We start from the raw sequence: 226,225 nt of genomic DNA on the forward strand, positions 1-226,225 counted from the left end.
CCCCCCCCCCCCCCCCCCCCCCCCCCCCCCCCCGCCCCCCCACCCCCCCCCCCCCGCCCGCCGGCCGCGGGGGCCCCCCCCCGGCGAGGTCGCACCGACCCCACCCCGCGTCACAAAATGCCGCCATGCGGCAATTTGCTCCGCGACCCTCCCCTCAAGGGGGAGGGTTTACCCCGTTGACGGCGTGAACCGCGCCACCAGCGTGTGGTTCTCTGCCGCATAGGTGAACCGGACGTGGGTGACGGGGTGCTCGGCGCTCCATGTCCGCCGCTCGATCACCAGGCACGGGGCACCGGTCTCGATGTCGAGCGCCGCCGCGATGTGCTTTTCGGCGGCAACGGCGCGAATGCGATGCTCGGCGGCACTCCACGGCACGCGCCCGATCAGCCACGGACCGGGCGCGGTGTCGAAAAACGCCTCTTCGGCGGCCTCCGGCACGGCAGCCAGGTTGATCAGCCGCTGCTCGTGGGCGAACGGCCTCTTGCCGGCGAAATGCCGGCATTCCAGCACCAGCACCGGCCCGGCGACGTCGAGTTCCAGCAGGGCGCGGTCGTCGGCGCTGCTGCGCCTTCTGTCTCGCGCCATGCGCTCATAGCGGTAGGGCAGGCCAAGTGCCTCGACCTCGATCCGGATGTCGTGGATTTCGAGAACGGCTGCCTGCGACTGCGGCCGGCGGACAAAACTGCCCGAACGACGCCGGCGCTCGATCAGCCCGGCCTTGGCCAGTTGCGACAGCGCCTTGTTCACTGTCATGCGCGAACAATTGTATTCGGCCGTCAGTTCATGCTCGAACGGAATGCGGTGGCCGGGCGCCCAGGCACCCGACAGGATCCGGTCGCTGATGTCCGACAGGATGCGCTGGTGCAGCGAAAGAACCTCGCCGCCGTCCGCGCTTCCAGAATCCGCGCTTATTGTCCCGATCATGCTCATGCCGAAAGCGCCGTTATCACCTTGCGGAAGCGCTCGGCGATGGCATCGCGCCTGGCGTGCATGCCGCCGCTGACCAGTTTCCTGCCATGCACCCAGACGCAATCGACCTTGGTGCCGTTGGCAAAAATCCAGGCATCAAGGATTGCATCGCCCGTCTTGCCGGCCAGCGATGGATGCTTGCCGTCGAGCGAGACGAAATCGGCCGAGGCACCTGCTGCGATCTGCGAGAGGCCGGCGCCCAGCGCGGCACTGCCGCCATCGAGCGCGGCATCGAACAAAGCACGGCCGGTCGAGCCGCCGGCCACCGCCAGCACGTTGCGGGCGCGGTGGGCGAGGCGCTGCGAATATTCGAGCTGCCGCAACTCGTCCGGCAGGCCGATCAGTACGTTTGAATCCGAGCCGATGCCGAAGCGGCCGCCATGCTGCATGAACAAGGACGCGGCAAAGGTGCCGTCGCCGAGATTGGCCTCGGTGATCGGGCAGAGACCGGCAACGGCGCCGCTTTTCGCCAAATCGGTCGTCTCGGTGTCAGTCATGTGGGTGGCGTGGATGAGACACCAGCGCCGGTCGACCTTGGCGTTGGCAAGCAGCCATTCGACCGGCCGCGCCCCGGACCAGGCAAGGCAGTCCTCGACCTCCTTCATCTGCTCGGCGATGTGGATGTGGATAGGCCCCTCCGGCGCCATCACCGTGATGTTTTCCAGTTCCTCCGGTGTCACCGCACGCAGGCTGTGCGGGGCGACGCCCACGACGCCTTGATTCAGCGCGCGAATGGATTCGCGGCATTTCTCAACAAGCCGCGAGAACTGGTTCACATCGTTGATGAACCGGCGCTGGCCTTCATTTGGCGCAGCGCCGCCGAAAGAGGAATGCGCGTAGAAGACGGGCAGCAAAGTCAGCCCGATGCCTGTCTCGGACGCTGCGGCAACGATGCGCTGCGCCATCTCGGCGATGTCAGTATAGGGCCGGCCGTCACGGTCGTGGTGGAGATAGTGAAACTCGCCGACGCGCGAGAACCCGGCCTCCAGCATCTCGACATAGAGCTGGGCCGCGACCGCCTCGACCTGGTCCGGCGTCATCGACAGCGCGAAACGGTACATCACCTCGCGCCAGCTCCAGAAACTGTCGGCAGAAGGGCCGCGCAATTCAGCAAGGCCGGCCATGCCGCGCTGGAAGGCATGGCTGTGCAGGTTCGGCATGCCGGACAAAAGGATGGCACGGCGCTCGTCGCCAGGCAGGAGCGAGGTATTCGCCTCGACCGTGGCGATCCTGCCGTCGGAGATGACGATCCGCACATTGCTGTGCCAGCCGTCGGGCAGAAGCGCCTGTTCCGCAAAGATTGCTGTCACGTTTTTCTCCAAATCCCGGTCTGCCGTGCGATGATAGCGCTTGCAGTGCCTTTTCATATGTATATACATAATCGTCACCTATTGAAACGGAAAAGATGATGGCTGCAGAGAGCAAAAGCCGGGCAGGGGAGGTTCGCCTCTGGCGCAATGCGCGCCTCGCGACCATGGCCGAAAGCAGCCCCGGGTCAGGCGTTGTCGAGCACGGTGCAATCGCCGTGCGCAACGGCCGGATCGTCTATGCTGGGCCGGAAGCCGACATGCCGGCAGCACTTAGCAAAGGCGCCGAGGCGATCGACTGCGAAGGCCGCTGGATCACGCCCGGCCTGATCGACTGCCACACTCATCTGGTCCACGCCGGTAACCGTGCCAATGAATTCGAGATGCGGCTGGCCGGCGCTAGCTATGAAGAGGTTGCCAAGGCCGGCGGCGGCATCGTTTCCTCGGTCAAGGCACTGCGCGCCGCCAGCGAGGACGAGCTGGTCGCCCAGTCGCTGCCGCGCCTCGATGCGCTGATCGCCGAAGGCGTCACCACCGTCGAGATCAAATCCGGCTACGGTCTCGACCTCGAAAACGAGCAGAAGTCACTGCGCGCCGCACGACGGCTGGGCGGTGAGCGGCCGGTGACGGTCAGGACCACTTTCCTCGGCGCTCATGCACTGCCGCCCGAAGCAAAAGGCGACAAGGACGCCTTTATCGATCTTGTCGCCAACGAGATTTTGCCGGCCGTCGCTGCCGAGGGCCTGGCCGATGCCGTCGACGGTTTTTGCGAAGGCATTGCCTTTTGGCCGGAGCAGATCGCCCGCGTGTTCGATGCCGCGAAGGCGGCGGGCCTGCCGGTCAAGCTCCATGCGGACCAGCTGTCCAATCTGCATGGCGCCGAACTTGCGGCGCGCTATGGTGCGCTATCGGCCGACCACCTCGAATACACCGACGAGGCGGGTGCGGCGGCGATGGCGAAGGCCGGAACCTTGGCGACCATCCTGCCCGGCGCCTACTACTTCATCCGCGAGACCAAAAAGCCGCCGATCGCCTTGTTTCGCCAGCATGGCGTCAGGATGGCCGTTGCCACCGACAACAATCCCGGCACGTCGCCGCTGACCTCGCTGCTGCTGACCATGAACATGGCCGCGACATTGTTTGGCCTGACCGTCGATGAATGCCTTGCCGGCGTTACCCGCGAGGCTGCCCGCGCGCTCGGGCTGCTTGGACAGACCGGCACGCTGGAGGCCGGAAAATCCGCCGATCTGGCGATCTGGAACGTCGAGCGCCCGGCCGAACTCGTCTACCGCATGGGCTTCAACCCGCTGCATGCCCGCATCTGGAGGGGACAATGACCGAACTCAAGCTAAGGCCGGGCAATGCCACGCTGGCCGATTGGCGCGCCATCTATCGCGGCGCCGCACTGAGGCTCGACCATGCCTGTCGGCCGAAGATCAAGGCCAGCGCCGAGGCCGTCGCCAGGATCGTTGCCAAGGGCGAGCCGGTCTATGGCATCAATACCGGCTTCGGCAAGCTGGCCAGCGTCCGCATCCCCGCCGCCGATCTGGAAACGTTGCAGCGAAATATCGTGCTGTCTCATGCCGCCGGCGTCGGCGAGCCGATGCCCGTCGCAATCTGCCGGCTGATGATGGCGCTGAAGCTGGCCAGCCTGGCACAGGGCGCCTCCGGCGTGCGGCCGCGGACGATCGAGCTGATCGAGGCGATGCTGGCCAACGACGTTATCCCCGTGGTGCCGGCGCAAGGCTCGGTCGGCGCTTCCGGCGACCTTGCGCCGCTGTCGCACATGACCGCCGTGATGATCGGCGTCGGCGAGTGCTTTACCCCGCATGGCCGCTTTCCTGCCAAGGTCGCCTTCGTTTCGCACGGCCTGGAGCCGGTGACACTGGGCGCCAAGGAAGGCCTGGCGCTGCTCAACGGTACCCAGTTTTCGACCGCCTATGCGCTTGCCGCTTTGTTCGAGGCGGAAGTGCTCTACCAGTCGGCACTGGTCGCCGGCGCGCTGTCGACCGATGCCGCCAAGGGCTCCGACGCTCCGTTCGATCCACGCATCCATCTGCTCAGGAAACATCGTGGCCAGATCGAGACGGCCGAGGCGTTGCGCAATTTGATGGCCGGCAGCGCCATCCGTGAATCGCACCGCGTCGGCGACGAGCGCGTGCAGGATCCGTATTGCCTGCGCTGCCAGCCGCAGGTGATGGGCGCAGCACTCGACGTGCTCCGCAAGGCCGCCGAGACGCTCGGCACCGAGGCCAACGGCGTCACCGACAATCCGCTGATCTTTGCCGAGGACGACTCCGCACTTTCGGGCGGCAATTTCCATGCCGAGCCGGTCGCCTTCGCCGCCGACATGATCGCACTCGCCGTCTGCGAGATCGGCTCGCTGTCGGAGCGGCGCATCGCCATGCTGGTCGACCCGGCGCTGTCGGGCATGCCGGCCTTTCTCACGCCCAAGCCGGGTCTGAATTCCGGTTTCATGATCCCTCAGGTCACGGCGGCAGCACTGGTTTCTGAAAACAAGCAAAAGGCCTATCCGGCCAGCGTCGATTCGATCCCGACCTCGGCCAACCAGGAAGACCACGTCTCGATGGCGGCGCATGGCGCGCGCCGCCTCATCGGCATGGTCGAGAATGCGACGGCCGTCATCGGCATCGAATTGCTGGCCGCCGCGCAAGGCTGCGATTTCCACGCACCGCTGGCCTCGAGCGCGGCACTGGAGGCGGTGCGCCGGCTGGTCAGGGCAGAGGTGCCCCATCTCGACAACGACCGGCACTTCCACCCCGACATGGAGAAGGCCATCGCCATGATACGCAGCGGCGCGGCGGTGAAGGCCGCGGGTGCGGTGAAACTGCCGGGCGTTGCGTCATGAGGCGGTGTACCGTGACAGGTCGCGTTCTGTCCTGCCGGACATCTCCCCCTCCAGGGGGGAGATTGGCTGTCGTCTCGGCTTTCGCCAATCTCCAGCGTTGCAGGACTGAGCGAGGCGCCGAAGCTGCCAATCTCCCCACTAGAGGGGGAGATGTCCGGCAGGACAGAGGGGGGCGCTGTCCCGCCGACCTCACCCCGGCAACACCGAAACTTTCAAATCCAGAAACAAAAAACCCGCCTCAAAGGCGGGTCGTCGGGCCGAATCAGCACTGTATCGAAATTAGTAGCATAGCTGCCGGCACAAAGCAAGAACAAAATGCATTCCGACCGGCAAAAAGCGAGGTCGGTGTTCCCGGACGATTGCAAGGTCGCGTTCCTTCGCGCCCCCCTCTGCCCTGCCGGGCATCTCCCCCACGAGGGGGGAGATCGGCAGCTGCGGCGCCTCGCTCTGTCCTGCAACGTTGGAGAATGGCGAAAGCCGGTCTGACGGCCAATCTCCCCCCTCGTGGGGGAGATGTCCGGCAGGACAGAGGGGGGCGCCGTAGAGCTCCAACGCGGGAGAATCTTCTATGACCTCGCCCTCCTGGCTCACCGTCACCCAAGGCACAGCACCCCTGCTGGTTTCGATCCCGCATACCGGCATCGATCTCGCCGGCCTCGATAGCCGGCTGGTCTCGCCCTGGCTCGGCCGCCGTGACGCCGACTGGTGGATCGACAAGCTTTATGACTTCGCCGAGAGCCTCGGCGCGACGGTTGTGCATACGGCGATTTCGCGCACCGTTATCGACGTCAACCGCGATCCGTCCGGCGTTTCGCTCTATCCCGGCCAGACGACGACTGGGCTCTGCCCGACAGAGACCTTTGACGGCGATCAGCTCTACCGCAAGGGTGAAGAGCCGGGACAGTCGGAGATCGACGAACGCCGCGAGAAGTTCTTCGTACCCTATCATGCCGCTCTGCAGGCCGAGATCGACAGGCTGCGCGCTTTGCATGAGAAGGTCGTCGTCTATGACTGCCATTCGATCCGCTCCGTGCTGCCGCGCCTTTTCGAAGGCAAATTGCCGGTCTTCAATCTCGGCACCAATGACGGCAAGAGCGCCGATCCGACGCTGCAAGCGACGGTTGGCCAGATCCTCGCCGAAACCGGCGAGAGCTTCGTCGTCAACGGGCGCTTCAAGGGCGGCTGGATCACGCGCCATTTCGGCCAGCCGCAAGCCGGCGTCCACGCGCTGCAGATGGAACTCTCCAACCGCGGCTACATGCGCGAGCCCGAAGGCAAGGGCGAACCGGATAACTGGCCGGTGCCTTACGAGGCCGAATTCGCGGCGCCGATCTGCGTCACGCTGAAGAAGATCCTGGAAACCGCGATCGCCTGGGCCGAACGCTGACGCGCGGTGCACCTCACTCGAAAGGGACAATCATGACCGATCCTCGCCACAACATCCGTGAAGTGCGCAGCCCGCGCGGCAGCGAGCTCAACGCCCGCACCTGGCTGACGGAAGCGCCGTTGCGCATGCTGATGAACAATCTCGACCCAGACGTCGCCGAAAACCCCAACGAGTTGGTGGTCTATGGCGGCATCGGCCGGGCGGCGCGCACCTGGAACGATTTCGACCGCATCGTTGCCTCGCTGAAGACGCTTGGCGGCGACGAGACGTTGTTGGTGCAATCGGGCAAGCCGGTCGGCGTGTTCCGCACTCATCCTGACGCCCCGCGCGTGCTGATCGCCAATTCCAACCTGGTGCCGCACTGGGCGACATGGGAGAAATTCAACGAGCTCGATAGAAAGGGCCTGATGATGTACGGCCAGATGACGGCCGGCTCGTGGATCTACATCGGCACGCAAGGCATCGTGCAGGGCACCTACGAGACCTTCGTCGAGGCCGGCCGCCAGCACTATGGCGGCAATCTCAGGGGCAAGTGGATCCTGACCGGCGGTCTCGGCGGCATGGGCGGTGCCCAGCCGCTCGCCGCGGTGATGGCCGGCGCCTGCTGCCTGGCCGTCGAATGCGATCCCGACCGCATCGATTTCCGGCTCCGCACCCGCTATGTCGATGAGCGCGCCGACACGCTCGACGAGGCTCTGGAAAAGATCGAGCGCTGGACCAAAGCCGGTGAGGCGAAATCGGTTGGCCTGGTCGGCAACGCCGCCGACATCCTGCCGGAACTGGTGCGGCGCGGCGTGCGCCCCGACATCGTCACCGACCAGACCTCGGCGCATGACCCGCTCAATGGCTATCTGCCCAAGGGCTGGTCGCTGGCCGAGTGGCGCGAGAAACGCACCTCCGACCCGAAGGCCGTTGAAAGAGCTGCCCGCGCGTCGATGCGCGAGCATGTCGAGGCGATGGTGGCGTTCTGGAATGCCGGCGTGCCGACGCTCGACTACGGCAACAACATCCGCCAGGTGGCGAAGGAGGAGGGGTTCGAGAATGCTTTTGCCTTCCCGGGTTTCGTGCCGGCCTATATCCGTCCGCTGTTTTGCCGCGGCATCGGCCCGTTCCGCTGGGCAGCGCTTTCCGGCGATCCCGAGGATATCTACAAGACCGACGCCAAGGTGCGCGAGCTGACCCCCGGCAACACCCATCTGCACAACTGGCTCGACATGGCGCGTGAGCGCATCGCCTTCCAGGGCCTGCCGGCGCGCATCTGCTGGGTCGGCCTTGGCGACCGCCATCGGCTCGGCCTCGCCTTCAACGAGATGGTCGCCAGGGGCGAACTGAAGGCGCCGGTGGTCATCGGCCGCGATCACCTCGATTCCGGCTCGGTCGCCTCGCCGAACCGCGAGACGGAGGCGATGAAGGACGGCTCCGATGCCGTCTCCGACTGGCCGTTGCTCAATGCCTTGCTCAACACGGCGTCCGGCGCCACCTGGGTGTCGCTGCACCATGGCGGCGGCGTCGGCATGGGCTTTTCGCAGCATGCCGGCATGGTCATCGTCGCCGACGGCACGCCCGAGGCGGCCAAGCGCCTGGAGCGGGTTCTGTGGAACGATCCGGCGACCGGCGTCATGCGCCACGCCGATGCCGGCTATGACATCGCGATCGAGTGCGCCCGGGAGAACCAGCTCAACCTGCCCGGCATTTTGGGCTGAGCCGCGCCTTGCGCATCCTTCGGGCAGCCGAATACCGCTCGATGCCGTGGAAGAACGGCGGCGGGGTGACGACGGAGATTGCCGTCTCGCCGCCAGGTGCCGGGCTCGACGATTTCGACTGGCGCGTCTCGATGGCGCTGGTCGAGGGCGGCGGCCCATTTTCCGGATTTGCCGGCGTCGACCGGACCTTGGCGTTGCTGGAAGGCGAGGGCATGATCCTCGACATCGCCGGCCGGCTACCGGTCGAAATCATCAAGGCTTCCGCACCGCTTGCCTTTCCGGCCGACGTGCCGACGCAAGCCACGCTGATCGCCGGTCCGATCACCGACCTCAACGTCATGACCCGCCGCGCCCGGGCGATCCACACGGTCGAGCGCCTGCTGATTTCGGCTCCGACGGAGATCCAGGCCGAAGCCGATGAAACACTCATCCTGTGCGTCGACGGCGAACTCAGCGTGGCCGGCGCGGCGCCCATGCAGCTTGGGCCGCTCGACGCGCTGTTGCTCGGGGCGCAAGCGCCGGAACTGCGCCTGGATCCGGTCCGGCCGGCCATGCTGTTCGTGATCCGCATCGACCGCATTGCCGGCAACGATTAACGTCTGTTTCCAAACATGATCGTGACGCCGGCCAAATATCGCGTAAGCTGGTCGCTGCATCACGAAAAAGCCTGAATCTTCCGCCGATCAGAAGCCGAAACGATGCTCATAGTGCCCGCCTGGAAGTTGTCGAAAGACGGCATCTTGTCGTGGTGCGGAAACAAACTTTCGGCCAAGTGTTGCGATGCAACCAATTGCATTTGGACCGGTTTTAGGGACATTGCCGTGGCGGTGACGCCGCACTGCGTCCCCAACACGGAACCTTAGATGAATATCCAGACCAATCTCGCACAGATCGAAAAGACGAGCGCCAGCTTCCCGGCTGTCACCGACGTGCCGATACGCTCCAATTTCCTGCCGGAAGATCGGCTGCGCGCTTTGGGCGCAGCCCTTGCCAATGGCGACGCCAAGGACTTGTTCGGTCTGACGCCTTTCGATTTTCAGGCGCGCATCCGCGAAAGCGCCAGGAAAATTCTCGATGTCTACCGTTCCACCAACGCTGCCCAGGCGAGGGGCGAAACGATCACGCCCGCGGCGCAGTGGCTGCTCGACAACAACTACCTGGTCGAGGAGACCATTTTTCAGGTCAAGCGCGACCTGCCGCGCCGCTTCTACCGCCAGTTGCCGACGCTGAAACTGTCGGATGGATCCAGCGTGCCGCGCGCACTGGCGGTCGCGTGGACCTATGTCGCCCATTCCGACAGTTCCGTCTCGTCGGCCATGTTCAAGGCGATCGTCGAAGGCTTCCAGTCCATCGAGCCGCTGAAGATTGGCGAATTATGGGCGCTGCCATCGCTGCTGCGCTTCGTCCTGATCGAGAACCTTCGCCGGATCGCGGTCCGCGTCAATCGCACGCGGGAACTGCGCCAGATCGCCAACGAGGTCGCCGACCGTGTGCTGGCGACGGACGACAGCGCCGACCGGCAGGCGATACTTTCCCACTACAGCGCCCATGCGCAGGACACCACCTTCGCCACCCAGTTGCTCTACCGGCTGCGTGACGGCTCGCAAAATGCCGGCAGGGCGCTGGAATGGTTGGAGGGCGAGCTGGAAAGGACCGGCTCCGACGCCGAGGAGATCATCCTCAGCGAGCACCACACGCTGTCAAGCGGCAACGTGACCACCGGCAACATCATCCGCGGCCTGCGCCTGATCAACGACATCGACTGGACGGTGTGGTTCGAGGGCGTCAGCCGCATCGACACCTTGCTGCGCGAACGCACCGATTTCGCCGCGCTCGATTTCTTTTCGCGCGACCAATACCGGACTGCGATCGAGGAGCTGGCGCGCCGTTCCGATCTCTCCGAATTTCGCGTTGCCGAAAGGGCGATCGAGCTCGCCGGCCATGCTGCCGATGCGCCGGGCTCCGAAAGCGGTCCGATCGCTCACACCGACGTCGGCTTCTTTCTGGTCGGCCCGCGCCGGCAGGAGCTCGAGCGGTCGATCGGCTACCGGCCGACCATCGGTAAGACGCTCAACCGGACCTTCCGCAAGACCGGATGGCTGGGCATCGTCGTGCCGGTGTTTGCGCTGACGGTCCTGCTTCTGGTCGTTTCCGGCAATGCGCTTGCCAATCTCGGCCTGTCGGTGCCGTCGATCGTCCTGATGCTGGCCCTATTCGCGGTGCCGGCCAGCGAAGGCGCGCTCGCATTCTTCAACACCGTCGTCTCGCTGTTTTTGAAGCCGACGCGTCTCATCGGCTATGATTTCAGGCACGGTGTGCCGCCCGAGGCGCGCACGCTGGTGGTGGTGCCGTCGCTGATCGGCTCGCGTGACGATGTCGAGGAGAACATCCGCAACATCGAGGTGCATCACCTCGCCAACACGGCGGGCGAAGTCTATTTCGCGCTGCTTTCCGACTGGCCGGACTCGAAGACCGAGATCGATACGGCGGATGTCGAAATCCTCGAATTCGCCCGCGCCGAAATCGCCAGGCTGAACGCCCGCTATCCCTCGGAAGGGGCGCCGCGCTTTTATCTGCTGCATCGGCGCCGGCTCTACAACGCATCGCAAGGCGTCTGGATGGGCTGGGAGCGCAAGCGCGGCAAGCTGCACGAATTGAACCTTCTGCTGCGCGGGGACAGCGACACCACCTTCCTGCCGTTGGAAGTGCCATTGCCGGAGAGCGTCGTCCACGTGATGACGCTGGACGCCGACACCCGCACCACCCGCGACGCCGTCGCTGCGCTGGCCGGCAAGCTTTGCCACCCGCTCAACCGTCCGCATTTCGATGTCGCACGGCGCGAGGTCACGGCAGGTTATTCCATCCTGCAGCCGCGTATCACCGCGTCGCTGACCGGTGGCGACGAGGCATCGTTCTTTCAGCGTGTCTTTTCCGCCAATCGCGGGCTCGATCCGTACGTCTTTGCCGTGTCGGACCTCTACCAGGACATCTTCGGCGACGGTTCCTTCACCGGCAAGGGTCTTTACCATGTCGACGCCTTCGAGGCGGCGTTGAAGGGCCGCATCGAGGAAAACACCATCCTCAGCCATGATCTGCTCGAAGGCGCCCTGGCGCGCTCGGCCTTGGTCACCGACGTCGAACTGGTCGAGGACTATCCGACCCGCTATTCGGTCGACGCGTCGCGCCACCATCGCTGGGCACGCGGCGACTGGCAGCTTCTGGGCTTCATTCTTGGCCCGCGCTCAAACGTGCCGGCGCTGTCGCGCTGGAAGATGGTGGACAATCTGCGCCGCTCGGTGACGCCGATCTTCTGGGTGATGGCCGCGATCGCCGGCTGGACGCTGCTGCCCTTCACGCAGGCCGCCCAATGGCAGGCGCTGCTGATCCTCACGCTGTTCATGGCGCCCACTTTCGACATCGTCGACGCCATCCTGCCGAAGAGCGGCGACCAGACGCCGCGCGGCCATTTCTCGGCACTGGCACGCGACGTTGCCTTCGGCACTGCCCTGGTGGCGCTGAAGATCGTGCTGATGGCGCATCTTGCCTGGATGATGGGCGACGCGATCATCCGCACGCTCTACCGCCTGTTCGTCAGCCGCCAGAACCTGCTCGAATGGCGCACCGCCTCGCAGGCACACAAGGGCGGCGACAACGATCTCGGCTCCTACTACAGCATCATGTACGGCGCGGTGATCATCGGCGTCGTCGGCCTCGCTGTCCCGGTGCTGGCCGATTCCACCGGCGCCTTCGTCGCCTTCTTCTTTGCCTTGTTCTGGATCGGCTCGCCCGCCATCGCCTGCTGGATCAGCCGTTCGGCCGAAACCGAGGACCGCCTGCGCATATCGGCCGCCGACATCCACGCGCTGCGCACCGTGGCGCGGCGTACATGGCACTATTTCGAGACCTTCGTGACGGCCGAGCATCACAATCTGCCGCCGGATAATTTCCAGGAAAGCCCGGCCCCCGTGGTGGCGCCCCGTACCTCGCCGACCAATATCGGCGTCTACCTGCTGTCGGTGATTTCGGCACGCGATTTCGGCTGGATCAGCCTCTCCGACGCCGTCAACCGCATCGACGCGACCATGTCGACCATCGAGAGCATGCCGCGCGATCGCGGCCATCTCTTCAACTGGTATGACACGACGACCCTGAAGCCGCTCTACCCGCTGTACATTTCGGCGGTCGACAGCGGCAATCTCGCCGGCCATCTGGTGGCCGTGGCCGCTGCCTGCGCCGAATGGGCGGAAGCGCCGTCGGTGCATGTGCAGGGCGACTTCGAAGGCATCCTCGATACTGTCACCATCCTCGATGAAAGCCTTGAGGAACTGCCCGACGACCGGCGTCAATTGCGGCCCTTGCGCCAGCGGCTCGCCGACCGTCTCGACGGCATGCGGCGGGCGGTCGAATTGATCAAGGCGCAGCCGGAGATGGCGTCGATCCGTACCATCAACCTGGCCGTCCTGGCCGGCGAGATACGCAAGCTCGCGACAGCCATCCACACCGAGGCCGCGTCGACCCAGAGCGACACCATCGCCGATTGGGCGGCCAGGCTCGAAGCCACCTGCGAGGCGCATGTGCACGACGCGCACAGCGATGAAAACGCAGTCGCGGCGTTGCGGGCCAAGCTTCTGACCTTGCGCGAGCGCACGCGCCGTTTCGCCTTCGAGATGGATTTCTCGTTCCTGATGCGGCCCGAACGCAAGCTCCTGTCGATCGGTTACCGGGTCGAGGAGCATCAGCTCGACGAAAGCTGCTACGACCTTTTGGCCTCCGAGGCGCGGCTGACCAGCCTGTTCGCCATCGCCAAGGGCGATTTGCCGACCGAGCACTGGTTTCGGCTCGGCCGGCCGATCGTCGAGATCGGCTTCCAGGGCGCACTGATGTCCTGGTCCGGCTCGATGTTCGAATATCTGATGCCGCCACTGGTGATGAAGGAGCCGCAAGGCAGCATTCTCAACCAGACCAGCAAGCTCATCATCAAGCGCCAGATCCAGTATGGCCGTTCGAAGAACGTTCCCTGGGGGATTTCGGAAGCGGCCTACAACGCCCGCGACCGTGAACTGACCTATCAGTACACCAATTTCGGCGTGCCCGGGCTCGGCCTGAAGCGCGGCCTTGGCCAAAACACGGTGATCGCGCCTTACGCGACCGTGCTCGCAGCGCAGTTCACGCCGCATGAATCCGTCCAGAACCTGGCCAGGCTGAGGCGGCTGGGCGCACTGGGCCGGCACGGTTTTTACGACGCGGTGGATTTCACGCCGCAACGCGTCCCCGAGGGCACCGACCATGCCGTCGTGCTCAACTACATGGCCCACCACTCCGGCATGTCGATTGCGGCAGTTGCCGATGCGATCTTCGAAGGGCGCCTGCGCGACCGCTTCCACAGCGATCCGGTGATCGAGTCGGCCGAATTGCTGCTGCAGGAAAGGGCGCCGCGCGACATCCCGACTGCGACCGTCAGGACCGAGGCCGACGAGCGCTCGAAGGACGAGACCGAGCTGGAAAGCCCGGATACCCGCATCGTGCTCGATCCGCTCAGGGCGCTCCGCTCGACCAGTGTCATGTCCAATGGCCGCTATTCGGTCATGGTGACCGCCACCGGCTCCGGGTACAGCCGCTGGGGCGAACTTGCCGTCACGCGCTGGCAGCCGGATCCGACCGAGGACCGCCTTGGTTCCTATATTTTCCTGCGCGACGCCAGCAACGGCGACTGGTGGTCGGCCACCGCCGAGCCGAAGCGCGCCGCCGGCGAGCGTGCGCAGACGCTGTTCTCCGACGACAAGGCAAGCTTCGTCAAATCGATTGGATCGCTGCGTTCGGAAGTCGAGTGCATCGTCATCTCGGAAGGCAATGGTGAGGGCCGACGGGTGACGCTCCACAATGATGGCCCCGCCGACCGGCATATCGAAGTAACCTCGTTTGCCGAACTGGTGCTGGGCTCCGAGCCCTCGGATAATGCCCATCCGGCTTTTTCGAAGATGTTCGTGGAAACCGAGATCGCGCCGAACAACGGCGCGATCTTCGCCACCAGGCGCAAGCGCGAAAAGGACGAACCCGACGTCACCATGGTGCATTTCGTCACCGACCCGTCTGGATCGGCGCGAGACGCCGAGGCGGAAACCGACAGGCGCGCCTTCATCGGCCGCGGCCGCACCATCACCGAAGCGGCTGCCTTTGATCCCGGCGCCGAGCTTGGCGGCCATTCCGGCTTCACCCTGGATCCGATCGCATCGCTTCGCCGGCAGGTGCGCGTGCCGGCCAACAAGAAGATTTCGCTGACGTTCTGGACCGTCGTCGGTACCCATCGCGCCGAATTGGATGCCGCCGTCGCACGGCTCGACCATCCCGAAAGCTTCGCCCGCCAGGCGATGCTCGCCTGGACGCGCTCGCAGGTGCAGACCCGGCACCTTGGCCTCAGCCTGTCCGACGCCGCCAATGTGCAGAAGCTGGCGCGCTATCTGATCTATCCCGATCCGTTCCTGCGCCTTCCGGGCGAATCCATCGTCTCCGGGCTCGGCAGGCAGTCCAGCCTGTGGCCGACCAGCATATCCGGCGATTTTCCGATTTTCCTGGTCAGGATCGCCGATGTCGCCGATCTGGAGATCGTCGCCCAGGCGCTTCGCTTCCAGGAATACATGCGCGCCCGCGGCATGATGATCGATTTTGTCGTCGTCAACGAGCAGGCGTCGTCCTACGTGCAGGACCTGCAGCGCGCGGTGGAGACGCTGTGCGAAAACAGCCGGTTGCGCGGCAAGGAACTCGGACCCCGCCAGCACATCTTCGCAGTGCGCCGCGATCTGATGGAGGAAACGACCTACAGGACCTTGCTCGCCGTCGCTCGGGTGGTGCTGCATACGCGCAACGGCACCATCTTCGACCAGATCGAGCGCGCCGAGGCCGCGGCATTGCAGGCGCGGGACGCCGCCCTCCAGCCGGCAGACCTTGCAGCGCTTCGCGAGCCGTCCTTGCCGGTGCCGACGTCGCAAGCATCGGCCGCCCAGGCACTGATCGAGGGCCGCGTCAACGGCAGCGGGCTCGACCAATGGAACGGTTTCGGCGGCTTCGACGGCGGCGGACGCCACTACGTCGTGCGTCTTGCCGGCCGGCGCACGACGCCGCAGCCGTGGATCAACGTCATCTCCAACCCATCGTTCGGGTTCCACATGTCGGCTGAAGGCGCTGCCTTCACCTGGAGCCGCAACAGCCGCGACTATCAGTTGACGCCATGGTCGAACGATCCGGTCACCAACCGGCCGGGCGAGGGCATCTATATCTACGATCATGCCAGTGGCAGGGCGTTCTCGCCAATGGCTGCCGTGGTGCGTGATCCGACAATGACCTACGAAACCTGGCACGGGCAGGGTTTTTCGACGTTCCGCTCAAAACGCGGGCCGCTGTCGATGGACCTGACCCATGTTGTCGATCCCGTCGATCCGGTGAAGATATCGCGGCTGCGCATCCAGAATTCGGGTTCGGTGCCGATGCGGCTGCGCGTCTACGCCTATGCGGAATGGGTTCTTGGCGGCCATCGCTCGCGCACCGCTGCAAGCATCGTTCCGTCGAGGGATGCCGCAACCGGCGCATTGCTGGCGCAAAATCCCTATGGGCTCGATTTCGGCGAGCGGATCGCCTTTCTGGCCGCCGACGGTGCTGTGCATTCGGTCACCGCCGATCGCGGCGAGTTCATCGGCAGGCAAGGCACGAGCGAGTTTCCGCATGCCGTGCTGAGCGGCGCCGGCCTGTCGGGCCGTGTCGAGGCCGGCGACGATCCCTGCGCGGCCATCGCACGCGACATCGACATCGCTGCCGGCGGCGACGTCACGCTGCTCTGGCTGCTCGGCGACGCGGCCTCGCCCGAGGCGGCCAGCGCGCTGGTGCAGACCCATCGCTCAAGGGATTTCGATCAGCGGCTGGCCGACAACGAGCGCACATGGCGCGGCTTTCTCGACACAATCCAGGTCGAGACGCCGGACAAGGCACTCGACGCTATGGTCAATCACTGGCTGCCCTATCAGAGCCTGGCCTGCCGCATCCGTGCCCGCTCTGCGTTCTATCAGGCGAGCGGTGCCTTCGGCTTCCGCGATCAGTTGCAGGACACCTTGGCCTTGCTGGCGCATGACCCCAAGCTGGCGCGCGATCAGATCCTCAACGCGGCGCGGCGGCAATTTCCCGAAGGCGACGTGCAGCATTGGTGGCTGCCGCGCACCGAGGCCGGCGTCCGCACCATGATCTCGGACGACGTGGTCTGGCTGGCCCACGCCACGGCCCGTTACCTGCTGGTGACCGGCGACACCGCGATCCTGAAGGAGCAACTGCCCTTCATCGAAGGGCAGGCGCTGGGCGAAGGCGAGCACGATGCTTTCTTCATCCCGGAAATCTCGAAGAAGACAGCCTCGCTCTATGACCATTGCGCGCGGGCGCTCGATCTTGCCGTCAAGCGCAGCAGCCCAGCCCGGCTGCCGCTGATCCTCGGCGGCGACTGGAACGACGGCATGAACCGCGTCGGCGAGCACGGCAAGGGCGAGAGCGTGTGGCTGGGCTGGTTCCTGCTGAAGACGCTGGGCGACTTTGCCGCTGTCGCCAAGGCGGAGCGCGATGCCAAGCGCGTGCAGGCCTGGACGAAGCACGCCGAGGTGCTGAAGCGGGCGCTGGAAAGCACCGCCTGGGATGGCGAGTGGTATCGGCGCGGCAGCTTCGACGACGGCACGCCGCTCGGCTCGCGCAAGTCGGACGAGTGCAAGATCGACTCGATCGCCCAGTCCTGGAGCGTGCTTTCGGGCGAGGGCGACCCGGCGCGGTCGACCACGGCAATGGCGCAGGCGATGAAAGCGCTCGTCGACGACGACCTCAAGATCGTCAAACTGTTCACCCCGCCCTTCTCGAAGACGGAAAAGGACCCGGGCTACATCAAGAGCTATCCGCCGGGGGTCCGTGAAAACGGCGGCCAATACACGCACGCGGCAACATGGTTCGTCATTGCGCTCGCCGAGATGGGTCGCACCGACGATGCCTACCGTTGCCTTTCAATGCTCAATCCGGTCAACCATGCGCTCGACGAAGCCGCGGCAGAGCGCTACCGGGTGGAACCTTATGTCGTCGCGGCCGACGTTTATTCCGGGCAAGACAAGGGCGGCCGCGGCGGCTGGACCTGGTATACCGGGTCGGCGGGCTGGCTTTATCGCGCCGCGGTCGAGAGCATTCTCGGCATAGAGCGCCGCGGACAGCGACTCCAGTTCACGCCGAGACTTCCTAGCCATTGGGACGGCTATTCGGCAACTCTGAAGATGCTGGGCGCCGAGATCAAAGTACGCGTCGTCCGCGACAAAAAGGCCCGGGCCATCTCACTTGAAGTGAATGGCACGAAGACCAAATCTTCGTCCTTCGAGCCAAAAGCCGGAGATAGTGCCGAGGTGGTCGTCAGAATACCGGCCTAGATTCAAGGGCTTGGAGCGTCGCTTAGCGTTCCCAGGGCACGCACGGGCGCTCCAAGTGCCTCTACCGGTTATATTTGCGTTTGACCTTGCTGAATGCCTGCACACGACTTTAGACGTCGTGCCCAGGGTCTTGCTGATTAAAATTGTGGCAGTGCTTTCCAGCTGCCATGATTTTGCCGCAACGCTGACATTTCACCTTTTATCTCAAACTGTTAGACGATCACGGCAAATTTCGAAGCGTCGTCATCTTTTGTTCGCGGAATGGGAACGGAAGAGCTAGACGAGCATTGTTTTGCGACGCGTCAACCGGTACGAGTCAAAAAATGATGCACTGCACCATAAATAATTGGCGGAGTAGCTGAAGTGTCACTTCTGCAAATCTACTGGCGAGCGCTCGGTTATCTCGCTGCCGACAGGAAACGCGTTGCGTTTATCTGCGGGGCGAATGTCACGCTTGCCATTATCGCCATCCTCGAGCCGATCATGTTCGGCCGGGTGATCGATGCCATTTCGGACCGCGGCTCGGTGTTCTCGACGCTCGCAATGTGGGCCGGCATCGGCGCTTTCAATATCGTCGCCTTCGTTCTGGTGGCGCGCGGCGCTGATCGCTTTGCCCACCAGCGGCGCAGCGAGGTTCTTTGCCAGTCGTTCGAGCGCGTCATCACCATGCCGCTTGCCTGGCATCATCAGCGCGGCACCTCCAATTCCCTGCACACGCTTCTGCGGGCAGTCGAGACCCTGTTCAGCCTCTGGCTCGAATTCATGCGGCAGCACCTGTCGACAGCGGTCGCGTTGGTTCTGCTGGTGCCCACGGCGCTCAGCATGGATATCCGCATGTCGATGGTGCTGCTGGCGCTTGGCGCGCTCTATGTCGGCATCGGACGGCTGGTGATGCGGCGCACCAAGGAAGGCCAAGCGGCCGTGGAGCGTCACTACCACAAGGTGTTTGCGCATGTGACCGACTCGGTCAGCAACGTCGCCGTCCTGCAGAGCTACAACCGCATCGGCCACGAGACCGAGGCGCTGAAGCGCTACGTCAAGAATCTGCTCGATGTGCAGAACCCCGTGCTCGACTGGTGGGCAATGGCCAACGCGCTGCATCGCCTGTCGTCGACGATTTCGATGATGGTGGTGCTTCTGATTGGCGCCTACCTGGTGACGCACGGCCAGTTGCGCATCGGCGACGTCATAGCCTTTACCGGCTTTGCCACGCTGCTGATTGCCCGGCTCGACCAGATGTCGGCTTTTGCCAACCAGATTTCCGAAGCGCGCGCCAAGCTCGAGGAATTCTATCATCTCGAAGACTCCGCTTCCGATGCCGCCGAGCCCGACGGGCTGCGCGACCTCGTCAACGTCACGGGTCATGTGCGTTTCGAGAATGTCTGCTTCGAGTTCGGTAATTCCGGGCAGGGCGTCGACGACGCGTCGTTCGAGGTCCAGGCCGGCCAGACCGTCGCCATCGTCGGCCCGACGGGCGCCGGCAAGACGACGCTCATCAACCTTCTGCAGCGCGTCTTCACCCCGTCCAGCGGCCGTATCCTGATCGACGGCATCGACACCCGCACGGTGACCCGCAAGTCGCTGCGCCATTCGATCGCCACCGTCTTCCAGGATGCCGGCCTGCTCAACCGCTCGATCGAGGACAACATCCGCGTCGGCCGCGCGGAGGCGACCTATGACGAGGTCCATGCCGCGGCCAATGCCGCCGCCGCGCAGGATTTCATCCTGTCAAAGTGCGAGGGCTACGACACGGTCGTCGGCGAACGCGGCGGACAGCTGTCCGGTGGCGAGCGCCAGCGCATCGCGATCGCCCGCGCCGTGCTGAAGGACGCGCCCATCCTGGTTCTCGACGAGGCGACCAGCGCGCTCGACGTCGAGACGGAAGACCGCGTCAAGGACGCCATCGACGAATTGCGGCGCGGCCGCACCACCTTCATCATCGCCCACCGCCTGACCACCGTTCGCGACGCCGATCTGGTCGTGTTCATGGACAAGGGCCGGGTGGTCGAGATGGGCGGGTTCACCGAACTGTCGCTGCGCAACGGTCGCTTCGCCAGCCTGCTGCGCGCCGGCGGCCTGCTCAACGACGAGGAGGTCCGCCGCCTCAGCCGTCCGGTGAACGAAGCCGCTTGAGCAGCGCGGCTTGCCTTCTCCCCTCGTGGGAGAAGGTGGCCTCGCGAAGCGAGGTCGGATGAGGGATGCTCCGGCTTGGCGCAAATCTTCATCCAAAATCCAGACGTCGGCGCACGGCGATCATTGGCGCCTCACTCCGTCCAGCATCCCTCATCCGGCTCGTCGCTACGCGCCGATCCACCTTCTCCCGCAGCAAGGGGAGAAGGGAAGACGTACCGCCGCTGCGGTTGCCGCAACTGCGCCGGCGGTCTATGTAAGGCGGCATGAGCGACACGACTTCACGCCTCTCCGGCTGGATGGACCTTGCCAACCCGACGCGGTTCGTCGGGCTGGCCGACAAGGTCGTGCCGTGGCTGGCGAGCGTTGCCGCCATCATCCTCGCTGTCGGCCTCTACATGAGCTTCGCGGCGCCCGAGGACTTCCAGCAAGGCATCACCGTTCGCATCATGTATATCCACGTGCCTTTCGCCTGGCTCGCCATGATGTGCTACACGCTGATGGCGGTCTCGGCACTGGGCACGCTGGTCTGGCGCCATCCGCTGGCCGACGTGGCGCTGAAATCGGCGGCACCCATCGGCGCCGTCTTCACCGCCCTTGCACTGATCACCGGTTCGATCTGGGGCAAGCCGATGTGGGGCACCTGGTGGGTATGGGACGCGCGGTTGACCTCGGTCTTCATCCTGTTCCTGATGTATCTCGGCATCATCGCGCTGACCCGCGCGCTCGACGATGCCGGGCGCGCCGCGTGGGCCGCCGCCATCATCACCCTGGTCGGCTTCATCAACATTCCGATCATCAAATTTTCGGTCGACTGGTGGAACACGCTGCATCAGCCGGCGTCGGTGTTCCGGCTCGGCGGCCCGACCATCGACCCAAGCCTGTTGTGGCCATTGCTGGTGATGGCACTCGGCTTCACCGTGCTTTTCTTCGCGCTGCACCTAGCGGCGATGCGCACGGAAATCCTCCGCCGCCGAGTCATTTCGATGCGCCGCGTCGCGGCAAGGCAGGCTAACTGACCGCCGTCGAGTTCCTTCGCGCCCCCCTCTGTCCTGCCGGACATCTCCCCCTCAAGGGGGGAGATTGAATGTCACGTATCGTTTCGCCAATCGCGAATGTTGAAAGAGAGGCGAAGCTACCGATCTCCCCCCTTGAGGGGGAGATGGCCGGCAGGCCAGAGGGGGGGTGCTGTCCCTCCAGCGTTTGAAGGATTTTGTACCTGAAGCGCACGCGCTCCAGCTGGACTCACCCCATCCGCCCGCGTGCTGCCACCGGCAGCGTTTCCAGCACCTTGTCGCCTTCGATCAGATGCACCTCGTCGAACAGGTTGGTGACGACGCAGCAATGGTCGGGCACGACGCGCACGCGCTCGCCGATGCGAAGCTCGGCGCCGCCTGACAGCGTGACGTTGCCGTGCTCTTCGCTGAGGCTGGTCACCCTTGCGCCTGAAATGCCCAGCAGCTCACCGAAATCGGCGAGCCCCAGTGTGTCGCTGGACAGGGCCTTGCTGCCGGCGTCGAGGATGGCGCGTGTCGGCGTTGGGTGGCTGACCACCGTCGACAGCACCGTCAGTGCGCAATCGTCGAGGCTGCCGACGCCTTTGGCGACCTGGTAGCGGTCGAGATAGATGTAGGTGCCGGGCCGGTATTCGGTAACGACGCTATGCTCGCCGGAACGCCACATATCGGGTGTGCCGCCGCTGGAGATGCGCTCGCAAGCAAGGCCGGCTGCGGCAAGTGCTTGCTGCGCTTCGGCCAGCCACGCCTCGGTCTCGGCGGCGCGGCCGGCCCCCGGGTAGGTCATCAAGCCGCCGAAGACGAGCCCCCGGACCTTGTTGATCTCGCTCGCCAGCGCGACTGCCTCGCCGGCCGACTGCACACCGCAGCGGCCCATGCCGGTGTCGCATTCGACCAGCACCGGCAGGCGGTGGCCGGGATCGGTAAAGGTGGCGGCAAGCCCCATCAGCGTGTCCATGCTGTCCGTTGTCACCGACAGGGTTACGCGGCCGTGCAGCGCCTTGAGGCGCTCCAGCTTGGCCCGCCCGAGGATATTGTAGGGCAGAAAGATGTCGGTCAGTCCGGCGTCGGCCATGACCTCGGCCTCGCCGATCTTCTGGCAGGTGATGCCGACGGCGCCGGCCGCGATCTGCTTCTTTGCCCAGTAGGGCAGTTTGTGGGTCTTGATGTGCGGCCGGAGCTTCAGCCCATGGCTGTCGGCATGGGCCTGCGCCCGCGCGATATTGGCTTCGGCGCGGCCGGCATCGATCAGGATCGCCGGCGTATCGAGGTCGTCTATGCTGCGCATGGTCTCACCATCGGAAAATTGGTTGACCTTATGGCCCTGATCGGACCGCATGTCATGGGGCCAGCGACAGCAGTTTGCATCGACACCGGATGGACGTTCGGCTATTGCGGTTTGAGCAATCCCAGGAAAAGTGTGAAACGGTTTTCCGTCCGGAATTGCGTCCAAAGAAAGATAGAGCGGTTCGGCGTTCCGTGAAACGATGAACCGTTCTAGCGCTCGCAAAGCGACGGGAAGGAACCACGATCATGAAACGCTCCGCCATCAACGATATCATCCGCGACGCCGACGCCTTCATCCGCTCGTTCGGCTACATCATGCCGCCCTTCGCCTACTGGTCGCCGGAAGAGATGAAGGCGCGCCGGCAGGATTCGTCGGCAATCTTCTCGTCGCGGCTTGGCTGGGACATCACCGACTACGGCCAGGAGAAATTCGACGAGCTCGGCCTGTTCCTGTTCACCGTTCGCAACGGCCGCTACGAGGACATGAAGAAGGGCATGGGCATGCTTTATGCCGAAAAGATCATGATCTCCCGCAAGGATCAGCTGTCGCCGATGCACCGCCACAACATCAAGGCGGAGGACATCATCAACCGTGGCGGCGGCAAACTGGTGCTGGAGCTGTTCATGCATGATCGCGATGGCGGCATCGATCCGAAGGCCGAAGTATCGGTGCCTGTTGACGGAACCATCCACAGGCTGCCCGCGGGTGGGCTGCTGAAACTCGACCCAGGCCAGAGCGTGACGCTGCTGCCGGGCGTCTGGCACGCCTTCTGGGCGGAGGGCAAGGACGTGCTGATCGGCGAGGTTTCGACCGTCAACGACGATCTCACCGACAATGTCTTTCGCGAACCAATCGGCCGCTTCGCGGACATCGACGAGGACACAGCACCGCTGCATCTGCTGGTGTCCGACTACGAGAAGTGGGTGGGATAGGGCAGGAGAGTCGGCAGGATTGTCGAAAAACGACCACGAATTCAATTCGTGCGATTAGCAATTCCACGTAGCCTGCGGACTTCGGCGATCAGGCGAGGGATGTCCTGGCGAGCGGCGGCAATGAAATCCTGGTCGGCAATCGTCGCGCCAGTCATTTCGATGTCTTCACCTCTATCCGGTCCTTGGCCGGTTTGGATGAAATTCGATCCTCCAGAAAAATCCCGGCCCTCGACCCACGATTTCCACGGGCCGGTCTGGGCCGCGGCAACTCGGGCTTCCATCTCTTGAAGTTCAAGCTCGGATAGAGATGTGTTCATGACAGCCTCGTGGAGCGTTGTTACCGCGCATGCTTGTCAGCCCTGCGGTTGCCCAGCAGCAGCTTGCGCTCGAGATGCGCCCGTAGCTCGCCGTAGTAAGCCGTCAGGAACGCGCGTGCGTCATGGGCTTGGGGTGCCGCGCCGATCTTGCGTCCGATCGTTTCGGCCACCGTCCGCAGGGCGAAATAGTCGTCGCGGCGCAGCACCTCTTCCAGCTTGTGGAGTTCGGCAATCCCGTAGGCATCGAGCTGGGCGTGGCTGAACCGGAAGGCGCCGGCCGCCGGATCCTGCCGTGCCGACAGGTCTTCAAGCAAGGCGCGCTTCGGCGCCTCGACCACCCAGGTCCCCGCCAACAGGTCGCCGATCCGCATGCGGTCTCGATTGAACAGCGGGAACAAGGCAAACAGCAGCGTCCACACCAGTCCGAACACCGTCGTCAGCGTGTCGGCGAGGTCGGTCCCGCTGCGTCCAACGATGATCGACAGCGGCAGGAACACCTCGATCTCGCGCATCAGGTTGCGGGCAATGACCTGGTCGATCGACAGGCCGTCTCCGCTGCGCGACGCGACCCGGATGCCGACGATCCGCTTGCCGGGCGTAGACGCGCGCCGGCCCGCTTCGAAGACGATGAAGTAGGCGTTGCGCAGAAAGAAGATCAGGATGATCCAGACGACGAAGAGCGGCTGAAATCCCTCGCTGCCAAGGCCTCCCACCCCGAATAGCGCGACGATCGTGATCACGATTGCAGCCACGGCGATGAACACGATGTCGAGCAGGAAGGCGGAGGTCCGCGTGCCGGCGTCAGCAAGCCTAATCCGGAGATCGACGCCTTCGGGCGTGATCAGCGGCCGTATAGCCGCGAAGGCGGCGCGTTTAACAATCGCCACGCCGCACCGCCCGGAACAGGTAGAAATAACCGATCCACAGCACCAGCATGCCACCGCCAATGCCGTAGCGCGTGACGTCGCTGGTGATGGTCTGCCTGCCAATGCCCTCGAGCAGCCCGGCAAACAGCAGCATGACTGAGACCCCGACCATGGCGTTCGCGGCGATGCGTCCGGCGCGAGCCGCTGCCGCCATGCGTGTCAATTCGCCGGGAAAGGCGATGCTGGTGCCGATGCGCATGCCCGCCGCGCCGGCCAAAGCGATCGCGAACAATTCGGTGGTGCCGTGGATGGCCAGCCAGCCGCCGAGCTCCATGCCAAGCCCCTTGGACCAATAGACTTGGAACAACGCCCCGATCATGCAGCCGTTGAACAGCATCAGCAGCACCGTCGGTACCGCGAAGGCGAAGCCAAGGGCGAAGGCCAGGATTGCGACCTGGACGTTGTGCGTGAACAGATAGGCGGCAAAGCCTGAGAGAAAGCCATTGTCGCCATCATAAAGCATGCCTCGCAGCAGTTCGGCCGAGGTGTCGGGGCCGCGGCCTCCTGCCAGGCCGGGCGGGATGATCGCGTCGAACCAGCTCTTGTCGGATGCCACCAGCCAGGCGCCTGCACCAATGCCGATCACCATCAGCGCGACCGACGCCAATGTCTCGCGCCACAGGTCGCGAATGGCTTCGGGCCAGTCATGCAGGAAGAAATCGGCGAGGCGCTGCCGCAGCCCGCGGCGCGCGCCGTAGAGATAGAAATAACCGCGCAGCGACAGCGCTTCGAGATAGCCGACCAGCGCATTATCGAGCGATGTCGCGCGCGCCACCGACAGGGAAGACAGCGCCGATCGATAGAGCAGCGGCAGCGACAGCAGCTCCTCTTCGGAAAGCGTCCGCGGCGCACGCTTCTCGACACGCGCCAGCAACGCCTCGAATGCCTTCCAGTCGGCCTCGCGCTCGCGGCGGAAGCTGGCCAGCGACTGGCGTACCGCGTCGCCGCGCACCGCATTGCCGCGTACCGGCGCCGTCACAGCAAATCCTCCTGCTTGAACTGCAGATAGCGCTCGACCAGCGCCGGACCGAGCCGGTTGTGGTCGGCTTCGATCACATGCGCCCCGAGCAGGCGCAGCCGGCCGATGACGACCTGCCTTTCGCGCAAGAGCCCTCCGGCAACGACCGCGCGGGCAACATCCTCGCCGGAGCGTGGCGGCAGGTCGGCCAGGCCCTCCAGTTCGGTGTCCTTCATCATCGTGAACAGCACGAGATGCCGCTCGGTGAGCCGGCCCACGGTGCGCAGCATCAATTCCGCACTGATCGGATCGACGAAATCGGTGAAGATGATGACCAGCGAGCGGCGGTCGAGCCGCGCCGCCAGCGTCGTCAATGCCAGTGTGAAATTGGTCTCCTCGCTGGAGTAGTCGATCTCGGCGGCCCGTTTCTGGATCATCGCAAAGCTGGCAGGGCCGCGCACCGCGCCGCTCGAAACGCGCGGCCTTGCATCGAAGCCGAACAGGCTGACCATGTCACCGCCCTTCAGCGCGATGAATGCCGACAGCAGGGCGGCCGTCACCGCCCGGTCCACCTTCGGCACACCGTCGACTGGTTCGCACATCAGGCGTCCGCTGTCGATGGCCAGCACGATGTTGTTGTTCTCCTCGATGCGGAACTCGCGCGCCAACAGCTTGCCGTGGCGGGCGCTGCGCTTCCAGTCGATCATCCGCCGGCCCATGCCCGGCTGGTAATCCTTCAGCGCGTCGAACTCGCGGCCTTGACCGGCGCGGCGCTGCGCATGGCCTTCGGCAAGCGCCGCATGTTGCAGCAGCGTGATCGCCTCGCCGCGAGCGCTGCTGACGTCGGGCAGCACCGCAACCTTGCTTTCCACCGGCAGCACGACCTGGTTCCAGACCAGCCCGAACGGCCCGCGCCAGCGCACCCAGAGACGGTCGAAGCTGGCGACGCCGCGCCGCAGCGCCTGGAAGCGGAGGTTGAGCGAGCCGCCTCCGGCGGTTGGCAGCAAGGCGCCGCCGCTGCCGTCCACCGGCGCCAGACGCGCATCGTGGCCGACGCGGGCCTCCGCGGCGCGCGGCCCCGAGTGACGGGCGGCGACGTGCACGCTGAACTCGCCGCCGACACCGACCTGGTGCGGCGCATCGATGCTGGCATTCAGCGATGCCCGTCCGCGTCCGGCTGCTGCATCCACCGCCAGGAAGGCAAGCAGCAGACAGCTCCACAGCAATCCCAGATACCAGAACGACGGCAATGCCAACGCGACCAGGAAGGCCGGCACCGCGCCGGCCGCAGCTGCCCATACCGCTCGGCCGCTGGGATAGATCAACGTGGTGCTTCCGTCTGGTCGACCAGGTCGGAGACGATCTGCTCGACCAGCCGGCCATCGATCTGTGCGGCAGGCGAAAGGATGACGCGATGACGCAGCGCCGGCACCGCCAGCGCCTTGACGTCGTCGGGGATCACATAGGCGCGTCCGTCCAGCGCCGCCCGGGCACGCGCCGCCCGCGCCAGCATGGCGCCGGCGCGCGGACTGGCCCCGACCTCCAGATCGGCATTTTCGCGCGTAGCCCGAACCAGCGCCGCTATGTAGCCGACGACATCGTCGACAAGGGTGACGGAGCCGACGACTTCAAGGGCCTCCTGCAGCGTTTCGCGATCCGTCTGCGCCTCGATGCCATATTGCGCGATGTCGTGCGAGGCGGAGCCGCCGCCGTGATGGACGATGATGGCTCGTTCTTCCTCGGGGCCGGGATAGCTGACGCGGTGCTTGAACAGGAAGCGGTCGAGCTGCGCCTCCGGCAGCGGATAGACGCCCTGGTGCTCGATCGGATTCTGGGTCGCGACGACCATGAAATTGCGGCCGAGCGAATGCGTGGTGCCGTCGAAGGTGACCGCATGTTCCTGCATCGCCTCGAGCAATGCGGCCTGCGTCTTGGGCGGCGTGCGGTTGATTTCGTCGGCAAGCAGGAGATCGCAGAAGATCGGGCCGCGCGTCAGCGTGAACTGCCCGGTCTGGAAGTTGTAGATGTTCGACCCGACGATATCGCCGGGCATCAGGTCCGGCGTGAACTGGATCCGCCCGTAGGCGATCCCAAGCGCCTGGGCGAAGCAGCGCGCCGTCATTGTCTTGGCCGTGCCCGGAGGACCTTCCAGCAGGATATGCCCGCCCGCAAACAAGGCGGTCAGCATCAGGTCGACCGTATCGTGCTGCCCGGTGATCGCCTTGGCCACTTCTTCCCTGATCCGTGTCGCCAGGGCCTTCACATCATCGACGTTCACCGAGCCTCCTTGCCGTCCAGTCATGCAGCCGTTCTGCTGCCTGTTGCATCTGCGTCAGATTCTTCGCCTCGCCGGCCGCTTGCGAGCGCGTCGTGAAGCCGCCGGCTTGCTCCTTATCGCGAGAGTCGAGCCAGTGGTCGAGCGCTTTGCCTTGCAACCCTTGCGGTGCGCCGAGCAGCGCGCCGGCGCGCACCCGCATCAAGGCCGCATAGCGGCCTCCCAGCTCGTCCAGCCGGCCGGCACGCCGCATGAGCGTCGCCGTCGTATACACCAGCGCCCGCTTGCCGAAGGCGATCGCGCGCGGGTCGATACCCGGCGGGCCGAACCGGCCAAGGCCATGCAGGAACGCCAGCGCCGCAGCGATCAGGATGGTCAGTGTCAGCGCCAGGAACGGCGGCTCGACCAGAAGCTTGGCCAGATCATACTTCCGCCCCGCGCCGTGCAGCGTCAGATCGAACATCACCGGGCCGTCGTCAGGCTGGAGCAAGGCAATCAGCCCGAGCGCGGCTGCTGCCTTTTCGGGATCCTTGAGGGCGGCGTTGTTGATCAGGTCGGGGTCAGTCAGGATGAAAAAGGGTTTGTCTTGGAATTCGATGAGGACGGCCTTGCCGCTGCCTGCCGCAATGATCGGGTGATCGTCGGCAACCCATTGCATGTCTTGCGGCGCGGCGACGAGATGGCCCCGGATCTCGAGTTGCTCGACGGTGCTCCTGCCGACACCGAGCTTGGCCTTGGCGATCCGGCCGAGCCAATCGTTGACTACGGTGTCGGGCAAACGCTCGATTTTCATCTTCCATCCCTCATGCTGCTGGAGGGGCAAGGTCTGCCATTTGGGCAGCACGAAGAGAGTCTCGCGGTCATCGCGAAGCGCAAGAATGTGGTCGAGCGCCTCCGGATCGCTGTCGGGCGAGATGGTGACGATCAGCAGTATATCTCTGGCAAGGTCGTCTTCGGTCCGCGCCATCAAGGGCGCTTCGCCGGTGAGCCGCAGCCATTCCGCCAGGCCGGCGTAGCCGACGCCGCTTTTCGACAGCGGCGTGGCGCCGCCATTGCCGGGTTGCCGGAAATCGGGAGCATAGGTGGACAGCAGGAAGAAACCGGCCGCCGCAAGGAGGCTGGCGAAAATCCCCCAAAACAGTGTCTTTCGATTGAACGGCTCCTGTGCCTCGACCGCCGGTGCACTCACGTCCAGGCATCCCGGAAGGCGAAACGTTCATAGGCGCCGCGCGCCTGCCGCCAGCCTTCCGCGCCGACCGGCCGGCGCGCGAACAGCGCCGCCTCGACAATGCGGGCGATCTCGGTAAACGCATGGCGCGCCCTTCCCGGCAGGGAAGGGGCATTGGCGATGTCGCGCGCGGTGAGCGACGGGCGCAGGAAGTCCGGCAGCCGGCCGGCAATATCGGCGACGCTGCGCCGAAGCAAAAGGTGAACCGCCTCGTCGTAGTCGCCGCGTGCGGCCAGCGCATCCGCTTGCGACAGCAGGATCTGCGCGGCGTCGGCGTCGGGGCGCCAGGCTTCTTCGTCTTCGACTTCGGGTCGAGCGCGCTGCCACGGCAGCCGCCAGGCGATGCCTTTCACCTCAAGGAAGACCAGAAGCAGGATGATTGCGATGCCCGATATCACCGCCCCCCAGAACAGATAGATCATGTAGGGACCGAGCCACGACAAAAAATCCTGCAGCGGTTTCAGCCACTCGGGCGGCTTCGGCGACACATAGGCCGGCAGGTCGAACTGGATCGACTCATCGGCGATCAGCTGCTTGTGCAGATTGGTCAGCCGTTCGGCTTCTGCTGTGCCTGGCTGTGCCACCGCCACCCGCTCCCCTGCAACCTGTGGTTCCCAGCCGACACTGACAATGCAGCGGAACAATTGCAAGTGGCTGGACGGCGACCGTCAATCTTGGCAGATTTACCAGCGGGGCCGCCAGCCACATGCGGCGGCGAGGCAGGGGGACGTATCGTGACATCAGTGACACTGGAACGGCCGAACAAATTTCGCATCGGCAGGGTTTTCAACGACAGCTTCGCTGTCATCAGCCGCAATCCAGTGCTTTGCCTCGGATTGGCAATGCTGTTCTCAGGCTTGCCTACGCTCCTTTACCAGCTTTGGATTTGGAAATGGGCGACCAACGTCGAGGCTGGCGTTCCGGAGTTCTCAGCCCAGCGAATCACTGCCACGATCATTGGCGTGTTGGTTTCCATGACACTGTCGGCAATCCTGCAGGCGGCGCTGGTGCGTGCTGCGATCGAGGATCTGAACGGCAAGCGACCATTGATTGGCGATTGCCTCAGGACGGCAATCTCCCTCCTGCTGCCGGTGATAGGCATCGCGGTGCTGGTGAGCCTCGGCGCCGCCGCCGGCGCGATGCTTCTGCTCGTTCCCGGCATCATATTGTGGCTTCGTTGGTCTGTCGCTGTGCCTGTTTTGGTTCAGGAAAGACTGGGGGTCTTCGGCAGCATGAAGCGCAGCCGGGAACTTACCAAAGGAAGCCGCTGGGCTCTGTTCGGATTCTGGATTGTCCTGTTCATAGCTGTGGTGCTGATCCAGGCCGTGCTCAGCCGTGCGATCATGGTCTTTGGCATAACCACCGGCATATTTCTTGGCGCCCTGGTGACAGCGATCGTATCCATTGTGACGTCGGTCGCCCCGGCAGTCAGCTATGTCGAGCTGCGCCAGGTCAAGGAAGGCACCAGCGTCGAAGACTTGGCGGAAATCTTCTCGTAGCGGCAAGGGATTTGCTGCCTTCATCGCGTCAGGATCGGTCTGGACTGGATAGGTAATATCGTGGCGTCAATAGCGCTGGACCAGCCCAACACATTTCGTATCGGCAGGGTTTTCGGCGCCAGCTTTGCGGTCATCGGCCGCAATCTCGCGCTCTGCCTCGGGCTTGCCCTGATTTTCTACACCTTGCCCAGATTCGTGTTTGCGCTCTGGTTCTGGAAATCCGTTACGAATATCGAGCATGGCGTTGCGGAATTCTCGGTTCAACGGCTCGTGCTCACGGTCGTTGGCGCGATCGGCTATGTGGTCCTTATGGCTTTCCTGGAGGCGGTGCTGACGCGCGCTGCGATAGAGGATTTGAGCGGCAAGCGGCCGTCGATGCGAGATTGTATGGGGACAGCCTTGGCGCTCCTGCTGCCGGCAATCGGCATTTCGCTGATTGTCAACATCGGCTTCACAGTCGGCCTCGTGCTGCTCATCGTTCCGGGATTGTTGTGGTTGGTTCTCTGGGTTGTAGCGATACCGGTTCTGATACAGGAACGTTTGGGAGTATTCGCGAGTTTGGGCCGCAGCCGCGACCTTTCCAAGGGGAGCCGCTGGCGTCTGCTCGGTCTCTGGTTTCCCCTATTCGTGGCTTCGGTCGCAATCAATTTTGCGTCGGACCGCGTCCTATCTTCCTTAGGCATTACGCTCGGGTTCTTCCTGGACGCCTTGCGGGGCGCAGCCGAGCAAGTCGTATTGTCGATCGCCGCAGCGGTCAGCTATGTCGAATTGCGGCAAGTCAAGGAAGGCACCAGCGTCGAAGACTTGGCGGAAATCTTCTCCTGAGGACGGGTGGAGGCTTTTCACCGACGGCTCGGCTCTCGCGTTGCGCTACTGAGCCGAGCTTGTTCACAAAGCCTGTGTCTGCACCGGCAATGCCGCCGCCAGCCGCTTCGCCCATTCCTCGATGCCGGAGCGGCTCGCGAGCAGGTCCTGCCTGATCTCGATGAGGACCGCGGGAATGCCGCGATCGTCGCCGTGGACGGGTATGGCATAGTCGCCGTCGCGGCTGATCACGTAGGGCTCGTTTGCCGCGGCGTTGAGCCCGCTGTCGGCGCGCAGGCCGGCAAGCACTGCCTGGCCGAAATCGACTGCCCGATCGTAAAGCACGCCGGCGTGCCAGGGCCGCGCAATGCCGAGGAAGACCGGCGTGAAGGAGTGGATCGTCGCGATCCGCGTCGGTCTGCCCTGCTTCGCCCGGTCGTCGAGATGGGCGGCCACGCGGTCATGAAACGGCGCGAACATGACTTCGGCACGCCGACTTCGTTCCTCCGGATCGAGGCCGACATTGCCGGGGATGTCCGTGTCCTCCGATAGCGCCGGAATGCTGCCGCCGGAACCAAGCGGCCGGTTGAGATCGATCAAAAGCCGCGAATAGGAGCTGAGGAAAGCCGGAGCATCGAGCAGCTTCGACAGAGCGCGGGTCACTTCGGCGGCGCCGATGTCCCAGGCGATATGGCGCTGCAAATGGCGGCTGTCGAGACCGAGCCGCGCATACTCTGCCGGGATGTGATTGGACGCGTGCTCGCATATCAGAACGATATCGGAACGCCCCGTTTCGTTGATCGCTTCGACCGTTGGAAGCCAACCTTCCGGTAGGATGGCGTTAGCAAGCGGCTCAGCCATCAATACAGCGTCCGGTAGAGATCGCAGACAGCCACTGGGTCGAGACCGGCGAGGCGCTCGGTCTCATGCCGCTTGAGGCCGACAAAAGTCTCGACGAACACCGGCGCGAACCATCCGGTGACGGTCTTGTCGGCGACGAGCGCGTCGAGTGCCGCCGGCAGCGTTTCCGGCAGCCGCACGAGGCCAAGCTTCTTGCGCTCGGCAACGCTCATCAGCGTCGGGTCGCCCGAGACGAGCGGCGGCGCCGGCAGCTTGGCCTTCAGCCCTTCCAGCCCGGCGCGCACGATCGCCGCCAGCGACAAATAGGGATTGCCGGTGGCGTCGGCTGCCCGGTATTCGATATTGTACTGCCGCGCCGGATCGCGCCCGCCGATCGTCACCGTCGGGCAGATGCGCAGGCTCGCCTCGCGGTCGCGATCGGCAAGCCAGGTGTAGGACGAACTCCAGCTATGCGGCTTCAGCCGGTAATAGGACGACACACTCGCCGCCGTCATGGCGGTGATCGCGGGCAGGTGGCGCAGCACGCCGGCGCAGAACGAAGCGGCACGGCTGGAAAGGCCGCCCGCCTGTGCCGGATCGTAGGTCGCCGGTTTGCCGGCCTCGTCGACGAAACTGAAATGGATGTGGACGCCGTTGCCGACTGCATCCGGCGCGATCTTGGGCGCGAAGCTGGCCCGCCAGCCGGCACATCGCGCGACTTCGCGCGTGATCTCGCGGATGGCGACGGCGCGATCGGCCGCGGCAAGCGCATCGGCCGGCTCGCACGTCACCTCGAACTGGTCGGTGCCGAATTCGGCGATCACCACTTCCGGCGCGACGCCGGCTTCCGCCAGCGCCGCCATCAGATTGGCGGCAAACGGGTCGGCGCGGCGCAGTGCTGCCAACGACATCGAATGAGCCGGCTCGAAGTCGCCCTCGATATGGAATTCATGCTCGAAGGCGGCGATGACGGAAAGCCCGGTCGCCGCCTTCAGATCCGCCAGCGCATCGCTCAGCATGGTCCGCGTGCAGCCGAGCCACGGGCCGCCGTCGAGTTCGACGATGTTGCCGGCGACCATGTCGAAAGGCGTCGCCGCTCCGGTCAGCGCCGTGCGGAACCGCGCGTTGAGATCGGGAACGAGCCGCACATCGCCTGACGAGCCCCAGGGATTGGGATCGACGATCGAGTTGAACGGCGTCAGCGACAGATTGGCCTGCAGCCAGCCGACGCCGGTCGCGGCGATCTTCTGCAGCTTGCTTTCGACGACCGAGCGGCCGCGCGTGATCGCCGACAGATCGGTGGTGACGACGGCAACCAGCGGTTCGACGGTCGATGTCATGCAGCTTTTCCCAAGGCTTCGAAACGGCCCGTAACGGTGGCGGTATCAGCGACCCAGCAATAGCCACCGAAGGCTTTTAGCGCACCGTCATGACGCTCCTGCGAGGCGGCGGCGCAGGCATCGGATACGCAGGTGACGAGATAGCCGCGATCGGCGGCATCGCGCACCGCCATGTCGACGCACTGGTCGGTCATGATGCCGGCGACGATCAGGTAGCGCACGCCGAGGTTTTTCAAGACATAGTCGATGTTGGTCGAGTTGAAGACGCCCGACGATGTCTTCGGCAGCATGATCTCGTCGCCGACCGGCGCCAGCGACGGCACCGGCAGCCCCTCCGGCCGGCTCGGCGCGATATGGATCGGCGTCAGCTTGTGGTCGAGCGAGCGGTCGCGGCCGTCCTCGGTCAGGCTCTGGATGATCGTGTGGATCACCTCGACGCCGTTGGCCCGCGCCGCCGCCAGCAGGCGCTCCTGGTTGGGGATCGTTTGCGACGCCGTCTGCCGGTAGAAATAGTGATCGGGCCCACGCTCCGGATGTGCTGGATCAGCACCCGGCTCCAGCCAGACGCGCTGCATGTCGAGCAGCAGCAGCGCGGTTTCGCCAGCCCGGAAGGGCTCGTTTCGTTTCGGCAATGATGGCGTCATGCTTGGTGGTCCTGCTTCGCTGATCAAAGTCTGGCTGATTTAGCTGATTTTGGTCCAGGCGTCCTGTGTGGCGGACGCACTTATTGGGATATTCGAAGTCGCTAATTTGAGGTATACCTGCTTTCCGGCGTGGAGACGGGGGGTCTCTGTCATGATCGATTCAGACGTGTTCGACTTTGTCGAACGCTGCAGGAAGCACACAGCTACCGGGCCACTGCTGAGCGACCTTCTTGAAACCGTGCGAAATCTCGGTTTCGAGCACCTTATCCTGAGCGGGGTGCCGCTTGGCGGGCAGAAGCTTGCACCGATGGTCGAACTGAATGGCTGGCCGGCCGGCTGGTTTGAGCGCTATGTCGAGGCCGAGCATGCCGCCGTCGACGGCGTTTGCGTTTACTCGGCAAAGACCTTGAAGCCGTTCCTCTGGTCCGAAGTCCCGGCAAAGTGGTCGGATACAGAGGGCTCACGACGCGTTGCCGGCGAGGCGACGGAGTTCGGCATCTGTAGCGGCTTCGCCGTACCGATGCTCAGCGTTCATCATTGGCAATCCGTGCTGTCGTTTGCGTCTTCCGCGAAGTCCTGCACCCTGTCGCCCCGCCATCAGGTGCAACTGGTGACCATGGCGGTCTATGCCGGCATGTCGATCCAGGCCTTGGCCAATGACGATGACGACCACGAGGGCGTGCTGACCGACCGCGAAAAAGAAGTGCTCTTGTGGGCGGCGGCCGGCAAGACCTCATCCGAAACCTCGCAGATTCTCGGCCTGACCGAGCGCACGGTCAAATGGCACTCGACACGGGCTCGCGAGGCTTTTGGTGTCGGCACGACCACGCAGGCGGTCGTCGAGGCGGTGCGCCGGCGTCTGATCCATCCCTAATCGCGTCAACTGTCCCATCGGACAGGTGACGTATATTAGCGCGACTGCGAGTATCCCTGCGAGAACGGTCGGGGGATCGCGCCATGATAACGGCCCACGTAGTCAACGCGCATAACAAGCATCTCTACGAAAATGAATTCGACGAGTTTCTGCGCCGGCGGCACGACTTCTTCGTGCACCAGAAACATTGGCGCCCTCCGAGCCCGGACGGTCGCGAGCTAGACCAATTCGATACCGACGCGGCGACTTACCTGCTTGGCATTGAAGACGGTCGCGTGGTGACTTCGGCTCGATTGATCCCAACGAGCGAGCCGCACATGGTCTCGGAGGTCTTTTCTCATATGTGCGAAAGATCGGGCGTCCCGAGGCGACCCGATTGGGCCGAATGGACGCGCACATTCGTCGTTCCCGACAAACGAACTGCTGGACTGAGGGGCACGCTGACACAGCTGTGCTGCGCGGTGATGGAGTACGCTCTCGACGAAGGCCTCAGCGCTGTCGGCGGCATCCAGGAAACCTACTTCATGCCCCACCACGGCGCCCTCAAATGGCGAGCCGAGCCGATGGGCATGGCCAGGGAAGAAAACGGCGAATGGTACATCTCGCTTATATCGAGGTGAATGAGGCGGCGCTGGCGAGTGTTCGGAAGATCCTTGGGATTGAGCAGAGTTTGCTGGCTCGGCGAGGAGCGCAATTGCCCTTCTCTGCGCCTCTTCAGGAAAAGCCGCTAGCTAGTTAGGCGGAGGTATAGTCTTAGGAAAAGGCACAAATACCATGTCAAAAGGAACGTATTAGGTTAATTGCTACTATTTTTCGCCGGACACCGCGCGTTGTTGATACGGCCGCCCAGCATAGTGATCCGCGTTTATTATGATTCGTGAATTGAACTCAGTGAGAAAGAGTGGTTAATACTCTAGTACAAACAGGAGAACCGACATGTTACTCACTGTTCGCCCTGCCAAAAACCAGGAGTCCGCCTTCGCTTGGCCAATATACAACAGATATATTGGCGAAAATATCTTCGGGTTGAGCGGATCTAAATTAGATAAATCAGACTGGTTACTGCAAGAGGAGACGAAATTTCAAGATTACTGGAGCGCCGCAGACGCCTACATTATTGAAGTCGATGGATCGCCGGTAGGGTGGATTTCTACGTCGAAAGCCAACAACACTCTGACTATACAAAATGTATTCGTCGATGACGGGTGGCAAGACAAGGGCATCGGCGAAAAGTTGTTCTCGGAGATGATCCCAACTTGGAAGGCAGAAAGACGGGTTGTGGAAGTTCCCATCCTTATAACCGGCACTCTTAGCGAAGAGATCCAGCGCGGTCTCGAACGGCTTGGCTTCGAGGAGAGTGGTAGCGACGGCCTTGTCAGGATGATGAGGGTGAATTTCTCGTAGAATCTTAAATCGTTCGGCACTGTGAGGAGGAGATGTACTATGCAGATCGACAGCCCAGAACGTCGCTTTGACTTGTGCGATGTAGAGGTGGAGACCCTTAGGCGCGCTGCCACGGAACGGGACCTTGATTTCGATCCGGGTCGCCGTAGCTACACAGCGGCCGAGCTAAGCGCATACGGTTTGGTCCGCGAATCCTATAATTCGCAAGAACTTCGAGGGATGGGAATTACCAGCAAGAAGGTTGTCACCAGTTTTGATCCTGAAACTGCCCGTGCTCGGGATACTCTCTTGGTGGATGCTCCATTCGCGAACAAAATCCGCAAATGGCAGATTCCGGTGGATATATGTGAGTGGCGAACGATGATAACGGAATTTCCACCAGACTCGTTCGTTGAACCTCATGTTCATCCCGCCAACTCGGAAGAGGACCCGGGAGGAAGCCTCCGCACTATCCTGAAAGGATCTATATCCTATGCCGGACGTGTATTCGGACCAGGCGATTGGTTTTTTATCCCAAACGGTGTTCCGTATTCGTTTCGGTCTGACTTAGATCGCGACACGATTGTCCTCTACAGCTACGCATTTTTCGCTCCGGCGCAGGGCAACCGCTTCTCCTATCCGATGGAGATTGAGCACTACAGAGTCGGGACCGCAGCAGTCGCCTAGAGGGACCAGAGCCGGCGCGGGTATCTCCTCGCCGGCTTTGTCGTTGCTTGATTGCAGATCGGTTAGCCTTGGCATCGAGGTAGCCGTCGCGTCACTTGGATGACGGGGCGAGACTCGTGGGCCGACCTGATGCCCCGGGGCGCCCACGGACGTCTTTTTAACACGCGCCTAATCCTTGGTGGATAGATTTCACAGCGGGCGATTACGGTGACAGTGCACTATTTTCTTTTCGCCGCTGCCTCGTTTCCCGGGTTTCACGGCCTTGCCGATTTTCCCGGCGATGCTCCCTCGCCCCACGGGTGCATCGAAAATCGCGACATCGGCGACGCGGCAATACTCGATGAGCAGTTCTTGTGGAACCATAGTCTTCGGACGTGAAAACACTTTGGCTCACCCGTACGGTGCCGGGGGGATGCGACGGACCGGCAACGCCGGCAAGGTGCACGATGCGGCGAGGGCGACATGGTAAAAAGTGCACTCACCGTAATTCTGATCTATACTCCGGACACCAGCCCGAACGCCTGTGGCAAGGCGAAGGGCGGATGAAGCGCTTGATAGAGTTCTCTTTGTAGTCATGTGGCGATGTCAAGATGTTAGCCTCCGACCTGACGAAATTTATCGAGCAGAATCATCTGGCTCTGGATGCCTTCGTAAAGGGCGATCCTGAGCCCTTGAAAAACCTCTACTCGCGACAGGACGACGTCATTATTGCCAATCCCTTTGGCCCGCCGGCGAAGGGATGGAGAAAGGCCGCTGAGATCATGGAACGGGCCGCCACTAATTACCGGCACGGCAAGGCCATCGGCTTTGAGCGCATCTCGGAGTATGCGACAGCCGACTTGGGATACATCATCGAGGTCGAGCGGTTCCAATCCAAGGTCGGCGGTGGCAACAAACTGGTGCCGATTGCGCTTCGAGTCACCACCATATTCCGGCGCGAGGAAGGCGCGTGGAGGATCCTCCTTCGTCATGCCGATCCGATAACCTCGGCACGCCCGCCGACGTCCATTGTCGGGGAGTAGAAGGTTGCCGGAGAGGTTTAGGAATTACGGTGACAGTGCACCATTTTTCTTTTCGCCGCCTGCCTCGTTTTCCGGGTTCTCACGGCTTTGCCGATTTGCTCGCCGATACTCTCGGCCCACGGGCGCATTGAAAAACCGCGACATCGGCGACGCGGCAATACTCGATCAGCAGGAACATATAGTCTTCGAACGTGAAAACACTTTGGCTCGCCCGTACGGTGCTGGGGATGCGGCAGACCGGGAACGCGGGCTAGGTGCACCATGCGGCGGAGGCGACATGGTAAAAGTGCACTGTCACCGTAATTCATCCTTAGCGGCCAATTTCCCGCGTCGCATCAACAATCTAGGTCATTTTCGGTTTCGCTTTAGGCAGCGCGGCCAGCAAGAGCTGGTGCTGTTTCTTCTTTCTCTTCGACGTGAGGGCTCACCCATTCGTCGGTTATCACGCGGCTGACCAAGGTGCCCGGCACCGCTTTTCTCAAGGCACGCAGCAAAAAGTATCTAACCCGCTCGGACAGTCAAGAGGTGTGGCAGGCAGGCCATGCGCAGCCAGCCGCAGCGAGCCGCCAAGACGCGCGAAGCACTTCGGCGGTGTAGGACAGCGGCACGCCAGAACGCGCGCAGGCCAGGCGTTGGCTTGCCCAATTGTGTTTTGACTATTTGGCTGAACGGGCGCGTAAAATATCAGGTTCGCCCGGTCGGGCAAACTAACTCAGGGAGGATGGTATGAAGATGAATCGACGTAATGCTCTCGCCCTTGGTGCCACCTCGTTGGCGGCCCCGCTATTGGTCGCAAAGCCCATTCCGGTAGCGGCCAAGACCTACGGTCCGACTGATGGCAAAGAGATTTTTCCCGGCGTTCGGCTCGTCGAACTGGGAACACGAGACTCCCATATCAAGGGGTACAAGAAAATTGCCATGGAAGACGTCGTCTACCAGCCAAAGGCAACTAGCCCGCTCGGGGATGTCATGGCCGACGATATGGTCTGCACGGTCACTGAAGGCGAGCTGCAGGTCACGGCCGGAGACATGCAGTTCACGGCCAAGGAGGGTGACGTATGGAGCTGCGGCAAGGGTAGCACGAAGGAGGCTGCTACGAACAACGGAACAGCGGTCGCAGTGATGCGGGTGATTAACCTGAAGGCTGCATAAAGTTACCCACACTCTGGCGACTGCAGACGCTCCAGCCGGCTTCGGCCGGCGGGCTTTTCCGGTGCGCCACGGCCTCGATGACCGGACATTTCTGCCGGCGCGCTGTGGCCAGCGCGGCGGCAGACTGAGGCCTTAGCGCACGGGCGAGCCGCCCTTCAGTGGTGGTGGGCGGAAACGCTCTTGACGTATTCGGACACCAGTTCCCTCGGTGCCGACTGACTGACGTCGCCGACGCTAAGGATGCCGACCATCCGCATATTCTTGTTGATCACCGGCAACCTGCGGATTTTCAGTTCTTCCATGTGCCGTACGGCCTTGGCCAGATCGTCGTCTTCGCGGCAGCAGTGAATGCCGGCCGTCATAACATCGCGCGCCGTTGCGATGCGGCCGTCGAAACCATCTTCTGCCAGTCCGTTGCAGACAATATCGCGGTCGGTCACCATTCCGATCAGTCGGTCGTTCTCTCCAATGGGAATCGACCCGATATCCTGGGCTCGCATCATTTTCGCCAGTTCGGTGACAGCGGTTTCGGGGCTGACCCAGTCGACACCCTTATGCATTGCGTCTTTGACTTTCATGGCGGACCTCCCTTGCTGGGTTGGTGAATGTCCCCTGTCCCATTCTAACGCGGACGGGGTTTGGCTGCCAGAGGTCATCATCCAGACCCGCATTTTGCGGTGGTTGTCATGCGGAATTACGGTGACAGTGCACTTTTTACCCATGTCGCTCCCGCCGCATGGTGCACCTTGCCCGCGTTCCCGGTCTGCCGCATCCCCCAGCATCGATAACCGCAACATCGGCGATGCGGCAATATTCGATGAGCGGTCCTTGTGGAACGCATAGTCTTCGGACGTGAAAACACTTTGGCTCGCCTGTACGGTGCTGCGGCAGACCGGGAACGCGGGCAAGGTGCACCATGCGGCGGGGCGAACATGGTAAAAAGTGCACCGTCACCGTAATTCCGGTGCACTATTTTCTTTTCGCCGCCTGGCTCGTTTCCGGGTTTCGCGGCTTTGCCGATTTGTCCGGCGATGCTCTCGGCCCACGGGTGCATCGAAAAACCGCAACATCGGCGACGCGGCAATACTCGGTGAGCAGTTCTTGCGGAACATATATTCTGGCAGACCGGGAACGCGGGCAAGGTGCACCATGCTGCTGAGGCGGCGGCATGGCAAAAAGTGCACTGTCACCGTAATTCACTGCCGAAGCAGGAATTGATATAAACCGTGGGAATCGCGAGGCCGCCCTTGCGGGGGTGACGCCGGCGCTGCATCCTGACCAGAAGGCCCGGGGGGACACCGTGAACCTATCGAGCAGCGCAGCGAAAGGGCGAGCCGTCCTGACGCGAACCTGGAACCGAATTCGGTTCTGGTGCAGCTTTCCTTTTGCTCGCCTCGGTTTTTGGCTTCGGGAACGCAAGCGCTACAATGCGATGTTCCCGCGACGCTGGCTGAGTCCTGCCCAGATCATTGACCACGACCTCGAACTTGTAGACGATGATGATGTCGGCAAGCTGGATCGATCGTTGCTGGATTTGCTTGTTGCCAGAAGGGATCATCTTAAGTCGTCAAGTGGGAAATTCACCATTTTAAATATATCACTTTTTACCTTTTTGGTTGCGAACTACTTTCACCTAGGAACCGATGTTAGCGTCTATGGAATTTCTATTAAAAGCTCTCCAGGTGTTGCGGAATCTCTTCTCGCTATATCAAGCACGCTCGGAATATACGCGGCCACCCTCCAGGCCAACATAGCAATCGTCGACGGGGCTATAGCCCACCTTCTCAAGCGGATTTTTCCTCGGGGTATACTCAATGTTATGCAGTCAGCTTTGATTCCAGAGACTGCCATCGGGAAATACTTTCCATCGAATATACCACATCTGGTTTTTACAGGTTTTCATTCGGCTGCTTCCAAATATTTCGTATATTTTTATTTGATGTTGTTGATTGTAATAATAGCATGCGTGTACGCAATAAGTATGCTTCTGATGAAGGAAATATGGATTGCGTCATCTCTTGGAGTTTACAGTAAGATAATCGTTGTCTATGTCTTTATTTGCGGTATTTTTGGCGCAATGTTTCTATTGCTAACCAGGTTTCCTTCTCCATACCGAGATTATTCGGTGCTCCACAAGATGCAAATTGCAGAACAACTATGGCCGGATCAGGCATCGGACCTTCGACAACAGCTTTACGGGGCCAAAATCGAGGACCGGGCCGATTTAGAACGTCGAGGATACATCAAGCCTTACAAGATGCCAGAAGGAGCTTGAATACGAGCGGGGCGGCCCCGTCTTGCCACAAGAGCCTGCCTACGATCCGTCACTCCATACCGGAATACGATTGATTCCCAGCCGGCGGATACGAAGGCCGACAGCCTCGCGCTTGGTCGCGGAAAATGGCTCCACTTCCAGCCTGCCGTGATCCTTGCCGTCTTCGCATTTTCATTCGGTAAGCCAGCGAGTCGATGTCCACATCGCCAAAAATCTGGATCAGATCATCGGGGAAATAATTGTAGAGCTCTTGCAGTAGCCGCAGCGGATGCGGACCAGCCGCCTGCCGTCGTTCAAATTGGGATAGCGGCTAACAGTGTGGCGTGTCGCGGCACGAAATTGCAGGAAACGAAAAATCCCGATCGCCATAAGTCTCTGATTTGCCTTGTTGGCTGGGGAACCTGGATTCGAACCAGGACTAACGGAGTCAGAGTCCTCGCAACTCCGTTGTTTTTTCTATATTTTATGCCAGTTTTGTTGCAGATCGGTTGCAATTCCCGAAAGTGGGGAGCTTGTCGTCAATAGTAGGTAATGATTGAGGAATCCAGACGCCGATCATCTTATCAGCATTTCACCGTTGTTATGTTGCAATGAAATCCGTTAGTGTGCTTCTGCAACACACAGGAGAACAGTGCAATGTCAGTGCGGCAGCGTAAGGGAACAGACAAGTGGTGCCACGACTACTTCGACGGCGATGGCAAGCGTCACCAAATGCTGTATCGGACGAAGCGTGAAGCGAAGGAGGCCGAAGCCAAAATCGGGGTGGAATTAAAGGGCAACATTCACGTCGCAGACCCCAGCTCGATCACGGTGAGAGAGGCGGGTGTGTCCTGGCTGAAGGCGTGCGACAAGCTGGAGCGCTCGACCCGCGACCAGTACAAGGGGCACTTGGAGAACCACATCTATCCCAACATTGGTAAGACGAAGCTGAGCAAGATAGGCGTGCCGTTCGTCTATGAGTTTCTGGACAAGCTTCGCGAGCAGGGCCTTTCCGAGCCGATGGTGCGCGCTGTCAGGGTAAGCCTCGGGGCGCTGCTGTCGAATGCCCAGAAGCATAGAAATGTCGTCTTCAATGCCGTGAAGGAAATGGGCCGCGACAGCAAGCCAAAGGATGGCCGACATAAAAAGCGTCTCAAGGTGGGCGTCGATATCCCGACCACTGCAGAAGTGAGGCTCATCATAGCCGCAGCTAAAGAGGGGAGAGCACGTGTGTTCCTCCGCGTCGCTGCTATGACTGGCATGCGTGCCAGCGAGTTGCGCGGGCTGACATGGGACGCCATTGACCTTGCGAAGGGCACGGTTGATGTCAGTCAGCGCGCCGATGCCTACGGAAAGCTTGGCTCACCCAAGTCTGCCAGTGGTATTCGAACGCTGCCACTCACCCCGAACCTCATTGCTGAGCTGCGCGAGTGGAAGCTCGCCTGCACGTCGCGCGTCTTCGTCTTTCCCAGCATAACGGGCAAGAAGACAGGCGGCATCATGAATCACTCCAACATCATCAAGGACTGGCTCCACCCTGCTCAAATCAGCGCTGGGGTGACTGTGAGCACCGGCGAGCTTGATGGCGATGGCAATCCCATCGTGGCGCCAAAGTACACGGGCCTGCACGCGCTGCGCCACTACTATGCGTCGCACTGCATCAATTCGAAGGACGACGGTGGGCTTGGTCTTGACCAAAAGGTTGTTCAGGAGCGACTAGGGCATTCGTCTATCGTGATGACAATGGACGTTTATGGCCACCTGTTCCCCAAGGGCAATGCAGCCGCTGAACTCGCTGCCATGGACGCTGCGCTTTACTAGTGGTTGGTTGGCTCATCCCACAAGCTGGGGATGCTTTTCAGTTGATCCTCAATTTCAAGGACAGCCTTCCTCAAGATCACCCTTTCTTCGGGCCATAGGCTGTGCAACGTCCGAAGCTCAGCGACGGCCGCTTCGAACTTCTTGATTATCTTTTCTGCGCGCTGATTGTCCGTCATTTTGGCCATGGCACTAGGCTCTCCGTTTGCCACCCTTCTAGCCGCTAGTGCTTAATGTGAGATTTAGGGGCTTGATCGGCCAAAGCCCTCGCCTGTAGCGCGACAAGCATGCGCTTCGCCCCAAGTGTGTGGGCGGCGCGAAGCTTGCTGCTGTGCGGGGCCCTAGTGCGAGGAGTAAAGCGCATAGGCTGCTGCTAAATACGAGAGTGCGAGCATCACGTAGGAAATTTGAACGGGCGTCATCTGGGGCGAATCCTTGTTGAAGATGACCCTCTACATACTCTTCCTTTTGGCGCTCATTGCCAGTTATCTGCAAGAGTCCCCACCAAAACGACATTGATACCCGCGTTTCACAGCTAACTTGTGTACAGCCAAGGGCTTGACACGTTTTCCATAGACAACTGCCAGTCGCTCTACCAACTAGGAATGTTGTCCTAGTCTGTTTTTCGTCCATCAAGGACTTTCAGACAGGAGACATCACATGCCCAAGAGCAAAGACGTAGCAGCCGATAAGCCGCAGACCAAAAAGGCCCGCGTGCAGGAAATGCTGAATGCCGGTGCTGTTAGCGTCGCAGAGATCGCGGAGCAGCTGTCGATCAGCCGGCAGGCCGCCTACTCATTGATCGGCGACGTGAAGCGCAGCGGCGTTGAAATTGCCGGTGTCATGAAGGACGGTGCGATGCGCTACAGCGTTACTGCCCCAAAGCGCGCAAAGGCCAAGACGCTCGCCTTTGGCAAGGGAGCGAGCGTCAGCGCTGCCCCATCGGAGGGGAAGGAATGACGATTCAGCAACTAATCGACGCGCTGACCGCCATTCGCGATGCGACAGGCGGCGACATAGAAGTCCGCATGGGAAGTAAATGGCGGTCGCATTCCGTGGCTGAGGCCCAGGTTGTCTTTCAGGAGGCAAACGCCTTCGAACCATACGTGCTGATCATCGCCGAAGCCAACTGACTCGGGTAACGATGGGGCGCTGGGCGACAGCTCCGCGCCCCCGTTGCTGATATCAGCCTCGCAGCTTGTTGATCCTCTGGGTGAACTTGCCCGCCGTTGGCGCGCTGCGCTTCTGCCGGTAGCCCACCCCATCATCGGATTCCAGAAAGCTAGCGACGACCCTCTCCACCGGGAACCCACCGTAGGCTGACGTAGCTATCACGACCGCGCCGCTGCCGTCGTCTGACGCCTGCACCACAAACTTGTTCCGCTGCTGGAGCAGTGCTGCCACACCTTCCTGTAGCCCCGGCTTGATACCTGCTTTGGCAATTTCAGAGGCGAGCGAGCGCTCTACGGTCTCCCTATCCCGCTTGGCTTTCGCATGCCCGGCGGAAAGGCGTTCGATCTCGGTTGAAAGGCGATCCATTTCCCCCTCATACCATGCCTTCAGCTCGCGCCCTTCGTCGTTCAGGATGAAGCGGTCTGGGTACTTGGGATGGACGCGATAAGCTTCCTTGAAGTCGTCGGGCACGTCGTCCATCGAGTTGACCAACACTGGCATGCTGAACTGGCCATGTTCGTCCACGTACGGCTTTGCCATGGTCGTTCTCCCTTATGCCGCTTCCCGGTAGAGGGCTTGCAGTTCCTCACGCGCCTTCATCGCGGCTTCAGCAAGCGTAATGGCTGGCGAGTTCGCGACGCGTTCGACGAAGCCAACGAATGCATCGCCCTGCGCCTCAGCCAGTGCCAGCGCCTTTTTTAGGCGACGTGACCGCTCATACTGGGCAGCGAAGAACTGGCTCCGGTAACGATGCCGCACAATTCCCATGTAGCCGGGTGTCAGGCCCGAGAGATAGGGCGGCCAGCGCAGAACGGCACCCAGCACTGTCTTGTTCTGCGTCTTGAACGCGTCGTTGATAGCCGCCTTGCGCTGGGCCTCCGTCATCGTCTTGAATGCGGCGCGGAACTCAGCTTCAACGGATGCAGTGACCGGAGACAACGCCGGAGCCGCTGTGTCCTTCTCGAACTGTTCCAGTCCGCCAGCGATTCTCGCCCGGGCGGCATCGAGTTTCGTTGCCACGGCGGCGGACGACGACAGCGCGTGGTTTCGAACTTGCAGAAGTCCGACTTCAGGCACCTGCGTTCTGTCGCGCATTGTCACGTCAGCGAACTTCACGATGCGTTGCGCCGCCTCGCGAGCCGCTTTGATCGAGTTGGCGAGGTCATCCAGATCGTCGTCCTCGACCTTTTCGCGGCTGACAGGATCGACAGCGTGAAACTGTTCGATCAGCCTTTCATCGACTGACACAGGTGCATTGACTGCCATGGATTTTCTCCTTCACACTTTTCTATTTTCGACTACGAGCAAGTGGTAGCTGACCGTCGCAACGGCCGGCCTGATCTCGATGAATCCGACGCCGGTAAACTGCCGTCTGCGGGGTGCCAACATGACCCTCGCAATGTCGCCATCACGACTCATGTACTCGCCGCGATTTCCATCGACCCACACTTTGTCGCCCGAATTGAAAACAGGTGTTTCTATCGGGATTAGCCCTTCCGTGTTCCGCTGGTAGCTGCTGTATGTTCCGTACATGTTTTTGCGGACCAACTTTGCCTCACGTCTCCCGCTCGGGTTGCTGAGAAACCCGCTCACGACCCAGCGAAGCTGTCCTGATCCTGCTACGGACAGGGCAACGATGTCGCCGACCGCTACGGTCATCAGATTTCCTCCGCGCGCGCTATGCGGCCCTGCGCTTGCGAAAAATCGATGGGCGGCAAGCCGGCGCGGTCACGCTGCACCAACAACGCGAATTGCCAACGCCACAAAATGAGGTGGTCTGAGCCGCCGCTGTCGCTATCATATTGCACCGCGACGAACAGGTCGTTGAAGCCCGACGCTTTGACCAGCATCTTGCCGTCATGCGTCTCCATGAAGGGGTGAACTTCTGCCGTAGCGGGCACCGCGAAATGGAGCGTGTCCTGTTTCACAAGCGACACCGAACCTTTCAGGTACCCAGCTGACGTGTAACCCACTTCAAAGTCGTTGCGCTGCCAACCCTTCCGGATGTCGGATTGGGGACGCAGTGTGAACAGCAAGTTGGGCGTGCCATTCCAGTCAATAGCGCGAATCAGGAAAAAGTGACGGCCCTTGCCGAGAGCGCGTTCGTATGCGCCTTCCTCGACCGCATAGCCGATGATCCATTTGTGCTTACGCCTTGATGTTATGATGTCGCCGCTGCGCATGTTCTGTTCTCACATCGGAATGGCTATGGTGAAGGTCTTCGTCTGACGCCGAGCCTGTGCGATCACTGCCAGGCACCCAGCGACGGCGTTCGCCACGTCGTCATGCGCTTCGGCTTTGTGATCGATTGTTTCGCGCCCCGCGCTGGTCACGCGGCGCTGAAGACCGACGAGCTGCGCGACCATCTTCCCGTGGTCCAGCAATTGAATGCTGTGGCTGTTCAACATCGGCAGGAAGTTGAGGAATAGTTCGGTCTTGGTCATTGGCGACCGCAGGTATCGGATGCCATGCCGCTCAAAGGCAGCGGTCACCCATTCACCACCGTAAGCATCGCCATAGACGCTGTCGCAGCCGTAGGATTTCAGGATAGCCGAAAACTTGGCGACAACTTCTTCAGGCTTAAACGGCGGCTTCGCTTCCTCAAGCCGATCCAAAACAATCAGATCCTTGCCCAGTTGCTGATCGTCTAAGCCGTCATGACCGATACCCAATGTGAAGCTGTCACTTGACCCGCCGCTAGGGTCACAGAAGCCCGTGTAGGGCCGCCGGTGGTTATTTGGCAGGATGACCGCCAGTGCCGCAACTACGCAGGCCTGCACTGTTTCAAGGCTCACAAAGGCCTCAAGATCATTCCTGAATTCGCCCAAATATTCGGCGCGCGCTTTGGCTTCATCCTTTTCCAGCGCGCGATCAACGACACGCTGCGCCAATGATGGATTGAAGGTGCGGCTCGCGCCCCTCGCGACCAGGATAAGGGGATCACCGTTTGGACCGAAGTCGCGCTCGACGGCTTGAAACACTTCACCCGACTTTGCGTGCGGCGAGCTAATCGCAATCAGCGGTCCAGATGTCGTCGCGAGCGAAGGGCGCACCGCATTCAAGATCTCCGTATCGGTGTTCGCGCTATTTTCCTCGGACTGGAAAAACGCCAGTTCGTCGAAAATTGCGCCGATACTGGTGACGCCGCGCAGCCCGCGCCATGACGCGGCGCGCACTTCCAGTTCAATGCCGGTCTTGAGCTTGATGACATCGGCGCTGACGTTCTCCACCATCTCCCGGAACAGGGGTAGGTCGGTGAAGGTCGACCGCGCATAGCCGAAAGCGATGCCGGCCTGTTTGGCGTTATAGGCCATGTACAGGAGCTTGCCGGTTTCACCGGGAACCAGCTTGTCGCTCCAGTCACAGAGTCCGGCTAGGTAGGTGCTCAGGACGCTCATCGCCCTCGTCTTGCCGCCACGGCGTCCGACGATGCCCCAGAACTCCTCGACAGGGGACAGCGGTTCGTGGTGGCGCTTCGTCAGTTGCGTGAAGAGCGATCGTTCTTCGTCCGTGAGCGGTTCGCCCATCAAGGCGATCAGGAGCATCCGCCATGCCTGCCAGCTGTCGCCTTCGAGGATGGTCCCGAACAGGTCCGGGTCGGCAAGGGCTTCGCGCATGGAGATGAGAGGCTTCATGCTGCGCCCTGCCGCTTGGACGCCAAGTGGTCTTCGATGGTCTTGGGCGGCTTGGCTGCTCGCTTCAGGCCCAGCGACTCCAGTAGGCGGCGAAGCGAGTTGGCCGATGTCTGGTACTTCATGAGGTCATCAGTGTTGACCGTGCCCTCGTTGGCGAACTGCACTTCCATCTGTTCCAGTGCGAGGGCAATGTGCGCGGCACTCTTGATGATAATGTACTGGCTCTGGGCGATAGCGTCGGGGCCGCCCAGATCAGCCACGTGCTGCGCGATGACGTCATACAGGCGCTTGGACCATGCCGTCCGGCCATCGACCCCAGGCAACAGGGCGCTGCCGTTTGCGACGCCGCTTTTGCCTTTTGTCTTCTTAGGGACTGGATAGGGTGTGCCCACTATGCATCTGCCGTGTAGTTTGCCTGTGGATTGAAGTAGTGCAAATGCCTAGGGCGCACTGCAACTGAAGTGCAACTGGAACTTTTTGCTGTTATTTTCGGGAATAGTTAGAAACACTTAGCGGCGACTGGCACAACACTTGAGGATGAGTAGTATTCTAGTGCAGCTGGAACTTTAGCCCGAACGGCATCAGCAAGAAAAAGTGCCGGTTCATCGGATGTTCTTTGTCTCCGAACAACAGGGGTGACGCCGCCCTGCTGTGCCGGGGGTGTAGGGGGATTTCTCTTCTCTATGCGTAGGGAAAGTTAAAACGCAAAAAAATTTGCGCCGCCTATATAAAAAGAGGTTGCGCTTTACCCCTGCACCCCCGGCACAGCTAAAACGGGATTTCAGGATCAATCATATCGGCTGAGGGCATGTATCCCGCGTCCTTGTAGAGCATAGCCGCTTGGTTGGGCGTCACCTTGCCGCCCGTTGGAACCATGTCTGTCAGCGTGATGCCCGCGAAGTAGGGAACAAACTTTCCCTCGGGGTTGCGATGTCGCCTTGGCTTGACGCCGATGTGCAATCCGAGCAGGTCGGAAGCAAAGGTTGAATCAGCCATCGAGTGGTGTCCATGGTCCTTCGCCCACTCGTTGAAGCGATCATACAGCATGCTTTTCGATATTTCGTATTCTCGATCAACTGCGCACATGTCGGACACGAAACGCTTCACAGTGCCCGCATTCTCATCCATCTGGTCGAGGTACTCCAAGCCTGACTCGGGCTGCAGGAAGCGTCCACGCTGCTTGAGGCGTTTGTACCCATCTAGCCATATGTTGATGATGCCCGGCATCTCAGCGATTAGCTCGTCGGTGAGCGTTAGGTTCTCGCGCCCAAAGAAGCTCTCGGTGAAGCTGATGACAATGAAGCGCGTGATAACGACGCCAGTCGGGTCAGTTAGCTTTGGCGGGCCGTTCGAGATGAGGACGATGCATGTCGGAAGCAATCCGTTCCAGTGCCCCTTGTACATGCGTCGGATTGATTGAGGGTCTTGGCCTGTGATGGAGAGTATGTTCTCCACCGTGTGACTGCCCTTTCCTGTGCCGCGTTGATCAGCGATCACAGCAACCGTCTTCCCGATGAGATTTTCCGCGCCAAACGTCTCGCTGAAGTCGTGCAGCTTGGGATTGATGAACCTGCCCGGACCGACCGCCACTCGTAGGAGGCGTCCGATAGTGCTTTTGCCGCTGCGCTTGTCGCCAATTAGAGCGAACGCTTTCTGGAGTGACCTGTCGCTCGTGATGCAATAGCCGCATATCTCCTCAATGCAGGGTGCCGACCCCGCGTCCTCGGGGAATATGTCCACCATGAAGCGCTGCCATGTTGGTGACTTGGCGTCGGGGTCGTAGTCGCAGTCCACGCCATGCAGAGTGAACAGGCGCTGGTCGGGCTTCATCAACTGCCACGTGTTGAGATTGAACACGCCATTCCGGAACGGGATCAAGTCACTAGGCTTGGGTTCTTTGCCGGTAGGGTTGATCCAAAAGGGCGTCTCGGCCAAGTTTGATAGCTGCATGACGCCAGCAAGTGCGGACAGCACATCAGCCACGAGGTTACGGGTTGCGGCGAGCGGCGTGATGCCCTTCTGCGTCTTCACCTTCTGCTGCTCAAGCCACGGATACAGACGCCCCTTCAATTCCTCCTGATCGACTTTTGTCCACCAACTGCCGTCCCACTGGTAGAAGTCGCTCCGCCAGTGCCATGTATCGTTGAGCGTTTTGCTGAAGGCACGAGCGACGTGAATCGGCTCGCTAGATGAAAGTATGCCCCGCTCTTCCTCGGGGCGCATGTCTACCCACGAGCGCAGCGTGTCAGGGCTGATGTTGAGCGATTCAGCCAGCTTCGGGATGCCTGTACATTTGCGTCCGCTTTTGAGGCGTTCCACGGTGTATCGAAGACGGCTGATAGATTTCTCAATTGCCGCCGGATCGTCACCGCACTTGGTAGCTACGATGCGGATCAGCTTTTCAACTTCCGCCTCCGTCCAACCGTGCGTTAGCAAAGCGCCAGGCACGCGAAGGCCAAGCACATTGCGCAGCCCATCCTGCCAGTGCCGCATAATCAGGGAGGCAAGGGCGAGGCGCTGGACGCGCTGTAGCAGCTCGGCACCGTCAACTTCCGGCAGCTCGCCATCCTCTGCCCAGCTGAGGCGTTCGCCGCAGGGGTGGACGGACGGCGGAAACATTGTCTGCCCACCTGTCGATCGAAGCTCGACCAGCATCCCGTCCTTTTTGCCGGTGTAGTTGAACGGCACAGTTGCGGGCACGTCCGCCCTGTAGAGCCAGTGTGCGTCGGGCGTAGCAGGACGGCCGAAGCGCTTGTCAGTTTGCGGCAGGAAGATTGGCGCAAGCTCAATCGCCTCAGCGCTGTCTAGATCAACGTCCACGAGGTTGCCGGACGGCGCTCCGAGCAGCACGCCGACATTGGAATTGTTGCCGGTGAAGGCCTTATCGACATCGACCTTATCAAGCGTCTTCTTTTCCCAGTTCTTTTCGAGCGGCGCCTTAGTCTGATGCTGGTAGGCAATCGGCACCCATCCGACACCCATATATCTGCGCGCCGATGACCGGGTGCCATCAATGTCGATGGTGGCTGACTGCTGTGCCATCTGCTCACGCGTTCTCTTTTTCGAGGAGCCACGCGAGGAGTGCTTTGCGGCTGGCGACGTAGCCGCCGACGACCTTCTTCACAGGGAATTCTCTGGGGTATCGAGTGAACAGGTACTCGACGGCACGGGCATCACGATTGATGATTTTGCCAATCGCTGGGGTGCCCCAAACGATGTCGTGGTCTTCGTCCTGCTTGATGTGGGTTCCTGCCATTGTCGGCTCTCCGAAAGAGCGCCGACTGGCATGATTCCATATAAGTGGGATTGAGACAGGCGGCGCGGGTTGTGTTCGCGTCAGTATGATTTTTGGTCCCCGGGCGGGACCCCTGTCTATCGCCCATTTACGCACAGTTAACTAACGCTCGCAAGCGCAGTGTTGCGGCATCGTTAACGGCGGAGAACCAGCGCTTTGTTGCAGGATCAGTTGCAGGGACGTTGCGTGCCAGTGCGGCCCCTTGTTGTTTTTATTGGCTTTTAGTTGCAAGCCATTGCAACACGGCGGTTTCATCGGATGGCGCGAAAAGCGTAGTAATTAGAAGGAGTTAGTGTGGCTGGGGAACCTGGATTCGAACCAGGACTAACGGAGTCAGAGTCCGTGGGTCTACCGTTAACCTATTCCCCAGCAGGCGCGGTTGTTGAAAACCGCGCGGGCAGGGCGGCGATGTCGCCGCGCGTGCCTTGTAGCCGCCGCCGGAAAATAGTCAACCCTGTGTCTGGGTTCAATCGTCGGCTTCCGGCGCTTCAACTCTCGCTGCGGCTATATTGCGAGTGCTCGAAGAACAGCACCACGCCGAGCGCGATCAGCAGCGGGATGATCAGGTAGAACAGCCGGAACACCAGCAGCGCCGCCAGCACGCCGACCTGGTCCATATGCGACAAGCCCGCAAGGAACACCACCTCGAAGACGCCGAGCCCGCCCGGCGCATGTGAAATCTGCGCGATCGAGAACGACACCAGGAACACGCCGAGCACGACGAAATAGCCGGGATTGCCCGCGGCGGGCAGGGCGAAGAAGATGATCGCCGCCGCCGCCAGCAGCTCGATCGGGCCGACCAGCAATTGCCGCGCCACGATCGGCAACGCCGGATAATGCAGCTGAAAGCTGCCGATCCTGAGTGGTCTCAGATGCAGCCAACTGCCGAATATGTAGGTCGCCACCACGAGCAGCATGGCGAGCCCTGCTGCTTGCGACAGCCGGTGATGCGGTATGCCGGAAAAACGATCGATCACCTCGGGCTCGAGCAGCAGGACGATGCTTGAGACGAACAGCGTCGACAGCACGAAGGTGATCCAGCAGATCGCCACCAGAATGCCGACATCCTGCCCGGTCAGGCCCTTGGTGCCGTAGGCGCGGTAGCGGATCACCGCACCGGAAAACACCGAGCCGCCGATGTTGTGCGACAGCGCGTAGGTGGTGAACGAGCAGAAGGTGACGAACAGCCACGATACTTTCTTGCCGATGTGCAGCAGCGCGATGTGGTCGTAGCCGGCGAGCGAGGCATAGGCGACGACCGAGCTCAGCGCCGCCAGCACCCAGCCGCGCGCAGGGATGGCGATTATGCCGGCCCAGACATCGTCAAGCGAGATGCCGCGCAATTCGTGCAGCAGCAGCCACAGCGAGAACACCACCGCGGCGATGCCGATGACGGGCCAGAAATAGCGCCTCCAGTTCATGGCATGACGATCATGCGTTGCAGCCCGTACCCGTTTTCGCAGCAGGCAAACCGCCCGCGTTGCCGAATGATTTACCCTCCATTTCAGAAATGCCTCATTGAAGCCGGCTATTCAACCGGGAAGGCGCGTTGTGGCGCTCGCGCCTTCCCTTCTCTCAAGGGGACAAGGGGTCACCGACGTCGCCGCCTTCACGCCTCCGGCAAAATTCGCCGCGAGCGCTCTTGGTGATCCGGCCCGGCGCTGATAGTCTGGCGACAACTTGAACATGTAAAAGCGCCTGCTGCGTCCGATCTCGGTTCGCGCGGCGCCGGAAGGAACGACAGTGGAAGACCACGACGCCGGCGCTGGCGCGCCGGAAGTGGGCGTGTCCAGGGGTTCGCCGACGCCGTCCGGCCAGGCAAGCCCATCCACCGGACGCTACGGCCGTCAGGTGCAACCCTGGTCCGGCAATGGACAGGCTGGCGACACGTCCCACGATTACAAGGGTCAGAACGGCCCGCATCAGAACGGCAAACCCAAGAAACGGCGCAAGCGCCGGCGCGGGCGCAAGGTTTTCGCACGCGACGAGGCTCGTCCGGTGATATCAGGCACTTCGGTGCCCGTCGCCAACGAGGCCCCGGCCGCGCGCCTACCCCAGCCAGCGGCTTCGATCGCTTCCCCGTCTTCGCTCGCGCAATTGCCTCCAGCCTCGCCAAGGCCGGAGCAAGGTGCCCGCACATCGCCGCCGCTGCAGGAATTGCCGGTGTTTGCCGCGCTCGATCTCGGCACCAACAATTGCCGCCTGCTGGTCGCGGTGCCGACGCGCCATGGCCAGTTCCGCGTTATCGATGCCTTCTCGCGCATCGTCAGGCTGGGCGAGGGCCTTACCGCCAATGGCCGGCTCGGCGACGCCGCAATGGACCGCGCGGTCGAGGCGCTGAAGATCTGCGGTGACAAATTGCGCAACCGCAAGGTCAGGAAGGCAAGGCTGATCGCCACCGAGGCCTGCCGGACCGCCGCCAACGGCGTCGAGTTCCTCGAGCGCGTCGAGCGCGAGGCCGGCCTGCGGCTCGAGATCATCGACCGCCAGACCGAGGCGCGGCTGGCGGTGTCGGGCTGCGGCTCGCTGGTCGAGCGCGACACGCAAGGCGTCGTGCTGTTCGACATCGGCGGCGGCTCGTCCGAAATCGCGCTGATCGACCTCACCGGCCACCGCTCGCCAAGGCTCGCCAACCACATCGTCTCGTGGACCTCGCTGCCGGTCGGCGTCGTTTCGCTGGCCGAGCGTTTTGGCGGCCGCACGGTGACGCGCGAGATCTTTGGCGCCATGGTCGACGATGTCGCAGTGCGGCTGCGCGCCTTCGACGGGCGCGACCGGCTGAGCCACCTCCTGTCCAGCCCGAAATTCCATTTGCTCGGCACCTCGGGCACGGTGACGACGCTGGCCGGCGTCCATCTCGATCTCGAACGCTATGACCGCCGCCGCGTCGACGGGCTGTGGATGGATCGCGACAGCGTCGACCGCATGGTCGAAAAACTGGTCGGCTGGGATTTCCAGCAACGCGTCGCCAACCCTTGCATCGGCGCCGACCGCGCCGACCTGGTTCTGGCCGGCTGCGCCATATTGGAGGCGATCCGCGCCGTCTGGCCGTCGGAGCGGCTGCGTGTCGCCGACCGCGGCCTGCGCGAGGGCATATTGAGCGAATTGATGGCCGATGACGGCGTCTGGCGGCGAGGCCGGCAATGACCAAGAAACCGGAAAGACCGAGCTCCGCCGGCATTCGCGTGCTGAAGACGAAGATCAAGAAGAAAAGCGGCTTGAAGGAATCGTCGCGCCGCTGGTTGCAGCGCCACATCAACGATCCCTATGTCCAGCGCTCGAAGGCCGACGGCTATCGTTCGCGCGCCGCCTACAAGCTGATCGAGATCGACGACAAGCACCATCTGCTCAAGCCAGGCATGAAGGTGATCGACCTTGGTGCGGCGCCCGGCGGCTGGTGCCAGGTCGCCGCCGCGCGTACCAAGTCGACCGCGGAACACCCTAACGTCGTCGGCATCGACTATCTCGAGATGGACGCCGTGCCGGGCGCGCCGGTGCTGCTGATGGATTTCCTCGATCCGCAGGCACCCGAAAAGCTGGCCGAGACGCTGGGCGGCCAGCCCGACATCGTGCTCTCCGACATGGCCGCACCCACCACCGGCCACAAGCGGACCGACCACATCCGCACCATGCATTTGTGCGAGGTGGCGGCCGATTTCGCGCTGTCGGTGCTGAAGCCGGGCGGACATTTCCTCGCCAAGACTTTTCAGGGCGGCGCCGAAAACGAATTGCTGGCCAGGCTGAAACGGAATTTCCGCTCGGTCCATCACGTCAAGCCGCCAGCCTCGCGCGACGAATCGGTGGAGCTTTATTTATTGGCGAAGGATTTTAAGGGCGGAAACGGCACAGCGTAAATTCGCTCTGTAGCGATCCTTCGCACCCCCCTCCGTCCTGCCGGACATCTCCCCCTCAAGGGGGGAGATCGGATGTCATCGCGGCCTTCGCAAACCTTCGACCGTGAAGAGTGAGTGCAGTGCCGAAGCTGCCAATCTCCCTCCTTGAGGGGGAGATGGCCGGCAGGCCAGAGGGGGGTGCTGTCCCGCCGGCGCTGGAGGGCGCCACTCCTCAACTCCCCGGCGGGCTCACCGGCTCCAGCGTCTTCGGCGGCGTCAACCTGCCATGTCCCGACACGGCATTGCCGGCGTCCGGCGCCAGCCGCATGAACGACAGCGAGGCTGCCGCCGATACCGCCGCTACGATGAAGAAGGCGGTGTGGAAGTCGCTCAGCGTCAGCGGGCCGCCATGGATATTGGTCGACACTTCCAGGATGCCGCCGGCCAGCGCCACACCGAGTGCGATCGCCAACTGCTGGAACACCGCCGTGATCGGCGTCGCCTTGCTGGTGTCGGCGGCCGAAATCTCGGCGTAGGCAAGCGCGTTGATGCCGGTGAAGAACATCGACCGGATGAAGCCCCCGGCGAGCAGCATGGCGAGGATCAGCCCATAGGGCGTGTCGGGTGTGAACAGGCCGTTGATGGCGATGGACGCGGCAGCGATGAGCGAGCCTGAAATCAGTACCCGGCGGAAGCCGGCGACCCTGAAGATCAGCGCGGTGACGAATTTCATGCCTATGGCGCCGATTGCCGAGACGAAGGTGATCATGCCGGACTGGAACGGCGTCAGCCCGAAACCGATCTGGAACATCAGCGGCAACAGGAAAGGTACGGCACCAATGCCGATGCGGAACAGTCCGCCGCCGAGCACCGACGAGCGGAACACCCGATTGCGAAACAGCTCGAGCGCCAGCAGCGGGTTCTTGGCGCGGCGCGCGTGCAGCAGGTAAAGCACCGCCGATGCCAGCCCGACGGCAACGGTGATAAAGCCGGCAACTGGCGGCAGAGCCGGCAGGCTGACCACCGACAGGCCGAACACGATGCCCGATGCCGCCAGCCCACTCAGCACGAAACCGGTGAAATCGAGCGGCGGCGTCTGCGCGGCGTCGGTCCTCGGCAGGAAACGCGTGGCCAGCCAGATGCCGATCAGCCCGATCGGCACATTGATCAGAAAAATCCAGTGCCAGGAAAAATAGGTCGTGATGAAGCCGCCAACCGGCGGGCCGACCAGGGGGCCGACCAGAGCCGGGACAGTCAGCCACGACATGGCGGCGACGAGTTCGCTTTTCGGCGTCGCGCGTACCAGCACCAGGCGTCCGACCGGCGTCATCATGGCGCCGCCAATGCCTTGCAGGAAACGTGACACCACGAAAGCCGGCAGCGAATTGGAAATGGCGCACGCGACCGAACCGACGATGAACACGGCGATCGCGGCACGGAAGACATTCTTGGCGCCGAAGCGGTCGGCCATCCAGCCGCTTATCGGAATGAAGATCGCCAGCGATACCAGATAGGCGGTCAGCGCCAGCTTGAGCGCGATCGGGCTGGTGTGGATGTCGATGGCGATCGCCGGCAACGATGTCGCAATGACGGTCGAATCCATGTTTTCCATGAATAGAGCGACCGCCAGGATAAGCGGAATGGTGCGGTTCACGATGGATCCGGCCTTGAAATGTGCGTCGCGATTGCTTGCCGGCCTTGGGGCCAAACCGACAGGTAGGGCGGTTATCATGGCTTGGCCCGGATGTCGCATTAATTTGCTGTCACGTTTGTGCGACCGCAAGTCTCGCAGCCCCTGGGGCAAAATGCAGCTTCGCCACTACACAACCATCGGCTTTTCAACGGCCACGGGACGTGTTACGAGCCAGCGCCAATCCTGAAAGGGAAGAAGACGAGTCGGCGCTGTCCATCCAGGGCGAGCGCCTTTCCTGCATTCCGAGGGCTGGCCATGGCAAAAATCATCGAGACGTCCACCGGCGCATTGGCGCTGACCTTTGACGACGTGCTGCTGCAGCCGGGTCATTCCGAGGTCATGCCCGGCGAGACCGACATCCGCACCCGCATCGCCGGCGACATCGACCTCAACGTGCCGATCCTGTCGGCCGCCATGGACACGGTTACCGAGGCGCGGCTCGCCATCGCCATGGCCCAGGCCGGCGGCATTGGCGTCATCCACCGCAATTTCTCGCCGGCCGAACAGGCCGAGCAGGTGCGGCAGGTGAAGAAATTCGAATCCGGCATGGTGGTCAACCCGGTCACCATCGGTCCCGAGGCGACGCTTGCCGATGCGCTGGGTCTGATGCGCACCTACAGCATTTCGGGCATTCCGGTGGTCGAGAACGGCGGCACCGGCGGCCACACGGTCGGCCGGCTCGTCGGCATCCTGACCAACCGCGACGTCCGCTTCGCGTCCGATCCGGCGCAAAAGGTCTATGAGCTGATGACCCGCGAGAACCTGATCACGGTCAAGGAGAACGTCGATCAGGACGAGGCCAAGCGGCTGCTCCATCAGCACCGCATCGAGAAGCTTGTTGTGGTCGATCGGGACGGCAATTGCGTCGGGCTGATCACGGTCAAGGACATCGAGAAGTCGCAGCTCAACCCGCACGCCACCAAGGATGCGCAGGGGCGCTTGCGCGCCGCCGCCGCCACCAGCGTCGGCGATGACGGTTTCGAACGGGCCGAGCGCCTCATCGATGCCGGTGTCGACCTTCTGGTGATCGACACCGCGCACGGTCATTCGCAGCGCGTTCTGGATGCGGTGAGGCGGGCCAAGAAGCTGTCCAACTCGGTACGCATCCTGGCCGGCAACGTCGCCACCGCGGAAGGCACCTTGGCGCTGATCGATGCCGGCGCCGACGCGGTCAAGGTCGGCATCGGACCAGGCTCCATCTGCACCACCCGCATCGTCGCCGGCGTCGGCGTGCCGCAGCTCTCGGCGATCATGTCGGCGGTCGAGACGGCGCAGAAATCCGGCGTTTCGGTCATTGCCGATGGCGGCATCAAATATTCGGGCGATCTCGCCAAGGCACTGGCCGCCGGCGCAAGTGCTGCGATGATCGGCTCGCTGCTGGCCGGCACGGACGAGAGCCCGGGCGAGGTCTATCTGCACCAGGGCCGCTCCTTCAAAGCCTATCGCGGCATGGGCTCGGTCGGCGCGATGGCACGCGGCTCCGCCGATCGTTACTTCCAGGCCGAGGTGCGCGACACGCTGAAACTGGTCCCGGAAGGCATTGAAGGGCAGGTTCCGTACAAAGGACCTGTGTCCGGCGTGCTGCACCAGCTTGCGGGCGGCCTGAAAGCCGCTATGGGTTATGTCGGTGGCCGCGACCTTGCCGATTTCCGCGAGCGCGCCACTTTTGTGCGGATATCCAATGCCGGACTTCGTGAAAGCCACGCCCATGACGTCACGATTACCCGCGAAAGCCCGAATTATCCTGGCGGAGCCTGATCGCCATGCGCTTTGGCGCAATCTGGCGGCAATGATCCTGCGGCTGTCCCGCCACGCGGCTGCACTCTGTGTCGCCACCGTGGCGGTTTTCATCATCATGACGGCGATGGAGTTCCTCTATTTTCGTCGATTGAGCGCCGGTCTGCCGTCGCTCGACATGCGCTATACCGGTTTCACCCCGGATGAGGGCATGGCCTGGCTAACAGCCCTCGGCCGGCGCGGCAGCGAAATTATTCTCGTCTGGCATTACCTGACCTTCGACCTGCTTTTTCCGGCGCTGCTATCGCTGACGATGATCAGCCTGATCCTGGCCACGGGCCGGCGGCTGAAGAATTTCCGTGCACTGCCTGCGCAAACCCAGTCGATATTCGCGGTTGTGCTGGTGCTGCCCTACCTGCTTACCGACTATGCCCAGAATATCGCCGTGGCTCGTCTTTTGTCCGATTTTCTGTCGGCCAATCCGGATTCGCTATCCTTCGCCTCGGCGCTGATCGTCACCAAATTCGCCCTACTGGCGATACCAGTGACCGTCACTGCGGCTTTCACTCTGATGGCTCAGAGACGGCCTTGAAGGCTGGGTGACAACGAAAGGGGCGTCTTGAACCAGACCGCGATCTTCTGGCCGATGCTGGCGCAGGTGCTGCTGGTCTATATCGTCCATATCATAATGGGCCGGCGCCGCTATGGTGCGGTCAGATCGGGCGAAGCCAAGACCGGTCAGTTCAAGACGCGCTCGACGGAGCCTGGTTCCACCGTCACCGTCGCCGACAATCTGAGCAACCAGTTCGAACTGCCGGTGCTTTTCTACGTCTTATGCTTGACGCTGCACGTGACCAATGGCGTCAATTACCTGACCTTGGCACTGATGTGGATCTTTGTCGTCTCCCGCTATTTTCACGCATCGGTCCACTTGACCAGCAATCGGCTAATCCTGCGCAGCAGGGCATTCTACCTGGGCGCGGTAGTTCTCGCACTTGGCTGGATATGGGTGGCGCTGCATCTGCTCGGCTTGGTCTGAGCAGATCAAGGCTACAAATCGAACACAGCGATCTTGCGCTTGTCGAACCTGATGGCGAGTTCACCGCGCACCAGCTTGAGCGCGGCCTCGCCGAAGACGGCGCGCCGCCAGCCTTGCAATGCCGGCACGTCGGCTTCCTCGCCCTCGGCAGCGATGCGGTCGATGTCGTCACTGGAGGCGAGTACCTTGGATGCGACGCCCTCCTTTTCGGCAACGATCCGCAGCAGCACCTTCAGCAACTCCGCCGCAGCGCTCGACCCCTCCGGCGGCTGGAAGCTCTTCGGCAGCTTCGGCATCTCTTCCCTGGGCAGGGCAAGGGCAGCGTTTACCGCGCCAAGCAGTGCCGTCGCCGTCGACGAGCGCTCCCAGCCCTTCGGCGTGGTACGCAGCTTGCTCAGCGCCGCAGCGTCGCGCGGCGCCTGCTGCGCCACTTCGTAGATCGCATCGTCCTTGAGCACCCGGCCGCGCGGCACGTCGCGCTCGCGCGCTTCGCGTTCGCGCCAGGCGGCCACCGCCTGCACGATCGCCAGTTCCTGCGGCTTGCGCAGCCGCATCTTGAGCCGCTTCCAGGCATCCTCGGGATGCGGATCGTAGGTCTCGCGCGAGGTCAGCACGTCCATCTCCTCGTTCAGCCAGTGGGCGCGGTTTTCCCGCACCAGCTCGGCGCTGAGATGCTTGTAGACCTCGATCAGGTGGGTGACGTCGGCGAGCGCGTAGTCGAGCTGCTTTTCGGACAGCGGACGGTGGCGCCAGTCGGTGAAGCGCGAGGACTTGTCGAGCCGCGCTCCGGTGATGCGCTGCACCAGCTGGTCGTAGGAGACGCTGTCGCCGAAGCCGCAGACCATTGCCGCGACCTGGGTGTCGAACACCGGATGCGGCACCAGATCGCCGAGATGCACGATGATTTCGATGTCCTGGCGCGCCGCATGGAAGACTTTGACGATCGCCTCGTTGGCCATCAGCCTGAAGAACGGTTTCAGGTCGATGTCGGGCGACAGCGGATCGATCAGCGCGGTCACCCCGGGCGCTGCCATCTGGATCAGGCACAGGATCGGCCAGAAGGTCGTTTCGCGAATGAATTCGGTATCGACGGTGACGAATTCCGCCTTTTCGAAAGCGGCAATAGCGGTCTCGAGTTCTTTCTGGGTGGTGATGACGTGCATCAAATCGCTTTTGGCAAGGGATAGGGTCTCTTTCAATTTCAGCCGCGCGCGCTTTCGTCAAGCGCAAGCACCTCTATCCAGGCTTTGCGGGTTCATCGGGATCGGCATTCCGCTTCGCCAACCGGGCAAAAACCGTCGAGGTGCGCAACAGCGCCGTAAAACGGCTGCGATGGGTCGCCGGCACGGCGGAGCGCGCCTGCATCCGGTAAAGGATGACGGCCACGAAGATCGCATAGACGGTGGCGCTGAACACGAACAGCGCGCTCGGCCCGAAAAATTGCATCACCGTCGAGGCTGCGAACGGCCCGCCGATGGCGCCGAAGGAATAAAACAGCATCAAGGCAGCGTTGATCAGCACGAACTCGCCCTTGTCGGCGCGGTCGTTGGAATGCGCCGCTGACAACGAATAGAGCGGCATGGCGAAGCAGCCGAAGATGAAGACGAGCAGGAAGTTGAGAAACGGGCTGCCGCCTGCCACGAATGCCAGCGCCAGTGCCGCCACCATCGCACAGCACGTCGTCATCAGCAGCACCGAGCGCCGGTCCCAGCGGTCGGAGAGATAGCCAAGCGGGTATTGGATGATGGCGCCGCCGAAAATGCCGACGCTGACGAAGGTGACGACGTCGGCGACCGACATGCCGATCTGCTCGGCATAGACCGGCGACAGGGTGCGGAAGGCGCTGTTTGTGACGCCGACGGCGATACAGCCGAAGCAGCCGAGCGGCGAGATCCGCCAGACGCGCGCCAAATCGAGCTTGACGTCTTCCGGTGGCGTCGGATTGGAGCGGTCGCCGAGCGAAACCGGCACCAGCGAAACGGTGATCATCATCGACATGATGGCGAAGATGGCAAAGCCGCCGGCGCCAAAGATCGGGATCAGGAACTGGGCGCCCGTCACCGAGCCGATGTCGACCATCCGGTAGATGGCAAGCACCCGCGCCCGGTCAGTGTTGGTGACGCCGGAATTCAGCCAGGCTTCCATGATGGTGAACAGGCCGGCAAAGCAGAACCCGCCGGCAAAGCGCACGGCGCACCACATCACCGGATCGATGACCAGCACCAGAAGCAGCGTTCCCGCCGAGGCGATCGCCGCGAGTGCCGAAAAGGCGCGCACATGGCCGACGGACTTCATGATGCGGGTCACGGCAAGGCAGCCGAGCAGGAAGCCGGCGAAATAGAACGTGCCCATCAGGCCGATCGAGGAAGCGGGAAAACCTTCCTGCGCACCACGCAGCGCAATCAACGTGCTCTGCAGGCCGTTGCCGCCGAGCAGGATGCCGGCGGCGATCAGGAGGGGGATCAGCGGGCGGATGGAAGACATGAAGGAAAGCCTGTCGTTGATCCCTTCTTGAACCATCGCCTTCGCCAATGCCAGCGGCAATTCCCGGCGGCGTTGGGGCCAGCCGGGGGCTACCGCGTGGCGCCGGACCCTCCGTGTTGGGAACCAAGGCGTATCTTTGTAGTTCAGTGCTGGTGGGCGAATACGCGTCTTGTGAGCTGCCGGTGTGCGGAGACGGTGTCAGGCATCGACGTCGTTTCTGCTGCCCGGCCTGAAGCTCCAAAGGGAGGTCCGCCATCATGAAATTTTATTCCGCATTTGCGGCATTTGCCGTGGCCGCAGTTCTGGCGGCCGGGCCGGCGCGGGCTGTCGACCTCGCCATGGTGTCCGGAGATACCGGCAACGGCCAGAGAATCCTTCGCGAGATCCTCGATCAATACGAGAAGAAGACCGGCAACAAGGTTAGCGTCGTTCCGCTGCCTCCCTCGGCGACGGACCAGTTTGGCCAATACCGGCTCTGGCTTGCCGCCGGAAGCAGCGACGTCGACGTCTATCAAACGGACATCATCTGGGCCCCCCAGCTTGCAAGGCAGTTCATCGACCTGACCGAAGCGACCAAGGATGTCGTTGGCGCCCATTTCCCATCGATCATCAAATCGCAGACCGTGTACGGCAAGCTCGTCGCCTTGCCGATATTCACCGACGCTCCGGCGCTCTACTACCGCAAGGATCTCCTCGACAAATACGGCGCCAGGGTCCCGGCCAGCTGGGCTGAACTTGCCGATACCGCCAAGCTTGTCATGGACAAGGAGCGCGCGGCCGGCAACAAGGACATGTGGGGTTTCGTTTTCCAGGGCAACGCCTATGAGGGGCTGACCTGCGATGCACTCGAATGGGTGAAGTCGAACGGCGGCGGCCAGATTATCGAGCCGGACGGCACGATCTCCATCAACAATCCGCAAGCAGCTGCGGCGCTGGAAATGGCGAGGAGCTGGGTGGGAACCATCTCGCCGCCCGGCGTTCTGGCCTACCAGGAAGAAGAGTCGCGCGGAGTCTGGCAGACCGGCAACGCCGTCTTCATGCGCAACTGGCCCTACGCCTACGCGCTTGGCAACAGCGAAAGCTCCCCCATCAAAGGCAAGTTCAAGGTGACCACGCTGCCGCCGGGGTCGGGTGAGGGCGCGCGCCCGGCAGCAACGCTTGGCGGCTGGAATCTCGCGGTTTCCAAATATTCGAAGGACCCGGATGCAGCGATCGAGCTGGTCAAATGGATCGCCTCGCCTCAGATGCAGAAGTACCGCGCCTTGAAGGGGGCATATCTGCCGACCATCCAGGCACTCTATGACGATGCCGACATCGCCAGCGCCCAGCCGGTGATTCCGCGCTGGAAGGAAGTCGTCCTCAACGCGGTGCCGCGTCCCTCGGCCCAGGCCAAGACAAGGTACAATGAGGCATCGAGCGAGTTCTGGACGGCCGTCCACAACACCATTTCCGGCGAGGGCACAGCCGCCGACAACCTTGCCGATCTGGAGTTCTCCTTGACCAGGCTCAAGGGCACCGCCTGGTGACCTCGCCGCGCTCAGTCTCGCTGCTGGCGCGTCAGCGTGTGCGCTCGGCATGGCTGCTGCTTGCTCCGATGCTCATCGTCCTCGCCGCCGTTGCCGGCTGGCCGTTGATGCGCACGATCTATTTCGGCTTCACCGATGCCTCGCTCGCCGACCTCGAAGCCCGCCGCTGGGTGGGCTTCGCCAACTATTTCTCCGTCCTGCAAATGCCGAGCGGCCGCGTCGTCTATGACGGGCTGCTCGCCGATCCGGTCTGGTGGCGCGCCGTCTGGAACACGGTGCGCTTCGCGGTGATTTCGGTGACCTGCGAGACGGTGCTCGGCATGATCGTCGCGCTGGTGCTCAACGCCAAGTTTCGCGGCCGCGGCATCGTGCGCGCCGCGATCCTCATCCCTTGGGCGATCCCGACGATCGTCTCGGCGAAAATGTGGCAGTGGATGCTCAACGACCAGTTCGGCATCATCAACGACGTCCTGCTCAAGCTCGGCCTGATCAGCACCAAGATCGCCTGGACGGCCAGCGCCGACACGGCGATGGTCGCCGTCCTTGTTGTCGACATCTGGAAGGCGACCCCCTTCATGGCGCTTCTCATTCTCGCCGGCCTCCAGATGCTTCCACAAGAAATCTACGAGGTCGCCAAGCTCGACGGCGTCGGCGCGTGGAGAATTTTCTGGAAGATCACCTTGCCGCTCATCCGACCGGCGTTGATGGTAGCCATGATCTTTCGCGGTCTCGATGCCCTGCGCATCTTCGATCTGATCTACGTGCTTACGCCAAACAACATACACACCAAATCGATGTCGGTGTTTGCCCGCGAGAGCCTGTTTGAGTTCGACAAGTTCGCTTCCGGTTCCGCCGCCTCGACGCTTCTCTTCCTTATCCTCGCTCTGCTGACCATGCTCGTTCTTTGGCTCGGCCGGATAAGACTGGACAAGGACTATTGATCATGTGGGACTGCTGACAATGTGGATCGTCAAGCGCACGGCTTTCTACCTCCTCGTCGCCGTTATCGTCGTCGTCGCGGTGTTCCCGTTCTACTACGCCATCATCACCAGCCTGAAATCGGGGACGGCGCTCTTCCAGATCGACTATTGGCCGAAGACGATTACCTTCAGCAACTACAGGACCGTGTTCACCGAGGGGACCTTCCTGCGCAACCTCGTGAACTCGCTGTTCATCTCGAGCGCCGTTGTCGTCATTTCGCTGTTCCTCGGCGTCACCGCCGCCTATGCGCTGGCGCGCATCCGCTTTCGCGGCCGCTCGGCTCTGCTCCTCACTATCCTGTCCGTTTCGATGTTCCCGCAATTGGCGGTGCTTGCCGGTCTTTTCGAGCTGATCCGCACCTTCGGCCTCTACAATTCGCCGTTCGCGCTGATCTTGTCCTACATGATCTTCTCCTTGCCGTTCACCGTCTGGGTGCTCACCGCCTTCGTTCGCGACCTGCCGATCGAGCTGGAGGAAGCGGCGATCCTCGATGGCGCCACGCCCTGGATCATCATCAGCCGCGTCTTCCTGCCGCTGATGTGGCCGGCGCTGGCGACCACCGGGCTTCTCGCCTTCATCGGTGCTTGGAACGAGTTCCTGTTCGCCCTGACGTTTACTTCCAGCAACGAGCAGCGAACCGTGCCGGTGGCGATCGCGCTGCTCTCCGGCAGCTCGCAGTTCGAGATCCCGTGGGGCAACATCATGGCCGCATCGGTGATCGTCACCGTGCCGCTCGTCATCCTTGTCCTGATCTTCCAACGCAAGATCATCTCCGGCCTCACCGCGGGCGGGGTCAAGGGATGAGTGCATAGTTGAACTGCCGGCACAGAGCAGCGAACCCAGATTGACGCCTCGAGCATAAATTGATGCCGGTGGGACTCGACCCGGCTGCCGCTTGCCTTGACAAATGCACCCTCTCATGTGCTTTTCGCGCAAATTTTCAGGCTGGGCCATCATGCCTTGGCCGCAACCCAACATCCGGACTTTAAGAATGACAATGCATCGTTACCGCAGCCATACCTGTGCCCAATTGAGGAAGGCCGACGTCGGCTCGACCGTACGCCTGTCGGGCTGGGTGCATCGCGTGCGCGACCATGGCGGCCTGCTGTTCATCGATTTGCGCGACCATTACGGCCTGACGCAGATCGTCGCCGATCCGGATTCGCCGGCCTTCAAGATTGCCGAGACCTTGCGCGGCGAATGGGTCGTCCGCGTCGACGGCGAGGTCAAGGCGCGCCTCGCCGACACCGTGAACCCTAATTTGCCGACCGGCGAGATCGAGATTTTCGCCCGCGAGATCGAGGTGCTGTCGGCGGCCAAGGAATTGCCGCTGCCGGTCTTCGGCGAGCCGGATTATCCAGAGGACATCCGCCTCAAATACCGCTTCCTCGACCTGCGCCGCGACACGCTGCACAAGAATATCGTCGCGCGGACGAAAATCATCGCCGAGATGCGCAAGCTGATGGGCGAGGTCGGCTTCACGGAATTCTCGACGCCGATCCTGACCGCCTCGTCGCCGGAAGGGGCGCGCGACTTTCTGGTGCCGTCGCGCATCCACCCCGGCACTTTCTATGCGCTGCCGCAGGCACCGCAGATATATAAGCAGCTGATCATGGTGTCCGGCTTCGACCGCTACTTCCAGATTGCGCCCTGCTTCCGCGACGAGGACCCGCGCGCCGACCGTCTGCCGGGTGAATTCTACCAGCTCGACGTGGAGATGAGCTTCGTCGAGCAGGAGGATGTGTTCAGCACCATGGAGCCGGTGATGCGGGGGGTGTTCGAGACCTTTGCCGCCGGCAAGCCGGTGACGGAGAAGTTTCCGCGCATCGCCTATGATGTCGCCATGCGCAAATACGGCACCGACAAGCCGGACCTGCGCAACCCGATCGAGATGCAGGCCGTCTCGGATCATTTTCGCGACTCTGGCTTCAAGGTATTTGCCAACATCCTTGCCAACGATCCGAAGGCCGAGGTCTGGGCCATTCCGGCCAAGACCGGCGGGTCTCGCGCCTTCTGCGACCGCATGAACTCATGGGCGCAAGGCGAGGGCCAGCCCGGCCTCGGCTACATCTTCTGGCGCAAGGAGGGCGAGAAGCTTGAAGGCGCCGGGCCGCTGGCCAAGAACATCGGCGAGGAGCGCACCGACGCGATCCGACAACAACTCGGCCTTGCCGATGGCGATGCCGCCTTCTTCGTCGCCGGCGATCCGAAGAAATTCGTCTCCTTCGCGGGAGCGGCGCGCACCCGCGCCGGCGAGGAGCTCAATCTTGTCGACCGCGACCGCTTCGAATTGTGCTGGATCGTCGACTTCCCGTTCTTCGAATGGAACGAGGAGGAGAAGAAGATCGATTTCGCGCACAATCCTTTCTCGATGCCGCAAGGCGGCATCGATGCGCTTAACGGCGAGGATCTGCTCGGCATCAAGGCGTTCCAGTACGACATGGTCTGTAACGGTTTCGAGATCGCCTCCGGCGGCATCCGCAACCATCTGCCCGAAACCATGGTCAAGGCCTTCGAAACCGTCGGGCTGGACCGCGCGACCATCGAAGAGCGCTTCGGCGGCCTTTATCGCGCCTTCCAGTATGGCGCGCCGCCGCATGGCGGCATGGCAGCCGGCATCGACCGCGTCGTCATGCTTCTGGTCGGCGCGAGGAACCTGCGCGAAGTGACCATGTTTCCGATGAACCAGCAGGCCTACGACCTGTTGATGAACGCGCCGTCGGAAGCCAGCCCGCAGCAGCTTCGCGAATTGTCGCTGCGCGTGGTGGCGACGAAGAAAGAGGATTAGAAAACGCTCCGAACCGGTGCTGTTGATTCATAAAGAAGCCCGGCATCGCTGCCGGGCTTTTTGCTTGAAGCCTGTCTCGATCAGTCTTCGTTTGCTGTAACCGTCACGCCAAGCGTTTTCGGCAGGTCGAGCGGGTTGGACATGGCGCCCGCCATGATCAGCGCGAACGGCACCGCTGCCGGCGGCTCGGCCGAGACCTCGATGCTTTGCGGGTCGTCGAGGAATTTGTTGACCGCGGCCGAAACCTGCGCGGTCAGTTCCGGATTGTTGAGCTGCGCCATGCCGAAGGGCACGATCGCCTTGGCCTGGTTGGCGATGTCCTTGCCGGACATGCCTTGCTGCTTGCCGGCATAATCGAGCACCTTTTTGGTCAGCGAATCGTCGTCGAAGCGGATCGAGGCGCTGTTGAACGAAAGCTGCTGCAGCAGCCCGAGCATGGCCATGCCTTGCGCCGAATTGTCCGCGCCTTCGGGCTGCGCTGCCATCTTCTTCTGCATCTCCTGCAGTGATTTGATGACGTCCAGCGTGTAGCCGCCGAGATCGAAGGTCATGCCGAGCGTGCCAGCATTGTCGACCGATATTTCGTATTTCGACAAGTCCATCCTGCCGTCGGTAGGCTGCCAGGTGCCTTCCATCTCAAGATTGCCTGATATGTTCTGGTAGCCGAGCGCGTTGATGACTTCCTTGGACTTCGGATCTTCGACCAGGGTCAGGTCGGCAGCGAATTTTTCCGTAGTGCCGGAAAACGCCATGGCCTTGCCGTCGGCCGGCGGCGTGATTGCGATGGCAAGCCCGTCCATCGAGAAAGCAGTTTTGTCAGCCACTTTGACTGTCATGTTGTCGAGCTCGGCCGATTTGTACATCATCAGCGAGCCCAGCGGACCGGTTGCGCCTTCGGCCGGAACCGTCATGTCGTGGATGACGAAGGGGCTGAGATTGAGCGTGACGCCATCTTCGCTGTGTTCGAACGGCGACGTCGATACGGTCGCGATTTGATAGCCGCCATTGGCTTCGGTCACACCTTCGAGCTTGACGTCGCCGATCTTGAGCGCCTCCTTTTCGGCCGCCGGTTTGACCGCTACGCCTTGCAGAACCATGCTGGAGGTGTCGCCGGTTACTCCGGTCCAGGAGAGGTCGACACCCTGGGCGGCGAGGGCAGCCTTCAGCCGGTCGGCGACCGCGGTATCCTGCGCGAACGCCGCATTCAGCGGCAGCGTCAGCAAAAAGGTCGAAAAAGCCAGTCTCTTAATAAATGTCGAGTGTCTGTTAATAAGTGTCGAGTGTCTGATCGTCATCGAGAGCTCCCCTGAGAATGTCCTGAAATTCTTTTCAAATCGTCGCGTCGTCACCATTCGGTGACGAACTGGACCGGAAAAAGGCGGGCCTCGGCACAATGGTCGAAAATCGCGGCCAAAGGCAAACCCGATCCATCAGCCTTGCGATAGAAGCAGGATGTAACCGATTGATGTTGGCCGGCGTCGCGACGCTTCCAATTCCTGTTGCATAATGGATGTCGCGCAAAAATGTGCAACGGTTTTGCGATAACGACATGCATCAAAACAAGGGCCTAAAGCGTCGCATGGGCCGGTCGAACGCGATGCGCTTTAGGAGCACGCATACCTGTGTGCCTCTTGCCGCGAATCACCCGCTCGGCTAGTGCCAGCCCATGGGAAAAAGGCTTTTGCCGCCTGAAACTGGCGGCGGCGATAATATTGAGCCGGTCGATCTGAAGAAGGCGCTGGAAGAGCGCTATCTCGCCTACGCGCTGTCGACCATCATGCACCGGGCACTGCCAGACGTGCGCGACGGGCTGAAGCCGGTGCATCGTCGCATCATGCATGCCATGCGCCTGTTGCGGCTTAACCCCGACCAGGGCTTTGCCAAATGCGCCCGCATTGTCGGCGAGGTGATGGGCAAATTCCATCCGCATGGCGACCAGTCGATCTACGACGCGTTGGTGCGGTTGGCGCAGGATTTTTCGATGCGCTACCCGCTGGTCGACGGGCAGGGCAATTTCGGCAATATCGACGGCGATAACGCCGCCGCCATGCGCTACACCGAAGCGCGCATGACCGAAGTGTCGACGCTGCTGCTGGAAGGCATCACCGAGGACGCCGTCGATTTCCGCCCGACCTACAACGAGGAAGACGAGGAGCCGGCCGTGCTGCCCGGCGCCTTCCCGAACCTGCTCGCCAACGGCTCGTCCGGCATCGCCGTCGGCATGGCGACCTCGATCCCGCCGCACAATGCGGCCGAGCTCTGCGACGCCGCGCTTCACCTGATTGATCATCCGGATGCGCCCGTCACCAAGCTGATGGATTTCGTGCAAGGTCCGGATTTCCCGACCGGCGGCATCATCGTCGACAGCCGAGCCTCGATCCTCGAAGCCTACGAAACGGGTCGCGGCGGCTTTCGCGTCAGGGCGAAATGGAGCCAGGAGGACCAGGGCAGGGGCACCTGGAACATAGTCGTCACCGAAATCCCTTACGGCGTCCAGAAGGCCAGGCTGATCGAAAAGATCGCCGAGCTCTTGATGGCGCGCAAGCTGCCGCTGCTCGAGGATATCCGCGACGAGAGCGCCGAGGACATCCGCGTCGTGCTGGTGCCGAAGAGCCGCTCGGTCGATCCCGGCATCATGATGGAATCGCTGTTCAAGCTGACCGAGCTCGAAAGCCGCTTTCCGCTCAACATGAACGTGTTGTCGCGCGGCAAGGTGCCGAACGTGCTGTCGCTGAAAGGTGTGCTCAAGGAATGGCTGGAGCACCGCCGCGACGTCCTGATCCGCCGCTCCAAGCACCGCCTCGGCGAGATCGAAAGGCGGCTGGAGATCCTCGCCGGCTATTTGATCGCCTACCTCAACATCGACGAGGTGATCAGGATCATCCGCGAGGAGGACGAGCCCAAGCAGGTGATGATGGCGCGCTGGTCACTGACCGACACCCAGGCTGAAGCCATCCTCAACATGCGGCTGAGGGCGCTGCGCAAGCTCGAGGAATTCGAAATCCGCGAGGAATTCAATGGCCTGACCGGCGAGAAGAAGCAGATCGAGGCACTGCTTGCGTCCGACGCCAAGCAGTGGGCGACGATCAAGTGGGAAGTCGCCAACGTTCGCCAGAAATACGGGCCCGACACCGAGATCGGCAAGCGCCGCACCGAGTTCGCCGACGCACCCGAGCATGACCTGACCGATATCGCCCACGCCATGATCGAGCGCGAGCCGGTCACCGTGGTCGTTTCGGAAAAGGGCTGGCTGAGGGCCATGAAAGGTCATCTGACCGACCATTCGGCCCTGACCTTCAAGGAAGGCGACAGCCTCAAGCTCGCCTTCCACGCCCAGACGACCGACAAGGTGCTGGTCTTCACCACCGGCGGCAAGTTCTACACGATCGGCGCCGACCGGCTGCCGGGTGGGCGTGGCCATGGCGAGCCGATCCGCATCATCGTCGACATGGACAACGACCAGGATATCGTCACCGCCTTCGTCCATGATCCCAAGCGCAAGCTGCTGCTGGTGTCGCATGACGGCAACGGTTTCATCGTGCCGGAAGAAGAAGTCGTCGCCAACACCCGCAAGGGCAAGCAGGTGATGAACGTCAAGGCGCCCGACGAAGCCCAGCGCTGCGTGAGCGTCGCCGGCGATCATCTCGCCATTGTCGGCGAGAACCGCAAGATGCTGGTATTCCCGCTGGCCGAGATCCCGGAGATGGGGCGCGGCAAGGGCGTGCGCCTGCAGAAATACAAGGATGGCGGCGTCCTCGACCTCAAGACCTTCACGCTCGCAAGCGGCCTGTCCTGGCAGGATTCGGCAGACCGCACCTTCACCAAATCGCGTGACGAGCTTGCCGAATGGATCGGCGCCCGCGCCTCGGCCGGCCGCATGGTGCCGAAGGGTTTCCCGAGGACTGGCAAGTTCGGGTGAAGCGGTAATCTCCCCCCTTGAGGGGGAGATGTCGCCGAAGGCGACAGAGGGGGTCGGAACGTCCAGACGCGACCCTTATCGCAGACAGAGGAGACTGGCGTCTCACGCGCGGCGACCCCCTCTGGCCTGCCGGCCATCTCCCCCTCAAGGGGGGAGATTAGCAGCTCCACCCAAACATTTGGAATGTCGTCACGATTGCTGCACTATATCAGGGCATAAGCGATACGATGGGCCAGGGAGAGGTAGCCGCTTGAAGGAAGTCAGGATCCAGAAGCCGGAGCGGCAGCAGCGTCTGTTTGGCCTGTCGACGCCGCTCAGGGCCGCTGTCATTCCGCCGCTGTCGGCGGCGCGCTGGCTCCTGGTGCTGATCGTTGCCGCCGGCGTTTATTTCTTCCACGGCTTCCTGTTTCCGGTTCTTGCCGCCCTGGTTATCGCCTTCGCCAGCTGGCCGCTCTATCGGCGGCTGCTCGCCGGCGTCGGCGGCAACCGCACCATCGCTGCGACGCTTGCGATCTTGTTCATCCTGACCTTCCTGGTGGTGCCGATCGCGCTTGCCGGCACCTACGCCATCAATGAGGTGCGCGAGTGGGTCAACTGGGCGATCGAGACCAACCGCTACGGTGCGCCGACGCCGCACTGGATCGCCACCATGCCGGTGGTGGGCGAATGGCTCAATGAACAATGGACGGTCAACGTTGGCCACCCCGGCGGTATCGGCGAACTGATCCAGCTGATCAGTGGCGCCAATATCGGCAGCATCTATCGCGGCGTGCTTGCCGCCGGCGGCAGCGCCTTCGGCCTTTTGCTGACGCTGCTATTCATGATGATCGCGCTGTTCTTCGCCTATCGCGACGGCGAGCATTTCGCCGGACAGGTCGATCGCCTCGGCGAACGCATCCTGCCGGCCAGATGGGAACGGATCTCACGCGTGGTGCCTGCGACAATCTCCTCGACGGTGACCGGCATGACCGTTATCGCCATCGGCGAAGGGCTGGTGCTGGGTATCGCTTACTGGTTGGCCGGCGTGCCGTCGCCGGTGACGCTCGGCGCGCTGACCGGCATCATGGCGCTGATCCCCGGCGGCGCGCCGCTGTCCTTCACGCTGGTCTCGATCTATCTCGCCGCCAGCGGCTCGCCGATGGCGGGGCTGGCGCTGTTCGTCTGGGGCGCGGTCGAACTCTTCATCGTCGACAAGACATTGCGCCCGAAGCTGGTCGGCGGGCCGATAAAGCTGCCCTTCCTGCCAACCTTTTTCGGCCTGATTGGCGGCGTCAAGACAATGGGCTTTCTCGGCCTGTTCATCGGCCCGGTGCTGATGGCCCTGCTGGTCGCAATCTGGCGCGAATGGCTGCGCGAAGTGGAACTGACCGATGAGCTCGCTGCCGCCGAACCGGCGGAGCACGATGACGCACCGCCGCAGATCGAAATTGTCGCCGGACGCGCCGCCGCGAAAAAGAATCAGGCCGGGTGACTGACGGCGAACGTGGCGCGGCGCTTGCGCCCCTCGTGCAACTGCCAGAGCGAATGGCCGATCAAGGTCATGATGAGGATCGCGCCGCCGATCAGGCTGTTGCGCGACGGTGTTTCGGCGAAGATCATCCACACCCAGACCGGCGCCAGCACGGTTTCAAGCAGGTAGAACATCGCCACCTCCGGCCCGGAAATGTATTTCGGGCCGTTGGCGAGGCAGAAGAACGAGATCGGCATGATGACGGCACCGTTGAAGACGATCCACCATGGCGCGTTGACGTGAAAACCCACCTTGGAAACCATCAGGGTGGCGACGGCCAGCGGCAGGACCACTCCGATCAGCGCCGTGAAACCCATATCCTTGCCGCTGGCGCGCGAGATGGTGATGGCCGCGGCGATCATGAAAGCCGAGCATAGCGCCATCAGGTCGCCGAAGAGATGTCCGGTTCCAACGGAATCGCCGACAATGATCGTCACGCCGACGATCATCAGTGCCAGCGCTGCAAGCGTCAGGGGCCGTGGCCTCTCCTTCAGGAACAGCCATGACAAAAGGGCCGCGAACATGGTTGTGAACGCCAGGATGAAAACGAGGTTGGCTGTCGAGGTATTGTAGACACCGGTGATGAAGGCGATCGAGCCGAGCCCGTAGAGGCCGGCAACGATGAGCCCTGACCAGCCCGGCACAAGCTGCGGTGCCTTTGCGCTCAGCGAGCGCCAGGCGGCCCAGATGATAAGCGTGGCGACGAAGGTCGTGCCGGTGCGCAACAGCAGGATCGTCCACGCCTCGCCGTCGGCGAGCCGGATCAGCGGAATGTCGACGGTCAGCGTCAGCCCGCCGATGGCGGTGATCAGAAGGCCTCTCTGGTGGTCGTTGTGGGAAGACATGCGGCAATTCTCGCGTAGGCTTGGAGGCGCAAAATTGACCGCCCGGTTTTCCAGCCGATCGGCCGGAAGCCCAGCGGCATCCTCCTCGAAACAATTTAAGAGTGAATACCGAAAGCGAAGATCAGCGCGAAACCGCTTCGTGATTGTAGCGTTCCCAGCCTTTCGGGCCGAGATGCTCCTGCGGCTGGAAGCGCATCTTATAATTCATCTTGCGCGAGCCGTTGACCCAGTAACCCAGGTAGACATGGGGCAGGCCCATCGCCCTGGCGCGGGCGATGTGGTCGAGGATCATGAAGGTGCCGAGCGAACGGTCCTCGAAGTCCGGGTTGAAATAGGAATAGACCATCGACAGGCCATCGGCCATCTTGTCGGTAAGCGCCACGGCGATCAGCTCGCCCTGGCCCTTGCCGGTGATGAAGCTGTCAGGTCCGCGGCGACGGTATTCGATGACCTTGGTGTCGACGTGGGTATCCTCGACCATCATGGCGTAGTCGAGCACGGTCATGTCTGACATGCCGCCACGGCGGTGGCGGGCGTCGAGATAGCTGCGGAACAGCGAATACTGCTCGGTGGAGGGCTCGGCGTCGTGCATGGCGCCGACCAGATCCGAATTATGCTGTATGACCCGTTTCATGTTGCGGCTGGCGGTGAATTCCTGCGCCAGGATGCGCACCGACACACAGGCGCGGCAGGTCTCGCAGGCCGGCCTGTAGGCGATGTTCTGCGACCGCCTGAAACCGCCCTGCGTCAACAGATCGTTCATCTCGGGGGCCTTGTCGCCGACCAGGTGTGTGAACACCTTGCGCTCGAACTGGCCCTCGAGATAGGGACATGGCGAGGGCGCGGTCAGAAAGAACTGCGGCGACTGGGTCGGGTGCTGCGTCATCGAGCCTTGGAAACACTCCTGCGAATCGCTCTACCTTTGGCGCGGACGCCGAAAAATTCAACAGGATTGTGAAAGCCTGGTTGATTGGACGTCTTCACATTTGTGCGCAAAGGCTGCGGCCGCGCTTCAAAAGTCTGCTCAGCGGCCGCTGCGGCTGACAACGGTGCCGAGCAGCAGGTCGTGCAGCGTGCGCTTGCGGTCGGAAAACAGGCTCACCAGCAGGACCAGCGGCGAAAGGATGACATTGCCGGCCCAAAACAGCACCGAATGCACGACGGCGGTCAGCCCGTCGATGCGGCTGCCGTCGAGTCGGTCGAGCCGGATGCCCATCATCTTCATGCCGGTGGTGGCTTGGTCTTTACTGCCGAGCGTGTTCCAGATGTAGAGAATGGCGACGGCCGGCACGAGAATGGAAAACAGCATCCAGCCGAGGCCGAGCGTCAACAGCCCGAACAGGAACACCAGGATCGCGAATGGAATGGTGAGCAGCGCGACGATGAAATAATCGATGACGAAAGCGAGAATGCGCCGCGTGCGCACGCCCTCGTAAGAGCGAACATCTTCGAGCCTGCTGGTGATGATTTCGCCATCGAGAACGCGAGCGTTCATGTCATTTCCTCGTAATCGAACCCGAGTTAAGCACGGGGCCACTTCTTGGTGAAATGGTGAATGTTCGCGGCGGAATCAAGATCGAGCCTTTGGCCGCCGTGTAGATGGCGACGGAGCGCCTGGGGCCGTCTGACTTGTTGAATTCATGGCGCGGATAGCGTTAGTTTGCTGCGGCGCAACAAAGCGCGCCGAGCCGAGGGGACGGGGCGACATGGACTACGACATGCTGGTCATCGGCAGCGGCCCATCCGGGCGCCGCGCTGCGGTGCAGTCGGCCAAGCTCGGCAAGTCGGTGCTGGTGGTCGACAGAGGCCGGCGTTTCGGCGGCGTTTCGGTGCATACCGGGACCATACCGTCGAAGACGTTGCGCGAGACGGTGCTCAACCTCTCCGGCTGGCGTGAGCGCGGCTTTTATGGACGCGGCTACCGCGTCAAGCAGGACATTTCGGTAGGCGATCTGATCGAGCGCCTGCACAAGACGCTCGACCATGAGGTCGAGGTGCTGCAGCACCAGTTCATGCGCAACACGGTCAAGAGTGCGCGCGCCGCGGTAAAATTCCTCGGCCCCAACAAGGTCAGCCTGACCACCGACACCGGCGACTACAGCGAGGTTGGCTTCGCCCATGCGCTGATCGCGGTCGGCACCCGGCCGCACCGGCCGCACGACGTGCCGTTCGACAAGACACGGATTTTCGACAGCGATGAGATGCTGGAGCTCGACCGCCTGCCGCGCACGCTGACGGTGATCGGCGCCGGTGTTATCGGTGTCGAGTATGCGACGATCTTTTCGGCGCTCGACGTGCCGGTGACGCTGGTCGAGCCGCGCAATACGATGTTGGATTTCGTCGATCGCGAGATCGTCGACGACTTCATCCATCAGATGCGCGACCGCGGCATGACCATCCGCTTGGGCAGCGCCGTCAAGGAGATCGCCTCGAAACCCGATTACGCCGAGGTGACGCTGGCCGACGGTCGCACCATACGTTCCGAGATTGTGCTTTATGCTGCGGGGCGTACCGGCAATGTCGGCAGCCTGGGCTTGGAAACGGTCGGCATCGAGTCCGATTCCAGAGGCCGCATCAAGGTCGATCCACAGACCTTCCAGACCAGCGCGTCCAACATCTATGCCGCCGGCGACGTCATCGGTTTTCCGAGCCTGGCCTCGACCTCGATGGAGCAGGGCAGGGTGGCCGCCTGCCATGCCTTCGGCGTGCCCTTGCCGCCGCCGCCCGAAACCTTTCCCTACGGCATCTACGCCGTGCCGGAAATCTCCATGGTCGGGCAATCCGAGGAGCAGGTGCGTGAGAGTGGTGCCGCCTACGAGGTCGGCGTGGCGCGGTTCCGCGAGACATCGCGCGGCCACATCATGGGCGTCAACACCGGCTTCCTGAAGCTTCTGTTCTCGATCGAAACACGCCGTCTGCTCGGCGCCCATATTGTCGGCGAGGGCGCGACCGAACTCATCCACATTGGCCAGGCGGTCATCAATCTCGGCGGCACCGTCGACTTCTTCGTCAACAACACCTTCAACTATCCGACGCTGGCGGAAGCCTACAAGATCGCCGGGCTGGACGCCTGGAACCGCATGGGGCGAGGGTAGACCATGATCCTGAATCGAAGGACCGCTTGGGCATCGGTTTTGCTGCGCGGACCTTCGGGATGGGGGCAGGACACTCAGCAGTGGCGCATTGCAACCGACATGGTAGCCGTTGCGTTTCAGCCAAACGGATTGCCGAACAGGGCAAAGCAATGACTGGGCCAGCGCCAAGGAAAACCTTCGCCTGGATTTCCCGAAATACGGTGCTTCTGGCGCTGGCGAGCCTGTTTGCCGACATTTCGACCGAGATGCTTTATCCGATCCTGCCGATCTTCCTAACCCAGACCCTGCACGCAAGCGGGAGCGTCGTCGGTCTGGTCGACGGAATCGCCCAGGCGACGCAGAACATCGTCCAAGGTTTTTCGGGCTGGCTCTCGGACAGGCTTCAGAAGCGGAAACCGATAGCCCTCATTGGCTATTTTCTGGCCTCTATCGCCAAACCGCTGATCGGCGTGGCCACAGTGTGGCCGATGGTCCTGGGCGCGCGGTTTGTGGATCGGCTCGGTGCAGGTTTCCGGTCCGCTCCGCGCGACGCACTCCTTGCTTCGTCCGTGGCCGACGAGCACCGAGGCAAAGCATTCGGCCTAGAAGGCATTGGCGACAATCTGGGAGCGTTTCTGGGGCCACTGCTCGCGGTGCTGCTTCTCATCGCGCTCAAAGTCGATATCCGCTGGATCTTCTATCTCGCGCTCATTCCCGGTCTCCTCGCCTTCCTCATGGTGGTGTTGGTGCACGAGCAGCCACTGGCCGTAGCCGCAAAGGCCAAGATCGACGTCAATCTGCGGCAGTTTCCCAAAGCCTATTGGACCTATCTCTTGGTGACAGCTCTCTTCGGCATCGGCAATTCGAGCAATGCATTTCTGATTCTGCAAACACAGGATATCGGTGCCTCTTTGGAGGCAACCATTCTTATCTACGCAGGCTTCAATCTCGTTGCGGCGCTGATTTCCTACCCGGCCGGCTTTCTATCGGACCGCTTCGGCCGCAAGGGCGTGTTACTGTCGTCCTTCGTCATCTTCCTGATCGCCTATCTCGGCTTCGTCTTGACCCGGAACATCTATCTGATCGGGCTGCTTTTTGCCTTCTACGGGTTCTATCAAGGCATCTTCCGCTCAGTCGGCAAGGCATTCGCCTCGGACTTCGTGCCGCAAGAGCTGCGTGCCAGCGGCATCGGCTGGTACAGCACCACGGTCGGCCTGCTGGAACTCGCGGCAAGCGTTGTCGCCGGACAGCTCTGGGATCGTGTAAGCCATGAGGCGGTGTTCATCTACGGCGCTGTCTTCGCCGTGGTCGGCAGTGCTGGTCTGCTTGCCCTGATTCCCTGGCGAACCGACGGTCATAGTGTGTCGGCGGCGTCGTAGTGCTGCCGGGGCGTTGCCGATGATGAGCAGCCTTTAATAAAACGTTCTACTCAAACTGAAAGGTCCCCGGTCATGACGCCCGTCAGTGTTCGCTATATTGTCGACGATGTCGCCGCTTCCATCGATTTCTACGTGAAGCATCTGGGCTTTGCCATTGAACGGGATGCGCGGCCGGCTTTCTGCTCGGTCACGCGCGGCGATCTGCGGCTTCTGCTGAGCGGGCCGGAGAGCTCGGGCGCACGGGCGATGCCGGATGGCCGCCGGCCGGTGCCGGGAGGGTGGAACCGCATCCTGCTGGTGGTGCCGGATCTGAAGCAAGAGATTGCGCGCCTGAAGGGCGCCGGGCTCGCCTTCCGCAACGATATCATCAACGGCGTCGGCGGCTCGCAGACCCTGCTCGAAGACCCGTCCGGCAATGTGATCGAGCTATTCCAGCCCGCCGCACACTGACATTCGATGGTCGGGTCCGCGTCGTGCGTGCGCTCAATCCGCTCGTTCAGCGGTTGCCTGACCCCGCCAGCCACTGCTTGACGATCTCGGCGTCCGGATCGCCGATTTCATGGCCGGAGGCGACGGTGTGGACCTCGACTTTGGCGCCATGCGAGCTCAGTACAGCGGCCAACACGGGGGCGAAAGGCGCGTAGGTCAGGTCGGCGGCGCCGGCGACGATCAGCGCCCGTGCCTTCGACAGGTCGGCCGGCGGCACCTCGTCGAGCACCGGCATCGGACGCAGCAATGCAGCGCGCTCGATCACGCCCGGATGCAGCAACATGACGCTCGAAACCAGATTGGCGCCGTTCGAATAGCCGAGAAAGGTCGCGTGGCGGAGATCGAGGCTGTGGCGCTTCGCAACGCCGGCGACGAAGGCCGCAAACGCATCTGCCTCCGCGCGGATGCTTGCCTGCTCGAATCGCGTCGGGGTGATTCGCGTGAACCAACGGAACCCGTCCTCCTGAGGGATGCGGCCACGGACCGCAACCAGCGCCGCATGCGGCGCGATTTGCCGGCCAAGCGGCAGCAAGGTCGTCTCGTCGACACCCGATCCATGCAACAGGAACAGCCAGTCACCGGGTAAATTGGCGGATCGATGGAGCCGGTAGAAAAAGCCTGAATTCTCCTGCAAAATACCGTCTTCGAGGCTTTGCTCGGCCATAGTCACATCCTTTTGATTCCGCGTTACTTTCGTTAATTTGCCGGCTTCAAAACGGAATATTTTCAAGCTCCGCGAAAGTTGATTGAACCGGGCGCATTTCAGTCCGTTTCTTTGCCGATATAATCCCCGCGGGGGAGATCGAAGCAGTGTGCGCCGGGTGGTCGCCCGAGGGATCGCATGCCGGGCATGAACAACCAGCTTTAAGGCCTTTTATCGATGACCATGCCAGTTTCGCCGGAACGCGATACGCGTATTGATGTGTTCCGGGCTCTCGCCCTCCTGACCATATTCGTCGACCACGTGCCGGGCACCGTGTTCGAAACCCTGACCTACAAGAATTTCGGGTTTTCAGATGCGGCCGAGGCCTTCGTGCTGATCTCCGGCATGTCCGTCGCTCTCGCCTACGGCACTAAGTTCCAGCCGGGAAACCGGCTGATTGCAACGCTGAAAATGTGGCGCCGCGCCGGCGTGCTCTATGTCACCCACATCGTCACGACGATGGTGGTGATGGCCATCTTCTGCGCCGCGGCGGTGTTTGCGAAACGGCCGGATCTTCTGACGCTGATCAACATCGAGCCGCTCGTCAGGAACCCGCCACAAGTCCTGGTCGGCATCGTCACGCTCGGCCATCAGCTCGGTTACAACAACATACTGCCGGTCTATGCGGCGCTGCTGTTGATGGCGCCGGTCTTCCTGCTGTTCATCAGCTACCTGCCACTGGCGGCGCTCGCAGTATCCGCAGCCCTTTGGCTGATTGCCGGAATCTACCAGATCGCGCCGCCGAACTACCCGGAGCCCGGCTTCTGGTTCCTCAATCCGCTGTCATGGCAATTGCTGTTCAATATCGGCATGGCCAGCGTGTTGCATGTGCGGCGCGGCGGCACCATCCCTGTCAATCGCTGGCTGGTCGGCGCGGCCGCCGCCTATGTGCTGACGGCGCTCGTCTGGGTGCACAGCCCGCTGTGGGGGCATGTGTCGTGGCTCGACCTGCCGGTGGTGCTGACCGGTTTCGACAAGACGTTCCTGTCGTTGCCGCGGCTGCTGCACATCCTGGCGATGAGCTATCTGGTCGTCGCCTTGCCCTTCGTCTCGAACCTGTTCCGCACCGGCCGCGACAATCCGCTCGCCATATTGGGCAAACGCTCGCTGCCGGTTTTCATTGCCGGCACGGTGATTGCCATGGCGGCGCAGGTGATGAAGCTGATCAACCCGGGCGGCTTTGCCTATGACAGTCTGCTGCTCGCCGCCGGCATCGCCATGCAGTTCGCGCTCGCCTTCTATCTGGAATGGCTGTCCGCCATCGGCTGGTCCGGCAAGGGCAAGCCGGTCCGCAACGAGGCGCCGCCTGTCCGTCCATCCTTTGGCATCGGTCCGATGGCGGCCAATCGATAAGATTTGGAGCCGATCTGCCCAGTCAGCCTGTACCTGGCGGCGGTCCGGAAGATGCCCTGACGACAAGTTCGACATCGAGCGTTTCTCGCCGCACCGTGCCGTCGAAGTCGAGGATTCTTCGCGCTGCCCGGCGGCCGATCTCGGCGATCGGCTGGGCGATGGTGGTGAGCGGAGGCTCGCAAATTGCGGCTTCAGGCACGCCGTCGAAGCCGACGACGGAAACATCGCGGGGAACCGCGATGCCCCGTGCGTTGAGCCATTCCAATGCGACCATCGCGATCCGGTCCGACATCGCCAGGATGGCGGTCGGCGGTTCCGCCGAGGCGAAGATGGTTTCGAGACCAGCCCTTGTGCTCGCCTTGTCGTTTTCGGTCTCGTAGACCGGCACTTTGGCGGTGTCGACACCAAACCGGGAAAGCTCTTCGAAATAGCCGAGGAGGCGGTCACGGGTCCCGGTATAGGACGCGGTCCGGACCTGCTCGGGCGAGACAAGACCAGTGCTGTCGTCGGCGAAGGCCAGCGACAACACGGCGAAGCGGCGATGTCCAAGTTCCGCCAGATGACGCGCCGCGAGCCGGCCGCCGGCAGCATTGTCGATACTGATCGCCGAGACCGTGTCGTCCTGCGAGCCGAGCTCGAGCGCGACGAAGGGGAGCTTGCGTTCGCGCGTCAGCTCGACGAGGCGCGGACCGCCCTCGATGCAGAACAGGATGAAGCCGTCGACCAGGGCGCTCTGGATATTCCAGGCAAGTTTTTCCTCGTTGCCGGCCGACACGAGGGCTATTCCCGCGCCGGTGGCGTCGCATGCCTCCGAGATGCCGGCCATCATCACGCGCGCAAAGGGGTCGTCGAAGAAATAGGACAGCGGCTCGGTTGTGGCGACGCCGATCGCATTGACCTTGCCGGCGCGCAGCAGGCGGCCCTTTGGATCGGGGCCGGCGTAGCCCAGCGCGTCGGCCGCCGCCTTCACCCGCTCGCGGACTTCCTCGCGTACGATTTCGGGACGGCTGAAGACATTGGAGGCAGTGCCGTGTGATACGCCCGCGGCCTTGGCGATGTCCGCCAGCCGGATGGGCCTCCTGCCTTCGGTGAGTGATGCCATTTGTTTGTCTCCGGGACTCCGGTCCAACAGTATCGCCGACTACCTAACACCTTCGTTGGATCGATTCAAATTTTTGCTTGACATTTGCGGTGCGATGCGTATTCTTTGAATCGATCCAAGAGCTTTTTTCGTCCCTAGATTGGATCGATACAAGAGGAGAGCGCCATGCACCCCGTCAATTATCTGTTCGAGGACATTTACCGGAACGACTGGAGCATCCGTTCGAGCGCGGAGGCCCGGAAGCGGCGAGACAGGACCGGTCCGTGGATTCGCGACCTGCGTTTCCTCGTAGGACGCAAGCGGAGCTGATCGGTGGCCTATTTTTGTGCCCGCTGATTGGATCGATTCAAAAAACTAGAGGAGATTAAACCATGCACCCGATCCAGCGTCTGTTCGAAGACATCTATCGCAATTATTGGGGCATATCGCCGGCCACCGAACGGCCGGAGCGGCGGCGTGTGGTCAAGACGGCCAAACGCGACGGCCAAGTCCGGCCCGAACGTCGCCAAAACTGACAGAACCGGCGAACGTGGCTGCCACGTCAAGGGCGCGGCCGCACCAGCGCCGAGGCGGCCATCATCAGCCAGCCGCCGATGAGCAACGTGCCGCCGATCGGCGCCGACATCGGGAACAGCCGCGAGCCAAGGAAGTCGCGGGCCAAAAGATCTCCCGAGAACAGCAGAAGCCCGACGAGGAGGATGAGGCTTCCGGTTCGCAGGATGCTATTGCCACCGAGCAGCCCGACGGTAAGGAAGACCGGCGCATGCAAGAGCAGGAAGGATGCGGCCGTACCGACGAAAGCGCCGCCGAGATGTGCCGCCGCCGCCGAAAGCGCCACGCCGGTTGCGCCGCATAGGCCGCCGGCAAGAACCAGAATGCGGCCGCCTGCCGCGTGTTCATCTGTGCTCATTTCCACGCCTCCGCGATTCCTGGCGACCGCCTGAGATAGTGCCGCGAACCGTGTCAGGATTTGCCGGCTTCCGCCAGCATGTCGCGTTCGCGGCGCGACTGGACCAGCCAGTTATAGGCCGCTCCGCCCGCCATCAGAATGGATGTGCCGAGAAGCACCGAGCGCATACCGAAATGGCCGCCGGCGAAGCCGCCGAGCAACGGTCCGGCGACCTGCCCGACATATTGCGCCGAGATCGACAAGCCCAGCACGTTGCCGCCGACCCCGTCGGGCACATTGTGGCGGATGACGCTGGTGATGCAGGGCAAAAGACCGCCAAGCGCCAGGCCCATCAGGAAACGCAGGCCGACGAGTTGCCAGCCCTGGGTAACGAAGGCCTGCGGGATCAGCAGCAGCGCCGAAACGGCGAGTGCGGCAACGATGACGTTCCAGTGGCCGATACGGTCGGCGAGCTTGCCGAGCCGCGACGCCGACAGGATGGCGCCGAGCGCTGCCGCGGACATGACGATGCCGGAGACCAGCGTGACCTGGCTCTGATCTTCGATGAGCTGCTGGACATAGACGGTGATGATCGGCTCGATCGACATGGTGGCGAAACTCAACAGCATGCCGGTCGCGAGCATGGTGACGACGGGGCGCTTGTCGGGAATCTGCGACCAGCCGTCTTTCACTTTTTCTTCCGACGCGGCCTTGGCGGCAACCGGGCGAGGGGCCTCCTTGATCAGCAAGGTGGTTGCCAGAAAAGCCAGGAAAATGACGCCGCCGGCGAGCAGGAATGTGGCGCGGATGCCAATCAGCGGCGGCAGCGCGCCGCCAAGCAGCGGACCGACCAGGGCACCGGCCGTGATGCCGGCCGACAGCACGCCCAGCGCCCAGCCGGAGCGATCCTTCGGCGTCTGCATGGCAACCAGGATGGTCGAGCCCGAAGAATAGCCGCCGGCAAAGCCGATCAGCAGGCGCAAGAGCACCAATTGCCAGACGGTCTGCACCATGCCGGTCAGCGACATACACAGCGCCATGCCGAAACTGGCTCGCACCAGCATCAGTTTGCGGCCGTAGCGGTCGCCTAGCCGCCCCCACAGGGGCGCGACCAGCGCGGCAGCAAGGAAGGTGGCGCCGTAGGCGATACCCGACCACTGCACGATCGCCGCATGGCCCTCGGCGCCCAGCTGCTCGACGTAAAGCGGCAGGAAGGGCAACAGCAGCGTCATCGCTACAAGCGTGCTGAACGAGCCGGCAAAACACACGGCGAGATTGCGGCGCCAGTGGACGTTGTGCGTGCCTTGCATGGCGAGGGCGGCGTCTTGCGGCATGTCATGTCCTGTCCGGCCAGCTTGCATGAAACTTGCTACGGATACCAATTTGGGATACCAAGCCGGTATCTGTCATGAACGCAAGCCCCGTCGCTGTCAATGCGGGTCTCTCAAACATGATCGACAAAGGCCGGCGTGATTGGCCAACGCCGGCCAGTGACCCGATTGCCGGAACAAATGACCTGAACGGAACGCCAATGTCGCAGATGCAGAACGTCGAAAAGCAGCTTCGCGAGATGATCCTCGGGCTCGAGATCGGTCCCGGCGAGCGGCTGACGGAGCGCTGGGTCGAAAGCCGCTTCGGCGCATCGCGCACGCCGGTCAGGGCGGCATTGCTGCGGCTCGAGACTGAAGGCCTGATCTGCCGCGACGGCCGCGGCTGGACGGTCTCGCCCATCAATCTTGCCGAGCTGGAGCAGATCGCCGTCTATCGCGAGGCGGTCGAGGTCGCGGCAGTCAGGCTGACTTGTGCCTTGCAGGACAGGGGTGCCGTCGAAATTATCGAGGCGCTGCTCGATTCCTGCGACGACCAAACCCCGCGCGAGGAATGGCATCGTGTCGGCATGGATTTTCATATCGAGCTGGCACGCCTGTCAGGCAACGAGTTCCTGTTCAGAGCGGTTCGCGATGCGATGACGCGCCTGTCGCGCGCCCGCTGGCTCGAGGTTCGCGACGAGGCAGCGCTTGGCCGTGCCTGGGCCGAACACCATGCCATTCTGTCGGCGGTGCGGGCCGGCGATGCCGATAGCGCCGCCCGCCTGCTTTCGGCCCATATCATCGGCAGCCGCGACCGGCTGGTGACCTCGCTGCGCAACGACCGGCGCGGCCTGCGCGCCCGGGGATTTGCCGTCGTCGCTTGAGTGAGGATCGGCTGCCATTGATCACGAAAAGAGCAGATGAGCGAAGAATGCTACTTTCGGTCTCGCTTCGGAAATGCCGATGGCGTAAGAGCGGCGATGGAAAACAACCGATTTGACACACCCGTGACCGTCAAGGGCGCGGCGGGAAGCAATCAGCTCTTGCGTACGGCCCGCGAGGCTTCCGACTACCTCCTCAACAATTGGCCCGGCAAGCGCAGCCCCAAGCACCGCGAAGCGTTGCAAGCCTGTCATGATGCGCTGGCCGGCGACAAGCCGGCCATGAACGCAAGACGGGCCTTCATTGCCGCCGCTCGTGAAGTGAACGTCTTCGTCAGCGACAAGGCGCCCGCCTGAGGCATAGCGGGATTTGACCGAGGCCCGGACCGCCTGACAGGCCGGGCGTCATCACTCGGTCGTTTCGGTTTTGGTTTGGGACTCGCTCTCGCCCTCGGGCTTCGATCGCTCCTTGGCTGCGACCTTGGCAGCCTGCTTTTCCGCCTTCTTGGCAGCCTTCTGCCGGTCGCGTTCCTTGCGTTCCTGACCGTAGTTCGGTGCTCGTGCCATATCGTTTCCTTTCATTGTGCTTGGCCTTTGCCTAGGAGCATTGGACCGCAAACACAACACCGCAAGGCACGATCGGGCTCCATATCTCGGCGCAGTCCGGAGAGCCCGGCTTTTCAGGCGCCGTCGCGGTCGAGGACGAGATCGGCCGGCCCGAACCGGTCCTTTGCCGTGAATTGCTGGTGCCAGTAGGGATAGAGCACGGGCGGCCTGCTGACCACGTCGAGCCGTGTGCGCTCCTCATCGGCAAGCACAAGGCTTGCAGCGGCGATATTGTCTTTGAAATGCGCTTCGGTTCGTCCGCCGATCACCAGTGAACTGACAGCGGGCCGGCCGAGTAGCCAGGCAAGCGCCACCTGCGCTGCCGACACACCGTGGTTCTTGCCGATATCGATCAGCACGTCGACGATCCGCCACAGCCGGTCCTCGTCGCGGATCGGCGGTTCCGACCAGCCGCTGAGCTGGCGGGCGGTCGGCTGGTCACGGTGGTATTTGCCGGACAACAACCCGCCGGCAAGCGGGCTCCAGACCAGCACGCCGAGCCCCTGGTCGACCGAGATCGGCAACAATTCGTACTCGGCCTCGCGCGCTTCCAGCGTGTAATGGATCTGCTGGGTGACGAAGCGTGGCTGGTGATGACGGTCGCTGATCCCCAGCCCCTTCATAACTTGCCAGCCGGAATAATTGGAGCAGCCGACATAACGGACCTTACCCTGCGCGACCAGCGTGTCGAGCGCGGCGATGGTTTCCTCAAGCGGTGTCAGGCCATCCCACTCGTGCAGGAAATAGATGTCGATGACATCGGTCCTGAGGCGCTTCAGGCTCCTCTCGCATTCGCGGATCAGATGGTAGCGCGACAAGCCTTCATCGTTGGGGCCCTTGCCGATCCGCATGCGCGCCTTGGAGGCGATCAGCACGTCGCCCTTGCGCTTGCCGCCGAGCGCCTCGCCGATGATCTCTTCCGACACCCCGTTCGAATAGACGTTGGCGGTGTCGATGACATTGACGCCGGCATCGATGCAAAGGTCGATCATCCGACGCGCCTCGTCGAGGTCGGTCTTGCCAACCGCCGAAAACGCGCCGCCGCCGCCGAATGTCATGGTGCCCATGGTCAGGGTCGAAACCTTCAGCCCGGAACGGCCGAGAGTGCGGTATTCCATGTCGTATCCTCACGATTTATCGGGAAAGGGCGTTGCAAACGACAGCCCCTCAGTGAACCGGGCATTTGTAGGATAATTCGTTCCGCTTGTCGCCCGCCCCGCAGGGCAAGCTCGATCACATCTTGCGGATTGAACGCACAGCCAGCGCAGTAGTGGGTGCAATAAAACCGTCATTGCCGGCCTATACTAACATCGGTCCAGCGCTTCGATTTCCGGCCGCCGGGCCGGGCGGCAGAGCGCCTGACAGCGGCCGGCAAGGCCTGTAAGCGGAGCAGCGCAAATGACCGAGATAAAACAGAATTCCCCGGCCAGGGACTGGCTGGAAGCGGAACTCGCCGACACGCTCGACGAAGATTATGAGCTGGAAATCTCGGAGCCGGCGCTGTCGATGGAGATCGCCAAGATCTACAAGAATGCGCATCCGCCATCGATCGACCGCCTGCAGTATTTTCGCAATCTCATCACGCTGCAATCCGAATTGATCAAGCTACAATCCTGGGTCGCCTATCACAAGAAGAAGCTCGTCGTGGTCTTCGAGGGCCGCGACTCGGCGGGCAAGGGTGGTGTTATCAAGCGCATCACCCAGAGGCTTAATCCGCGCATCTGCCGCGTTGCAGCACTTCCGGCGCCGACCGAGCGCGAGAAGTCGCAATGGTATTTCCCGCGCTACGTTCCGCATCTGCCGGCCGGCGGCGAGATCGTGCTGTTCGACCGCTCTTGGTACAACCGCTCCGGCGTCGAGCGGGTAATGGGCTTTGCCCAGCCGGATCAGGTCGAGGAGTTCTTCCGCGACGTTCCGGATTTCGAACGCATGCTGGTCCGCTCAGGCATTACGCTTGTCAAATACTGGTTTTCGATCACCGACGAGGAGCAGCAGATGCGCTTTTTGATGCGCATCCATGACCCGATGAAGCAATGGAAACTGTCGCCGATGGAGCTCCAGTCGCGCGTGCGCTGGGAGCAGTACACCAAGGCCAAGGAAGAAACGTTCGCCCGCACGAATATCCCGGAAGCCCGTGGTTCATCGTCGAGGGCAACGACAAGAAGCGGGCACGGCTGAACTGCATCGACCATCTCCTCAAGCAGATGCCCTATGAGGAGGTGCCGCACGAAGAGATCACACTGCCGGAGCGCGTCTTCAATCCCGAATACGAGCGCCAGGTACTGCCGCGCGAACTGTATGTGCCGGAGAAGTACTGACTAAAGCGGCGAGGAGGGCGGCGCCTCCATGGCGGCGCCCTGCAACAAGCTAGGTGCGCTCGATGATGACATGCGTGGCCTTCGGCGTCGCGACCTGCTCGCTGCAGCGATAGCCGAGCTTGGGCATGTCGATGCCGGCAAAAAGGCTCTCGCCGGCGCCTAGCAGGACCGGTGAGATCGCCAGATGCATTTCGTCGATGAGCTTTTCCTTGAGATATTGCCGGATCGTGGAAACGCCGCCGCCCAGCCGTACATCCTTACCGTCAGCCACTGCCTTCGCCTTCTCCAGCGCTGAGTGGATGCCGCCGGTCACGAAATAGAAGGTCGTGCCGCCCTCCATGACAATGGGATCACGCGCATGGTGCGTGAGCACGAAGACCGGCACATGGTAGGGCGGGTTGTCACCCCACCAGCCTTTCCAGCTGTCATCCGGCCATTCGCCGCGGATCGGCCCAAACATGTTGCGGCCGAGGATCCATGCGCCGACATTTTCGAAGCTGCGTGCCGCGAACGCCTCGTCAGTGTCCGTGGTCCCGCCATCCTTGCCGAGGACCATCTTGCGGAAGGTGCGGGTGCCGAACATCCATTCGTGTAGGGCTTCCCCGCCAACACCCAGCGGGTTCTTCAGGTCTTGGTCGGGACCGGCGCCGAAGCCGTCGATCGACAAGGTGAAAGCGCTGACGCGAAGTTTGGACATGAGAGCCTCCTCGATAACCGATTGTGAGATGCAAGCAGTTATCGGGGTAGCTTAACTGATTGCATTTTGCAAGCGGTATCTTGAATCGCCGGCGGGGTAATCGCTTCCAAATCATGTTGGAATAACCAATCTCAATGTCGGCGCCGCCCGTCATCCGCCTGCCGGCAGCTTCTTCCTGTATAGTGACGGGGAGAAGGGGCTGGCCGCAACGTCGATGTTTTTGCAACGCTGGAGATTGGTGAAATCTTTTACGAACGCGTCTTTTCTCCCTGCCACTTTACGGGGAGAAAATGCCCGGCAGGGCAGCGTAAACTTGAAGCGATGTCCTGCGGCGTTCCACGTCGCGCTTTGGACGAACGAACACTGCTCGATGTAGACGCTACAAAGGCGCATCACCCCTTGAGCATCGCCGCCACTTCGGGCGCAAAGTAGGTGAGAATCCCGTCGCAGCCGGCGCGCTTGAAGGCGAGCAGCGATTCCAGCATCGCCTTTTCGCCATCGATCCAGCCATTGGCGGCGGCGGCCTTGATCATCGAATATTCGCCCGAGACCTGATAGGCGAAGGTCGGCATCTGCAACTCGTCCTTCAGCCGGCGGATGATGTCGAGATAGGGCAGGCCGGGCTTGACCATCAGCATGTCGGCGCCCTCGGCGAGATCCTGCTCGGCCTCGCGCACCGCTTCGTCGGAATTGGCGTGATCGATATAATAGGTCTTCTTGTCGCCCTTGAGCAGGCCGGCGGTGCCGACCGCCTCACGATAGGGGCCGTAAAAAGCGGATGCGAACTTGGTCGCATAGGACATGATCGCAACATCCTGAAACCCATTGGCGTCGAGCGCATCGCGGATGGCACCGATACGGCCGTCCATCATGTCCGAGGGGGCAATGATGTCGGCCCCCGCCGCCGCCTGGATGACGGCCGCCGCCGTCACTTGCTCCACCGTTTCATCATTGACGATAATGCCTTCGCGCAAGATGCCGTCATGGCCATGCGAGGTGAACGGGTCAAGCGCGGCGTCGGTGATGATGCCGATCTCCGGCACTGCGTGCTTGATGGCGCGGGTGGCACGGTTGATGACGTTTTCCGGATCGAGGATGTGCGAACCGGTCTGATCGCGCAGGCCGAGCTCGACATTGGGGAAAGTGGCGATCGCCGGAATGCCAAGCTTGGCCGCGCGCTCAGCCTCCTTGACGGCGAGGTCGAGCGACAGGCGGAACACGCCGGGCATGGCGGCGATCGGTTCGCGCACTCGTCTGCCGTCGACGACAAAGATCGGCCAAATCAGATCGTCGACCGAGAGCCGGTTCTCCTGGACAAGGCGGCGCGACCAGTCGGCCTTGCGCATGCGCCGCAGCCGCCGGCTGCCGGTGATCTCGTCGACGCTGCGCGCGCCGGCAGGCTTTGCAGGGGTGAATTTGTTCATCGCAAAAACTCCGGATCAGGCGACTTTTATCACGAGCCTCCGCTGCTGACCAATGCGACACGATTGTGCCAGCGGTCCTGTCGGGCGCTATTCTGGTTGGCCATTGCCCGACAGGATCTGCGCAGCACCCCGCATGGCGACGCGGAATGCCTCGTCGAAGCTGACGCCGCGCACTTGCCAATTGTAGCTCTTGCCATTCAAGGCAAGCCGCCAGTCGGCTATCCAGCCCAGTTCCTTGTCGCTCCAGACGATACTGCCGGCGAGCGCCTGGTCGGCTCCGGCCTTCCTGGCAAGCTGGTCCAGCGTCGTGATATCGGCATGGCGCAGGGCCTGGTCGTCAAGCTTCGAGGCCGACAGCAGCGACGCTTCGGGAAACACAATCCGCATGACCAGCGGACCGGTGGCATTGACGAAGGATTCGCGCATCGCCGCCCCGCGCTCATCGTCGGCGGTCAGCGCGAACTGCCTTGTGCCTTGCTCCGCCGCCAGGAAAATTGCCAGGTGTGGCCGCTCGCCAAGCCATGGTTTGCTGCCAAGCGCGGCAAGCACCGGATCGATAACGTCAGGCCTGTACAGACAAGTGAGATCATGCGGCCGGTCATGGGTGCCTTGTTCGTCATGGACCGGAATGCCTTCGAGACGGTCGCGATAGCGGAATTCGGCAACGAAGCTGCCGGCCTTGTCGCGCAGCGCCGCCATCTCAGTTCTCTTCGGCAGCCGCTGATCGCCGGACACACGAACCAGCACCGCATCGAGGCAGGCCTTGAAACCGATCTGCCTGTTGACCTCGCCCTGGCCGGTGACGATGGTCTGCGATTGATAGAGCTCGTCGACGGTTTCGGCCGATACGGGAGGAGTGTTCGCAGCGATCAGGCCGACCACCACAACAGCAAGGCGCGGCAACCAAGGCATGGTTCAACCTTCCGGTTCAAAGCGCCAGCATTAGCACTGGGTGACGCCGACGACCATGCAGCGGATTGGCCGCCGCCATTGACGCGGCCATGCGCCACGCTTTAGCACTTCACTCCCGGCGGGCGCGGGGAGGGATTCTCTGGCGATGGATTTTGGCGGAGGCGACGAGATTCGCTTCGAAAGATTGGGCAGGGCTGGCGTCGTCACGCTGACGCGGCCGCAGGCGCTCAATGCCGTAACCCACCGCATGGTCAAGGCGCTGGACAAGGCGCTGCGCAGTTGGGAGCGCGACGACGGCGTCGACGTTGTCGTCGTCAAGGCCGAGGGCAGGGCATTTTCGGCGGGCGGCGACATCCTCCACATCTACGAAGCCGGCCGCGCAGGAAGGCCTCCGGTCGATTTCTTCGCCGATGAATACCGGCTGAACGCCCGCATCGCCCGCTTCAAGAAACCCTATGTCGCGGTGATCGACGGCATCGTCATGGGCGGCGGCGTAGGTATCTCCTTCCATGGTTCGCAGCGAGTGCTGACCGAGAACGCCCAGTTTGCCATGCCCGAGGTCGGCATCGGCTTTTTCCCGGATGTCGGCGCCAGCCATCTGTTGCCGGATCTCAGCGGCAGCTTCGGCATGTATCTGGCGCTGACCGGCAACCGCATCCGCTATGGCGATGCTTTGTGGTCGGGCCTGGCCACCCATACGATCAAGGCGGAGGACCAGGCCGGCTTCCTCGACCGTCTGGCGGAAAGCGGCGACCCGGAATCGGTGCTGCGCGGCTGCTTCGTCCCGGCCAGGCGCGAGACCGACAGGCCGACGCTGGAAGCCATCGCCCGGCATTTCGCGCAGCCGTCGCTGGCCGATATCGTCGCCAGTCTGGAGCGGGCAGCCGCTGCCGACGAGTTCGCGGCAAAGACGCTGGCCACCATCCGCACACGTTCACCGACCAGCCTGCATGTTGCATGGCGCCAGATTAGCGCCGGGCAGACGTTGTCGATGGACGAGTGCATGAAAATGGAGTTCCGTATCCTCAACCGCATGCTTGCCGGGCACGACTTCTATGAAGGTATCCGCGCCGCCATCATCGATAAAGGCTCGACGCCGCAATGGCGGCCGGCAGGCATCGACGACGTCAGCGCCGCCAACGTCGACGCCTATTTCGCACCGCTCGGCGAACGGGAACTGAAGCTGTGAGCGAGGTCGCCTCGAGGCGCGTGGTGCTACAGCCCTCGACGGTCGAGGTCATCTTCGCCTGGTTCCAGCGCGTCATCGCCGGCTACTGTCTGCTGTTCGGCATCTTGTACTGGATCCGGCTGATCGGCTTTTACCCCGGCCCGTTGTGGCGCTTCGACCTGATGCCGGTGCACTGGCAGGTGGCGGCGGTGGTACTGGCGGTGTTTTTTCCGTTCGCTGCCGCCGGCCTGTGGATGCTGGCGTCCTGGGGTCCGGTGATCTGGTTCATCTGCGCGGTGACCGAGTGCGTCATGTATGCTGGCTTCCCCGAGCTGTTCGGCCACCGGCCGCTGATCGTCGCCTCGCACCTTGCGGTGGCGCTGCTCTACATAGTGTTCCGCGTGGTGATCTGGATCCAGAAGCGGCAACCCCGGCGATAGCAATTCCGGCCAGGATCGTTGGCTAAATCTTTAGGTTAATTATCCTTGCTCGGGTGACCGTCCGTTAAGCCTCTTTCGAAACCCCTTACCGGTAAGCTCTTGTTAGCCTTGGCGTTTAAGTCGAATTTTATGAGTATTCGATAGTGTCGCGATCAAGGTGAAGAACAAAAAATCACCGGGCGACAAACGAGAGGCAAATACAATGATCAATTCGCGTCCGGCGGCGAAGACCGCCAACGTATCCGATGACCGCCGCGAGGCGATCCGTTCGCTGTACATGGAATCGCTGCAGCTGGTCGAGCGGCTGCATCGCCGTCTGCTTGATGTGATCAAGGACGAATTCGACCGTAACGGTCGCTCCGACATCAACGCCATCCAGGCGCTGCTCCTGTTCAACATCGGCAATTCGGAGCTGACCGCCGGCGAACTGCGCTCGCGCGGCTATTATCTCGGCTCGAATGTCTCCTACAATCTGAAGAAGCTGGTCGATCTCGGCTTCATCAACCACCAGCGCTCGCGCATCGACCGCCGTTCGGTGCGGGTTTCGCTCACGCCGAAGGGCAATGAGGTGGCGGAAGTCGTCGCCGGCCTCTACGAGCGCCATGTCGGTTCGATCGAGCAGGTTGGCGGTATCAACACGGAAGAGTTCAAGCAGATGAACCGCGCCCTGCAGCGCCTGGATCGGTTCTGGAACGATACCATCGCCTACCGGATGTAATTCATCCGCCGCATCTAGATCTGACGCTGGACTACGGAAGTGCTGCCGCGGAGTGGACCAAAGGCCGGTGCCGAAAAGCACCGGTCTTCCCGTTTCGTCAGGCCGGCCGATCCAAATTCGAGCAACAGCCACGTTGCCGCCATATTCCAATGGAACCGAAGATGCGGGTGATGCTGGGGCCAAAGCCGTGCATTTGTCCTGTGCTCAAGTCACTTCCCCTGTGGTTTTACACCGAAGTGATGCGGGCCTGGTTGGCTAATTGTTAAGAAGCCAACTCTAGAGTGCGGGCGAGACCGCCCGGTGAGTTGAATTGTAGCAAGAATGTCTGGAACGTCCATGAGAACCAGCCGCCGTTTCTTCCTTTCAGGAGCCTCCGTGCTCGCAGCCGCAATGGTCGCCGGCCGCGCCAGTGCGCAGGATGTGATCGGGGATATCCTGAAATCCTCGGCGCGCGGCAATTGGGACGACCAATTCGATGCGCGTGCCAGCGAAGGCGGCAAGGTTGCCTCGACGCTGCCGATCTTCAGCCTGCAGACGGTATCCTTCACCGAGCAGGTGATCATGCAGTATCAGAATATCGTCGCGCAAGGCGGCTGGGAGCAGGTTCCAGACACCAAGAAGCTGCAGCTTGGCGTCGAGGATCCCGATGTGGTGCCGCTGCGCAGGCGCTTGATGATATCGGGCGACCTGGCGCAGAGCGCCGGGCTCTCGGAAGCATTCGATTCTTACGTCGACTCGGCGCTCAAGCGCTTCCAGTTGCGTCACGGCTTGCCGGCCGACGGAACCACGGGCAAATATACTTTCGCGGCAATGAACGTGTCGGCGCCGGTTCGGCTTGGTCAGCTGCAGACCAATCTGCAACGGCTGCGTGAGCGGGCCGGCACGCTTGGCAACCGCTATGTTCTGGTCGACATCCCGGCGGCGCAGATCGAGGCTGTCGAGAACGACCGCGTTGTGCTGCGCCACACCGCAATCGTCGGCAAGATCGATCGCCAGACGCCGATCGTCAATTCCAAGATCAACGAAATCATCGTCAATCCGTACTGGAACGCGCCGGTCTCGATCGTGCGCAAGGACATCATTCCGCTGATGCGGAAGGACCCCAACTATCTCAAGGATAGCCATATCCGCCTGTTTGCGCCGGACGGCAGCGAGGTCGACCCAATGACGGTCGACTGGTCGACCGACGATGCCGCCAAATACCGCTTCCGCCAGGATCCCGGTTCCGGCAACGCGATGGCCTCGGTCAAGATCAATTTCCCCAGCCCGGACGGCGTCTACATGCACGACACGCCGCAGCAGAGCCTGTTCGGCAAGCTGATGCGCTTCGATTCCTCTGGCTGCGTGCGGGTTCAGAACGTGCGCGACCTCGTCACCTGGATTCTGCGCGACACGCCGGGCTGGGATCGCCAGCATTTCGAGGCGGCGATCAAGACCGGGGAGAACACGCCGGTGCAGGTCACCAATCCGGTGCCGGTTTATTTTCTCTACGTCTCGGCCTGGTCGACAGGGCCGGGCGTGGTCCAGTTCCGTGACGACATTTACGGCCTCGACGGAGCCAACGAGCTGCAGATCACATCCGCGCTCTAAGCAGTTGAGCTCATTTGCAAAAGGCCGCCGGAAGGGCGGCCTTTTTCGTTGCCGAGTCTTTCGCGGCAAGCTTTGCTGGACTGATCGCCGGCAAAAGAACGCGCGGTGCCGTATTCGGAAATCGCATCATGCATGTCGCAATGTTCATTCTGGTCGTGCTCATCTTCGTCGCCGTTTCGGGCGCGCTGGTCCGGCCGGTGCGGGTTCCGCTACCTGTGCTGCAGATCGCCATCGGCGCGGCACTGGCTTGGCCGGTGCGCGGAATGCATGTCGAGATCGATCCCGAGCTGTTTCTGCTGGTGTTCATCCCACCGCTGTTGTTCAGCGACGCCTATGGTGCGCCCAAGCGCGAACTGATCGCGCTGCGCGGGCCGATCCTCGACCTCGCCATCGGGCTGGTCTTCTTCACCATTGTCGGCTTCGGCTACGCTTTGCACTGGCTTGTCCCGAGCATCCCGCTCGTCGTCGCTTTCGCACTTGCTGCGGTGCTGTCCCCAACGGATGCGGTGGCCGTCTCCTCGATCGTCGACAAGAGCCTGGTCCCGGCCCGGCTGATGCACATCCTGGAGGGCGAGGCGCTGCTCAACGATGCGTCGGGCCTCGCGATGTTCCGCTTTGCGGTGGCAGCTGCCTTGACCGGCAGCTTCTCCTTCGTCGCGGCGTCCGTGACTTTCCTCTATGCCGTCGCTGCCGGCATCCTGGCCGGCGTGGCTGCCTTGTTCGTCGCCGCCAAGGTGCTGCAATTGCTGAACCGTATCGGCGGCGTGCCGGCCGAGGCGCAGGTGCTGGTCATGGTCCTGCTGCCGTTCATCGCCTATCTCGGCGCCGAGAATGTCGGCGCCTCGGGCATTCTGGCGGCGGTCACGGCCGGAGTGCTCACCGGCGGCTCCGGGATTTTCCGCTTTCTCGGCGTCTCGGCGCGCATACAGACCGTATCGCTGTGGACGACGCTATCCTTCGTCTTCAACGGCGCGCTGTTCATCCTGCTCGGGTTGCAGCTTCCCGAAATCATCGGCAACGTGCCGCCTGAGCTCGGCAGCCGCTATCCGGTCATCCAGCCAATCGCCACGGTGGTCGCGCTGACACTATGCCTGATCGGGCTGCGCTTCCTGTGGATCTGGGTCGGCGACATCGCGACGCGCGTCTCGGCGCGATTACGCGAGCAGAAGGCCGAGCCGTTCGGGCTGCGGGTCCGGATCGCCGGCTCTGTTGCCGGCGTGCGCGGCGCCATCACGCTGGCCGGCATCCTGTCGCTGCCGCTCACCACGCCGAATGGTTCGCCCTTTCCGGCGCGCGACGTGGTGATCTTCCTCGCCGCAGGCGTCATCATCTGCTCATTGCTCATTGCCAGCCTTGCCTTGCCCAAGGTGGCACGCGGGCTGGTCGAGCCGGGCGAGGATCCTGGCGCTGCCGAGGAGCGTTTTGCGCGCGTGGGCGCGGCCAAGGCCGCCATCGCCCGCATCGAGAGCATGGCCGGCGCGACCGACAGCGATGAAGGGGAAACACCCGGCGCCCGGCTTGCCGCCGCCGACAGCATCGTCGCCGGCTACCGTCGCCGCATCGCTGCCTCCGACGAGGCCGACGAGGCGCGCGCCGAGGCCCGCGAGGCCGGACGGCTGGAGCTCGAATTGAGGCTGGCGGGCATTGAGGCCGAACGCGCAGCGGTTCGCGCAATGTTTCGCAGCGGCCAGATTAACGACCATACGATGCAGGCGCTGTTCACCGAGATCACGCTCACCGAGGCCCTGCTGAAGGGCCGGCAGGCAAGGAAATAGAGGCTGCCAGTCTCTCTGGCGCAATCCGGCTAGCAAATTTCGCGCTGCAAACGTGGCGGGCCGAAAGCAACTGTGTTAATGGCGCGACAGACCCCGAACCTTGAGGATTTCAGCCCATGGCAACAGCAGCGGCAGTGTCGAACAAATTCGAATCCTTTTTCGAAACCACGCTTGCCGATGCCGACCCCGAGATTTTCGGCGCAATCCGCAACGAACTCGGCCGCCAGCGCCACGAGATCGAGCTGATTGCCTCGGAAAATATCGTCTCGCGTGCCGTGCTCGAGGCACAGGGGTCGATCATGACCAACAAATATGCCGAGGGCTATCCGGGCAAGCGCTACTACGGCGGCTGCCAATTCGTCGATGTCGCCGAGGAACTGGCCATCGAACGCGCGAAAAAGCTGTTCGGCTGCAACTTCGCCAACGTCCAGCCGAATTCCGGCAGCCAGATGAACCAGGCGGTGTTCCTAGCGTTGCTGCAGCCCGGCGACACCTTCATGGGCCTCGACCTCAATTCCGGCGGACACCTGACACATGGCTCGCCGGTCAATATGAGCGGCAAATGGTTCAAGGTCGTCTCCTATGGCGTGCGCCGGGACGATCATCTGCTCGACATGGATGCGATCGAGAAGACCGCCCATGAGACCAGGCCGAAATTGATCCTGGCCGGCGGCACAGCCTATTCACGTGTCTGGGACTGGAAGCGTTTTCGCGAGATCGCCGATTCGATCGGTGCCTATCTGATGGTCGACATGGCCCACATCGCCGGCCTAGTCGCCGGCGGCATGCATCCGTCGCCGCTGCCGCATGCCCATGTGGTCACCACCACGACGCACAAATCGCTGCGCGGGCCGCGCGGCGGCATGATCCTTTGCAATGACGAGGATATTGCCAAAAAGATGAATTCGGCCGTCTTCCCCGGCCTGCAGGGCGGACCGCTGATGCATGTCATCGCCGCCAAGGCGGTGGCTCTGGGCGAGGCGCTGAAGCCGAGCTTCAAGATCTATGCGGAGAGCGTCGTCGCCAATGCCAAGGCGCTGGCCTCCAGTCTGCAGGAAACCGGTCTCGACATCGTCTCCGGCGGCACCGACAACCATCTGATGTTGGTCGATCTGCGTCCCAAGAACGCCACCGGCAAGCGCGCCGAGGCTGCCCTTGGCCGCGCCAACATCACCTGCAACAAGAACGGCATCCCCTTCGATCCGGAAAAGCCTTTCGTGACATCGGGCGTTCGGCTCGGCACGCCGGCCGGCACCACGCGCGGCTTCGGTCAGGCCGAGTTCCGCGAGATCGGCAAGCTGATCGCCGAAGTGCTGGATGGACTGAAGGTCGCCAATTCCGACGAAGGCAATGCGGCCGTCGAGGCAACCGTGAAGGCCAAGGTGGCGGCATTGACGGATCGTTTTCCGCTTTACCCGTATCTTGGTTGACGCAGGGCGTCGTTCCCCCAACTGTGACGGCGCCGATCAACTGGGCACGGCTGCATCTCGGAGACGCTTGATGATGATGCGAATTTTCCGTTTCGCCAGTGTTGGCGCTGCCTTGCTCACCTTAGCCACCTCGCCGCTACTCGGCGCGGCCTTTGCGCAGACCGAGCCGACCCCGGCAGCACCCAAGACAGAGACCTTCGGCAGTTGGTCCACCACGGTGGACGAGGTCAACACCGGCGAGGATGTGCGCAAGACCTGCGCCGCCTCGACGGTCTTTTTCGACGCTAACGGCACCAGTGGCACCCTCACGCTGGCCATCTCGAATGGCGACGTATTGCCACCCGATGGTTATCCGAGCCTTATCATCGCCGTGAGAAACAGTGACTTGCCCAAGGGCGATAACATCCCGGTGGTGTTCCGGGACGTCAACGACAAGATCAAGGCCGGTTTTCGTCTCATCGCCGACGGACAGTGGATGATAGACAACAAGTCCGAGACCACGCTCGCGGTACTGCGCGCCATGCGCCGCACCAGCGCCCTCGATGTCAGCTTCGCCGACAAGCCGGTCGCGACCATATCGATGGACGGCTTCACCAAGGCCTATCGCTATCTCGGCACGTCTTGCGGCTTCCCGACCGGCGACGTCGCGCCCTGATTGGCGGACCGCTGTCAACTGATTGCCGCTCTCGCAATTTTCCTCGCGCCTCGCTATCTCTGAGGCGCGATCGGTCATCGGCCATACTTTGCCATCGTGGCAAAAACCTCTAAGCCGTTCGCACTACGAGAATCGCGAACCGAAGGCTCTCCATGCGCTGTCCCTACTGTCAGTCCGAAGATACGCAGGTGAAGGATTCGCGCCCTGCCGAAGACGGTGCAGCGATCCGCAGGCGGCGCGTCTGCCCGGATTGCGGCGGCCGCTTCACCACTTTCGAGCGGGTACAACTGCGCGACCTCGTCGTGGTGAAGAAGTCGGGACGCAAGGTGCCGTTCGACCGCGACAAGCTGCTGCGCTCGGTCGAGATTGCGGTACGCAAGCGCAACGTCGACCCGGAGCGCATCGACCGCGCGGTGACCGGCATCGTGCGCCAGCTCGAAAGCTCGGGCGAGACCGAGGTGGCCTCGGGGGAAGTCGGCCGGCTGGTCATGGAGGCGCTTAAGTCGCTCGATGATGTCGCCTATGTGCGCTTTGCCTCCGTCTACCGCAATTTCCGCGAGGCCAAGGATTTCCACGACGTGTTGGGCGAACTCAAAGGCGACGAGCTCAAAACCGACGAGCCCAGGGGCGAAGAGCTGAAGAGCGAAGAGGACGCCAGCTGAGCATGGCAGGGTCCGAACGCAGCACGGCTGAGCAAGAGGTCGTCGATCGCCGCTATATGGCGGCAGCCCTCAGGCTGTCGCGCAAGAATGCCGGGCGGACCTCGACCAACCCTTCCGTCGGCACGCTGATCGTGCGCGATGACGGCGACGGGCCGAGGATCGTCGGCAGCGGCGTCACCGCCGTCGGCGGCCGGCCGCATGCCGAGACCGAGGCTTTGGCAGAGGCCGGCGAACTGGCGCGCGGCGCCACCGCCTATGTAACGCTGGAGCCCTGCGCCCATCACGGCCGCACGCCGCCTTGCGCCAATGCGCTGGTCAGTGCCGGCGTGGCGCGTGTGGTCGGCGCTGCCAGCGATCCGGACCCGCGTGTTTCCGGCAAGGGCTATGCAATCTTGCGTGCCGCCGGCGTCGAAGTGGTGGAAAAAGTGTTGGCGGCCGAGGCCGCGGAGCAGATGGCCGGCTATTTAATTCGATCTCTGAAAAAACGCCCGGAAGTGATCCTGAAACTTGCGCTTTCGAGCGACAACAAGATCGGCGTGAAAGGCGAGGGACAGGTCTCCATCACCGGCGATATTGCGCGGCGCGAAGTCTATCTGATGCGCGCCGAAGCCGATGGCATATTGATCGGCATCGGCACCGCATTGGAGGACGATCCGGCGCTGACGGTTCGGCTTCCGGGACTGGAGAGCCGTTCGCCGGCGCGCATCGTACTCGACCGTCAGATCAGGCTACCCGAGACTTCGAAACTGGTCGCCGGCGTCGACCGTGTGCCGCTCTATGTCGCTGCCTGCGCCGAGGCCGATCCGCACCGGCGCGCCGCGCTCGAACGCGCCGGCGTTCGCTTCATCGGTACTGAGACCTATGAAGGCGATATTGCGCTGCCGGAACTGCTCGAGGACCTGGCGGCGCTCGGCATGGCAAGCGTCCTGGTCGAGGGCGGCGCGAGGGTGGCCAAGGCGTTCCTCGACGAACAACTGGTCGATCGTATCGTGCTGTTTCAGGGGCCGGGCGCGATCGGCGAGGGCGGCATTGTATCGCCGATCGATGCCAACAATATCCCGCCGGGATTTCGCAAATTGCGCAACATGCGTTTCGGCGAAGATACATATGCGGAATGGATAAGAGACATCTAGGACCGAACTGATGTTCACGGGGCCAAACTAATGTTCACTGGAATCGTCACCGATGTCGGCACTGTCGCTGCCGTGAAGCCGCTCAGGGAAGGCGTCGGTTTGCGTATCGACACCGCTTACGATCCGCAGACCATTGCCATCGGCGCCTCGATTTCCTGCGGCGGCGTCTGCCTGACGGTAACGGGATTGCCGGAAGATGGCGCCAACGCACGTTGGTTCGAGGTCGAGGCCTGGGAAGAGGCCCTCAGGCTGACGACCGCGATGGGCTGGAAATCAGGCACGCGCATCAACCTGGAGCGGGCTCTGAAGATCGGCGACGAGCTTGGCGGCCATATAGTGTCCGGCCACGTCGACGGCATGGCCGAGATCGTGGCGCGTAAGGAAGAGGGCGACGCCGTTCGCTTCACCCTGGAAGCACCGCGCGAGCTTGCCAAATTCATCGCCCCCAAGGGTTCCGTCGCGCTCGACGGCACTTCGCTCACCGTCAACAAGGTCGAGGGCACCCGCTTCGACGTGCTGTTGATCCACCATTCGCTGACCGTCACCACCTGGGGCGAACGCCAGGTCGGCGATCGCGTCAACCTTGAGATCGACACCATGGCCCGCTACGCGGCGCGACTGGTGGAGGCGGCGAAGGAGGGGCTTTGAGGCGCTCGTCCATAAAGCCCATTCCCTGATGCGACCGCCGCCGAGTTGGCCTTGAAAGTTCCTTCGGCAATCTTCCGCTTGCGATCAAACCGGCTTCGGCCTAAGTCACCGGCGATCCCCGGAGACATCTATGGCAGGCACATCCCAACACGGCAAAGCGTTCATCCGTCCGAAGAAGAAGGCCCACCTTCTTGTCATCGAGGCGCGCTTTCACGACGACCTTGCCGACGCGTTGCTCGAAGGCGCGACAAAGGCCCTCGAGGAAGCGGGCGCGACATACGACGTCGTCACTGTTCCGGGCTCGCTCGAAATCCCGGCGGTGATTTCCTTCGCGCTCGACGGTGCCTCCGAAGGCGGGACGAACTATGACGGCTTCGTCGCCCTCGGCACGGTGGTCCGCGGCGACACCTATCATTTCGATATCGTCGCCAATGAATCCAGCCGTGCCCTGATGGACCTGTCCGTGCAGGATGCGGTCTGCATCGGCAACGGCATCCTGACCACCGAAAACGACGAACAGGCCTGGACACGGGCCAGGCGTTCGGAAGGCGACAAGGGCGGCTTTGCGGCGCGTGCGGCGCTGACCATGATCGCTCTAAAGGAACAGCTGGGAGAGCGAACGTGAGCGAACCCGCTTCGCCCGGCCAGCCTGCGGTTCGCCATGCCAACAAGCGCGGTGCTGCCCGTCTGGCCGCCGTGCAGGCGCTCTACCAGATGGACGTCGCCGGCAGCGGTGTGTTTGAGATCACCGCCGAATACGAGGCGTTCAGGCTCGGCAAGGAAGTCGACGGCGCGCTCTATCGCGAAGCCGATGCGCAATGGTTTCGTGCCATTCTTGCCGGCGTTGTCGAGCACCAGAAGACCATCGATCCAGTCATTCGACAGGCGCTGACCGAGGACTGGCCTCTGTCGAGGCTCGATTCCACGTTGCGCGCCATATTGCGCGCCGGCGTCTACGAGTTGATGCAGCGCGAGGACGTGCCGGTGGCGGTCATCGTCTCCGAATATGTCGACATCGCCAAGGCATTTTACGAGGAAGACGAGCCGAAACTGGTCAATGCGGTGCTTGATCGCGTGTCGCGCCGGGTGCGTGGCGAGGGCCGCGGCAAGGACGCCTCATGACTGCTATCGTCGCCGTTGGGGCGGGCAAGGAAGCGCGTCGCACCGCCTTCATCCTCGCAGCCTCGCAGGCGATCATCGGCTCGGCCGCACCCATCGCCATTTCCATGGGCGGATTGGCCGGGCAGTACCTGCTCGATGCTGACAAGTCGCTGGCAACCGCGCCGATCACCGGTTTCAATGTCGGCGTGGCGCTCGGTTCCCTGCCGGCCGCGGCGATCATCCGCCGGCTCGGCCAGCGCGACGGCTTCATGACCGGCACAGCGGTCACGGCGCTTGGCGGGCTGGTCGCCACGCTGGCGCTGTTTCATCCCAGCTTCTGGCTATTCGCTTTCGGCTTGGCCGTGATCGGCATCGGGGGCGCTTTCGTCCAGCAGTTCCGCTTTGCCGCCGCCGACAATGCGCCGCCTGAATTCAAGGCGCGCGCCATCTCCTTCGTGCTGGCCGGCGGCATCGTCACCGCCATCCTTGGACCGCAGATCGTCATCTTCACCGGCGATCTGTTCTCGCCGGTGAAGTTTGCCGGCTCGTTTGCGTCCATCCTGGTGCTGGCGGCGGTCGGCGCCGCCATTCTCTCTTTGTTGCGCATCCCGGCCAAGGCAACCGACAAGGTGGAAATTTCCGACAGCGACGCCCGGCCGCTCTCGGAAATTGTCACCAGGCCACGCTTCGTCGCGGCGTTGTTTTGCGCCATCGGCAGCTACGCACTGATGAGCTTCGTGATGACCGGCGCGCCGCTGGCCATGGTCGGCTGCGGCCTTTCGACCGACGACGCCACGCTCGGCATTTCCTGGCACGTCATGGCGATGTTCGCGCCGAGCTTCTTCACGGGGTCGCTGATCTATCGCTTCGGCGCTGAGCGGATCGTGGCCATCGGCCTGGTGCTGCTGATTGGCTGCGCCATAGTGGCGCTGTCAGGGTTGGCACTGTGGCAGTTCTGGACGGCGCTGATCCTGCTCGGCCTTGGCTGGAACTTCAGCTTCATCGGTGCCACCGCCATGGTGGCCGACAGCTACCAGTCATCCGAAAAAGGCAAGGTCCAGGGGTTCCACGATTTCGTCCTGTTCGGCTCCGTCGCCTTCGCCTCACTGATGTCGGGGGCGGTCTACAATGCCTGGGGCTGGGAGATGCTGAACTGGATGATTTTCCCGGTCGTCGCGCTGTGCTTCGTGGCACTGGGCGTGTTGAAGATGACGGGCCTGCGCGCGGCCAACTGACGTCACCCTGTCGGGACGTCGCGGCAGCGGATTCACTCACATCCGAACAAAATTATTGCGCCCATCCCCCCTCTTATGAAACCGTGTACCCCGACGGGGCATCGAAGCCATGCTCATATGCGGCAGCCGTATTCCGGTTCACAGCAAGGGATTTGTGAGATGTTTTCAATCAAGATTCTGGCCGGCGCTGTACTAGCGCTCGGAATTGCGTTGGCCTCGGCGAGTGCCCAGGTGGTGGTGTCGTCGAAGATCGACACCGAGGGCGGTGTGCTCGGCAATATCATCCAGCTGGTGCTGAACGCCAATAATATCCAGACCACCGACCGCATCCAACTCGGCGGCACGCCCGTGGTACGCAAGGCGATTACAGCCGGCGAGATAGACATCTATCCGGAATACACCGGCAACGCCGCCTTCTTCTTCGAGAAGGCCGACGATCCGGTGTGGAAAGACGCCGCCAAGGCCTACGAGACTGCCAAGAAGCTCGACTACGACGCCAACAAGATCGTCTGGCTGTCACCGTCACCGGCCAACAACACCTGGGCGATCGCCCTGCGCAAGGAGGTCGCCGATACCAATAAGCTCGTCACCCTTTCCGACTTCGGCAAATATGTCTCGGGCGGCGGCAAGGTGGTGCTGGCGGCCTCCGCCGAGTTCGTCAATTCGGCGGCCGCGCTGCCCGCTTTCCAGAAGACCTATGGCTTCACGCTGAAGCCGGACCAGTTGATCACGCTGTCGGGCGGCGACACGGCGGCCACCATTGCCGCTGCGGCCAACCAGACCAACGGCGCCAACGCCGCCATGGTCTACGGCACCGACGGCGGCATCGCGCCCTCCGGCCTCGTCGTGCTTGGGGACGACAAGGGTGTGCAGCCGGTCTACCAGCCGGCGCCGATCATCCGCGAGGCGGTGCTGAAGGAGCATCCCGAAATCGAGACGCTGCTGAAGCCGGTGTTCGCCAAGCTCGATCTCGTCACGTTGCAGGAGTTGAACGGCCGCGTGCAGGTCGGCGGCGAGCCGGTCAAGGGCGTCGCCGAGGACTTTTTGAAAAAGAACGGCTTCCTGAAGTAAGGCGATTCCGGCGCTCCGCTTTCGAGGTGCGCCGGATCGGCCGATGGGGGAGGGCGTGCGCATCCGGTTCGACAAGCTCGGCGTGGTCATCGCGGCGATATCAGCCTATGCGGCTTTTGCGGCACCATTCGCCACGTTCCGCGCCAATCGCATCGTACCCGGCGAGTCGCGCTCGATCCTCGAATCTTTGCCTGCGACGGTCGGTCCGCTGTTGATGGCGATTGTCGTCGCAGCGGCGCTCATTGCGCTGCTGAAAACGCCGCTTGTTCTGCGCCTCGCCGCCAGTGTGGTTGCGCTTGCGGCGCTGGCGCTGCTGATCGGCGTCGCCGGCAGTTTCCTGACACCTGCCGGCAACACCTTCGCCCGTATCTCGCCGGCTTCGGGCTTTTGGCTGCTTATCTTCGCCTTCACGCTTCTGCTCGCCGACGTGCTTACGCGGCTGAACCTGTCGCCGCAGGCACGGATCGGCGTGCTTGTTGTCGCCGCCGCGGCGATCGGGCTGCTGCTCGTCTCGGGAAGCTGGAACAGCCTGTCGATCCTCAAGGAATATTTCAATCGCTCCGATAGTTTTTGGGCGGAAGGCTCCAAGCATGTGACGCTGGCGCTGGGTTCGCTGGCGGCAGCGGTGATTATCGGCCTGCCGCTCGGCATCCTCTGCCATCGCGTCGAGAAATTGCGGGCCGGCGTGCTCAACGTGCTGAACATCATCCAGACCATTCCTTCGATCGCGCTGTTCGGCCTCTTAATCGCACCGCTCGGCTGGGTAGCTTCGCATGTGCCGGGTGCTGCCGCGCTCGGCATCCGCGGCATCGGCACAGCGCCGGCTTTCGTCGCCCTGTTCCTCTATTCACTGCTGCCGGTAGTGGCCAACACCGTGGTCGGCCTTGCCGGTGTGACGCGTGCCGCCAACGACGCAGCGCGCGGCATGGGCATGACCGACCGCCAGCGGCTGTTCGGCGTCGAGTTTCCGCTGGCTTTCCCGGTGATCCTCACCGGCATCCGCATCGTGCTGGTGCAGAATATCGGCCTCGCCACAATTGCCGCGTTGATCGGCGGCGGCGGCTTTGGCGTGTTCGTATTCCAGGGGGTCGGCCAGACGGCGATGGACCTGGTGCTGCTCGGTGCTGTTCCGACGGTGGTGCTGGCCTTCGCCGCTGCCATCATCCTCGATGCAGTGATCGAAATGAGCGCCAGCAAGCGCAGGGTTGAAACGGCATGATCGAGATCGAAGGCATCACCAAGCGCTACGGCGAGACGACAGTCGTCGACGACGTGTCGATAGTAATCGAGCCGCGCAGCATCGCCGTCATCGTCGGCACCTCCGGCTCCGGCAAGACGACGCTGCTTCGCATGATAAACCGGCTGGTCGAGCCGACATCGGGCATGATCAAGCTCGATGGCGTCGACAACCGCTCGGTCCCGGATTATGAGCTGCGTCGCAGCATCGGCTATGCCATCCAGGGCCACGGGCTGTTTCCGCATCGCACGGTGGCGCAGAACATCGCCACTGTGCCGGTATTGCTCGGCTGGGACGCCAACCGCATCAAGGCCCGCGTCGACGAGCTGATGACGCTATACCAGCTCGACCCGCAAGCCTACGGGCCACGCTATCCGCATGAGCTTTCCGGCGGTCAGCAGCAGCGCGTCGGCGTCGCCCGGGCGCTTGCCGCGGAACCCAACGTGCTGTTGATGGATGAGCCGTTCGGCGCGCTCGATCCGATCATCCGCAACAAGGCGCAGGAGGATCTGCTGGCGATCCAGAAACGCTTCGGCACCACCATCATCCTCGTCACCCATGACATGGAAGAGGCCGTTCACATGGGCGACAAGATCGCGGTGATGGATGGCGGCAAAGTAGTGCAATATGCCGCGCCGGCCGAGATACTGGCGAAACCGGCCAGCGCGTTTGTCGAGACCCTGGTTGGCGCCAGTGAAAAACCGTTCCGGCTGTTGTCGCTTGGCCGGGTGCGCGACGCGGTGGAAAAAGGCACGGCCGAAGGCGAGGCGATCCCCGGTGACGCCAGCCAACGCGACGCGCTCGCCGAACTCCTGTGGTCGGGCCGCCCGGCACTTCCGGTGAAGGATACCGACGGCAAGCCGCTTGGCCGCGTCACTGTGGACGGGCTGGTTAAGCGCGCGGCGAGGCCGGCATGAAAGCCTGGCTTCCCTCGCTGCTCAGGCTTGCCCTGGTGGTGGTGCTTATTGCCTTCGTCACCAATCCCGGCTGGTTCGAACCGCTGCTGAAGCCGCTGACAGAGAACAACGCGCCGGTAATCTACAATCAGGGCAGCCTTTTGACGTTGACGCTGCTGCATCTGCGGACCGTGCTGATCGCGACCGTTGCCGCGACGGTCGTTGCGGTCGCGCTCGCCATTCTGGTCACCAGGCCAGCCGGCGCCGAATTCCTGCCGCTGTCGCGCAGCCTGGTCAATATCGGCCAGACCTTTCCGCCGGTTGCGGTGCTGGCGCTTGCCGTGCCGGCCGTCGGCTTTGGCGAAAAGCCGACGCTGATTGCGCTGTTTCTCTACGGACTGCTGCCGATCTTCGAGAATGCGCTGACCGGCCTGACGACGCTGCCGGCCAACGTAGTCGAGGCGGCGCGTGGCGCCGGCATGACCGGTTGGCAAAGACTGGTCAAGGTCGAGCTGCCGCTCACCGCGCCGATCATTCTCGGTGGTATCCGGCTGTCGGTGGTGATCAGCCTCGCCACCGCGACCATCGGCTCGACGGTAGCGGCGAGGACACTGGGCGAGGTGATCATCGCAGGCCTGCTGTCCAACAACCTCGCCTTCATCCTGCAGGGTGGCCTGATCGTCGCCGCCCTTGCCGTGCTGATCTATGACGGGCTGTCAGCGGTCGAGCGCTACACGGCTCGGCGCATGGGACGCGAGGCCGAGTAACCTCTCGGGGCGAAGTTCGTTTCTTTCAGTGGCCCGTTGAACGCGCTGGATGATCGAGCGTCAGTTCCAGCGTTGTGCTCGTCTCGCCGGTGATCCAGCGGCGGCGGATGATGGCGAAGTCGTGCTGTGTGTCGGCTCTAACCACAGAGACCAAGTCGCCCACCGCGCAATCACTGTCGAGATCGAGGGCTTCGACAGTCTCGGCAATGTCTTGCTTGCCGGCATAATGTCTCGCAATGGCTGTGAGCACGATGATCACTGGCCCACCCGTTGCGCGATCTTCGGGACTCGGTGATTGATGAGTGCGATGCCCCGATCTTTCAGCAGGAGTTCTTGCCATGACCGCGCGTTTCTCCAAGATCGTCATGTGTTTGTGTCTGGCGGCTTTCGCCTTCCTCGTCGCCTTCGGCAACATCACCGATTACGGCTCAAACTTCGCCTTTGTCCAGCATGTGCTGAGCATGGACACGACCTTTCCCGGCAATGCACTGATGTACCGCTCGATCACCAACCCGTCGCTGTGGACGGCTGGCTACTGGCTGATCATCATTGGCGAGGCGCTGACCTGCCTGCTTTACCTAATCGCCGCCTGGCAACTCTGGCAGGCGCGCAACGCCAGCGGACAGGCTTTCAACGATGCCAAGAAGTTCGCCATCATTGCCGCCACAATGGGCTTCTTCGTTTGGTATTTCGGCTTCATGGTCGTTGGCGGCGAGTGGTTCGCCATGTGGCAGTCTTCGACTTGGAATGGTCAGGAGGCGGCGTTCAAATTCTACATCACCATGCTGCTGGTGCTGGTCTTCGTCGTCCAGCCGGACGGCGACCCGCGTAAAGCCTGACCACTGTTCGCCGATTTCAACCGATCTAACCGGATGGCAGTGTCGACAGGCGCTGCCGTCCAGCCTTTTGGGCGAAACCCGGGATCTTTTGGGCGAAAGCCGGACAGGAACGGAACAATATCTTGACGTTCCGAGCCCTGTTTCGCATAAGCCGCTGCGAAGGGACGGATTCCGGTTGCGGAAAATTCGTCCCCTGTCTCAACGGCCCGGGGAGGGGTTCTTTTGGGCCACCAATCGAGGAAAATTCGGCAATGACCATAATTTCAGCTGTCATCGCCTGCGGTCTGCTTTCAGTCCTTTACGCCATCTGGGCGACACGTTCGGTCCTCGCGGCCGATCAGGGCAATGCACGCATGCAGGAAATTTCCGCGGCCATCCGCGAAGGCGCTCAGGCTTATCTGGCGCGCCAGTACACCACCATCGCCATCGTCGGCGTCGTGGTCCTGCTGCTTGCCTGGTGGCTGCTTTCGATCACCGCGGCCATCGGCTTCCTGATCGGCGCCGTTCTATCGGGTGCCGCTGGCTTCATCGGCATGCACGTCTCGGTGCGCGCCAATGTGCGCACCGCGCAGGCGGCTTCCAACAGCCTCGCTGCCGGTCTCGAGATCGCCTTCAAGTCGGGCGCCATCACTGGCATGCTGGTTGCTGGCCTGGCCCTGCTCGGCGTCTCGATCTACTACCTGATCCTGACCCAGTTCATGGGTCTGCAGCCAAACGATCGCGTCGTCATCGACTCGCTTGTTTCGCTCGGCTTCGGCGCCTCGCTGATCTCGATCTTCGCCCGTCTCGGCGGCGGCATCTTCACAAAAGGCGCCGACGTCGGCGGCGATCTTGTCGGCAAGGTTGAAGCCGGCATTCCCGAGGACGATCCACGCAATCCGGCCACCATTGCCGACAACGTCGGCGACAATGTCGGCGATTGCGCCGGCATGGCCGCCGACCTGTTCGAGACCTATGCGGTGACCGTGGTCGCCACCATGGTCCTCGCCGCCATCTTCTTCGGTGGCACCGACGTTCTCGGCGCGGCCATGCTCTATCCGCTGGCCATCTGCGGCGCCTGCATTCTCACCTCGATCGTCGGCACTTTCTTCGTCAAGCTCGGTTCCAGCGGCTCAATCATGGGTGCGCTCTATAAGGGCCTGATCGTCACCGGCCTGCTGTCAATTGTCGGCCTTGCCGTGGCCACCTCGGCATGCATCGGCTGGGGTGAGATCGGCACCGTCGCCGGCATGACCATCACCGGCACGAACCTGTTCATCTGCGGCCTTGTCGGCCTTGCGGTGACCGGACTCATCGTGGTGATCACCGAATATTATACCGGCACCAACAAGCGTCCGGTGAACTCCATCGCCCAGGCCTCGGTCACCGGTCACGGCACCAATGTCATCCAGGGCCTCGCGGTCTCGCTGGAAGCGACGGCGTTGCCGGCGATCGTCATCGTCGGCGGCATCATCTCGACATACCAGCTCGCCGGCCTCTACGGCACGGCGATCGCGGTGACGACGATGCTTGGCCTCGCCGGCATGATCGTCGCGCTCGATGCCTTCGGCCCGGTCACCGACAATGCCGGCGGCATTGCCGAAATGGCCGGCCTACCCAAGGAAGTGCGCCAGTCAACCGACGCGCTCGACGCTGTCGGCAACACCACCAAGGCGGTAACCAAGGGCTACGCCATCGGTTCGGCTGGCCTCGGCGCGCTGGTGCTGTTCGCGGCCTACTCTAACGACCTGAAGTTCTTTGCCGCCAATGGCGACAAATACCCCTACTTCCAGGGTATGGGCGACGTCTCCTTCGATCTCTCCAATCCTTACGTCGTCGCCGGCCTGATCTTCGGTGGCCTGATCCCGTATCTGTTCGGCGGCATCGCCATGACCGCCGTCGGCCGCGCCGCGGGTGCTATCGTCCAGGAGGTGCGCAAGCAGTTCCGGGAGGATCCGGGCATCATGGCCGGCACCTCGAAGCCGAACTATGCGCGCGCCGTCGACCTTCTGACCAAGGCAGCGATCCGGGAGATGATCGTTCCGTCATTGCTGCCGGTGCTGGCGCCGCTGGTGGTCTATTTCGGCGTCCTCCTGATCTCCGGTTCGAAGGCATCCGCCTTTGCCGCGCTTGGCGCCTCGCTGCTCGGCGTCATCGTCAACGGCCTGTTCGTCGCCATCTCGATGACCTCCGGCGGCGGCGCCTGGGACAACGCCAAGAAGTCGTTCGAAGATGGTTTCGTCGACAAGGACGGCCTCAAGCACCTCAAGGGCTCCGAAGCGCACAAGGCTTCGGTGACCGGCGACACGGTCGGCGATCCCTACAAGGATACTGCCGGCCCAGCGGTCAACCCGGCGATCAAGATCACCAACATCGTCGCGCTGCTGTTGCTGGCCGTTCTCGCGCACGGCTAAGCTCGGTCGCTATGGCCTTAAGACAAAAACCCGCGGGATCGCTCCCGCGGGTTTTTCATTGCCTGAGATATGCCGCTTACAGGGAAGCGAAAGGAACGGAAGGAAGCCGACACCCTCGGGTGGATCAGGAGCCGCCGAGCGTGCTGCCGCCGCTGGCGCCGGGAACACCAGGCGCCAGCTTGCTGGCGCCACTGATGATCTGGCTGAGGAAGTTCTGGTCCTTGCCGCCGGTCGGCGTGGTGCGCGAGATGAAGTCGAACACCTTGCCGTCCTTCAAGCCGTAATTGGCGATCTGGGTGACGCGCCCGTCATCGCCAAAATAGACCGCCAGCACATGCTGGTCGACCAGCCGCGGCTTGTCGAAGGCGACATAGCGCTTGCGCGTCTGAGAAATGTAATAAAAGGCCTCGTTATCGAAGGTCGCCTTCGTCGAGGGAGTGCCGAGCGCCAGCAGCACCTGTTCGCGGCTTGAGCCGACCGGCACCAGGTCGATCGCCTGCTGGTCGATGACGTAGCCTTGCGTCAGCGTCTCGCTCGGATTGAGATCGCCGATCATCTTAGACGAATTGCAGGCGGAAAGCGCCGCAGCGATCACCAGCAGCGAAACCGCACCGCCGGGCCTGGGCAGGAAAGTCGACTTGAATTTCAGCGCGCGCAACTACAACTCCATAAGCTGGCCGCAACTTGCGCTGGGCCGCAAAACCGGTAAACCAGCTTGCTTGCCGATGCAACAAGGCCACTTCAACAAACGGTCCCGGGAGACCACCCTCAAATGTTCCAGCGCCTCTTTGGCCGCGAAAGACATGCCAACCGCGCCATCACCGAGGCGCTTTACGCACAAATCGTGGCGGCGGCGCGGCAAACGGTGTTTTATTCCGCCTGGAACGTGCCGGACACGCCGCTCGGCCGCTTCGAGATGCTGTCGTTGCACATGTTCCTGTTCCAGCACCGGTTGCGCGGCGAGGGCGGTGCTGCGGCAGAGGTTGCGCAGGTGCTGATCGACGAGTTCTTCATGGATGTCGAACATTCGTTGCGTGAATTGGGCATTGGCGACGTCGGCGTGCCGAAGCGAATGCGGAAACTGGCGAAGATGTTCTATGGCCGTACCGCCGCCTATGATGATGCGCTGCAACGAAATGACCATGATGCACTCGCCGCCGCCCTTGCCCGCAATGTCAGGCCGGATGCCGGCGCCTGGCCGCAAGCGTCGCAACTGGCACTCTATGCCGCCGATGCATCAAGGCAACTCGCGGAACAGCCGACCGAATCAATCGTTTCCGGAACGGTGGCATTTCCCGTGGCCAACGCTTGAGCGACGGCAGGCCGATGAAGGTGGCGAAGTGGAGGCGAAGATGAAACACCCTGATACCCACAGCCCAGTGTCATTCCTGGCAAATGTCGCCCGGCTGCCGCAAAAGGGGCTGCCGGTGGTCATCGATGCCGACGCTGGGCAGCGCGCCCTGCTGGCCGTCGAGCACGAGCTGCTTTCGGTCGAGAACTATCGCGCCGAACTCCTGGTCGAGCCCTGGAAGCGCAACGGGGTGAAAGTCAGCGGCCATGTCGAGGCCGATATAACGCAGGCCTGTATCGTCACCCTCGACCCGGTCGAGGCGCATATCGATGAGGCGGTCGAAGCGCTGTTCCTGCCGGAGCAATCCAAGCTCGGGCGGCAAGGTTTCGACGGCGGCGGTGAGATCCTGCTCGACGTCGAAGGCCCGGACAGCCCGGAAACCTTTTCCGGCGATGCGATCGACGTCGGGGCGCTTGCCGAGCAGTTCTTTGGCTTGGCGATCGATCCATATCCGCGCAAGCCGGGTGTATCGCTGGAGGCCGCCGGCGATGCCGAGCCTGTGGAGAATGAATTCCAGCAAAAGCTCAGATCACTGTTGGGAAAATCCTGATAGCTGACCCAATTTGAGAAAAGTTGGTTGTGCGGCAGCCCAAAACCGTTATTTTCGCCGAACCTTCGCGAGCCCCGCACCTTGGCAAGCCCGCTGGCCAAGCAACCGTGAGATGAACACCGCGTGATCAGGATTTCCATCGATGCCATGGGCGGCGATCACGGGCCAAGCGTGGTCATCCCGGCGCTCATGACTGTCGCCACCCGCCGTCCGGATATACGCTTCGTCATTTATGGGCGCGAAGAAGTGGTACGGCCCGAACTCGCGAAATTCCCCAAGCTAGCGGAAGTGAGCGAGTTCATCCACTGCGAGATCGCAGTGCGGATGGACGACAAGCCGAGCCAGGCGCTGCGCCATGGCCGCTGGAAGTCATCGATGTGGAAGGCCGTCGAGGCGGTCAAGGCAGGCACTGCCGACGCCTGCATCTCGGCCGGCAATACCGGCGCGCTGATGGCAATGTCCAGATTCTGCCTTCGCACCATGGCGACCATCGATCGCCCGGCAATCGCGGCGCTCTGGCCGACATTGCGCGGCGAGAGCGTGGTGCTGGACGTCGGCGCCACCATTGGCGCGGATGCGCATCAACTGGTTGATTTTGCCATTCTGGGCACCGGCATGGCGCGCTCGGTTTTCGGCATCGAACGGCCGAGCGTCGGCCTGCTCAATGTCGGCGTCGAGGAGATCAAGGGCCAGGAAGAGGTCAAGGAGGCGGGTCGTATGTTGCGCGAGGCCAACATGGCCTCGATGAACTACCACGGCTTTGTCGAGGGTGACGACATCGGCAAGGGCAGTGTCGACGTCGTCGTTACCGAAGGATTTGCCGGCAACATCGCGCTGAAGACGGCGGAAGGCACCGTCAGGCAGATCGCCGGCTATCTGCGCGCGGCGATGAACCGGACGCTGATGGCCAGGATCGGCTATATCTTCGCCAAGACCGCCTTCGATCGCCTGCGCGAGAAGATGGATGTCGGCCGCTCCAATGGCGGCGTCTTCCTCGGATTGAACGGCATCGTGGTGAAAAGCCATGGCGGGGCTGATTCGGATGGCTTCGCGGCGGCGATCGAGCTTGGCTACGACATGGTGCGCAACAATCTGCTTGACCGCATCGAAGCCGATCTCGACCTGTTCCATGCCCGCAATCCGAATGCCCAGACAATCCGGAAATCCGACGTCGTCATCGACGCAAAGGAATAGGAAAGAGCATTGATCAGATCAGTCGTGCGCGGCACGGGCGCCGCGCTGCCCCGCCGCATTATGAAGAATGCCGATTTCGAAGGCATGGTCGAGACGTCGGACGAGTGGATCGTCCAGCGCACCGGCATTCGCCAGCGCCACATTGCGGCCGACGACGAGACGACGGCCTCGCTGGGCGAGGCGGCAGCGCGCGCAGCCCTCGACAGCGCCGGCCTGACGGCTGACGACATCGACCTGATCGTGCTGGCGACCTCGACGCCCAACAACACCTTTCCCGCGACCGCGGTCGAGATCCAGAACCGGCTCGGCATGCACCACGGTTTTGCCTTCGACCTGCAGGCGGTCTGCTCCGGCTTCGTCTATGCAGTGACGACCGCCGACCTCTATATCCGCGGCGGCTTGGCCAGACGGGTACTGGTGATCGGCTCGGAAACATTTTCGCGTATTCTCGACTGGAACGACCGCTCGACCTGCGTTTTGTTCGGCGACGGCGCCGGCGCGATGGTGCTGGAAGCAGGCACGGGGGCAGGCGGCATCGCCGACCGAGGCGTTCTGGCGGCCAGCCTGCGCTCCGACGGCATCCACAAGGACAAGCTTTTTGTCGACGGTGGGCCGTCGACCACCGGAACGGTCGGGCACCTCAGGATGGAAGGCCGCGAAGTGTTCAAGCATGCGGTCGGCATGATCACCGACGTCATCGAGGCGACGTTCGCACAGGCCGGCATCGGCGCCGCCGATCTCGACTGGTTCGTGCCGCATCAAGCCAATAAACGAATTATTGACGCTTCGGCCAAAAAGCTCGGGATAGAGGAGCGGAAGGTGGTGGTGACCGTCGATTTGCACGGTAATACCTCGGCGGCTTCCGTGCCGCTGGCACTGTCCGCAGCCGTCGCCGACGGTCGCATCAAAAAGGGTGACCTGGTACTGCTCGAGGCGATGGGCGGCGGCTTCACCTGGGGTGCCGTCCTGCTCCGCTGGTAAGTGCCGAACTATCGGGTTCGGGTCCCTTGACCTTGACGGATCAATTACTTAGGTTCTGCCGTTGCTTGTATCGATTTATGTTTTTGAGCTGATGGGACGGTTCGTATGGGGGGAAAGACACTTACGCGCGCCGACCTCGCCGAAGCCGTTTACCGCAAGGTTGGGCTGTCGCGTACTGAATCGGCCGAGCTTGTCGAGGCGGTGCTGAATGAGATCTGCGAGGCGATCGTTCGCGGCGAGACGGTGAAGCTGTCGTCCTTCGCGACCTTCCACGTGCGCTCCAAAAACGAGCGCATCGGGCGCAATCCCAAGACCGGTGAGGAAGTGCCGATCCTGCCGCGCCGGGTGATGACCTTCAAGTCGTCGAACGTGCTGAAGAATCGTATCCTGCGCTCCCATCAAAACAGCAAAGCCAAGGGCAGCAAGTAGCCGCCCAATCCCCCTTTGCCAAGAATCATGCTCCAGGCTTCGGTTGAAAAGCGAACCCTGCTTTTGCGCCGGGCTTGAATATTGTTTCATAAACCGCTGAAATAAGATGCGATTCGGTACGCCGGATCGGTATTTGGGTGTGATCCGTTCCGGCGGGACGGAAAGCTGCTCTCCTTGTTAAGCGTGATGTCGCCCGAACCCGGTTCCCGCCTTTCGCGATCATGCTCTAGCGTGAGGATTCGCCCATGGACAAGAGCCCTGATGCTTTCCGCACCATCAGCGAGGTCGCGGAGGATCTGGATTTGCCGCAGCACGTGCTGCGCTTCTGGGAGACGCGTTTCAACCAGATCAAGCCGATGAAGCGCGGCGGCGGCCGCCGCTACTACCGTCCGCAGGACGTAGAACTGATCAAGGGTATTCGTCATATGCTCTACGACCAGGGCTATACGATCAAGGGCGTGCAGAAGCTGTTGCGCGAGAACGGCAACCAGTTTCTGATCGCCGTCGGCAGTGGCGACATGGCGGCGGTCGAGGCGATCTCGCAGCGCCGACAGGCCGACACGGTACCGCTGACGCAAGCGGCGCAGCCGCGCGGCCCGGACGACGAAATGCTGGTTGGCCAGCCGAGGGTGAAACCCAGCCGTCGTTTTTTCGGTATAGGCAAGACCGACGAGGAAGGTCCGGTTCCGCCGGACACGTCAAAACTTTCCCGTGACAATCGCGCATTGCTGCAGGAGGCGCTGTTCGACCTCCTGGAATGCAAGCGCCTGCTCGATCAGGTTCGCTAGAGCCCGCCGGGCTGACCGGAACGGTCTTCAGGGTCATGCGTTAGGCTTCCTTCTACAGATGAAGGAAGCACGTCATGGCATCGCTTTCGAGCATCTCCGACACCGATCTGGACAAACAGGTCGCGGCCCTGACCAGGGAACTGGCCACCTTGAAGAAAGCCGTGTTAAAGCGGGGCGGCGCCTTTTACGAAGACGGGCGCGATACCGCGTCGGATTATTATTCGGATATCACTGAGCGCCTCGGCGACGCCTTGCCGGCAATCAGAAGGCAAGGCCGGGCGATCGAGAAGACCGCCCGAGATCACCCGGCGACGGCGGCCGCTGTCGGGCTGGTTCTGGTCGGGCTCGTCGCCAGTCTGTTCCTCGGCGGCCGGCAGCAACAAGCACCGCGAGCGCGTTCAAGATCGGCACGTTGAGATAAGCAAATGGCGGTGGTCAGCGGACCGCCGCCATTTTTCGCCGACACGGAAAGCCCGGCAAGCGCGCCGCCCTTGATCAAGCACCAGAACGCCTGATTGCGGGTTGTTCGCCCGAGGGTGTTTTCAGTACTTCTTCGCGACAACCTTCTTGTGATGGTGGCGGTAGTGGTGGACGCGGTGATGGTAGTGATGGCGGTGATGCTTCTTGACGGTGGTGTGCATCGTCGTTGCATTCGCGCTGCTTGCGCCGATGATCGGCATCGAGAGGGCAAGTGCGATTGCAAGTCCAAGGGCGGAGAGAAGAGGCTTCTTCATGACATCGTTTCCTTTTTGCGCAGCCGGAATTTGAGCGTCACTGATTCAGGTCGGTGACTCGAGCGCTGCGGTTGGGACTATCGCCTTGGAGTTTTTCGGCAGTTTTTCCGGCCTGTAGAATTTTGTTTCCGAACTGTGTCTGCTGACGATCCGGCCAGATGTCGGCGCGCCGGCATCCGCCATTCATTCCGGCGTCGGTTCACGATGCCGTGACGCTATCTTTGATGCTTGGCAAATCACCGGCGAGCGGGCATTCTCCCGATCGTCTCAGGCAACAACATGATTTGATCTAACTCTTTCATCCCACGGAGTTGCCAATGCCCCAAATAGCAAAACGCGAACCTTACTCCGAACTCGCGGCGAGCGCGGTTACGCCTGAACGCAGTGCCGTCCGAACCGCCCGGGAAGCCCGTGGATACAGCATCGAAGAGCTGTCCCTGGCGTGCGGGCTGGCAGCCTATGAGATTGCCGACATTGAAAGCGGCAAGGATGCCGATCCCTCGAAACGTCGGCGTATTGCCTCCGCGCTTCAACTTCCGGAAAGCGCTCTGTTTGACGAAGTCGTGTTGTCTGCCAAAAGGCGATCCGTGTCGTAGCGGCGTGCCATGCTTTTATTCCACGAGCTCGCCATGGGTCGCCCTGGCGGGCTTCGTTTTTTCGGCCACGTAGTGGACTTGCCGGCCGTCACGGCGACGCCAGACGGAAATTGCTGGAGATGAGCCTCGAATCCGTTCGCGCCTTCTTCGCCGCACACGCGCCCGACATTGATGTCATCGTCACGGAGGCAAGCTCGGCGACGGTGCCTTTGGCCGCCGAAGCGCATGGCGTAGCGCCGGCGCAGATTGCCAAGACGATCTGCTTGCGCGCCGGCGACCAGACGATGCTGATCGTGGCCAGCGGGATCTCCAGGCTGGACAATCGCAAATTCAAGGATCGGTTTGGTGGCAAGGCGCGAATGCTGGACGCCGAGCAGGTGCTCGCCGCGACCGATCATCCCGTCGGTGGGGTGTGCCCGTTCGGCCTACCGGCGCCGCTCCCGGTCTACTGCGACATCTCGCTGCGCGCCTTTGACGAGGTCGTCCCGGCGGCAGGCGCGACGAATGCCGCCGTACGGCTCAGCCCGCAACGACTGGCCGAACTCGTCGACGCCGAGTGGGTGGATGTGTGCCAGTAGCCATTTATCCGGGTCGTGGGATCCGCTGAGCGTTACCGCTACTCGGTCTTCTGTGGCTCTTCTTTTTTGATCGTCTGAGCGTCCGTGACAGTCGACATATCGGCCTTCTCGACGCTTGCTGTCTTCGTCTGCGTGTCGACCGATGCCTGGACCTTGGAATGCGCGGGGCAATCCGCAGAGGCAGCTGATATGGACATGGTCAGTGCCGCGGCTATTGCGAGGAATGTCTTCATGATCATTCTCCTCTTTCGTTCGATGGGTAAAGTTAGCCCGTCTGGCACCGACCGCAAAATCACATTTGTTCACACGCGCTCCTGCGCACGCGGAAGCCGACGCTGGGCCAGCAATTCAAATGGTTGCGCGGATAGCCGCTTGCCGTATCAAAGCCCACTGGCTCCGGCCGGAGGATTTTTGGCGTTAAAGATCTCGCCGCTCAGAGCCAGTCTCAAATCTTCGGCGCTGAGCTGACCACTTTCAAATAAATCCATCACCCTGCGGCCGAGCAGTTCTCTGCCTGGATCTCCATCAGCGAGGCCTAGTTCACGGCATCGGGCATCGAGTGCCTTGGTCAACATGGTCAGATCGGCAGGACAGGCAACCCCTTGAAGCGACATTGCATCTCTCCCGGAAAGGGCGAAAGCGCGTGGCATCTTCGAAGCGTCCGCTCGCCCTTACAACTGCGGACGACGGCAATTCAACTACAGCCAACCTTTTTCGAACTCAACATTCAAACGTACCAAAACGCCGCGCGCTCCAATGGGAGGATCCTGCTACAATACGGTATGGCCGTCCGAATAGCGGTTGTCCTCGCGCTTCTTTTCGCCTTCGCCTACGGTTTCGCAAAACTCGCGGAACATTATCGCAGCGTTGGCGACAGGCCTTCTCCGTGTGAAGAATTGCCCTATCCTGATTGTCCTGACCAAAAAGCTCCTCCCCGGGAAGAAACTGAGCCTTGAGCGCGCGCCTGTTCAGGCCAGGCCAGCCGTCGGGATTAGTTCTTTCCAACCGACGGTTGGTGGACGCATTGCAGCTGATGCGCCTAGGGTTCACTTCGATCCGCGCGCACCGGGCATGCCCAACCCCCGAGTCACCCCTGCCTGATGCAAGGCGCCTGATCGAGTCCCGCCGTTCTGGCATGTGCGGCGGGACCTTTTCTTATTGAAGCTGGAATACGGGCTCACGATAAAGGTTGGCGTACGCAGCAAAGCTTACCTAGCCATTACCGCGCGGTTTCTCGGTGGGCTTCTGGCTAGACGCCAGCCTCCGTGCCTCGCGCACGAGTGATGCGTGATCGGTTTCCTCGATGAGATCACGCGCCTGCGTATGTTGCGCTGGCTGCAGTGCGGCTATGTCTGTACAGCCAGTTTGGGGGAAAACTGGCTAAGCCTTTGGATTTTAATGGTCGGAGTGGCCGGATTCGAACCGACGACCCCTTGACCCCCAGTCAAGTGCGCTACCGGGCTGCGCTACACTCCGGACCGGTCGCGATGTATCGTGATAGACCGGGTCCGGTCAACCGAATTCGGTTGCTGTCCTGCCTGAAGCAACCGCGACGGGGATTGCCGGTCGCTGCGCCGCCCGCAGCTGCCACTGGTGGCGGTATTCGAGCGCGATGGCACCCCAGATCAAGCCAAGCAGCAGGTAGACATGGCGCCAGTGGTCGATGTCGATGAAGGTGCCGAGCCCGATATTGCCGATGAAGGCGACGTAGGCGCATAGAAGATAAGGCTGCCACGGCCGGTCGCGCAGCAGAATGCGGAAGCCGGCGGCGATCGTCCAGCACGTCAGCGTCAGGAACGACACGAAGCCGAGCCAGCCGTAATCCATCAGCATCTTCAGCCAGATGTCGTGCGTGTCCTCGCCGAACATCTTGCCGAAGACGAGCGGGCCGATGCCGAACGGATGCTCCAGTGCCATCTGAAAGCCGATCGTATAGCGGGCGAAGCGGCCGAGCCGGGCGGTGTCGTAGCTTTGTTCGAGCTGTGCGCGGTTCGAGAACATCTCGGCGACGCCTGGCAGTTGCAGGATGACGATCATTGCGATGACCAGCAGTCCGACGGCGGCGATGGTCATGACGACGACGCGCAGCCTGAACTTGCCGCTGGCGCTCTGCAGGAACAAGGCACCGGTCAGCAGGATCGCCGAAACGGCGAACATGCCCCAGGCGCCGCGCGAAAAGGAAAAGAAGATGCCGGCGGTGATTATCAGCAACGGCACCGCCAATCGCGGCATGCGTGCGACCGAGCCGGTAAGCAGCAGGTAGAGCAGGTAGATGCCGGGCAGCACCAGGAACGGACCGAACACGTTCGGGTCCTGGAAGGCGCCGGCGGCACGGTCGTATTTGGTGAAGATCTCGGCTCCTGGAAAGGCATGGAAATAGCCGGCTATGCCGACCAGCGAAGTCAGCACTGCCGACACCACATAGGCGACGAAGATCACCCGGTAGAGACTGGGCCGGACGGCCGTTACCGAAGCGAAAAAAACCGCGGTTAGGGCCAGGAACAGCGAGACGGCGAGATAGAGCGGCGTGCCGGCGAGGTCCGACATCTGCGTCATCGAGATCATACCGCCGATGTTCATGATAACCAGCAGCACCAGAAGTGGCACCGCCGCGCGCTGTATACGCAGGCCGAACAAGGGCCACACCACGATCAGCCCGATCATATACAGGTCGTATGGCGCCGGCTCGGCAATGACGAAACCGGACAGGAAGACGCCGAGGAAAACCGCCCCCGACGCAATCAGTGCGATGAGCTTGGCGTTGACCGCCGCCGCCGGCAATTCATAGGCCGTCGCGCTCAATATGCGTTTTCCGTGTTGAGCAGTCGGATCGGCGTCAGGAACAGGATTTTGAGGTCGAACAAGAGCGACCAGTTCTCGATATAATAGAGGTCGTATTCCGTCCGCATGCGAATCTTCTCGTTGGTGTCCATCTCGCCGCGCCAGCCATTGATCTGCGCCCAGCCGGTCACACCGGGTTTGACCTTGTGGCGGGCGAAATAGCCGTCGACCACTTCATTGTAGAGGAGGTTGTGCGACTGCGCCGCAATGGCGTGCGGGCGCGGCCCGACCAGCGACAGCGAACCGAACAGCGAATTGAAGAACTGCGGCAGTTCGTCGATCGAGGTCTTGCGGATGAAGCGGCCGACGCGGGTGACGCGCGGATCGTTCTTGGTCACGGTCTGTTTGGCCGTCGGGTCCGCCTTGTCGGTATACATCGAACGGAACTTGTAGACGTCGATGATCTCGTTGTTGAAGCCGTGCCGCTTCTGATGGAACAGCACCGGCCCCTTGCTGTCGAGTTTGATCGCGATTGCGGTCGCCAGCATCACCGGCGAGAACACGATGATGCCGATGATCGAAAAGACAATGTCGAAGGCGCGCTTGGCGACTGAATCCCAGTCGTTGATCGGCTTGTCGAAGATATCGAGCATCGGCACCGAGCCGATGTAGGAATAGGCGCGCGGCCTGAACTGCAGCGCGTTCGAATGCGCCGATAGCCGGATGTCGACCGGCAGCACCCACAGCTTCTTCAATAACTGCAGCACGCGCGATTCGGCGGTCAGCGGCAGCGATACGATCAGCATGTCGATGCGCGCGATGCGGGCAAATTCGATGAGTTCGGAAATTGTACCGAGCTTGGGATAACCGGCGACAACCGGCGGCGACCGCTTGTCGCCGCGGTCGTCGAAAATGCCGCAGATGCGGATGTCGTTGTAGGGCTGCCTTTCGACCGAGCGGATCAATACCTCCGCCGCCTTGCCGCCGCCGACGATGACGGCGCGGCGCTCCATCCGCCCGTCGCGCGCCCAGCGCCGGATCAGCTTCGACATCACCAGTCGGAGACCCAGGATCAGCACGAAACCGACGACGAACCATGTGCCGAAGAGCAGGCGCGAATAGTCTTCCGACATTTTCATGGTGAAGGCGGTGAGCGCCATCAAGGCGAATGTTCCGGCCCAGACCAGCAGGAGACGGCCGAAATTGGCGATCGGCCGCATCAGCGCGACGATCTGGTAGCGGTCGGTGACGTCGAACAGAACGACCGCGAGGAACGAAGTGGCGGCGATCGTCAGTGAGTATTGCCAGGCAAGATAGTTGAAAAAGCCGACATAATAGAAATAGACGGCAAGACCTGAGACCAACAGCAGCGCGAATTCCACCATGCGCAGGACGCCGCTCACCATGATCGGCGACATCGTATCGCGCCGGTATTGCGAGGCGACCTGGCGGGCAACATCGTTCATGCCGCCGGCCGTATTGTTCTCGGCAGGGGCGTCGAATTTGCGCACCGCGTCTAGCGAAAAACGGCGCGCTGGGTCGATTTCGTTCATGGGGCGTCCGCAGGTTTCCCTCAGGTGAATAGCAAAAGAGAGCTAAGAAACCCTTGAAACAACAGATGGCTTTGGAGACGCTTTCACCAGGAGCAGCCCGGTGGAAACCCATTGCTCTATTTTTTGAGCGCGGCGAAATAGGCCTTTTCGATTTCGGCGGCCATTACATCGGCGCCGAAGCGTGCCTTGAGGTCGGCGAGGCCGGGCATCAGGCCTTTGTAGGTGTCGAGATCGGCCAATGCGGCGCTTATCTTGTCGCCAAGTTCGCGCGGGTCGGGCCGGATCAGGACAGGCGAGCCGGTGTCGAAGATTTCCGGTATGCCGCCGACCGCCGTCGCGATGATCGGCTTGCCGGCGGCGAGCGCTTCCAGAACTATATAGGGCATGGCTTCCGCGCGCGAGGGAACGACGACCAGTTCGGCCAGCCTGAAGGCGAGCCTGGCCGGCATCGGCGCCAGGAAGCTGACCTCGAGGCCGAGCTGATCTACCTGGGCGCGATAGCGCGCCAGGTCGTCGCCGTCGCCGACCATCAGCGCTTTCAATGGGCGGCCGAGCCGTGTCGCGGCTAGCCCCAGCGCATCGATGAAGATGTCCGGGCCCTTGAGATCGCGCATCATGCCGATATAGAGGAGGTCAACCGCATTGTGCTCGGTCCGCACCGGCTCGAACTCGGCGGCGCGCAGGCCGTTGTGGACGAGAGCGTTCGGAATGGGTGGCTCGCCGACCTTCCTGCGATAAGTCCGCCGCTCATAATCGGAAACAAACAGCAGGCAATCGGTGAAGCGAGCCATGAAGCGCTCGAGCGCGAAGAACAGCTTCCCCATGGCGGTGGTCTCGTCATAGTGAAGCGAGCCGCCATGCGGCGAATAAAGGCGGGCTACGCGAGACCTGGATACCCGCAACAATGAGCCGAACAGACGGGCATAGGCGCCACCTTTGGCGCCATGCCCGTGCAGCACGTCCGGCCGCAATTCTTTTATGATCCTGTAGGTGCGCCGGGCCGAGGCGAGATCGCCTGGCCCGACATGCCGCTGCATCGGGGTGCGGTGAATGCCGAGCGCCAGGCTGCCTTTCATCTGTTCGAACAGCCGTTCCTCGAAATCGCCGCCCGTCGTCGAATCGCAGACGATGCCGACGGCATGGCCGGCGGCGACCTGAGCCTCGGTCAGGTCGCGCACATGCCGGAAGATGCCTCCGACCGGTGAGCGAAAGCAGTGGACGATCCTGAGTGTGTCCGCCACTTTGTCAGCACATCAAAACAGGCGTTCGCGAACATAGACTGTATCGCCGGGCAGCAGCGGGTCGGAGGTCACCACGCGTCCGGTTATCACCTTGCCGTTGATGTCGCGGGTAATGTCGACGCTTTCCTGGTTGGCGCGTGGCGTGAACCCGCCGGCGATGGCGACGGCTTTCTGCACGGTTAGGCCTGGAACGTAGGAATACTGCCCCGCCGCACCCACTTCACCCATGACGAAGATCGGCCGGTAGCGATCGATTTCTACCGAAACATCGGGATCCCGCAAATAACCCTGGCGCAGTTTCTCGGCGATCTCGCTTTCAAGCTGTTGGGCGGTGTGGCCGCGCGCCGGCACGTTGCCGACGAGCGGCAGCGAGAGATAGCCGGACTGGTCGACACTGTAGGTATTGGTCAGTCCTTCCTGCTCGAACACGGTTACGCGGACGCGGTCGCCGGCGCCGAGGCGATAGGGCTGGTCGAGAACTTCATGGAATGCGGCCGGCGTCGGCCGGTAGCTGGAGCAGCCCGAAAGCATCGATACGGCAAGCAGCGCGCGGAAAAGGGGAGCAGTGCTTTTCATGAGCGGACACGTACCTTTGAATAGCCGGCGACTCTGCGGCAAACCTTAACGATCGAGCTCGGTTATCATCCTGTTAGGGTTAATGGCCGGTAAAGGCGCGCGGCCGATGCGGGCCGGATCGACGAATGCAGATGGTTTTCAGCCTCTTGTTTGCGGCTTGTTAATAGAGCCTGACAGGTTCTTACCGCGATATTAACGGCTGAGTTACCATAGTTGTTTACGGTGCATGCTGACTCAGTACCGGAGCAGGGATGCATGTCCGTTCAATCCGCGGCCGCAGATGTCGACGTCGATCTCAGGCAGCTTTTCGCCGGCCTGGCGCGAAACTGGCTGCGCATCCTTGTCGTCGCACTGGTTGTAACCGGTCTGGCCTTTGCGCTCGCCTGGCTTGCAACGCCCGAATACAAGGCGGCAGCCAAGCTGGAGATCGGGCCTCGAGAATCGGAGTTCACGCGGCCAGCCGGGGCCAACGGCAACGAGCGGTCGATTCCCGACGAAGAGGCTGTGGCCACCGAGGTCCAGATCATCTCGTCCCCCGACATCCTCAAGCAGGTGGCGGCGAAGCTCAACCTGGCGAAATTGCCCGAATTCGACGAGGCGCTGAAGATGTCGGCGCTGAGCCGCGCCCTTGTCCTTGTTGGCTTGAAAAGCGATCCGTTCGAGATTCCGCTGGAAGAGCGCGTGCTGGACGCAATGCATGAGAAGCTCAACGTCTATGGCGTTGAAAAAACCCGCGCGATCGCAATCGAGTTCTCGTCAGAGGATCCAAAGCTTGCCGCCGCGATCCCGAACGCCATTGCAAACGCCTATATCGCCTCCAAGGGCAATGCCAAGCTCGAATCGAATTCCGCCGCCACCGACTTTCTGGCGCCGGAAATCGCGGATCTGCAGAACCGGGTGAAGGAGGCGGAAGCCAAGGTTGCCGCATTCCGTGCGCAGTCCGATCTTTTGATGGGCGGCAACAATTCGGTGCTTGCCACCCAGCAGCTGTCCGAATTGTCGAGCGAACTGTCACGCGTGCGCGCCAATCGCGCTTCGGCGGAAGCGACCGCCGACAGCGTGCGCAGGGCGTTGCGCAATGGCGGCTCGCTGGATGCCGTTCCGGAGGTGTTGTCTTCCGAACTGATCCAGCGCCTACGCGAGCGGCAAGTCGAACTCAAGAACAACATCGCCGACCTTTCCACCACCTTGCTCGACAACCATCCGCGCATCCGCGCGCTGAAGTCGCAGCTCGCGGATCTCGACCGCCAGATCCGCAACGAAGCGGAAAAGATCATGAAAGGTCTGATGGCGCAGGCCGAGACGGCGAAGGCGCGAGAGGCTCAACTCGTGGCAGACGTCAACACGCTGAAGGCGGCGTCCGCCCGCGCCGGCGAAGAGCAGGTGGAACTCGATGCGCTGCAGCGTGATGCCGCGACCAAGCGTCAGCAGCTCGATCTCTATTCATCCAGCTATCTCCAGGCGGCCGCACGCAAGGATCGCAACTATCTGCCCGTCGACGCTCGCGTATTTTCGGAGGCCCAGGTGCCGGCCGAACCTTATTTCCCCAAGATTGGTCCGATTGTCAGTGCGGCCTTTGTCGGCTCGTTGCTCATCATGGCGATCGTCACGCTGCTGCAGGAACTGTTTTCCGGCCGCGCCATGCGTCCGGCCGCCGGTGCCCATTTCGACCGCATCGAGCAGGTTGCGATGCCGGCTGTCCAGGCCGAACGCGTGATGGCCGAGCCCGACCCGTCGGTTGGCCGGTCCGAACCGGCAGTCGTCGAGATCGATGAGGCCGACGACGACAATATCATTGAAAGCAAAGTGGAGCCGGAACCCGTCGCGGTGGCGGAAGCGGCTGCCGAGAAAATCGAACCGGAGTACTCTGAAATGGCCGCTGGAGACATTGAACCGGCACGTTCTATCCTCGGCGAGGTCGACATCGACAAGGCCGCGGAAAAACTGATCGCCACCGGTGCCGCCCGCGCCATATTCGTGTCGCCAGAAGGCGACGAGGCGGCTGCCTCGGCAGTGCTGGTGGCGCGCGCAGTCTCCGACGCCGGGCTTCGCGTGCTGCTGCTTGATCTCACCGCTTCGGGTGCCGCCTCGCGGCCGATGCTGGACAGCGGGCTGTTTCCGGGCATCACCGATCTGCTCGCCTCGCAAGCGCAGTTCAGCGATGTGATCCACCCCGATCTCTATTCGGACTGCCACGTTATTCCCGTCGGCACAGCCGATCCGGTCCGCGCCATGCGCGCCGCCGACCGGCTGCCGATCATCATGCAGTCGCTGACCACCGCCTATGATTTGGTCGTGGTCGAATGCGGACCGGCCGACGCGCAAGGCATCAGCCGCCTGGTGGGCGAGGGGACCGAGGTCTTGCTCTCCATGCTTGAGCCGGACGACGAGGTGACGCAGGCCGCGGTCGCGCTCATCGAGAGTGGCTATCCCGACCTGACGCTGGTCACGCCCATCGGCCATGTGGCGCCGGGCCCAATGCCGGGACGGCGCTCGGCCGCCTGAGGCAGTTTTCTCTCAAATCGAAATCAGCTGTCGTCTTCGCCTGCGGCCGGTGCTGTCCGCCCCACGGCTTTACGGCGCAGCAGCTTGGTCAGCTTCCAGACCATTGGGCTGTGCTTGATGAATGCCTTCAGGCGCGCGCCGTGCCTGAGCGCAAGCGCCAGCGCGCGACCTTTCGGCGTCAGCGGAACCAGGACCTCGAAATGCTGCGTTTCGACATCGCACCACAATCGCTTGTAGGGTTCGTCACCGACCGAGAAATCATAGATTTCGAAACCCGCGTCGCAGGCTTCCTGGATGTTGTCGAAGAACAGGAAGTCGCCCGGGCTGGTGTGGGCGAGGTCGTCCTCGGCGATCGCCCCGAATTCGCAGATCAGCCGCTTGCCCGAACGGCTCGAGCCGGTGACCGCACGAAGCTTGCCGGCGACTTCCAGTCCATGCAGGACGAAGGACGGGTTTTCCTCTTGAAGCGCCTCGGTAAACAGGGAGCGGAAAAAAGCGCGCACCTCCGCTTCACCGAAAACATTGGCGATGCCCATCTTGCGGAAGCGGAATTCCTTCATCTCGAAAAAGGCGTCGAGCAGCCTGTTCACCTCGTCCGCAGTCCTCGCCTCGATGCGGCGATGGCTGCCGACGGCCTCGAACTTGCGCGCCTGCGAGCGATGCTTCTTGCGCCTGCGCTTGCCGCTCACGCGGGTGAGCAGTGCATCAAACCCTCCCACAAGACCGGCAGCCAGCGACAGATTGGGGCTCGAAAAATGCGGCAAGGCGGAGAGCGGGTTGGCAACGCCGTCGAGATCGGGCAGCAGCCGCTCCAGCGCGACAAGATCGATGTCGCGCCGCGCCTTGGCAATCGCAGCCAGCATCGAACGGATCGCCGCGATATCGGCATTCGCCAGCCATTGCGGGTCGGCGGCGGCAAAATTGCCGTTTGCATGGCGGCCGCCCATGAACCGGGCGACGCGGAACGCTCCACTGCGAGTGACCTCCAGCGCCAGTGAGAAAACCGGCCTGTCCTCGGCGCGCAGCGTCGCAACGACAACGTCGGCGCCGGTATGTGCGGCCCAGTTCAGGATCCAGCCTGCGCTTTGCGCAGGGGCAAAAAGCGCCGAATGGCAGAATTCTGCGTACGCCGCCAACGCCGCACTATCGGCGACCGAGGTTGACAGGCCGGCTTTGCCGGCCGGCAAGGCACACGGCGACGCCTCGCTGCTTGCCAGCCGATTGCCGTCAAATGACGCGGTGGCGTCAACCATACCTCAATCCTTAGGGCGTATTCGTCGCGATTGGGGGTCCCGCGCAGGCGCATTCCATGCTTGATGAGCTTAGGCGCAAAAGGTGAATGAATGATCGACGGGGGCGAGGCAATCCGCAAACTGGCGCTCAATATCGCCCGCTATTCCGGTCTCGCGCCGCTGGCCAAGCCGTTTATCGGCGGCCTTGGCGCCATCCTGATGCTGCATCGGGTTACCGCGACGCCGGAAAAGCCGAACGGCGTCAACCGCCACTTGAACATCGCGCCCGGGTTTCTCGACACCGTGATCGCCGACATGAAGGCGAACGGCTACAGTTTCGTCACGCTTGACGAGGCGATCGAGCGCATCAAGGCTGGCGACAAGGACGGCCAGTTTGCGACAATCACCGCCGACGACGCCTATCGAGACAACATGACCGAGGCGCTGCCGGTGCTGGAGAAACACGGCGCGCCGATCACCATCTACGTCGCGCCGGGGCTGATCGACGGCGCTGCCGATTTGTGGTGGGACGTGGTCGAGGACATCGTCAATGCGCGCGATCGCCTGACGCTGACGACGCCGGATGGCCCGGTGACAATCGACTGCTCGAGTCCGGGAAAAAAGGTCCAGGCCAATGCGCGCCTGCACGCTCATCTGACGCTGAAGGTGCGCGAGCAGGACCAGCGTGCGGTGTTGCGGGATCTGGCGCGCTCGAACGGCATCGAGTTGGGTGGTCCGCGCCCGAGCACGCTGATGAACTGGGACGAGATCCGCACCATGGCCGGGCACCCGCTGGTGACGATCGGCGCACATAGCGTCAATCACTGCAATCTGAAGCGGCTTTCCGAGAGCGATGCGCGACATGAGATCGGCGACGTCAAGCGCATATTGCAGGCCAAACTCGGCGAGGAGCCGCGCCATTTCGCCTATCCCTACGGTTATGCCAGTGCCGTCGGCCGCCGCGAAGTAGGCCTAGTCCGCGATGCCGGCTACGCCTCGGCGGTGACGACCCGCCACGGCATACTCCGCGCCGAGCATGCCGGCTTCCTGCACGCCCTGCCGCGCATTTCGGTCAATGGCCGCTATCAGAGCGTTGCCCACATCCGAACAATGTTGTCGGGCGTGACGACGCCGCTGGCCAATGCCGGCAAGACGGTGGTGACGATCTAACTGTTGCCTCGCCCCTTCGGCCGCGGCTCCAGGATCAGCCATTTGATAATGCCCATCGCCGGCAGCACCCACAAAAGCCCGCTGAGCAGGAAGAAGATGAAGTGCGCCAGCGGCCCGGACTGCGACAATTGGGCGACCGCCACGATCGAGGCGACCAGCGCATAGACTATGACCAGCACTACCAGCAGGAAGCTTCCGATCAGCTTTTTCAGGCGAATGGGCATGGCGTGATCTCGTTGATCGCTATCGCTTAGGCCGAACAGCCAATACGCGCAACCCGCCAGAAACGGCGCGACGGCGTGCCGCGCTATCCGGTCTTGCAAGCCGGGTTGCGATGGTTCACCAATCCGCGACTTCAACTGCCGGGACAAATCCATGGCTGCTGCCATATCCGATGCCGCGCCTTTCGCCGCCCGCGATCGCGACCTTCGCAACCGCGCGCTGGTACGCGGTTGGCTCTATGTCGTGCTCCTGGTGCTGTTTGCGCTGGTACTGGTCGGCGGCGCTACAAGGCTCACCAATTCCGGCCTGTCGATCACCGAATGGCAGCCGATACACGGCGTCATCCCGCCGCTCAATGATGCCGAGTGGCAGGAGGAGTTCCTGCGCTACCAGCAGACCCCGCAATATGCCGAACTCAACAACGGCATGAGCATCGAGGCGTTCAAATCGATCTTCTGGTGGGAATGGGTGCACCGCATCCTGGCGCGTAGTGTCGGCGTGGTCTTCGCCCTGCCGCTGCTGTTCTTCTGGGCGACGCGCCGCATCGAGCGGGGCCTCGGCACGAAGTTGTCGGGCATCCTCCTTCTCGGCGCTATGCAGGGCGCGATAGGCTGGTGGATGGTGGCGTCCGGGTTGGTTGACCGGGTTTCGGTCAGCCAATATCGGCTGGCGACGCATCTGACGCTGGCGGCGCTGATCTTCACGGCGACCATGGTGGTCGCGCGTGGGCTGGCGCCGCACTCGGAACCTGCTGCCGACCGCTCGACGCAACGTCTGGCCGGCTTCCTGGTGCTGCTGGCGCTGGTCCAGATCTATCTCGGCGGGCTGGTCGCAGGGCTAGACGCCGGCTTGAGCTACAACACCTGGCCGCTGATGGACGGTAAGCTGGTTCCCGGCGACCTGCTGCTGGAGCCGGCATGGCGCAATTTCTTCGAAAATCCGAAGACGGTGCAATTCGTCCACCGGGTCGGCGCCTACACGATCTTCGCGGTCGCGCTCTGGCACATGATTGCGACACGCCGGCGCCTGCCGGGCACGACGCATGCCCGACGCGCGACGCTGCTGTTCCTGATTGTCGTGGTGCAGGCGTCGATCGGCATCGGCACGCTATTGATGCAGGTGCCTCTGCACATGGCCCTGACGCATCAGGCATTCGCGCTGTTTCTGCTGGGCTTCGCCGCCGCGCATTGGCGCGGTACCAAGGGCGCTTACCCGCTGCCCCACGAGATCGCTCTCAGAGGCTGAGCCGCACCCGCCGGATTGCCGCGGCAATCGCCAGTTCGCGGTTTTCGTCGACCGCATTGCGATCTTCATGGTGCCATGCAGCCGACAGGCAGCCATAGGCGATGGCGTGGTCCAGTATCGCGGGCGGCGACTGGCCGAGCGTTGCTGCAAAGACATGCGCCATATGCGCGATCCGCCGCGGATCGAGGCAAAGATCGTCTCGGTCGAGTGGGTTGTAGAACACATTGGCGGCATCGAAGCCGGGGTCGCCGAGAACGCCCTTTGGATCGATCGCCAGCCAGCCGCGCGGACCGTGCATGATGTTGTCGTGATGCAGGTCGCCATGCAGCGGCCGTACGTCGTGCGGATTGGACAACAGCCGTTCCGCGATTTCGGCAGCTTCGACATACAGGCTCTTTTCGCCGGCGGCGCGATCGGCCTTCGCCTTTTTGAACAGGCTGGAAAACCGGGTCCGCAACGGCTGAAGGTCCGGTGGAGCAGGGTGCTTCGACGGCGAGAACAGCTTGGCCATTACCTCCGCCGCGATCGCGGTGGCGGCATTGTCGCCCTGATCCGCAATCATCTGTGACAGCGAGGTTTCGCCGGCATACTCGAGCAGCATGCGGTGGCCATCGCGGCCCAGCAGCCGCACCGCGCCTTCGCCGCGTCGCCAGGCGAGGAAATGCTCGCCACGCAACTCGTCCTCGACATCGTCGAAAGGCTTTAGATCCTTGACGATTGCCGGCGAGCCGTCCTCGCGCGCGACCTTCCAGATGCGGCTGCTGAACGTTTCGGCGATGAGTTCGGGCGCGCCGACCTTCCAGCGCTTTGGAAATGCCGGCACATCCATTTAGAGGCCGAGCATCAGATCCATGTTCTGCACGGCGGCGCCCGAGGCGCCCTTGCCGAGATTGTCATAGACCGCAAGCAGCAGCGCCTGCGCTCGATCGTCATTGGCGAAGACGTAGAGCTTCATCCGGTTGGTGCCATTATAGATCTCCGGATCGATGTCAGGCATGCGTTCCTGATGCAGATACGGCGCCACCTCGACCACGCCGCCATCGATGGAAGCGAAATGATCGGCGATCGCCGCGTGAAGCTCGGCGCCGGTCGGCACATGGTCGAGGCCGCCGAGTTGCAGCGGCACCACCGTGATCATGCCTTGCGCGAAATTGCCGACCGCCGGCTGCATGATTGGATCGTGCGAAAGCTTAGCATAGGTCCTAAGCTCAGGCACGTGCTTGTGCTGCAGCGTCAGCCCGTAGGGCAGGAATTCCGGCGCATCCTCGCCCTTGCCGACATAATCCTCGATCATCGGCCGGCCGCCGCCGGAATAGCCGGAAATGCCGTTGACGGTGACCGGAAAATCGGCCGGCAGCAGCCCCGCCGCAACCAGCGGCCGCAGCGTCGCGATTGGTCCTTGCGGCCAGCAGCCCGGATTGGCGACGCGCTTCGCCGAAGCGATCTTCTTCGCCTGGTCCTTGTCCATTTCGGCGAAACCATATTCCCACCCATCGGCGACACGATGCGCCGTCGAGGCGTCGATCACTTTGGTGGTGTCATTGGCGATCAGCGAAACGCTTTCCTTGGCGGCCGCGTCCGGTAGGCAGAGAATCGCGACATCGGCGGCATTGAGGAACTCGGCGCGCGCTGCCGTTTCCTTGCGGCGCTCGGTCGGGATGGAGATGATTTCCAGGTCGCCACGCTCGGCAAGCAGCGCCCTTATCTGCAGACCGGTGGTGCCGTGCTCGCCGTCGATGAAGATTTTCGGTTTCATTGCTTGCCAAAATTCCTGTTATCTCAAAGCTATATGCCGCTTGCCTGGTTCAATCCGGCAACGCCATGATTGCCCTGGTTCATTTCTTCGAGTCGGGCCTTTCGTTCCGCCAACAGCCCGAGATAGTGCATGGCCACCATCGACCCGGCAATTGCCGTTATATCGGCGTGATCATAGGCTGGCGCAACCTCGACGACGTCGGCGCCGACGATATCGAGCTGATTGATCTGGCGCAGCACCGACAGGATCTTTGCCGAAGACGGGCCTCCCGCGACCGGCGTTCCGGTGCCGGGCGCAAAAGCCGGGTCCAGGCAATCGATGTCGAAAGTGACGTAGGTCTTCTTGCCGCCCGTACGGTCGACGATGGCATAGGCGATGTCCGACGCACGCATTTCCTCCACTTCATGGCCATACAGGATCTTGATGCCGAACGTGTCGGGCGCGTGGGTGCGGATGCCGATCTGGATCGACCGGTCGGGGTCGATGATGCCCTCCTTGACTGCACGGCCGACGAAGGAGCCGTGATCGATGCGCTTGCCGTCGTCGGGCCAGGTGTCCTGGTGTGCGTCGAACTGCACCAGAGCCAGCGGGCCATGGATGGCGGCATGCGCCTTGAGCAACGGCCAGGTGACGAAGTGATCGCCACCGAGTGACAGCAGAAAGGCGCCGGATTTCAGGATCTTCGCCGCTTCGCGTTCGATCGTGGCAGGCGTCTTCTGGTGATTGCCGCTGTCGAGCAGGCAGTCGCCATAATCGACCACGGCAAGCTGTTCGAACAGGTCGCGCGAAAACGGATATTGCGGATCGTTGTCGAGGATGGCCGAGGCGCGGCGGATTGCCTGCGGTCCGAAACGGGCGCCCGGCCGATTGGTGACCGCAGCGTCAAAGGGAATGCCCCACACCACCGCATCGGCGTCCTTCACGTCCTTCGAATATTTGCGCCGCATGAACGACAGGGCGCCGGCATAGGTCGGCTCGAACGACGCACCCGTCCTGGAGCGGGTGGTGAAGGCATGATCGATGGTCCTTGGCGGCATGAAGCGATCTCCTGTGCGTCGACGCGCAACCTTATTGGACATAATTCTCAGAATTGCGACCCCTGCGGAGGATCATGGCCATTCGATCCGGTCACAAATCCTTGCTCGCCAGGCGAACCCGGCATGGCTCGCCAGGAGATTGCCTGGCAAGCAACCGAAAGTAGCCGCCGACGACTGCCTCGGCCGGCGCTGACCTGATTTTCCGGCATTTTGCAAGCCGGCTTCGTTCACCTGCCTGTCACGGGCATCGCTTAACCGAGGTGCGATCCCGGTACGGAGCGATTCTCGTGCGAATGACCTGTCTCATGCGAACGATTTGGCTGAGCCTTCTGCTTTCCGCGGCGCTGGCGCTCTCCCTTGGCCAGGCATCGGCAGGCGAAACGCGCGCCAGGCAGATTCTCGACCGCTTCGAGCACGCCAACCAATGGCGCGACCATGTGATAGTGGCCGCTCACCGCGCCGGCGGCATGCAATCCGGCAAGACGCTCTATCCCGAAAATTCGATCGCCGCCGTCGAGGCGTCGATCGCAATGGGCGCCGAAATTGTCGAGGTCGATATCAGGCGCTCGAAGGACGGACAGTTCGTCGTCATGCATGACAGTTGGCTCGACCGCACGACGAATTGCAAGGGTGAGGTGGTCAACCGCACGATGGCCGAACTCAAGACGTGCCGGTTGGTGATCGAAGGCACCGGCGCCGTTACGGGCGAGACGGTCTCGACGTTGCGCGAGATGTTGATGACCACCAGGGACAGGATCCTCATCAATCTCGACAACAAGCTCGATACCGAAAGCCTCGTCGGCATGGTCGCGGTTGCGCGCGACCTCGGCATGGCCGAACAGGTGATCGTCAAGGAGAACCTGTGGAATGCGGAGCGGATTGCCAGTGTCAAGGCCGCCATGGACGCGATCGGCAGCGGCTTCCAGTTCATGCCGATTATCGCCGATGACGCGGTTCGCGACGCCATGTTTGCCGAGAAAGTGAGCCGGGCCTTCCCGATGCGCGCGGTCGAGATGATCAACTGGCGCACGGGATCAGAGACACTGACCGAGACCGGCGGCCCGCTGTTCAGCCCGCGTATGCGCGCGCTGGCGGTGAGGGGCGACTGGCACATCTGGGCCGACACCTATGCCATCGTCAACAAGCCGGGCGGCTTCCTCGCCGGTGGTCGCGGCGACGAGCTGGCGGTTGCGGCCAGCCTCCCGCGCGAGACTTATGGCTTCTGGGTCGAGCGCGGCGCCACCATCATCCAGACCGATGAACCGAAGGCCGCCATCAGTTGGCTGGCGGCGAACGGTTTTCGCGTGCCCTATGCCGGTGAGAAGCGCCCGGCCGAGCCTGCCAACACGGCCAGCATCAACTAGACCGGCGCGGCGAGAATTGGATCTCCCTCTTGTGGGAATGATGCCCGGCAGGGCAGAAGGGCGCTGTCCCGCCGACCCCAGGCCGGCAGCGCCAAACTTTCGAAGGAACCCAGAAACAGAAAACCCGCCTCTGTGGGCGGGTCGTTGGAGCCAATTAGCACCATACCCAGATTAGTAGCATAGTTGCCGGCACAAAGCAAGAACAAAATGTGGCGTAGTGGCAGAAAAATCCGACGATCCTTCAGCGTCTCGGCTGTCCCGCCTGCAAGGTCGCGCGCCTTCGCTGTCCTGCCGGCAATCTCCCCGGCAAGAGAACCCACTTGGGGGAGATTGGCTCATCACTGCCTTCGGTAATCTACCCGCAGGCCGCCATTGCCACACCATCCAGCTCCTTGATGACATCGTCCGACAGTTCGAGGTCGGCAGCGGCGAGGTTCTCCCTGAGATGCGCGACGGAAGACGTGCCGGGAATCTGAAGAATGTTGGGTCCGCGGCGAAGCAGCCAAGTGAGCGCGACCTGCATGGGCGTGGCGCCGAGGCGTGCGGCGACCTTGGACAAGGTCGACGACTGCAACGGGTTGAAGCCGCCAAGCGGGAAGAACGGCACATAGGCAATGCCGTCGCGGGCGAGATCGTTGATCAAGGCATCATCGCCCCGATGCGCCAGATTGTACTGGTTCTGCACGCAGACGATCCTGCACATCCTGCGGCCTTCGGCGATCTGCGCAGCGGTGACGTTGCTCAGCCCGATGTGGCGCACGAGGCCCTGTCGCTGGAGCTCGGCAAGCGTCTTAAGCGGCGCCTCGATCGACCCTTCGGCGGGGCCATGCGCGTCGAACATGACCCGAAGGTTGACCACCTCCAGCACGTCGAGTCCGAGATTGTGCAGATTGTCGTGCACCGCCTGTGTCAGCTCTTCTGCCGAGAAGGCCGGCAGCCATGAGCCATCCGTGCCGCGTCGGGCACCGATCTTGGTGACAATAACGAGGTCGTCGGGATAGGGTGCGAGCGCTTCGCGGATCAACAGGTTGGTCACGTGCGGGCCATAGAAGTCGCTGGTGTCGATGTGGTTGACGCCTTGTGCAACGGCTTCGCGCAGTACGGCCAATGCCGCGTCGTGGTCCTTTGGTGGGCCGAAGACGCCTGGCCCTGCGAGCTGCATGGCGCCGTAGCCGAGCCGTCTCACTGGGCGGTCGCCGAGGATGAATGTGCCGGACTGGTCGACGCTGGACATGGTCTTTCTCCTTCAGGAACGGTGCACAGATAGACGCTGTCCGATCTCATGATAATTGGGTACAATTCGCACGGGCTGTGCGGAACGACGAACAATGCAGATTGATCTCGGGGACCTGAACGCCTTCGTGGCCGTAGCGCGCGCCAAAGGTTTTCGGGATGCGGCACGCGCCAGCGGCGGCAGTGCGTCCGGCTTGAGCGAGGCGGTGCGGCGCCTGGAGACGCAGCTCGGTGTCAGGCTGCTCAACCGGACGACCCGCAGCGTTGTCCTGACGGAAGCCGGCGAAGGCCTGCTGGCGCGGCTCGGTCCTGCCTTGACCGAGGTGGAGTCGGCCCTCGACGTAGTGAACGGCTTTCGCGACAGGCCGGCAGGTACGTTGCGCCTCAATGTGCCGGTCAGCGCGGCGCGGCTGGTGCTGCCCAGCATCGTTCCGCCTTTTCTCGCCGCCTATCCAGGCATCCGGTTGGAGGTGATCTCGGAGGAGAGCTTCGTCGATGTGCTGGCGGCGGGGTGCGACGCCGGCATTCGCTATGAGGAGCGGCTGGAGCAGGACATGATCGCTGTGCCGATCGGACCGCGCGTGCAGCGCTTCGCCACCGCCGCCAGCCCGGCCTACCTGGATCGTCATGGCCGGCCGCAACACCCGAGCGACCTGCTCGGCCATGCCTGCCTGCGCGGCCGCTTTGCCAGCCGTGCGATGCCGCCGTGGGAATTCGAGCGCGACGGCGAGGTGGTGCGGGTCGACCCGACGGGGCCGCTTCTCGTGACCCTGGGCGGGGCGACTGACCTCAAAGTCGATGCAGCCATCGCCGGCACCGGCATCATCAGCCTGTTCGAGGATTGGCTACGCCCTCACTTCGAGAGCGGGGCGCTCGAACCGCTGCTCGAACCCTGGTGGCAGAGCTTCTCCGGGCCGTTCCTTTACTATCCCGGCCGGCGCCTCGTGCCGGCACCGTTGCGGGCGTTCATTGACTTCATCAAGGCGTCCGCCGGCCAGCCCTGACACCCGGGAGAGCCGCGCCCGAAAATAAGCGCGGCTCGCTTCCCTCAGGTGACCCGCCACTACGCTTCGCGGCAGCTCTTGCTTGATCTATTTGACTGGAATCATCAGGTGCGCGTAGGGCGTGTCGGGGAACATGACGTATGGCTGTGTGGGGTTCGGCTCGTGGGGATACAAGGCCATCATGTCTGGTGCGTTCATGACCATCACGTGCGGACCATCATGCAGCCATTCGGCCCCCTCCGGCGGCTTGGTTGCAAAGGGGTCGGTATTGCTGGCCGCATCGCCTCCTTTTAGCATGTAGGCGAAAGCAACTTTCCCTGCAGGCGGCTCCTTCTTGGACATGATCGCGTGCATCCACGCCATCCCGTTCTCATCCGTGCACATTGGGTCGTCGGCGGGAGTGCTCGGGTCGTCCGGGATGCAAGTGAAGCCGTTGGTGCCCTTCCTCAACGTCTTCATCTCCCAATTCACGACGGCGGCGTTTTTGCCGACAGCCTCCGGTGCCGCTGTGATCGCATTCTCGATCAGCTGCTCGTCGCTTTTGTCGGCCGCAGGCGCGGCGAATGCCCAAGTGGCGGCGACAGCTGCCAGAAACACACTGCTGGAATGGATGCGCATTGCCTCCTCCTTCGCGAGCGTCGGGTTACCGGCGCGTCGCAACGTGCACAGCTCCCGCTCTGTGGAGTTGGCTGCTGCCCTGGGATCTGGAACGCGCCTGTAATTAAGATACTACTAATATTACGTAGGGTCACCTGAAGATGCGGGATTGCTATGTCGACAAAGAAAAGGGGGCTGCGAATACGCAGCCCCTCTGAAAAAATCGATAGAAAACCGGTCTTTGTTTAACGCTTCGAGAACTGGAAGGAGCGGCGGGCCTTCGCCTTGCCGTACTTCTTGCGCTCGACGACGCGGCTGTCGCGGGTCAGGAAGCCACCCTTCTTGAGCACGGCGCGCAGCGCCGGCTCGTAATAGGTCAGCGCCTTGGAGATGCCGTGGCGCACGGCACCGGCCTGGCCGGAAAGGCCGCCGCCGATGACGGTGGCAACGATGTCGTACTGGCCGGCGCGATTGGCGGCGATGATCGGCTGGTTGAGGATCATCTGCAGCACCGGACGCGCGAAATATTCGGCGAACACCTTGTCGTTGACGACGATCTTGCCGGAGCCGGGCTTCACCCAGACGCGGGCGATGGCGTTCTTGCGCTTGCCGGTGGCGTAGGCGCGGCCCGACTTATCGAGTTTCTGGACGTGGACGGGTGCGGCCGGCTGGGTGTTGGTATTGCCGGTGGCAGCTCCGAGTTCTGCGAGCGAGGAAAGCTCAGCCATCTTACGAAACCTTCTTGTTCTTGGCGTTCAGCTTGGCCACGTCGAGGACGACGGGCTGCTGGGCGACATGCGGATGTTCCGTGCCTGCATAGACGCGGAGGTTCTTCATCTGGCGACGGCCGAGCGGGCCACGCGGGATCATGCGTTCGACGGCCTTCTCGACGACACGCTCGGGGAAACGACCCTCGAGTAGCTGGCGCGCGGTGCGCTCCTTGACGCCGCCGGGGTGGCCGGTGTGCCAGTAATAGACCTTGTCGGTGAACTTCTTGCCGGTGAACACCACCTTGTCGGCATTGATGACGATGACGTTGTCGCCGTCGTCGACGTGCGGGGTGAAGGTGGGCTTGTGCTTGCCGCGAAGATGATTGGCGATGACAGTGGCGAGACGGCCGACGACGAGACCCTCGGCGTCGATCAGCACCCACTTCTTCACCACATCCGCAGGCTTCTGCGAAAAGGTTGCCATGGATTGTTGCTTTCGGTTCGGACCTTCAAAAGAAGGCGTTTCTTGTTGCTTGGATTGGCGAAAGGCGCTTGCCCGCCGCCAATAACAAAACGGCGGCCTTTGCGGGCCGCTGCTTCGTCACGGCTTATAGGGGAGGGGTTCGACCGCGTCAAGGCGCATGAAACACTTGCCAGAAGATAAAGCCAAATGAAAACAATGACTTGTGTTAAAGGTATGATTTTACCACATCGCGATTTTGGCTCTATGTCGGGCAAGTCTCAGTGCTTTGCCTCGATTTCCTTGCGAGCTGCGCTGGAGAGGAATGCCGATCGCGTTATGCCTCGGTCGCGCGCTGCGGCGTCGATCGCCCGCAAAACGCCACGCTCGAAAGTCACATTCGCCCTCACGACGGCGCTGTCATTGTCGATGAGTGGTACCGAGACCAGATAGCCTCCTTCAGCAAGTGCTTTGCGTATATCCGCAAGCGCGATGATCGCCTCGTGGCTGGACGGTTCGGGAACAGGCATATCCTCCGCCCACAGTTGCAACGCTTCGACTGCATTCGGTACGATGTCTTCCGCCTCGTCCGCGGCTGAAAAGCAGCCGGGAATGTCGGGAAAGCGAATGCCGAACGCGCTGTCGGGATCTTTATCGACCAACGCGAAATAGTTCTTCATCTCAGCCTCCAAGCCGCTTCAGGTCGCCTATATCCAGCCCGCTTGCTTGGCGATGGCGCGAGCTGTACCGGTTGGTAGATCCTTCTCCGGATGCGGAACGATCAACACGATCTCGCCCTTTCGGAACTTGTGATGTGAGCCGCGTATGGAAACCAGCTCGAAACCGTCGTCCTTGAGACGCTTCACGATTTTGCGGCTGTCACGCTCCAGCAAAGATCACCTATGCGCACATATATACACATCAAGGAAAAATTCAATCGAAAGCATCAGGCCGGCCCTCGCTTTGGCGGGATCGAATAGGTGCCCGTTGCGTGCGCTACCGTGTGTCCCTCCGGGCCGGCGACGATGTCGATATCGAACACCATCAGGCTCTTGCCGAGCTTGAGGATGCGGCAATGGCCGTCGATAGGACCACTCTCGGCCTTGCGGACGAAATTGATGTTGAGACTGGTGGTGACCGAAAGTGCATCCGGTCCGGCATGCGAGAGCACGCAGACATAGCCGCCTATGTCGGCCAGCGTGAACAGCGCTGAACCCGACACGGTGCCGCCGGGACGCAAATGGCGCTCGTCGGCGTTGAGCCGCACGATACAGCCGCCTGGAAACACCTCCAACGCCTCATAGAAGGTGAACTGGTCGTTGAGTTGCGGGAAAACGGTCGCCATCAGCGCGTTGACATCAGCAGCCGTCAGCACCGGCTTGAGGTTGCTTTGGGCAGGCATGTCGGTCCCTCGTTTGCGCCTGCCTGTATGAGCGTAGCGTGCCGTTTCTGGCAACAGCCATTCATTATGGCAGAAGCGGGGTGTTGGACGAAGCGAGACCGGCATACTAGATTAGTCGATCACCGATCCGGAATCGCGGAGGAATGACCCCATGGCCGAAATCGTTGCCATCAAACCTGCCGTTGCCGAAGGGCCGGTCGTCTCCAGGCTGGACAACGGCGTGCTGCGCCTGACGCTCGCCAATCCGCCGGCCAACGCTCTTTCGCTTGCAGTGATGGCGGCGCTGATGGCGGAACTCGACCGCGCCAAGGCCGACAAATCCGTCCGCGTCATCATTCTTGGGGCGGCCGGCAAAGTGTTCTGCGCCGGGCACGACCTCAAGGAGTTGAGCACGCACCGCGCCGATGCCGATCGCGGCAGGGCCTTTTTCGAAAAGACCTTTTCCGCCTGCGCCGCGCTGATGCAGGCGATCGTTCGCCATCCTAAGCCGGTGATCGCCGAAGTCGACGGCCTGGCGACGGCGGCCGGATTGCAGCTGGTCGCCAGCTGCGATCTCGCCATCGCCTCGCACGAGGCGACCTTCTGCACGCCTGGCGTCAATATCGGACTGTTCTGCTCGACGCCGATGGTGGCGCTGTCGCGCAACGTCTCGCGCAAGCACGCCATGGAGATGCTTTTGACCGGCGAGACGATCGATGCGGCAACCGCCAAGGAATTCGGCTTGGTCAACCGCGTCGTGCCGCGCGAATATCTGAATCAGATTGTCACCAAATACGCGCAAACCATTGCGTCCAAATCCTCCCTGGTCGTCAAGATCGGCAAGGAAGCCTTCTACGAACAGGCAGAAATGGGGCTGGCCGAGGCCTATGATTACACCGGGCGCGTCATGGTCGAGAACATGCTGGCGCGCGATGCGGAAGAGGGCATTGGCGCCTTCATCGGAAAGCGCAGGCCGGAATGGCCGGAGGAATAGGAGGCGGATATGGAACCGCGCATCTCCATCATCACCATCGCCACCGACGATCTCGACCGTGCGACCCGCTTCTATGAGGCGATGGGCCTGACCCGCCATGCCGGGATCACCGACGGCGTTGCCTTCTTCCAGATGGGCGGCGCTATTCTTGGCTTGTTTCCGCGCCCAAGCGCAGAAGAGGATTCGGGCGTCAGCTTCTCGAAGGCGCCGTCGGCCGTCTACCTCGCCTACAACACCCGCTCTGACGCCGAGGTCGACGAAGTGCTTGCGGCGGCTGAGAAGGCCGGCGGCAAGATCGTCAAGCCGGCCGGGCGCGCCTTCTGGGGCGGCTGGTACGGCTATTTCGCCGATGCGGACGGGCATGTCTGGGAAGTCGCGCACAATCCGGCTTTTCCGATCGCGGAAGACGGATCGATTTCGCTGCCGGGCTGACGACGTTCTCCCTGGCCCATTGCAAGCCACTTGCTCGGCTGTTGGCACCTCACTCCGAAGCGCTGTATGACGAGGCATGAACCACGACGCCTACGACAACGCCTATATCGCCGGCATCCTCAATTCGGTGAAGACCATCGCCATGGTCGGCGCATCGGCCAATGACGTGCGGCCGAGCTATTTCGTGCTGAAATATCTGCTCGGCAAAGGGTTCTCGTTGTTCCCGATCAATCCCGGCCAGGCTGGCAAGGCGATTCTGGGCCAGATGACCTATGCCAGACTCGCCGACGTTCCAGGACCTGTCGATATGGTCGACGTGTTTCGCGCTTCCGCTGCCGTGCCGGGCATTGTCGACGAGGTGTTGCGGCTCGATCCGCTGCCGAAGGTCATCTGGATGCAGCTTGGCATACGCCATGACGAGGCGGCCGCACGCGCCGAAGCCGCCGGCATCAAGGTGGTGATGAACCGTTGCCCCAAGATCGAATATGGCAAGCTGTCCGGCGAGATCGGCTGGACCGGCGTCAATTCAGGCGTGCTGTCGTCGAAGAAGCCGCTGATGCGGCCGGGGTTCCAGAGTTTCGGCGTTCGCCAGAAGTAGGTAATGGATAGTGAATGGTGAATAGAAGGATTTTTCTGGAAGGCCGGCAAGGCGGCATATGAGCCGCTTGCAATCAGGGTGGGGCTGGCCGACTTTGCCATTCACCATTCACCATTCACCATTCACCATTCACCATTCACCATTCAGGGAGGTTTTTTTCGATGGCCCGCACGCCCGGTTTCAACACGCTCGCCGTCCATGCCGGCGCCAAGCCGGATCCGGCGACCGGCGCGCGAGCGACGCCGATCTACCAGACCACCTCCTTCGTCTTCGACGATGCCGACCATGCCGCCTCGCTGTTCGGGCTGAAGGCGTTCGGCAACATCTACACCCGCATCATGAACCCGACCCAGGCGGTGTTGGAAGAGCGCATCGCGGCACTCGAAGGCGGCACGGCAGGCCTTGCGGTCGCCTCCGGCCATGCCGCGCAGGTGCTGGTCTTCCACAATCTGATGCAGCCGGGCGACAATTTCGTTTCAGCGACAAAGCTTTACGGCGGCTCGATCAACCAGTTCGGCCACGCCTTCAAGAATTTCGGCTGGCAGGTGCGCTGGGCCGACACCAGTGACATCTCGACCTTCGAGAGCCAGATCGACGACAGGACCAAGGCAATCTTCATCGAGAGCCTGGCCAATCCGGGCGGCGTCTTCGTCGATATCGAGAAGATCGGCGACATTGCCCGCAAGCACGGCCTGCCGCTGATCGTCGACAACACGCTGGCCTCGCCCTATCTGCTGCGGCCGATCGAGCATGGCGCCGACATCGTCGTGCATTCGCTGACCAAGTTCATCGGCGGCCACGGCAACTCGATCGGCGGCGCCATTGTCGACGGCGGCACCTTCGACTGGTCGAAGTCGGGCAAATATCCGATGCTGTCGGAGCCGCGCCCCGAATATGGCGGCCTCGTCCTGCACGAGACCTTCGGCAATTTCGCCTTCGCCATCGCTGCTCGCGTGCTCGGCCTGCGCGACATCGGCGCGGCGATTTCGCCGTTCAACGCATTCCTTATCCTGACCGGTCTGGAAACCTTGCCGCTCAGGATGCAGCGCCACTGCGACAATGCGGCGGCGGTCGCCGGATGGCTTTCCAACCATCCCAAGGTCGCCTGGGTGTCCTATCCCGGCCTGCCCAGCGACAAGAACAATGCGCTGCAGAAGAAGTACTCGCCGCTTGGCGCCGGCGCTGTGTTCACTTTCGGGCTGAAGGGCGGCTATGCCGCGGGCATCAAGTTCGTCGAGGCGCTCGAGCTGTTCTCGCACCTGGCCAATGTCGGCGACACCAAGTCGCTGGTCATCCACCCGGCATCGACCACGCATCGCCAGCTTTCCGACGAGCAGAAGATCAACGCGGGGGCAGGGCCGGACACGGTCAGGCTTTCGGTCGGCATCGAGGACGTCAACGACATCGTCGCCGATCTGGAACAGGCTCTCGCCAAGGTTTGATCGCCATGACCACGCCGAAGTTTCTTTCCGTCGGCGTCGACACCGTCGAAGCCGAGCATGGCGCACCGGCGCCGGATCGCCTGATTTCAGGCGAACCGAAATTCCGCACCTGGAATGTCGAGGAACAGGCGGGTGGCCTTTATGCCGGCATCTGGGAAGCAACGCCGGGCAAATGGCGCATCGAATATGATGAGTGGGAGTTCTGCCACATCCTGTCAGGGGTTTCGGTGATCGCCGAAGACGGCGGCGATGCGCGCACCGTCAAAGCCGGCGATAGTTTCGTGCTGAGGCCGGGTTTCAAGGGGAGCTGGGAAGTGCTTGAAACGACTCGCAAGGAGTATGTGATCAAGCTTTGATCTCGCATCGCGCCGGACTTTACAAAAGGGAATCGATGTCCGTGTCGGAAAATCCGTATCGGCTCATCATGTCGCGGTGCCATGAAACTTTCCCAGCAAATCATGACTGCCTCCGCTTCCGCGCTCCGACTAAGGCTTCATTCAGGGTGAATGTGACCGTCACGTTCGATCCGTTTCCGGCCGCGGGCCGGTGTAGCGGAGAATCCAGAGCCCCTGGTTCTTGTCAGTTATGTAAATGAAGCCGCGCCGGTCCACGACCACGTCCTCGGTCTGAACAACCAGCTTGTCTTCCGGCATAGGGCCGTAGCGTCGGACTGGCTCCGGCGGGATGAAGTAGCCGACCTCGCGCGGAAGCCGAGTATTCGAGACGTCATAGACCCTGAGCCCAGCGTTGAAGTGCGCGATATAGAACAAATCGCCTTGTTTCTGGACATCGGGATGATGCTGGTGGTGGTTGATGTTGTGCGGCCCGCGCCAGCCGCCACGAGTTGTGAAATCCGAATAGGGAGCGCCTTCGGGTGGCACTGGTTCGGGCAACAGCGACAGCAGGAAGGGTTCACTGGAATCGGAAATATCGACGATCGAAGCGTGATGCATCGGACCAAGTCCATAGGTGACGTTCTCCGAATTGGCGAAGGCAATGCCGCGCTCTGGAATCGGCAGCACGCTATGCACACCGAAGCGCGAATGAAACGGAGGGCTGAAGCTCAGGCCGCCGACCTGCCTCGGCTGGGAGACGTCGCTAATATCGAGCACAACGATTCCCGCCGCACCATAAGGCAAATAGACAAGATCGCCAGTGACATAAGGCGGGCCGTGCAGCGAGACATCCTCGCCCGTGCTGGCGCAGAAGGCGCCGCACATGCATTGCGGCTTCAGTCGCAACCGGTAGCGATCGGCGGTCTCCTGGTCGGCGGCGGGCTTCGCAGCCGCAAAGCTCTCGCCGCCGGCCTCGTGCTGGCCCGGCACCCACCAGCGTCCGGCTTCGCGCGGATTCGAGCGATCCGAAATATCGAGGATGACGTAGATGTTGCCCCTGTAACCCGGCATGCCGGCGGCAAGGTGGACATAACGTCCACCGGGATAGAGGTTGCGATGCGTGCCGTTTCCGCCGGTGCGGTAGTGACTGAGTTGTTTCGGATTGATGGGATCCGCGATATCCCAGATCAGAACGCCTTCGCCGAACGGTGCGTCGGGGTCACCGCCGAAATTAGCAAAGGGCTTTTCGAGGGCGGTCACCATCGTGTCGCCGGACAAATCTATTTGTAGAGTCCAAGTATTCGTGCCGAGATAGGGCACGAACTTGACCGTCTCGGGCTTGGCCGGGTCGGTCACGTCCACGATGCTCCAGCCGGAGTGCCAGAAGTGCCCAGTGTAGAGATACCAACGTTCGCCAACCTGCCTGATCGCCATTTTGAAGGCTGGGCGATGATCGAGATCGGTATAACCCACTGCTTCGACATTGTGGGCGAAAGCGCCAGGGGGCGCTGGCGACGAAGCTGGAACGGGTTGGGCAAGGGCCTCGCAGACAAGACCGGATTGAGATGTCGCGGCGATCGTCGCGCCGATGAGCGGCACTTTCAGCATCTGGCGGCGTGAAATCTCGGAATTTTTCAAAGCGCGTCTCCCGGATTTTGCAGCTTTCCGGATTTTGCAGATTCCGATACTTTCCGTCCAATATCGTTTGAGCCATGGGTAATTCTATTTGGGAAATTAAAGGCTGAAGATGAACCACAAGCTGATGCAGTCCTTCATGGCCGTCGCCGAAGAGCTGCATTTCGGGCGCGCGGCAGCGCGCTTGCATATCTCACAGCCGCCCCTGACAAAGCAGATCCAGCAACTGGAACAGGCGATGGGTGTGCGCTTGCTGGAGCGCACCAAGCGCAAGGTCGAACTGACTGCGGCGGGGCGTGTGTTCCTTGATGAGGTTAGGGCCGTGCTTCACCAGACAGAGCAGGCGGTGGAGCTTGCTCGCAAAGCCGATCGTGGCGAAACCGGCCATCTTGCTGTCGGATTCATCGACGCGGCTATCTACAGTGTGGTGCCTTCTGTCGTCCAACGCTTCGCCAAGCGCTATCCCGAGGTCGAGTTGAGCCTGACCGACCTGCGCATTCCCAATCAAGTCAGGGCAGTGGCCGAACGCCAGCTCGATATCGGTTTTGTCCATCCTCCCGTCGTTCACGAGGCATTGAGGGTCGAAAGCATACTGGTCGAACCCCTGATCGTGGCCTTGCCGGAAACGCATCGGCTGGCCTCGGAAGCAGAGGTCGCGCTGGCCGACCTGGCCTCCGAAGCGTTGATTCAGTTCCCGCGCAGCATCAATCCATCCCTCTATGACGAGATCGTCGGGCTGTGCCGTTCATCCGGGTTCAGCCCGAGGATCGTTCGAGAAGCAACGCCCAAGCAGACAATCATCGGACTTGTATCCGTCGGGCTGGGCGTCTCGTTGCTGCCCGCTTGTCTGCAAAATTTGCGCCGGCACGGCGTCGTTTATCGCCCCATCCAGGGACGAACCTTGTCCATCGACACTTCAATCATCTACCGGCATGAACAACCCTCGCCGGTGCTGAAGGCCTTCCTCGACATCGTCCGCGAGACGACGCAAAAAGATTCAAATCCCGTCTCTCTTCAAGCTTCATGACCGAATTTCTGTAGGCATCCGGGATTGTTAGTGTGAGGTCTTGCTTCCGGTAGCTTCATCGTTCGATCGGCGATTATTTGGCACTCGCGACCTTGAGATGTTACCTATTTGACCGGAATTCGCCGGAGCCGGCTTTCGAAGCCTGTCGTCGGAAGCCGTCCTCAGATTCTGATGGCAAGCGTTTCCAGCCCGTGGAAATGATACGTGTCACGGAAGCGCGGCTGTTCGGCCATTTGGAGCCGCGGCAGGCGTTCGAACAAGGTTTTCAGCGACACCTGCAGTTCGAGCCGGGCGAGCGGCGCGCCGATGCAGAAATGGATGCCGGCGCCGAACGATACGTTCTTCTGGTCGGCACGGTCCGGCCTGAAGGCGAGGGGCTGGGCAAACGCAGTAGGGTCGCGATTGGCCATGCCGAGCAACAGCCCGATCGTCTCGCCCGGCTGGACGATGATCCCCGGCCCGGCCTCGACCTCCTGATAGGCGTAGCGCGTGAACATGTGCAGCGGCGCGTCGAAGCGCAGGCACTCTTCGACCGTCGCGGCTGTTGCTTCCGGTGAGGCGAAGAAGCGGCGCGCGTCGCCGCCTTGCGCAAGGATCGAGCGCACCGCATTGCCGGTCTGGTGGACAGTTGCTTCATGGCCGGCATTGAGCAAAAGGATGGCCGAGGATACCAGCTCGTCCTCCGACAGTTTCTGGCCGTCCTCCTGTGCCGCAATCAGCAGCGACAGAAGATCCTCGCCCGGCCTCTTTCGCCGCTCGGCGACGTAGCCGCGCAGAAAATCGGAAAAGTCGCGCGCGGCGCGATTGGCCGTGTCCTCCGTCTCGCGGGTGCGGCCATGCATGTACATGGCGACCATCCGATGCGACCAGTCGAGCAGCTGCGGCCCCATGTCGACCGGCACGCCGAGCATCTCCGCAATGATGGTGATCGGCAAGGGAGCTGCGAATGCCGGCAGCAGGTCGACTCCTCCTGGTTCGAAACGGTCGATCAGTTCGTTGGCCAGCGCCTCGACACGTGGCCTGAGCCGCTCGACCTGGCGCGAGACGAAGGCGCGGTTGACCAGCGTTCTGAGCCGTGTGTGGACAGGCGGCTCCAGCTCCAGCATCGAATTGGCCTCGATGCCGTCGAACGCGCTGAGGTGCGTGCGGTCCTGACCGATGCCTCGGCTGTCCGGAATGCCGGCCGGGTTCTGCCGGCCGAAGCGGCGATCGCGCAGCAGCCGGTTGACGTCGTCGAAGCCGCCAAAGCACCAGAAACCAAACTCCTCCCAGAAGAAGGCGTTCAATGCGCCATGCAGGAAGGCATAGGCTTCGTAAGGGTTCTGGAAAAAAGCCGGTTCGTGCGGATCGAGCCGCAGGCGGCGGGAGGCTGGATCAAAGGCAAGATAGGGCGGCTTCAATTCGGTCATGCCAGATCATTAGCGCGGCTTGCCAGTCTGGTGCCAGACCGTATGTTGGCCCTCCCGTGAGGTGAGCCGCCGAAGCGGTTGCGGAAGGACGGTTTCATGAATGTGATCGTGGTCGGTGCGGGCATTGCCGGGCTTTCGACGGCGTGGTCGCTGGCCAAGGCCGGTCACCTCGTCTCGATCGTCGAGCAGGGACCAATCCCCAATCCGCTCGCCGCCTCCGGCGACCATCATCGCATCATCCGCCGCGCCTACCGGGCCGGAACGGGCTATGGCCGGCTGATCACCGAAGCGTATGAAGCCTGGGATGAGATGTGGGCCGATCTCGGTGAAAGCCATCTCGATCCGCGCGGCTTCATCTGCATTTCGCGCCAGCCGGGCGATGAGGCCGAGGAATACCGCGAAGGCATGGAAGCCGGGAACTACCCGTTCGAATTGTTCGAGCCGGATGCCGCGGTCGAACGCTGGCCGTTCCTAGAACCTGGTTCATTCCGCTATGCGTATTTTTCGCCGGACGGCGGCGCGCTGCACTGCCGCAAGATCGCTGCCGGCCTCGCCAGGTGGCTGCGCGCGAACGGCGCCAATGTCTACGAAAACAGCAAGGTGGTCGAGATCGACGCCGAGGCCGGGCATGTCGTGCTGGCGGGCGGCGAAACGATGCAGGCCGACCGGATCGTCGTCGCTGCCGGCGCCTGGGTGCTAAAACTGTTCCCGGAGCTGGATGGCGAGCTGAAAACCTGGCGCACCGCGCTCGCCTATGTCGAACCGCCGACGGACCTGAAAGCGGTCTGGCAGGAAGCACCGGTCGTCCTCAACATCGGCGGCACTGTCGACGGCTACGCCATCCCGCCCTCGGGCGGGGCCGGCATGAAATTCGGCTCGGGCCTGCACAGGGTGCCGACCAGCGATGCCGACTGGAACCGTCAGCCGGTGCCGGGCGAAGGCGAGGCGATCCGCAACCTGTTTTCACCGCCGATTGCCCGTATTGACGAGTACAAGGTCACCGAAGTGGTCACCTGCGCCTACACCTTCACCGCCGACGAGAAATTTCTGGCCCACCGGAAAGGCAGATGCCTGGTCGTCTCGGCCTGCTCCGGCCACGGCTACAAGTTCGGCGCGGCGGTCGGCAGAAGGGTTGCGGCCTGCGTCGGCAATGGCGATGTCGGCGGCCTGAAGAAATGGCTCAGGGCCGAGGCGGCCTGAGCGCCTAGTATCGGCAATGCCTCGGAATATGTACGCGCCGCCAGCTGGATGAGCCCTCCCTGACCACCACGCGGCGGGCCACTGTCTGATAAGACGACGGAATTTCGATGATGCGCCGCTGCTCCGGCCGCACCAGCACCTCTTCGGCGACGCTCTCGTATTCGGCGGGCAGGACAACGCGCCGCCGGCGTTCCGGCTCAATCACGACGATCTCGGCCACGCGTTCATAGCGCGCCCTGTGCCTGACCTTGCACAGCACCTTGCGGCCATGAATGATGCGCCATTCCCAGGAATAGCCGCCGTCATCGACCCTCACGGACCGGTAGATGGTGCGGGTGATGGCGGGCACGATCTCGTAGCTGACGCGCGCCGGCGCGATCTGCACCACGCGCTCGCGCGTCCCGTAGATCGGCGCTTCATACTGCACCTGCTGGCCGGCTGGGCTGACGAGCACATCCTTGTAGACGGTGTCGTAGACGGCCGGCCGATTGACCTGCTCGTAGCATTCGACCGCGCGTCCGCCGGCCGCCGTTTCGGACGCCATGCCGAATACGGCGATGCTGGTAAGGGCCAAGGAAGCAACTTTCTTGATCATCGCACTCCCCCTGTTTGAACTGCGTGAAGCGAGTTCAACGTTGAACTGTAGGGTAAGCCGTGGCCGGAAAAAGCGGTTTCACCACTTTTCGTTAAGCGATGGGGTTAAGAAACTGCTAAACAACGGCCAAGCATGAGCGCCCCTTCCCACGGCAGGAGAGGGGCTGCCGGCACGGCGACAGGCGAAACTGGATTGGAAACCTTGATTCGACTTAACCGGATGGCTAGGAGAGGCGGCCTTGCGCTAGGGTGAGCCGGCATCCTATTTACACAATAACGATCCAGAACCGATTCTGCCCGATTGCAAATCTCCGGCGCCGGAATCCCATCCTCAAAAAGGGATAGTCCATGAAGAACCCCGTCGAAACCTACATGAACCTCGTTCCGATGGTGGTCGAACAGACCAATCGCGGCGAGCGGGCCTACGACATTTTCTCGCGGCTCCTCAAGGAGCGCATCATTTTCATCACCGGCCCGGTCGAGGATGGCATGGCGACGCTGGTCTGCGCGCAGCTGCTGTTCCTCGAGGCCGAGAATCCGAAGAAGGAAATCAACCTCTATATCAACTCGCCCGGCGGCGTCGTCACCTCCGGCATGGCGATCTACGACACGATGCAGTTCATCAAGCCTGCCGTGTCGACGCTCTGCATCGGTCAGGCCGCCTCGATGGGCTCGCTGCTCTTGACGGCGGGCCACAAGGACATGCGCTTTGCCACGCCGAACGCCCGCATCATGGTCCACCAGCCTTCCGGCGGCTTCCAGGGCCAGGCTTCCGACATCGAGCGTCATGCCCAGGACATCATCAAGCTGAAGCGCCGCCTCAACGAGGTTTACGTCAAGCACACCGGCAAGAGCTACGATGAGATTGAAAAAACGCTCGACCGTGACCATTTCATGACTGCCGACGAGGCCAGGGATTTCGGCCTCATCGACAAGGTCATTTCGTCACGTGAGCCGGTCGAAGGTATTGCCTTATAGGCCCGCGGTGGCCCTGCGGTGGCAATGAGTGGCGGGATCACGCGCTTTTGGCGCAGCTTGCGGCATTTCGGCCACAATTGGCTGTTCCCTCGACGGGTGCAATTGCCTACGTTAAGGCTATGTTGATTTTCGACGGCTTAGCTTTGCGTGGGGTTGTTCGAATCATTGCCCCGTTTTCCGATTTGTGTTTCGTACGGAATGCGTTGCGGGAGCCGGGCACTGGCGGCAGCGGATTCCCGCGATAGATTGAATATGCGCCCTTTCAACCAGACCATCGGCGGGCGGCCATGAAAGGACAGGAAAATGAGCAAGGTCGGCAACAACAGCGGTGATTCCAAGAACACGCTTTATTGCTCGTTTTGCGGCAAAAGCCAGCACGAAGTGCGCAAGCTGATCGCCGGGCCGACGGTGTTCATCTGCGACGAATGCGTCGAACTGTGCATGGACATCATCCGCGAGGAGAACAAGACCTCGATGGTGAAGTCGCGCGAGGGCGTGCCGACCCCGCAGGAAATCCTCAAGGTTCTCGACGACTACGTCATCGGCCAGCCCTACGCCAAGCGCGTGCTGTCGGTGGCCGTCCACAACCACTACAAGCGCCTCGCCCATGCCGGCAAGAACAACGACGTCGAACTGGCGAAGTCTAACATCCTGCTGATCGGCCCGACCGGTTGCGGCAAGACGCTGCTGGCGCAGACGCTGGCCCGCATCATCGACGTCCCCTTCACCATGGCCGACGCGACGACGCTGACCGAGGCCGGCTATGTCGGCGAGGATGTCGAGAACATCATCCTGAAGCTGTTGCAGTCGGCCGACTACAATGTCGAGCGCGCCCAGCGCGGCATCGTCTATATCGACGAGATCGACAAGATCTCGCGCAAGTCGGACAATCCCTCGATCACCCGCGACGTCTCGGGCGAGGGCGTGCAGCAGGCACTTTTGAAGATCATGGAAGGCACTGTCGCCTCCGTGCCGCCGCAGGGCGGCAGGAAGCATCCGCAGCAGGAATTCCTGCAGGTCGACACCGCCAACATCCTGTTCATCTGCGGCGGCGCTTTCGCCGGCCTGGACAAGATCATCTCGGATCGCGGCAGGAAGACCTCGATCGGTTTCGGCGCCATCGTTGCTTCGCCCGAGGATCGCCGCACCGGCGATGTTTTCCGCCTGGTCGAGCCTGAGGATCTCTTGAAGTTCGGCCTCATTCCCGAGTTCGTCGGCCGTCTGCCTGTCCTGGCGACGCTGGAGGACCTCGACGAGCCGGCGCTGATCCAGATCCTGACCGAGCCGAAGAACGCGCTGGTCAAGCAGTACCAGCGGCTGTTCGAGATGGAGAATGTCGACCTGACCTTCCACGAGAACGCGCTGTCGGCGATCGCCAAGCGCGCCATCGACCGCAAGACCGGCGCGCGCGGCCTGCGTTCGATCATGGAAGCGATCCTTCTCGACACCATGTTCGAACTGCCGGCGCTGGAAGGCGTGCGCGAAGTGGTTATTTCGGAAGAGGTGGTGTCAGGCAACGCCAGGCCGCTCTACATCTATTCCGAGCAGAAGGAAAAGAAAGGCAACGTCAGCGCCTGACGTGAGCCGGCAATGGATTTTTCTGAAACGGCGCCGCAGGGCGCCGTTTTGCTGTCACACCGCGTCATCGCTGCGGATTGGAGGGACGGACCGTGTTGACCCTTGATCTTTACCCCCTGTGCCTCCAACTAATGGCAGAAGGCCGTGGTGCCGAATTCTGTGCTGTAAAACTCCCGTCACAAACGGTGGTAGGCGGAACGATCCCCGGTCGTTAATATGAGATTCGCGGTTGGCCGATTGGCGGCCGCGACATGAAAGGTTGGACAATGGCCAAATTATCCAAGGCTCCCAGCGACGGCGTCTTCGCAGTCCTCCCACTGCGCGACATCGTGGTGTTCCCGCACATGATCGTTCCGCTCTTCGTCGGGCGTGAAAAGTCGATCAAGGCGCTGGAAGAAGTGATGGGTCAGGAAAAGCAGATCCTGCTTGCGACCCAGATGAATGCCGCCGACGACGATCCGGAGCCCGATGCCATCTTTGACATCGGCACGCTCGCCAATGTGCTGCAATTGCTGAAACTGCCGGACGGCACCGTGAAGGTGCTGGTCGAAGGCGTCTCGCGCGCGAAAATCGTCGCGTTCACCGACCGTCCTGACTTCCATGAAGCCCGTGCTGCGGCGCTGGTCGAACCGGAGGAGGAAGAGGTCGAGGTCGAGGCGCTGGCCCGTTCCGTCGTCACCGACTTCGAGAACTACGTCAAGCTGAACAAGAAGATCTCGCCCGAAGTGGTGGGTGCCGCCAGCCAGATCGACGACTATTCCAAGCTCGCCGACACGGTCGCTTCGCATCTTGCCATCAAGATCCCCGAGAAGCAGGAGATGCTCGCCACGCTGTCCGTCAAGGAACGGCTGGAAAAGGCGATGGGCTTCATGGAAGCCGAAATCTCGGTGCTCCAGGTTGAGAAGCGCATCCGCTCGCGCGTCAAGCGCCAGATGGAGAAGACGCAGCGCGAATACTACCTCAACGAGCAGATGAAGGCGATCCAGAAGGAGCTCGGCGAGGGCGAGGACGGCCGCGACGAGGCCGCCGAGATCGAGGCGCGCATCAAGAAGACCAAGCTCTCCAAGGAGGCCCGCGAAAAGGCGGAAGCCGAGCTGAAGAAGCTGCGGACGATGTCGCCGATGTCGGCTGAATCGACCGTCGTGCGCAACTATCTCGACTGGCTGCTGTCGATCCCGTGGGGCAGGAACTCCAAGGTCAAGCAGGATCTGGCCTTTGCCCAGAACGTGCTCGATACCGACCATTTCGGCCTCGACAAGGTCAAGGACCGCATCGTCGAATACCTCGCCGTGCAGAGCCGCCAGAAGAAGCTGAAGGGGCCGATCCTGTGCCTCGTCGGACCTCCCGGCGTCGGCAAGACCTCGCTCGGCAAGTCGATCGCCAAGGCGACCGGCCGCGAGTTCATCCGCATGGCGCTGGGCGGCGTGCGCGACGAGGCCGAAATCCGCGGTCACCGCCGCACCTATATCGGCTCGATGCCCGGCAAGGTCATCCAGTCGATGAAGAAGGCGAAGAAATCCAACCCGCTCTTCCTGCTCGACGAGATCGACAAGATGGGCCAGGATTTCCGCGGCGATCCGTCATCGGCTTTGCTCGAGGTGCTCGATCCCGAGCAGAATTCGACGTTCATGGACCATTACCTCGAGGTCGAATACGACCTGTCGAGCGTGATGTTCGTAACGACGGCGAACACGCTGAACATCCCTGCGCCCTTGATGGACCGCATGGAGATCATCCGTATCGCCGGCTACACCGAGGACGAGAAGATCGAGATCGCCAAGCGTCACCTGATGCCCAAGGTGATCCGCGACCACGCGTTGCAGCCGAAGGAATTCTCCGTCGGTGAGGACGCGATCCGCGGCATCATCCAGACCTACACCCGTGAAGCGGGCGTCAGGAGCCTGGAGCGCGAGCTGATGAAGCTCGGGCGCAAGGCCGTGACCGAGATCCTGAAGACGAAGAAGAAGACGATCAACATCACGGCGGACAATCTTGCCGATTACCTTGGTGTTCCGCGCTTCCGCTTCGGCCAGGTCGAGAGCGACGATCAGGTCGGCGTGGTCACCGGGCTCGCCTGGACGGAAGTCGGCGGCGAGCTGTTGACGGTGGAAGGCGTCATGATGCCCGGCAAGGGCCGCATGACCGTGACCGGCAATCTGCGCGACGTGATGAAGGAATCGATTTCGGCGGCGGCGTCCTACGTCCGCTCGCGGGCCATCGATTTCGGCGTCGAGCCGCCGCTGTTCGACAAGCGCGATATCCACGTCCACGTGCCGGAAGGCGCAACGCCCAAGGACGGACCGTCGGCTGGCGTGGCGATGGCGACGGCGATCGTCTCGGTGCTGACCGGAATCCCGGTCAAGGCCGACGTGGCGATGACCGGCGAGATCACGCTGCGCGGCAGGGTGCTGCCGATCGGCGGCCTCAAGGAGAAACTGCTTGCCGCACTTCGCGGCGGCATCAAGAAGGTGCTGATCCCGGAAGAGAACGCCAAGGATCTGGCGGAGATTCCGGAGAACGTGAAGAGCGGCATGGAGATCATTCCGGTCTCACGGGTTGGCGAAGTGTTGCGCCATGCGCTGGTGCGCATGCCGGAACCGATCCAGTGGGTTGAACCCGTCAATGCGCCGGCCGTGGTCGATGTCGGGGACGAAGCTGGTAAATCGCTGGCGCATTAGCTCTTGCTAAAGTTGCAATGCACAAAGAGAGAGCCGGGCCTTGAGCCCGGCTTTTTCATGTGAAGAACCCCGGAGTTCCGGGCTTTTTTCGACTTTCCCGGCGCTTTTCGACTTGGTTGCCGGAGCGCTTCTTTCTAAAGTCCGTTTCCTGCCGGATGAGTCGAGCGTTCCGGTTTTCTCATGGAAGGGAATTTTTATGAACAAGAACGAACTGGTGTCCGCTGTCGCCGATGCCGCGAGTATTTCGAAGGGTGACGCGCAGTCGGCGGTTGATGCGGTGTTTTCCGTCATCACCGGCGAACTGAAAAAGGGCGGCGATGTCCGGCTTGTCGGCTTCGGAAATTTCACCGTGTCACAACGCGCCGCGTCGACCGGCCGCAATCCGCAGACCGGTGCGGAAGTGAAGATCCCGGCGCGCACCGTGCCGAAGTTCTCGGCCGGCAAGGGCCTCAAGGACGCGGTCAACTAAGCGCTTCCTTAAGTCTTTCAGAGAAAAGAAAAGCCGGTATATCCGGTTTTTCTTTTCTGTGCCCGCAGCGTCGTTGGAAAGGCGGCACTATGCCGTCGGCGCATCCGCGCGCATCAAGCCTTCCTTCTTGAGATCGGCCCACAGCGCCGATGGCGGTTTCGCGTCGAGCAGCGAGCGATTGCTTTCGACTTCGCCCGGCCGCTGGCCGCCCGGGATTACCGAGACGACCGAAGGATGCAGCAGCGGGAACTGCAGCGCCGCCTCGATCAGGCGCACGGCGTGGCGCTTGCAGACGGCCTCGATGCGGGTGACGCGGTCGATGATGTCCTGCGGCGCCTCCGAATAGTTGTAGTAGGCGCCTGGCTTCGGCCCGGTTGCCAGGATGCCGGAATTGTACGGCCCGCCGAGAACGATGCCGATGCCGCGTTGCTGGCATAGCGGCAGGAAAGACTGCAGCGCTTCCTGCTCCAGCAGCGTGTAACGCCCGGCAAGCAGGAACAGATCGAAATCGCCGCGCTCGGCCAGCGTCTGGGCAACCGGCCACTCGTTGATGCCGCCGCCGAACGCCTTGATCACGCCCTGGTCGCGCAATGCCAGCAATCCGTAGTAGCCGGAGCTCATGAATTCCTGGATGCGCTGGTCCGAGGCTTCCTTGCTGCCATGGGTGAAGATGTCGACATCGTGCACGAAGAGGATGTCGATGCGGTCGACGCCGAGCCGTTCCAGCGAGGCTTCGAACGAGCGCATGATCCCGTCATAGCTGTAATCGTAGACCTCGCGGCGCGATGGGGTGTCGAAGAATTTGCCTATGCCGGTGCGCTGTTCCGGGGGGCAGGCGCGCATGATGCGCCCGACTTTGCTGGACAGCACGTAGTCGTCACGCTTCTTCGAACGCAGGAACGGATTGAGCCGCGTTTCGGCAAGGCCCAGCCCATAGAGCGGCGCGGTGTCGTAGTAGCGGCAGCCGACCCGCCATGCCGCCTCCAGCGTAGCATTGGCATCCTCGTCGGAGACGGCGCGGTAGAGATTGCCGAGCGGCGCAGTGCCGAAGCCGAGCTCGGTGAAGGTGATGCCGCCATTACCGATGCGGTCGAAATGCCGTGTCTTCATATGCTGTCGTTTCCTCATTTGGATTTGCCGTGACACTATCACGGCTGTAGCGCATCAAAAGCACTGCGTGTCGTTGGACACCGATTTTCGCGGTGATAGCATGAGTGAAAACAAGCTGTTCGGGGCAGATGTGACTGAGATATTCAAATGGTTCTCCGGCACCGGCAAGCTGGTGCAAATGTCATGACGGACGCCGGCGAAAACCTGTTTGGGATTGCGCTGAACGAGCTTGGCACCGTGCTGGAGCGTATCGACGCAAGCCGCATCGACGCCGCTTGCGCCATCCTGGCTGGCGCGAAAAAGATCGTCACCTATGGCTGCGGCCGCGAGGCGCTGCAGGTCAAGGGTTTTGCCATGCGGCTCTATCATCTCGGCCTGCCGGTGTCGGTCGTCGGCGACATGACCACGCCGCCGCTGGGCGAGGGCGATGTCTTCCTCGCCAGTTCCGGCCCGGGTGAGACGTCGACGGTGCTGACCTTGATGCAGGTCGCGCGCGAGGCCGGTGCCACAGTCCTGCTGCTCACCGCACAAGCCGACAGCACTGCCGCGAAGCTGGCCGATTTCACACTGCTTATCCCGGCTCAGACCATGGCCGACGACCAGGGTCCCGAAAAGACATCCGTCCTGCCGATGGGCTCGGTTTTCGAAGGCGCGCTGTTCGTCCTCTTCGAAGTGATGGTGCTGAAGCTCAGGGATCTGACCGGCGTCTCGGCGGAAGCGATGCGCGCCCGCCACACCAATATGGAGTAGGTGTCATGCGCTACGAACTGATGCTGCCGCATCAGATCCGCAAGGCGATCGCCGAGAACCGGCCGGTCGTGTTGCCGCTCGGTGTGCTCGAATATCACGGCGAGCACATGGCCGTCGGCATGGACACGCTGGCGGTGGTCAAGAGCCTGGAACTGTTCGAAAAAGAAGCCGAGATCGTCATTCTGCCGCCCTTCTATTACGGCGCGGCGAGCTATGCTGTTGCAGCACCGGAAGGCAGCGGCTCGGTGCAGGTCGGCGGCAATGTGCTGGCGCCATTTGCGGAAGAACTGTTCTACAGCCTGCTGCGCATCGGCTTCCGCAACATCCACGCCATCATTCACCACCAGACCGAAAATTTTGCCGCCGGCATGCCAACCGATCTCGCCTTCAAGGCCGCCGGCCGGCAGGCGATCTTCCGCTTCCTGGAGAAAGAACGTGGCGAAGGCTGGTGGGGCTCTGCGGCGATGGCCGACTATTATGCCGAGCACGCCGAGGGCAGCAATTTCTTCAACTGGGTGCAGGTGCATCCGCTGATGCCGGCTTCAATGCACAGCCGGTACCCGTTCGACCATGCCGGCACCGGCGAGACGTCACTGATGCTGGCGCTGTGCCCGGAAGCGGTGGACGTCGGCCGCTTCGCCGACAACACCGGCTGGTACACGGCAAGTGCGCCCGAAGCCTCGGCGGAATTGGGGCAAAAAGGGGTTGCCATGATCCTCGAGCATTTGCGGGCAACACTTTCGGGTTAGCGCGCTTTTCCCTTCTGCCACAACAAGGGGAGAAGGGAGAGCCGGCGCAGTTATTTCACCGCGCCCGCTGTCATGCCCATGATCAGGTAACGCTCGAGCGCGATGCCGATGACGGCGAGCGGTGTGATGGCGGCGGTGGCAAGCGCTGCCATCGACCACCAGTTGATGCCTTGTGAGCCGGTCTGGCTCGCCACCATGACAGGGATGGTCTTTGCGTCGGTCGAGGTCAAAAGCGCAGCGAAGAAATACTCGTTCCAGCACAGCACCATCGCCAGGATGAAGGCGGCGACCATGCCCGGCAGCGCGATTGGCATGACGATGCGCAAGAAGGCGCCCCAGATCGACAGGCCGTCGACGAGTGCTGCCTCCTCCAACTCCACCGGGATGGAGTTGAACTGGTCGCGCATGATCCAGATGACGATCGGCAGCACCATCAGCGTGTAGAGCAGGATCAGCCCGACGCGCGTGTCGAGCAGGCCGACCTCCCGGTAAAGCACGAGGAAGGGCAGGGCCAAAACCACCGGCGGCAGGATCAGCTGCGACAGGAAGAAGAAGGAAATATCCTCGTTCCTGAACCAGGCGAACTTGTAACGATAGCGGGTCAGCCCGTAGGCGGCGAGGCTGCCGATGACGATGGCGAGGGTCGACGCGCCGACCGAGGTGATGACCGAATTCATGAAACGCTTGATGAATTCGTCGCGCACAGTCGACGTCCGAAAGATCGAGTCCGGCGACAGGCCGAGCGACCGCCAGCCCTTCCAGTCGGGCTGGAAGTCGACGAACGGGATCAGATGGCCCTGGGTGACGTCGACCGCGGTCTTGAACGAGGTGGTTATCGTCCAATAGATCGGGAACAGGCAGATGAAAGCCCAGAAGATGAGCGCGCCGTAGATGAAGACGCGGTTGGCGACGAAGCTCGCCGGCGAGCGGATTTCGGAAGCGGCATAGTCGGTGGTCTGAACGCTCATCTTGCCGGCCCGATCAATTGACGTTGCGCACGAAGCGGCTGGCGAACTTCAGCAGCCAGGTCACGAACACGATGATGATGATCAAATAGGCCATCGCCAGCATCGTGCCGTAGCCGACGTTCGAGCGGTCGCGATACTCGCGGTAGATGAAACTGGACACCGAATCGGTCGCGCCGCCCGGCCCGCCGGAGGTGACGGTGATGATGATATCGGCGAGCTTCAGCTTGAAGATGATGCGCAGGATGACCGCTGTCACCGACACCGGCAGCATCAGCGGGAAGGTGACCTGCCAGAAGGTCTGCCAGGCAGTGGCGCCATCGACACGCGCTGCCTCGAGCACCTCGCGCGACATCGCCTGCAGGCCGGCGAGCAGCATGATCATCATGAACGGGATGAACGTCCACGCGTCGAGCACCATGATCGAGATGCGGGCGGTGATCGGGTTGGAGAAGAAGGCCGGGTTTTCCCAACCGAGATGGCGCGCCAGCGTCGCGGCGGGCCCGAAGCGGTATTCCATCAGCGACTTGCCGATCATCCACGACACCGCCACCGGCGACAGCATCAGCGGCATGAGAAACACGACGCGGAAGAATTTTCGTGCCCGGATCTGCGCGTTGAGCAGCAGCGCCAGGCCGAAGGCGATGACATATTCGACGAACACCGCCAGCACGTAGAGCACCATGTTGAACAGCGCGTTGCGATAATAGGCGTCGTTCAGCATCTGCCAGAAATTGTCGAGCCCGTTGAACTGCCGTCCGCTGAAGGAACTGAGGTTCCAGTCGGTCAGCGCGATGTAGAAGCCGAACAGCGTCGGGAAGATCACCATGGCAATGGTAAACAGCAGCGCCGGCAGCAGGAACAGCGCGCGCTGGCCGTCCTCGCCGCGCGTCAGTACCTGGCCGATGCCGAGCGCGACACCCCACAGCACATAGGCGTAGACCACCGGCCGCCAGGTCTCGAAGCCGATAGTGTCGACCTCGCTCTTGTAGAGGATTTGCAGCGCGATCACCGCCAGAAGGCCGAGCGTCGCAGCAGCCATCAGAGCCCAGCCAAGCCGTTTGCGGCTCCGCGGTATCAGGTCGGATGGCACGGCGCCTGCCGGCCATTCACTTGTCGACAAAGTCTGGTCAGCCAGGGTCCGGTCAGCCACGCGTTCTTGCCCGTTCACAGGAGGCTCGATGACCGGCCGAGCCAGTCGAGGCCAAGTCGGTCAAGGTGAGGTCCGGCGGCTGTGCGCCGCCGAACCAGTTTCACTATCTCAGCCTACATGCCGAGCGAGGCCTTGTAGAGCTTGACCTGTTTGTCGCGGCCGATCTGGTCGGTCAGCTTCTCCCAGGCGGCTGCGATGGCGTCGGCGCCTTCCTGCGCCTTCATCTTGCCGGCAAAGGTGTTGGCCAAAATGTCCTCGGCAGCGCTGTAGTACTGGAAGATGCCGGGGATGCGCGGCTCGATCGCCGCGTTCGGATGGTTGTAGCTGTCGGCTTCCGACTTCAGATACGATGTGATGAACGCCTCGTCGTAGCCCGCCGCCACCCATTCCGGAATGTTGAAATGCGAGTTGCGATAGGGCTGGAAACCCGACGGATAGGCCGCGCACCAGAGCGACAGGTCCTTGCCGCCGAGATGGGCAGCGGCAGACCATGCCGCCTTCTTCTTCTTTTCGTCGCTGTCGACGCGGGCCATGACATAAACGCCCCAGCCGAGATAGGCGCAGTTCGGTGCATGGTTCGGGCCGCTGGCGAGCTTGTCCCACTGCCCGGTCTTGGAGTTGTAGACATCGTCCGAGCCCGGCAGGATCGAGAAGCCGGTGATGTCGCCGACGACCGAGGAATCGTTGGTCTTGACGTTCGAACCGACGTCGCCCCACCAGGTAACCATCGAACCGGTGCCTGCCAGGAATTGCTGGAAGGCGGTGGTGTTCGGGTCGGCGTTGATCTGGTCGGCAGGTTCGGAGGGCAGGGCATCGATAACGTCCTGGATCGCCCGCACCCATGCCGGATTGTTGACGCGCGGCTTCATCGTGTCGGCATCGAACAGCCAGGCCTTGTCATCGGGATGCTTGGCGTAGGCGCTGGCGCGGCTGCCGAGGAAATAGAAGCCGAAACCGCCCCAGGGCTTGGGCGCATCGAGGTAGCCAAAGACATCCTGGCCCTTCACCTGCTTGCCCTTGAGGAATTTCGTCACCGCCTGCACCTGCTGCCAGGTCTTCGGCACGCCCCATTCGCCTTCTCCGCCGCCGTCCTTCCAGGCCTTGGCGAGGTCGGCATCGGTAAACACGTCGGTGCGGTAGTTGAAGTTATGTGCGTCGCCGTCAACGGTCACGCGATATTGCTTGCCGTCCCATGTGCCCACCGGCGGCTGCAGATAGGCCACGACATCCTTCATGTCGATCTGGTCCTTGACCCAGTCCGGCATCTCGGAGGTGAGACCCTTGCCGCAGACGTCGCCTTCGAACGGTGCCCCCATTTCGATGATGTCGAAATCGACGGTGCCGGTCGCGATCGACTGCTGCAGGCGGGCGTTGTAGTCAGCCTGCGCCAGGTCGATCCAGTTGATCTTGGCGCCGGTATAGGTCTCCCACGGCTTCAGGAAGCCGCGAAACAGCACATTGTGCAGGTTCTGGTTGTTGAGGCCCATGAAGGTGAGTTCGACACCGGCGAATTCGCCTTCCTTGACATTGGCCTTGGTGGCGCCAAGGCAAAGCTCGCCGACCTGCTGGAAGTCGGCATCGGTCGGCTGACCCTTGCCGACACCCGGGATCTGCAGGATCTGCGCGCGCAGGTCGTCGGCGGCCGCAGCCGTGCGCGTCAGCGCACCAAGTCCGGCGCTTGAGGCCGCCGCGAGGGCGGCCATGCTGGCCGCTCCCTTCAGCACGTCGCGGCGGGTGGCCCCGGCGCGGACAAGTTGGTTATAAAGGCTGACTTTCATTTCGTTCCTCCCAGAAGGTCAATTGTGAATTGGTTCAGATGGTGGAGCGCCGATTATGTTCCCCAACGACAGCGACTCCCGTAAATAGCGGCCCGAATTCTCCCTCCCGCGACGCTTGGCATTCAGTGCCGGACAAGCGTACCGGTGCGCCCGGAACAGGGTCATAAGCCGGACACTGTCACTATTCGCACAACGAAGTGCGGTGTCAACGTGAATGGGTTTTTTATCTATAAGAGACTGACTTGCCCTCGCCGTTTGCGTTGTTTAGCTTCACGGCAACTGAAGGGGGAATGATGGCTCAAGTCGCGATCCGCAATGTGGCCAAGGCGTTCGGAACCGTCAAGGTTCTGCACGATGTCAGCGTCGACATCGCCGACGGGCAGTTCGTGGTGCTGGTCGGGCCTTCCGGCTGTGGCAAGTCCACGCTGCTGAGGATGGTGGCCGGGCTGGAAACGGTCTCCGGCGGCACCATCGCCATCGGCGAGCGCATCGTCAACCATCTGCCGCCGGCCAAGCGCGACATCGCCATGGTGTTCCAGAACTACGCGCTCTATCCGCACAAGACGGTCGAGCAGAACATGGCCTTTGCTCTCAAGCTGCGCAAAACCGACCCGGCGGTGGTCACTGAGCGGGTCAAGCGCGCCGCCGACATCCTCGACCTCAATCCCTACCTCAAGCGCTATCCGCGCCAGCTCTCTGGCGGCCAGCGCCAGCGCGTCGCCATGGGCCGCGCCATCGTGCGCAACCCGCAGGTGTTCCTCTTCGACGAGCCGCTCTCCAATCTCGACGCCAAGCTGCGTGTCCAGATGCGCACCGAGATCAAGGAACTGCACCAGCGGCTGAAGACCACCACCATCTACGTCACCCACGACCAGATCGAGGCCATGACCATGGCCGACAAGATCGTGGTGATGCGCGACGGTCGCATCGAACAGGTCGGCGCGCCGCTGGAATTATTCGACCGGCCGGCCAACCTGTTTGTCGCCGGCTTCATCGGCTCGCCCTCGATGAACCTGCTCAAGGGCGTCGTGCGCAAGGGCGACAAGCCCGTCGTCGAGATCGCCGGGACGCCGTTCCCGATTGCGGCGACCAGTGCCGTCGAGGATGGCCGTAATGTCGTCTACGGCGTGCGGCCCGAGCATCTCGAAATCCATCCCGATGGTGTTCCGGCGAAGATTTCGGTGGTCGAGCCGACCGGTTCCGAGACTTTGGTGTTCCTGCGCTTCGGCGAGGGCGAGATGGTGGCGCTGTTCCGTGAGCGCCACGACTTCAAGCCGGGCGACACACTGCACCTGAAACCGCGGCTCGACCAGGTGCATCTCTTCGACGCAGAGACCGGCAAGCGTCTCTGATTTCGCCCCAGCAAACTTCGCGAGGAATACCATGCTCAAAGGAATCAATCCGCTGCTCAATGCCGATGTGCTGCAGGCGCTGCGGGCGATGGGCCACGGTGACGATCTGATTATCGCCGATACCAATTTCCCGTCCGATTCGGTGGCGCGCCAGACCGTGCTTGGCCGGCTGCTGCGCATCGATGCGTCGGCGGCCGATGTGGTCAAGGCGGTACTGTCGCTCTATCCGCTGGACACCTTCGTCGACGACGCGGCCGCGCGCATGGAGATCGTCGGCAAGCCGGACGACATTCCCGCCGTGCAGCAGGAAGTGCAAAAAGAGATCGATGCCGCCGAGGGCAAGGCCTGGCCGATGATCTCGGTCGAGCGCTACGCCTTCTACGAACGGGCCAAGAAGGCCTATTGCGTCATCCAGACCGGCGAGCGCCGCTTCTATGGCTGTTTTGCGTTCCGCAAGGGCGTCGTGCCACCGGATGCGGAGTAGCGGCATGCCGGCGAAACCGATCGTCATGAAGCCGGTTGTCATATTGGGCGTCTTCGTCGCCGATACGGCCTACCGCGCCGCCCGCCAGCCGCGCATGGGCGAGACGATCCTGGGCACGTCCTTCACGCTCGGCCCCGGCGGCAAGGGCTCGAACCAGGCGGTGGCAGCCGGCCGGCTCGGCGCCGATGTCACCTTCCTTACCCGCCTCGGGGTCGACCCCTTTGCCGATATGGCGAGACAGACCTGGTCGCAGGCCGGCGTGAAGAGCGCCGTCATCGACACGCCGGAAAGCTACACCGGTGCCGCCTATATCTTCATCGAGGAGACGAGCGGCAACAACGCGATCATCGTCAGTCCTGGTGCGGCCATGCTGATCTCGCCCGCCGATATCGAGGCAAATGCCGGCCTGATCCGCGCGGCCGGCGTTTTCGTCACCCAGCTAGAACAGCCGATCGAGGCGGCGCTGCGGGCGCTGGAGATCGCGCGCGGGGCAGGGGTGACCACCATCCTCAACCCGGCGCCCGCGGCCAAGCTTCCGGACCGTATCTACACGCTTTGCGACTATGTCACGCCGAACGAGACTGAGGCCGAGGAACTGACCGGCATCAAGGTATCCTCCATCGACGATGCCCGCCGTGCCGCCGACAGCCTGCTTGAGAAGGGCGTTGGGGCGGTCATCGTGACGCTTGGCGAAAACGGTGCGCTGCTGCACACGGCCGATCGTTCCGAGCATGTCGCAGCGGTCGCCGCCGGCCCGGTGGTCGAGACCACAGGCGCTGGCGACGCCTTCAACGGCGGCCTGGCTGCGGCGCTGTCGAGGGGGATCGAACCTCTGGAAGCGGTGCGCTTCGCCTGCGCCGTCGCAGGCATCTCGGTGACGCGCCCAGGCACCGCGCCGTCCATGCCGACGCTGCAGGAGGTCGAGGCGCTGCTCGCCGAGGGGTGAGACCGTATGGATTACATCATGAACGAAGATGGTTTTTGACAAATCAACGTCGACATTTCTCCGACACCAGGGGCCGTGGCCCGAAGGAGAAATGGCGCGAGTGACGGGGCTCGAACCCGCGACCTCCGGCGTGACAGGCCGGCACTCTAACCAACTGAGCTACACCCGCGCATGGACGAGCACGTGTCAGCCGTGTTCGTCGTTGGGGCGGTGGATAAGGGGTAAGCCACCGGGTGTCAAGCGGACCCGGACAGCATAACAGCAAACAGGAGAAGGTTTTTTGACAAGCCGAACTTTGTTGCCGAAACCGGCTCCCGGCCAAGCCACTCGCCGCTCATTTGGCCTTGCGAAGCCGGTCCTAACTGCTTAAAGGTCCGGCCCGGGGCGGGCGATTAGCTCAGTTGGTAGAGCGCTTCGTTTACACCGAAGATGTCGGCGGTTCGAGCCCGTCATCGCCCACCATTTTCCTCGATGTGTTCAGTTTGGGCTACACCGCTCAAGCTGATCGCCCAGGTGAGACGCATCCGACCGCTGTGCTACTCGGACTTTGGTCTGATTCAAACTGTCTTTCCGCAGGGACTTAAGTCTGATCTGCTTGCCTCTCATGAGGGAAACGATTGCCGAAAGCTACAACTTGCAGTATCTCAATTGCGTATGGGCATGGGCGGGAGCGAAAATATTCCTGGATGGCTTGCGAGTCATCTTCCGGACGATCCCGTGATCGCAGGAGATCTCGCGGATAAGATATCGAAGGAAGCTGAAAAAAACCGGCTTCCAGGCGAACGGGTTGTGAAGACAACCCGTAACGAAGAAGACACCTTCAAGAAAGAACAAGTCGAAGCTTATCCCGACGCCGCGGTTGCAGGAGTCTTTGCCAGCGGTTCATTCCTCGCCCTGTTGGTATTAGCCATTTATCTGCTTTATGTGCTCTCGATTGTGGCCGGGGGAACGGTCGCGGATGTTCCCTTGCCGCCCGTACTGAACTAGTAGACGCTCCGCCAACACTCGGATTAGCCCCGCACCGTGTTGATGCTGGTGACTTTCGTGTCTGCGGTGGAGCACGCGACGAAGGTTTCGTTCCCGCGGCAAAGGTGTTCACGCGGGGCAACTGGCTGCTGCAGAACGGCGGCATTGTACTTCCATAGGCCTCCCGGTTCTTTGCAACTTGTGCGATTGGCTTGTCGCAGATCAGCCTGCAATCGCCGGAGCGTGAGCAATCCGTTTCGCCACATAAACACAACGCTTCGATGAATCAGCGTCCTGCACCACCTCAAATCCAATCGCCTTGTAGAACCTTAGCGCACCATCGTTCTCCGGCATGACTTCGAGGTGGATGCCGGTCGAGCCGCTCGCGGCAAGCCCCTGCTCGAGGAAGGCCATCGCGCGCCTGCCGATGCCTTTCCCGCGCGCTTGCGGCAACAGGTCGATATGGCCATGCGACGGATAGGCGGTCAGCGCAGGCGGAACAGCGAAATCGGGATGATGGACCCGATGCCGCGCCCAGTCGCTGCCGCGCCAGCGCGAGCTGTCGGGTCCCGGGTCTGCCACGCGCCGCTGAAGGTCGGGATACCAGTCTGATGCCAGGCTGGCATTGAAAGCGCCCGTATCGGCCGCGCCAAGCAGGTAGCCGGCCGCACCTGCGGGACTATCGATAATGAAGGCCAGCTCGGGTTCGAGCACCTGGTAGGGAATGGTGTAGAGGAGGCCGAGCAGTTCCGGGTCGTCCTCGCGGCCGCTGGCGTCCTTGCCGGCATCGCCGGTCTCGAGACAGATCATCGCAAGCGCTGCATGATCGGCGGTGGTCGCCCGGCGCAGGAAGAAACCGCCGCCGAAATCGAGGATCATGGCGGCAGCAGCCGGAAATCCTTGCCCTCGGGCAAAAGCTGCCCGCCGTCGACGATGATGGTCGTGCCGGTGATGTAGCTGGCGTCGTCAGAGGCCAGGAACAGGAAGGCGTTGGCCACGTCGCGCGGGCTGCCGAGACGGCCGAGCGGGATGGCGTCTTCCATGTTCTTGATGAAGGCAGCACCGCGGTTCTGCTCTATGCCTTCAGTGAGGATGTTGCCGGGCTCGACGCCGTTGACTGTAATGCCGTAGCCCGAGAATTCGAGCGCAGCCGAACGGATCAGCCCATTGATGCCGGCCTTGGTCGCTGAATAATGGCCGTGGCCGGGGCTGGTGACATGCGGGCCGGTGATTGAGGAGGTGAACAGCATGCGGCCAAAATGCTGTGCCTTCATTGGCACCAGTGCGGCGCGAGCAGCGATGAAGCTGCCGCGCAAGTTTACCGCCATGACCCGGTCCCAGTCGTCGGGACTGGTGTTTTCCAGCAATTGCCAGGGATAGATGCCGGCATTTTGCACCATGATGTCGAGTCGGCCGTGACGGTCGAGGGCCAGCGCCACGGCGGCTTGCGCATCGGCCATCTGCGAGATGTCGGTGCGTATGAAGGCGGCACCGAGCTCGTCCGCAGTCGCTTGCCCGGCCTCGGCCTCGGTGTCGGCGAGCACAAGCTTCGCGCCCTCTTCGGCAAAACGCTGTGCGATGCCCTTGCCGATGCCACGTGCGCTGCCGACGATCAGCGCGACTTTGTCTTCCAGACGGCCGGTCATGCCAGCCTCTGGCGGATGGTTTGCTTGAAGGCGTCGAGCAGCACCGCGGCGAGGACGAGCAGGCCATGGATCACCTGGGTGAAGTTGGCCGGCAGACCCATCAAATTGATCGCCGTATTGATGGCCGAAAGCAGCAGCACGCCGGCATAGACGCCGGGCAAGGTGCCGACGCCGCCCTTCAGGCTGACGCCGCCGATGACGACCGCGGCGAAGGCATTGAACAACAGGCCGACCCCGAGATTAGCTGTCGCGCCGGAGGTGCGGATCGCCAGCAGCCAGCCGGCAAGGCCGGCGATGGCGCCGGCGAGAACGAAGGCTATGACCAGGTTGCGGTTGACGCGGATGCCGGCGCGAAAGGTCGCCGTCTCGTTGCCGCCGATCATGACCAGGTGCCTGCCGAAGGGCGTCTTGGCCATGATCAGCGAGAACACCACGAAGCACGCAATGGCGATCCAGGCAGTCAGCGGCAGGCCGCCCAGACGCTGGATGCCGAACCAGCGGATTGCCGGCGCAAGGTCCTGCGCCGAGCGGCCGCCGGAGATGACCAGCACGAGGCCGCGCACCCAGATGTAGGAGGCCAGCGTGATGATGAAGGCGCTCATCTTCACCTTGACCACCAGGTAGCCGTTGATGGCGCCGATGAGGCCGCCGACGGCAAGCGCGATGAGCAGCGAAACGGGAACCATCAGCCATTGCGGCTGCAACTGGATGCCAAGGCCGATGCCCGACGAGCAGAACAGGATGCCGACCGCCATGGCGCTGAGCGCCGCCACCGATTCGACCGACAGGTCCATATGGCCGGCGATGATGACCAGCGCCAGGCCGATCGACATGACGCCGAGCACGCTCGAGGCCTCGATAATGTTGGCGAAGATGCCGAGCTGAAAATAGTTGGGGATGAGGATGGAAAAGACCACCAGCACGAAGACCAGCATGAACCAGACGAGATTGTCGAGGATGAACTCGAGGGTTTGGCGCGTGCGGGGGTTCATCTGCGGATCCGGTTGGCGCGTCAGCCCAAAAAACCACTCGGTTCTTCGGAAAGATCAGGCGCGGTTGAAAATTACTGCAGCATTCCCGTGCGCGTCCGTTCTAACGCGCACAGCTGCAGGGCTAAGGCTCCGGGCCTGTGGCCCGGAGCGTTTGGCGAGTTGCTATTCGACCGGCTTTATGGTTTCGGTCGGCGGCTTCATGTTGCCCCAGAAGGCCGGGTTATCGACATTTTCCTTGGTGATCGCAGCGCCGGGGATCTTGATGTTTGGCCCCCAGGCTTCCTTGGTCACGGTCGACTTCAGGCCGAGCACGTCGTATTCGCCGGGCTTGATCTCCTGCTTGTTGACCACCTTGTCCATGAACATGGCGACGGCCGCGGCCTGGGCGTAGAGCGGCTGCTCGACTTCGACGTTGAGCCAGCCCTTGCGGATCAGGTCGAGGCCGACCGGAGCGCCGTTCGAACTCATCAGCATGACGTCGCCCGGTTTTTTGCCGGCAGCCTCGAGCGAGGCGACGGCAGCGACCGAAAGATGCGCGGCATGGCTGAAGATCAGGTCGATGTCGGGATTGGCGAGCATCTGGTCGGCAACGATGGTGCCGGCGTTGCTGGCCTCCCATTGCATGGCCGGCAGCGAGATGATCTTGACGTCCGGGAACGCCTTCATCTTCTCCTCGAAACCCTTCTGGATATCGAGCGTGTAGGGGTCGCCCGGATCGCCGAGCACCTGCAGGATCTTGCCCTTCACCGAGCCGTTTTTCGCGGTCAGGAGCTTTTGCGCCTGATCGGCGGCGACGTAGCCGATCTCGACGGTTCCGGCCACCGAGGTAAAGTCGGACGGGGTCGAGGTGATCTGGCGGTCGAACTCGACGACCGGGATGCCGGCGGCACGGGCGGCCTCGATCGACGGTTTCAGCGCATTGAAATCGACGGCGGCTAGGATGATCGCCGACGGCTTCAGCGCGATGACGTCGTTCATCTGCGATTGCTGAGCGTCGGTCTTGTTGTCGGCGTTCAGCGTCTTCATCTCGTAGCCGACCTGCTTCAGGAACAATTCCAGCGCGCTCACCGAGCCGGTCTGGAACTCATCGAGCAATGTCGGCACCATGTAGTAGACGGTGCCCTTGGACTGGGCGAATGCCGGCGTGAGCGTGGCAAAGGCCAGTGCCAGGATACCGAAGACGGAAAGAAGTATTTTCTTCATGTCGTTCGCTCCTCTTGCGCCGGACCCCTCATATGTCCCTCAGCTTGCCGGTCCGGCACCGGCGAGCGTCTCTCCGGTGATCATTTTGATCACCGCGTCGGGACTTGTTTTGTTGCGTGCGACGTCGCCCGCCACGACGCCTTGCCGGATCACCACGATCCGGTCGGCGACCTGGAAGGCCTGTTGCATGATATGGGTGATGATGACGACGCCGATGCCCTGGCTCGCCACCTGGCGGATCATGTCGAGGCCGCGCCGCGTCTGCTCGACGCCGAGTGCCGCGAACGGCTCGTCGAGAAGCACCAGCTTGCCGCCAAAATGCACGAATCGGTTGAGCTCGATGGCCTGCCGCTGGCCGCCGGAAAGATGCTCGACATTGGTGCGAAGCGAGGGAATGCGGGTGCCGGCGCTGGCCAGTGCCTTTTGTACCACCTGCTCCATGGCGCGCTCGTCGAGCACTGGAATGCCGAGAACCTTCCTGGTGATCTCGCGGCCCATGAAGAAATTGGCGACCACGTCGACATTGGTGCAGAGGGACAGGTCCTGGTAGACCGTCTCGATCCCCGCGGCCTTGGCCTCGGCGGGGGATTTGGCGAGGAATTCCTTGCCTTCGAACAGCATGCGGCCGGAGGTCGGCTCCAGGCCGCCGGCAATGATCTTGACCAGCGTCGATTTGCCGGCGCCGTTGTCACCCAGAAGCGCCACCACTTCGCCCTTGCCGATCGAAAAGCTGATGCCTTTCAGCGCTTCGATGGCGCCGTAATTCTTGGCTACGTTATCGAGCACCAGCAGCGGTTCGCTCATGCCGCGATCCCCTTGTTATGCAAGAGATCCCGCCCGCGTTCGCGTTCGGCGGTGAAGATCTGGCCGAAGCGTGGCGACAGCACTCCTGAGACGGCAAGCGCGGCGGCGCCGCGCAACACCGCATGCTGGCCGCCGCGCGCGACGCTGACGCGGGGCGTCGCGCGGTCGCTTCGCGCCGAGACCGAATTGGGCAGGTGCGCGGCCGCGCCGGCAAGCCTTTCGAGCAGGTCGGTGGAGGCAAGCCCGCCGAGGATGATGGTTTCGGGATCGAACAGGTTTTCGATGATGGTGACGGCGTTGCGGAAGATCGGCGCAATCTCGCTCACCCACTCGGCGTCGGCGATGTTGCGGCGCCGCAGCGCCTCGAGCGAGAGATACCGTTCGAGGCAGCCGCGATTGCCGCAGGGGCAGGGCTCGCCGCCCGGCACCGCGGGAATGTGGCCGATTTCACCGGCGTTTCCCCAGGCGCCGCGCAATGCCGCCCCGTCATGCACCATGACGCCGCCGAGACCGACGCCGAAATAAAGATAGTAATACTCGGAATATGCCGTTCCGAGGCCGTAGAGGCGCTCGCCGATAGCAGCCGCCGCCATATCGGTTTCGAAAAAGGCCGGCAGTCCGGTCGAGGCGGCCAGCCGCTCGCGCAGCGCCACATCCTTCCAGCCGGTCATGGTGGTCGGCCCGACAAAGCTCATGGACTCCACGCCGAACGGTCCGGGCAGCGCCATGCCAATGCCGAGAACGCGGCCACCGGGCCGCAATGCCGTCAATTCGAGCACCATGGCGCCGATCAGCTCGAAAGCGTGGTCGGGCGTTGCATTTGGGGCTTCGCGGTAGGTGCTCTCGATAACATCGCCGCTTAGGTTGATCAGGGCGGCATTGATGCCCAGCGGGGTGACGTGGATGCCGACGGCATAGCCGCCTTCCGGATTGATGCGCAGCGTTGCCGGTGGCAGGCCGCGCCCCTTGGGCTCTTCGCGCAGCGACAACACGTAACCGTGCTCTTCCAGCTCGCGAACGATGGTAGACACGGTCTGCACGGTGAGCCCGACCCGCCTGGCAATGTCGCCGCGGGCGATCGGTCCGTGAAGGCGGATGGATTCGAGCACGATCCGCCGGTTATACGGCCGCCCGAACTCCTGATTGGTCCCGCGCAATGCCATGCCTTGTGCCCCCGAGAGAGGCTAGACTGGCACTGAAGATTTATTCAGTCAAATGGAATTCAAAAATAAAATTGACAGCCCGTGCAGAGCGAAGCTGGCGGATGGCCGCTCAGAGGCATGGTCAATAGCGGATGGCACGGCGCTCCAGCAGAACCACGATTGCGAAGATCGCGATCGACAACGACGACGACAGCACGATCGCCGCATAGAGCCGGTCTGATTGATAGTTGAAGGTCGCCTGGATGATGAGCGCGCCGAGGCCCTTATCCGACCCGATCCACTCGCCGACGATGGCGCCGATCACGGCCGTGGCCGAAGCGATTCGTAACGAGGAGAACAGCATCGGCAAGCTCTTGGCAGGCGCAGGCTCCACAAGATCTCCCAGCGCGTGGCCGATAGCACCCGGAACAGTTCGTGCTCGTTGTCGCTGGCCGAGTTCAGCCCGCGGATCATGTTGACCAGCGTCGGGAAGAAGCAGATCACCGCCGCAATCACGATCTTCGGCGTCATGCCGAGCCCGAAGATCAGGATGATGATCGGGGACAGCGCCAGGATGGGAATGGTGTTGAAGAACAGCACGATCGGAAAATAGGCGGCCTGCAGGATGCGGCTATGCACGAACAGCACCGCCAGCAGCACACCGGCAAGGTTGCCGATGACAAATCCCGCCAGCGCCTCGATCAGCGTCGGCCAGAGATTGCTGAGCAGCAAAGCAAGACTCTTCCGGAATACGCCTGATATGGCCGTCGGCGTCGGCACGATATAGGTCGGCACGCCGAGCCATGGCAGCAGAAACTGCCAGGCGAGCAGAATCGAGGCCGCGCCAAAAACGGGCAGGGCGACGGCCAGCGCCGATGGCAAGGGCGCCTGCCTCATGAGGCCTGCTCCAGCGCGCCGCGCAGTTCGGCCATCGCGGCAACGATCGCCGGATCCTCGCGCGAACAGCGGTTGCCCTCCTGCTTGAACGGCCGGATATCGAGGTCCCTGGCCAGGCGGCCCGGATTGGTGGCGAGAACGATGACCCGTTCTCCGAGATAGGCGGCTTCGGCGATCGAATGGGTAACGAAAAGGATGGTCGCGCCGGTGCGCCGCCACAAGGACAGAAGCTCATCGTTGAGGCGGTCGCGGGTGATCTCGTCCAGCGCGCCGAAAGGCTCGTCCATCAAAAGCAGCCTGGGTTGCCCGAGCAGCGCCCGAGCGATCGCCACGCGCTGGCGCTGGCCGCCGGACAATTGGTGCGGCAGACGCTCACCGAACCCGGCAAGCCCCATCAGATCAAGCAGCTCGTCGGTTCGATCGTCTATTGTCCGGGTAAGCCGGCCTTGTCCGACATCGAGCGGCAGGCGGACGTTGTCGCGCACGGTGCGCCAGGGCAGCAGGGTCGAGTCCTGGAAGACGAAACCGACATCGCGCCGCGAACGGACAGCATGCGGTGTGTCGCCAAGCACGCTGATCGAGCCGCCGAGCGGATCGAGCAGGTCCGCGACCACACGGAGCAGGGTCGACTTGCCGCATCCCGAAGGTCCAAGGATCGACAGGAAGGAGCCGGCCTCGACCGACAGGTCGAGAGCGGAGAGCACTTTCACCATCGGCTGCCGGCCGCCATAGCCGACATCCAGCCTGCGGGCCTCGATCGCGTTCGCCATCAAGCGGCGGGCGCGTCGAGCTTGGGTCGGTCAGCGGCCGACAATTCGAGTACCTTGGTGGTGTAGACGTCGGCTGCTGCGGGCCGGCCGTTCGGGTATTGGCCGACCTTGTCCAGCAGCGCCAGCTGCTCCTCGATCGAGGCGGGGTCGAAGGTTCCCCATCCGTCCTTGGCGGTTGCACCGTCGAAGGAAAGTTTCAGCACCAGATCGATCGTCTTCTGCTCCCAGCCGAAGTCCATTTCCGGATAGGCCGCGACCATTTTCTTGACGGCTTCCTGTGGATTGGCGTGTACCCAGCCCCAGCCCTTGGCGACGGCGCCGATGAATTTCGCCAGCGTTTCCGCATGCTGTTCGATCGCGGTGTCGGTAGCGAAATAGACGTCGGCATAGGAGTTCAGCCCGAGATCGCGCACCAGAAGATCGATCCTGTCGTCGCCGACGACGCTCAGCGCCTGGGTGTTGGTGATCCATCCGCCAATCGCGTCGACGTCGCCGCGCACCAGCGGCGCCTTGTCGAAGCCGACATTGACGACGGTGACCTCGGACGGATCAATGCCGTTCTTGGCCAGGATCTCATCGATGACGAAGCGCGCCGTCGGCTGGATGCCGATCTTCTTTCCCTTGAGATCGGCCACGCCGCGGATCGGCTTGGCAGGCTTCGAGGTGAAGGCATAGGGACCGGTGCGGAAACCGCAGGCGATGATCTTCACCGGCACGCCGCTGGCACGCGCCGCGTAGAGCTGGGGTGTTTCGGAAAACTGGCCGAGTTGCGCGGCCCCCGAAATCACCGGCGGCACCGTCGCCGCATTGGGACCGCCCGGGCTGAATTCCACCTCGAGACCTACGTCCTTGAAATAGCCGTTGGCGACGGCCGCGATGTCGCCGATCTGTCCGTTGGACATCAGCCAGTCATACTGGACGACGATCTTTCCGGCAGCCCTGGCGCCGGGCGTCAGCACGAGCTGCGTTCCGGTCGAAACTGCCGCGACGGCGGCGAAGCCGGCTTTCACGAAGCTGCGGCGGTTCATGTCGTAGTCTCTGTTCCCACTCATTTTTCGCTCCTGTTGCAAGACGTTCTCGTCTCTTCATTGCGCGCCGTTCCCGTGGCGCGGCGTCGTCTACGGCTGTTCGTCGTGATAGTCGCCGGGGCCGCCGTCGAGCCAGGCGTATAATTCCCAAAGCGTGTCGTCTGGATCGGTGAAATAAGCGCAGCGCGCGTTCCAGACATAATCCTCCGGCGGGCCGTAGAAGGGCACGCCCTTGGCTGCCAGTTCGTCATGGAGCCGGTCGATCTGGCCGGGCGCCTCTAGCCTGACCGCCACGCAGACCTTGTGTGCGTGGCGCGGCGACCTCAACTTCGAGACGCCGGTGTGCCGGTTGATGTGATCGATCTCCCATGCCGCCAGCGTGACGCCCTCGCCATGGAAGTCGGCAAAGCCCTCGGCGCGGCGCCGCAGGCGAAAGCCGAGTTTCTCGACATAGAATTCAACCGTCCGCTCGATGTTTTCGACGAGCAGGCAGACGTCCGAAATCGCATAGGCGCCTCCGAGCGGCATGGCTACTTCCCTGTGCTGTGCGCGGCGCGCGATGCCGGCAGCTTGACGCCGACGCGGTCGGCGGCGCCGACGATGTGGGCGCGCATCGCCGCCTCGGCGGCCGTGGGGTCGCCCGCGACCAGCGCCTCGTAGATGCGCACATGCTCCCCGACATTGACTTCGACCAGGTCGTGCAGCGGATTGGTGAGGCGCGCGTAGTGGATCGAGCGGCGGATCTGCTCGCAAACGAAGGAAATAAAGGTGTGGATGTAATTGTTGCCGGTCGCCCGCGCGATCTCGCGATGAAACAAAAGGTCGGCGTCGATGCTGCCTTCTTCCCAGCGCTCCTCGCCGCTCATCCGGTCTAGCGCCGCCTTGATTGCGTCGAGGTGCTCCTGCCCGCGCCGTTCGGCGGCGAGCGCGGCTGACTCGGCTTCCAGTATGCAACGCAGCTCGAACAGCCGTTCCATATTCCCGGTCGCTTTCAGCGCCTCGCCATCGATGCGGATCGACGCGCGCTGCTCCGGCGCCAGCACGAAGGCACCGACGCCTTGCCGGGCTTCGATCATGCCATCGGCCCTGAGTTGAGCGATCGCCTCGCGCACCACATTGCGACTGACGCCGAATTTTTCCGAGAGCTGCTGCTCGGTCGGCAGCCGCGTGCCCGGATTGAGCTCGCCGGATTCGATCTCGCGGCTGAGGAACGCGGCAACGCGATGCGGCAGCGCCTCCACCGTGCCGATAGCGGCCAGTCTTTGCTTCATGGAAAGGTCTCCGTCGATGGCAGAAGGCAGCCGGGATTCATTGATCCCTGAGGGTCCATCGTTGTTTTGAGGGCCGTGATGAGCCGGCGATGGGCAGGCGCCAGGCCGGCCCAGAAAGTGCGATGACGGGTGCGGCCGATACCGTGCTCGGCGCTGATCGAGCCGCCAAGCGCGCCGACGATCTGGTAGAGCCCGGCGGTGATCTCCGCGCCCTGGGCACGAGCTTCACCCTCGGCTAGCCCAGGCGGTGGCAGGACGTTGAAATGGATGTTGCCGTCGCCGGCATGGCCATAGGCCTGCGGCAGCCAACCGGGATGTTCCAGCGCCACGAATTGGCGGGCCTGACCGATGAGGGCAGGGATGTCCGATATCCTGACCGCAAGGTCGGTGCGCACATGGTAGCCGCGTCTTGCCTGGCCCTCGACCAAGCCCTCGCGAATGGCCCAGAACGCCCTGGCTTGCGCGATGCTTTCAGCAAGAACGGCGTCGGCAACCAGACCGCTCTCCATCGCTCCGGCCAGGAAATCGACCAGCATGGAGCGCAGATCGACCGCAGCACTTGCGGAGAGTTCCATCAGCACGTGGACGGGAGCTTCGACCGGCGAAACGATATCGGCATCGATCAAGCGCGCGAGGTCGATGCACTCCGAACCAATGATCTCGAAGGCAGAAATCAGATCGGATGAGGCCCGGCGAGCCTGCCGGAACAAGGTGATTGCCGCTTCGAACGAGGCGAGACCGAGATAGGCGGTCTCGACCCGGGCCGGTTTCGGAAACAGCTTGAGCACGACTCCGGTGATGATGCCGAGAGTTCCTTCGCTGCCGATGAAGAGTTGCTTCAGGTCGTAACCGCGATTGTCCTTGCGCAGGCCGGAAAAGCCGCTCCACAATTCGCCGTCGGGCAGGACGACTTCGAGGCCGAGGATGAGATCGCGCGCCATGCCATAGCGCAGCACGTTGGTGCCGCCGGCATTGCTGGCCGCATTGCCGCCGATCTGGCAGCTTCCCTGCGCGCCGAGCGCCAGCGGAAACAGGCAATCCTGTGCCTCTGCCGCATCCTTGATGTGCTGCAGGATGCAGCCGGCGTCGGCCTGCAGGATGAAATTGTCGGCGTCGACGAGACGGATGCCGTTCAACCGCTCCAGGCTGACGACCACCGCGCCACGGCTGTCGATGTCGATTGCGCCCGCCACCAGCCCTGTGTTCCCGCCCTGCGGGATGATTCCGAGCCCGAGCGTACCGCAGAGTCGCACCACAGCCTGGACTTCGCTGACGGAAGCAGGCTTCAGCACCGCAAGGGCTCCGCCGCGATTATCCGCGGACCAGTCCAAGAGGTATTTCGCCATGCCGCCAGCGTCGGCGGCCACGCCGCTTTGTCCGACGGCGCCCTCCAGGGCGTTCAGAATTTCAGGCGGGATACCATGAACGGACATTACAAGCCTGTTGGGCCAAGGGATAGGCTTACACATATCATCCTACAACTGCGTCGAAGTCAACGCTGTGAGGCACAAGCCCTCAAGGGCTGGAGGCGAAATGTTTGCTGGGAGAAGAGAGCGGAGGGCGATCGCCCGAGGATACTTAGGCGAGGCCGCCTTGGTGTGGCTGCGCCAGCCGATGCCGGTCAATTGATGGGAGCAGCCCGGCTCTACAGATACCGCTCGACTTTCTTGCCGACCGTCAGAAACCGCAGCGGATCGATCGCCTCGCCATTGTGGCGGACCTCGTAGTGCAGATGCGGGCCGGTCGAGCGGCCGCTGTTGCCGGTCTTGCCGATGACGTCTCCGGCATCGAGCTTCTGGCCGACGGCGACGTCGATTTCGCTGAGATGCCCGTAACGCGTCACAAAACCGTTGCCGTGGTCGACCTCGATCATGCGGCCGTAGCCGCCGTTCCAGCCGGCCTTGACGACCAAGCCGGCTGCCGTGACCTTGGCTGGCATACCGACCGGCGCCCTGAAATCCATGCCGGAATGCAAGGCGGCCGTGCCGAGGATGGGGTCGGTGCGCACGCCGAATGGGCTGGTGACGCTGCGGCCGGGGGCGGGGTTGGCGAGCGGCAGCCGGCGCGCTTCCTTTTTAAGATGATCCAGCGCGTCAAGCGCTTCGTCCAACTCTTTGACTTTGCTATCGAAGGCCAACGAGCTGTCGAGTGGTATCAGCGGGCCGCCGACGTCGCTCTTTTCGAATTCGCTGTCGACCGGCAGGCCGGCGGCCTCGAGTGCCTGCGAGATCGCGTCGGCGCTCTTGTAGGCATTGTCGGCCAGTGTGGCGATGCGGGTGAGCTGCTGGCTCTCGATGGCCTTCAGCGAATTGTTGATCGAAACGAAGAGCTTGTCTGCCCGGTCGGCCGCGCTTTCGCTCGGCAGCGGATCGGCGCGGGTCGACCACAGCGAGAACGGCCTGGTGTCGTTGCTGGCAAGGGGGGCGGCAAGGCTGGCGACAGTATACGCCGTCGGCTGGATGCTGCCGGTCGCGTCGGCATGTTCGTCCGGCTTTGCCGCCGGCACGGGCGGCGTTGCGATCTCGTTTTCGGCTCGTTCGAGGATCGGGCCGAGACGGCCGTGACGCAGGCTGAGCTGGCTCTGCCGTTCCAGCAGCTCGCTGACCTTGGTTTCCATCAGCTGCTGATCGAGTAGCTGGCGGCTGGTGATGCGGTCGACCTGGCTGCGCAGTGCCGAGATGCGGTCTTCGTAGGCCTGCTGCATGCGCGCCTGCCGCGCCGTCGTGGCGCCGATCAGATCGTCGCGCAGCACCAGATAGGAGGTCGCCAGCAGGTAGCCGATGACGATCGCCGCCAGCGCCGAGCCGCAAAATGCCGCAAGCCACGGGCGTATGGTGAAATGCCTTATCTGGTCGCCCCGGGCGATGATGACCGTGTGGGGCTCTTTGCGTCTGCCGAAGACCGCTGACTGACTGGCTACGTTCACGGGACCAAGCTTTCGTTACGACACCAACGACGAGCCTGATTACACATTATTAGGGTTAACAAAGTTTTGCCGGATCGAACGACAACCAAAGGTCTTCGCGCAAAACGGGCATCGAATTGCAGCGGCCTGGCGCAGCTCTCAAAGGGCGTGAACCGCCTCCAGCACCTCTTCGGCGTGCCCCTTGACGCGGACGTTGCGCCAGATCCTGGCGATGCGTCCGTCCCGGCCTATCAGGAACGTCGCCCGCTCGACGCCCATATAGGTGCGGCCGTAGAGCTTCTTTTCCACCCACAAATGGTAAGCCTCGATCACTTTGCGCTCTTCGTCGGCGACAAGGTTGACGCTCAGATCGTATTTCGCCTTGAATTTGTCGTGTTTCTTGACGCTGTCCGGCGAGAGCCCGATGACGACAGCGCCGGCCTTTTCGAACTCCGGCTTCAACTGCGAAAAGCCGATCGCCTCGTTGGTGCAGCTTGTGGTGTCGTCCTGTGGGTAGAAATAGAGTACGATGGGTTTTCCCAGCAATACGGCGAGGCTGAGTGAACCGCCGCCGTCGCGCGGAAGATCGAACTGCGGCGCAACATCGCCCACGTCGAGGTCAGCCATACCGATGCCCTTGTTTGAGGTTACGCGCCAGGCTGCACCGATATAATGTCGAGCGGGGATTCGTCCACGATCGAATTCGTTTCAACGGAAGATTGCGTGGATCAGGAGCTACCGCAGCACGAGAAGATCAGGTTCAGGCGTGACGAGATCACCGACCTGGGAACCTTTCCGTCCGCGTGCCGCGTCCCGCCGCTCGGCCAGGCGTCGATCGGTCGCGGCGTCCGTTTGATGGCGCGGCTGTTTGCCGGCCTTGTCGCCCTTGTGCTGCTGGCTGCCGCCGGCGTCTACGCGATCGGCGTGTCCGGCTTCGGCTCGGAGCGGCTTCGCGCGGAAGCCGAAACGGCAATCGAGAGATTGGCCGGCTTCGATGTCGACGTTGCCGTCGGGCCAGCCCGGCTGACGCTTGACGGGTCGAGCTTCATTGCGCTGCAGGTCAGCGACGTCAGCCTCAAGACCGCCGACGGCAAACCGATGGCCGATGCCGGCCGGGTCCGCTTCGGCATCCGGCTGATCCCGCTGCTTTCGGGCGAGGTACGGCTGACCAGCGCCCGGATTTCCGACGCGCACATCGTCATGGCCGCGATGCCGTCCGGCGGCGACTGGACGGCCGGGCTGCGCAACCAGGACGGCCTCATCGATCCGGAAAAACTTTCCGCCGCCGTCTTCGCCAACGTCAACCGCGCGCTCGATGCGGTGCGCGAGGATTCGGTGCGCCAGATCGATCTGCGCAACGTCGAGCTGGCACTGCCCGAGACCGGATCGGTCAAGTCGGTCACCATCGCCGAGGCCTCCGTGTCGCAGACGGGACCGGGAAGCATGGAGTTTTCATCCGATGCGGATGTCGACGGCAGGGGACTTACCATCGCCGCTTCCGCCACCCGCGATCCGGCGACGCGACGCATCACCACGCTGGACGCCAGCATCCAGGCGGCGGATGCCGAAGCTGCGGCAGCAGGCGGCAAATTGGGCACGATCGCCTTGAAGCTGGCGGGGTCGGAAGGGACCGGCGACAACGGTTCGCGGCTGACCGCTGCCCTGTCACTGACCGGGTCGGTGCTCGATCTCGGTTCGCGCGGCCTGCTTCCGGCCGACATCGATCTCGATGCGACGCTCGTCGCCGGGTCGAACAAGATCCAGGTCGACAGCTTGCTGGTGAAAACCGGCCGCTCGACCTTCGATTTCGCCGGTTCGATCGGCCCGAAGCCCGCTACCGGCGCAGCGGGCGAGGAGCCATCCTATCGTTACGACCTGACCAGCGACGGTTCGACCCTGGCGCCTTCGGATTCGCCGGAGCCGGCGCTCAGCTTCATTGCCCGTATTGCCGGCGTCTACCAGCCGACGAGCCAAAAGCTGGTCGCCGAGCAGATCGGCGTCCGGTCCGGACCGGGCAGCGAAGTGCTGGGCACGGCTTCGGTTTCATTCGTCGCCAACCAGGCGCCGGGCATATCGGTGGCGCTCAATGTCCACGACATGCCGGTCTCGCACGTCAAGCAATTATGGCCTTGGTTTTCGGCGCGCAATGCCAGGCTGTGGGTGCTTAAGAACCTGTTCGGCGGCCGCGTCGTCGATGGCAGCCTGCAGTTCCAGGTCGTGCCCGGACGGCTCGGCAACGGCGTGCCGCTTTCCGCCGATGAAGTGTTCGGCCGATTCCAGGTCGAAGGATCGCGCTTCGACACGGCCGGCCGCATTCCGCCGATCCGCGATGCCGTCGGCGTCGTCGGCTTCCACGGCAATGACGTCGACGTCGCGCTGTCGTCGGGCAGCGTCTATATGCCGAGCGGCCGCACGGTGGCGGCGAGCAACGGCACGCTCACCGTCAAGGCGGCGAACCATCCGCCGGTGATCGGCGCGCTCGACATCGACGTCGCCGGCGAGGCGCCGGCAATCGCCGAGCTGGCATCGTTTGACCCGATCAACGCCATGCGCCATGTCGGCCTGCTGCCGGACGACCTGTCCGGCACGGTGACCGGCCACGTCAAGGCCGATATTCCGCTGCAGTCCGGTGTCGACTCTTCCAAACTCGATTGGCTGGTGGCGCTCGACTACAAGGACCTGTCGCTGGGCAAGCCGTTCGAGGGCCAGACGGTCAGCCATGCCGACGGCTCGATCACGGTCGCGCCCGACCGGGCGGTGATCTCGGCGAAGGCGCTGCTCAACGGCATTCCGGCCGAGCTCGACCTGATCGAGCCGCTCAGGGATGGCGGCCCGCCGCGCAGTCGTAAAGTGGCGCTGGTGCTCGACGACAAGACGCGCGCCACCGCCATGCCTGGCCTGTCGACGCTGCTTTCCGGAACCATCAAGGTGGCGATCGACAAGAGTGGCACCGGCAACCAGAACGTGTCGGCCGACCTGACCAATGCCAGGCTGGACATCCCCTGGGCCGGCTGGAGCAAGGGGCCTGGCATTCCCGCCAAGGTCGTCTTCGCCATGGCGAAGACCGGCGACACCACGACGCTCTCCAATTTCGAACTCGACGGCAAGACCTTTTCCATCGACGGCAGCGCGGTGCTGGTCAAGGGCGCCTTGTCCTCGGCCCGGTTCAGCAAGGTCACCTTGAACAGGGGCGACGACGTCGCCGTCTCGGTGAAGCGGTCGGGCAAGGCCTATGCTGTCGAGGTCAGCGGCAGCGCGCTGGACGCACGCTCGCTGATCAAGCAATTCACGTCCGATGTCGACACCGCCACCAAGACCACCGGCGTCGATGCGATCTCGGTCAGCGCCGACGTCAGCTCCCTGACCGGCTTCCACGACGAGGTGCTGTCGAATCTGAAGCTCGACTACAGCGCCGCAGGGTCCCGGGTGAACGGGCTCAAGGTGAGCGCCACGGCAAGTTCGGGAGCCGCCATCACCATCAGCAACACGGCCGGCGGCGGCCTGCGCACGCTCAACATGAAGTCGGCCGACGCCGGCGCCATACTGCGCTTCCTCAATATCTACGAGCATATGGAAGGCGGCTCGATCACGCTGGCGCTCACCGGGGCCGGCGACGGTCCGATGAAAGGCCAGGTCGACGCCAAGAACTTCTTTATCGTCAACGAGCCGAAGCTCGCCTCGATCGTGTCGACGACGCCGGCCGGCGACAACCGCAGCCTCAACGAGGCGGTCAAAGGCAATCTCGACACGTCGAGGGTGAAGTTCGAGCGCGGTTTCAGCGAGATCGACAAGGGCAGCGGCTATCTGAAGCTGCGCAACGGCGTGCTGCGCGGCTCGCGCATCGGCACCACCTTCCAGGGCACGCTCTACGACCAGAACAACAATATGGACATGACCGGCACGTTCATGCCGGCCTACGGCGTAAACCGCATCTTCGGCGAACTGCCGCTGATCGGCGCACTGCTCGGCAACGGCCGCGACCGCGGCCTGATCGGCGTCACCTACAGGCTCAAGGGCAACGCCAACAAGCCGAACCTGGAGGTCAATCCGCTATCGGTGATAGCGCCCGGGATTTTCAGGTCGATCTTCGAGTATCGGTGAGGCGGGTAGGGGCGGGTGGCGCCAAAAAGGCCGGGTGAAGTGCTGTTCAGCGTAGCACCGCCTAGAGGTAACGGCATGGATCCTAGGGTCTCCGCGACGTCGCTTCGCTCCTGCTGCGCCCTAGGATGACGAAGCGAGGGGAGACTTCAGCCAATCTCGAAGGTCGCGTTTGCCATCGGCCGCCACGCGACCGCCTCGCTCTCCGACATCCGCGACTAGCCTTGAGCCACCATGCCTTCGTCATCCTAGGGCGCAGCAGGAGCGAAGCGACGTCGCGGAGACCCTAGGATCCATGCCGTTACAGTTGCCGAGGAATGCAGCAATCCATTGCTTGTGCCCGTCGCCGGCTCGGTCTCACCTGAGCCTCAGCAGAGGTCAGACCGGCCGTACCAGAATGACCTTCTTCTTTCCCAACTGAACTTTGAATGCTCCGGTGTTTTCGTACAGGTCGGTCCACAAGACAATTTCGTTCGGGTCGGTGACGACCCTGTCATTGATTCGTAGAGCACCTTCCGCCATCTTGCGCCGAGCTTCCGAATTGGACGGCACAAGTCCCGACGCGACGGCAATTGCTGCATTCGACCTGCCAAATTGCCATTTGTCATCCTGTCCTTTGTCGATGGTTACTGTCGGCAATGACTCGGTTGACTGACCTCTTTCGAAAAGCGCTTCTGCCGTCCTAGCTGCCTCCTCCGCCGCCTCGCGGCCGTGCAGCATGGCGGTGATTTCGGTGGCGAGGATCTTCTTGGCTTCGTTGATCTCCGAGCCGCCGAGCCGTTCGAGGCGTGCGACCTCGGCGAGTGGCAGGGTCGTGTAGAGCTTCAGGAAACGGCCGACATCGGCGTCCTCGGTGTTGCGCCAGTATTGCCAGAACTCGTACGGGCTCAGCATCTCCGCGTCGAGCCAGACCGCGCCCGAGGCCGACTTGCCCATCTTGGCGCCGGAGGAGGTGGTGAGCAGCGGCGTCGTCAGCGCATAAAGCTGCGCGCCTTCCATGCGATGGCCGAGATCGATGCCGTTGACGATGTTGCCCCACTGGTCGGAGCCGCCCATCTGCAGCCGGCAGCCGAGACGCTTGTAGAGCTCGACGAAGTCGTAGGCCTGCAGGATCATGTAGTTGAATTCGAGGAACGACAGCGACTGCTCGCGGTCCAGCCGGAGCTTGACCGAATCGAACGCCAGCATGCGGTTGACCGAAAAATGCCGGCCGACATCGCGCAGGAAATTGACGTAGTTGATGTCCATCAGCCAGTCGGCATTGTTGATCATGACGGCGTCGTTCGGGCCGCTGCCAAATTTGAGGTAGGGTGTGAAGTTGCGGCGGATGCCGGCGAGATTGTCCTCTATATCCTGCGGCGTCAAAAGCTTGCGCGCCTCGTCCTTGAACGACGGATCGCCGATCATCGAGGTGCCGCCGCCCATCAGCGCGATCGGCCGGTGGCCGGTCTGCTGCAGCCAGTAAAGCATCATGATCTGGATCAGCGACCCGGCATGCAGGCTCCTGGCGGTGGCGTCGAAGCCGATATAGGCGCTCACCGTTTCCGTGGCGAAAAGCTGGTCGAGGGCGGCATCGTCCGAGGTCTGGTGGATGAAACCGCGCTCGCCCATCGTGCGCAGGAAATCGGATTTGAAGGCGGACATTTTCTTTCCCGAAAAGCTTCCGGCCGAATGCGGCTCGGCTATGCATGAAGGCGGGCGTTTAGCACTCAAGCGCGATCAGCAAAAGTGGAATCCGGTTTTGCGACACCCTCTTGCCTTCTCCCCTTGTGGGAGAAGGTGGATTGGCGCGCAGCGCCAAGACGGTTGAGGGGTGTTGGACGGAGTGCCGTCGTTGCCAAGCTGGAACACCCCTCATCCGACCGCGCTTCGCGCGGCCACCTTCTCCCACAAGGGGAGAAGGGAGAACCCCAAGCGTGCGGCCTGCTTGCGTCATCGTTTCGGCTGGCGTAATGAGGCGCCGCCAACGGGTCTCATCCGCTGGACCGCACGGCATCGATCGAATGCCATATCCTATGACAGAGTCGAGATGCCGGAGATATCCATCGTCATTCCTTGCCGGAACGAGGCGGCGAACCTGCCGCTTCTGCTCGACGAGATCGGCACCGCCATGGCCGGGCGCGACTTCGAGGTCATCGTCGTCGACGACGGCTCGACCGACGAAACGCCTTCGGTGCTTGCCGCAGAGGCAGCGCTTCGCCGGTTTCCGCTGCGCCATCTCAGGCATGAAAAATCCGCCGGCCAGTCGCTCTCGGTGCGCTCGGGCGCCTGGGCGGCGCGCGGCGATATCGTCGCCACCATCGACGGCGACGGCCAGAACGACCCCGGTTATATCCCAGTGTTGATCGACGCGTTGCGGCAGGCTGGTCCCGAAGTCGGGGCCGCGCAGGGACAGCGTCTGAAGCGCCGCGACAGCAAGATCAAGCAACTGGCGTCGCGTTTCGCCAACGGGCTGAGAAAAGCCATCCTGCACGACGAGACGCGGGATACCGGCTGCGGCCTCAAGGCGATCTACACCGACATTTTGCGGAAATTGCCGTTCTTCGACGGCACCCACCGCTTTGTTCCGGCGCTGGTCATCCAGGAGGGCTACCGCGTCGTCCATTGCGATGTCGTCGACCGCTCCCGCCGTCACGGCAAATCGAATTACGGCATCTTCGATCGCGGCCTGCAGGGCGTGCTCGATCTTGCCGGCGTCTGGTGGCTGCGCCGCAGGCGCCGCAGAATGCCCAAAGTAGAGGAAATCAGGCATGGGTAACGTGCTTCAGGAATTGGCGACCTGGCTTCACGATGTTTTCGTCAAGCAATTCGATGCCTGGGTTCTGCTTGGCTTCGTCGCCCAGTTCTTCTTCACCATGCGCTTTCTGGTGCAGTGGGTGGCGTCGGAAAAGGCCAAGCGCAGCGTCGTGCCGATCGCCTTCTGGTTCTTTTCGCTGTTCGGCGGCGGCCTGCTGCTGGTCTACGCCATCCAGCGTCAGGATCCGGTGTTCATCGCCGGCCAGGCCATGGGCCTGCTGATCTATATCCGCAATCTCTGGCTGATCGCCAACGAGCGCAAGGCGGCGATGACCAAGGTCGATTGAGCCCGCCACCGGCCTGAACCGGTCGAGCAAGCAATCCAGATTACTTGCCGTCCAGCCCGCCGTAGGATCTTACCAGCCGGACCATGTCGGCCGAATCGGCAGTCTCGCTCTCGAGCCCCTCGGCGACACCGACGCGGTCGGCGGCCGGGCGGTTCTGGCTGACTTTCCATTTGCCGCTGATTGCGGTGATTTCGATCTCCAGGCCGACGATGCCCTTGATCTGTGACTGGATGAAGGGTGCCGGCGCGTCGGTTACCGCCCATGGCGCCGCGCGGCTGCCCTCCTGCGACATCGTCAGATCCGAAATCTGCTCGGCCAGCCAATCCTGGTCTTCGATCACCGTGACGCTGCCGCGCACCTGGACGATGGCGTAGTTCCAGGTCGGTACCACCTTGCCGGTTTCACGCTTGGTCTCGTACCAGGACGGCGTCACATAGGCATCGGCGCCCTGGAAGACGACCAGTACCGGCGCCAGGGGATTGTCGGCCAAAAGCCGCCATTGCGGATTGGCCTTGGCCAAATGGGCGCGCAGCCTGCCGTTCGGCGGCACATCCGCGTCTAGAAGAAAAGGAATCGCGTTGGCGACCGGCCCCTCGGCGCCGTTCGAGACCAGCAGGCCAAGCGGATGCGCCCGGATCAGCCCGTGCAGGACGTCCGGCCGTGTTTCCTGGAAGTGAGGCGGTTGGTACATCGCCGATTATCTCAGCCGCTTCGGCCGTGGGTCGGACAGTTCCCCGGCCAGCCGGCGATCGAGATAGTCCGCGCATTCCTCGATCAGAAGCTCAGCATGGTTGGCAAAGAAATGGTTGGCGCCGGGCAAGGTCTTCTGGGTGATGGTAATGCCCTTTTGCGTGTGCAGCTTGTCGACCAGGCCCTGCACGTCCTTGGGCGGCGCGACCTTGTCGGCGTCGCCGTGGATGATCAGGCCGGACGACGGGCATGGCGCCAGGAACGAGAAATCATAGGTATTGGGCTGCGGCGCGACCGAGATGAAGCCCTCGATCTCCGGCCGGCGCATCAGAAGCTGCATGCCGATCCACGAGCCGAACGAATAGCCGGCAACCCAGCAACTCTTGGAATCCGGATGCAGCGACTGCACCCAGTCGAGCGCCGCGGCGGCGTCGGACAATTCGCCGGTGCCGTGGTCGAACTCGCCCTGGCTGCGGCCGATGCCGCGGAAATTGAAGCGCAGCGTGGTGAAATTGCGCTTTTGGAACATGTAGAAGAGGTCGTAGACGATCTTGTTGTTCATCGTCCCGCCGAACTGGGGGTGCGGGTGCAGGACGATGGCAATCGGCGCGCTCTTTTCCTTCGAGGGCTGATAGCGACCCTCCAGGCGGCCGGCCGGACCGGTGAAAATGACCTCAGGCATGAAATACTCCACTTGGCATAAATTGCGCGGCGCCCGGAACAACTTTTCCTCTGGCCTTGACGCAGGGCGAGCGTCTTTCTAGAAGCTAGTTTAGAATTGTTCAAAACTGGGCGGCCAAAAATTGTGGCTCGGCCACCCGCGCCGCAAGCCGCGTAAATAGGACGTCTTGCCTTGCAATTTCAAGGAAATAACGCGCTATCTTCGCGGAACGGCTTTTGAAGGGACCAGTTGGACGGAAATGGCCGGAGCACGCGCCTACCTCGACTACAACGCCAGCGCGCCGCTGCTTGCCTCGGCGCGCGCTGCCGTGGTGGCTGCGCTCGACGTTGCCGCCAACCCGTCCTCGGTTCATGCCGAGGGCCGCGCTGCACGGCGGCTGATCGAGGACGCCAGGCGCGACGTGGCGCGACTGGTCAACGCCAGGGCCGAGCATGTCGTATTCACCTCCGGCGCGACGGAAGCGGCCTCGACGCTGCTGACGCCGGACTGGCAAATGGGGCGCGGCGCTGTCCGTATGAGCCGGCTCTATGTGTCCGAGGCCGATCATCCTTGCCTGCTGAACGGCGGTCGTTTCCCCACGGGGCAGGTAATGCGGATCGGCGTCGACGCCGACGGCGTCGTCAGGCTCGACGTTTTGGCCGAGGCTCTCGCCCGGCATGACAAGGCCGACGGCATGCCGCTGGTAGCGATCCACGCCGCCAACAACGAGACCGGCGTCATCCAGCCGGTTGGCCGCATTGCCGAAATCGTCAAGGCGGCGGGTGGCATCCTGGTTGTCGATGCCGTGCAGGCGGCCGGCCGCATTCCGCTCGATATGTCAGCGGGTTACGCAGACTATCTGATTCTCTCGTCGCACAAGATCGGCGGCTCAAAGGGCGTCGGCGCCATTGTCGCGGCGTCGGACCTGATGATGCCAAAGCCGCTGGTCAGCGGCGGTGGCCAGGAAAAAGGCCATCGCGGCGGCACCGAAAACCTGGCGGCGATTGCCGGGTTTGGCGCGGCGGCGCGAGAGGCGTCTGCCGGCTTGCAAACGATCGAAACGGTGCGGCAGCGTCGCGACGAAATCGAGGCGATCGTGAAAACGCTTGTTCCGGACGCCGAAATCTTCGGGACCGGCGCGCCAAGGCTTGCCAATACGACATTCTTCGCTATTGCCGGCATCAAGGCCGAGACGGCGCAGATTGCCTTCGACCTGGCCGGTGTGGCGCTGTCGGCTGGATCGGCCTGTTCGTCGGGCAAAGTAGGGCCGAGTCACGTGCTGAAAGCCATGGGTTATGGCGACAGCCTCGGCGCGTTGCGCGTGTCCGTCGGCCACGCGACCAGCGCCGAAGACATTGAGCTGTTCCGTTCGGCGCTGGCGACGATCGTCGCGCGCCAAGCCGGTAAGGAAAAGGCAAGCAGGGAACGAGCCGCCTGAGCGCGGCAGACGAAATGTAGGGCCTTGCGGCCTGGTAGAGCCGTGCGTTCGAATTTGGCCGGGTGAATTTCCGGCATGAACGCACTATATGAAACTTACGCCGCCTCAGGTGCCTGATGGGTGCTCGTTTGCGGTGCCATAGTTTGAAAACTGCCGGGCCTTGACCCCGGCGTGGATGGAGAACGCTGATGCCTGCTGTGCAGGAGACGATCGATCGAGTTCGAAAGATCGATGTCGACCAGTATAAATACGGATTCCAGACCGAAATCGCGATGGACAAGGCCCCCAAGGGCCTGAGCGAAGACATTATCCGCTTCATTTCGGCGAAGAAGGACGAGCCGTCCTGGATGCTGGAATGGCGCCTGGAAGCCTATCGCCGCTGGCTGACGCTGGACGAGCCGAAATGGGCGCGCGTCCACTATCCCAAAATCGATTTCCAGGATCTCCATTATTACGCGGCGCCCAAGAGCACGCCGGGTCCGACTTCGCTCAGCGAGGTCGACCCCGAATTGCTGAAGGTCTATGAGAAGCTCGGCATTCCGCTCAGGGAACAGGAAATCCTCGCCGGCGTGCAGAAGACCGATGCGTCGGAGCTCGAGGAAGCCAGCGACAACGTCTACAAGTCGGGCCGCGTCGCCGTCGATGCGGTGTTCGATTCCGTCTCCGTCGTCACCACTTTCAAGAAGGAACTGGCGCAGGCCGGCGTCATCTTCTGCTCGATCTCGGAAGCCATCCGCGAGCATCCGGAGCTGGTGAAGAAGTATCTCGGCTCGGTCGTGCCGACCTCCGACAATTTCTACGCGACGCTGAATTCGGCCGTGTTCACCGACGGCTCCTTCGTCTTCGTGCCCAAGGGCGTGCGCTGCCCGATGGAACTGTCGACCTATTTCCGCATGAACGAGAGGAACACCGGCCAGTTCGAGCGCACGCTGATCATCGCCGAGGAGGGGGCTTACGTCTCCTATCTCGAAGGCTGCACGGCGCCGCAGCGCGACGAGAACCAGCTTCATGCCGCGGTGGTCGAGCTGATCGCGCTCGATGATGCCGAGATCAAATATTCGACAGTGCAGAACTGGTATCCCGGCGACGCCGAAGGCAAGGGCGGCATCTATAATTTCGTCACCAAGCGCGGCGACTGCCGCGGCCATCGCTCGAAGATTTCGTGGACACAGGTCGAGACCGGCTCGGCCATCACCTGGAAATATCCGAGCTGCATCCTGCGCGGCGACGATTCCAGCGGCGAGTTCTATTCGATTGCCGTGTCGAATGGTTATCAGCAGGTCGACAGCGGCACCAAGATGATCCATCTCGGCAAGAACACGTCGAGCCGCATCATCTCCAAGGGCATTGCCGCCGGCTTCTCGCAGAACACCTATCGCGGCCAGGTCTCGGCGCACCGCAAGGCGACCAACGCCCGCAACTTCACCAATTGCGACTCGCTGCTGATCGGCGACCAGTGCGGCGCACACACCGTGCCCTACATGGAAGCCAAGAATTCGACGGCGCAGTTCGAGCATGAGGCAACCACCTCGAAAATTTCCGAGGACCAGAAGTTCTACGTCATGCAGCGCGGCATCCCCGAGGAAGAGGCGATTGCGCTGATCGTCAACGGCTTCGTCAAGGACGTCATCCAGCAACTGCCGATGGAATTCGCGGTCGAAGCGCAGAAGCTGATCGGGATTAGCCTTGAGGGGAGTGTTGGGTGAGTGACGATGAGGCAGAGGACGGTCCGCCGTTGGTCGCACGCGTTCACCAGTTTGACAGGCATTCTGGTGAGCTAGCCGACAACTATCGGGCCGACCTCGATGAGCAGATTTGCGGAGAATTGGCAACGTCGCTCGGGAACTACCTTCGAAGCTTTGCTGCCGAAAGGAAAGTTGTCGTCAGGATCGAAGTCGAAGCCAACCGAATTAGCGCTGGGCGCGAAGACGGCACGGAGTTGATGATCACCGTCTACGGCCCTGAGATTTTTGAAATCACCAGGTGGCCGAATCCCGCCGACGCCGTCGAGGACGGAAGTATGCGATTTGACTTGGCACCTGAACTTGAAAGCGACGTCGCCGTTGCCCTAGCTCGGCGATATGTAGTTAACGGAACGATAGAGCAAGAGAATGCTTGAAATCAGAAACCTGCATGCCCGCATCGTCGATGACGGCACCGAGATCATTCGCGGCCTGAACCTGACGGTCAGGGCTGGCGAGGTCGCCGCCATCATGGGGCCAAACGGCTCGGGGAAATCGACGCTGTCCTATATCCTCGCCGGCCGCGAGGACTATGAGGTCACCGAGGGCGACATCCTCTACAACGGCCAGTCGATCCTTGAAATGGATCCGGCCGAGCGCGCTACCGCCGGCATCTTTCTCGCCTTCCAGTATCCGATGGAGATACCGGGCGTGGCGACGATGGAATTCCTGAAAGTGGCGATGAACGAGCAGCGCAAGGCGCGTGGCCAGGAGCCGCTGAAAATCCCGGAATTCCTCAAGCGCGTGAAGGAAGCGGCCGCCTCGCTCAACATGGACATGGCGATGCTGAAGCGGCCGCTCAATGTCGGCTTCTCCGGCGGCGAGAAGAAGCGTGCCGAGATCCTGCAGATGAAGCTGCTCGAGCCAAAGCTCTGCGTGCTCGACGAGACCGATTCCGGCCTCGACATCGACGCGCTGAAGATCGTCGCGGACGGCGTCAACACGCTGCGCTCGCCGGACCGGGCCATCGTCGTCATCACCCATTACCAGCGCCTGCTCCAATACATCGTGCCGGATACGGTGCACGTGCTCTACAGGGGTCAGGTGATCAAGTCGGGCGACAAGTCGCTGGCGCTCGACCTCGAGGCCAATGGCTATGCCGGCGTGATCGGGCAAGCCGCGTGAGATGCAAGCGGGCCCGGAAGGCAAGCCAAACAAGGCGATACTGATGAATATGCACACGACACCCCAGCGGACATTAGCCGAAACGGCGCTGATCGACGCCTTCGGCGAGCGGCTGTCGCTGCTGCCCGGCGACGGCGCGGTGATGCTGAAGCGCGACGACGCCATCGAGGCGATCAAGGGCGGCCTGCCGACGCGGCGCATCGAATCCTGGCACTATACGGACCTGCGCCGGCTGCTGACCTCGGTGCCGGACTTCGATCCGGCAGCGGTCGCGAAAGCCATTGCGCCGATCGTCGAAGGCTCCTCGGTTTTGCCGGTACTGAACGGCGTTTCGAGCGCGAAATGGGCTGCTGTCGAGGGCGTCACGGTACAGCGTCTATCGGAGAAGCTGACCGACGGCAGCATCGCCCCGGGGCTGGATTCCTATGGCAGCGACGATGCCATCGGCGCGCTCAACACCGCCTTTGTCGCCGACGGCTATTTCGTCGACATCGCCGACGGTGCCCAACTGGACAAGCCGCTCGAATTGCAGAATTTGCAGGCCGGTGGACAGACGCATGTACGCCTGGCCGTCCGTGTCGGTGCCGGCGCCAACGCTGTCATCGTCGAACGCCAGGCAGGCGAGGGGGCGGCGCTGGTCAGCTCGGTCAGCCAGCTTTTGCTTGGCGAGGGCGCCGAAGTGACATGGCTGGTCGTGCAGGAGCAGCCGGATACGGCAACGCATCTTGCCCAGTTCAAGGCGCATCTCGGCAAGAATTCGAAGCTGACGCTGTTCATCATGAATGCCGGCGGCAAGCTTGTCCGGCAGGAGGTCGTTGTGAAGACGACCGGCGAGGGCGCCGAATTCACCTTGCGCGGCATCAATCTGCTCGCCGGCGATACCCATACCGATGTCACTATGGTGCTCGACCACGCCGTACCGCACACAGCCTCGACCGAAGTCATCCGAAACGTGGTGACCGGCAAGGCGCGCGGCGTCTTCCAGGGCCGCATCAACGTCCACCAATATGCGCAGAAGACCAACGCCAAGATGGCCTGCAACACGCTGCTTCTGTCGGATGACGGCGAGTTCTCGACCAAGCCGGAGCTCGAAATCTTCGCCGACGACGTCGTCTGCGGCCATGGCGCGACCGTCACCGAGATCGACCACAGCCATCTGTTCTACCTGATGGCGCGCGGCATCGACGAGAAGACCGCGCGCGGCCTGCTGGTCAAGGCCTTCGTCGCCGAGGTGATCGAGGAACTGGACGACGAGGCCATCGTCGAGGCGCTGGAAGCGAGACTCGATAATTGGTTTTTGACGCACGGGTAGAGGTGACTGAGGGGTTGGTGCCAACACCCCTCATCCGTCGCCTTCGGCGCCACCTTCTCCCACAAGGGGAGAAGGAGAGGCGCTCTTCCTTCTCCCCTTGTGGGAGAAGGTGGCCGAGCGAAGCTCGGTCGGATGAGGGGTGCTGGACGGAATGAGGCGGTGCCTCGAGAGAGCTTGTAATGGACCAGAAAGTCGAAAACATCCCCTACGACGTCGAGGCGATCCGCCGCGACTTCCCGATCCTGTCGCGGCAAGTCTACGGCAAACCGCTGGTCTATCTCGACAATGGCGCCTCGGCGCAGAAGCCACAGGCGGTGCTCGACGCTATCCAGCACGCCTATTCCCAGGAATATGCCAACGTCCATCGCGGCCTGCATTTCCTGTCGAATGCCGCGACCGACGCCTATGAGAACGCGCGCAAGATAGTGCAGAGATTTCTGAATGCGCCGAGCACCGACAACATCGTCTTCACCTCGAACACCACGGCGGCGATCAACACGGTTGCTTATGGTTTCGGCATGCCCAATATCGGCGAGGGCGACGAGATCGTGCTGTCGATCATGGAGCACCATTCCAACATCGTGCCGTGGCATTTCATCCGCGAGCGGCAGGGCGCCAAGCTGGTCTGGGTGCCGGTCGACGATCTCGGCGTCTTCCATATCGAGGAATTCGAGAAGCGGCTGACCGACCGCACCAGGCTCGTCGCTATCACGCATATGTCGAATGCGCTGGGCACGGTGACGCCGATCAAGGAGATTGTGCGCATCGCGCATGCCCGCGGCATTCCGGTGCTGGTCGACGGCAGCCAGAGCGCCGTGCATATGCCGATCAACGTGCAGGATCTCGACTGCGATTTCTTCGTCTTCACCGGCCACAAGGTTTATGGCCCGTCGGGCATCGGCGTGCTCTACGGCAAGAAGGATATTCTGGAGCGCATGCGCCCGTTCATGGGCGGCGGCGAAATGATCGAGGAGGTGACGCAAGACATCGTCACCTACAACGACCCGCCGCACCGTTTCGAGGCCGGCACGCCGCCGATCGTCCAGGCGATCGGGCTTGGTGCCGCGCTCGAATACATGGAAAAGATCGGCCGCGAGCGCATCGCCGCGCACGAGGCCGATCTGAAGGATTATGCGCATCAAAAACTGCGCGCCATCAACTCGCTGCGCATCTTCGGCGATGCGCCCGGCAAGGGCGCCATCATCTCGTTCGAGCTGCAGGGCATTCACGCCCATGACGTGTCGATGGTCATCGACCGGCAGGGCGTGGCGGTGCGCGCCGGCACCCATTGCGCCCAGCCGCTGTTGAAACGCTTCGGCGTAACATCCACATGCAGGGCATCGTTCGGCATGTATAATACCAGGGCCGAAGTCGATGCTTTGGCCGATGCGCTGGAAAAGGCGCGAAAGTTCTTCGGGTGACGATCATGGATGATGCCAGCCACACCGCCGAAAGCACGGCACTGGAAACGGCCACCAATGCGGTGGTCTCCGGATCGGCCATTCCGGCCGAAGAATTGGCGCGGCTGACCGACGACATCGTCTCGGCGCTGAAAACGGTCTACGACCCGGAAATCCCGGCCGACATCTACGAGCTCGGCCTGGTCTACAAGATCGACATCGAGGACGACCGCTCGGTCAAGATCGATATGACGCTGACCGCGCCTGGCTGCCCGGTGGCCGGCGAAATGCCCGGTTGGGTGGAGAATGCCGTCGGCGCCGTCGAAGGCGTCTCCGGCGTCGAGGTCAACATGACCTTCGACCCGCCCTGGTCGCCCGACCGAATGTCGGAAGAGGCGCAGGTGGCGGTTGGGTGGTACTAGCATCCGACCAGCCAGAGGCTGGCGCACTTGCGCCGGGTACAAAACTTCACCATTTTAGGTGAGGAATCATTCGGCAGGCCTTGAACCTGCGCGCAATGGAGAAGGAAAACATGGGACGCTTCGCCGTCATCACGATGACCGAAAAGGCCGCCGACCGGGTTCGCGAGATCGTCGCGACCCGTGAGAATGCGCATGGCATTCGCCTTGGCATCAAGAAGGGCGGCTGCGCCGGCATGGAATATACGGTCGATCTGGTGACCAAGCCCAACACCAAGGACGACCACATCGAGCGCGACGGCGCCCATGTCTATGTCGCGCCGGAGGCGGCACTTTTCCTGTTCGGCACCGAGATGGATTTCGAGCAGACGACGCTGCGCACCGGCTTCACCTTCCGCAATCCGAACCAGAGCTCGGCCTGCGGCTGCGGCGAATCGGTCGATTTGAAGCCGGCTGATCTGAAGGCACTGGCCGAAGCACGCGCTTCGGCCTGAGACTTTCCTTCTCCCCGTCACTATACGGGGAGAAGGTGGCCCGAAGGGCCGGATGAGGGGCAGAGCCGGCTCTCGCAAGTTCGCGCCGCCCCTCATCTGCCTGCCGGCATCTTCTCCCCGTATAGCGACGGGGAGAAGAACGCTAATCCACCCACATCCCCGTTCGCTTGTGCCAGTCGGCGATCGACTCCTCCGGGTAGACATCGAAAACCTTGTCGCCCTTGCCGATATCCGGCTCGACCCAATTCGCCTTGTATTTCAGCATCAGATGCACCTTCTCCGGCGGTTTCGGCAGGTCTGTGTCGACAGCCGAGGCGAACGGATGCACCAGCTCCGGCCAGGTCGGATCGTAGAGCCAGAGTGCCGTCCCGCATTTCGTGCAGAAGTTCCGCTCGCCCGTCGAGATCTCGCGTTGCGGGTGCTCGTCGTCCTCGATCTCGGCCCGGTAGACGCCGAGATGGCGCTTGCCCTGGATTTTCAGCGTCTCGTAATCGGCGCCGAGATTGATGGCAAAACCGCCACCGCCCTGCTGCTTGCGGCAGATCGAGCAGTAGCACAGCATGAACGGCACCGGCGTGTGGCTTTCCACCTCGAAACGTACGGCATTGCACCGGCAGGACCCTTTGAGCAGAAGCGGCATGAAAAACTCCGACGAAATTGATTCTGAACTTGTCAGGATGGTGCCGGTTGCGTCGATGACAAGGGGAAATCCGGGTGACATGATCGCCGCATGGACAACGAGCGCATAGAAGAGCTTTTCGAAGGCCTCGGCCCGGTCAGCATCCGCAAGCTGTTCGGCGGCAAGGGCATCTATTTCGACGGCGTCATCGTCGCCATCGTCATCCGTGGCGAATTGATGCTGAAGGCCGACGCCGAAAGCGCCCCGGATTTCGAAGCGGCCGGCTGCCGGCAATGGACCTATACCGGCTCGCGGCACGGCAAGCTCGTGTCGATGCCCTATTGGAGCGTTCCCGACAGCGCATTCGACGATCCCGACGAGATGGCGATCTGGGCGCGCCGCGCCTACGAGGCAGGACGGCGCGCCGGAAAATAGGCTGCGTCATGCTTCGGCAATTCCGGGCCGTACTTCACGCCGGGTCCCGCGCCTCGGGCACGAGCGCCAGCGCCTCGGCAAAGCCAGCGCTGGTGAAGGCGGCACTCTCGACGGCGAGCATAGCTGCGGCAATGCCTTCGCGCAGTGCCGCGCGCAGCGTCAGGCCGCGCAGCAGGGCAGCGATCGTGGCGCCTGCCAATGCGTCGCCGGCGCCGGCAGCATCGGTCCGCTTTTGCAGCGGCGGTGGCGAGATCGAGAACGCGCTCAATTCGTCGAAACCGAGCACTGGTTCGTCGCCGGCGGTGATCACGCCGCTTTTCAGCCCGGCGCGTCTCAGGCCGTCGACGATGCCTTGATCGATTTGGACGCCGGCGAGCACGCCGGCCTCGCGCCGGTTCATGAAGGCCATCGCCAGACGGTCGAGCACCGGCGTCAGCCGCGCCGCTTTGTTGGGCGAGACCGCAAGCGCAAACACCGGCTTGCCGGCGGCGAGTGCCGCCAGCCGCTCCAGCGCGGTCGACGGCAGGTTGGCGTCGCACAGCACCGCGTCGGCCGAACCGATCGCTTCCCGCACCTTGGCACGGCGGATCTGCTTGGGAAGCGCCAGCTCGTAGAGCACCATGTCGGCAAGGCCGGCGATCAGCCCGCCGCCGCTGTCGATCAGCATCGTATGGCTTGGCGTTGCTCGGTCGAGGAACACCGCCGACAGGTCGGCAACGCCGGCCTCGGTGACGGCGCGTAAAACCGTGTCGCCAAGGGCATCGCCGCCGCGCACCGAAAGCAGCGAGGCCGAGACGCCGCGGCGCACGGCACAGCGCAAGGCGTTGAAGACGGCGCCGCCGACATGCTCGCGCATCGTGCCCGGATTAGACGCTGCCGGCACGAAGGCGCCGGCAACCCGGCCGCGCCGCTCGATATAGGCGCCGCCCACGGCCAGGATCGTCGGGGATTTGATCATGCCGTCAAAATGCCCTTTAGCTGTTGCCCGGGGGGAGACTAGGTCGCCGGGCGGAACCCTGCAATCGCGGGTCCGATTCGGTTGGTGACGGCAACGGCGCCGCATCCGAGGCGAGACACGTTGGGAAGCAAACGGATGTATACCGTTCGACATGTAAAGAAGAAAATTCAAGCCTTGGCGAGGTGTGCTAAATGCGTGCTGTTGCGTGAGCCACGCGTTCTACACCAATGGCATCGCGGGCTGCTTCAGCTACAGCAACGGCAGCAGTGGTAACTCGAATGCTCAGCCAGATGGTAACAAGCAGCGCAGCCATATTGTGCTTCAGCGCCACTCCATGGGGCTTTCTGCGCAATTATGTAGGTGGCTAGCACCTCAACGCAAAGAATACCAGAATCGCCCCACAGCGCCTTGCCCCGTCCATGTGATGGCATCATGAAACCGATCCTTTTGGCGGTGGCGGTGGTTCTAATCGAAGCCGTTTAAATGTTCGTCTTTCAGGTGAGCGGGAACGAACTCGTAGCTCTTGTATACGCGGCAAAACCAACTCTTGTGGGGAGTTCCGAACGGGTCCTCGTAATAGATGATCCCATAAAGATATATCTCACCTTCTTTCCGTCGTTCCCCCTCCATCATGTCGGCGGTGACTGTCAGCGGGACATGCCAGTTGTTTGGGAAATCGACGTCATAGGCCGCAATCGCCCCTTTGTGCAGAATCCTGTCAGTCCCCTGTTTTCCGGCGGTCTCGGGGTCGGGCGGCACGGCGAAAAGTCCCACATCATACTGAATGCGCGTCACAAAGCCTGGCGTTCTGCCGAAATTCTTGAAGTTGATCCCGAGAAGTTTTTTGCCATCAAAAGGGTCTCGTTTGGTCATCCAAAGGAATACATAGGGCCGCTCAGCGGCAATGGCAGCATTGGCAGCAGCGGTAGCCGTGTTGGCAGCTTGAATAGCGGCTTCGGTAGCAAACTGATTAGCTTTGAGAGTACGCCAAATTAAGAAAATGCCGACACCGCTCGCAATCAACCCAGACAGGCTAATCCGGTACATACTTGTGGTGTCTTCAGCAACGCTCTGTTGGGCTGCGAGGTCACACCAATCCGTATTGGTTTCGCTGGAGTCGTTTGCTTTCTCAGTTTTTTGATTGCTCGAACTGGGATGGACATAGGTGGTCGAAAAGGGGCTATCGCTATATCGTGCGGCGCATTTTCTGGCGTAGTAGGAGCTTTGATTTTCAACGGACTTTTGAGAGTCGAGTAGCGACCCAAATAGGAGCAATCCAATTATGGTCGCAATCCAGCCGAACGTTATGAAGTCATATCGATCGTCGCCGCCAGACATGACAGTATCGCCGCCAAATTTCACTGCGGCAGTTATCCCCTAGAATACGGACAGGAGCAACAATGACCGAAATGCCTAACGCCTGTTCGACGGCCCCCTAAAGGCGATCGCAACCAAGCTCGCCCCTACTGGTCACGCGGATGGTGCGCTGGATTTCCTTCGCGGAAAGCGGAACATGAAGGTGACACCAGTCGCGCAGTGACATGCGTGGCTTGGAATGGCGTGCCTGCGGTCGGGTAGACCTGCGCGCTGCAGAAGTCGCACTCATGGAGCGGCAAGCCTTCACGCGATGGCACTTGGCGCATTCGTGACGATCACTGCACCGGGTTGTCATGAGGCGTTCGAAGCAGGCGTCTTCGCTACTAGCGAGTCGCCCCCCGGAATGGGCAGACAGTCGGGAGTTTACCTTTTTTGACAGAGATAACATCCCGAAGCCAAAATTCCGAAACAAAAATAGAACAAATAGAGATATGCGTTATTTTTCAAGCCCTTGGTACTCATTGACAAATGAGAACAAATGAGGTACATTCTTTTAAGGATTGCGGGATTGTCCGGCCTCCATTGACGACCACGGGGTGATGTATCATGGCTCAGAATTCTTTGCGGCTTGTAGAGGACAAAGCGGTGGACAAATCAAAGGCTCTGGATGCGGCGCTGTCGCAAATCGAGCGTGCCTTCGGCAAGGGCTCGATCATGCGGCTCGGCGCGAACGAGCAGGTCGTCGAGATCGAAACGGTGCCGACCGGCTCGCTTGGGCTGGACATCGCGCTTGGCGTCGGCGGCCTGCCGCGCGGCCGCATCGTCGAGATCTACGGGCCGGAAAGCTCGGGCAAGACGACGCTGGCGCTGCACACGGTGGCCGAAGCCCAGAAGAAGGGCGGCATCTGCGCCTTCGTCGATGCCGAGCACGCGCTCGACCCGGTCTATGCCCGCAAGCTCGGCGTCGATCTCGAAAACCTGCTGATCTCGCAGCCCGATACCGGCGAGCAGGCGCTGGAGATCTGCGACACGCTGGTGCGCTCCGGCGCCATCGACGTGCTGGTGGTCGATTCGGTGGCGGCGTTGACGCCGCGGGCGGAAATCGAAGGCGAGATGGGCGATTCGCTGCCCGGCCTGCAGGCCCGCCTGATGAGTCAGGCACTGCGCAAGCTCACCGCCTCGATCTCGCGCTCCAACACCATGGTCATCTTCATCAACCAGATCCGCATGAAGATCGGCGTCATGTTCGGTTCGCCCGAGACGACGACCGGCGGCAATGCGTTGAAATTCTATGCCTCGGTCCGCCTCGACATCCGCCGCATCGGCTCGGTCAAGGATCGCGACGAGGTCGTCGGCAACCAGACCCGCGTCAAGGTCGTCAAGAACAAGCTGGCGCCGCCCTTCAAGGTGGTCGAGTTCGACATCATGTATGGCGAGGGCGTCTCCAAGACCGGCGAGCTGGTCGATCTCGGCGTCAAGGCGGGCGTGGTCGAAAAGTCGGGCGCCTGGTTCTCCTACAATTCGCAGCGTCTTGGCCAGGGCCGCGAAAACGCAAAACTGTTCCTGCGCGACAATCCCGACACGGCGCGCGAGATCGAGCTGGCGCTACGGCAGAATGCCGGGCTGATCGCTGAGAAATTCCTTGAGAACGGCGGCTCCGAAAGCAGCGACGGTTTCGAGGACGACGCTGGGGTGATGTAGGGCAAGCGACGCCTCGCTGAGCCTCAGCCAGATTTCGATTTGATGTTTTGATTTTGAGTTTGCGTAATCGATGCGTTTCGAACCGCCGGCCCAGGGCCGGCGGTTCGCGTTTGACGGCGAGGCAGACGCATTTCAAGGCGCTGGTGAAAGCCGGGATTTGAGCCCATTTGGTGTTTCTGGACAGGCTGCGGTGCGACCGCTAAAAGGCCATGTCTATTTTCCGCCGGCAGCCGGCGGTTCTCTCGAAAAGGCAGTATTCATGAGTGGCGTCAACGAGATCCGGTCGGCATTTCTCGACTATTTTCGCAAGGAAGGTCACGAGGTCGTCGCGTCAAGCCCGCTGGTGCCGCGCAACGACCCGACGCTGATGTTCACCAATGCCGGCATGGTGCAGTTCAAGAACGTTTTCACCGGTCTGGAGAAGCGGCCGTATTCGCGCGCCACGACTGCCCAGAAGAGTGTTCGTGCCGGCGGCAAGCACAACGACCTCGACAATGTCGGCTACACCGCGCGCCACCTGACCTTCTTCGAGATGCTCGGCAATTTCTCCTTCGGCGACTATTTCAAGGAGCGGGCCATAGAGCTTGCCTGGAACCTGATCACCAGGGAGTTCGGGCTGAAGAAGGACAAGCTGCTGGTCACCGTCTACCACACCGACGACGAGGCGGCTTCGTACTGGAAGAAGATCGCCGGCCTTTCGGACGATCGCATCATCCGCATCCCGACTTCGGACAATTTCTGGGCAATGGGCGACACTGGACCTTGCGGGCCGTGTTCGGAGATATTCATCGACCGCGGCGAGCATATCTGGGGCGGCCCTCCCGGCAGCCCCGAGGAGGATGGCGACCGTTTCCTCGAATTCTGGAACCTGGTGTTCATGCAGTATGAACAGGTGACGAAAGACGAGCGCATCGACCTGCCGCGTCCGTCGATCGACACGGGCATGGGCCTCGAGCGCATGGCCTCCATCCTGCAAGGCGTTGAAAGCGTCTTCGAAACCGACCTGTTCCGCCACCTCATCGACGCCGCATCGTCGGCGCTCGGCCGCGGTCCGGATGCGGACGCCGTCGCATCGTTGCGCGTCATCGCCGATCACCTGCGTTCGTCCTGCTTCCTGGTCGCCGACGGCGTGCTGCCGTCCAACGAAGGGCGCGGCTACGTGCTTCGTCGCATCATGCGCCGCGCCATGCGCCACGCGCAGTTGCTCGGCGCCCGCGATCCGCTGATGTGGCGCCTGGTGCCGGCGCTGGTCCGCGAGATGGGCCAAGCCTACCCGGAACTGGTGCGCGGCGAACAGATGATCACCGAAACGCTGAAGCTGGAAGAGACGCGCTTCCGCAAGACGCTGGTGCGCGGCTTGGGCTTGCTTTCGGAGGCGACGGAAAAGCTGGCCTCCGGCGACATGCTGGATGGCGAGACAGCGTTCAAGCTCTACGACACCTATGGCTTTCCGCTCGATCTGACGCAGGACGCGCTGCGCCAGCGCAACATCTCGGTCAACCTTGCCGGCTTCACCGAGGCGATGGAGCGGCAGAAGGCGGAGGCGCGCAAAAGCTGGGCCGGCTCCGGCGACGTGGCGACCGAGACGGTATGGTTTCCGGTGCGCGAGAACGCCGGCGCCACCGAGTTCCTCGGCTATGAGACCGAGCAGGCGGAAGGCCTCATCCAGGCGCTGGTCAGGGACGGCAAGACCGTCGACAGCGCCGGCAAGGGCGACGCCGTTGCCGTGGTTGTCAACCAGACGCCGTTCTATGGCGAGTCCGGTGGCCAGATGGGCGACACCGGCGTCATTTCGGGCGACGGGTTCTCGATCGAAATATCCGATACCCAGAAGAAGGCCGATGGGCTTTTCGTCCATCTCGGCAAGGTGGCTAACGGCACGGTCAAGACGGGCGCGACCGTCGAGCTGAAGGTGGACCACGCGCGGCGCTCCAGGCTGCGCGCGAACCATTCCGCCACGCATCTGATCCATGAGGCGCTGCGCGAGGTGCTGGGTACCCATGTGGCGCAGAAGGGCTCGCTGGTCGCGCCCGAGCGTCTGCGCTTCGACATTTCGCACAACAAGCCGATCTCGCCTGACGAGCTCGAAGAGGTCGAGCGCATGGCAAACGAGATCGTCGTTCAGAACGGCCCTGTAACCACGCGGCTGATGTCTGTCGACGACGCCATTGCCGAAGGCGCCATGGCGCTGTTTGGCGAGAAATATGGCGATGAAGTGCGCGTCGTTTCGATGGGCACGGGCTTGCATGGCGCCAAGGCCAACCGGCCCTATTCGGTCGAGCTATGCGGCGGCACGCATGTCAGGGCGACCGGCGATATCGGCCTGGTGCGCATCGTGTCCGACAGCGCGGTCGCCGCCGGCGTGCGCCGCATCGAGGCGTTGACCGGCGGGGCGGCCAGAAAGCATCTCGACGAACAGGACAAGCGGTTGAAGGCGGCCGCCGCCGCGTTGAAGATTTCGCCGGCCGATGTGCCGGCCCGCGTCGAGGCGCTGCTCGACGAACGCAAGAAGCTCGAAAAGGAGCTGATCGAGGCGCGCAAGAAGCTGGCGCTGGGCGATCGCTCGCCAGCCGGTGTGCCTGCGGAAAACGAAACCATTGCCGGTGTCGGTTTTCTCGGCAAGGCGGTATCGGGCGTCTCGCCAAAGGATCTTAAGCCGTTGGCCGATGCCGGCAAGAAGTCGCTCGGCTCCGGCATCGTCATCTTTGTCGGCGCCGGCGAGGACAACAAGGCGAGCGTCGTCGTCGCCGTCACCGATGATCTGACCGGCCGCTTCAACGCCATCGATCTGGTGCGCGTCGCGTCCGCGGCATTGGGCGGGCAGGGGGGCGGCGGGCGACCCGATATGGCTCAGGCCGGCGGCCCGGACGCCTCGAAGGCCGAAGACGCGATCGCTGCGGTGAAAGCGGCTCTCGAAGCGGCCTAAACCTGCACCGGGGGCGGCACGGCCGAAATGGCGCGCCGCCCAGCGAATATCTTTGAGGGCCGATATGCCGACGCTGACGATGTATCAGGTCGATGCCTTTGCCGAACGGGCCTTCCAGGGTAACCCTGCCGCCGTTCTCCTTTTAGAGGAATGGCTGTCGGAGCAGGTAATGCAGGCCATCGCCAACGAAAACAATCTTGCTGAAACCGCGTTTGTGCGGCCGAATGGCAAAGGTTGGGATTTGCGCTGGTTCACGCCGGTCCATGAAGTCGACTTCTGCGGCCACGCCACTCTTGCGGCAGCCCATGTGCTGGCTACGGAATACAATGGTCAGGGCGAAATGTCCTTCGCCACCCGGGTCGGCGAGCTGCGGGTTTCCCGGTGGGAAGGGGGCTATCAGCTCGATCTGCCTTGTTTTCCGCCGCAGCCCGTCGAGGAAGAGCTGAACTCGGCGCTGCAAGCGATATTGCCTCAGCCGCCGGTTGCGAGCTTCCGCAATTTCGAGAACCTGTTTGTCGAGCTTGCCGACGAGACAACCGTGCGATCTTTCGTTCCCGATCTGCTCAGGATCGGACGTTTTCATCCTCTCGGCCTGGTTATTACCGCGCCTGGGCGAGCCCACGATTTCGTCTCCCGTTACTTTGTGCCCGGGGCGGGCATTCCCGAGGATCCGGTAACCGGCTCCATTCATGCGACGCTGGTGCCTTATTGGTCTGAAAAACTCGGCAAGACGCATCTGTCGGCATTCCAATGCTCGCAGCGCGGCGGGCATTTGCTATGCAAACTGGCCGGAGATCGCGTGCTGATCACAGGCCGTGCGAAGACCTTTATGAAGGCGGAGATCTACCTTCCCGATTGAGCGGCTTGGCTCGGGTTCCTCGCCCCCACGAAGCGGGGGAGAGGTGGCCGCGAAGCGGCCGGAGAGGGGGCCTGCGCAATCAAAAGGCGCTTTAGGAATGCGCCGATTTCCCCTCTCCGTCTCGGCTTCGCCGAGCCACCTCTCCCCGCAAGCGGGGCGAGGAACCCAGGTCGTGCGAAGTTGCCGCGCCTCGCGGCGGTTTCACCCTGCCTTTTCGGTTTTCGCAAAACTCGCGCGTTGAGTGATGCGCGCATACCAATCCCGAATCTCGGCAAACTCGGCCAGCAGGGCTTGTCCCTCGGCGACCTTGACGAAATAGCCGATGATCGGTGCGGCGTGCAGGTCGGCCAGCGTCAGGTCCGTCCCCAACAGCCAAGGCCCTTCGGCTTTCAGCGAAGAGAGCGCCTGCAATGCCGTTCTCGCCTGCCGCAACCCGTTGGCGATCACGGCTTCGTCGGGCGGCGTTTTTTCCAGCCGCTCGACAGCGACATCCCAGACCATGGTCCTGTAGGCGTAGGCGTCGAGCAGGCCGGTGATCTGGTTCATGCGTGCTCGAGGCCGGGCTTCGACCGGCTGCAGCGCCGGGCCGCCAAAGCCTTCGTCGACATAACGGGCAATCGCGCCGGTCTCGTAGAGGCGAAAGCCGTCATGCTCGAAGGCCGGGATGCGGCCGAACGGCTGGTGCTCGAAATACCAGCCGGGAATGCCGTCCGCGGCAAAGATGTCGACGGGCACGAGCTCGTAGCCGACGCCCTTTTCCTCCAGCACCAGCCGCACGATGCGCACATAGACGCTGTAGTCCGCGCCGTAGACGACCGGCTTGCCCATGCCGGTTGGGCTCAGGCCATCGCTTTCTGCAAATTCTCGTCGATCTTGTCGAGGAAGCCGGTGGTCGAAAGCCATGGCTGGTCGGGGCCGATCAGCAGCGACAGGTCCTTGGTCATGAAGCCGGACTCGACCGTCTGGATGCAGACCCTTTCCAGCGTCTCGGCAAAGCGCCTCAGTTCGGCATTGTCGTCGAGCTTGGCGCGGTGCGCGAGGCCGCGCGTCCAGGCAAAGATCGAGGCGATCGAATTGGTCGAGGTCTCCTCGCCCTTCTGGTGCTGGCGATAGTGGCGGGTGACGGTGCCGTGCGCAGCTTCCGCCTCGACGGTCTTGCCGTCCGGCGTCATCAGCACCGAGGTCATCAGGCCGAGCGAGCCGAAGCCTTGCGCCACCGTGTCGGACTGCACGTCGCCGTCATAATTCTTGCAGGCCCAGACATAGCCACCCGACCATTTCAGGCTGGAGGCCACCATGTCGTCGATCAGCCGGTGCTCGTACCAGAGCTTCTTCGCTTTGAATTCTGTTTCGAACTCCGCCTCGTAGACCTCCTGGAAGATGTCCTTGAAGCGGCCGTCATAGGCTTTGAGGATGGTGTTCTTGGTCGAGAGGTAGACGGGGTAATTGCGCAGCAGGCCGTAGTTCAGGGAGGCGCGGGCGAATTCGCGGATCGATTCGTCGAGATTGTACATGGCCATGGCGACGCCGGCGCCGGGTGCGTCGAAGACGTCGTGCTCGATCACCTGGCCGTCCTCGCCGACGAATTTGATCGTCAGCTTGCCCTTGCCGGGGAAGCGGAAGTCGGTGGCGCGGTACTGGTCGCCGAAGGCGTGGCGGCCGACGATGATCGGCTTGGTCCAGCCGGGCACCAGCCGCGGCACGTTCTTCATGATGATCGGCTCGCGAAAGATGGTGCCGCCGAGGATGTTGCGGATGGTGCCGTTCGGCGACTTCCACATCTTCTTCAGCTTGAATTCCTCGACGCGCTGCTCGTCGGGCGTGATCGTCGCGCATTTCACGCCGACGCCGTATTTCTTGATGGCATTGGCCGAATCGATGGTCACCTGGTCGTTGGTGGCGTCGCGGTGCTCGATGCCGAGGTCGTAATATTCGAGCTTGAGGTCGAGATAAGGGTGGATCAGCTTGTCCTTGATGAACTGCCAGATGATGCGGGTCATCTCGTCGCCGTCGAGTTCGACGACCGGGTTCGCCACCTTGATCTTCGCCATGGAAAGAATGCCTCGCTTTTGGGGAACGGAACGGCCTTGCCCGCACGGCTGCCGGCCCTGGGATGCGGCCCGTATATCAAAGGCTTTTTGGCCGCGCAAACGGCGAACCGCGCCGTAGTGCCGGCATTCCTTGCGAAAGCTTCATTTTCGCCGCCAAATGTGGCAGGGGACTGCGAAATGCCGCAAACAGCAGTTCACTGACAGCCATGGCCGCTACCCAGGATCCCGCCACCCCTCTTGCCTCCGGAACTCCAGCGTCCGGACCGGCGATCATCCTGGTCGAGCCGCAGCTCGGCGAGAATATCGGCATGGTTGCGCGCGCCATGGCCAATTTCGGTCTTACCGAGCTGCGGCTCGTCAATCCGCGCGACGGCTGGCCGAGCGAGAAGGCGCGTGCCGCCGCAAGCCGCGCCGACCACGTCATCGATGCCGTCACGGTGTTCGATGACCTGGCCTCGGCGATTGCCGATCTGAACTTCGTCTTCGCCACCACGGCGCGCGCGCGCGACAATTTCAAGCCGGTGCGCGGTCCGGTCGAGGCGGGCAGGGCGCTGCGCGCGCGGCAGCGGGCCGGCCAGCGCACCGGCATCCTGTTCGGCCGCGAGCGCTTCGGCCTCTATAATGACGAGGTCGGCCTTGCCGACGAGATCGTCACTTTCCCCGTCGATCCAGCCTTCTCCTCGCTCAACATCGCCCAGGCGGCCCTGCTGATGTCCTATGAATGGATGAAGTCCGGCCTTGAAGACGAGACCAGGACCAACTTCTCCGGCCCCGAAATGCCGCCGGCTGCCAAGGAAGAATTGCACGGCCTGTTGGCGTATCTGGAAGGTGCACTGGAGGCGCGCGGCTATTTCCGCCCGGCAGCGAAGAAGCCGAAGATGGTCGACAATTTGCGTGCAGTGCTGACCCGCCCCGGCTTTGCCGAGCCGGAGCTCAAGGTGCTGCGCGGCATCATATCATCGCTGGACAGGTTCTCGCCGGCCATGCCGCGCGGCGACGGATCGCCCGGCGACGATCCAAGGCGGCTTCCGGCGGCCGCGGCACGCGCTGCGAGGGCGAAAGACAAAGACTAGCCTCGGAACGACCCATACCTCACCAGTAACCGAATGTTATTTGGTGTGATCCATTGTCTGGAAAACGATGGGTTCTTTCGATGTTCAATTCAAATATCGGCCGTCTTCGCTTTTTCTTGTACTCAGGGGCACTGGTCTTTGCGGAAATCGTGACATTCGTGCTGTGCGTCGTGGGGACCGTCGGCTTCGAGGGTTTGGCCAATTCGAAACCCGGTCCTTCCAGGGAAGGGCTGGCCGCGGCTGTTCTCGTTACCTCGCTGGTGATCGTTCTGTTCCGCGCGAATTTCGCCTGGCGTCGAAGCCGCGACGCGCAAGGGTCGGGTTGGATCCTTTGGTCGTATATCGTGTTCTCGACGCTGTTCGCGATCCTGCAGGCCGGCACTGTTCTTGTCGTAAAATTCGACGGCGAAGATTCGCATTCCGGCCTTAACCTGCTGGGATTAGCTCTTGTCGGGCTGTGGGCCGTCATCTTGGCGGGCAAGCAGGCGGGCGGTGGCTCTGCGGATATGGCGTCATCCCTGAGTTTCGACGATTTCGACCCGCCCGGGCCGCTGCGCGGCACCGCCGCGCTCCATTCAGCGTCAGCCACCGGCGCGACGGCCCTGGCTGCAGCCTACGCCACGCGGGCCGCGCCGGTGCCGTCGAACCACCCTGCATCTCAACCTGCATCTCCGGCGAACGGCCGGCCGCGGCCCGGCGGCTTCGGCAAGCGCGGCCTTGTGTGACCGGCTCGCCGCATCAAGGCCATGATGGTTCCACATAGAAGCGGCCGGGATAAAGCATCATTGGCCGAAGCAGAAAGCATGGGCCGGGCCTTCCCCCGTGATCTCGTTTGTGATTCCCAGCCCTTAGTGATTCCCAGCCCTTAGTGACTCAATGACAATGACCGATCCATCGAGCGCCCGTCCGATCCTGATGTTCGATTCCGGCATTGGCGGCCTCACCGTGCTGCGTGAGGCGCGCGTGCTGATGCCTGACCGCCGCTTCATCTATGTCGCCGACGACGCGGCGTTCCCCTTCGGCGGCTGGGAGGAGCCGGCGCTGAGAACACATATCCTGGAGTTGTTCGCCAGGCTGCTCGAACGGTTTTCGCCGGCCATTTCGGTCATCGCCTGCAACACCGCCTCGACGCTGGTCATCGATGCGTTGCGCGAGAGGTTTCCCGGCCACCCTTTCGTCGGCACTGTGCCGGCCATCAAGCCGGCGGCGGAACGCACGCGCTCAGGTCTGGTTTCGGTGCTGGCTACGCCCGGCACCGTCAAGCGCCAGTACACGCGCGACCTGATCAGCAAATGGGCGCAGAAATGCCACGTCCGCCTGGTCGGCAGCGACAGGCTGGCTGGATTGGCCGAAGCCTACATGCGCGACGGTTTTGTCGACGAGGACGCCGTGCGCGCCGAGATCGCGCCGTGCTTCGTCGAGCATGACGGGCTGCGCACCGACATCGTCGTGCTTGCCTGCACCCATTATCCGTTTTTGGCCAACCGCATGCGCAAGACAGCACCGTGGCCGGTCGACTGGCTCGACCCGGCCGAGGCGATCGCACGCCGCGCGCTGTCGCTGCTTGCCGATACCGAGGCCCGCTATCGCAGAGAGGCACTGCCGGAAGGCGCCGACCTTGCATTCTTCACCTCGAACAGCGCCGATTTTCCGACGCGCCGGCTGATGCAGGGATTTGGCCTGGCGATATCCTGACCGCAGGCAATTTTCGCTTTGGGAACATCACACCGGACAATGCGTTTTCCCCTCATTGGAAACAGGAGAAACCATCATGCCAGCCACCTCAAAAGCCCAACAGAAAGCGGCCGGCGCGGCATTGTCAGCCAAGCGCGGCGAGACCAAGAAGGGCGCGCTCAAAGGCGCGTCGAAGGGAATGTATAAATCCATGAGCGAAAAACAGCTCGAGGAATTCGCCGAGACCAAGCGCAAGGGCCTGCCGGAAAAGAAGTCGAAACACTGATCGACTGGCCATTCTGACGGCGGATGCCGGTCAATAAAAGGCCCGCGGCTGAGCCGCGGGCCATGAAGTCTCAACGGGCGAGGACGAAAATTACCAGTTCCAGCCCCACCCGCAGCGCCGCACTTTGTAGCGGATCACCTTGCGATGACCGTGGCGCCACACCACCTTCTTCTTGACCACGATGCGGCAGACCTGGTGATGCCTGTGCCCATGCCAATGCCGGGCCTGCGCCGGCTCGGGCGCGACCGCCATCGTGCCGGCCATCACCGCGGCTCCTACCAACGTAAGGAAGAACTTCTTCATGCGAATTCCAGCTCCTCTGACTTCAGTCCCTTCCTGATGCCGCTGGCGCAACCTCCCGCCACATCCGGCACGTTCTACAACCGTAACACTATCCGGTTCGGCGATTCGCGCCAGCCGGAAGCTTGACAGCGGTTAAATCTCCGTTTAACCAGCCCACCAACACCGGGCCGCAATGCCCGGTGGTTTGCTTTATGTGTGCAAGACGTTTGGGAAGCCGGTTTACTTTCCCTATGTCTTGTTTGAAATGACGTGTCCCGTGGGTTTTCCGTCGCGTTGCGTGGAAAACCCTGTCAGGTCTCGAAAACGGAGGCCAGAGGAGGGCGCGTTTCCTTCGCCCGGACCATGAGGTTCCGGGTGTGTTGTTTTGAAAGGGAATGCGATGAGCAAGCGCGAATCCGCGAAGTACAAGATCGACCGCCGTCTTGGCGAAAACATCTGGGGCCGCCCGAAGTCCCCGGTCAACAAGCGTGAATACGGCCCCGGCCAGCATGGCCAGCGCCGCAAGGGCAAGCTTTCCGATTTCGGCCTGCAGCTGCGCGCCAAGCAGAAGCTGAAGGGCCACTATGGCGACGTGTCGGAAAAGCAGTTCCGCAAGGTCTATGAAGAGGCGGACCGCCGCAAGGGCGACACCTCGGAGAACCTGATCGGCCTGCTCGAATCGCGCCTCGACGCGGTCGTCTACCGCGCCAAGTTCGTGCCGACCATCTTTGCGGCGCGCCAGTTCGTCAATCACGGCCACGTCAACGTCAACGGCAAGCGCGTCAACATCGGCTCGTACCGCTGCAAGCCGGGCGATGTCATCGAAGTGCGCGAGAAGTCGAAGCAGCTGGTCATCGTGCTGGAATCGGTGGGCCTGGCCGAGCGCGACGTGCCCGATTATATCGAGGCCGATCACAACAAGATGACCGCGGCCTTCACGCGCATCCCCGGCCTGGCGGACGTTCCGTTTGCCGTGCAGATGGAACCGAACCTGGTCGTCGAGTTCTATTCGCGCTGATCGGCGCGTTCGTCGCGATACAATCGAAGGCCGCCCGTCGAGGCGGCCTTTCTTTTTTCGTTCCTTTTCCGCGGCGTGATTCCGAAATCGATTTCGGTTTTCGGTCCGATGCGCTACTGCGGGCGGCAACAGGATCTTGGGGCGGACGCGCCATGAATATGCTGCCAGACGCCGAAACACTCGAACCGGTCGCCGACACCGAAGGCGGCTTTCATCCGCTGTTTGCCGATGTGCCGTCCTCCGTCGAGTTCAACAAGCTGCGCAAGCGGCTGTTGCGGCTTGCCCGCCAGGCGATCGACGATTTCGCCATGGTGAGGCCCGGCGACCGTTGGCTGATCGCTCTGTCGGGCGGCAAGGATTCCTACGGCCTGCTTGCCGTGCTGCTCGATCTCAAATGGCGCGGGCTGCTGCCGGTCGAGCTGTTGGCCTGCAATCTCGACCAGGGCCAGCCGAACTTTCCCAAGCACATATTGCCCGATTATCTCGACAGCCATGCCATTCCGCATCGCATCGAATATCAGGACACCTATTCGGTGGTCACCGACAAGCTGGCCGAGGGCAGCACCTATTGCTCGCTGTGCTCGCGGCTACGGCGCGGCCATCTCTATCGCATTGCCCGCGAGGAGGGCTGCTCGGCGCTGGTGCTCGGTCATCACCGCGAGGACATACTGGAAACCTTTTTCATGAACCTGTTCCATGGCGGACGCCTCGCCGCCATGCCGCCGAAGCTGCTCAACGACGAAGGCGATGTCATGGTGCTGCGGCCGCTCGCCTATTGTGCGGAAGCCGATCTCGAGAAATTCGCCGGCGCCATGAAATTCCCGATCATTCCGTGTGATCTGTGCGGTAGCCAGGAAGGCCTGCAGCGCAACGCCATGAAGGCGATGCTCGACGACATCGAGAAGCGCATGCCCGGCCGCAAGGACACGATGATCCGCGCCATGACCAATGTGCGGCGTTCGCATCTGCTCGACAGGAAGCTGTTCGATTTCGCCGCCCTCAACGAAACCCTCACCACCAGGCGTCCCAATGACATTTGACGATAGCGCGATCGACTGGCTTGCCGACCTTCTGTCGGAAGCCGCCGTCGCCGAGATCATGCCGCGCTTTCGCCGGTTGAGCGAGGGCGAGGTCCGTCGCAAGACCTCGGCCGCCGATCTCGTCACCGAGGCCGACGTCAATGCCGAACGGCTCATCACCGCCAGGCTGCGCCAGCGTTATCCCCACGCTATGATCGTCGGCGAGGAGGCCTGCTCCGACGACCCGACGCTGCTCGACGGTCTCGGCGATGCCGAACTCGCCTTCGTCATCGACCCGGTCGACGGCACCTTCAACTTCGCCTCCGGCGTGCCGCTGTTCGGCGTCATGCTTGGCGTCGTGATCAAGGGCGAGACGGTCGCCGGCATCATTCACGATCCCGTCGGCAAGGATTGGCTGATCGGCGTTAGTGGCGCCGGCAGCCATATCCGCCATGCCCATGGCAATCTGGAAAAGGTCCATGTCGCCAGACCGGCGCCGATGTCGGAAATGACCGGTGCGGTCTCATGGCACTATGTGCCCGAGCCGGACCGCTCACGTTTGGCGCGCAACCAGACCAAGTCGCTTTCGCAGTTCAACTATCGCTGCGCCGCCCACGAATACCGCCTGCTGGCCAGCGGCCACGGCCATTTCGTCGTCTACAACAAGCTGATGCCTTGGGACCATCTGGCCGGCGTGCTGATCCATGCGGAGGCCGGCGGCCATGCCGCGCGCTTCGACGGCAGCGCCTATCTGCCGTCGCATGTCGGGGGTGGTCTGCTGGTCGCGCCGGACCGGGAGAGCTGGCGAGAGCTGCGCCGCGAGCTCTGGGCGGAATAGCTCTTCGCTGCCAAAGTTGTCCACTCCTGTGCGAAACCGGAGACCTCGAATGAAACCTCGGTCCGCAATTGTTGCAATGGCCTTTGCCCTTGCCTTGGTTGCCGGTGTCAATGAAGCAAGCGCTGGGGAACGCGCATGTGGCAGTCCCGACTCCGTCGACACCATAGACGAGATGTTCTCCGCGATCTTCGCCTGTTGGAAGCCGCCGCCCGGAACCGCGGGCATGACCCTGACGCTGCAGTTCTCAATTCGCCGAAACGGCACGCTTATCGGCAAGCCGCGCGCCACTTACTCCCATCTAGGGGACGATGGTCCGCTCAGCCGGGCCTTCGTGGCTTCCGTCCTCGAGGCGCTCGACAAGGCTCTTCCACTGCCCGTTTCGGACAGTATGGGTGGAGCAATCGCAGGACGTACGCTGTTCCCTCGCTTCACCGCGGTCAGTGAGGGTGCATCCTAGGCGCACGCGCAATGTGCATTAGACCGGCGGGTTATGCGGCTGGAACAGTCTGCCGCGCTCGGCCAGCAGGATCATCAGCAGCGCTGCTACCGACACGCTGCAGAACCCGGCGGCCAGCGGCGTCACCGTGCCGTTGAAGGCTTGGCCGATCAGCGTGCCGAGAATGCCGCCAAGAAATGTCTGCATGAACCCGAGGATCGACGACGCAGTGCCGGCCAGGTGCCCCAGTGGCTCCATGGCGAGCGCGTTGAAGTTCGCGCCAAGCGCGCCGAACGGGACCATGGCGCAGGCAAAGAAGGAAATGAAGAGCCATAGCGGCATCTTCATTTCGATGGAAACGACCAGCCAGGCAAGGCTGATGGCGAGAAACAGCAGCAGCGCGCTTTGCGACAGGCGGCGCATGCCGATGCGGCCGACGAGGCGCGAGTTGAGGTAGTTCGAAAAAGCAAGTACGCCGGCAACCCCCGCGAAGATGACGGGGAACATCTCGCCGACATTGAACACGCTGACATAGATCTGCTGGGCCGAGGCGATGAAGCCGAACATGGCGCCGAAGATGAAGGTGCTGGCGAAGGCGTAGCAGAGCGCGATGCGGTTGGTGAGAACGATGCGGAAGCCGCCGATGATGGAGGACAGCGTCAGCGGCCGGCAATATTCGGGGTGTAGTGTCTCGGGCAGGCGCAGCAGCGACCAGGCGGACACGATCAGCGCGCCGGCTGCCATGGTGACGAAGATCACATGCCAGGTCGCAAACAGCATGATGAACTGGCCGATACCGGGCGCCACCACCGGAATGGCCATGAACACCATGAAGATCAAGGACATGACTTCGGCCATGCGCCGTCCGTCGAACGTATCGCGCACGATCGAGACGGCAATGACGCGCGTCGCCGCCGCGCCGATGCCTTGCACCGCCCGGCATAGCAGAAGCGTGGTGAATGACGGGGCGATTGCCGCAGCGCCGGCCGCCACGACGTAGATCACCAGCCCTGCGACAAGCGGCGCGCGGCGCCCGAAACGGTCCGAGATCGGCCCGAAGAACAGCTGTCCGCCGCCAAAGCCAAGGATGTAGGCGGTGACCACATATTGCCGGTGGTTTTCATTTTCGACGCCAAGCGAAGCGCCGATCTGCTGCAGCGCCGGCAAAATAATGTCGATGGCCAGCGAATTGAGCGCCATCAGCGCCGCGCACAGCGCAATGAATTCCCAGCGCGGAATGGGCAAGGTGCTTGCCTTTTGCTGCGCTTGTGCTTGCTGATCCACGGCCAGTCCGATCCTCAAACGAAAATGCGCCGGCTGGCCGACGCATCCATTCGTTGATTGCCCGATAGCGGGCAGAAATTTTTGCCAAGGTGGGGGCTGCCCCGGCGTTTAGCGCATGACCCCCGAAAATCGCAGGCGGAAGGCCATACGCAGAAACAGAAGTCAGGCGGCGCCTTTGACGCTGACGCCCTTTTCGACGAGGAAGGTCTGCAATTCGCCCGCCTGGAACATCTCGCGGATGATGTCGCAGCCGCCGACGAACTCGCCCTTGACGTAGAGCTGCGGGATGGTCGGCCAGTTGGAATAGTCCTTGATGCCTTGCCGCAGTTCAGCCGACGTCAGCACGTCGACGCCCTTATAGTCGGCGCCGATATAGTCGAGGATCTGCACGACCTGGCCGGAAAATCCGCATTGCGGGAAGCCGGGCGTGCCCTTCATGAAGAGAACGACGTCGTTGCCCTTCACTTCATTGTCGATGTAGTCGTTGATGCCGCTCATGGAATACCCTTTCATGCCTGTGGGAGTCAGGCTCGAACATTACCCTTCAAATAAACCCATGGGTTGCGCGAAACAAGGTGTTTGCCGCCTTGCCATGCAAATGGCGCAAAGGAACGTCTGATCTTGTGCCAAGCCGTTGGCCACCATCTTTCCCGAGGCGCGATGAAAAGACGATATCTCGCCGGGTTCCTCCTCGCCGTTCTGTTCGCCGCACTGTCCTTGATCTGGTGGGCCAGGTCGCCGAGACAGCCATCTCTGGTCGTCGGCGGTGAATTACCGGCGCCGTGCCGCGACGCGAGCTTCGAGGCGGTCGCCTATGTCGTCTGCGAAATCGATCTGCGCCACTATGACATCGGTGTGTTCCACGCAGGCCTCGACGGCAAGGCTTTCGGTTCACTGGACAAATTCGACAAGGCGATGGCGGATCAGGGCCGGCCGGTGCTGCTCGCCATGAATGCCGGCATGTATCACCAAGACCTGACTCCGGTCGGCCTTCTCGTCGAAGACGGCCGGGAGAAGGCGACGATCAACGTCGCCGACAGCGAAGGGAATTTCTTCCTGAAACCGAACGGCGTCTTCCTGGTCCGGAAGGACGGCAAGGCGGCGGTCATGGAGACAAGCGCCTATGCTGCGACCAGACTGGACGTGATGTTTGCCACGCAATCCGGCCCGATGCTGGTGATCGACGGCCGGATTCATCCCCGCTTCGAGCAGAACGGCACGTCGCGCTATATCCGCAATGGCGTCGGCGTGCGTGACGAAAACACTGTCGTGCTGGCGATCTCGCGCTCTGAAGTCAGCCTCGGCAGCTTCGCGCGACTGTTTCGAGACGCGCTCGATTGCCCCAACGCGCTTTTCTTCGACGGGGCCGTTTCGGCGCTGTCGAACGGCGAGCGGATGATTGTTGGTGGAAAGTATCCGGCGGGGCCGATCATTGCCGTGACCGGTAAGAAGCTTGCGAGCCGGTAACTGCAAGAGAGCTCAGTCCGGCACGCTGGTCTGCAGGGCAAGCGCGTGCAGTACGCCGCCCATGTTGCCCTTCAGCGCGTCATAGACCATCTGGTGCTGCTGGACGCGGCTTTTGCCGCGAAAGCTTTCGGCCACAACCTCAGCCGCATAATGGTCGCCGTCGCCGGCCAGGTCGCGAATCGTCACCTTGGCGTCGGGAATGCCTTCCTTGATCAGCCGTTCGATGTCGTGGGCGTCCATTGCCATTGTGAGGATTCCTTGTTCAGGTCGTGATCTCATAGATATGGTCGAAATGGCGGATGAACCACAGCGAAACGGCCCCTCTCGATCACATCACGGGTCCACGACCTCATTTGCCATGAAGCGAGGGAACCAGGATTCGTGGGCGGCGGTCAATTCGCTGACCGGTATCGCACGCGCCTCGCCGAGCTTCAATTCGCTGCCGCCGGTCGAGCCGATCCACGGCGCAAAAACGCCGAGCTTGTTTTGCTGTTCGCGAATGGCGTCCCATTGCTCGCTCTGCGGGTCGATCGACAGCGTCAGCAGATAACGGCCCTGGTCCTCGCCGAACCAGACCGGGATTGGATCTGTGCCGATCAGGCCGGGGATGGTCGCGCCGATGCCGGAGGCCATCGCCATCTCGGCCAGCGCCACCGCGATGCCGCCATCGGAAACGTCATGCGCCGCGGTAACGACACCGGAGGCGATCAGTGCCCGCACGTGGTCGCCGACCCGCTTCTCGTGGTCGAGATCGACCGGCGGCGACGGGCCGTCGGCGCGGCCATGAATGTCGCGCATATAGACCGACTGGCCAAGATGCGTGCCCCATATCATCGGCGCGCCGACCAGCACGATCATCTGGCCTTCGGCGGCAAAGCCGATCCGCACCATTTTCGACCAGTCGGCAATCAGCCCGACGCCGCCAATGGTCGGTGTCGGCAGGATGCCTAGGCCGTTGGTCTCATTGTAGAGCGAGACGTTGCCGGAGACGATCGGGAAGCCAAGCGCCCGGCAGGCATCGCCGATGCCTTTCACGGCACCAACCAGCTGGCCCATGATCTCGGGCCGTTCCGGATTGCCGAAATTGAGGTTGTCGGTGGCCGCGAGCGGCAGGGCACCGGTGGCGGTAAGATTGCGCCAGCATTCGGCGACCGCCTGCTTGCCTCCCTCGTAGGGATCGGCCTCGCAATAGCGCGGCGTCACGTCGGAGGAGAAGGCGAGCGCCTTGGTCGGGTGGCCGTCGACGCGCACGACACCGGCGTCGCCGCCGGGAAGCTGCAACGAATTGCCCTGGATCAGCGTGTCGTACTGCTCCCACACCCAGCGGCGCGAGGACAGGTCCGGTCCGCCTAGCAGCTTGAGCAGTGCCTCGGCCACGTCGGCTTGCGGTGCATCGCCGGCCAGCGGCGCCGGCTTCTTCGGCTCGACCCAGGGACGGTCATATTCCGGCGCCTGGTCGCCAAGATCCTTGATCGGCAGATTGGCAACCTCGTCGCCCTGATGCAGCACGCGAAAGCGCAGATCGTCGGTGGTCTTGCCGACGATGGCAAAGTCGAGGCCCCATTTGTGGAAGATCGCCTCGGCCTGTTTTTCCTTTTCGGGGCGCAGCACCATCAGCATGCGCTCCTGGCTCTCCGAAAGCATCATCTCATAGGCGCTCATGCGCTCTTCACGCACCGGCACCTTGTCGAGATCCAGCTCGATGCCGAGGTCGCCCTTGGCGCCCATCTCGACCGCCGAGCAAGTGAGGCCGGCGGCACCCATGTCCTGGATGGCGATAACGGCGCCGGACGCCATCAGTTCGAGGCAGGCTTCGAGCAGGCATTTTTCGGTGAACGGGTCGCCAACCTGCACGGTGGGGCGCTTCTCGTCGATCTTGTCGTCGAACTCAGCCGAGGCCATGGTAGCGCCCCCGACACCATCGCGCCCGGTCTTGGCGCCGAGATAGACGACCGGCAGGCCGACGCCCTTGGCCTCGGACAGAAAGATTGCGTCTGTTTTCGCGAGGCCCGCGGCAAACGCATTGACCAGGATATTGCCGTTGTAGCGGGCGTCGAAATTGACCTCACCGCCGACCGTCGGCACGCCGAAGGAATTGCCATAGCCGCCGACGCCGGAAACGACACCGGCAACGAGGTGCCTGGTTTTGGGATGGTCCGGCGCGCCGAAGCGCAGCGCGTTCATCGCCGCGATCGGCCGCGCGCCCATGGTGAAGACATCGCGCAGGATGCCGCCGACGCCGGTCGCAGCTCCCTGATAGGGCTCGATATAGGAGGGGTGGTTATGGCTCTCCATCTTGAAGACGACGCAGTCGCCGTCGCCGATGTCGACCACGCCGGCATTCTCGCCCGGGCCCTGGATGACTTGCGGCCCGGTGGTCGGCAGCGTGCGCAGCCACTTCTTCGAGGATTTGTAGGAACAATGCTCGTTCCACATCGCCGAAAAAATACCAAGTTCGGTAAAGCTCGGTTCGCGCCCGACGAGGTCGAGGATGCGCTGGTACTCGTCGGGCTTCAGCCCGTGCGCGGCAATGAGTTCAGGAGTGATCGGCACGGAATTGGAAATGGTCATGATCGGCAATTGTGTCCTTGGGATCGAGTCCCGTCTTATCGCAAGCTTTGCAGCCGATACACCCCGTTAGATGACTAAAACGATGGAAAGCAACAGCTGACGGTAAGTAGCGAAAGATCGCCACTTGACCCGCCGGTTTCAAGCCGGTTCAGGAAAAGCTGTCGTAGCCGGCGCGGCCCTCGTCCAGAAGCCGCCGGATCACCGCGACGCCGTGCGCGATATCGTCCCGCTGTCGCGGCTGCGAGATGCCAAACCGCACGCCGTGAAAGGCCTGTTCGGAACGCCCTGCCTTGAACTCATCCTCGTCGTCGATGAGCACGCCATGTTCGAGGCAGGCCTGTTTGAAAGTGCCGGAAAGCCACGGGTCGGGCAAAGTGAGCCAGACGAACGGCACATTATCCAGCGCCTTGAACTCGAAGCCGTCGAGTGTCTCGCGCACGATCGCGATGCGCGCGCGGATCTCGGCAATGCTGCGCTTGCGCATCTCAGCGGCCTGACCGGACAGCACCAGCCGGCTGCCCACCTCCGCCAGCAGAAAGGGCAGGCCGCCCGTCATCATCTTGTGGGCAACCCGGATGCGGTGACGATAGGCCGGCGGGCAAGCGAGCCAGCCGCCGCGAACACCCGCCGCAACCGATTTCGACAGGCCGCCGGCAACGATGGTCCGTTCGGGAGCATATTCGGCCATTAAAGGCGTTGGGTCATCGGTCAGTCCGCCATAGAGATCGTCCTCGATCAGGACGACGTTATATTGACGGGCGACATGCGCGATTGCCTCGCGGCGCGATGCCGACAGCGTAGTCAGCGTCGGGTTCTTGGCCGTCGGCATCAAAAACATCATCTTCGGATGCTTTTGTGCGCAGACGCGCTCGAAATCCTCGGGATCGATGCCCTCGTCATCAGCCGCCACCAGTGCGGTCCGGCGACCGATCAGGCCGGCGCTGCGCGAGATCTGCGAATAGGTGAGGTGTTCGAAGACGACATAGTCGCCGGGGGCGGTGAGCCCCGCAATGGTTGCCATTACCGCCGCGTGGGTGCCGAGCGTGGGGACAATGGCATCTGCGGCCGGGCGAAAGGAATTGCGTGACAGCCAGCGCCTGCCGGCTTCGAACCAGCGGTCCGGGAAATCACGCGTGTAGCTTGAAATCTCATGCGGATGGTCTTGCGCCGTGCGTGTCAACAAATCCGCGACGATGGCACCCTGGCCGACATCCGGTGCGGCGGTGCTATCGAAGCGCAGCTTGTCGCCGGGCGCATCCATATAGCGCGTGCCTTGTTCGACCGGCCCCAGGAAATCCGGCTTTGCGCTCTCCGACTGTTGAGCGAGAACATAGGTTCCGCGGCCGACCTCGCCGCTGACCAATCCCCGCTCGCGCAGCAATTGATAGGCCCTGCCGACCGTGCCGACGGTCGTGCCGATGTCGTATGCCAGATCGCGCTGCGGCGGCAGCTTTGCCCCTGCACCGATCAAGCCGCGGTCGATGTCCGTCTCGATGGAATCGGCAAGCCGCTGATAGAGCGGGCCGGTGCGGGCGGTCAGGTCTGGAAGCCAAGTTGTCATGGTGACAATTTTTTACATTGCACCGAAATGAGAGTCAATACATATGGAGCGGGTCGTACGAAAAGGCACAATTGCAATCTTGGCAGAAAGAAAATGGGTACAATAGAGACAATCCGCTACGCGGCAGTTGAATTGACCGGAAGCCGCTCGTCGGGCCGGAGATCCTATGTTCGCGGGCTCGTGCAAGTGGTCACGTCATTCGTCCGATGGATCGACAGCCTGCTGGATCGCCGCCGCAGTCGGCTGGTCCTGCTCGAGATGACCGACGCCCAGCTCAAGGATATCGGCATTTCGCGCTGCGATGCCCATCGTGAAGGTCTGAGGCCGTTCTGGGACTGAGGAGTTCGACGGGGCGCTATCGCACTTTAGCGGATGTCCGCCGCCCTGATCCGCGTGACACCATGGTCCACAAGCACCGCCACAATGCACAGCATCAGAAAGAGCCCGGTGATGGCCAGAGCCGAGACGGCGACGCTGGTCGCGCCGTTCTTAGCGAGATCGAGGAACGGGTAGGGCACTTCACCGGCAATCGGCGCCCGCAGCAGCGCGTAGGCCAGATAGGCGATCGGATAGATCATCCACCAGGAGATGTCGCGCCACCGCGTCGAGCCGTCGGCGCCTGCCACAAGCCACCACAGCACGAACAACACCGGCGTCACATAGTGCAGGAGCACATCGCAGAGCAGGAACAGCCCTTGCGGCTGCCAAAGCTGCGCCAGGACCGTTGCATAAACGATGAGGACCAGCGTTATGGCGACGGCTACGCCCGCCCGCATCCGTGGCGCGGCAAAGGCCGGAAACCAGGCATAACCCGTCGACGACAGCAACGAGGCATGGACGAGCACTGCGCCGATGTTGGTCAGGATGGTGAAGAAGCTGAAATAGAAGACCAGCGAGCCGCCAAAGCCGCGGCCGGCTTCCATTGATGCCGGGACGGTGATGCAGATCTGCAGGACGAGCCCGGCCAGGCCGACGACCAGACCGGTGATCTGCAGCACGCGACCCATTGGGCTAGGCAGCAGCGCCGCAGGCCGGATTGCCCGCCTGCCAGCGGGCAATGTCCGAGCCGATGCGCGCGCCGAGCGGTTCCGCCATCAATGGGCCGAACACGTCGACGCGGCTCGAATTGCCTTGCGCTTGCACGACCAGCAACGGCTTTCCACCATAATGTTTGGCCGGCACCAGCAGGAAACGGGGCGTGCCGCTAAACGAATTCAGTTCGTTGGCCATCTGGTAAGATTTGAAGGCAGGGTCCTTGCTGGCGATCCAGCATTTGTGGGCAGCGATTGCCACCTGTTCCATGGCAAGCAGTGACGCGCTCTTGCCCGCCGGCGCCGGCGTGCTCTTCGGGCCTGACTGGCATGAGGCGAGTACAAGCCCGGCGGCAGTAGCGACGGCTAGGCGCGTGGTCGTCGGTGTCATGTTCAAGCGGCGCCCATCTCGAGTTCGGACAGAAAGATCTTCAGACCGTCTGTCATCTCACCCCAGACGCGCGACAGCGCCGGATGCTGCAAGGCGATTTGCTCGTAGGCATCGAATTTCGGATAGGCGTCAAGCAAATCGGGGCGGCCGATCGTTGTCCTGAAATTGTTGAAGACGAACCGGGTCGGCGTCAACCACGCATCGGCAAAGGAGATGTCGTCGCCGAGCGCGAACGGGCCATGCGCCATGCGGGCCTCGATTGCCGCAAGCCCGTGATGCAATCGGGCGAACTGTGCCTTGATCTCCGCCTCATTGCGCTGCGGCACGAAATAGAGTTCGAACAGCTTCATGGTCGGGGCGAGCACGTCGAGGTCGGTAATGCGGGCGAACATGCGCACCAACGCCCGGTCTTTCGTATCCTTGGGCAGCAGCGCCGGCTCGGGGAAACGCTCCTCCAGATATTCGGCAATGACTACCGATTCGACGATCGTTTCGCCGGAACCGGTGATCAGCACCGGAATCCTGTTGAGCGGCGAGATGGCACGAAATGCCTCGGGGATGGGAAACCCCGGCGGCGGCGCAATGAGCTTGAGCGGCACGTTCTTGATGTAGGCCAACGCCCGCACGATCGACGAATAGGGCGACAACGGCCGCGAATAGAGTTTCATGACCGTCGCTCCAGGAGGAAAATTGAAGGCATCAAGCGGCGATGCCCAGCGCGCTTTCGAACAGCGCCCGGCCGTCGCTGCCGCCATGCGCCGCTTCGATCAGGTTCTCGGGATGCGGCATCAGGCCGAGCACATTGCCGCGGCCGTTGACGATACCGGCAATGTCGTTGATCGAGCCGTTGGGATTGGTGCCTACGGCATAGCGGAACACCACCTGGCCTTCGCCTTCGAGGCGGGCCAGCGTTTCGGCATCGGCAAAATAATTGCCGTCATGGTGCGCCACCGGCGCGCGGATGATCTGGCCCGGCTGATAGCGGCGGGTAAACATCGTGTTGGCGTTGGCGATCTGCAGCTTCACCTGACGGCAGACGAATTTCAGCGAGGTATTGCGCATCAATGCGCCCGGCAGCAGGCCGGCCTCGACCAGGATTTGGAAGCCGTTGCAGACGCCGATGACCGTAACGCCCATGGCCGCCTTTTCGGCCACCGCCCGCATTACTGGCATGCGCGCGGCAATCGCGCCGCAGCGCAGATAATCGCCGAACGAAAAGCCGCCGGGAATGGCGATCAGGTCGACATCGGGAATTTCGGTGTCGGTCTGCCAGACGGTGACCGGCGGCGTGCCGGAAATCTTGGTCAGCGCCGCGATCATGTCGCGGTCGCGATTGAGGCCGGGGAGCAGGACGACGGCTGATTTCACCTCAGGCGATCTCCACCGCGTAATTCTCAATCACCGTATTCGCCAGAAGCTTGTCGCACATGGCATTCAGATCCGCTTCGGCCTTGGCCTTGTCGCTCTCGGCAAGTTCGATATCAAAAACCTTGCCTTGCCGCACCTGGCCGACGCCGCCGAAACCCATTCCGGACAGCGCATGCTCGATTGCCTTGCCTTGTGGGTCGAGCACGCCGTTCTTGAGGGTTACGGTAATGCGGGCCTTGATCACGCTGGACATGCTCCTGTTCACCTGTTGAGCTGGCAAGCCATCAATGTGGCTTGCCTTTGACGCCGTCGGTCGATGCGACGAGCACCGGTCCGGCCGGGCGCGGCGGCTCGTTCTCGTTCATGATGCCGAGGCGGCGGGCAACTTCCTGATAGGCTTCGACCAGCCCACCCATGTCACGGCGGAAACGATCCTTGTCGAGCTTATCCTGTGTCGCCACGTCCCACAGCCGGCAGGAATCCGGCGAGATCTCATCGGCAACGACGATGCGCATCATATCGCCTTCGAACAGGCGGCCGCATTCGATTTTGAAATCGACGAGCTGGATGCCGACGCCCATGAACAGGCCGGAAAGGAAGTCGTTGACGCGAATGGCCAGTGCCATGACATCGTCGATCTCCTGTGGGCTCGCCCAGCCGAAGGCGGTGATGTGCTCTTCCGAGACCATCGGATCGTCGAGCGCATCGGCCTTGTAATAGAATTCGATGATCGAGCGCGGCAGCACGGTGCCTTCCTCGATGCCCAGGCGCTTGGCCAGCGAGCCGGCGGCGACGTTGCGCACCACCACTTCGAGCGGGATGATCTCGACTTCCTTGATCAACTGCTCGCGCATGTTGAGCCGGCGGATGAAGTGGGTCGGAATGCCCATCCGGTTGAGATGGTTGAAGATGTGCTCGGAAATGCGGTTGTTGAGCACGCCTTTGCCATCGACGATTTCATGCTTCTTCTTGTTGAAAGCGGTAGCGTCGTCCTTGAAGAACTGGATCAGCGTGCCAGGCTCCGGTCCCTCATAAAGGATCTTGGCCTTGCCTTCATAAATGCGGCGGCGATTTTTCATCTGATTTTTCTCTGGATTTGCGGGCAGGCGGCAAGCGACCAGTTCCTGTCCGTCTGCCTAAAATAAGACGGCGACGGTGGGGTTCAATGCCGGTGTCTATCCCAATCGCACTGTTTGCTCAATCGGCAAATCCTTTCAATCAACCGCTTTCGGGCACCGAAATGCCGCAGCGCAGCAAGCAATGTAGCATATTGACCGGCCGGCGCCCTTTTGGTTTGTGCTCCGGCAACACATATTGGCACAACGAATCGGATTTCACGGAGGGATGCCATGAGCAGCATGAAAGACCGCGAAGAGGGCTTTGAGCGCAAATTCGCATTCGACGAGGAACTTCGGTTCAAGGCTGCGGCACGCCGCAACAGAGCGCTCGGCCTGTGGGCTGCCGAAAAGCTCGGCAAGTCCGGCGCCGATGCCGACGCTTATGCCAGGGAAGTGGTCGTCAGCGACATCGAGGAAGCTGGCGATCACGACGTTTTCCGCAAGATACGCAAGGATTTCGATGCCGCCGGCATCGACCAGTCGGACCATCAGATCCGCCGCACCATGGATGAATTGATGGCGCAGGCGATCGAGCAGATCAAGAACACCTGATCCCCATCGATACTCTTCGAATGCTGGACCAATCGACCGCCCGGCCTCACCGGGCGGTTTTTCTTTGCCTTTGCGGTCATTTCCGGCTGAATTGCTGCAAGCAAAGAGGAAATCGCCAATGTCCCTGAAGTCACGCCTTGCGGCCGACGAGACGCTGTTCACCGCATGGTCCGGCGTGCCGGATGCCTTGACGGTCGAGATACTGGCCAGGCAAGGGTTCGACGCGGTTACGCTCGATATGCAGCATGGTGGCCATCACGAGGACAGCGTGCTGCGCGGGCTTGTGCCGGTGCTGGCCGCCAACAAGCCGGCTTTGGTACGCATCCCGGTCGGCCGCTTCGACATGGCCAGCCGTGCGCTTGACTTCGGCGCCGAGGCGGTGATCGCCCCGATGGTGAATTCGGTGGCGGACGCAAAGCTGTTTGCTGCCGCGATGAAATACCCGCCACTCGGCGAGCGCTCCTGGGGCCCGACCTATGCTTTTCCGCGCCATGGCAAGGGCGACTATGCCGACTGGCTGCGCGACAGCAACCAGCGCACCATGGCGTTCGCCATGGTCGAAACGCGGGCCGCGCTTGATTCACTCGACGGCATCCTCGACACGCCGGGCATCGACGGGATATTCCTTGGCCCGTCGGATTTCTCGATCGCCTGGTCGAAGGGCACCACCGTCAGTTCGACGCTGGAGAGCATGATGGGGACCGTCGCCTCGATCGCCGACCGCACCCGCAAAGCCGGCAAGCATGCGGCGATCTATGTGATGGAACCGGCCATCGCCGGTCGCGTGGTGTCGATGGGTTACCGGCTGCTGGCGATGGGTTCCGAGCATTCGCTGATTTCGCTTGGGGCAAAGACCCTGCTGAACAGCGTCAGGGATTCGATCGCTTCCTAGAGCAAATCCAGGAAAAGTGTGAAACGGTTTTCCGTCCGGAATTGCGTCAAAACAAAGAGATAGAGCGGTTCGCCGTTCCGTGAAACGGTGAACCGCTCTAGAGATCCGTCAGGAATTTCGCGAACGTCATCGAGCCTTCAGGCCAGGGGCCGAAGCCGGAATCCGTGTTGAGATGACCGGCATCCCCGGCGTCGATGAACAGCGAGCCCCACGCCGCGGCAATGTCCTCGGCGACGCCGAAGGCGCAGAACGGGTCGTTGCGGCTGGCGATCACCACCGACGGAAACGGCAGCGGGTCGCGCGGATAGGGGCCGAAGGTCATCAGGTGCCTCGGCTTTATCTCTGGATTGGCGACATCGGGCGGCGCCACGAAGAAAGCGCCGGCGACCGGCCTCTCGAACCGAGGCAATGCTTGAATGACCGCCGCGACGCCAAGCGAATGGGCGACGATGACGACCGGCCGCTCGGCCTCGTTAACCGCCTTGGCGACACCGGCCGTCCAATCCTCGCGCACCGGCTTCGACCATTCCGCCTGTTCGACGCGGCGCGCTGTCGATAGTTTCGACTGCCAGCGGCTCTGCCAATGATCGGGGCCGGAATTGGTGTAGCCCGGCACGATGAGAATATCTGCTTCCTTGACTTTCATGGCGCGCATGTAGCGAGAGGCGCTGTCGGGTGCAACCGGGTATGAACTCAACAGCGACACGCAAACGGCCGCTCACGAGCCCGGTTCTGCTCGCTATTGTGAACACCCTGTTCGCTTCTTGCGCTCTTGTGTGAACGATCGCGATCAACGATCTGTCGCCAGGAAAGAATGGCTGTTCCGAGATTTTGGCACGGACATGGCGTAGAATGATTGATGGCGCCGGATTGCTCTGTTGGAAGCTTGTCGAGCGCCGCCTGAACGGAGCACTTTGATGAGCGAACTGCCTTTTGCCGCGACGACCCCGGTCAGCGTTGCCCGCGTCGGCTTGCGGGCGCGCGATGCAGACAATCTCGCTGCCTACTATCGCAAAGTCGTCGGTTTGCAGGAACTGAGCCGCGCCGGCGGCACGATTACGCTCGGCGCAGTCAATCGCCCTTTGCTCGACATCGAAGCGGATCCGGCCGCGAAACCCGATGACCCGCGCAGCGCCGGTCTTTTCCACACCGCCTTCCTGCTACCCAGCCGGGCCGATCTCGGCCGCTGGATCAACCATGCCATCGCCAACAAGATCGGCATCGAGGGCGCATCCGACCACCTGGTCAGCGAGGCTCTTTACCTAACCGATCCGGAAGGCAACGGCATCGAGATCTATGCCGACCGCAGTCCGCAGGACTGGAAATGGAACGGTGACAAGATAGCGATGGCGACGGAGCGGCTGAACATTCCGTCGGTCGTTGCCGAGGTGCCGGCCGGCGACACCGGCTGGCAGGGCGCGCCGGAAAACAGCATTATCGGCCACGTCCATTTGCGGGTCGGCAGGCCGGAAGAAGCCGAAGCATGGTGGCATCAGGAGTTCGGTTTCGACACAGTGGCAAAGTACGGTGGCGCGGCGGTGTTCCTGTCGTCCGGCGGCTATCATCACCACATTGGCGCAAATGCGTGGCAGAGCGCGGGCGCCGGTCGCCGCGATCCCGCCCGCTCCGGCTTGGCCTGGGTCGAGATGCGCTCGGACAATGCCGCAAGCGAGACCACCCGCGAGGATCCGTGGGGCACGGTAATAAGGACGGTTCCCGGTAAGGCGTAGGCTAGAGGTTCGCTTTTTCGAGCAAGTGGCCAAGCATGAGCAGGCCCGCTGGCCATACGCCCAGGCGGGCCTCATTTCCCATATGGCCGAGATCGCCGGCATCGGCGATATCCGCGCCCCAGGCTGCGGCAAAAGCGGTCGCCTTGTCGAATGTGACGCGCGGGTCGCTGCGGCTTGCCACCACCAATGCCGGGAAGGGCAGGCGCTTCAGCGGCATCGGCGCGAACGGGCGCACCGCGTCGAATGAGGGATCGGCATCCTCGACATTGGTCGCGGCAACCAGGAATGCCGCCGCGACCTTGTCGAGTTGGCTTTGACTGGCGCCGGCAGCCCACTTCACCGCCGTCGC

General features: G+C 62.4%; 221 protein-coding genes, 4 tRNA genes and 2 pseudogenes (1 of these 227 cut by a window edge). 119 read left to right on the forward strand and 108 right to left on the reverse strand.

Going from position 1 to position 226,225, the window contains the following annotated elements:
• Positions 1–168 precede the first annotated feature (168 nt).
• Together hutC and NKJ55_RS06835 are read right to left on the reverse strand one after the other, a co-directional pair.
• A complete protein-coding gene (gene hutC, locus NKJ55_RS06830; protein ID WP_352449230.1) occupies positions 169–930 on the reverse strand; it encodes a histidine utilization transcriptional repressor HutC in 762 nt (253 codons plus the stop codon).
• Positions 927–2,279 carry a formimidoylglutamate deiminase gene (locus NKJ55_RS06835; RefSeq protein WP_352449231.1) on the reverse strand — a complete coding sequence of 451 codons (1,353 nt, stop codon included), beginning with the start codon at positions 2,277–2,279 and terminating at the stop codon, positions 927–929. The genes hutC and NKJ55_RS06835 overlap by 4 nt, the downstream gene beginning before the upstream one ends.
• A 98-nt stretch (positions 2,280–2,377) precedes the next feature.
• Here NKJ55_RS06835 and hutI point away from each other — a divergent pair, with 98 nt between their 5' ends.
• From hutI to NKJ55_RS06875, 8 genes are all read left to right on the forward strand, one after another.
• Complete coding sequence (hutI, locus tag NKJ55_RS06840; protein ID WP_352449232.1) at positions 2,378–3,613, forward strand: imidazolonepropionase; 1,236 nt, start codon at positions 2,378–2,380, stop codon at positions 3,611–3,613.
• Positions 3,610–5,145, forward strand: coding sequence for a histidine ammonia-lyase (hutH, locus tag NKJ55_RS06845; protein WP_352449233.1), 1,536 nt, complete (start codon positions 3,610–3,612; stop codon positions 5,143–5,145). Before hutI ends, hutH begins: the two co-directional genes overlap by 4 nt.
• A gap of 568 nt (positions 5,146–5,713) precedes the next feature.
• Positions 5,714–6,532, forward strand: a complete 819-nt coding sequence (gene hutG / locus NKJ55_RS06850; RefSeq protein ID WP_352449234.1) for an N-formylglutamate deformylase — start codon at positions 5,714–5,716, stop codon at positions 6,530–6,532.
• 32 nt (positions 6,533–6,564) lie between these two features.
• A complete protein-coding gene (gene hutU, locus NKJ55_RS06855; RefSeq protein WP_352449235.1) occupies positions 6,565–8,235 on the forward strand; it encodes a urocanate hydratase in 1,671 nt (556 codons plus the stop codon).
• Positions 8,236–8,243: 8 nt separating this feature from the next.
• On the forward strand, positions 8,244–8,831 hold the full coding sequence (locus tag NKJ55_RS06860; protein ID WP_352449237.1) for a HutD/Ves family protein: 588 nt from the start codon (positions 8,244–8,246) through the stop codon (positions 8,829–8,831).
• A 267-nt stretch (positions 8,832–9,098) separates the two neighbouring features.
• Entirely contained in the window at positions 9,099–17,669 is an 8,571-nt protein-coding gene (locus NKJ55_RS06865) for a glycoside hydrolase family 94 protein (protein WP_352449238.1), read from the forward strand.
• Positions 17,670–18,032: 363 nt separating this feature from the next.
• Complete coding sequence (locus NKJ55_RS06870) at positions 18,033–19,802, forward strand: glucan ABC transporter ATP-binding protein/ permease (protein ID WP_352449239.1); 1,770 nt, start codon at positions 18,033–18,035, stop codon at positions 19,800–19,802.
• 263 nt (positions 19,803–20,065) lie between these two features.
• Positions 20,066–20,818, forward strand: a complete 753-nt coding sequence (locus NKJ55_RS06875) for a heme ABC transporter permease (protein WP_352449240.1) — start codon at positions 20,066–20,068, stop codon at positions 20,816–20,818.
• 226 nt (positions 20,819–21,044) lie between these two features.
• Here the strand turns inward: NKJ55_RS06875 and NKJ55_RS06880 are convergent, their stop codons facing one another.
• Positions 21,045–22,103 (reverse strand): D-TA family PLP-dependent enzyme, encoded by a 1,059-nt coding sequence (locus NKJ55_RS06880; protein WP_352449241.1) that lies wholly within the window; start codon positions 22,101–22,103, stop codon positions 21,045–21,047.
• Between the two features lie 245 nt (positions 22,104–22,348).
• Between NKJ55_RS06880 and NKJ55_RS06885 the strand changes: the two genes are divergently transcribed.
• On the forward strand, positions 22,349–23,035 hold the full coding sequence (locus NKJ55_RS06885; protein ID WP_023674428.1) for a D-lyxose/D-mannose family sugar isomerase: 687 nt from the start codon (positions 22,349–22,351) through the stop codon (positions 23,033–23,035).
• Between the two features lie 41 nt (positions 23,036–23,076).
• Here the strand turns inward: NKJ55_RS06885 and NKJ55_RS06890 are convergent, their stop codons facing one another.
• From NKJ55_RS06890 to NKJ55_RS06920, 7 genes are read right to left on the reverse strand one after another with little or no spacing between them, the layout of a single operon-like run.
• Positions 23,077–23,352 carry a hypothetical protein gene (locus NKJ55_RS06890; protein WP_352449242.1) on the reverse strand — a complete coding sequence of 92 codons (276 nt, stop codon included), beginning with the start codon at positions 23,350–23,352 and terminating at the stop codon, positions 23,077–23,079.
• 20 nt (positions 23,353–23,372) lie between these two features.
• Positions 23,373–24,239, reverse strand: a complete 867-nt coding sequence (locus tag NKJ55_RS06895; protein WP_352449243.1) for an RDD family protein — start codon at positions 24,237–24,239, stop codon at positions 23,373–23,375.
• On the reverse strand, positions 24,226–25,257 hold the full coding sequence (locus NKJ55_RS06900; protein ID WP_352449244.1) for a stage II sporulation protein M: 1,032 nt from the start codon (positions 25,255–25,257) through the stop codon (positions 24,226–24,228). Before NKJ55_RS06900 ends, NKJ55_RS06895 begins: the two co-directional genes overlap by 14 nt.
• A complete protein-coding gene (locus NKJ55_RS06905) occupies positions 25,254–26,561 on the reverse strand; it encodes a DUF58 domain-containing protein (protein WP_352449245.1) in 1,308 nt (435 codons plus the stop codon). The genes NKJ55_RS06900 and NKJ55_RS06905 overlap by 4 nt, the downstream gene beginning before the upstream one ends.
• Complete coding sequence (locus NKJ55_RS06910; protein WP_352449246.1) at positions 26,558–27,514, reverse strand: AAA family ATPase; 957 nt, start codon at positions 27,512–27,514, stop codon at positions 26,558–26,560. Before NKJ55_RS06910 ends, NKJ55_RS06905 begins: the two co-directional genes overlap by 4 nt.
• Complete coding sequence (locus NKJ55_RS06915; protein WP_352449247.1) at positions 27,501–28,700, reverse strand: DUF4350 domain-containing protein; 1,200 nt, start codon at positions 28,698–28,700, stop codon at positions 27,501–27,503. The genes NKJ55_RS06910 and NKJ55_RS06915 overlap by 14 nt, the downstream gene beginning before the upstream one ends.
• The gene (locus NKJ55_RS06920) at positions 28,697–29,323 is read right to left on the reverse strand and encodes a DUF4129 domain-containing protein (protein ID WP_352449248.1); all 627 of its coding nucleotides are present in this window, start codon (positions 29,321–29,323) and stop codon (positions 28,697–28,699) included. Before NKJ55_RS06920 ends, NKJ55_RS06915 begins: the two co-directional genes overlap by 4 nt.
• 258 nt (positions 29,324–29,581) lie before the next feature.
• Between NKJ55_RS06920 and NKJ55_RS06925 the strand changes: the two genes are divergently transcribed.
• Positions 29,582–30,238: a hypothetical protein gene (locus tag NKJ55_RS06925; protein WP_352449249.1), complete on the forward strand. Its 657-nt coding sequence runs from the start codon at positions 29,582–29,584 to the stop codon at positions 30,236–30,238.
• A gap of 195 nt (positions 30,239–30,433) precedes the next feature.
• Entirely contained in the window at positions 30,434–31,063 is a 630-nt protein-coding gene (locus NKJ55_RS06930; protein ID WP_156937262.1) for a hypothetical protein, read from the forward strand.
• Positions 31,064–31,126: 63 nt separating this feature from the next.
• Here the strand turns inward: NKJ55_RS06930 and NKJ55_RS06935 are convergent, their stop codons facing one another.
• From NKJ55_RS06935 to NKJ55_RS06945, 3 genes are read right to left on the reverse strand one after another with little or no spacing between them, the layout of a single operon-like run.
• On the reverse strand, positions 31,127–31,903 hold the full coding sequence (locus NKJ55_RS06935; protein WP_352449250.1) for an N-formylglutamate amidohydrolase: 777 nt from the start codon (positions 31,901–31,903) through the stop codon (positions 31,127–31,129).
• Positions 31,903–33,222: a type I glutamate--ammonia ligase gene (locus NKJ55_RS06940; RefSeq protein ID WP_352449251.1), complete on the reverse strand. Its 1,320-nt coding sequence runs from the start codon at positions 33,220–33,222 to the stop codon at positions 31,903–31,905. The genes NKJ55_RS06935 and NKJ55_RS06940 overlap by 1 nt, the downstream gene beginning before the upstream one ends.
• Positions 33,219–33,866, reverse strand: a complete 648-nt coding sequence (locus tag NKJ55_RS06945) for a cysteine hydrolase family protein (protein WP_352449252.1) — start codon at positions 33,864–33,866, stop codon at positions 33,219–33,221. Before NKJ55_RS06945 ends, NKJ55_RS06940 begins: the two co-directional genes overlap by 4 nt.
• A 151-nt stretch (positions 33,867–34,017) precedes the next feature.
• On the opposite strand from NKJ55_RS06945, the gene NKJ55_RS06950 reads away from it, so the two are divergent.
• From NKJ55_RS06950 to NKJ55_RS06975, 6 genes are all read left to right on the forward strand, one after another.
• A complete protein-coding gene (locus NKJ55_RS06950) occupies positions 34,018–34,740 on the forward strand; it encodes a LuxR family transcriptional regulator (RefSeq protein ID WP_352449253.1) in 723 nt (240 codons plus the stop codon).
• Positions 34,741–34,823: 83 nt separating this feature from the next.
• Positions 34,824–35,360 (forward strand): acyl-homoserine-lactone synthase, encoded by a 537-nt coding sequence (locus NKJ55_RS06955; protein ID WP_352449254.1) that lies wholly within the window; start codon positions 34,824–34,826, stop codon positions 35,358–35,360.
• A gap of 316 nt (positions 35,361–35,676) precedes the next feature.
• Positions 35,677–36,144 (forward strand): GNAT family N-acetyltransferase, encoded by a 468-nt coding sequence (locus NKJ55_RS06960; protein WP_352449255.1) that lies wholly within the window; start codon positions 35,677–35,679, stop codon positions 36,142–36,144.
• Between the two features lie 39 nt (positions 36,145–36,183).
• Positions 36,184–36,810, forward strand: coding sequence for a cupin domain-containing protein (locus NKJ55_RS06965; RefSeq protein WP_352449257.1), 627 nt, complete (start codon positions 36,184–36,186; stop codon positions 36,808–36,810).
• 590 nt (positions 36,811–37,400) lie between these two features.
• Positions 37,401–37,832 carry a YybH family protein gene (locus NKJ55_RS06970; protein ID WP_352449258.1) on the forward strand — a complete coding sequence of 144 codons (432 nt, stop codon included), beginning with the start codon at positions 37,401–37,403 and terminating at the stop codon, positions 37,830–37,832.
• 726 nt (positions 37,833–38,558) lie between these two features.
• Complete coding sequence (locus NKJ55_RS06975; protein WP_023674443.1) at positions 38,559–38,984, forward strand: hypothetical protein; 426 nt, start codon at positions 38,559–38,561, stop codon at positions 38,982–38,984.
• Positions 38,985–39,139: 155 nt separating this feature from the next.
• Here the strand turns inward: NKJ55_RS06975 and NKJ55_RS06980 are convergent, their stop codons facing one another.
• Complete coding sequence (locus NKJ55_RS06980; protein WP_023674444.1) at positions 39,140–39,562, reverse strand: CBS domain-containing protein; 423 nt, start codon at positions 39,560–39,562, stop codon at positions 39,140–39,142.
• Positions 39,563–40,284: 722 nt separating this feature from the next.
• Here NKJ55_RS06980 and NKJ55_RS06985 point away from each other — a divergent pair.
• Together NKJ55_RS06985 and NKJ55_RS06990 are read left to right on the forward strand one after the other, a co-directional pair.
• Complete coding sequence (locus NKJ55_RS06985) at positions 40,285–41,259, forward strand: hypothetical protein (protein ID WP_352449259.1); 975 nt, start codon at positions 40,285–40,287, stop codon at positions 41,257–41,259.
• Between the two features lie 636 nt (positions 41,260–41,895).
• Positions 41,896–43,059: a site-specific integrase gene (locus NKJ55_RS06990; RefSeq protein WP_352449260.1), complete on the forward strand. Its 1,164-nt coding sequence runs from the start codon at positions 41,896–41,898 to the stop codon at positions 43,057–43,059.
• Here NKJ55_RS06990 and NKJ55_RS06995 read toward each other — a convergent pair.
• Positions 43,056–43,244, reverse strand: a complete 189-nt coding sequence (locus NKJ55_RS06995; RefSeq protein WP_352449261.1) for a hypothetical protein — start codon at positions 43,242–43,244, stop codon at positions 43,056–43,058. The genes NKJ55_RS06990 and NKJ55_RS06995 overlap by 4 nt on opposite strands.
• Before the next feature lie 472 nt (positions 43,245–43,716).
• On the opposite strand from NKJ55_RS06995, the gene NKJ55_RS07000 reads away from it, so the two are divergent.
• Together NKJ55_RS07000 and NKJ55_RS07005 are read left to right on the forward strand one after the other, a co-directional pair.
• The gene (locus tag NKJ55_RS07000; RefSeq protein ID WP_352449262.1) at positions 43,717–44,016 is read left to right on the forward strand and encodes an HTH domain-containing protein; all 300 of its coding nucleotides are present in this window, start codon (positions 43,717–43,719) and stop codon (positions 44,014–44,016) included.
• Positions 44,013–44,189, forward strand: coding sequence for a hypothetical protein (locus NKJ55_RS07005; RefSeq protein ID WP_352449263.1), 177 nt, complete (start codon positions 44,013–44,015; stop codon positions 44,187–44,189). Before NKJ55_RS07000 ends, NKJ55_RS07005 begins: the two co-directional genes overlap by 4 nt.
• Before the next feature lie 52 nt (positions 44,190–44,241).
• Here the strand turns inward: NKJ55_RS07005 and NKJ55_RS07010 are convergent, their stop codons facing one another.
• From NKJ55_RS07010 to NKJ55_RS07055, 10 genes are all read right to left on the reverse strand, one after another.
• A complete protein-coding gene (locus tag NKJ55_RS07010; protein ID WP_352449264.1) occupies positions 44,242–44,769 on the reverse strand; it encodes a hypothetical protein in 528 nt (175 codons plus the stop codon).
• 12 nt (positions 44,770–44,781) lie between these two features.
• A complete protein-coding gene (locus tag NKJ55_RS07015) occupies positions 44,782–45,495 on the reverse strand; it encodes a hypothetical protein (protein WP_352449265.1) in 714 nt (237 codons plus the stop codon).
• Positions 45,496–45,507: 12 nt separating this feature from the next.
• Positions 45,508–45,888: a hypothetical protein gene (locus NKJ55_RS07020; protein WP_352449266.1), complete on the reverse strand. Its 381-nt coding sequence runs from the start codon at positions 45,886–45,888 to the stop codon at positions 45,508–45,510.
• Complete coding sequence (locus NKJ55_RS07025) at positions 45,888–46,412, reverse strand: hypothetical protein (protein WP_352449267.1); 525 nt, start codon at positions 46,410–46,412, stop codon at positions 45,888–45,890. Before NKJ55_RS07025 ends, NKJ55_RS07020 begins: the two co-directional genes overlap by 1 nt.
• Positions 46,413–46,421: 9 nt before the next feature.
• Positions 46,422–47,864, reverse strand: coding sequence for a terminase large subunit domain-containing protein (locus tag NKJ55_RS07030; protein ID WP_352449268.1), 1,443 nt, complete (start codon positions 47,862–47,864; stop codon positions 46,422–46,424).
• Positions 47,861–48,256, reverse strand: coding sequence for a hypothetical protein (locus tag NKJ55_RS07035; RefSeq protein WP_352449269.1), 396 nt, complete (start codon positions 48,254–48,256; stop codon positions 47,861–47,863). The genes NKJ55_RS07030 and NKJ55_RS07035 overlap by 4 nt, the downstream gene beginning before the upstream one ends.
• A gap of 376 nt (positions 48,257–48,632) precedes the next feature.
• Positions 48,633–50,906, reverse strand: a complete 2,274-nt coding sequence (locus NKJ55_RS07040; protein WP_352449270.1) for a phage/plasmid primase, P4 family — start codon at positions 50,904–50,906, stop codon at positions 48,633–48,635.
• Positions 50,907–50,910: 4 nt separating this feature from the next.
• Positions 50,911–51,120 (reverse strand): hypothetical protein, encoded by a 210-nt coding sequence (locus tag NKJ55_RS07045; RefSeq protein ID WP_352449271.1) that lies wholly within the window; start codon positions 51,118–51,120, stop codon positions 50,911–50,913.
• 334 nt (positions 51,121–51,454) lie between these two features.
• Positions 51,455–51,528 (reverse strand) — tRNA-Gln (locus NKJ55_RS07050).
• A gap of 119 nt (positions 51,529–51,647) precedes the next feature.
• Complete coding sequence (locus NKJ55_RS07055) at positions 51,648–52,580, reverse strand: lysylphosphatidylglycerol synthase domain-containing protein (protein ID WP_352449272.1); 933 nt, start codon at positions 52,578–52,580, stop codon at positions 51,648–51,650.
• Between the two features lie 322 nt (positions 52,581–52,902).
• Here NKJ55_RS07055 and NKJ55_RS07060 point away from each other — a divergent pair, with 322 nt between their 5' ends.
• Positions 52,903–54,306, forward strand: a complete 1,404-nt coding sequence (locus tag NKJ55_RS07060) for a Ppx/GppA phosphatase family protein (RefSeq protein ID WP_352449273.1) — start codon at positions 52,903–52,905, stop codon at positions 54,304–54,306.
• Positions 54,303–55,013 carry an RlmE family RNA methyltransferase gene (locus NKJ55_RS07065; protein ID WP_254817516.1) on the forward strand — a complete coding sequence of 237 codons (711 nt, stop codon included), beginning with the start codon at positions 54,303–54,305 and terminating at the stop codon, positions 55,011–55,013. The genes NKJ55_RS07060 and NKJ55_RS07065 overlap by 4 nt, the downstream gene beginning before the upstream one ends.
• 211 nt (positions 55,014–55,224) lie before the next feature.
• Here NKJ55_RS07065 and NKJ55_RS07070 read toward each other — a convergent pair whose 3' ends face one another.
• Positions 55,225–56,646, reverse strand: a complete 1,422-nt coding sequence (locus tag NKJ55_RS07070) for an MFS transporter (RefSeq protein ID WP_352449274.1) — start codon at positions 56,644–56,646, stop codon at positions 55,225–55,227.
• A gap of 294 nt (positions 56,647–56,940) precedes the next feature.
• Here NKJ55_RS07070 and guaB point away from each other — a divergent pair, with 294 nt between their 5' ends.
• The 3 genes from guaB to NKJ55_RS07085 are packed head-to-tail and all read left to right on the forward strand — an operon-like array spanning position 56,941 to position 59,461.
• Positions 56,941–58,443 carry an IMP dehydrogenase gene (gene guaB, locus NKJ55_RS07075; RefSeq protein WP_352449275.1) on the forward strand — a complete coding sequence of 501 codons (1,503 nt, stop codon included), beginning with the start codon at positions 56,941–56,943 and terminating at the stop codon, positions 58,441–58,443.
• 31 nt (positions 58,444–58,474) lie between these two features.
• Positions 58,475–59,014, forward strand: coding sequence for a hypothetical protein (locus NKJ55_RS07080; RefSeq protein WP_352449431.1), 540 nt, complete (start codon positions 58,475–58,477; stop codon positions 59,012–59,014).
• 27 nt (positions 59,015–59,041) lie between these two features.
• Positions 59,042–59,461 (forward strand): MAPEG family protein, encoded by a 420-nt coding sequence (locus tag NKJ55_RS07085; RefSeq protein ID WP_352449276.1) that lies wholly within the window; start codon positions 59,042–59,044, stop codon positions 59,459–59,461.
• 11 nt (positions 59,462–59,472) lie between these two features.
• Here the strand turns inward: NKJ55_RS07085 and rnd are convergent, their stop codons facing one another.
• Both rnd and NKJ55_RS07095 read right to left on the reverse strand, forming a co-directional pair.
• Positions 59,473–60,624, reverse strand: a complete 1,152-nt coding sequence (gene rnd / locus NKJ55_RS07090) for a ribonuclease D (RefSeq protein WP_023674454.1) — start codon at positions 60,622–60,624, stop codon at positions 59,473–59,475.
• A 73-nt stretch (positions 60,625–60,697) separates the two neighbouring features.
• Positions 60,698–61,945, reverse strand: coding sequence for an MFS transporter (locus NKJ55_RS07095; RefSeq protein ID WP_023674455.1), 1,248 nt, complete (start codon positions 61,943–61,945; stop codon positions 60,698–60,700).
• Between the two features lie 257 nt (positions 61,946–62,202).
• Here NKJ55_RS07095 and NKJ55_RS07100 point away from each other — a divergent pair, with 257 nt between their 5' ends.
• From NKJ55_RS07100 to aspS, 4 genes are all read left to right on the forward strand, one after another.
• Positions 62,203–63,471, forward strand: a complete 1,269-nt coding sequence (locus NKJ55_RS07100; RefSeq protein WP_352449277.1) for an ABC transporter substrate-binding protein — start codon at positions 62,203–62,205, stop codon at positions 63,469–63,471.
• Positions 63,472–63,539: 68 nt separating this feature from the next.
• A complete protein-coding gene (locus tag NKJ55_RS07105) occupies positions 63,540–64,412 on the forward strand; it encodes a carbohydrate ABC transporter permease (protein WP_352449432.1) in 873 nt (290 codons plus the stop codon).
• A gap of 19 nt (positions 64,413–64,431) precedes the next feature.
• Positions 64,432–65,256 (forward strand): carbohydrate ABC transporter permease, encoded by an 825-nt coding sequence (locus NKJ55_RS07110; protein ID WP_352449433.1) that lies wholly within the window; start codon positions 64,432–64,434, stop codon positions 65,254–65,256.
• Between the two features lie 193 nt (positions 65,257–65,449).
• Positions 65,450–67,240, forward strand: coding sequence for an aspartate--tRNA ligase (gene aspS, locus NKJ55_RS07115; RefSeq protein ID WP_352449434.1), 1,791 nt, complete (start codon positions 65,450–65,452; stop codon positions 67,238–67,240).
• 80 nt (positions 67,241–67,320) lie between these two features.
• Here the strand turns inward: aspS and NKJ55_RS07120 are convergent, their stop codons facing one another.
• Entirely contained in the window at positions 67,321–68,535 is a 1,215-nt protein-coding gene (locus tag NKJ55_RS07120) for an aq_1923 C-terminal domain (protein WP_352449278.1), read from the reverse strand.
• Between the two features lie 371 nt (positions 68,536–68,906).
• Here NKJ55_RS07120 and parC point away from each other — a divergent pair, with 371 nt between their 5' ends.
• Together parC and NKJ55_RS07130 are read left to right on the forward strand one after the other, a co-directional pair.
• Positions 68,907–71,159 (forward strand): DNA topoisomerase IV subunit A, encoded by a 2,253-nt coding sequence (gene parC, locus NKJ55_RS07125; protein WP_352449279.1) that lies wholly within the window; start codon positions 68,907–68,909, stop codon positions 71,157–71,159.
• A 250-nt stretch (positions 71,160–71,409) separates the two neighbouring features.
• A complete protein-coding gene (locus NKJ55_RS07130) occupies positions 71,410–72,630 on the forward strand; it encodes an AI-2E family transporter (protein WP_352449280.1) in 1,221 nt (406 codons plus the stop codon).
• Here NKJ55_RS07130 and NKJ55_RS07135 read toward each other — a convergent pair.
• The 3 genes from NKJ55_RS07135 to NKJ55_RS07145 all read right to left on the reverse strand — a co-directional run bounded on the left by NKJ55_RS07135 (position 72,618) and on the right by NKJ55_RS07145 (position 75,009).
• Positions 72,618–73,514, reverse strand: coding sequence for a DMT family transporter (locus NKJ55_RS07135; RefSeq protein WP_023674463.1), 897 nt, complete (start codon positions 73,512–73,514; stop codon positions 72,618–72,620). The genes NKJ55_RS07130 and NKJ55_RS07135 overlap by 13 nt on opposite strands.
• Positions 73,515–73,635: 121 nt before the next feature.
• The gene (locus NKJ55_RS07140) at positions 73,636–74,400 is read right to left on the reverse strand and encodes an arginyltransferase (RefSeq protein ID WP_023717252.1); all 765 of its coding nucleotides are present in this window, start codon (positions 74,398–74,400) and stop codon (positions 73,636–73,638) included.
• Between the two features lie 138 nt (positions 74,401–74,538).
• Positions 74,539–75,009: an RDD family protein gene (locus NKJ55_RS07145; protein ID WP_352449281.1), complete on the reverse strand. Its 471-nt coding sequence runs from the start codon at positions 75,007–75,009 to the stop codon at positions 74,539–74,541.
• Between the two features lie 211 nt (positions 75,010–75,220).
• On the opposite strand from NKJ55_RS07145, the gene sthA reads away from it, so the two are divergent.
• From sthA to NKJ55_RS07160, 3 genes are all read left to right on the forward strand, one after another.
• Positions 75,221–76,609 carry a Si-specific NAD(P)(+) transhydrogenase gene (gene sthA, locus NKJ55_RS07150; protein ID WP_352449282.1) on the forward strand — a complete coding sequence of 463 codons (1,389 nt, stop codon included), beginning with the start codon at positions 75,221–75,223 and terminating at the stop codon, positions 76,607–76,609.
• A gap of 149 nt (positions 76,610–76,758) precedes the next feature.
• A complete protein-coding gene (locus NKJ55_RS07155) occupies positions 76,759–77,967 on the forward strand; it encodes an MFS transporter (RefSeq protein WP_023674467.1) in 1,209 nt (402 codons plus the stop codon).
• Positions 77,968–78,039: 72 nt separating this feature from the next.
• Entirely contained in the window at positions 78,040–78,417 is a 378-nt protein-coding gene (locus NKJ55_RS07160) for a VOC family protein (protein ID WP_352449283.1), read from the forward strand.
• Positions 78,418–78,463: 46 nt separating this feature from the next.
• Here the strand turns inward: NKJ55_RS07160 and NKJ55_RS07165 are convergent, their stop codons facing one another.
• Positions 78,464–79,120, reverse strand: a complete 657-nt coding sequence (locus NKJ55_RS07165) for an alpha/beta hydrolase (RefSeq protein ID WP_352449284.1) — start codon at positions 79,118–79,120, stop codon at positions 78,464–78,466.
• Positions 79,121–79,336: 216 nt separating this feature from the next.
• On the opposite strand from NKJ55_RS07165, the gene NKJ55_RS07170 reads away from it, so the two are divergent.
• Complete coding sequence (locus NKJ55_RS07170; protein ID WP_352449285.1) at positions 79,337–80,512, forward strand: OpgC family protein; 1,176 nt, start codon at positions 79,337–79,339, stop codon at positions 80,510–80,512.
• A gap of 22 nt (positions 80,513–80,534) precedes the next feature.
• On the opposite strand, the gene NKJ55_RS07175 is transcribed toward NKJ55_RS07170, so the two are convergent.
• Positions 80,535–81,614, reverse strand: coding sequence for a LacI family DNA-binding transcriptional regulator (locus NKJ55_RS07175; RefSeq protein WP_352449286.1), 1,080 nt, complete (start codon positions 81,612–81,614; stop codon positions 80,535–80,537).
• A gap of 371 nt (positions 81,615–81,985) precedes the next feature.
• On the opposite strand from NKJ55_RS07175, the gene NKJ55_RS07180 reads away from it, so the two are divergent.
• Entirely contained in the window at positions 81,986–82,129 is a 144-nt protein-coding gene (locus NKJ55_RS07180) for a hypothetical protein (RefSeq protein WP_352449287.1), read from the forward strand.
• 26 nt (positions 82,130–82,155) lie between these two features.
• Here the strand turns inward: NKJ55_RS07180 and NKJ55_RS07185 are convergent, their stop codons facing one another.
• Positions 82,156–82,524, reverse strand: coding sequence for a DUF423 domain-containing protein (locus NKJ55_RS07185; RefSeq protein ID WP_352449288.1), 369 nt, complete (start codon positions 82,522–82,524; stop codon positions 82,156–82,158).
• 53 nt (positions 82,525–82,577) lie between these two features.
• Positions 82,578–83,837 carry a multidrug efflux MFS transporter gene (locus tag NKJ55_RS07190; protein WP_352449289.1) on the reverse strand — a complete coding sequence of 420 codons (1,260 nt, stop codon included), beginning with the start codon at positions 83,835–83,837 and terminating at the stop codon, positions 82,578–82,580.
• A 197-nt stretch (positions 83,838–84,034) separates the two neighbouring features.
• Here NKJ55_RS07190 and NKJ55_RS07195 point away from each other — a divergent pair, with 197 nt between their 5' ends.
• Both NKJ55_RS07195 and NKJ55_RS07200 read left to right on the forward strand, forming a co-directional pair.
• Positions 84,035–84,697 (forward strand): GntR family transcriptional regulator, encoded by a 663-nt coding sequence (locus NKJ55_RS07195; RefSeq protein WP_352449290.1) that lies wholly within the window; start codon positions 84,035–84,037, stop codon positions 84,695–84,697.
• Positions 84,698–84,793: 96 nt separating this feature from the next.
• The gene (locus NKJ55_RS07200) at positions 84,794–85,051 is read left to right on the forward strand and encodes a DUF982 domain-containing protein (protein WP_023674477.1); all 258 of its coding nucleotides are present in this window, start codon (positions 84,794–84,796) and stop codon (positions 85,049–85,051) included.
• Between the two features lie 51 nt (positions 85,052–85,102).
• Here the strand turns inward: NKJ55_RS07200 and NKJ55_RS07205 are convergent, their stop codons facing one another.
• The gene (locus NKJ55_RS07205) at positions 85,103–85,261 is read right to left on the reverse strand and encodes a hypothetical protein (RefSeq protein ID WP_352449291.1); all 159 of its coding nucleotides are present in this window, start codon (positions 85,259–85,261) and stop codon (positions 85,103–85,105) included.
• A gap of 113 nt (positions 85,262–85,374) precedes the next feature.
• Entirely contained in the window at positions 85,375–86,418 is a 1,044-nt protein-coding gene (locus NKJ55_RS07210; RefSeq protein WP_352449292.1) for an aldo/keto reductase, read from the reverse strand.
• A 280-nt stretch (positions 86,419–86,698) separates the two neighbouring features.
• Between NKJ55_RS07210 and ppk2 the strand changes: the two are divergent.
• A pseudogene (gene ppk2 / locus NKJ55_RS07215) lies at positions 86,699–87,618 on the forward strand (polyphosphate kinase 2).
• 49 nt (positions 87,619–87,667) lie between these two features.
• On the opposite strand, the gene NKJ55_RS07220 reads toward ppk2, so the two are convergent.
• The 3 genes from NKJ55_RS07220 to NKJ55_RS07230 form a co-directional block, all read right to left on the reverse strand.
• Positions 87,668–88,315 carry a dihydrofolate reductase family protein gene (locus NKJ55_RS07220; RefSeq protein ID WP_352449293.1) on the reverse strand — a complete coding sequence of 216 codons (648 nt, stop codon included), beginning with the start codon at positions 88,313–88,315 and terminating at the stop codon, positions 87,668–87,670.
• A gap of 392 nt (positions 88,316–88,707) precedes the next feature.
• Positions 88,708–89,739 carry a porphobilinogen synthase gene (hemB, locus tag NKJ55_RS07225; RefSeq protein ID WP_352449294.1) on the reverse strand — a complete coding sequence of 344 codons (1,032 nt, stop codon included), beginning with the start codon at positions 89,737–89,739 and terminating at the stop codon, positions 88,708–88,710.
• Between the two features lie 87 nt (positions 89,740–89,826).
• Positions 89,827–90,651 (reverse strand): DUF8605 domain-containing protein, encoded by an 825-nt coding sequence (locus NKJ55_RS07230; protein ID WP_352449295.1) that lies wholly within the window; start codon positions 90,649–90,651, stop codon positions 89,827–89,829.
• A 145-nt stretch (positions 90,652–90,796) separates the two neighbouring features.
• On the opposite strand from NKJ55_RS07230, the gene NKJ55_RS07235 reads away from it, so the two are divergent.
• The 4 genes from NKJ55_RS07235 to NKJ55_RS07250 all read left to right on the forward strand — a co-directional run bounded on the left by NKJ55_RS07235 (position 90,797) and on the right by NKJ55_RS07250 (position 94,567).
• A complete protein-coding gene (locus tag NKJ55_RS07235; protein WP_352449296.1) occupies positions 90,797–91,840 on the forward strand; it encodes an enoyl-CoA hydratase/isomerase family protein in 1,044 nt (347 codons plus the stop codon).
• Entirely contained in the window at positions 91,837–92,259 is a 423-nt protein-coding gene (locus NKJ55_RS07240) for a DUF6163 family protein (RefSeq protein WP_352449297.1), read from the forward strand. The genes NKJ55_RS07235 and NKJ55_RS07240 overlap by 4 nt, the downstream gene beginning before the upstream one ends.
• A 202-nt stretch (positions 92,260–92,461) precedes the next feature.
• Positions 92,462–92,977: a transcriptional regulator LdtR gene (ldtR, locus tag NKJ55_RS07245; protein WP_023674486.1), complete on the forward strand. Its 516-nt coding sequence runs from the start codon at positions 92,462–92,464 to the stop codon at positions 92,975–92,977.
• Positions 92,978–93,313: 336 nt separating this feature from the next.
• Positions 93,314–94,567, forward strand: a complete 1,254-nt coding sequence (locus NKJ55_RS07250; protein WP_352449298.1) for a L,D-transpeptidase family protein — start codon at positions 93,314–93,316, stop codon at positions 94,565–94,567.
• On the opposite strand, the gene NKJ55_RS07255 is transcribed toward NKJ55_RS07250, so the two are convergent.
• Positions 94,564–94,701 (reverse strand): hypothetical protein, encoded by a 138-nt coding sequence (locus NKJ55_RS07255; protein ID WP_352449299.1) that lies wholly within the window; start codon positions 94,699–94,701, stop codon positions 94,564–94,566. The two genes, NKJ55_RS07250 and NKJ55_RS07255, sit on opposite strands and share 4 nt — an antisense overlap.
• On the opposite strand from NKJ55_RS07255, the gene NKJ55_RS07260 reads away from it, so the two are divergent.
• From NKJ55_RS07260 to NKJ55_RS07320, 13 genes are all read left to right on the forward strand, one after another.
• Entirely contained in the window at positions 94,696–96,342 is a 1,647-nt protein-coding gene (locus NKJ55_RS07260; protein ID WP_352449300.1) for a Na+/H+ antiporter, read from the forward strand. The genes NKJ55_RS07255 and NKJ55_RS07260 overlap by 6 nt on opposite strands.
• Positions 96,343–96,458: 116 nt before the next feature.
• Positions 96,459–97,772, forward strand: coding sequence for a serine hydroxymethyltransferase (gene glyA / locus NKJ55_RS07265; RefSeq protein WP_352449301.1), 1,314 nt, complete (start codon positions 96,459–96,461; stop codon positions 97,770–97,772).
• A 76-nt stretch (positions 97,773–97,848) separates the two neighbouring features.
• Positions 97,849–98,427 carry an invasion associated locus B family protein gene (locus NKJ55_RS07270; protein WP_502898579.1) on the forward strand — a complete coding sequence of 193 codons (579 nt, stop codon included), beginning with the start codon at positions 97,849–97,851 and terminating at the stop codon, positions 98,425–98,427.
• A gap of 152 nt (positions 98,428–98,579) precedes the next feature.
• Entirely contained in the window at positions 98,580–99,089 is a 510-nt protein-coding gene (gene nrdR, locus NKJ55_RS07275; protein ID WP_023674492.1) for a transcriptional regulator NrdR, read from the forward strand.
• A gap of 2 nt (positions 99,090–99,091) precedes the next feature.
• Positions 99,092–100,222: a bifunctional diaminohydroxyphosphoribosylaminopyrimidine deaminase/5-amino-6-(5-phosphoribosylamino)uracil reductase RibD gene (ribD, locus tag NKJ55_RS07280; RefSeq protein ID WP_352449303.1), complete on the forward strand. Its 1,131-nt coding sequence runs from the start codon at positions 99,092–99,094 to the stop codon at positions 100,220–100,222.
• Positions 100,223–100,252: 30 nt separating this feature from the next.
• Entirely contained in the window at positions 100,253–100,870 is a 618-nt protein-coding gene (locus NKJ55_RS07285; RefSeq protein ID WP_352449304.1) for a riboflavin synthase, read from the forward strand.
• A gap of 130 nt (positions 100,871–101,000) precedes the next feature.
• Positions 101,001–101,495 carry a 6,7-dimethyl-8-ribityllumazine synthase gene (gene ribH / locus NKJ55_RS07290; RefSeq protein WP_352449305.1) on the forward strand — a complete coding sequence of 165 codons (495 nt, stop codon included), beginning with the start codon at positions 101,001–101,003 and terminating at the stop codon, positions 101,493–101,495.
• Positions 101,492–101,992, forward strand: a complete 501-nt coding sequence (nusB, locus tag NKJ55_RS07295) for a transcription antitermination factor NusB (RefSeq protein WP_352449306.1) — start codon at positions 101,492–101,494, stop codon at positions 101,990–101,992. The genes ribH and nusB overlap by 4 nt, the downstream gene beginning before the upstream one ends.
• On the forward strand, positions 101,989–103,206 hold the full coding sequence (locus tag NKJ55_RS07300) for an MFS transporter (RefSeq protein WP_352449307.1): 1,218 nt from the start codon (positions 101,989–101,991) through the stop codon (positions 103,204–103,206). Before nusB ends, NKJ55_RS07300 begins: the two co-directional genes overlap by 4 nt.
• A gap of 159 nt (positions 103,207–103,365) precedes the next feature.
• Complete coding sequence (gene osmF, locus NKJ55_RS07305; protein WP_352449308.1) at positions 103,366–104,277, forward strand: glycine betaine ABC transporter substrate-binding protein OsmF; 912 nt, start codon at positions 103,366–103,368, stop codon at positions 104,275–104,277.
• Positions 104,278–104,320: 43 nt separating this feature from the next.
• A complete protein-coding gene (locus NKJ55_RS07310; RefSeq protein ID WP_352449309.1) occupies positions 104,321–105,496 on the forward strand; it encodes an ABC transporter permease in 1,176 nt (391 codons plus the stop codon).
• Positions 105,493–106,431, forward strand: coding sequence for an ABC transporter ATP-binding protein (locus NKJ55_RS07315; protein WP_352449310.1), 939 nt, complete (start codon positions 105,493–105,495; stop codon positions 106,429–106,431). The genes NKJ55_RS07310 and NKJ55_RS07315 overlap by 4 nt, the downstream gene beginning before the upstream one ends.
• Positions 106,428–107,177: an ABC transporter permease gene (locus tag NKJ55_RS07320; RefSeq protein WP_352449311.1), complete on the forward strand. Its 750-nt coding sequence runs from the start codon at positions 106,428–106,430 to the stop codon at positions 107,175–107,177. Before NKJ55_RS07315 ends, NKJ55_RS07320 begins: the two co-directional genes overlap by 4 nt.
• A 25-nt stretch (positions 107,178–107,202) precedes the next feature.
• Here NKJ55_RS07320 and NKJ55_RS07325 read toward each other — a convergent pair whose 3' ends face one another.
• On the reverse strand, positions 107,203–107,436 hold the full coding sequence (locus NKJ55_RS07325; RefSeq protein WP_352449312.1) for a hypothetical protein: 234 nt from the start codon (positions 107,434–107,436) through the stop codon (positions 107,203–107,205).
• A gap of 79 nt (positions 107,437–107,515) precedes the next feature.
• On the opposite strand from NKJ55_RS07325, the gene NKJ55_RS07330 reads away from it, so the two are divergent.
• Both NKJ55_RS07330 and NKJ55_RS07335 read left to right on the forward strand, forming a co-directional pair.
• Positions 107,516–108,016, forward strand: a complete 501-nt coding sequence (locus tag NKJ55_RS07330; protein WP_352449313.1) for a DUF2165 family protein — start codon at positions 107,516–107,518, stop codon at positions 108,014–108,016.
• 251 nt (positions 108,017–108,267) lie between these two features.
• A complete protein-coding gene (locus tag NKJ55_RS07335; RefSeq protein WP_352449314.1) occupies positions 108,268–110,409 on the forward strand; it encodes a sodium-translocating pyrophosphatase in 2,142 nt (713 codons plus the stop codon).
• A 124-nt stretch (positions 110,410–110,533) separates the two neighbouring features.
• On the opposite strand, the gene NKJ55_RS07340 is transcribed toward NKJ55_RS07335, so the two are convergent.
• Positions 110,534–111,067, reverse strand: a complete 534-nt coding sequence (locus tag NKJ55_RS07340) for an outer membrane protein assembly factor BamE (RefSeq protein ID WP_352449315.1) — start codon at positions 111,065–111,067, stop codon at positions 110,534–110,536.
• A 114-nt stretch (positions 111,068–111,181) separates the two neighbouring features.
• On the opposite strand from NKJ55_RS07340, the gene NKJ55_RS07345 reads away from it, so the two are divergent.
• The 7 genes from NKJ55_RS07345 (at position 111,182) to NKJ55_RS07375 (ending at position 116,118) form a co-directional block, all read left to right on the forward strand.
• The gene (locus NKJ55_RS07345; RefSeq protein ID WP_023674506.1) at positions 111,182–111,721 is read left to right on the forward strand and encodes a ubiquinol-cytochrome C chaperone family protein; all 540 of its coding nucleotides are present in this window, start codon (positions 111,182–111,184) and stop codon (positions 111,719–111,721) included.
• A 40-nt stretch (positions 111,722–111,761) separates the two neighbouring features.
• Complete coding sequence (locus tag NKJ55_RS07350) at positions 111,762–112,310, forward strand: YceD family protein (RefSeq protein WP_352449316.1); 549 nt, start codon at positions 111,762–111,764, stop codon at positions 112,308–112,310.
• Between the two features lie 123 nt (positions 112,311–112,433).
• Positions 112,434–113,504: a phosphate acyltransferase PlsX gene (gene plsX / locus NKJ55_RS07355; protein WP_352449317.1), complete on the forward strand. Its 1,071-nt coding sequence runs from the start codon at positions 112,434–112,436 to the stop codon at positions 113,502–113,504.
• 9 nt (positions 113,505–113,513) lie between these two features.
• Positions 113,514–114,485 (forward strand): beta-ketoacyl-ACP synthase III, encoded by a 972-nt coding sequence (locus NKJ55_RS07360; RefSeq protein ID WP_023674509.1) that lies wholly within the window; start codon positions 113,514–113,516, stop codon positions 114,483–114,485.
• A 105-nt stretch (positions 114,486–114,590) separates the two neighbouring features.
• A complete protein-coding gene (locus tag NKJ55_RS07365) occupies positions 114,591–114,914 on the forward strand; it encodes an integration host factor subunit alpha (protein WP_023717292.1) in 324 nt (107 codons plus the stop codon).
• A 245-nt stretch (positions 114,915–115,159) separates the two neighbouring features.
• The gene (locus tag NKJ55_RS07370) at positions 115,160–115,702 is read left to right on the forward strand and encodes a MerR family transcriptional regulator (RefSeq protein ID WP_023674511.1); all 543 of its coding nucleotides are present in this window, start codon (positions 115,160–115,162) and stop codon (positions 115,700–115,702) included.
• A gap of 74 nt (positions 115,703–115,776) precedes the next feature.
• Positions 115,777–116,118 (forward strand): hypothetical protein, encoded by a 342-nt coding sequence (locus NKJ55_RS07375; protein ID WP_023674512.1) that lies wholly within the window; start codon positions 115,777–115,779, stop codon positions 116,116–116,118.
• Between the two features lie 126 nt (positions 116,119–116,244).
• Here NKJ55_RS07375 and NKJ55_RS07380 read toward each other — a convergent pair whose 3' ends face one another.
• The gene (locus tag NKJ55_RS07380) at positions 116,245–116,436 is read right to left on the reverse strand and encodes a hypothetical protein (protein ID WP_023674514.1); all 192 of its coding nucleotides are present in this window, start codon (positions 116,434–116,436) and stop codon (positions 116,245–116,247) included.
• A gap of 317 nt (positions 116,437–116,753) precedes the next feature.
• Here NKJ55_RS07380 and NKJ55_RS07385 point away from each other — a divergent pair, with 317 nt between their 5' ends.
• A complete protein-coding gene (locus tag NKJ55_RS07385) occupies positions 116,754–117,032 on the forward strand; it encodes a helix-turn-helix domain-containing protein (RefSeq protein ID WP_352449318.1) in 279 nt (92 codons plus the stop codon).
• Positions 117,033–117,151: 119 nt separating this feature from the next.
• Positions 117,152–117,610: a YbaK/EbsC family protein gene (locus NKJ55_RS07390; RefSeq protein ID WP_352449319.1), complete on the forward strand. Its 459-nt coding sequence runs from the start codon at positions 117,152–117,154 to the stop codon at positions 117,608–117,610.
• A gap of 38 nt (positions 117,611–117,648) precedes the next feature.
• Here NKJ55_RS07390 and NKJ55_RS07395 read toward each other — a convergent pair whose 3' ends face one another.
• The 7 genes from NKJ55_RS07395 to NKJ55_RS07425 all read right to left on the reverse strand — a co-directional run bounded on the left by NKJ55_RS07395 (position 117,649) and on the right by NKJ55_RS07425 (position 123,761).
• Positions 117,649–117,843, reverse strand: coding sequence for a hypothetical protein (locus NKJ55_RS07395; RefSeq protein ID WP_023674517.1), 195 nt, complete (start codon positions 117,841–117,843; stop codon positions 117,649–117,651).
• A 147-nt stretch (positions 117,844–117,990) separates the two neighbouring features.
• Positions 117,991–118,224 carry a hypothetical protein gene (locus NKJ55_RS07400; RefSeq protein WP_352449320.1) on the reverse strand — a complete coding sequence of 78 codons (234 nt, stop codon included), beginning with the start codon at positions 118,222–118,224 and terminating at the stop codon, positions 117,991–117,993.
• 785 nt (positions 118,225–119,009) lie between these two features.
• A tRNA-Pro gene (locus tag NKJ55_RS07405) sits at positions 119,010–119,086 on the reverse strand.
• 36 nt (positions 119,087–119,122) lie between these two features.
• Entirely contained in the window at positions 119,123–120,412 is a 1,290-nt protein-coding gene (locus NKJ55_RS07410) for an O-antigen ligase family protein (protein ID WP_352449321.1), read from the reverse strand.
• Positions 120,409–121,944: an undecaprenyl-phosphate glucose phosphotransferase gene (locus NKJ55_RS07415; protein WP_352449322.1), complete on the reverse strand. Its 1,536-nt coding sequence runs from the start codon at positions 121,942–121,944 to the stop codon at positions 120,409–120,411. The genes NKJ55_RS07410 and NKJ55_RS07415 overlap by 4 nt, the downstream gene beginning before the upstream one ends.
• Positions 121,945–122,060: 116 nt before the next feature.
• Positions 122,061–123,185 (reverse strand): glycosyltransferase family 4 protein, encoded by a 1,125-nt coding sequence (locus NKJ55_RS07420; protein WP_352449323.1) that lies wholly within the window; start codon positions 123,183–123,185, stop codon positions 122,061–122,063.
• 12 nt (positions 123,186–123,197) lie between these two features.
• Positions 123,198–123,761: a polysaccharide biosynthesis/export family protein gene (locus NKJ55_RS07425; RefSeq protein WP_023674625.1), complete on the reverse strand. Its 564-nt coding sequence runs from the start codon at positions 123,759–123,761 to the stop codon at positions 123,198–123,200.
• 255 nt (positions 123,762–124,016) lie between these two features.
• On the opposite strand from NKJ55_RS07425, the gene NKJ55_RS07430 reads away from it, so the two are divergent.
• Complete coding sequence (locus NKJ55_RS07430) at positions 124,017–126,266, forward strand: GumC family protein (protein ID WP_352449324.1); 2,250 nt, start codon at positions 124,017–124,019, stop codon at positions 126,264–126,266.
• Positions 126,267–126,289: 23 nt separating this feature from the next.
• Here the strand turns inward: NKJ55_RS07430 and NKJ55_RS07435 are convergent, their stop codons facing one another.
• Entirely contained in the window at positions 126,290–127,519 is a 1,230-nt protein-coding gene (locus NKJ55_RS07435; RefSeq protein WP_352449325.1) for a GNAT family N-acetyltransferase, read from the reverse strand.
• Positions 127,520–127,609: 90 nt separating this feature from the next.
• On the opposite strand from NKJ55_RS07435, the gene NKJ55_RS07440 reads away from it, so the two are divergent.
• Complete coding sequence (locus NKJ55_RS07440) at positions 127,610–128,668, forward strand: polysaccharide deacetylase family protein (RefSeq protein ID WP_352449326.1); 1,059 nt, start codon at positions 127,610–127,612, stop codon at positions 128,666–128,668.
• Here NKJ55_RS07440 and NKJ55_RS07445 read toward each other — a convergent pair.
• Entirely contained in the window at positions 128,665–128,892 is a 228-nt protein-coding gene (locus NKJ55_RS07445; RefSeq protein WP_023674629.1) for a DUF2842 domain-containing protein, read from the reverse strand. The genes NKJ55_RS07440 and NKJ55_RS07445 overlap by 4 nt on opposite strands.
• A gap of 151 nt (positions 128,893–129,043) precedes the next feature.
• On the opposite strand from NKJ55_RS07445, the gene NKJ55_RS07450 reads away from it, so the two are divergent.
• Positions 129,044–130,135, forward strand: a complete 1,092-nt coding sequence (locus NKJ55_RS07450) for a COX15/CtaA family protein (protein WP_352449328.1) — start codon at positions 129,044–129,046, stop codon at positions 130,133–130,135.
• On the opposite strand, the gene NKJ55_RS07455 is transcribed toward NKJ55_RS07450, so the two are convergent.
• The 3 genes from NKJ55_RS07455 to speB are packed head-to-tail and all read right to left on the reverse strand — an operon-like array spanning position 130,125 to position 132,928.
• Positions 130,125–130,964, reverse strand: coding sequence for an aminoglycoside phosphotransferase family protein (locus NKJ55_RS07455; RefSeq protein ID WP_352449329.1), 840 nt, complete (start codon positions 130,962–130,964; stop codon positions 130,125–130,127). The two genes, NKJ55_RS07450 and NKJ55_RS07455, sit on opposite strands and share 11 nt — an antisense overlap.
• Complete coding sequence (gene argC, locus NKJ55_RS07460; RefSeq protein ID WP_352449330.1) at positions 130,965–131,891, reverse strand: N-acetyl-gamma-glutamyl-phosphate reductase; 927 nt, start codon at positions 131,889–131,891, stop codon at positions 130,965–130,967.
• Between the two features lie 29 nt (positions 131,892–131,920).
• Positions 131,921–132,928, reverse strand: coding sequence for an agmatinase (speB, locus tag NKJ55_RS07465; protein ID WP_352449331.1), 1,008 nt, complete (start codon positions 132,926–132,928; stop codon positions 131,921–131,923).
• A gap of 305 nt (positions 132,929–133,233) precedes the next feature.
• Between speB and NKJ55_RS07470 the strand changes: the two genes are divergently transcribed.
• Positions 133,234–134,292, forward strand: a complete 1,059-nt coding sequence (locus NKJ55_RS07470; protein WP_352449332.1) for a glycerophosphodiester phosphodiesterase family protein — start codon at positions 133,234–133,236, stop codon at positions 134,290–134,292.
• Between the two features lie 355 nt (positions 134,293–134,647).
• On the opposite strand, the gene NKJ55_RS07475 is transcribed toward NKJ55_RS07470, so the two are convergent.
• Complete coding sequence (locus NKJ55_RS07475) at positions 134,648–135,526, reverse strand: aldo/keto reductase family oxidoreductase (protein WP_352449333.1); 879 nt, start codon at positions 135,524–135,526, stop codon at positions 134,648–134,650.
• 94 nt (positions 135,527–135,620) lie between these two features.
• Here NKJ55_RS07475 and NKJ55_RS07480 point away from each other — a divergent pair, with 94 nt between their 5' ends.
• Complete coding sequence (locus tag NKJ55_RS07480) at positions 135,621–136,529, forward strand: LysR family transcriptional regulator (RefSeq protein WP_352449334.1); 909 nt, start codon at positions 135,621–135,623, stop codon at positions 136,527–136,529.
• A gap of 87 nt (positions 136,530–136,616) precedes the next feature.
• Here NKJ55_RS07480 and NKJ55_RS07485 read toward each other — a convergent pair whose 3' ends face one another.
• The 6 genes from NKJ55_RS07485 to NKJ55_RS07510 all read right to left on the reverse strand — a co-directional run bounded on the left by NKJ55_RS07485 (position 136,617) and on the right by NKJ55_RS07510 (position 139,698).
• The gene (locus NKJ55_RS07485; protein WP_352449336.1) at positions 136,617–137,147 is read right to left on the reverse strand and encodes a hypothetical protein; all 531 of its coding nucleotides are present in this window, start codon (positions 137,145–137,147) and stop codon (positions 136,617–136,619) included.
• A 224-nt stretch (positions 137,148–137,371) separates the two neighbouring features.
• Entirely contained in the window at positions 137,372–137,854 is a 483-nt protein-coding gene (gene rpsI / locus NKJ55_RS07490) for a 30S ribosomal protein S9 (protein WP_023674644.1), read from the reverse strand.
• Position 137,855: 1 nt separating this feature from the next.
• Complete coding sequence (gene rplM / locus NKJ55_RS07495; RefSeq protein WP_023674645.1) at positions 137,856–138,320, reverse strand: 50S ribosomal protein L13; 465 nt, start codon at positions 138,318–138,320, stop codon at positions 137,856–137,858.
• Between the two features lie 257 nt (positions 138,321–138,577).
• A complete protein-coding gene (locus tag NKJ55_RS07500) occupies positions 138,578–138,976 on the reverse strand; it encodes a type II toxin-antitoxin system HicB family antitoxin (RefSeq protein ID WP_352449337.1) in 399 nt (132 codons plus the stop codon).
• A 27-nt stretch (positions 138,977–139,003) separates the two neighbouring features.
• Complete coding sequence (locus NKJ55_RS07505) at positions 139,004–139,186, reverse strand: type II toxin-antitoxin system HicA family toxin (RefSeq protein ID WP_352449435.1); 183 nt, start codon at positions 139,184–139,186, stop codon at positions 139,004–139,006.
• A gap of 56 nt (positions 139,187–139,242) precedes the next feature.
• The gene (locus NKJ55_RS07510; protein WP_352449338.1) at positions 139,243–139,698 is read right to left on the reverse strand and encodes a PaaI family thioesterase; all 456 of its coding nucleotides are present in this window, start codon (positions 139,696–139,698) and stop codon (positions 139,243–139,245) included.
• A gap of 151 nt (positions 139,699–139,849) precedes the next feature.
• Here NKJ55_RS07510 and NKJ55_RS07515 point away from each other — a divergent pair, with 151 nt between their 5' ends.
• From NKJ55_RS07515 to NKJ55_RS07535, 5 genes are all read left to right on the forward strand, one after another.
• Entirely contained in the window at positions 139,850–140,671 is an 822-nt protein-coding gene (locus tag NKJ55_RS07515; protein WP_352449339.1) for an enoyl-CoA hydratase, read from the forward strand.
• Between the two features lie 9 nt (positions 140,672–140,680).
• Positions 140,681–141,103: a VOC family protein gene (locus NKJ55_RS07520; protein ID WP_352449340.1), complete on the forward strand. Its 423-nt coding sequence runs from the start codon at positions 140,681–140,683 to the stop codon at positions 141,101–141,103.
• 76 nt (positions 141,104–141,179) lie between these two features.
• Positions 141,180–141,701: a CoA-binding protein gene (locus NKJ55_RS07525; RefSeq protein WP_352449341.1), complete on the forward strand. Its 522-nt coding sequence runs from the start codon at positions 141,180–141,182 to the stop codon at positions 141,699–141,701.
• Between the two features lie 161 nt (positions 141,702–141,862).
• Positions 141,863–143,143, forward strand: coding sequence for an O-acetylhomoserine aminocarboxypropyltransferase (locus NKJ55_RS07530; RefSeq protein WP_352449342.1), 1,281 nt, complete (start codon positions 141,863–141,865; stop codon positions 143,141–143,143).
• A gap of 5 nt (positions 143,144–143,148) precedes the next feature.
• Positions 143,149–143,499: a cupin domain-containing protein gene (locus NKJ55_RS07535; RefSeq protein ID WP_352449343.1), complete on the forward strand. Its 351-nt coding sequence runs from the start codon at positions 143,149–143,151 to the stop codon at positions 143,497–143,499.
• A 159-nt stretch (positions 143,500–143,658) separates the two neighbouring features.
• Here NKJ55_RS07535 and NKJ55_RS07540 read toward each other — a convergent pair whose 3' ends face one another.
• Complete coding sequence (locus NKJ55_RS07540; RefSeq protein ID WP_352449344.1) at positions 143,659–145,116, reverse strand: LVIVD repeat-containing protein; 1,458 nt, start codon at positions 145,114–145,116, stop codon at positions 143,659–143,661.
• Positions 145,117–145,225: 109 nt separating this feature from the next.
• On the opposite strand from NKJ55_RS07540, the gene NKJ55_RS07545 reads away from it, so the two are divergent.
• A complete protein-coding gene (locus NKJ55_RS07545) occupies positions 145,226–146,140 on the forward strand; it encodes a LysR family transcriptional regulator (protein ID WP_352449345.1) in 915 nt (304 codons plus the stop codon).
• A 161-nt stretch (positions 146,141–146,301) separates the two neighbouring features.
• On the opposite strand, the gene NKJ55_RS07550 is transcribed toward NKJ55_RS07545, so the two are convergent.
• Positions 146,302–147,549 carry a cytochrome P450 gene (locus NKJ55_RS07550; RefSeq protein ID WP_352449346.1) on the reverse strand — a complete coding sequence of 416 codons (1,248 nt, stop codon included), beginning with the start codon at positions 147,547–147,549 and terminating at the stop codon, positions 146,302–146,304.
• A 96-nt stretch (positions 147,550–147,645) separates the two neighbouring features.
• Here NKJ55_RS07550 and NKJ55_RS07555 point away from each other — a divergent pair, with 96 nt between their 5' ends.
• Positions 147,646–148,749 carry an NAD(P)/FAD-dependent oxidoreductase gene (locus NKJ55_RS07555; protein WP_352449347.1) on the forward strand — a complete coding sequence of 368 codons (1,104 nt, stop codon included), beginning with the start codon at positions 147,646–147,648 and terminating at the stop codon, positions 148,747–148,749.
• Between the two features lie 4 nt (positions 148,750–148,753).
• Here the strand turns inward: NKJ55_RS07555 and NKJ55_RS07560 are convergent, their stop codons facing one another.
• Complete coding sequence (locus NKJ55_RS07560) at positions 148,754–149,344, reverse strand: hypothetical protein (protein WP_352449348.1); 591 nt, start codon at positions 149,342–149,344, stop codon at positions 148,754–148,756.
• A 347-nt stretch (positions 149,345–149,691) separates the two neighbouring features.
• Here NKJ55_RS07560 and NKJ55_RS07565 point away from each other — a divergent pair, with 347 nt between their 5' ends.
• From NKJ55_RS07565 to NKJ55_RS07580, 4 genes are all read left to right on the forward strand, one after another.
• A complete protein-coding gene (locus NKJ55_RS07565) occupies positions 149,692–150,321 on the forward strand; it encodes an ATP-dependent Clp protease proteolytic subunit (protein WP_023674655.1) in 630 nt (209 codons plus the stop codon).
• A gap of 303 nt (positions 150,322–150,624) precedes the next feature.
• Positions 150,625–151,899, forward strand: coding sequence for an ATP-dependent Clp protease ATP-binding subunit ClpX (clpX, locus tag NKJ55_RS07570; protein WP_352449349.1), 1,275 nt, complete (start codon positions 150,625–150,627; stop codon positions 151,897–151,899).
• A gap of 266 nt (positions 151,900–152,165) precedes the next feature.
• Positions 152,166–154,577: an endopeptidase La gene (lon, locus tag NKJ55_RS07575; RefSeq protein WP_352449350.1), complete on the forward strand. Its 2,412-nt coding sequence runs from the start codon at positions 152,166–152,168 to the stop codon at positions 154,575–154,577.
• A 196-nt stretch (positions 154,578–154,773) separates the two neighbouring features.
• The gene (locus tag NKJ55_RS07580; protein WP_023674657.1) at positions 154,774–155,046 is read left to right on the forward strand and encodes an HU family DNA-binding protein; all 273 of its coding nucleotides are present in this window, start codon (positions 154,774–154,776) and stop codon (positions 155,044–155,046) included.
• A gap of 87 nt (positions 155,047–155,133) precedes the next feature.
• Here the strand turns inward: NKJ55_RS07580 and NKJ55_RS07585 are convergent, their stop codons facing one another.
• A complete protein-coding gene (locus tag NKJ55_RS07585) occupies positions 155,134–156,156 on the reverse strand; it encodes an aldo/keto reductase (RefSeq protein WP_352449351.1) in 1,023 nt (340 codons plus the stop codon).
• A 183-nt stretch (positions 156,157–156,339) separates the two neighbouring features.
• Here NKJ55_RS07585 and hxlB point away from each other — a divergent pair, with 183 nt between their 5' ends.
• The gene (gene hxlB / locus NKJ55_RS07590; protein WP_352449352.1) at positions 156,340–156,906 is read left to right on the forward strand and encodes a 6-phospho-3-hexuloisomerase; all 567 of its coding nucleotides are present in this window, start codon (positions 156,340–156,342) and stop codon (positions 156,904–156,906) included.
• A gap of 5 nt (positions 156,907–156,911) precedes the next feature.
• On the forward strand, positions 156,912–157,655 hold the full coding sequence (locus tag NKJ55_RS07595) for a creatininase family protein (RefSeq protein ID WP_352449353.1): 744 nt from the start codon (positions 156,912–156,914) through the stop codon (positions 157,653–157,655).
• Between the two features lie 50 nt (positions 157,656–157,705).
• On the opposite strand, the gene NKJ55_RS07600 is transcribed toward NKJ55_RS07595, so the two are convergent.
• The 3 genes from NKJ55_RS07600 to NKJ55_RS07610 all read right to left on the reverse strand — a co-directional run bounded on the left by NKJ55_RS07600 (position 157,706) and on the right by NKJ55_RS07610 (position 161,551).
• On the reverse strand, positions 157,706–158,623 hold the full coding sequence (locus NKJ55_RS07600) for a carbohydrate ABC transporter permease (RefSeq protein WP_352449354.1): 918 nt from the start codon (positions 158,621–158,623) through the stop codon (positions 157,706–157,708).
• Between the two features lie 13 nt (positions 158,624–158,636).
• Positions 158,637–159,758, reverse strand: a complete 1,122-nt coding sequence (locus NKJ55_RS07605) for a carbohydrate ABC transporter permease (protein WP_031211226.1) — start codon at positions 159,756–159,758, stop codon at positions 158,637–158,639.
• A 128-nt stretch (positions 159,759–159,886) separates the two neighbouring features.
• Positions 159,887–161,551, reverse strand: a complete 1,665-nt coding sequence (locus NKJ55_RS07610; RefSeq protein ID WP_352449355.1) for an ABC transporter substrate-binding protein — start codon at positions 161,549–161,551, stop codon at positions 159,887–159,889.
• A gap of 293 nt (positions 161,552–161,844) precedes the next feature.
• Here NKJ55_RS07610 and NKJ55_RS07615 point away from each other — a divergent pair, with 293 nt between their 5' ends.
• The 3 genes from NKJ55_RS07615 to rbsK are packed head-to-tail and all read left to right on the forward strand — an operon-like array spanning position 161,845 to position 164,333.
• Positions 161,845–162,903, forward strand: a complete 1,059-nt coding sequence (locus NKJ55_RS07615; RefSeq protein WP_352449436.1) for an ABC transporter ATP-binding protein — start codon at positions 161,845–161,847, stop codon at positions 162,901–162,903.
• A 31-nt stretch (positions 162,904–162,934) separates the two neighbouring features.
• Positions 162,935–163,387: an RbsD/FucU family protein gene (locus tag NKJ55_RS07620; protein WP_023674665.1), complete on the forward strand. Its 453-nt coding sequence runs from the start codon at positions 162,935–162,937 to the stop codon at positions 163,385–163,387.
• A gap of 4 nt (positions 163,388–163,391) precedes the next feature.
• Positions 163,392–164,333: a ribokinase gene (gene rbsK, locus NKJ55_RS07625; protein WP_352449356.1), complete on the forward strand. Its 942-nt coding sequence runs from the start codon at positions 163,392–163,394 to the stop codon at positions 164,331–164,333.
• Between the two features lie 92 nt (positions 164,334–164,425).
• Here rbsK and NKJ55_RS07630 read toward each other — a convergent pair.
• Positions 164,426–164,502, reverse strand: a tRNA-Asp gene (locus NKJ55_RS07630).
• Positions 164,503–164,719: 217 nt separating this feature from the next.
• Here NKJ55_RS07630 and NKJ55_RS07635 point away from each other — a divergent pair.
• A tRNA-Val gene (locus NKJ55_RS07635) sits at positions 164,720–164,795 on the forward strand.
• A gap of 51 nt (positions 164,796–164,846) precedes the next feature.
• Positions 164,847–165,320, forward strand: coding sequence for a hypothetical protein (locus tag NKJ55_RS07640; protein ID WP_352449357.1), 474 nt, complete (start codon positions 164,847–164,849; stop codon positions 165,318–165,320).
• Between the two features lie 201 nt (positions 165,321–165,521).
• On the opposite strand, the gene NKJ55_RS07645 is transcribed toward NKJ55_RS07640, so the two are convergent.
• From NKJ55_RS07645 to NKJ55_RS07710, 14 genes and pseudogenes are all read right to left on the reverse strand, one after another.
• Positions 165,522–166,178, reverse strand: coding sequence for a GNAT family N-acetyltransferase (locus NKJ55_RS07645; RefSeq protein ID WP_352449358.1), 657 nt, complete (start codon positions 166,176–166,178; stop codon positions 165,522–165,524).
• Positions 166,175–166,945, reverse strand: a complete 771-nt coding sequence (locus NKJ55_RS07650) for an SDR family oxidoreductase (RefSeq protein ID WP_352449359.1) — start codon at positions 166,943–166,945, stop codon at positions 166,175–166,177. Before NKJ55_RS07650 ends, NKJ55_RS07645 begins: the two co-directional genes overlap by 4 nt.
• Positions 166,942–167,937 carry an ABC transporter permease gene (locus NKJ55_RS07655; protein ID WP_352449360.1) on the reverse strand — a complete coding sequence of 332 codons (996 nt, stop codon included), beginning with the start codon at positions 167,935–167,937 and terminating at the stop codon, positions 166,942–166,944. Before NKJ55_RS07655 ends, NKJ55_RS07650 begins: the two co-directional genes overlap by 4 nt.
• Before the next feature lie 162 nt (positions 167,938–168,099).
• Complete coding sequence (locus tag NKJ55_RS07660; protein ID WP_352449361.1) at positions 168,100–169,140, reverse strand: sugar ABC transporter substrate-binding protein; 1,041 nt, start codon at positions 169,138–169,140, stop codon at positions 168,100–168,102.
• Positions 169,141–169,179: 39 nt separating this feature from the next.
• Entirely contained in the window at positions 169,180–169,944 is a 765-nt protein-coding gene (locus tag NKJ55_RS07665) for an ATP-binding cassette domain-containing protein (RefSeq protein WP_352449362.1), read from the reverse strand.
• On the reverse strand, positions 169,941–171,107 hold the full coding sequence (locus NKJ55_RS07670; RefSeq protein ID WP_352449363.1) for an ROK family transcriptional regulator: 1,167 nt from the start codon (positions 171,105–171,107) through the stop codon (positions 169,941–169,943). Before NKJ55_RS07670 ends, NKJ55_RS07665 begins: the two co-directional genes overlap by 4 nt.
• A gap of 121 nt (positions 171,108–171,228) precedes the next feature.
• Positions 171,229–171,983 (reverse strand): annotated as a pseudogene (locus NKJ55_RS07675) (ABC transporter permease).
• Positions 171,980–172,753 carry an ABC transporter ATP-binding protein gene (locus tag NKJ55_RS07680; RefSeq protein WP_352449364.1) on the reverse strand — a complete coding sequence of 258 codons (774 nt, stop codon included), beginning with the start codon at positions 172,751–172,753 and terminating at the stop codon, positions 171,980–171,982. Before NKJ55_RS07680 ends, NKJ55_RS07675 begins: the two are co-directional and overlap by 4 nt.
• Positions 172,753–173,781 carry an ABC transporter substrate-binding protein gene (locus tag NKJ55_RS07685; RefSeq protein WP_352449437.1) on the reverse strand — a complete coding sequence of 343 codons (1,029 nt, stop codon included), beginning with the start codon at positions 173,779–173,781 and terminating at the stop codon, positions 172,753–172,755. The genes NKJ55_RS07680 and NKJ55_RS07685 overlap by 1 nt, the downstream gene beginning before the upstream one ends.
• Before the next feature lie 90 nt (positions 173,782–173,871).
• Entirely contained in the window at positions 173,872–174,309 is a 438-nt protein-coding gene (locus tag NKJ55_RS07690; RefSeq protein ID WP_352449365.1) for a VOC family protein, read from the reverse strand.
• 2 nt (positions 174,310–174,311) lie between these two features.
• Positions 174,312–175,052 (reverse strand): FadR/GntR family transcriptional regulator, encoded by a 741-nt coding sequence (locus tag NKJ55_RS07695; RefSeq protein ID WP_352449366.1) that lies wholly within the window; start codon positions 175,050–175,052, stop codon positions 174,312–174,314.
• A complete protein-coding gene (locus NKJ55_RS07700; RefSeq protein WP_502904465.1) occupies positions 175,049–176,485 on the reverse strand; it encodes an FAD-binding oxidoreductase in 1,437 nt (478 codons plus the stop codon). Before NKJ55_RS07700 ends, NKJ55_RS07695 begins: the two co-directional genes overlap by 4 nt.
• A 212-nt stretch (positions 176,486–176,697) precedes the next feature.
• Positions 176,698–177,978, reverse strand: a complete 1,281-nt coding sequence (locus tag NKJ55_RS07705) for a M23 family metallopeptidase (RefSeq protein WP_352449368.1) — start codon at positions 177,976–177,978, stop codon at positions 176,698–176,700.
• 138 nt (positions 177,979–178,116) lie between these two features.
• On the reverse strand, positions 178,117–178,584 hold the full coding sequence (locus NKJ55_RS07710) for a peroxiredoxin (RefSeq protein ID WP_352449369.1): 468 nt from the start codon (positions 178,582–178,584) through the stop codon (positions 178,117–178,119).
• Between the two features lie 96 nt (positions 178,585–178,680).
• Here NKJ55_RS07710 and NKJ55_RS07715 point away from each other — a divergent pair, with 96 nt between their 5' ends.
• Complete coding sequence (locus NKJ55_RS07715; RefSeq protein WP_352449370.1) at positions 178,681–182,058, forward strand: hypothetical protein; 3,378 nt, start codon at positions 178,681–178,683, stop codon at positions 182,056–182,058.
• Positions 182,059–182,433: 375 nt separating this feature from the next.
• On the opposite strand, the gene tyrS is transcribed toward NKJ55_RS07715, so the two are convergent.
• Positions 182,434–183,699 carry a tyrosine--tRNA ligase gene (tyrS, locus tag NKJ55_RS07720; protein WP_352449371.1) on the reverse strand — a complete coding sequence of 422 codons (1,266 nt, stop codon included), beginning with the start codon at positions 183,697–183,699 and terminating at the stop codon, positions 182,434–182,436.
• 385 nt (positions 183,700–184,084) lie between these two features.
• Between tyrS and NKJ55_RS07725 the strand changes: the two genes are divergently transcribed.
• Positions 184,085–184,813, forward strand: coding sequence for a glycosyltransferase family 2 protein (locus NKJ55_RS07725; protein WP_352449372.1), 729 nt, complete (start codon positions 184,085–184,087; stop codon positions 184,811–184,813).
• The gene (locus tag NKJ55_RS07730; RefSeq protein WP_023717355.1) at positions 184,806–185,138 is read left to right on the forward strand and encodes a lipid-A-disaccharide synthase N-terminal domain-containing protein; all 333 of its coding nucleotides are present in this window, start codon (positions 184,806–184,808) and stop codon (positions 185,136–185,138) included. The genes NKJ55_RS07725 and NKJ55_RS07730 overlap by 8 nt, the downstream gene beginning before the upstream one ends.
• Positions 185,139–185,178: 40 nt before the next feature.
• On the opposite strand, the gene NKJ55_RS07735 is transcribed toward NKJ55_RS07730, so the two are convergent.
• Together NKJ55_RS07735 and NKJ55_RS07740 are read right to left on the reverse strand one after the other, a co-directional pair.
• Positions 185,179–185,829 carry an FMN-binding negative transcriptional regulator gene (locus NKJ55_RS07735; protein ID WP_352449373.1) on the reverse strand — a complete coding sequence of 217 codons (651 nt, stop codon included), beginning with the start codon at positions 185,827–185,829 and terminating at the stop codon, positions 185,179–185,181.
• A gap of 6 nt (positions 185,830–185,835) precedes the next feature.
• Complete coding sequence (locus NKJ55_RS07740) at positions 185,836–186,510, reverse strand: alpha/beta hydrolase (RefSeq protein ID WP_023674683.1); 675 nt, start codon at positions 186,508–186,510, stop codon at positions 185,836–185,838.
• 238 nt (positions 186,511–186,748) lie between these two features.
• Here NKJ55_RS07740 and NKJ55_RS07745 point away from each other — a divergent pair, with 238 nt between their 5' ends.
• From NKJ55_RS07745 to sufA, 8 genes are all read left to right on the forward strand, one after another.
• Entirely contained in the window at positions 186,749–187,927 is a 1,179-nt protein-coding gene (locus tag NKJ55_RS07745) for a cysteine desulfurase family protein (RefSeq protein WP_352449374.1), read from the forward strand.
• Between the two features lie 188 nt (positions 187,928–188,115).
• Positions 188,116–189,633 carry a Fe-S cluster assembly protein SufB gene (gene sufB / locus NKJ55_RS07750; protein WP_352449375.1) on the forward strand — a complete coding sequence of 506 codons (1,518 nt, stop codon included), beginning with the start codon at positions 188,116–188,118 and terminating at the stop codon, positions 189,631–189,633.
• Positions 189,630–190,046 carry a hypothetical protein gene (locus NKJ55_RS07755; RefSeq protein ID WP_023674686.1) on the forward strand — a complete coding sequence of 139 codons (417 nt, stop codon included), beginning with the start codon at positions 189,630–189,632 and terminating at the stop codon, positions 190,044–190,046. The genes sufB and NKJ55_RS07755 overlap by 4 nt, the downstream gene beginning before the upstream one ends.
• Positions 190,039–190,794 carry a Fe-S cluster assembly ATPase SufC gene (gene sufC / locus NKJ55_RS07760; RefSeq protein WP_023674687.1) on the forward strand — a complete coding sequence of 252 codons (756 nt, stop codon included), beginning with the start codon at positions 190,039–190,041 and terminating at the stop codon, positions 190,792–190,794. Before NKJ55_RS07755 ends, sufC begins: the two co-directional genes overlap by 8 nt.
• A gap of 43 nt (positions 190,795–190,837) precedes the next feature.
• Positions 190,838–192,106, forward strand: coding sequence for a Fe-S cluster assembly protein SufD (sufD, locus tag NKJ55_RS07765; protein WP_352449376.1), 1,269 nt, complete (start codon positions 190,838–190,840; stop codon positions 192,104–192,106).
• A gap of 179 nt (positions 192,107–192,285) precedes the next feature.
• Positions 192,286–193,527, forward strand: coding sequence for a cysteine desulfurase (locus tag NKJ55_RS07770; protein ID WP_352449377.1), 1,242 nt, complete (start codon positions 192,286–192,288; stop codon positions 193,525–193,527).
• Between the two features lie 5 nt (positions 193,528–193,532).
• Positions 193,533–193,928, forward strand: a complete 396-nt coding sequence (locus tag NKJ55_RS07775) for an SUF system Fe-S cluster assembly protein (RefSeq protein WP_352449378.1) — start codon at positions 193,533–193,535, stop codon at positions 193,926–193,928.
• A 110-nt stretch (positions 193,929–194,038) separates the two neighbouring features.
• Entirely contained in the window at positions 194,039–194,419 is a 381-nt protein-coding gene (gene sufA / locus NKJ55_RS07780; protein WP_352449379.1) for a Fe-S cluster assembly scaffold SufA, read from the forward strand.
• Positions 194,420–194,561: 142 nt separating this feature from the next.
• Here the strand turns inward: sufA and NKJ55_RS07785 are convergent, their stop codons facing one another.
• A complete protein-coding gene (locus NKJ55_RS07785) occupies positions 194,562–195,059 on the reverse strand; it encodes a GFA family protein (RefSeq protein WP_352449380.1) in 498 nt (165 codons plus the stop codon).
• A gap of 90 nt (positions 195,060–195,149) precedes the next feature.
• On the opposite strand from NKJ55_RS07785, the gene NKJ55_RS07790 reads away from it, so the two are divergent.
• On the forward strand, positions 195,150–195,473 hold the full coding sequence (locus tag NKJ55_RS07790) for a TfoX/Sxy family protein (RefSeq protein ID WP_023717364.1): 324 nt from the start codon (positions 195,150–195,152) through the stop codon (positions 195,471–195,473).
• Between the two features lie 34 nt (positions 195,474–195,507).
• Here NKJ55_RS07790 and NKJ55_RS07795 read toward each other — a convergent pair whose 3' ends face one another.
• Positions 195,508–196,431: a PfkB family carbohydrate kinase gene (locus NKJ55_RS07795; protein WP_352449381.1), complete on the reverse strand. Its 924-nt coding sequence runs from the start codon at positions 196,429–196,431 to the stop codon at positions 195,508–195,510.
• A 465-nt stretch (positions 196,432–196,896) separates the two neighbouring features.
• Positions 196,897–197,793, reverse strand: coding sequence for a hypothetical protein (locus NKJ55_RS07800; RefSeq protein WP_352449382.1), 897 nt, complete (start codon positions 197,791–197,793; stop codon positions 196,897–196,899).
• A gap of 561 nt (positions 197,794–198,354) precedes the next feature.
• Between NKJ55_RS07800 and recA the strand changes: the two genes are divergently transcribed.
• The 3 genes from recA (at position 198,355) to NKJ55_RS07815 (ending at position 203,234) form a co-directional block, all read left to right on the forward strand.
• Positions 198,355–199,449 carry a recombinase RecA gene (gene recA, locus NKJ55_RS07805; protein WP_352449383.1) on the forward strand — a complete coding sequence of 365 codons (1,095 nt, stop codon included), beginning with the start codon at positions 198,355–198,357 and terminating at the stop codon, positions 199,447–199,449.
• A gap of 259 nt (positions 199,450–199,708) precedes the next feature.
• Positions 199,709–202,375 carry an alanine--tRNA ligase gene (gene alaS / locus NKJ55_RS07810; protein WP_352449384.1) on the forward strand — a complete coding sequence of 889 codons (2,667 nt, stop codon included), beginning with the start codon at positions 199,709–199,711 and terminating at the stop codon, positions 202,373–202,375.
• A gap of 64 nt (positions 202,376–202,439) precedes the next feature.
• The gene (locus tag NKJ55_RS07815; RefSeq protein ID WP_352449385.1) at positions 202,440–203,234 is read left to right on the forward strand and encodes a PhzF family phenazine biosynthesis protein; all 795 of its coding nucleotides are present in this window, start codon (positions 202,440–202,442) and stop codon (positions 203,232–203,234) included.
• 201 nt (positions 203,235–203,435) lie between these two features.
• Here the strand turns inward: NKJ55_RS07815 and NKJ55_RS07820 are convergent, their stop codons facing one another.
• On the reverse strand, positions 203,436–204,062 hold the full coding sequence (locus tag NKJ55_RS07820) for a glutathione S-transferase family protein (protein WP_352449386.1): 627 nt from the start codon (positions 204,060–204,062) through the stop codon (positions 203,436–203,438).
• Between the two features lie 11 nt (positions 204,063–204,073).
• Positions 204,074–205,285 (reverse strand): NADP-dependent isocitrate dehydrogenase, encoded by a 1,212-nt coding sequence (locus NKJ55_RS07825; RefSeq protein WP_352449387.1) that lies wholly within the window; start codon positions 205,283–205,285, stop codon positions 204,074–204,076.
• 206 nt (positions 205,286–205,491) lie between these two features.
• Here NKJ55_RS07825 and NKJ55_RS07830 point away from each other — a divergent pair, with 206 nt between their 5' ends.
• The 4 genes from NKJ55_RS07830 to NKJ55_RS07845 all read left to right on the forward strand — a co-directional run bounded on the left by NKJ55_RS07830 (position 205,492) and on the right by NKJ55_RS07845 (position 208,318).
• Positions 205,492–206,358 carry an RNA methyltransferase gene (locus tag NKJ55_RS07830; RefSeq protein WP_352449388.1) on the forward strand — a complete coding sequence of 289 codons (867 nt, stop codon included), beginning with the start codon at positions 205,492–205,494 and terminating at the stop codon, positions 206,356–206,358.
• 80 nt (positions 206,359–206,438) lie between these two features.
• The gene (locus tag NKJ55_RS07835) at positions 206,439–207,083 is read left to right on the forward strand and encodes a DUF805 domain-containing protein (RefSeq protein ID WP_502896446.1); all 645 of its coding nucleotides are present in this window, start codon (positions 206,439–206,441) and stop codon (positions 207,081–207,083) included.
• Positions 207,084–207,240: 157 nt separating this feature from the next.
• Positions 207,241–208,053: a glutamate racemase gene (murI, locus tag NKJ55_RS07840; RefSeq protein ID WP_352449390.1), complete on the forward strand. Its 813-nt coding sequence runs from the start codon at positions 207,241–207,243 to the stop codon at positions 208,051–208,053.
• Positions 208,054–208,129: 76 nt separating this feature from the next.
• Positions 208,130–208,318 carry a DUF3008 family protein gene (locus NKJ55_RS07845; RefSeq protein ID WP_023674705.1) on the forward strand — a complete coding sequence of 63 codons (189 nt, stop codon included), beginning with the start codon at positions 208,130–208,132 and terminating at the stop codon, positions 208,316–208,318.
• 90 nt (positions 208,319–208,408) lie between these two features.
• On the opposite strand, the gene NKJ55_RS07850 is transcribed toward NKJ55_RS07845, so the two are convergent.
• Positions 208,409–208,621, reverse strand: a complete 213-nt coding sequence (locus tag NKJ55_RS07850; protein ID WP_023674706.1) for a hypothetical protein — start codon at positions 208,619–208,621, stop codon at positions 208,409–208,411.
• A gap of 379 nt (positions 208,622–209,000) precedes the next feature.
• Between NKJ55_RS07850 and rpsD the strand changes: the two genes are divergently transcribed.
• From rpsD to NKJ55_RS07870, 4 genes are all read left to right on the forward strand, one after another.
• Positions 209,001–209,618 (forward strand): 30S ribosomal protein S4, encoded by a 618-nt coding sequence (gene rpsD, locus NKJ55_RS07855; protein ID WP_023717376.1) that lies wholly within the window; start codon positions 209,001–209,003, stop codon positions 209,616–209,618.
• A 152-nt stretch (positions 209,619–209,770) separates the two neighbouring features.
• A complete protein-coding gene (gene ttcA / locus NKJ55_RS07860) occupies positions 209,771–210,658 on the forward strand; it encodes a tRNA 2-thiocytidine(32) synthetase TtcA (protein WP_352449391.1) in 888 nt (295 codons plus the stop codon).
• Positions 210,648–211,475 carry an inositol monophosphatase family protein gene (locus NKJ55_RS07865; protein ID WP_352449392.1) on the forward strand — a complete coding sequence of 276 codons (828 nt, stop codon included), beginning with the start codon at positions 210,648–210,650 and terminating at the stop codon, positions 211,473–211,475. Before ttcA ends, NKJ55_RS07865 begins: the two co-directional genes overlap by 11 nt.
• Before the next feature lie 49 nt (positions 211,476–211,524).
• Positions 211,525–211,932 (forward strand): UCP034077 family protein, encoded by a 408-nt coding sequence (locus NKJ55_RS07870; protein WP_352449393.1) that lies wholly within the window; start codon positions 211,525–211,527, stop codon positions 211,930–211,932.
• Positions 211,933–211,950: 18 nt separating this feature from the next.
• Here the strand turns inward: NKJ55_RS07870 and NKJ55_RS07875 are convergent, their stop codons facing one another.
• Complete coding sequence (locus NKJ55_RS07875) at positions 211,951–213,150, reverse strand: multidrug effflux MFS transporter (protein ID WP_502904466.1); 1,200 nt, start codon at positions 213,148–213,150, stop codon at positions 211,951–211,953.
• A gap of 207 nt (positions 213,151–213,357) precedes the next feature.
• Positions 213,358–213,693, reverse strand: a complete 336-nt coding sequence (gene grxD, locus NKJ55_RS07880) for a Grx4 family monothiol glutaredoxin (RefSeq protein WP_023674712.1) — start codon at positions 213,691–213,693, stop codon at positions 213,358–213,360.
• A gap of 162 nt (positions 213,694–213,855) precedes the next feature.
• On the opposite strand from grxD, the gene NKJ55_RS07885 reads away from it, so the two are divergent.
• Positions 213,856–214,662 (forward strand): phosphodiester glycosidase family protein, encoded by an 807-nt coding sequence (locus tag NKJ55_RS07885; RefSeq protein ID WP_352449395.1) that lies wholly within the window; start codon positions 213,856–213,858, stop codon positions 214,660–214,662.
• Positions 214,663–214,674: 12 nt separating this feature from the next.
• Here the strand turns inward: NKJ55_RS07885 and NKJ55_RS07890 are convergent, their stop codons facing one another.
• The 3 genes from NKJ55_RS07890 to NKJ55_RS07900 form a co-directional block, all read right to left on the reverse strand.
• Positions 214,675–214,908, reverse strand: a complete 234-nt coding sequence (locus NKJ55_RS07890) for a BolA/IbaG family iron-sulfur metabolism protein (RefSeq protein ID WP_023674714.1) — start codon at positions 214,906–214,908, stop codon at positions 214,675–214,677.
• 87 nt (positions 214,909–214,995) lie between these two features.
• Positions 214,996–217,233: a phosphoribosylformylglycinamidine synthase subunit PurL gene (purL, locus tag NKJ55_RS07895; protein WP_352449396.1), complete on the reverse strand. Its 2,238-nt coding sequence runs from the start codon at positions 217,231–217,233 to the stop codon at positions 214,996–214,998.
• Between the two features lie 148 nt (positions 217,234–217,381).
• Positions 217,382–218,794 (reverse strand): aminotransferase-like domain-containing protein, encoded by a 1,413-nt coding sequence (locus NKJ55_RS07900; RefSeq protein WP_352449397.1) that lies wholly within the window; start codon positions 218,792–218,794, stop codon positions 217,382–217,384.
• 93 nt (positions 218,795–218,887) lie between these two features.
• On the opposite strand from NKJ55_RS07900, the gene NKJ55_RS07905 reads away from it, so the two are divergent.
• Positions 218,888–219,133, forward strand: coding sequence for a DUF1127 domain-containing protein (locus tag NKJ55_RS07905; RefSeq protein WP_352449398.1), 246 nt, complete (start codon positions 218,888–218,890; stop codon positions 219,131–219,133).
• A gap of 26 nt (positions 219,134–219,159) precedes the next feature.
• On the opposite strand, the gene NKJ55_RS07910 is transcribed toward NKJ55_RS07905, so the two are convergent.
• The 6 genes from NKJ55_RS07910 to purC are packed head-to-tail and all read right to left on the reverse strand — an operon-like array spanning position 219,160 to position 222,663.
• The gene (locus tag NKJ55_RS07910; protein WP_352449399.1) at positions 219,160–219,801 is read right to left on the reverse strand and encodes a Pr6Pr family membrane protein; all 642 of its coding nucleotides are present in this window, start codon (positions 219,799–219,801) and stop codon (positions 219,160–219,162) included.
• A 4-nt stretch (positions 219,802–219,805) separates the two neighbouring features.
• Positions 219,806–220,216 (reverse strand): hypothetical protein, encoded by a 411-nt coding sequence (locus tag NKJ55_RS07915; protein ID WP_352449400.1) that lies wholly within the window; start codon positions 220,214–220,216, stop codon positions 219,806–219,808.
• A 2-nt stretch (positions 220,217–220,218) separates the two neighbouring features.
• Positions 220,219–220,884 (reverse strand): glutathione S-transferase family protein, encoded by a 666-nt coding sequence (locus tag NKJ55_RS07920; RefSeq protein ID WP_352449401.1) that lies wholly within the window; start codon positions 220,882–220,884, stop codon positions 220,219–220,221.
• 31 nt (positions 220,885–220,915) lie between these two features.
• Positions 220,916–221,584 (reverse strand): phosphoribosylformylglycinamidine synthase subunit PurQ, encoded by a 669-nt coding sequence (gene purQ, locus NKJ55_RS07925; RefSeq protein WP_352449402.1) that lies wholly within the window; start codon positions 221,582–221,584, stop codon positions 220,916–220,918.
• Between the two features lies 1 nt (position 221,585).
• Positions 221,586–221,828: a phosphoribosylformylglycinamidine synthase subunit PurS gene (purS, locus tag NKJ55_RS07930; protein WP_352449438.1), complete on the reverse strand. Its 243-nt coding sequence runs from the start codon at positions 221,826–221,828 to the stop codon at positions 221,586–221,588.
• 40 nt (positions 221,829–221,868) lie between these two features.
• Entirely contained in the window at positions 221,869–222,663 is a 795-nt protein-coding gene (purC, locus tag NKJ55_RS07935; protein ID WP_023674725.1) for a phosphoribosylaminoimidazolesuccinocarboxamide synthase, read from the reverse strand.
• Positions 222,664–222,933: 270 nt separating this feature from the next.
• Here purC and NKJ55_RS07940 point away from each other — a divergent pair, with 270 nt between their 5' ends.
• Positions 222,934–223,254, forward strand: coding sequence for a DUF1476 domain-containing protein (locus tag NKJ55_RS07940; RefSeq protein ID WP_023674726.1), 321 nt, complete (start codon positions 222,934–222,936; stop codon positions 223,252–223,254).
• 118 nt (positions 223,255–223,372) lie between these two features.
• A complete protein-coding gene (locus NKJ55_RS07945; protein ID WP_352449404.1) occupies positions 223,373–224,146 on the forward strand; it encodes an HpcH/HpaI aldolase family protein in 774 nt (257 codons plus the stop codon).
• Between the two features lie 97 nt (positions 224,147–224,243).
• Here NKJ55_RS07945 and NKJ55_RS07950 read toward each other — a convergent pair whose 3' ends face one another.
• Positions 224,244–224,792, reverse strand: coding sequence for an RBBP9/YdeN family alpha/beta hydrolase (locus tag NKJ55_RS07950; RefSeq protein WP_352449439.1), 549 nt, complete (start codon positions 224,790–224,792; stop codon positions 224,244–224,246).
• Between the two features lie 271 nt (positions 224,793–225,063).
• Here NKJ55_RS07950 and NKJ55_RS07955 point away from each other — a divergent pair, with 271 nt between their 5' ends.
• Entirely contained in the window at positions 225,064–225,876 is an 813-nt protein-coding gene (locus tag NKJ55_RS07955) for a VOC family protein (RefSeq protein ID WP_352449405.1), read from the forward strand.
• 1 nt (position 225,877) lies between these two features.
• Here the strand turns inward: NKJ55_RS07955 and NKJ55_RS07960 are convergent, their stop codons facing one another.
• Positions 225,878–226,225, reverse strand: partial view of an RBBP9/YdeN family alpha/beta hydrolase gene (locus NKJ55_RS07960; protein WP_352449406.1) — the 3' portion only. 225 nt of this gene lie beyond the right edge of the window; 348 of the gene's 573 nt are visible here — the last part of the coding sequence; the start codon falls outside the window, past its right edge — the gene reads right to left on this strand; it ends in the stop codon at positions 225,878–225,880.

This window comes from Mesorhizobium sp. M0106 (assembly GCF_040322715.1).
GTDB lineage: Bacteria > Pseudomonadota > Alphaproteobacteria > Rhizobiales > Rhizobiaceae > Mesorhizobium.

Coding starts and splice junctions, on each gene's coding strand:
- NKJ55_RS07485 (WP_352449336.1), bottom strand. CDS start 137,147: ATGCGCATCCATTCCAGCAGTGTGTTTCTGGCAGCTGTCGCCGCCACT.
- rplM (WP_023674645.1), bottom strand. CDS start 138,320: ATGGCAACCTTTTCGCAGAAGCCTGCGGATGTGGTGAAGAAGTGGGTG.
- ttcA (WP_352449391.1), top strand. CDS start 209,771: ATGAATATGCTGCCAGACGCCGAAACACTCGAACCGGTCGCCGACACC.
- NKJ55_RS07555 (WP_352449347.1), top strand. CDS start 147,646: ATGAATGTGATCGTGGTCGGTGCGGGCATTGCCGGGCTTTCGACGGCG.
- NKJ55_RS07190 (WP_352449289.1), bottom strand. CDS start 83,837: ATGCCGCAAGACGCCGCCCTCGCCATGCAAGGCACGCACAACGTCCAC.
- sufA (WP_352449379.1), top strand. CDS start 194,039: ATGGGACGCTTCGCCGTCATCACGATGACCGAAAAGGCCGCCGACCGG.
- NKJ55_RS06970 (WP_352449258.1), top strand. CDS start 37,401: ATGTTAGCCTCCGACCTGACGAAATTTATCGAGCAGAATCATCTGGCT.
- NKJ55_RS07660 (WP_352449361.1), bottom strand. CDS start 169,140: ATGAAGAAAATACTTCTTTCCGTCTTCGGTATCCTGGCACTGGCCTTT.
- NKJ55_RS07585 (WP_352449351.1), bottom strand. CDS start 156,156: ATGAAGACACGGCATTTCGACCGCATCGGTAATGGCGGCATCACCTTC.
- NKJ55_RS07790 (WP_023717364.1), top strand. CDS start 195,150: ATGGACAACGAGCGCATAGAAGAGCTTTTCGAAGGCCTCGGCCCGGTC.
- NKJ55_RS07890 (WP_023674714.1), bottom strand. CDS start 214,908: ATGGCAATGGACGCCCACGACATCGAACGGCTGATCAAGGAAGGCATT.
- NKJ55_RS06925 (WP_352449249.1), top strand. CDS start 29,582: ATGCTGTTCTCAGGCTTGCCTACGCTCCTTTACCAGCTTTGGATTTGG.
- NKJ55_RS06875 (WP_352449240.1), top strand. CDS start 20,066: ATGAGCGACACGACTTCACGCCTCTCCGGCTGGATGGACCTTGCCAAC.
- NKJ55_RS07620 (WP_023674665.1), top strand. CDS start 162,935: ATGCTCAAAGGAATCAATCCGCTGCTCAATGCCGATGTGCTGCAGGCG.
- NKJ55_RS07665 (WP_352449362.1), bottom strand. CDS start 169,944: ATGAGCGAACCGCTGCTGGTGCTCGATAACGTAGCCAAGAATTACGGC.
- NKJ55_RS07250 (WP_352449298.1), top strand. CDS start 93,314: ATGAGAACCAGCCGCCGTTTCTTCCTTTCAGGAGCCTCCGTGCTCGCA.
- NKJ55_RS07120 (WP_352449278.1), bottom strand. CDS start 68,535: ATGACGATCAGACACTCGACACTTATTAACAGACACTCGACATTTATT.
- NKJ55_RS07320 (WP_352449311.1), top strand. CDS start 106,428: ATGAAAGCCTGGCTTCCCTCGCTGCTCAGGCTTGCCCTGGTGGTGGTG.
- NKJ55_RS07940 (WP_023674726.1), top strand. CDS start 222,934: ATGAGCAGCATGAAAGACCGCGAAGAGGGCTTTGAGCGCAAATTCGCA.
- NKJ55_RS07065 (WP_254817516.1), top strand. CDS start 54,303: ATGACCAAGAAACCGGAAAGACCGAGCTCCGCCGGCATTCGCGTGCTG.
- NKJ55_RS07175 (WP_352449286.1), bottom strand. CDS start 81,614: ATGGCATCACTCACCGAAGGCAGGAGGCCCATCCGGCTGGCGGACATC.
- ribH (WP_352449305.1), top strand. CDS start 101,001: ATGGCAGGCACATCCCAACACGGCAAAGCGTTCATCCGTCCGAAGAAG.
- NKJ55_RS07385 (WP_352449318.1), top strand. CDS start 116,754: ATGCCCCAAATAGCAAAACGCGAACCTTACTCCGAACTCGCGGCGAGC.
- rpsD (WP_023717376.1), top strand. CDS start 209,001: ATGAGCAAGCGCGAATCCGCGAAGTACAAGATCGACCGCCGTCTTGGC.
- NKJ55_RS07950 (WP_352449439.1), bottom strand. CDS start 224,792: ATGAAAGTCAAGGAAGCAGATATTCTCATCGTGCCGGGCTACACCAAT.
- NKJ55_RS07685 (WP_352449437.1), bottom strand. CDS start 173,781: ATGAACCGCCGCAGCTTCGTGAAAGCCGGCTTCGCCGCCGTCGCGGCA.
- NKJ55_RS06960 (WP_352449255.1), top strand. CDS start 35,677: ATGTTACTCACTGTTCGCCCTGCCAAAAACCAGGAGTCCGCCTTCGCT.
- NKJ55_RS07700 (WP_502904465.1), bottom strand. CDS start 176,485: ATGTCCGTTCATGGTATCCCGCCTGAAATTCTGAACGCCCTGGAGGGC.
- NKJ55_RS07450 (WP_352449328.1), top strand. CDS start 129,044: ATGGCTGCTGCCATATCCGATGCCGCGCCTTTCGCCGCCCGCGATCGC.
- NKJ55_RS06965 (WP_352449257.1), top strand. CDS start 36,184: ATGCAGATCGACAGCCCAGAACGTCGCTTTGACTTGTGCGATGTAGAG.
- NKJ55_RS07610 (WP_352449355.1), bottom strand. CDS start 161,551: ATGAAAGTCAGCCTTTATAACCAACTTGTCCGCGCCGGGGCCACCCGC.
- hemB (WP_352449294.1), bottom strand. CDS start 89,739: ATGAACAAATTCACCCCTGCAAAGCCTGCCGGCGCGCGCAGCGTCGAC.
- rpsI (WP_023674644.1), bottom strand. CDS start 137,854: ATGGCTGAGCTTTCCTCGCTCGCAGAACTCGGAGCTGCCACCGGCAAT.
- NKJ55_RS06990 (WP_352449260.1), top strand. CDS start 41,896: ATGTCAGTGCGGCAGCGTAAGGGAACAGACAAGTGGTGCCACGACTAC.
- NKJ55_RS07110 (WP_352449433.1), top strand. CDS start 64,432: ATGTGGATCGTCAAGCGCACGGCTTTCTACCTCCTCGTCGCCGTTATC.
- NKJ55_RS07580 (WP_023674657.1), top strand. CDS start 154,774: ATGAACAAGAACGAACTGGTGTCCGCTGTCGCCGATGCCGCGAGTATT.
- NKJ55_RS06940 (WP_352449251.1), bottom strand. CDS start 33,222: ATGACATCGACCGTCGAACCGCTGGTTGCCGTCGTCACCACCGATCTG.
- NKJ55_RS07430 (WP_352449324.1), top strand. CDS start 124,017: ATGTCCGTTCAATCCGCGGCCGCAGATGTCGACGTCGATCTCAGGCAG.
- NKJ55_RS07040 (WP_352449270.1), bottom strand. CDS start 50,906: ATGGCACAGCAGTCAGCCACCATCGACATTGATGGCACCCGGTCATCG.
- NKJ55_RS07695 (WP_352449366.1), bottom strand. CDS start 175,052: ATGAAGCAAAGACTGGCCGCTATCGGCACGGTGGAGGCGCTGCCGCAT.
- NKJ55_RS07475 (WP_352449333.1), bottom strand. CDS start 135,526: ATGTCCAGCGTCGACCAGTCCGGCACATTCATCCTCGGCGACCGCCCA.
- NKJ55_RS07865 (WP_352449392.1), top strand. CDS start 210,648: ATGACATTTGACGATAGCGCGATCGACTGGCTTGCCGACCTTCTGTCG.
- NKJ55_RS07100 (WP_352449277.1), top strand. CDS start 62,203: ATGAAATTTTATTCCGCATTTGCGGCATTTGCCGTGGCCGCAGTTCTG.
- NKJ55_RS07030 (WP_352449268.1), bottom strand. CDS start 47,864: ATGAAGCCTCTCATCTCCATGCGCGAAGCCCTTGCCGACCCGGACCTG.
- recA (WP_352449383.1), top strand. CDS start 198,355: ATGGCTCAGAATTCTTTGCGGCTTGTAGAGGACAAAGCGGTGGACAAA.
- NKJ55_RS07735 (WP_352449373.1), bottom strand. CDS start 185,829: ATGTACCAACCGCCTCACTTCCAGGAAACACGGCCGGACGTCCTGCAC.
- NKJ55_RS07480 (WP_352449334.1), top strand. CDS start 135,621: ATGCAGATTGATCTCGGGGACCTGAACGCCTTCGTGGCCGTAGCGCGC.
- NKJ55_RS07710 (WP_352449369.1), bottom strand. CDS start 178,584: ATGGCTGACCTCGACGTGGGCGATGTTGCGCCGCAGTTCGATCTTCCG.
- NKJ55_RS07680 (WP_352449364.1), bottom strand. CDS start 172,753: ATGGCGAACGCGATCGAGGCCCGCAGGCTGGATGTCGGCTATGGCGGC.
- NKJ55_RS07260 (WP_352449300.1), top strand. CDS start 94,696: ATGCATGTCGCAATGTTCATTCTGGTCGTGCTCATCTTCGTCGCCGTT.
- NKJ55_RS06880 (WP_352449241.1), bottom strand. CDS start 22,103: ATGCGCAGCATAGACGACCTCGATACGCCGGCGATCCTGATCGATGCC.
- NKJ55_RS07515 (WP_352449339.1), top strand. CDS start 139,850: ATGGCCGAAATCGTTGCCATCAAACCTGCCGTTGCCGAAGGGCCGGTC.
- grxD (WP_023674712.1), bottom strand. CDS start 213,693: ATGAGCGGCATCAACGACTACATCGACAATGAAGTGAAGGGCAACGAC.
- NKJ55_RS07645 (WP_352449358.1), bottom strand. CDS start 166,178: ATGATCCTCGATTTCGGCGGCGGTTTCTTCCTGCGCCGGGCGACCACC.
- NKJ55_RS07915 (WP_352449400.1), bottom strand. CDS start 220,216: ATGACACCGACGACCACGCGCCTAGCCGTCGCTACTGCCGCCGGGCTT.
- NKJ55_RS07010 (WP_352449264.1), bottom strand. CDS start 44,769: ATGGCAAAGCCGTACGTGGACGAACATGGCCAGTTCAGCATGCCAGTG.
- NKJ55_RS07370 (WP_023674511.1), top strand. CDS start 115,160: ATGGACAAGAGCCCTGATGCTTTCCGCACCATCAGCGAGGTCGCGGAG.
- NKJ55_RS07725 (WP_352449372.1), top strand. CDS start 184,085: ATGCCGGAGATATCCATCGTCATTCCTTGCCGGAACGAGGCGGCGAAC.
- NKJ55_RS07200 (WP_023674477.1), top strand. CDS start 84,794: ATGGAAAACAACCGATTTGACACACCCGTGACCGTCAAGGGCGCGGCG.
- NKJ55_RS07310 (WP_352449309.1), top strand. CDS start 104,321: ATGGGGGAGGGCGTGCGCATCCGGTTCGACAAGCTCGGCGTGGTCATC.
- NKJ55_RS07285 (WP_352449304.1), top strand. CDS start 100,253: ATGTTCACTGGAATCGTCACCGATGTCGGCACTGTCGCTGCCGTGAAG.
- NKJ55_RS07900 (WP_352449397.1), bottom strand. CDS start 218,794: ATGACAACTTGGCTTCCAGACCTGACCGCCCGCACCGGCCCGCTCTAT.
- NKJ55_RS07270 (WP_502898579.1), top strand. CDS start 97,849: ATGCGAATTTTCCGTTTCGCCAGTGTTGGCGCTGCCTTGCTCACCTTA.
- NKJ55_RS07135 (WP_023674463.1), bottom strand. CDS start 73,514: ATGTCTTCCCACAACGACCACCAGAGAGGCCTTCTGATCACCGCCATC.
- NKJ55_RS07945 (WP_352449404.1), top strand. CDS start 223,373: ATGTCCCTGAAGTCACGCCTTGCGGCCGACGAGACGCTGTTCACCGCA.
- nrdR (WP_023674492.1), top strand. CDS start 98,580: ATGCGCTGTCCCTACTGTCAGTCCGAAGATACGCAGGTGAAGGATTCG.
- NKJ55_RS07525 (WP_352449341.1), top strand. CDS start 141,180: ATGAACCACGACGCCTACGACAACGCCTATATCGCCGGCATCCTCAAT.
- NKJ55_RS07500 (WP_352449337.1), bottom strand. CDS start 138,976: ATGAAGAACTATTTCGCGTTGGTCGATAAAGATCCCGACAGCGCGTTC.
- sufD (WP_352449376.1), top strand. CDS start 190,838: ATGAATATGCACACGACACCCCAGCGGACATTAGCCGAAACGGCGCTG.
- ribD (WP_352449303.1), top strand. CDS start 99,092: ATGGCAGGGTCCGAACGCAGCACGGCTGAGCAAGAGGTCGTCGATCGC.
- NKJ55_RS07545 (WP_352449345.1), top strand. CDS start 145,226: ATGAACCACAAGCTGATGCAGTCCTTCATGGCCGTCGCCGAAGAGCTG.
- NKJ55_RS07740 (WP_023674683.1), bottom strand. CDS start 186,510: ATGCCTGAGGTCATTTTCACCGGTCCGGCCGGCCGCCTGGAGGGTCGC.
- NKJ55_RS07870 (WP_352449393.1), top strand. CDS start 211,525: ATGAAACCTCGGTCCGCAATTGTTGCAATGGCCTTTGCCCTTGCCTTG.
- NKJ55_RS07830 (WP_352449388.1), top strand. CDS start 205,492: ATGGCCGCTACCCAGGATCCCGCCACCCCTCTTGCCTCCGGAACTCCA.
- NKJ55_RS07850 (WP_023674706.1), bottom strand. CDS start 208,621: ATGAAGAAGTTCTTCCTTACGTTGGTAGGAGCCGCGGTGATGGCCGGC.
- aspS (WP_352449434.1), top strand. CDS start 65,450: ATGCATCGTTACCGCAGCCATACCTGTGCCCAATTGAGGAAGGCCGAC.
- NKJ55_RS07095 (WP_023674455.1), bottom strand. CDS start 61,945: ATGTCTTCCATCCGCCCGCTGATCCCCCTCCTGATCGCCGCCGGCATC.
- NKJ55_RS07210 (WP_352449292.1), bottom strand. CDS start 86,418: ATGGAATACCGCACTCTCGGCCGTTCCGGGCTGAAGGTTTCGACCCTG.
- NKJ55_RS07300 (WP_352449307.1), top strand. CDS start 101,989: ATGACTGCTATCGTCGCCGTTGGGGCGGGCAAGGAAGCGCGTCGCACC.
- NKJ55_RS07005 (WP_352449263.1), top strand. CDS start 44,013: ATGACGATTCAGCAACTAATCGACGCGCTGACCGCCATTCGCGATGCG.
- NKJ55_RS07535 (WP_352449343.1), top strand. CDS start 143,149: ATGACCACGCCGAAGTTTCTTTCCGTCGGCGTCGACACCGTCGAAGCC.
- NKJ55_RS07375 (WP_023674512.1), top strand. CDS start 115,777: ATGGCATCGCTTTCGAGCATCTCCGACACCGATCTGGACAAACAGGTC.
- NKJ55_RS07220 (WP_352449293.1), bottom strand. CDS start 88,315: ATGTCCAAACTTCGCGTCAGCGCTTTCACCTTGTCGATCGACGGCTTC.
- osmF (WP_352449308.1), top strand. CDS start 103,366: ATGTTTTCAATCAAGATTCTGGCCGGCGCTGTACTAGCGCTCGGAATT.
- hutH (WP_352449233.1), top strand. CDS start 3,610: ATGACCGAACTCAAGCTAAGGCCGGGCAATGCCACGCTGGCCGATTGG.
- NKJ55_RS07825 (WP_352449387.1), bottom strand. CDS start 205,285: ATGGCGAAGATCAAGGTGGCGAACCCGGTCGTCGAACTCGACGGCGAC.
- NKJ55_RS07655 (WP_352449360.1), bottom strand. CDS start 167,937: ATGAACCCCCGCACGCGCCAAACCCTCGAGTTCATCCTCGACAATCTC.
- NKJ55_RS07615 (WP_352449436.1), top strand. CDS start 161,845: ATGGCTCAAGTCGCGATCCGCAATGTGGCCAAGGCGTTCGGAACCGTC.
- NKJ55_RS06995 (WP_352449261.1), bottom strand. CDS start 43,244: ATGGCCAAAATGACGGACAATCAGCGCGCAGAAAAGATAATCAAGAAG.
- NKJ55_RS07015 (WP_352449265.1), bottom strand. CDS start 45,495: ATGGCAGTCAATGCACCTGTGTCAGTCGATGAAAGGCTGATCGAACAG.
- NKJ55_RS07520 (WP_352449340.1), top strand. CDS start 140,681: ATGGAACCGCGCATCTCCATCATCACCATCGCCACCGACGATCTCGAC.
- murI (WP_352449390.1), top strand. CDS start 207,241: ATGACCGATCCATCGAGCGCCCGTCCGATCCTGATGTTCGATTCCGGC.
- sufB (WP_352449375.1), top strand. CDS start 188,116: ATGCCTGCTGTGCAGGAGACGATCGATCGAGTTCGAAAGATCGATGTC.
- NKJ55_RS07835 (WP_502896446.1), top strand. CDS start 206,439: ATGTTCAATTCAAATATCGGCCGTCTTCGCTTTTTCTTGTACTCAGGG.
- NKJ55_RS07335 (WP_352449314.1), top strand. CDS start 108,268: ATGACCATAATTTCAGCTGTCATCGCCTGCGGTCTGCTTTCAGTCCTT.
- NKJ55_RS07470 (WP_352449332.1), top strand. CDS start 133,234: ATGCGAACGATTTGGCTGAGCCTTCTGCTTTCCGCGGCGCTGGCGCTC.
- NKJ55_RS07255 (WP_352449299.1), bottom strand. CDS start 94,701: ATGCATGATGCGATTTCCGAATACGGCACCGCGCGTTCTTTTGCCGGC.
- NKJ55_RS07905 (WP_352449398.1), top strand. CDS start 218,888: ATGGGTACAATAGAGACAATCCGCTACGCGGCAGTTGAATTGACCGGA.
- alaS (WP_352449384.1), top strand. CDS start 199,709: ATGAGTGGCGTCAACGAGATCCGGTCGGCATTTCTCGACTATTTTCGC.
- NKJ55_RS07550 (WP_352449346.1), bottom strand. CDS start 147,549: ATGACCGAATTGAAGCCGCCCTATCTTGCCTTTGATCCAGCCTCCCGC.
- NKJ55_RS06935 (WP_352449250.1), bottom strand. CDS start 31,903: ATGGCTGAGCCGCTTGCTAACGCCATCCTACCGGAAGGTTGGCTTCCA.
- NKJ55_RS07020 (WP_352449266.1), bottom strand. CDS start 45,888: ATGACCGTAGCGGTCGGCGACATCGTTGCCCTGTCCGTAGCAGGATCA.
- ldtR (WP_023674486.1), top strand. CDS start 92,462: ATGATCAATTCGCGTCCGGCGGCGAAGACCGCCAACGTATCCGATGAC.
- sthA (WP_352449282.1), top strand. CDS start 75,221: ATGGACTACGACATGCTGGTCATCGGCAGCGGCCCATCCGGGCGCCGC.
- hutG (WP_352449234.1), top strand. CDS start 5,714: ATGACCTCGCCCTCCTGGCTCACCGTCACCCAAGGCACAGCACCCCTG.
- NKJ55_RS07845 (WP_023674705.1), top strand. CDS start 208,130: ATGCCAGCCACCTCAAAAGCCCAACAGAAAGCGGCCGGCGCGGCATTG.
- NKJ55_RS07510 (WP_352449338.1), bottom strand. CDS start 139,698: ATGCCTGCCCAAAGCAACCTCAAGCCGGTGCTGACGGCTGCTGATGTC.
- NKJ55_RS07795 (WP_352449381.1), bottom strand. CDS start 196,431: ATGATCAAATCCCCGACGATCCTGGCCGTGGGCGGCGCCTATATCGAG.
- NKJ55_RS07045 (WP_352449271.1), bottom strand. CDS start 51,120: ATGGCAGGAACCCACATCAAGCAGGACGAAGACCACGACATCGTTTGG.
- NKJ55_RS07080 (WP_352449431.1), top strand. CDS start 58,475: ATGATCCTGCGGCTGTCCCGCCACGCGGCTGCACTCTGTGTCGCCACC.
- guaB (WP_352449275.1), top strand. CDS start 56,941: ATGGCAAAAATCATCGAGACGTCCACCGGCGCATTGGCGCTGACCTTT.
- NKJ55_RS07435 (WP_352449325.1), bottom strand. CDS start 127,519: ATGGTTGACGCCACCGCGTCATTTGACGGCAATCGGCTGGCAAGCAGC.
- NKJ55_RS07455 (WP_352449329.1), bottom strand. CDS start 130,964: ATGGATGTGCCGGCATTTCCAAAGCGCTGGAAGGTCGGCGCGCCCGAA.
- NKJ55_RS07690 (WP_352449365.1), bottom strand. CDS start 174,309: ATGCCGCTCGGAGGCGCCTATGCGATTTCGGACGTCTGCCTGCTCGTC.
- NKJ55_RS07180 (WP_352449287.1), top strand. CDS start 81,986: ATGCACCCGATCCAGCGTCTGTTCGAAGACATCTATCGCAATTATTGG.
- NKJ55_RS07380 (WP_023674514.1), bottom strand. CDS start 116,436: ATGAAGAAGCCTCTTCTCTCCGCCCTTGGACTTGCAATCGCACTTGCC.
- NKJ55_RS07730 (WP_023717355.1), top strand. CDS start 184,806: ATGGGTAACGTGCTTCAGGAATTGGCGACCTGGCTTCACGATGTTTTC.
- NKJ55_RS07820 (WP_352449386.1), bottom strand. CDS start 204,062: ATGGGCAAGCCGGTCGTCTACGGCGCGGACTACAGCGTCTATGTGCGC.
- rnd (WP_023674454.1), bottom strand. CDS start 60,624: ATGCACGTCATCACCACCCAGAAAGAACTCGAGACCGCTATTGCCGCT.
- NKJ55_RS07105 (WP_352449432.1), top strand. CDS start 63,540: ATGCTCATCGTCCTCGCCGCCGTTGCCGGCTGGCCGTTGATGCGCACG.
- NKJ55_RS07445 (WP_023674629.1), bottom strand. CDS start 128,892: ATGCCCATTCGCCTGAAAAAGCTGATCGGAAGCTTCCTGCTGGTAGTG.
- NKJ55_RS07565 (WP_023674655.1), top strand. CDS start 149,692: ATGAAGAACCCCGTCGAAACCTACATGAACCTCGTTCCGATGGTGGTC.
- NKJ55_RS07055 (WP_352449272.1), bottom strand. CDS start 52,580: ATGAACTGGAGGCGCTATTTCTGGCCCGTCATCGGCATCGCCGCGGTG.
- NKJ55_RS07775 (WP_352449378.1), top strand. CDS start 193,533: ATGGATGATGCCAGCCACACCGCCGAAAGCACGGCACTGGAAACGGCC.
- clpX (WP_352449349.1), top strand. CDS start 150,625: ATGAGCAAGGTCGGCAACAACAGCGGTGATTCCAAGAACACGCTTTAT.
- NKJ55_RS07910 (WP_352449399.1), bottom strand. CDS start 219,801: ATGGGTCGCGTGCTGCAGATCACCGGTCTGGTCGTCGGCCTGGCCGGG.
- purL (WP_352449396.1), bottom strand. CDS start 217,233: ATGACCATTTCCAATTCCGTGCCGATCACTCCTGAACTCATTGCCGCG.
- NKJ55_RS06865 (WP_352449238.1), top strand. CDS start 9,099: ATGAATATCCAGACCAATCTCGCACAGATCGAAAAGACGAGCGCCAGC.
- NKJ55_RS07425 (WP_023674625.1), bottom strand. CDS start 123,761: ATGAAAAGCACTGCTCCCCTTTTCCGCGCGCTGCTTGCCGTATCGATG.
- NKJ55_RS07205 (WP_352449291.1), bottom strand. CDS start 85,261: ATGGCACGAGCACCGAACTACGGTCAGGAACGCAAGGAACGCGACCGG.
- NKJ55_RS07235 (WP_352449296.1), top strand. CDS start 90,797: ATGGATTTTGGCGGAGGCGACGAGATTCGCTTCGAAAGATTGGGCAGG.
- glyA (WP_352449301.1), top strand. CDS start 96,459: ATGGCAACAGCAGCGGCAGTGTCGAACAAATTCGAATCCTTTTTCGAA.
- NKJ55_RS07390 (WP_352449319.1), top strand. CDS start 117,152: ATGAGCCTCGAATCCGTTCGCGCCTTCTTCGCCGCACACGCGCCCGAC.
- NKJ55_RS07145 (WP_352449281.1), bottom strand. CDS start 75,009: ATGAACGCTCGCGTTCTCGATGGCGAAATCATCACCAGCAGGCTCGAA.
- NKJ55_RS07230 (WP_352449295.1), bottom strand. CDS start 90,651: ATGCCTTGGTTGCCGCGCCTTGCTGTTGTGGTGGTCGGCCTGATCGCT.
- NKJ55_RS07785 (WP_352449380.1), bottom strand. CDS start 195,059: ATGCCGCTTCTGCTCAAAGGGTCCTGCCGGTGCAATGCCGTACGTTTC.
- NKJ55_RS06945 (WP_352449252.1), bottom strand. CDS start 33,866: ATGACGCCATCATTGCCGAAACGAAACGAGCCCTTCCGGGCTGGCGAA.
- NKJ55_RS07365 (WP_023717292.1), top strand. CDS start 114,591: ATGGGGGGAAAGACACTTACGCGCGCCGACCTCGCCGAAGCCGTTTAC.
- NKJ55_RS07955 (WP_352449405.1), top strand. CDS start 225,064: ATGAGCGAACTGCCTTTTGCCGCGACGACCCCGGTCAGCGTTGCCCGC.
- NKJ55_RS07595 (WP_352449353.1), top strand. CDS start 156,912: ATGCGCTACGAACTGATGCTGCCGCATCAGATCCGCAAGGCGATCGCC.
- NKJ55_RS07345 (WP_023674506.1), top strand. CDS start 111,182: ATGTTCCAGCGCCTCTTTGGCCGCGAAAGACATGCCAACCGCGCCATC.
- hutU (WP_352449235.1), top strand. CDS start 6,565: ATGACCGATCCTCGCCACAACATCCGTGAAGTGCGCAGCCCGCGCGGC.
- NKJ55_RS07395 (WP_023674517.1), bottom strand. CDS start 117,843: ATGAAGACATTCCTCGCAATAGCCGCGGCACTGACCATGTCCATATCA.
- NKJ55_RS07415 (WP_352449322.1), bottom strand. CDS start 121,944: ATGAACGAAATCGACCCAGCGCGCCGTTTTTCGCTAGACGCGGTGCGC.
- NKJ55_RS06955 (WP_352449254.1), top strand. CDS start 34,824: ATGATAACGGCCCACGTAGTCAACGCGCATAACAAGCATCTCTACGAA.
- NKJ55_RS07140 (WP_023717252.1), bottom strand. CDS start 74,400: ATGACGCAGCACCCGACCCAGTCGCCGCAGTTCTTTCTGACCGCGCCC.
- NKJ55_RS07770 (WP_352449377.1), top strand. CDS start 192,286: ATGGACCAGAAAGTCGAAAACATCCCCTACGACGTCGAGGCGATCCGC.
- NKJ55_RS06890 (WP_352449242.1), bottom strand. CDS start 23,352: ATGAACACATCTCTATCCGAGCTTGAACTTCAAGAGATGGAAGCCCGA.
- NKJ55_RS07745 (WP_352449374.1), top strand. CDS start 186,749: ATGGCCGGAGCACGCGCCTACCTCGACTACAACGCCAGCGCGCCGCTG.
- hutI (WP_352449232.1), top strand. CDS start 2,378: ATGGCTGCAGAGAGCAAAAGCCGGGCAGGGGAGGTTCGCCTCTGGCGC.
- speB (WP_352449331.1), bottom strand. CDS start 132,928: ATGCCGCCAAGGACCATCGATCATGCCTTCACCACCCGCTCCAGGACG.
- NKJ55_RS07165 (WP_352449284.1), bottom strand. CDS start 79,120: ATGGCCGAGCAAAGCCTCGAAGACGGTATTTTGCAGGAGAATTCAGGC.
- argC (WP_352449330.1), bottom strand. CDS start 131,891: ATGAAACCGAAAATCTTCATCGACGGCGAGCACGGCACCACCGGTCTG.
- NKJ55_RS07025 (WP_352449267.1), bottom strand. CDS start 46,412: ATGCGCAGCGGCGACATCATAACATCAAGGCGTAAGCACAAATGGATC.
- rbsK (WP_352449356.1), top strand. CDS start 163,392: ATGCCGGCGAAACCGATCGTCATGAAGCCGGTTGTCATATTGGGCGTC.
- NKJ55_RS07560 (WP_352449348.1), bottom strand. CDS start 149,344: ATGATCAAGAAAGTTGCTTCCTTGGCCCTTACCAGCATCGCCGTATTC.
- NKJ55_RS07195 (WP_352449290.1), top strand. CDS start 84,035: ATGTCGCAGATGCAGAACGTCGAAAAGCAGCTTCGCGAGATGATCCTC.
- purC (WP_023674725.1), bottom strand. CDS start 222,663: ATGAAAAATCGCCGCCGCATTTATGAAGGCAAGGCCAAGATCCTTTAT.
- NKJ55_RS07185 (WP_352449288.1), bottom strand. CDS start 82,524: ATGAGCACAGATGAACACGCGGCAGGCGGCCGCATTCTGGTTCTTGCC.
- tyrS (WP_352449371.1), bottom strand. CDS start 183,699: ATGTCCGCCTTCAAATCCGATTTCCTGCGCACGATGGGCGAGCGCGGT.
- NKJ55_RS07920 (WP_352449401.1), bottom strand. CDS start 220,884: ATGAAACTCTATTCGCGGCCGTTGTCGCCCTATTCGTCGATCGTGCGG.
- NKJ55_RS07400 (WP_352449320.1), bottom strand. CDS start 118,224: ATGTCGCTTCAAGGGGTTGCCTGTCCTGCCGATCTGACCATGTTGACC.
- NKJ55_RS07170 (WP_352449285.1), top strand. CDS start 79,337: ATGACCATGCCAGTTTCGCCGGAACGCGATACGCGTATTGATGTGTTC.
- NKJ55_RS06975 (WP_023674443.1), top strand. CDS start 38,559: ATGAAGATGAATCGACGTAATGCTCTCGCCCTTGGTGCCACCTCGTTG.
- sufC (WP_023674687.1), top strand. CDS start 190,039: ATGCTTGAAATCAGAAACCTGCATGCCCGCATCGTCGATGACGGCACC.
- NKJ55_RS07530 (WP_352449342.1), top strand. CDS start 141,863: ATGGCCCGCACGCCCGGTTTCAACACGCTCGCCGTCCATGCCGGCGCC.
- NKJ55_RS07155 (WP_023674467.1), top strand. CDS start 76,759: ATGACTGGGCCAGCGCCAAGGAAAACCTTCGCCTGGATTTCCCGAAAT.
- NKJ55_RS07670 (WP_352449363.1), bottom strand. CDS start 171,107: ATGGCATTGCGCGGGACCAATCAGGAGTTCGGGCGGCCGTATAACCGG.
- NKJ55_RS07650 (WP_352449359.1), bottom strand. CDS start 166,945: ATGACCGGCCGTCTGGAAGACAAAGTCGCGCTGATCGTCGGCAGCGCA.
- lon (WP_352449350.1), top strand. CDS start 152,166: ATGGCCAAATTATCCAAGGCTCCCAGCGACGGCGTCTTCGCAGTCCTC.
- NKJ55_RS06885 (WP_023674428.1), top strand. CDS start 22,349: ATGAAACGCTCCGCCATCAACGATATCATCCGCGACGCCGACGCCTTC.
- NKJ55_RS07000 (WP_352449262.1), top strand. CDS start 43,717: ATGCCCAAGAGCAAAGACGTAGCAGCCGATAAGCCGCAGACCAAAAAG.
- NKJ55_RS07815 (WP_352449385.1), top strand. CDS start 202,440: ATGCCGACGCTGACGATGTATCAGGTCGATGCCTTTGCCGAACGGGCC.
- NKJ55_RS07315 (WP_352449310.1), top strand. CDS start 105,493: ATGATCGAGATCGAAGGCATCACCAAGCGCTACGGCGAGACGACAGTC.
- NKJ55_RS07330 (WP_352449313.1), top strand. CDS start 107,516: ATGACCGCGCGTTTCTCCAAGATCGTCATGTGTTTGTGTCTGGCGGCT.
- NKJ55_RS07440 (WP_352449326.1), top strand. CDS start 127,610: ATGATCGACGGGGGCGAGGCAATCCGCAAACTGGCGCTCAATATCGCC.
- NKJ55_RS07885 (WP_352449395.1), top strand. CDS start 213,856: ATGAAAAGACGATATCTCGCCGGGTTCCTCCTCGCCGTTCTGTTCGCC.
- NKJ55_RS07160 (WP_352449283.1), top strand. CDS start 78,040: ATGACGCCCGTCAGTGTTCGCTATATTGTCGACGATGTCGCCGCTTCC.
- parC (WP_352449279.1), top strand. CDS start 68,907: ATGGGAAAAAGGCTTTTGCCGCCTGAAACTGGCGGCGGCGATAATATT.
- NKJ55_RS07600 (WP_352449354.1), bottom strand. CDS start 158,623: ATGAGCGTTCAGACCACCGACTATGCCGCTTCCGAAATCCGCTCGCCG.
- NKJ55_RS07350 (WP_352449316.1), top strand. CDS start 111,762: ATGAAACACCCTGATACCCACAGCCCAGTGTCATTCCTGGCAAATGTC.
- NKJ55_RS06980 (WP_023674444.1), bottom strand. CDS start 39,562: ATGAAAGTCAAAGACGCAATGCATAAGGGTGTCGACTGGGTCAGCCCC.
- hutC (WP_352449230.1), bottom strand. CDS start 930: ATGAGCATGATCGGGACAATAAGCGCGGATTCTGGAAGCGCGGACGGC.
- hxlB (WP_352449352.1), top strand. CDS start 156,340: ATGACGGACGCCGGCGAAAACCTGTTTGGGATTGCGCTGAACGAGCTT.
- NKJ55_RS06950 (WP_352449253.1), top strand. CDS start 34,018: ATGATCGATTCAGACGTGTTCGACTTTGTCGAACGCTGCAGGAAGCAC.